General features: G+C 65.2%; 164 protein-coding genes and 2 tRNA genes. 84 read left to right on the top strand and 82 right to left on the bottom strand.

Annotation, left to right across the window (positions count from 1 at the left end; translation table 11 throughout):
- Positions 1–50: 50 nt before the first annotated feature.
- Both ON00_RS11945 and crtY read right to left on the bottom strand, forming a co-directional pair.
- Complete coding sequence (locus ON00_RS11945; RefSeq protein ID WP_010406022.1) at positions 51–1,556, bottom strand: phytoene desaturase; 1,506 nt, start codon at positions 1,554–1,556, stop codon at positions 51–53.
- Positions 1,553–2,746 (bottom strand): lycopene beta-cyclase CrtY, encoded by a 1,194-nt coding sequence (crtY, locus tag ON00_RS11940; protein WP_029622764.1) that lies wholly within the window; start codon positions 2,744–2,746, stop codon positions 1,553–1,555. Before crtY ends, ON00_RS11945 begins: the two co-directional genes overlap by 4 nt.
- A 91-nt stretch (positions 2,747–2,837) precedes the next feature.
- Here crtY and ON00_RS11935 point away from each other — a divergent pair, with 91 nt between their 5' ends.
- The 8 genes from ON00_RS11935 (at position 2,838) to ON00_RS20590 (ending at position 10,960) form a co-directional block, all read left to right on the top strand.
- Positions 2,838–3,638 (top strand): sterol desaturase family protein, encoded by an 801-nt coding sequence (locus ON00_RS11935; RefSeq protein WP_010406020.1) that lies wholly within the window; start codon positions 2,838–2,840, stop codon positions 3,636–3,638.
- The gene (locus tag ON00_RS11930; protein WP_029622763.1) at positions 3,595–3,999 is read left to right on the top strand and encodes a DUF2141 domain-containing protein; all 405 of its coding nucleotides are present in this window, start codon (positions 3,595–3,597) and stop codon (positions 3,997–3,999) included. Before ON00_RS11935 ends, ON00_RS11930 begins: the two co-directional genes overlap by 44 nt.
- Before the next feature lie 69 nt (positions 4,000–4,068).
- Positions 4,069–4,941: a MipA/OmpV family protein gene (locus ON00_RS11925; RefSeq protein WP_010406018.1), complete on the top strand. Its 873-nt coding sequence runs from the start codon at positions 4,069–4,071 to the stop codon at positions 4,939–4,941.
- A 226-nt stretch (positions 4,942–5,167) separates the two neighbouring features.
- Positions 5,168–6,181, top strand: a complete 1,014-nt coding sequence (locus ON00_RS11920; protein ID WP_010406017.1) for a ferritin-like domain-containing protein — start codon at positions 5,168–5,170, stop codon at positions 6,179–6,181.
- Between the two features lie 43 nt (positions 6,182–6,224).
- Positions 6,225–7,241 carry a ferritin-like domain-containing protein gene (locus ON00_RS11915; protein ID WP_010406016.1) on the top strand — a complete coding sequence of 339 codons (1,017 nt, stop codon included), beginning with the start codon at positions 6,225–6,227 and terminating at the stop codon, positions 7,239–7,241.
- Between the two features lie 237 nt (positions 7,242–7,478).
- Complete coding sequence (gene thiC / locus ON00_RS11910) at positions 7,479–9,392, top strand: phosphomethylpyrimidine synthase ThiC (protein ID WP_010406015.1); 1,914 nt, start codon at positions 7,479–7,481, stop codon at positions 9,390–9,392.
- A 105-nt stretch (positions 9,393–9,497) separates the two neighbouring features.
- The gene (locus ON00_RS20595) at positions 9,498–9,950 is read left to right on the top strand and encodes a DUF6932 family protein (protein WP_154651320.1); all 453 of its coding nucleotides are present in this window, start codon (positions 9,498–9,500) and stop codon (positions 9,948–9,950) included.
- Complete coding sequence (locus ON00_RS20590) at positions 9,947–10,960, top strand: hypothetical protein (RefSeq protein WP_154651319.1); 1,014 nt, start codon at positions 9,947–9,949, stop codon at positions 10,958–10,960. The genes ON00_RS20595 and ON00_RS20590 overlap by 4 nt, the downstream gene beginning before the upstream one ends.
- 79 nt (positions 10,961–11,039) lie before the next feature.
- On the opposite strand, the gene ON00_RS11905 is transcribed toward ON00_RS20590, so the two are convergent.
- From ON00_RS11905 to ON00_RS11895, 3 genes are read right to left on the bottom strand one after another with little or no spacing between them, the layout of a single operon-like run.
- Positions 11,040–11,282, bottom strand: coding sequence for a ribbon-helix-helix domain-containing protein (locus tag ON00_RS11905; RefSeq protein ID WP_010406013.1), 243 nt, complete (start codon positions 11,280–11,282; stop codon positions 11,040–11,042).
- Positions 11,283–11,322: 40 nt separating this feature from the next.
- Positions 11,323–11,589: a Txe/YoeB family addiction module toxin gene (locus ON00_RS11900; protein ID WP_010406012.1), complete on the bottom strand. Its 267-nt coding sequence runs from the start codon at positions 11,587–11,589 to the stop codon at positions 11,323–11,325.
- Positions 11,586–11,834, bottom strand: a complete 249-nt coding sequence (locus ON00_RS11895) for a type II toxin-antitoxin system Phd/YefM family antitoxin (protein ID WP_010406011.1) — start codon at positions 11,832–11,834, stop codon at positions 11,586–11,588. Before ON00_RS11895 ends, ON00_RS11900 begins: the two co-directional genes overlap by 4 nt.
- A 182-nt stretch (positions 11,835–12,016) precedes the next feature.
- Between ON00_RS11895 and ON00_RS19880 the strand changes: the two genes are divergently transcribed.
- The gene (locus tag ON00_RS19880) at positions 12,017–12,385 is read left to right on the top strand and encodes a low affinity iron permease family protein (RefSeq protein ID WP_010406010.1); all 369 of its coding nucleotides are present in this window, start codon (positions 12,017–12,019) and stop codon (positions 12,383–12,385) included.
- 4 nt (positions 12,386–12,389) lie between these two features.
- Here ON00_RS19880 and ung read toward each other — a convergent pair whose 3' ends face one another.
- From ung to ON00_RS21335, 3 genes are read right to left on the bottom strand one after another with little or no spacing between them, the layout of a single operon-like run.
- Positions 12,390–13,094: a uracil-DNA glycosylase gene (gene ung, locus ON00_RS11885; protein ID WP_010406009.1), complete on the bottom strand. Its 705-nt coding sequence runs from the start codon at positions 13,092–13,094 to the stop codon at positions 12,390–12,392.
- Between the two features lie 8 nt (positions 13,095–13,102).
- Positions 13,103–13,411 (bottom strand): zinc ribbon domain-containing protein YjdM, encoded by a 309-nt coding sequence (locus tag ON00_RS11880; protein ID WP_010406008.1) that lies wholly within the window; start codon positions 13,409–13,411, stop codon positions 13,103–13,105.
- A 2-nt stretch (positions 13,412–13,413) separates the two neighbouring features.
- The gene (locus ON00_RS21335) at positions 13,414–13,542 is read right to left on the bottom strand and encodes a hypothetical protein (protein ID WP_260591484.1); all 129 of its coding nucleotides are present in this window, start codon (positions 13,540–13,542) and stop codon (positions 13,414–13,416) included.
- Between the two features lie 227 nt (positions 13,543–13,769).
- Here ON00_RS21335 and ON00_RS11875 point away from each other — a divergent pair, with 227 nt between their 5' ends.
- Positions 13,770–14,291 (top strand): YciE/YciF ferroxidase family protein, encoded by a 522-nt coding sequence (locus ON00_RS11875; protein WP_010406006.1) that lies wholly within the window; start codon positions 13,770–13,772, stop codon positions 14,289–14,291.
- Positions 14,292–14,294: 3 nt separating this feature from the next.
- Here ON00_RS11875 and ON00_RS11870 read toward each other — a convergent pair whose 3' ends face one another.
- Both ON00_RS11870 and ON00_RS11865 read right to left on the bottom strand, forming a co-directional pair.
- Complete coding sequence (locus ON00_RS11870; RefSeq protein ID WP_083834101.1) at positions 14,295–15,767, bottom strand: S41 family peptidase; 1,473 nt, start codon at positions 15,765–15,767, stop codon at positions 14,295–14,297.
- A gap of 367 nt (positions 15,768–16,134) precedes the next feature.
- On the bottom strand, positions 16,135–17,184 hold the full coding sequence (locus tag ON00_RS11865; RefSeq protein ID WP_010406003.1) for a GGDEF domain-containing protein: 1,050 nt from the start codon (positions 17,182–17,184) through the stop codon (positions 16,135–16,137).
- 175 nt (positions 17,185–17,359) lie between these two features.
- On the opposite strand from ON00_RS11865, the gene hisN reads away from it, so the two are divergent.
- The 7 genes from hisN to ON00_RS11830 all read left to right on the top strand — a co-directional run bounded on the left by hisN (position 17,360) and on the right by ON00_RS11830 (position 25,094).
- Positions 17,360–18,142 (top strand): histidinol-phosphatase, encoded by a 783-nt coding sequence (gene hisN / locus ON00_RS11860; RefSeq protein WP_010406002.1) that lies wholly within the window; start codon positions 17,360–17,362, stop codon positions 18,140–18,142.
- 119 nt (positions 18,143–18,261) lie between these two features.
- Entirely contained in the window at positions 18,262–18,465 is a 204-nt protein-coding gene (rpmI, locus tag ON00_RS11855; protein WP_010406001.1) for a 50S ribosomal protein L35, read from the top strand.
- An 18-nt stretch (positions 18,466–18,483) separates the two neighbouring features.
- Positions 18,484–18,849 carry a 50S ribosomal protein L20 gene (gene rplT, locus ON00_RS11850; RefSeq protein ID WP_010406000.1) on the top strand — a complete coding sequence of 122 codons (366 nt, stop codon included), beginning with the start codon at positions 18,484–18,486 and terminating at the stop codon, positions 18,847–18,849.
- 174 nt (positions 18,850–19,023) lie between these two features.
- Positions 19,024–20,100: a phenylalanine--tRNA ligase subunit alpha gene (gene pheS / locus ON00_RS11845; RefSeq protein WP_010405999.1), complete on the top strand. Its 1,077-nt coding sequence runs from the start codon at positions 19,024–19,026 to the stop codon at positions 20,098–20,100.
- Positions 20,097–22,460 carry a phenylalanine--tRNA ligase subunit beta gene (pheT, locus tag ON00_RS11840; RefSeq protein WP_010405998.1) on the top strand — a complete coding sequence of 788 codons (2,364 nt, stop codon included), beginning with the start codon at positions 20,097–20,099 and terminating at the stop codon, positions 22,458–22,460. Before pheS ends, pheT begins: the two co-directional genes overlap by 4 nt.
- A gap of 151 nt (positions 22,461–22,611) precedes the next feature.
- Entirely contained in the window at positions 22,612–23,490 is an 879-nt protein-coding gene (locus ON00_RS11835) for an aldose 1-epimerase family protein (protein WP_010405997.1), read from the top strand.
- A 17-nt stretch (positions 23,491–23,507) separates the two neighbouring features.
- A complete protein-coding gene (locus tag ON00_RS11830; protein WP_010405996.1) occupies positions 23,508–25,094 on the top strand; it encodes a peptide chain release factor 3 in 1,587 nt (528 codons plus the stop codon).
- On the opposite strand, the gene ON00_RS11825 is transcribed toward ON00_RS11830, so the two are convergent.
- Positions 25,091–26,875: a sulfatase-like hydrolase/transferase gene (locus tag ON00_RS11825; RefSeq protein WP_010405995.1), complete on the bottom strand. Its 1,785-nt coding sequence runs from the start codon at positions 26,873–26,875 to the stop codon at positions 25,091–25,093. The two genes, ON00_RS11830 and ON00_RS11825, sit on opposite strands and share 4 nt — an antisense overlap.
- Positions 26,872–27,954, bottom strand: coding sequence for an MBL fold metallo-hydrolase (locus ON00_RS11820; RefSeq protein WP_010405994.1), 1,083 nt, complete (start codon positions 27,952–27,954; stop codon positions 26,872–26,874). Before ON00_RS11820 ends, ON00_RS11825 begins: the two co-directional genes overlap by 4 nt.
- Before the next feature lie 129 nt (positions 27,955–28,083).
- Between ON00_RS11820 and ON00_RS11815 the strand changes: the two genes are divergently transcribed.
- Positions 28,084–28,701: a TetR/AcrR family transcriptional regulator gene (locus ON00_RS11815; protein ID WP_050810915.1), complete on the top strand. Its 618-nt coding sequence runs from the start codon at positions 28,084–28,086 to the stop codon at positions 28,699–28,701.
- Between the two features lie 21 nt (positions 28,702–28,722).
- On the opposite strand, the gene ON00_RS11810 is transcribed toward ON00_RS11815, so the two are convergent.
- From ON00_RS11810 to cydD, 3 genes are read right to left on the bottom strand one after another with little or no spacing between them, the layout of a single operon-like run.
- Positions 28,723–29,625: a formylglycine-generating enzyme family protein gene (locus ON00_RS11810; protein WP_010405991.1), complete on the bottom strand. Its 903-nt coding sequence runs from the start codon at positions 29,623–29,625 to the stop codon at positions 28,723–28,725.
- 47 nt (positions 29,626–29,672) lie between these two features.
- Positions 29,673–31,289, bottom strand: coding sequence for an ATP-binding cassette domain-containing protein (locus ON00_RS11805; protein ID WP_010405990.1), 1,617 nt, complete (start codon positions 31,287–31,289; stop codon positions 29,673–29,675).
- Positions 31,286–32,950, bottom strand: a complete 1,665-nt coding sequence (gene cydD / locus ON00_RS11800; protein ID WP_010405989.1) for a thiol reductant ABC exporter subunit CydD — start codon at positions 32,948–32,950, stop codon at positions 31,286–31,288. The genes ON00_RS11805 and cydD overlap by 4 nt, the downstream gene beginning before the upstream one ends.
- A 136-nt stretch (positions 32,951–33,086) precedes the next feature.
- On the opposite strand from cydD, the gene ON00_RS11795 reads away from it, so the two are divergent.
- From ON00_RS11795 to ON00_RS11775, 5 genes are all read left to right on the top strand, one after another.
- Positions 33,087–34,658, top strand: a complete 1,572-nt coding sequence (locus ON00_RS11795) for a cytochrome ubiquinol oxidase subunit I (RefSeq protein WP_010405988.1) — start codon at positions 33,087–33,089, stop codon at positions 34,656–34,658.
- Positions 34,659–34,669: 11 nt separating this feature from the next.
- Entirely contained in the window at positions 34,670–35,815 is a 1,146-nt protein-coding gene (cydB, locus tag ON00_RS11790) for a cytochrome d ubiquinol oxidase subunit II (RefSeq protein ID WP_010405987.1), read from the top strand.
- Positions 35,816–35,832: 17 nt separating this feature from the next.
- The gene (gene cydX / locus ON00_RS20230) at positions 35,833–35,937 is read left to right on the top strand and encodes a cytochrome bd-I oxidase subunit CydX (RefSeq protein WP_010405986.1); all 105 of its coding nucleotides are present in this window, start codon (positions 35,833–35,835) and stop codon (positions 35,935–35,937) included.
- 291 nt (positions 35,938–36,228) lie between these two features.
- The gene (gene hemN, locus ON00_RS11780; RefSeq protein WP_010405985.1) at positions 36,229–37,566 is read left to right on the top strand and encodes an oxygen-independent coproporphyrinogen III oxidase; all 1,338 of its coding nucleotides are present in this window, start codon (positions 36,229–36,231) and stop codon (positions 37,564–37,566) included.
- A 77-nt stretch (positions 37,567–37,643) separates the two neighbouring features.
- A complete protein-coding gene (locus ON00_RS11775; RefSeq protein ID WP_010405984.1) occupies positions 37,644–38,447 on the top strand; it encodes a universal stress protein in 804 nt (267 codons plus the stop codon).
- Positions 38,448–38,500: 53 nt separating this feature from the next.
- Here ON00_RS11775 and ON00_RS11770 read toward each other — a convergent pair whose 3' ends face one another.
- Positions 38,501–39,157: an OmpW/AlkL family protein gene (locus tag ON00_RS11770; protein WP_010405982.1), complete on the bottom strand. Its 657-nt coding sequence runs from the start codon at positions 39,155–39,157 to the stop codon at positions 38,501–38,503.
- A gap of 132 nt (positions 39,158–39,289) precedes the next feature.
- Here ON00_RS11770 and ON00_RS11765 point away from each other — a divergent pair, with 132 nt between their 5' ends.
- The 8 genes from ON00_RS11765 to ON00_RS11730 all read left to right on the top strand — a co-directional run bounded on the left by ON00_RS11765 (position 39,290) and on the right by ON00_RS11730 (position 47,549).
- Positions 39,290–40,795, top strand: coding sequence for a PAS domain-containing sensor histidine kinase (locus ON00_RS11765; protein WP_010405981.1), 1,506 nt, complete (start codon positions 39,290–39,292; stop codon positions 40,793–40,795).
- Entirely contained in the window at positions 40,792–41,412 is a 621-nt protein-coding gene (locus ON00_RS11760) for a response regulator transcription factor (RefSeq protein WP_010405980.1), read from the top strand. The genes ON00_RS11765 and ON00_RS11760 overlap by 4 nt, the downstream gene beginning before the upstream one ends.
- Before the next feature lie 71 nt (positions 41,413–41,483).
- Positions 41,484–41,861, top strand: coding sequence for a response regulator (locus ON00_RS11755; protein WP_010405979.1), 378 nt, complete (start codon positions 41,484–41,486; stop codon positions 41,859–41,861).
- A gap of 197 nt (positions 41,862–42,058) precedes the next feature.
- Positions 42,059–43,132, top strand: coding sequence for a type III polyketide synthase (locus ON00_RS11750; protein ID WP_010405978.1), 1,074 nt, complete (start codon positions 42,059–42,061; stop codon positions 43,130–43,132).
- Positions 43,129–43,815, top strand: coding sequence for a methyltransferase domain-containing protein (locus ON00_RS11745; RefSeq protein ID WP_010405977.1), 687 nt, complete (start codon positions 43,129–43,131; stop codon positions 43,813–43,815). Before ON00_RS11750 ends, ON00_RS11745 begins: the two co-directional genes overlap by 4 nt.
- On the top strand, positions 43,794–44,924 hold the full coding sequence (locus ON00_RS11740; RefSeq protein WP_010405976.1) for an NAD(P)/FAD-dependent oxidoreductase: 1,131 nt from the start codon (positions 43,794–43,796) through the stop codon (positions 44,922–44,924). The genes ON00_RS11745 and ON00_RS11740 overlap by 22 nt, the downstream gene beginning before the upstream one ends.
- Before the next feature lie 4 nt (positions 44,925–44,928).
- Positions 44,929–45,351 (top strand): peptide-methionine (R)-S-oxide reductase MsrB, encoded by a 423-nt coding sequence (msrB, locus tag ON00_RS11735; RefSeq protein WP_010405975.1) that lies wholly within the window; start codon positions 44,929–44,931, stop codon positions 45,349–45,351.
- Between the two features lie 56 nt (positions 45,352–45,407).
- Positions 45,408–47,549, top strand: a complete 2,142-nt coding sequence (locus ON00_RS11730) for a transglycosylase domain-containing protein (protein ID WP_083834100.1) — start codon at positions 45,408–45,410, stop codon at positions 47,547–47,549.
- On the opposite strand, the gene ON00_RS11725 is transcribed toward ON00_RS11730, so the two are convergent.
- From ON00_RS11725 to ON00_RS11715, 3 genes are read right to left on the bottom strand one after another with little or no spacing between them, the layout of a single operon-like run.
- The gene (locus ON00_RS11725; protein WP_010405973.1) at positions 47,525–48,199 is read right to left on the bottom strand and encodes a M48 family metallopeptidase; all 675 of its coding nucleotides are present in this window, start codon (positions 48,197–48,199) and stop codon (positions 47,525–47,527) included. The two genes, ON00_RS11730 and ON00_RS11725, sit on opposite strands and share 25 nt — an antisense overlap.
- Positions 48,196–48,627: a YcgN family cysteine cluster protein gene (locus ON00_RS11720; protein ID WP_010405971.1), complete on the bottom strand. Its 432-nt coding sequence runs from the start codon at positions 48,625–48,627 to the stop codon at positions 48,196–48,198. The genes ON00_RS11725 and ON00_RS11720 overlap by 4 nt, the downstream gene beginning before the upstream one ends.
- Before the next feature lie 9 nt (positions 48,628–48,636).
- Positions 48,637–49,245 carry an SCO family protein gene (locus ON00_RS11715; protein ID WP_040601655.1) on the bottom strand — a complete coding sequence of 203 codons (609 nt, stop codon included), beginning with the start codon at positions 49,243–49,245 and terminating at the stop codon, positions 48,637–48,639.
- A 73-nt stretch (positions 49,246–49,318) separates the two neighbouring features.
- Here ON00_RS11715 and ON00_RS11710 point away from each other — a divergent pair, with 73 nt between their 5' ends.
- Complete coding sequence (locus ON00_RS11710) at positions 49,319–49,936, top strand: ankyrin repeat domain-containing protein (protein ID WP_010405969.1); 618 nt, start codon at positions 49,319–49,321, stop codon at positions 49,934–49,936.
- Positions 49,937–49,940: 4 nt separating this feature from the next.
- On the opposite strand, the gene ON00_RS11705 is transcribed toward ON00_RS11710, so the two are convergent.
- From ON00_RS11705 to ON00_RS11655, 11 genes are all read right to left on the bottom strand, one after another.
- Positions 49,941–50,396 (bottom strand): MmcB family DNA repair protein, encoded by a 456-nt coding sequence (locus ON00_RS11705; protein WP_010405968.1) that lies wholly within the window; start codon positions 50,394–50,396, stop codon positions 49,941–49,943.
- Between the two features lie 100 nt (positions 50,397–50,496).
- Positions 50,497–51,141 (bottom strand): cell wall hydrolase, encoded by a 645-nt coding sequence (locus tag ON00_RS11700; protein WP_029622757.1) that lies wholly within the window; start codon positions 51,139–51,141, stop codon positions 50,497–50,499.
- A 155-nt stretch (positions 51,142–51,296) separates the two neighbouring features.
- The gene (locus ON00_RS11695; protein WP_029622756.1) at positions 51,297–51,638 is read right to left on the bottom strand and encodes a DUF1491 family protein; all 342 of its coding nucleotides are present in this window, start codon (positions 51,636–51,638) and stop codon (positions 51,297–51,299) included.
- Complete coding sequence (locus tag ON00_RS11690; RefSeq protein ID WP_010405965.1) at positions 51,635–52,108, bottom strand: PaaI family thioesterase; 474 nt, start codon at positions 52,106–52,108, stop codon at positions 51,635–51,637. The genes ON00_RS11695 and ON00_RS11690 overlap by 4 nt, the downstream gene beginning before the upstream one ends.
- On the bottom strand, positions 52,095–52,562 hold the full coding sequence (locus tag ON00_RS11685) for a PTS sugar transporter subunit IIA (protein WP_010405964.1): 468 nt from the start codon (positions 52,560–52,562) through the stop codon (positions 52,095–52,097). The genes ON00_RS11690 and ON00_RS11685 overlap by 14 nt, the downstream gene beginning before the upstream one ends.
- A 113-nt stretch (positions 52,563–52,675) precedes the next feature.
- Positions 52,676–53,266, bottom strand: coding sequence for a ribosome hibernation-promoting factor, HPF/YfiA family (gene hpf / locus ON00_RS11680; protein ID WP_010405963.1), 591 nt, complete (start codon positions 53,264–53,266; stop codon positions 52,676–52,678).
- An 84-nt stretch (positions 53,267–53,350) separates the two neighbouring features.
- Positions 53,351–54,040 (bottom strand): DNA polymerase III subunit epsilon, encoded by a 690-nt coding sequence (gene dnaQ, locus ON00_RS11675; RefSeq protein WP_010405961.1) that lies wholly within the window; start codon positions 54,038–54,040, stop codon positions 53,351–53,353.
- 7 nt (positions 54,041–54,047) lie between these two features.
- Positions 54,048–54,644, bottom strand: coding sequence for a dephospho-CoA kinase (coaE, locus tag ON00_RS11670; protein WP_010405960.1), 597 nt, complete (start codon positions 54,642–54,644; stop codon positions 54,048–54,050).
- A complete protein-coding gene (locus ON00_RS11665) occupies positions 54,641–55,453 on the bottom strand; it encodes a shikimate dehydrogenase family protein (protein WP_010405959.1) in 813 nt (270 codons plus the stop codon). Before ON00_RS11665 ends, coaE begins: the two co-directional genes overlap by 4 nt.
- Complete coding sequence (locus ON00_RS11660; protein ID WP_083834099.1) at positions 55,450–56,046, bottom strand: Maf family protein; 597 nt, start codon at positions 56,044–56,046, stop codon at positions 55,450–55,452. The genes ON00_RS11665 and ON00_RS11660 overlap by 4 nt, the downstream gene beginning before the upstream one ends.
- Entirely contained in the window at positions 56,043–56,870 is an 828-nt protein-coding gene (locus ON00_RS11655) for a pyruvate, water dikinase regulatory protein (RefSeq protein WP_029622753.1), read from the bottom strand. Before ON00_RS11655 ends, ON00_RS11660 begins: the two co-directional genes overlap by 4 nt.
- A 314-nt stretch (positions 56,871–57,184) precedes the next feature.
- Here ON00_RS11655 and hemE point away from each other — a divergent pair, with 314 nt between their 5' ends.
- From hemE to ON00_RS11635, 4 genes are all read left to right on the top strand, one after another.
- A complete protein-coding gene (gene hemE / locus ON00_RS11650; protein ID WP_010405955.1) occupies positions 57,185–58,207 on the top strand; it encodes a uroporphyrinogen decarboxylase in 1,023 nt (340 codons plus the stop codon).
- On the top strand, positions 58,204–58,671 hold the full coding sequence (locus tag ON00_RS11645; RefSeq protein ID WP_010405953.1) for a CopD family protein: 468 nt from the start codon (positions 58,204–58,206) through the stop codon (positions 58,669–58,671). The genes hemE and ON00_RS11645 overlap by 4 nt, the downstream gene beginning before the upstream one ends.
- A gap of 168 nt (positions 58,672–58,839) precedes the next feature.
- Positions 58,840–60,096 carry a transcription termination factor Rho gene (gene rho / locus ON00_RS11640; RefSeq protein ID WP_010405952.1) on the top strand — a complete coding sequence of 419 codons (1,257 nt, stop codon included), beginning with the start codon at positions 58,840–58,842 and terminating at the stop codon, positions 60,094–60,096.
- 112 nt (positions 60,097–60,208) lie between these two features.
- Positions 60,209–60,838, top strand: a complete 630-nt coding sequence (locus tag ON00_RS11635) for a YjbE family putative metal transport protein (RefSeq protein ID WP_010405951.1) — start codon at positions 60,209–60,211, stop codon at positions 60,836–60,838.
- On the opposite strand, the gene ON00_RS11630 is transcribed toward ON00_RS11635, so the two are convergent.
- A complete protein-coding gene (locus tag ON00_RS11630; RefSeq protein ID WP_245535570.1) occupies positions 60,835–61,185 on the bottom strand; it encodes a methylated-DNA--[protein]-cysteine S-methyltransferase in 351 nt (116 codons plus the stop codon). The genes ON00_RS11635 and ON00_RS11630 overlap by 4 nt on opposite strands.
- A 180-nt stretch (positions 61,186–61,365) precedes the next feature.
- Between ON00_RS11630 and ON00_RS11625 the strand changes: the two genes are divergently transcribed.
- The 6 genes from ON00_RS11625 to ON00_RS11600 all read left to right on the top strand — a co-directional run bounded on the left by ON00_RS11625 (position 61,366) and on the right by ON00_RS11600 (position 67,111).
- Positions 61,366–61,590, top strand: a complete 225-nt coding sequence (locus ON00_RS11625; RefSeq protein WP_010405948.1) for a DUF6489 family protein — start codon at positions 61,366–61,368, stop codon at positions 61,588–61,590.
- 13 nt (positions 61,591–61,603) lie between these two features.
- On the top strand, positions 61,604–62,887 hold the full coding sequence (gene mnmE / locus ON00_RS11620; protein WP_029622751.1) for a tRNA uridine-5-carboxymethylaminomethyl(34) synthesis GTPase MnmE: 1,284 nt from the start codon (positions 61,604–61,606) through the stop codon (positions 62,885–62,887).
- Positions 62,888–62,956: 69 nt separating this feature from the next.
- Complete coding sequence (gene mnmG, locus ON00_RS11615) at positions 62,957–64,801, top strand: tRNA uridine-5-carboxymethylaminomethyl(34) synthesis enzyme MnmG (RefSeq protein WP_010405946.1); 1,845 nt, start codon at positions 62,957–62,959, stop codon at positions 64,799–64,801.
- Positions 64,798–65,415 carry a 16S rRNA (guanine(527)-N(7))-methyltransferase RsmG gene (gene rsmG, locus ON00_RS11610; protein WP_010405945.1) on the top strand — a complete coding sequence of 206 codons (618 nt, stop codon included), beginning with the start codon at positions 64,798–64,800 and terminating at the stop codon, positions 65,413–65,415. The genes mnmG and rsmG overlap by 4 nt, the downstream gene beginning before the upstream one ends.
- The gene (locus tag ON00_RS11605; RefSeq protein WP_010405944.1) at positions 65,412–66,203 is read left to right on the top strand and encodes a ParA family protein; all 792 of its coding nucleotides are present in this window, start codon (positions 65,412–65,414) and stop codon (positions 66,201–66,203) included. The genes rsmG and ON00_RS11605 overlap by 4 nt, the downstream gene beginning before the upstream one ends.
- Positions 66,200–67,111, top strand: coding sequence for a ParB/RepB/Spo0J family partition protein (locus tag ON00_RS11600; protein ID WP_010405943.1), 912 nt, complete (start codon positions 66,200–66,202; stop codon positions 67,109–67,111). Before ON00_RS11605 ends, ON00_RS11600 begins: the two co-directional genes overlap by 4 nt.
- Positions 67,112–67,117: 6 nt before the next feature.
- On the opposite strand, the gene ON00_RS11595 is transcribed toward ON00_RS11600, so the two are convergent.
- The 4 genes from ON00_RS11595 to ON00_RS11580 are packed head-to-tail and all read right to left on the bottom strand — an operon-like array spanning position 67,118 to position 71,674.
- Entirely contained in the window at positions 67,118–68,140 is a 1,023-nt protein-coding gene (locus ON00_RS11595; RefSeq protein ID WP_029622750.1) for a DNA polymerase III subunit delta, read from the bottom strand.
- Positions 68,141–68,161: 21 nt separating this feature from the next.
- On the bottom strand, positions 68,162–68,659 hold the full coding sequence (gene lptE, locus ON00_RS11590; protein WP_010405941.1) for an LPS assembly lipoprotein LptE: 498 nt from the start codon (positions 68,657–68,659) through the stop codon (positions 68,162–68,164).
- Positions 68,656–71,211: a leucine--tRNA ligase gene (gene leuS / locus ON00_RS11585; RefSeq protein WP_010405940.1), complete on the bottom strand. Its 2,556-nt coding sequence runs from the start codon at positions 71,209–71,211 to the stop codon at positions 68,656–68,658. Before leuS ends, lptE begins: the two co-directional genes overlap by 4 nt.
- A gap of 13 nt (positions 71,212–71,224) precedes the next feature.
- Positions 71,225–71,674 carry a DUF3576 domain-containing protein gene (locus ON00_RS11580; RefSeq protein ID WP_010405938.1) on the bottom strand — a complete coding sequence of 150 codons (450 nt, stop codon included), beginning with the start codon at positions 71,672–71,674 and terminating at the stop codon, positions 71,225–71,227.
- Between the two features lie 243 nt (positions 71,675–71,917).
- On the opposite strand from ON00_RS11580, the gene ON00_RS11575 reads away from it, so the two are divergent.
- Positions 71,918–72,631 (top strand): porin, encoded by a 714-nt coding sequence (locus tag ON00_RS11575; protein ID WP_029622748.1) that lies wholly within the window; start codon positions 71,918–71,920, stop codon positions 72,629–72,631.
- Here the strand turns inward: ON00_RS11575 and ON00_RS11570 are convergent.
- A complete protein-coding gene (locus ON00_RS11570; protein WP_029622747.1) occupies positions 72,628–73,143 on the bottom strand; it encodes a thiamine phosphate synthase in 516 nt (171 codons plus the stop codon). The genes ON00_RS11575 and ON00_RS11570 overlap by 4 nt on opposite strands.
- Before the next feature lie 22 nt (positions 73,144–73,165).
- Here ON00_RS11570 and ON00_RS11565 point away from each other — a divergent pair, with 22 nt between their 5' ends.
- Together ON00_RS11565 and ON00_RS11560 are read left to right on the top strand one after the other, a co-directional pair.
- A complete protein-coding gene (locus ON00_RS11565) occupies positions 73,166–73,843 on the top strand; it encodes a YggS family pyridoxal phosphate-dependent enzyme (protein ID WP_010405934.1) in 678 nt (225 codons plus the stop codon).
- Positions 73,840–74,502 carry an HAD family hydrolase gene (locus tag ON00_RS11560; protein WP_010405932.1) on the top strand — a complete coding sequence of 221 codons (663 nt, stop codon included), beginning with the start codon at positions 73,840–73,842 and terminating at the stop codon, positions 74,500–74,502. The genes ON00_RS11565 and ON00_RS11560 overlap by 4 nt, the downstream gene beginning before the upstream one ends.
- Here the strand turns inward: ON00_RS11560 and ribA are convergent.
- The 4 genes from ribA to ON00_RS11540 all read right to left on the bottom strand — a co-directional run bounded on the left by ribA (position 74,499) and on the right by ON00_RS11540 (position 79,539).
- Entirely contained in the window at positions 74,499–75,560 is a 1,062-nt protein-coding gene (gene ribA / locus ON00_RS11555; RefSeq protein ID WP_010405931.1) for a GTP cyclohydrolase II, read from the bottom strand. The genes ON00_RS11560 and ribA overlap by 4 nt on opposite strands.
- Positions 75,557–76,351 carry an exodeoxyribonuclease III gene (locus ON00_RS11550; protein WP_010405929.1) on the bottom strand — a complete coding sequence of 265 codons (795 nt, stop codon included), beginning with the start codon at positions 76,349–76,351 and terminating at the stop codon, positions 75,557–75,559. Before ON00_RS11550 ends, ribA begins: the two co-directional genes overlap by 4 nt.
- 210 nt (positions 76,352–76,561) lie before the next feature.
- On the bottom strand, positions 76,562–77,173 hold the full coding sequence (locus ON00_RS11545; RefSeq protein WP_010405927.1) for a LolA family protein: 612 nt from the start codon (positions 77,171–77,173) through the stop codon (positions 76,562–76,564).
- 62 nt (positions 77,174–77,235) lie between these two features.
- Positions 77,236–79,539: a DNA translocase FtsK gene (locus ON00_RS11540; RefSeq protein WP_010405925.1), complete on the bottom strand. Its 2,304-nt coding sequence runs from the start codon at positions 79,537–79,539 to the stop codon at positions 77,236–77,238.
- Between the two features lie 125 nt (positions 79,540–79,664).
- Between ON00_RS11540 and ON00_RS11535 the strand changes: the two genes are divergently transcribed.
- Positions 79,665–80,882 (top strand): UbiH/UbiF/VisC/COQ6 family ubiquinone biosynthesis hydroxylase, encoded by a 1,218-nt coding sequence (locus ON00_RS11535; RefSeq protein WP_010405924.1) that lies wholly within the window; start codon positions 79,665–79,667, stop codon positions 80,880–80,882.
- A 208-nt stretch (positions 80,883–81,090) separates the two neighbouring features.
- Here the strand turns inward: ON00_RS11535 and ON00_RS11530 are convergent, their stop codons facing one another.
- The 3 genes from ON00_RS11530 to ON00_RS11520 are packed head-to-tail and all read right to left on the bottom strand — an operon-like array spanning position 81,091 to position 82,831.
- Positions 81,091–81,288, bottom strand: coding sequence for a hypothetical protein (locus tag ON00_RS11530; protein WP_010405923.1), 198 nt, complete (start codon positions 81,286–81,288; stop codon positions 81,091–81,093).
- Positions 81,289–81,299: 11 nt separating this feature from the next.
- Positions 81,300–81,938 (bottom strand): LON peptidase substrate-binding domain-containing protein, encoded by a 639-nt coding sequence (locus ON00_RS11525; protein WP_010405921.1) that lies wholly within the window; start codon positions 81,936–81,938, stop codon positions 81,300–81,302.
- The gene (locus ON00_RS11520; RefSeq protein WP_010405919.1) at positions 81,935–82,831 is read right to left on the bottom strand and encodes a tetratricopeptide repeat protein; all 897 of its coding nucleotides are present in this window, start codon (positions 82,829–82,831) and stop codon (positions 81,935–81,937) included. Before ON00_RS11520 ends, ON00_RS11525 begins: the two co-directional genes overlap by 4 nt.
- Positions 82,832–83,031: 200 nt before the next feature.
- Here ON00_RS11520 and ON00_RS11515 point away from each other — a divergent pair.
- Together ON00_RS11515 and ON00_RS11510 are read left to right on the top strand one after the other, a co-directional pair.
- Positions 83,032–83,106: transfer RNA gene (locus tag ON00_RS11515), tRNA-Gly, on the top strand.
- An 83-nt stretch (positions 83,107–83,189) separates the two neighbouring features.
- Complete coding sequence (locus tag ON00_RS11510) at positions 83,190–83,987, top strand: DUF72 domain-containing protein (protein WP_010405917.1); 798 nt, start codon at positions 83,190–83,192, stop codon at positions 83,985–83,987.
- Here ON00_RS11510 and ON00_RS11505 read toward each other — a convergent pair.
- The 3 genes from ON00_RS11505 to hemC are packed head-to-tail and all read right to left on the bottom strand — an operon-like array spanning position 83,984 to position 86,665.
- The gene (locus tag ON00_RS11505; RefSeq protein WP_245535569.1) at positions 83,984–85,030 is read right to left on the bottom strand and encodes a hypothetical protein; all 1,047 of its coding nucleotides are present in this window, start codon (positions 85,028–85,030) and stop codon (positions 83,984–83,986) included. The genes ON00_RS11510 and ON00_RS11505 overlap by 4 nt on opposite strands.
- Positions 85,031–85,061: 31 nt before the next feature.
- On the bottom strand, positions 85,062–85,733 hold the full coding sequence (locus ON00_RS11500) for a uroporphyrinogen-III synthase (protein ID WP_010405915.1): 672 nt from the start codon (positions 85,731–85,733) through the stop codon (positions 85,062–85,064).
- Complete coding sequence (gene hemC / locus ON00_RS11495) at positions 85,730–86,665, bottom strand: hydroxymethylbilane synthase (RefSeq protein ID WP_010405914.1); 936 nt, start codon at positions 86,663–86,665, stop codon at positions 85,730–85,732. The genes ON00_RS11500 and hemC overlap by 4 nt, the downstream gene beginning before the upstream one ends.
- Positions 86,666–86,733: 68 nt before the next feature.
- Between hemC and tsaD the strand changes: the two genes are divergently transcribed.
- Together tsaD and ON00_RS11485 are read left to right on the top strand one after the other, a co-directional pair.
- Positions 86,734–87,765, top strand: coding sequence for a tRNA (adenosine(37)-N6)-threonylcarbamoyltransferase complex transferase subunit TsaD (gene tsaD, locus ON00_RS11490; RefSeq protein ID WP_010405913.1), 1,032 nt, complete (start codon positions 86,734–86,736; stop codon positions 87,763–87,765).
- Entirely contained in the window at positions 87,762–88,733 is a 972-nt protein-coding gene (locus ON00_RS11485; RefSeq protein ID WP_010405912.1) for an NAD(P)H-dependent glycerol-3-phosphate dehydrogenase, read from the top strand. The genes tsaD and ON00_RS11485 overlap by 4 nt, the downstream gene beginning before the upstream one ends.
- A gap of 6 nt (positions 88,734–88,739) precedes the next feature.
- Here the strand turns inward: ON00_RS11485 and ON00_RS11480 are convergent, their stop codons facing one another.
- A complete protein-coding gene (locus tag ON00_RS11480; protein WP_010405910.1) occupies positions 88,740–88,919 on the bottom strand; it encodes a DUF1674 domain-containing protein in 180 nt (59 codons plus the stop codon).
- Between the two features lie 125 nt (positions 88,920–89,044).
- On the opposite strand from ON00_RS11480, the gene ON00_RS11475 reads away from it, so the two are divergent.
- From ON00_RS11475 to purH, 4 genes are all read left to right on the top strand, one after another.
- Complete coding sequence (locus ON00_RS11475; protein ID WP_029622743.1) at positions 89,045–90,319, top strand: RsmB/NOP family class I SAM-dependent RNA methyltransferase; 1,275 nt, start codon at positions 89,045–89,047, stop codon at positions 90,317–90,319.
- A 46-nt stretch (positions 90,320–90,365) separates the two neighbouring features.
- Entirely contained in the window at positions 90,366–91,028 is a 663-nt protein-coding gene (rpe, locus tag ON00_RS11470; protein WP_010405908.1) for a ribulose-phosphate 3-epimerase, read from the top strand.
- Positions 91,029–92,789 (top strand): heparinase II/III family protein, encoded by a 1,761-nt coding sequence (locus tag ON00_RS11465; RefSeq protein WP_040601654.1) that lies wholly within the window; start codon positions 91,029–91,031, stop codon positions 92,787–92,789. It abuts the gene before it with no gap.
- Positions 92,790–92,856: 67 nt separating this feature from the next.
- Positions 92,857–94,422 (top strand): bifunctional phosphoribosylaminoimidazolecarboxamide formyltransferase/IMP cyclohydrolase, encoded by a 1,566-nt coding sequence (gene purH, locus ON00_RS11460; protein ID WP_010405905.1) that lies wholly within the window; start codon positions 92,857–92,859, stop codon positions 94,420–94,422.
- A gap of 25 nt (positions 94,423–94,447) precedes the next feature.
- Here purH and ON00_RS11455 read toward each other — a convergent pair whose 3' ends face one another.
- From ON00_RS11455 to ON00_RS11435, 5 genes are all read right to left on the bottom strand, one after another.
- The gene (locus tag ON00_RS11455) at positions 94,448–95,968 is read right to left on the bottom strand and encodes a lipopolysaccharide biosynthesis protein (RefSeq protein WP_010405903.1); all 1,521 of its coding nucleotides are present in this window, start codon (positions 95,966–95,968) and stop codon (positions 94,448–94,450) included.
- Positions 95,965–98,718 carry a DNA polymerase I gene (gene polA / locus ON00_RS11450; RefSeq protein ID WP_010405901.1) on the bottom strand — a complete coding sequence of 918 codons (2,754 nt, stop codon included), beginning with the start codon at positions 98,716–98,718 and terminating at the stop codon, positions 95,965–95,967. The genes ON00_RS11455 and polA overlap by 4 nt, the downstream gene beginning before the upstream one ends.
- A 53-nt stretch (positions 98,719–98,771) precedes the next feature.
- Positions 98,772–99,827, bottom strand: a complete 1,056-nt coding sequence (locus ON00_RS11445) for a serine hydrolase (protein WP_010405900.1) — start codon at positions 99,825–99,827, stop codon at positions 98,772–98,774.
- Between the two features lie 211 nt (positions 99,828–100,038).
- On the bottom strand, positions 100,039–101,640 hold the full coding sequence (gene nadB / locus ON00_RS11440; protein WP_010405899.1) for an L-aspartate oxidase: 1,602 nt from the start codon (positions 101,638–101,640) through the stop codon (positions 100,039–100,041).
- A gap of 96 nt (positions 101,641–101,736) precedes the next feature.
- Positions 101,737–102,663: an ABC transporter ATP-binding protein gene (locus tag ON00_RS11435; RefSeq protein WP_010405898.1), complete on the bottom strand. Its 927-nt coding sequence runs from the start codon at positions 102,661–102,663 to the stop codon at positions 101,737–101,739.
- A 97-nt stretch (positions 102,664–102,760) separates the two neighbouring features.
- Between ON00_RS11435 and ON00_RS11430 the strand changes: the two genes are divergently transcribed.
- The 7 genes from ON00_RS11430 (at position 102,761) to ON00_RS11400 (ending at position 107,788) form a co-directional block, all read left to right on the top strand.
- On the top strand, positions 102,761–102,994 hold the full coding sequence (locus tag ON00_RS11430; protein WP_010405896.1) for a zinc-finger domain-containing protein: 234 nt from the start codon (positions 102,761–102,763) through the stop codon (positions 102,992–102,994).
- The gene (locus tag ON00_RS11425) at positions 102,991–103,464 is read left to right on the top strand and encodes a DUF3224 domain-containing protein (protein ID WP_010405895.1); all 474 of its coding nucleotides are present in this window, start codon (positions 102,991–102,993) and stop codon (positions 103,462–103,464) included. The genes ON00_RS11430 and ON00_RS11425 overlap by 4 nt, the downstream gene beginning before the upstream one ends.
- 112 nt (positions 103,465–103,576) lie before the next feature.
- A complete protein-coding gene (tldD, locus tag ON00_RS11420; RefSeq protein WP_010405894.1) occupies positions 103,577–105,007 on the top strand; it encodes a metalloprotease TldD in 1,431 nt (476 codons plus the stop codon).
- Positions 105,008–105,051: 44 nt separating this feature from the next.
- The gene (locus tag ON00_RS11415) at positions 105,052–105,618 is read left to right on the top strand and encodes a pyridoxamine 5'-phosphate oxidase family protein (protein WP_010405893.1); all 567 of its coding nucleotides are present in this window, start codon (positions 105,052–105,054) and stop codon (positions 105,616–105,618) included.
- Positions 105,619–105,625: 7 nt separating this feature from the next.
- Complete coding sequence (locus ON00_RS11410) at positions 105,626–105,835, top strand: putative signal transducing protein (RefSeq protein WP_010405891.1); 210 nt, start codon at positions 105,626–105,628, stop codon at positions 105,833–105,835.
- Between the two features lie 139 nt (positions 105,836–105,974).
- Positions 105,975–106,313 carry a P-II family nitrogen regulator gene (locus ON00_RS11405; protein WP_010405890.1) on the top strand — a complete coding sequence of 113 codons (339 nt, stop codon included), beginning with the start codon at positions 105,975–105,977 and terminating at the stop codon, positions 106,311–106,313.
- Between the two features lie 23 nt (positions 106,314–106,336).
- Positions 106,337–107,788: an ammonium transporter gene (locus ON00_RS11400; RefSeq protein WP_010405889.1), complete on the top strand. Its 1,452-nt coding sequence runs from the start codon at positions 106,337–106,339 to the stop codon at positions 107,786–107,788.
- A 128-nt stretch (positions 107,789–107,916) separates the two neighbouring features.
- On the opposite strand, the gene ON00_RS11395 is transcribed toward ON00_RS11400, so the two are convergent.
- Positions 107,917–108,606, bottom strand: a complete 690-nt coding sequence (locus tag ON00_RS11395) for a TetR/AcrR family transcriptional regulator (RefSeq protein WP_010405888.1) — start codon at positions 108,604–108,606, stop codon at positions 107,917–107,919.
- A gap of 122 nt (positions 108,607–108,728) precedes the next feature.
- On the opposite strand from ON00_RS11395, the gene ON00_RS11390 reads away from it, so the two are divergent.
- Both ON00_RS11390 and ON00_RS11385 read left to right on the top strand, forming a co-directional pair.
- The gene (locus tag ON00_RS11390) at positions 108,729–111,089 is read left to right on the top strand and encodes a TonB-dependent receptor (RefSeq protein WP_010405887.1); all 2,361 of its coding nucleotides are present in this window, start codon (positions 108,729–108,731) and stop codon (positions 111,087–111,089) included.
- Between the two features lie 78 nt (positions 111,090–111,167).
- On the top strand, positions 111,168–112,415 hold the full coding sequence (locus ON00_RS11385; RefSeq protein WP_010405885.1) for a spinster family MFS transporter: 1,248 nt from the start codon (positions 111,168–111,170) through the stop codon (positions 112,413–112,415).
- Between the two features lie 77 nt (positions 112,416–112,492).
- On the opposite strand, the gene ON00_RS11380 is transcribed toward ON00_RS11385, so the two are convergent.
- The 3 genes from ON00_RS11380 to ON00_RS11370 all read right to left on the bottom strand — a co-directional run bounded on the left by ON00_RS11380 (position 112,493) and on the right by ON00_RS11370 (position 114,123).
- Complete coding sequence (locus ON00_RS11380; protein WP_010405884.1) at positions 112,493–112,885, bottom strand: hypothetical protein; 393 nt, start codon at positions 112,883–112,885, stop codon at positions 112,493–112,495.
- Positions 112,882–113,631: a hypothetical protein gene (locus tag ON00_RS20225; protein WP_154651316.1), complete on the bottom strand. Its 750-nt coding sequence runs from the start codon at positions 113,629–113,631 to the stop codon at positions 112,882–112,884. Before ON00_RS20225 ends, ON00_RS11380 begins: the two co-directional genes overlap by 4 nt.
- A gap of 405 nt (positions 113,632–114,036) precedes the next feature.
- A tRNA-Leu gene (locus ON00_RS11370) sits at positions 114,037–114,123 on the bottom strand.
- Positions 114,124–114,233: 110 nt separating this feature from the next.
- On the opposite strand from ON00_RS11370, the gene ON00_RS11365 reads away from it, so the two are divergent.
- Positions 114,234–115,610, top strand: coding sequence for an MATE family efflux transporter (locus ON00_RS11365; RefSeq protein ID WP_029622733.1), 1,377 nt, complete (start codon positions 114,234–114,236; stop codon positions 115,608–115,610).
- Here ON00_RS11365 and ON00_RS11360 read toward each other — a convergent pair.
- Positions 115,582–116,304 (bottom strand): MJ0042-type zinc finger domain-containing protein, encoded by a 723-nt coding sequence (locus ON00_RS11360; RefSeq protein WP_010405881.1) that lies wholly within the window; start codon positions 116,302–116,304, stop codon positions 115,582–115,584. The two genes, ON00_RS11365 and ON00_RS11360, sit on opposite strands and share 29 nt — an antisense overlap.
- A 177-nt stretch (positions 116,305–116,481) precedes the next feature.
- Between ON00_RS11360 and ftsE the strand changes: the two genes are divergently transcribed.
- From ftsE to ON00_RS11340, 4 genes are read left to right on the top strand one after another with little or no spacing between them, the layout of a single operon-like run.
- Entirely contained in the window at positions 116,482–117,198 is a 717-nt protein-coding gene (gene ftsE, locus ON00_RS11355) for a cell division ATP-binding protein FtsE (protein WP_010405880.1), read from the top strand.
- Complete coding sequence (locus ON00_RS11350) at positions 117,195–118,088, top strand: cell division protein FtsX (RefSeq protein ID WP_010405879.1); 894 nt, start codon at positions 117,195–117,197, stop codon at positions 118,086–118,088. The genes ftsE and ON00_RS11350 overlap by 4 nt, the downstream gene beginning before the upstream one ends.
- The gene (locus ON00_RS11345) at positions 118,085–118,621 is read left to right on the top strand and encodes a YdcF family protein (RefSeq protein WP_010405876.1); all 537 of its coding nucleotides are present in this window, start codon (positions 118,085–118,087) and stop codon (positions 118,619–118,621) included. The genes ON00_RS11350 and ON00_RS11345 overlap by 4 nt, the downstream gene beginning before the upstream one ends.
- On the top strand, positions 118,618–119,340 hold the full coding sequence (locus ON00_RS11340) for a lysophospholipid acyltransferase family protein (protein WP_010405875.1): 723 nt from the start codon (positions 118,618–118,620) through the stop codon (positions 119,338–119,340). Before ON00_RS11345 ends, ON00_RS11340 begins: the two co-directional genes overlap by 4 nt.
- 14 nt (positions 119,341–119,354) lie before the next feature.
- Here the strand turns inward: ON00_RS11340 and ON00_RS11335 are convergent, their stop codons facing one another.
- A complete protein-coding gene (locus tag ON00_RS11335; RefSeq protein ID WP_029622732.1) occupies positions 119,355–120,263 on the bottom strand; it encodes a prephenate/arogenate dehydrogenase family protein in 909 nt (302 codons plus the stop codon).
- A gap of 85 nt (positions 120,264–120,348) precedes the next feature.
- Here ON00_RS11335 and ON00_RS11330 point away from each other — a divergent pair, with 85 nt between their 5' ends.
- The 5 genes from ON00_RS11330 (at position 120,349) to ON00_RS11310 (ending at position 124,573) form a co-directional block, all read left to right on the top strand.
- Positions 120,349–121,920, top strand: a complete 1,572-nt coding sequence (locus ON00_RS11330; protein WP_010405873.1) for a flavin monoamine oxidase family protein — start codon at positions 120,349–120,351, stop codon at positions 121,918–121,920.
- Between the two features lie 27 nt (positions 121,921–121,947).
- Positions 121,948–123,081, top strand: coding sequence for a homoserine O-acetyltransferase MetX (metX, locus tag ON00_RS11325; RefSeq protein ID WP_010405872.1), 1,134 nt, complete (start codon positions 121,948–121,950; stop codon positions 123,079–123,081).
- Positions 123,078–123,503, top strand: a complete 426-nt coding sequence (locus ON00_RS11320) for a GNAT family N-acetyltransferase (RefSeq protein WP_010405871.1) — start codon at positions 123,078–123,080, stop codon at positions 123,501–123,503. Before metX ends, ON00_RS11320 begins: the two co-directional genes overlap by 4 nt.
- Positions 123,500–124,102 carry a methionine biosynthesis protein MetW gene (metW, locus tag ON00_RS11315; protein WP_010405870.1) on the top strand — a complete coding sequence of 201 codons (603 nt, stop codon included), beginning with the start codon at positions 123,500–123,502 and terminating at the stop codon, positions 124,100–124,102. Before ON00_RS11320 ends, metW begins: the two co-directional genes overlap by 4 nt.
- Positions 124,103–124,177: 75 nt before the next feature.
- On the top strand, positions 124,178–124,573 hold the full coding sequence (locus ON00_RS11310) for a response regulator (protein ID WP_010405869.1): 396 nt from the start codon (positions 124,178–124,180) through the stop codon (positions 124,571–124,573).
- A 3-nt stretch (positions 124,574–124,576) separates the two neighbouring features.
- On the opposite strand, the gene ON00_RS11305 is transcribed toward ON00_RS11310, so the two are convergent.
- From ON00_RS11305 to ON00_RS11280, 6 genes are read right to left on the bottom strand one after another with little or no spacing between them, the layout of a single operon-like run.
- Entirely contained in the window at positions 124,577–126,076 is a 1,500-nt protein-coding gene (locus ON00_RS11305; protein WP_010405868.1) for a PAS domain-containing protein, read from the bottom strand.
- 56 nt (positions 126,077–126,132) lie between these two features.
- Positions 126,133–126,684, bottom strand: coding sequence for a single-stranded DNA-binding protein (gene ssb / locus ON00_RS11300; protein ID WP_010405866.1), 552 nt, complete (start codon positions 126,682–126,684; stop codon positions 126,133–126,135).
- A gap of 24 nt (positions 126,685–126,708) precedes the next feature.
- Positions 126,709–128,583, bottom strand: coding sequence for a ferrous iron transporter B (gene feoB / locus ON00_RS11295; protein ID WP_211207121.1), 1,875 nt, complete (start codon positions 128,581–128,583; stop codon positions 126,709–126,711).
- 1 nt (position 128,584) lies between these two features.
- The gene (locus tag ON00_RS11290; protein WP_010405864.1) at positions 128,585–128,872 is read right to left on the bottom strand and encodes a FeoA family protein; all 288 of its coding nucleotides are present in this window, start codon (positions 128,870–128,872) and stop codon (positions 128,585–128,587) included.
- Between the two features lie 57 nt (positions 128,873–128,929).
- A complete protein-coding gene (locus tag ON00_RS11285; protein WP_010405863.1) occupies positions 128,930–129,607 on the bottom strand; it encodes a COQ9 family protein in 678 nt (225 codons plus the stop codon).
- Between the two features lie 9 nt (positions 129,608–129,616).
- Positions 129,617–130,531, bottom strand: a complete 915-nt coding sequence (locus ON00_RS11280) for a DMT family transporter (RefSeq protein WP_029622728.1) — start codon at positions 130,529–130,531, stop codon at positions 129,617–129,619.
- Positions 130,532–130,585: 54 nt separating this feature from the next.
- On the opposite strand from ON00_RS11280, the gene ON00_RS11275 reads away from it, so the two are divergent.
- Entirely contained in the window at positions 130,586–131,674 is a 1,089-nt protein-coding gene (locus ON00_RS11275) for an alkene reductase (protein WP_010405861.1), read from the top strand.
- Between the two features lie 27 nt (positions 131,675–131,701).
- On the opposite strand, the gene ON00_RS11270 is transcribed toward ON00_RS11275, so the two are convergent.
- The 9 genes from ON00_RS11270 to ON00_RS11230 all read right to left on the bottom strand — a co-directional run bounded on the left by ON00_RS11270 (position 131,702) and on the right by ON00_RS11230 (position 139,404).
- Complete coding sequence (locus ON00_RS11270) at positions 131,702–133,075, bottom strand: cytochrome P450 (RefSeq protein WP_010405860.1); 1,374 nt, start codon at positions 133,073–133,075, stop codon at positions 131,702–131,704.
- A gap of 136 nt (positions 133,076–133,211) precedes the next feature.
- Positions 133,212–133,631, bottom strand: coding sequence for a 6,7-dimethyl-8-ribityllumazine synthase (gene ribH / locus ON00_RS11265; RefSeq protein ID WP_010405859.1), 420 nt, complete (start codon positions 133,629–133,631; stop codon positions 133,212–133,214).
- A gap of 2 nt (positions 133,632–133,633) precedes the next feature.
- Entirely contained in the window at positions 133,634–134,155 is a 522-nt protein-coding gene (locus tag ON00_RS11260) for a CYTH domain-containing protein (protein ID WP_010405858.1), read from the bottom strand.
- Positions 134,155–135,303 (bottom strand): 3,4-dihydroxy-2-butanone-4-phosphate synthase, encoded by a 1,149-nt coding sequence (gene ribB / locus ON00_RS11255; RefSeq protein ID WP_010405857.1) that lies wholly within the window; start codon positions 135,301–135,303, stop codon positions 134,155–134,157. The genes ON00_RS11260 and ribB overlap by 1 nt, the downstream gene beginning before the upstream one ends.
- Positions 135,290–135,910 (bottom strand): riboflavin synthase, encoded by a 621-nt coding sequence (locus ON00_RS11250; RefSeq protein ID WP_010405856.1) that lies wholly within the window; start codon positions 135,908–135,910, stop codon positions 135,290–135,292. The genes ribB and ON00_RS11250 overlap by 14 nt, the downstream gene beginning before the upstream one ends.
- A 4-nt stretch (positions 135,911–135,914) precedes the next feature.
- The gene (gene ribD / locus ON00_RS11245; RefSeq protein ID WP_010405854.1) at positions 135,915–136,901 is read right to left on the bottom strand and encodes a bifunctional diaminohydroxyphosphoribosylaminopyrimidine deaminase/5-amino-6-(5-phosphoribosylamino)uracil reductase RibD; all 987 of its coding nucleotides are present in this window, start codon (positions 136,899–136,901) and stop codon (positions 135,915–135,917) included.
- A gap of 2 nt (positions 136,902–136,903) precedes the next feature.
- Entirely contained in the window at positions 136,904–137,254 is a 351-nt protein-coding gene (locus ON00_RS11240; protein WP_010405853.1) for a hypothetical protein, read from the bottom strand.
- A 63-nt stretch (positions 137,255–137,317) separates the two neighbouring features.
- Positions 137,318–137,989, bottom strand: coding sequence for an energy transducer TonB (locus ON00_RS11235; RefSeq protein ID WP_010405852.1), 672 nt, complete (start codon positions 137,987–137,989; stop codon positions 137,318–137,320).
- An 86-nt stretch (positions 137,990–138,075) separates the two neighbouring features.
- Positions 138,076–139,404, bottom strand: a complete 1,329-nt coding sequence (locus ON00_RS11230) for a glutamate--tRNA ligase (protein ID WP_010405851.1) — start codon at positions 139,402–139,404, stop codon at positions 138,076–138,078.
- A 136-nt stretch (positions 139,405–139,540) separates the two neighbouring features.
- On the opposite strand from ON00_RS11230, the gene ON00_RS11225 reads away from it, so the two are divergent.
- The gene (locus ON00_RS11225) at positions 139,541–140,476 is read left to right on the top strand and encodes a ribose-phosphate pyrophosphokinase (RefSeq protein WP_010405850.1); all 936 of its coding nucleotides are present in this window, start codon (positions 139,541–139,543) and stop codon (positions 140,474–140,476) included.
- 12 nt (positions 140,477–140,488) lie between these two features.
- Here ON00_RS11225 and ON00_RS11220 read toward each other — a convergent pair whose 3' ends face one another.
- Complete coding sequence (locus ON00_RS11220) at positions 140,489–141,238, bottom strand: sulfite exporter TauE/SafE family protein (RefSeq protein WP_010405849.1); 750 nt, start codon at positions 141,236–141,238, stop codon at positions 140,489–140,491.
- Positions 141,235–141,753, bottom strand: a complete 519-nt coding sequence (locus ON00_RS11215; protein ID WP_029622725.1) for a sterol desaturase family protein — start codon at positions 141,751–141,753, stop codon at positions 141,235–141,237. The genes ON00_RS11220 and ON00_RS11215 overlap by 4 nt, the downstream gene beginning before the upstream one ends.
- Positions 141,754–141,874: 121 nt before the next feature.
- Here ON00_RS11215 and sucC point away from each other — a divergent pair, with 121 nt between their 5' ends.
- From sucC to ON00_RS11195, 4 genes are all read left to right on the top strand, one after another.
- A complete protein-coding gene (sucC, locus tag ON00_RS11210; RefSeq protein WP_010405847.1) occupies positions 141,875–143,074 on the top strand; it encodes an ADP-forming succinate--CoA ligase subunit beta in 1,200 nt (399 codons plus the stop codon).
- Entirely contained in the window at positions 143,071–143,538 is a 468-nt protein-coding gene (locus ON00_RS11205; protein WP_010405845.1) for a GFA family protein, read from the top strand. The genes sucC and ON00_RS11205 overlap by 4 nt, the downstream gene beginning before the upstream one ends.
- Positions 143,539–143,621: 83 nt before the next feature.
- Positions 143,622–144,371, top strand: coding sequence for an electron transfer flavoprotein subunit beta/FixA family protein (locus ON00_RS11200; protein WP_010405844.1), 750 nt, complete (start codon positions 143,622–143,624; stop codon positions 144,369–144,371).
- Positions 144,368–145,297 carry an electron transfer flavoprotein subunit alpha/FixB family protein gene (locus tag ON00_RS11195; protein ID WP_010405843.1) on the top strand — a complete coding sequence of 310 codons (930 nt, stop codon included), beginning with the start codon at positions 144,368–144,370 and terminating at the stop codon, positions 145,295–145,297. The genes ON00_RS11200 and ON00_RS11195 overlap by 4 nt, the downstream gene beginning before the upstream one ends.
- A 63-nt stretch (positions 145,298–145,360) precedes the next feature.
- Here ON00_RS11195 and nhaA read toward each other — a convergent pair whose 3' ends face one another.
- Genes nhaA through ON00_RS11180 form a run of 3 tightly spaced genes read right to left on the bottom strand, consistent with a single transcriptional unit; the run spans position 145,361 to position 149,099 of the window.
- A complete protein-coding gene (nhaA, locus tag ON00_RS11190) occupies positions 145,361–146,584 on the bottom strand; it encodes a Na+/H+ antiporter NhaA (RefSeq protein WP_010405841.1) in 1,224 nt (407 codons plus the stop codon).
- A 59-nt stretch (positions 146,585–146,643) separates the two neighbouring features.
- On the bottom strand, positions 146,644–147,465 hold the full coding sequence (locus tag ON00_RS11185; protein ID WP_010405839.1) for a shikimate 5-dehydrogenase: 822 nt from the start codon (positions 147,463–147,465) through the stop codon (positions 146,644–146,646).
- A 14-nt stretch (positions 147,466–147,479) separates the two neighbouring features.
- Positions 147,480–149,099, bottom strand: a complete 1,620-nt coding sequence (locus tag ON00_RS11180; protein ID WP_010405837.1) for a lysine--tRNA ligase — start codon at positions 149,097–149,099, stop codon at positions 147,480–147,482.
- Positions 149,100–149,212: 113 nt separating this feature from the next.
- Between ON00_RS11180 and ON00_RS11175 the strand changes: the two genes are divergently transcribed.
- Together ON00_RS11175 and ON00_RS11170 are read left to right on the top strand one after the other, a co-directional pair.
- Complete coding sequence (locus ON00_RS11175) at positions 149,213–151,942, top strand: ATP-dependent DNA helicase (protein ID WP_029622723.1); 2,730 nt, start codon at positions 149,213–149,215, stop codon at positions 151,940–151,942.
- An 11-nt stretch (positions 151,943–151,953) separates the two neighbouring features.
- Positions 151,954–152,502 carry a SixA phosphatase family protein gene (locus ON00_RS11170; RefSeq protein WP_010405832.1) on the top strand — a complete coding sequence of 183 codons (549 nt, stop codon included), beginning with the start codon at positions 151,954–151,956 and terminating at the stop codon, positions 152,500–152,502.
- On the opposite strand, the gene ON00_RS11165 is transcribed toward ON00_RS11170, so the two are convergent.
- Both ON00_RS11165 and ON00_RS11160 read right to left on the bottom strand, forming a co-directional pair.
- Positions 152,499–153,026 (bottom strand): YceD family protein, encoded by a 528-nt coding sequence (locus ON00_RS11165; protein WP_010405829.1) that lies wholly within the window; start codon positions 153,024–153,026, stop codon positions 152,499–152,501. The genes ON00_RS11170 and ON00_RS11165 overlap by 4 nt on opposite strands.
- A complete protein-coding gene (locus ON00_RS11160) occupies positions 153,023–153,547 on the bottom strand; it encodes a ubiquinol-cytochrome C chaperone family protein (protein ID WP_010405828.1) in 525 nt (174 codons plus the stop codon). The genes ON00_RS11165 and ON00_RS11160 overlap by 4 nt, the downstream gene beginning before the upstream one ends.
- Before the next feature lie 93 nt (positions 153,548–153,640).
- Here ON00_RS11160 and ON00_RS11155 point away from each other — a divergent pair, with 93 nt between their 5' ends.
- Both ON00_RS11155 and ON00_RS11150 read left to right on the top strand, forming a co-directional pair.
- Positions 153,641–154,135: an outer membrane protein assembly factor BamE gene (locus tag ON00_RS11155; RefSeq protein ID WP_010405826.1), complete on the top strand. Its 495-nt coding sequence runs from the start codon at positions 153,641–153,643 to the stop codon at positions 154,133–154,135.
- A 135-nt stretch (positions 154,136–154,270) separates the two neighbouring features.
- Positions 154,271–154,720 (top strand): RcnB family protein, encoded by a 450-nt coding sequence (locus ON00_RS11150; protein ID WP_029622720.1) that lies wholly within the window; start codon positions 154,271–154,273, stop codon positions 154,718–154,720.
- 41 nt (positions 154,721–154,761) lie between these two features.
- Here ON00_RS11150 and pbpC read toward each other — a convergent pair whose 3' ends face one another.
- On the bottom strand, positions 154,762–156,960 hold the full coding sequence (gene pbpC, locus ON00_RS11145) for a penicillin-binding protein 1C (protein WP_010405822.1): 2,199 nt from the start codon (positions 156,958–156,960) through the stop codon (positions 154,762–154,764).
- A gap of 52 nt (positions 156,961–157,012) precedes the next feature.
- Positions 157,013–162,835, bottom strand: a complete 5,823-nt coding sequence (locus ON00_RS11140) for an alpha-2-macroglobulin family protein (protein ID WP_010405821.1) — start codon at positions 162,833–162,835, stop codon at positions 157,013–157,015.
- Positions 162,836–162,993: 158 nt separating this feature from the next.
- Between ON00_RS11140 and ON00_RS11135 the strand changes: the two genes are divergently transcribed.
- Positions 162,994–163,686, top strand: a complete 693-nt coding sequence (locus ON00_RS11135) for a glycosyltransferase (protein ID WP_010405820.1) — start codon at positions 162,994–162,996, stop codon at positions 163,684–163,686.
- The last annotated feature ends 566 nt before the right edge of the window (positions 163,687–164,252 follow it).

The following is a 164,252-nucleotide window of genomic DNA, read 5'->3' as shown; positions in this document are numbered from 1 at the left end:
GCCGACCCACCCCCGACCCCTCCCTTCCAGGGAGGGGAGATTCTGCATCGTCACCGTTCCGTCTCCAACATCAACGCCGCCGTCGCCTTGGCACTCCCGACCACGCCCGGAATCCCGGCCCCCGGATGCGTGCCCGCGCCGACGAAATACAGGTTCGGGATATGGTCGTCGCGATTGTGCACGCGGAACCACGCGCTCTGCGTCAGGATCGGCTCCAGCGAGAAGGCGCTGCCCAGATGCGCGTTCAGATCCTGCGCGAAATCATTGGGCGCATAATGGAATTTGGTGACGATCCGCTCGTGAATATCCGGAATCAACCGCCGCCCGACCTCATCGAGGATGCGCTTCTCCAGGATCGGCCCGATCTCGTTCCAGTCGACCGGGAATTTGCCGAGATTGGGCACCGGCGCCAGCACGTAGAAGGTCGAATGCCCCTCGGGCGCCATCGACGGATCGGTCACGGTCGGATGATGCAGATAGAGCGAGAAGTCTTCCGGCAGCACGCCATGATCGTAAATGTCGGCGAGCAGCCCCTTATAGCGCGGCCCGAACAGGATCATGTGGTGCGGGATGCCCGGCCAGGTGCCCTTGATCCCGAAATGCACCACGAACAGCGACGGCGAATAGCGCTTGCGCGCCAGCCCGGTCTTGGTCCGCTGCGCACTGCGCGAGGATTTGAGCAAGTCGCGATAGCTGTGCATGATGTCGCTGTTGCACGCGACCATATCGGCATCCTGGTGCCAGCCGCTCGCGGTGGTGACGCCCGTCGCACGGTCGCCCAGCGTGGCGATATCGACCGCGGCATCGTTCAGCCGCAACACCCCGCCCAGCCGCTCGAAATGCTTGACCATCCCGGCGATCAGCTGGTTGGTGCCGCCCATTGCGAACCACACGCCGCCGTCTTTTTCGAGCTTGTGGATCAGCGCATAGATCGCGCTGGTGTTCATCGGGTTGCCGCCCACCAGCAGCGTGTGGAACGACAGCGCCTGGCGCAGATGCTCGTCCTTCACATAAGATGAGACGATCGAATAGACCGAGCGCCACGCCTGATATTTGGCAAGCGCCGGGGCCGCCTTGATCATCGACGCGAAATCGAGAAACGCGACCGAGCCGAGCTTGCGATAGCCCTCCTCATAGACCCCGGCCGAGTATTCCAGGAACTTGGCATAGCCCGCAACGTCGGCCGGATTGAGCTTGGCGATTTCGGCGCGCAGCGCAGGCTCATCGTTCGAATAATCGAAATTGACACCGTCCGGCCAGTTGAGCCGGTAGAAGGGCGATACCGGTGCCAGCGTCACGTCCTCGGCCATGTCGCGCCCGGTCAGCGCCCACAATTCCTGCAGGCACGGCGGATCGGTGATCACGGTCGGGCCGGCATCGAACACGAAGCCGTCTTTCTCCCACACATAGGCGCGGCCACCCGGCTTGTCGCGCGCCTCGACGATGGTCGTCTCGACCCCGGCCGATTGCAGCCGGATCGCGAGCGCGAGCCCGCCAAACCCCGCCCCGATAACGATCGCGCGGCGCGGCGTGCCGCGTAGTGCCGCCGAACTCATGCCGGTTTCCCCCCGAGGATCGCGCGCAATGCCCGCGTGATCGGCACAGGGGGCTTCCCGGTCAAAATCCGTGCCTTGTCCATCATCGTCGATTGTCCTGCGTAGAAGCGCCGCACAAGCTGCGGATCGAGCCGGTAAAACCGTTCGAGAATGCGGTAGCGCTCATCGGGGCCGGCGGCGCGAAACAGCATCTTGTCGAGCATACGATAGAAGCCGCGCGCCCGCCACGTCCTTCTGGCGAAATCATGCGTCAGCGTGTGCAACCCCGCGCCCGACAGATCACTCGCCCGCGCGATCAGCGCGGCGAGGCGCACCGCATCGGGCAGCGAATAGCCCGTAGTCGGGTGGAACAGCCCGGCGCGCATCCCGGCCTTGGCCACCTTGTTGCCGCCCGATTGCCAATAGGCCTCGAAATCGCCGCCCATCGCCACCGGCAGCACGCCCCATTCCTCGCGCGTCGCGCTATGCGTCGCCCAGCCATGCGCAGAGGCATAAGCCCGCACGCGATCCGCGATCGGGTCGGCATTGCTGCCCGTGCCGGGCTGGGGCCGGTGCAGATCGGGCGTGTCGCTATAATAGGTATCCTCGATGAACAGCCGCGTCGCCGACAAAGGCAGGGTGTAGACGAAACGATAGCCGTCGATCTGGTCGACCGTCGCGTCCATCACGATCGGGCCCGACAGCGCGTGCGGTTCCTCCAGCGCAAATTCCAGCCCGACGAACTTCTGCCAGCCAAGATCGAGCAAAGCGAGGTCGCCTGATCCGCGCGCATCGATCACACCCTTCGCTTCGATCCGGTCGCCATCGGCCAGCACCACCGCCGTCGGGCTGGCGGCAAGCACCTTGCGCCCGGTCATCACCGCCTCGGACGGGAGGGCGGCGCGCACCACCGCATCGAGCCGTTCGGACTCGATCGAATAATAAGCGCTTTTCAGCGTGCGCCGATGCGCCGGAAACGCGATGTCATAATGCGTCCAGCCATAACAGATCAGCGGCGCGACCAGCCAGCGATCGTCCTGCGCGATGTCGGTGGCGAAGAACGACCATAAATGATTGCCGCCAATGCTGTCCGATCCCTCGACGATGCGGACGTCGAGGCCGGGCCGCTGCTTGGCCAAGGCCAGCGCGATCAGCCCGCCCGCCAGCCCGCCGCCGACGATGGCGATATCGCAGGGGATGATCGAAGGCATCGCCAAGCGATAGCCGAAACGCCGCAGCGCGCAAGCACGCTGCACACCGAAACCGCCTGACGCGGGCCGCCATACGCGCTACAGCCGTTGCATGATCGCTCTCGCCATCGTCGCCTCCGCGCTCGCCATGTCGGCGATCGTCGGCGTGCGCTACCTGCTCGTGTCGGGGGTGTTCGCGGCGGCGACGCGCGCGCGCCATCCGGGGCTGTATGACGGCCTTTCCCCGCAGATCCGACGCGAAATCGGCTGGAGCCTGGCCTCTGCGCTCATTTATGGCGTGCCCGCCGGCGTGCTGGCCTGGGGCTGGCAAGAGCATGGCTGGACGCGGATTTACCGCGACGTGCATGCTTATCCATTATGGTATCTGCCGCTGTCGGTGCTGCTCTACCTGTTCGCGCACGACACCTGGTTCTACTGGACGCATCGCTGGATGCATTTGCCGCGCGTGTTTCGCATCGCGCACGCGGTGCATCATGACAGCCGCCCGCCGACCGCCTGGGCCGCGATGGCGTTCCATCCGATCGAGGCGGTCACCGGCGCTGTGATAATTCCGCTACTGACGCTCGGGATTCCCATCCACATCGGCGCACTGGGCTTGGTGCTGGGCATCATGACGGTTATGGGGGTAACCAATCATATGGGGTGGGAGATTTTCCCCCGGTTCATGTGGGCCGGTCGATTAGGCGGCTGGGTGATTACCGCGAGCCATCACCAGCGGCACCACGATCTGTATCGGGGAAATTATGGGCTTTATTTCCGTTTCTGGGACCGCCTCTGCGGTACCGACAAGGGCATCGGCGATTTTGCCCGCGCCCATGCGCAGGCTCGCCGGCGTCGGCGGCGCGGCGATGGGGCTGCTCTTCTCCTTGTCGGGGGCGGTCGCGACGACTGATCTCGCGGTCGACATCGCCAACCTGCGCTCGCATAAAGGCATGGTGCGCGTCTGCCTGACCGCCGACCCCACCAATTTCCCGGCCTGTATCGACGATGCGAAGGCGGTGACGCGCTCGATCCCGGCGAGCGCCAACAGCCTCCATTTCGACGGGCTTCCGCCGGGCGGCTATGCGCTTGCGGTGATCCATGACGAGAATGGCAATAAGAAGCTCGATACCTTTGCCGGTATCCCGCGCGAAGGCTTTGGCTTTTCGCGCAACCCGCCGATCAGCTTCGGCCCGCCGCGCTTTGCGGCGGCGCGCTTCACGCTGACAGGTGATGCCGATCGGCAACAGGTGCGCATGCGATACTTGCTCTGATCGGGCTATAACGGAGCTAAACGGGTCGCGAGGACGTTAACCCGCCAAATCTTCTTCTCGGAGCTGCTTGTGATCAACCGCCGTTTATACCTTTCCGCCGCCGCGCTGTTGCTCGCCGGTGCTGCCCCTGCCATCGCCCAGGAGCGTCCAGCGACATCCGAACGCGATCAAATCGCTGCGGATTTCGACAAGGATAGCGTCACGGTCGGCATCGGCGGGGCGTATTTTCCCGATTATGAAGGGTCGAAGACCTATCGCTTCACGCCCGCGCCGGTGGTGATCGGTTCGGTCAAGGGCTTCGCTTTCTCGGTCATCGGCGACCGGGCCAGCCTGGATGTGATCCCAAACCGCCCCGGCCAGACGATCGATCTGCAATTGGGCCCAGTCGGCGTGGTCAATTTCGATCGCTCGAGCCTCTCCAGCATCGATGACCCCCGCATTCGCGCGCTGGGCAAACGCGGCGCCGCGATCGAGCTTGGCGGCTATGTCGGGATTGGCAAGACCGGGGTGATCACCAGCAAATACGACAAGGTGTCGGTGTCGGTCAGCTATCGCAAGGGCGTGTCCGGCGGCCACCGCAGCGACATTTGGGAACCGCAATTCACCTATCTCACCCCGGTCAGCACCAAGGCGGCCGTTGGTCTCTATGCCTCGGCCCAGCATGTCGGGCAGGGTTATGCCGACAGCTATTTCAGCATCACCCCCACCCAGGCGCTGGCCAGCGGCCTGCCGACGTATAACGCGCATAGCGGCTGGAAAAGCTATTCGGCGGGCGGGTTTGTCACCTATTCGCTTACCGGAAATCTGCTCCACGGCTTCAAGGTCCTGGCCGGCGGCAGCTATTCGCGCGAACTGGGTGACTTCTCCTACAGTCCTGTCACCCGCATCGCCGGTTCGCCCAATCAATGGCTGGGCGCAGTCGGGCTCGCCTACACCTTCTGAACCAGCCCCCGATAGACTGATCGACCCGGCAGAGGCGCAGAGGCGCAGTGGCGCGTCTGCCGGGTCGTTTGCGTGTGGCCGACAAAGCACGCTCGCTTGGTCGTAACTCGCTCTAACTGGCGCAAACTTGATCAAGGCTGCGAAATCCAGTCTTGCGTCGCCACGCCCGAGGTGCCACGCAGCCTGCGCCAGAAGGCCCGTTTCACGATAAAGAGGGTTCGCCCGCATGACCGATCTCCCCCAGGACTCCGGCGCACAGCTGCACGAGCGACTCGAAGCGGGTGCCGAACAGCGTAGCGAACGCCGCGAATTCTTCCGCACCGCGCTTGGTGCCGGGGCCATCGCCGCCGTGGGTGCCGCAGCGGTAACGCTTGGCTCGCGCGCCATGGCGGACTCCACCAGCGACACCAACCTTTTGAACGTCCTGCTCAATTTCGAATATCTCGAAGCGCAATTCTATGCCTTCGCGGTCACCGGAGCAGGCCTGCCCAGCGCCCAGCTTACCCCCGGCAGCGCCAGCACCACCACCGTGGGTGCCGTGACCGGCGGCAAGCAAGTCAGCTTCACCGATCCGCTCGTCGCGAAATATGCGCGCGAGATCGCCAATGAGAAGGCAGCGCAAGTCGCCTTCCTGCGCACCACGCTGGGCACCGCCGTCGTCGCTCAGCCCGCGATCGATCTCGGCAGCACCGCGACCAGCGCCTTCAGCCTGGCCATGCGTGCCGCCAACATCGTCGCCTCGGGCGTGGCGTTCGATCCTTTTGCCAGCGACGAGAACTTCTTGCTGTCGGCCTTCTTCTTGGAAGATGTCGTGGTCACCGCGTACAAGGCAGCGGCGCAGCTGATTTCCACCCCGGCCTATCGCGATGCCGGGGCCGGGCTGCTCGCCGCGCACGCGCATCACGCCGCACTGATCCGCACCGTATTGTACACCAAGGGTGCCACGACCGCCACGCTGCGCACCCAGGCCGATGCCATTTCTGCGGTCCGCGACACGCTGGATGGAACGACCAAGGACGATGTCGGCATTTCGCCCGCAGTGATCGCCAACAGCCAGCTTGCGGCGCTCAATGGCTTGACCGCATCGAACATCGTGCCCGCCGGTACCGATGGCATCGCCTATGGCCGGCTCGTGGCGAACGTGCTCAACATCTTCTATCTCAACAGCCTGGCGGTGACGAAGGGCGGGTTCTATCCGAACGGCCTCAATGCCACGGTCGTCACCAGCGCGGCCAACTGAGCGCCGCCTTCTTTATTGCCTTCGCCCGTATGGGAGAGTTACCGTGAACGACAGCGATATCCTCGTGCCAGCCCCCGATCCCAAAGAGCGCCGCCGCGCCGGGCGTCGTCACTTCCTGCGCAGCGCGAGCGTGGCGACGCTTGCCTTCGGCGGCAGTGCGCTGCTTTCGGCCTGCGGCGGTTCGGGCACTTCAACCCCGAGCGCGACCGACAGCTCGACGCCGACGCCAAGCCCAAGCTCGACCGACACGCTGAACGATCAGGACAGCTTCAACTTCCTGCTCAACCTCGCCTATCTCCAGGCGCAATTCTACACCGTCGCGGTAACCGGCGCGGGCCTGCCCACCGCGTTGATCGCCAAGGGCGACGGCAACCAGACCGTGCAGGGCGCGGTAACGGGCGGGCGGCAAGTGACCTTCACCGATCCGCTGGTCGCGCAATATGCGCGCGAGATCGCCGCCGACAAGGTCGCGCATGTCGCGTTCCTGCGCTCGGCGTTGGGTGCGGCGACGGTGGCGCAGCCTGCGATCAACATCGATGGCAGCGCGAGCGGTGCCTTCAGCGCGCTGGCGCAGGCGGCAACCGTCGTCGCAGCAGGCGCGGCGTTCGATCCTTATGCCAGCGACGAGAACTTCCTGCTGGCGGCGTTCATGCTGGAGGACGTGGTGGTCACCGCTTATACCGGTCGCCAATCGACGATCGCGACCACCTTGCTGATCGATGCGGCGGCGGGCATTCACGCCACCACGTCGTATCACGCCGGTCTGATCCGCACCGTGCTCTACGCTAAGGGCTCGGTCTCGACCCCGTCGCTGCTGACCAATGCCGGTCTGATCAGCAATGCGCGCGACGCTTTCGACGGATCGACCGATCTCGACCAGGGCATTGTCGGCGATTCGGTCACGTCGAACATTTCTCCGCTCGACAGCAACGGCCTCGCGCTCGCGCGCACGGCGGGCCAGGTGCTCAACGTGCTGTATCTCAACAAGAATGCGGTGGTCGGCGGCGGCTTCTTCCCCGGCGGCGTAAACGGCAATATCAAGACCAGCGCGGCCAACTAAGCCTGCATTACGGGGCTTTGCAGCCACCGCCAATGCGCCTACACTGACACCATTCCCCGGGGGGCTGCGCCTGAGCAGCTGAGAGGTGGCTGAGGGTTCCCATGAAAGTACTACTTTCATGGGTGCCGGGTGCCACGACCCGTTTGAACCTGATCCCGTTAGCACGGGCGGAGGGAGGGAGCGGTGTCCGCAGTGGGTTTCCGTTTTCGCTCCATTCCGAGTCTTTGGAGCGACACCATGGCCGACATCCCCGCCCGTACCGAAATCGGCGTCACCACCGGCGCCATCCGTGGCAGCCGCAAGATCCACGTGCCCTCGCCCAACATTCCGGGCCTGGGCGTGGCGATGCGCGAGATCGTGCTCGAACCCTCGGCCAATGAAGCCCCGTTGCGCGTCTATGACACGTCGGGCCCGTACACCGACCCCAAGGCGCACATCGACATCAACCGCGGCCTCCCGCAGCTGCGCCGCGACTGGATCCTCGCGCGCGGCGACGTCGAATCCTACGACGCCCGCGAAATCCGCCCCGAGGATAACGGCCTCACCGGCCCCGATCGCTCGGCCGGCGTCCCGCAATATCCCAATGTCGTGAAGCGCCCCTTGCGCGCCAAGGCGGGCGCGAACGTCAGCCAGATGCATTATGCCCGGCGCGGCATCATCACGCCCGAGATGGAATACGTGGCCATCCGAGAGAATCTCGGCCGCGCCGCCGCCAAGGAACAGCTGATCCGCGACGGCCAGTCGTTCGGCGCGTCGATCCCCGATTACGTCACCCCCGAATTCGTCCGCGATGAGATCGCGAGGGGCCGCGCGATCATCCCCAACAACATCAACCACCCCGAATCCGAGCCGATGGCGATCGGCCGCAACTTCCTGGTCAAGATCAACGCCAATATCGGCAACAGCGCGGTCGCCAGCAATGTCGCCGCCGAAGTCGACAAGATGGTGTGGTCGATCCGCTGGGGCGCGGACACGGTGATGGACCTCTCGACGGGCCGCAACATCCACGACACGCGCGAATGGATCCTGCGCAACAGCCCCGTGCCAATCGGCACCGTGCCGATCTACCAGGCGCTCGAAAAGGTCGGCGGCATTGCCGAGGACCTGACCTGGGACATCTTCCGCGACACGCTGATCGAGCAAGCCGAACAGGGCGTCGATTACTTCACGATCCACGCCGGCGTGCGGCTCGCCTACATCCCGATGACCGCCAAGCGCGTCACCGGCATCGTCTCGCGCGGTGGCTCGATCATGGCGAAATGGTGCCTCGCGCACCACAAAGAGAGCTTCCTCTACGAACGCTTCGACGAAATCACCGAGATCATGAAGGCGTATGACATCGCCTACAGCCTCGGCGACGGCCTGCGCCCCGGCAGCATCGCCGACGCCAATGACGAAGCGCAGTTCAGCGAGCTTTATACGCTCGGCGAACTCACCCACCGCGCGTGGAAGAGCGACGTGCAGGTGATGATCGAAGGCCCCGGCCATGTGCCGATGCACAAGATCAAGGAGAATATGGACAAGCAGCTCGAAGTCTGCGGCGAGGCACCCTTCTACACCTTGGGGCCGCTCACCACCGACATCGCGCCCGGCTATGACCATATCACCAGCGGCATCGGCGCCGCGATGATCGGCTGGTATGGCACTGCGATGCTTTGCTACGTCACGCCCAAGGAGCATCTGGGCCTCCCCGACCGCGACGACGTGAAAGTCGGCGTGGTGACCTACAAGCTCGCCGCGCACGCCGCCGATCTCGCCAAGGGCCACCCCGCCGCCAAGCTGCGCGACGATGCGCTGAGCCGCGCCCGCTTCGATTTCCGCTGGCGCGACCAGTTCAACCTGTCGCTCGACCCCGACACTGCCGAACAATATCACGACCAGACGCTCCCCGCCGAAGGCGCCAAGACCGCGCATTTCTGCTCGATGTGCGGGCCGAAATTCTGCTCGATGAAGATCACGCAGGAAGTGCGCGATTTTGCGGGCAAGCAGAATCAGGGCGTCGAAGGCTTCATCGCCACCGGCCCGACCGGTGCCGAGACCGCGGCAGCCAGCAAGGCTGCGGCGATCAAGGGGATGGAGGAGATGAGCGCGCTGTACAATGCGTCAGGGCGCGAGCTTTACATTGGCGCTGGCGGGCGGGAGCGGGATTGACATGGTCTGACTTCGACCTCCCCCCTCCTGCAATCTCTCTTTGCGATTTATTGATTAGTAATAGAAAGTACTACAGTAAGTCGACGGGGGGATATAAGCGCAATTATGGCTATTCCAGATTGGAACGAATTTGGCCTGCTCCCCGAAGGAATTCATGATTCCGATTTTGGAGAAATTGCGCGGCGCTTGGCATTCAATGATCATCGTGCGTCCCTTGTCCGCGGCCTGGAGCGGTCACTAGATTGGTTAAGAACGATGCCCCCGATTCAGAGCCTTATCGTTGACGGAAGTTTCGTAACGGACAAGGCGCTGCCGAGTGATATTGATGCAGTGGCAATGATCGGAAATCTCACAGAGCGAAATCAACGGGAGTGGATTAGAGCTTGGCAGCCACTACACCGAGAATTGAAGGAACAATACCGCGTTGATTTATATCCGACGGTAGAAGATAGAGGAAATAACTTTTCTGCTTATTTCCAATATCTTAGACCAGAAGAAGCACTAGATCGTGGGGCTCCTCTTGGCGTTCTGAAAGGGCTGTTGAGGATCACGATATGACTTCGTGGAAACAACAACTTGAGAGGCAAGCGAGACTGCTCGTCCGCGAGATCGCAGCCCTCCAAACCCACCTTGATCCTGAGGTTTCCTTTGGTGGCATTGATGATTTGTACAATACGCTAGAGCGTATTTATACTATAGACCTTCCACTTGCCGATCTACGGGACCGTTCTGATATTATATTTCGCCTACAGGGTGAAGCATTCACCGATAGACCGCGAATGCAGCTAATTACGTCTATATTTGAGACAGTCACTTCTCAAATCACTGATCTTACAAAGGTTATATTGGGAACCTGGTCTGATGGCCGCGTGTCTCCGTCATCCCTGGATCTTTCACTTAGCGGGATATCTCGCGGAAGCCTTATCTTTGGCATGGCAGCGGAAACTGACAAAAAGGGTAACTATCCGCTTCTAAAAGAGCGCGACACGATGTTCGTTTCGACCCGCAAAGCATTAAGTCAGATCGATTTAGTGGCTCACTTAGTTGAGAATGATCAGGAGGAAATAAAACTGGAAGAGGTTTCGGAGCAAATCTCGGACCCTCGGGTGAGGGATGCCGCTCTTCTTGCTGTTCAACGTCTCGCGCCGAGCGGTCGTCGCGGGATAGACGCATTATCTATTAGCGGCGACATAGAAAAACCTGCTCGATTGACGATCGAGCATAGGAGGGCAATTCGAGAGTCCCTCATAAGACCGGTAATTCACGGTGAAGAATTACAGCTGTCTGGGTATGTTCGCGAAATCGACCTTGACGCACATCGATTTGACCTCCGCGGAATCGACAATCACCAAATTCGGGATGTGCGATGCGCATATCGCGATTTGCCGGATGTTCGAGCGCGCGACCTTCTTGGCTCATACGTTCGGGTGAGAAGTCTTGTTGAGAGGACGGCGGATGGTATACCCCGGCTCTTGTCGGTTCTCAATTTGGAGATACTTAAGCATGCTCCCGAGGACGCCTATCTTGTCGGAGATGACAGTCCTCCATTGCCTTGGCTCAAGGGATAGAGGGCGGCAAATGCCGCAACGTTGTAATCATGGATGCCGTCGAGATCGGCGTCGGCGTCACGACTGATCGTGACGGACGTCAAGCCAAGCCGTCCCGCTTTCTGCGATCGGCGATGATGTCTTCGATGGTCCGGTCACTCACGCCCGACGCCAGCCCCTCATCGATCGCCGCCCGCAACGCCACCAGCTTCTCGGCATCCTCCCGGTCGCGCCGCACCAGGTCGCAGATATAGTCGCTGGTGCTACTGAACCCGCCCTCGACAGCGCGCGCGTCTGCCCAGCGCTGGAGATCGTCGGGAAGGAAGACGTTGAGCTGCGCCATCGCCGAAAGATACGCTGATGGGACAAGACCGACAAGCACCTCAGTAATGATACCGGCACTGCGCCACCTGCAACGTCTGCGCAGCCCCGCTCCCCGCCACCCGGTACACCAGCCGCTGCTCCCAACCGAGCCGCCGCGACCACCAGCCCGACAGATTTCCGCCAAGCGGCTCCGGCTTGCCGGTGCCCTTGAACGGGTGGCGGCGGCATTCCTCGATCAGGGTGTGGAGCTTGTCGAGCATCTTCGCGTCCTGCTCCTGCCAGTGGCGGTAATCTTCCCACGCCGTCGGCCAGAACGCCACGTTCACGGGAAAGGCACGGCCTTCGGCTCTTCCGCCTCGAAGCCGCGCACCGCCTCCAGCAAGCGCTCGGCATTTTTGGGCGACTGCAGCAAATACAGCGTCTCCTCGATCGACGCCCATTCGCTCGCCGACACCAGCACCGCCCCCTCGCCACGCTGGCGCGTGATGGCGAGCGGGGCGCGGTCGGCGACGACCTTGTCGATCATCGCCTTCAGATTCTCGCGCGCTTCGGAATAGGATACGGCTTGCATCGCCAAACTATGGACAAAACCTTGTCCAATGTCAAGATTTCCGGCCGCCGCGAAGCGACCTTGCCAATTAGCGCCCGCCCTCTCGTCAGCCAGTCGGGTGGTGCTGACCACGGTCGGCTATCCCCATGCCGATGGCACCGTTGTCCGCGTGACGCGTTCAAGGCGGCGAGAGGATCGTTACGATGGCGACATTTGCACATAAACTCTATCTGCTCGGGTGCCGCGTCTCGGACCGCGGGGCCAATTTGGCGGGGCATCCGGCGGCAATCGCGACGGTCGCGCTGTTTTGCGGGGTGTGGTTTCTGGTCAGTGGCCAGGCGGGCGAGAATATGCTGACGCTGATCCTGTCGGTGCTGGCGATCACGCTGACGCAGATGGTGCTCAACCAGCAGAAGCGTTCGGAAGCCGCTTTGCACATGAAGATCGATGAGCTGATCCTCGCCAAGAGCGGCGCGCGCGACGAGCTCGCCGGGATCGAGCGCAAGACCGAGGACGAACTGGAGGCGCTGCGCCGCACTGGCCGCGTGCCGACCGAGGGGAAACCTTGCTGAGCGTTCAAGCGGCTGGCGGCAACGCCCAGTCGATCGGCGCGCGGCCATGCGCCACCAGGAACGCGTTCGCCCGCGAAAACGGGCGGCTGCCGAAAAATCCATTATGGGCAGCCAAAGGCGACGGGTGCGCCGATTTCAGCACCAGATGCCGCCTGCCCTGCGCCACGTCGGTAACGAACGCCGCCTTCTTCTGCGCATGCGCGCCCCACAGCATAAACACCGTCGGCTCCGGGCTTTCCGCCACCAGCCGGATCACGGCGTCGGTAAAGCGTTCCCACCCCTGCCCCTGATGCGAAGCAGCCGCCCCTTCGCGCACCGTCAGCACGGCGTTGAGCAGCAGCACGCCCTGGCTGGCCCATGCCTCCAGAAAGCCGTGGCGCGCGGGCGGAATGCCAAGATCGGCCTCCAGTTCCTTATAGATGTTGCGCAGGCTCGGCGGCAGGCGCACGCCGGGCTGGACCGAGAAGCACAGGCCATGCGCCTGCCCCGCGCCATGATAGGGGTCCTGCCCCAATATGACGACGCGCACGTCCTCGCGCGGGGTCAGGTCGAGCGCGCGGAACCAGGCGGCAGGGGGGGGAAAGACCGGCGTTCCCGCCGCCCGCTCGGCCGCGAGAAAGCCTTTGAGCGCTTGCATATAGGGCTGCTTGAACTCCGCCGACAGCGGCTCGCGCCAGCTCGGATGCAGCTTGATCGCGCGCTCCGCCATCGGAAAGCTCAGCGCTTCTTGACGAACTCGGCGCGCAGCACGAGGCCCTTGATGCCATCGTAGCGGCAGTCGATTTCCTGCGCGTCGCCGGTCAGGCGGATCGACTTGATCAGCGTGCCGCGCTTCAGCGTCTGCCCGGCGCCCTTCACGGTCAGATCCTTGATCAGCGTCACCTGGTCGCCATCGGCCAGCACATTGCCAACCGAATCGCGCACCACCACCGCGTCATCCTCGCTCGCCGCCGTGCTCGCCGCGCTGGCCGCGACCCATTCGCCCGTCGCTTCATCATAGACGAAGGTCTCGTCGTCGCCCGTCATGTTCATCCCTTGATGTTGACCATCGCCACCGGCTGGCCCTTGGAGGTTGGGTTGGACGCGTTTGCCTTGGGGGCCTTTTCGGCCTTGGGCTTGCGCACTTCCTTGTTCGACTTCTTCTGGCTCTTGGCCATTGCGGTTCCTGACCGGGGCGGAAGGCCCCGCGCGACCTTAATCCCAAACCGTGCCGCGACCCGCATCAATTCGCGCGCCGTAAAAGAGCGTCGCTTGATCGAAGTCAACATGATTTCCGGGCCCAGCCAGCAACCTCTGCGCGCGCGCGCCGTTGATGGCAGACGCCGGGCGTGCCCCCCTTCGCGCCCGGCGTACCGCCCCCGAAAAACGCGTTAGGAGACATGCTATGGGATTGTTCACCAAAGACATTGTGACCTTCGAGGACTTGTTCCTGCACCAGTTGCAGGACGTTTATTATGCCGAGCATCAAATCCTGAAGGCGCTCCCCAAGATGACCGAGAAGGCGACCAACGGTACGCTGAAGGCGGGCTTCGACCAGCATCTGCGCGAGACCGAGGGTCAGGTGCGCCGCCTGGAGCAAGTGTTCGACCTGATCGGCGAGCAGCCGAAGGGGGCGACGTGCCCGGCGATCGAAGGCATCATCAAGGAAGCCAATGAAGTTGCCGGCGACATTGCCGACAAAGCGGTGCTCGACGCGGCCCTGATCGCCTCGGCACAAGCGGTCGAGCATTATGAAATCACGCGCTACGGCACGTTGATTGCCTGGGCGAATCAGCTCGGTCGCACCGATGTTGCCGCGATCCTGCAGGAAACGCTCAACGAAGAATATGCGACCGACGACAAATTGACCGACCTGGCAACGAGCCGGGTGAACCTCACCGCCGAGGATGCCGTTTCGGCGCAATAGCGGCTAGAATGCCCCCGGCACCTCCCGCTGGATGGTGCCGGGGCGTTCGGGCGACAGCAGCTCCATCGGTTGCCGCAGCGTCGCGACGCGTGCGGCCTGCCCGCTTTGCAACGCGCTCGTGGCCGTGGCGGTAACAGCCGTACAACTGCGCCCCGCCAGATAGTCGAGCGCCGCGCGCGTCGACCGTTCCTGCGGGTTGCCCATCGGGTGGGTCAAGTCGTCATCGGCCTGGCAACTGGCCTCCACCGTACCCGCCAGGCCGTTATAATAGGCCCCCTGATGATTGGCGTTTTGCAGCGCGAAGGCAATGACGCGCAGACGGTCGTCGCATTGCGAGCGGTCGAGCGCGATCTGGCCGACCGGCTTGCCATAGGTATTGGTGCCGATCAGCCCGGCATTGGCGTGCAGATAGGGGATTTGCGCGGCGATCACCAATTCGCTCGCCGACGCGGTGCCGGAAGTGCCGATGAACGCAACCTTGGTCGGCGCGACCGACTCCGGTTGCGGCGCGAACATCGCCGTGATGTTGTTCGCCGATTTCTCAGGCCGGAAGGTGGTGTAATCAATCACCTCCGAGGTCGAGCGGTTCGCGCCGAGCAAATTGCTCATCAGCTCGGCAATCGAGATCAGCCCGCCACCATTGTAGCGCAAATCGATGATGATATTGGTCACGCCCGCTGCGCGAAACGACGCAAAGGCGCTGCGCAACGCCGGATCGGCGGTCGAGATGAAGGTGCGCAAATTGATGTAGCCGACTTGCCGTCCACCGTCGTTGAGGATCTGCGCGCCAAAGCGGCTGGACACTGGCGTCAGCGCATAATCGGCCTTGCTGATCGAGACGGTGCGTGTGCCGCCGGAGTCGGTCACCTGAAACGTGCGACTCGTGCCAGACGTGTCCGGCCCGAGCGCAGTGCTGAGCCCGGCGCTGCCCTCGGCTGCAAGGATCGCCGACACCGTGCGGAGGTTCCCCGCACTGGTGCCGATCGCGAGGATTTCGGTGCCGCGGTCCAGCCCGGCGGCGAGCGCCGGTGCCCCCTCAAAACTCTCCGCGACAAACAATCGGCCCGCTGTGGGGTCAAGCGTCAGGCGGAAGCCGTAGCCCGCACTGGACCCGGAATTATAATAAGCGTTCTCCGACGCGATCGAGGTCAGATAGGTAAAATAGCGGTCCTTGCGCTGCGCCCGCGCGGTCGCGGTCAGCGCGTCGATATAATCCCCAACGGTGGTATAGGGTGTCGGGTCGAGCGTGCTCGGCAAGGTGTCTGGAAAGAGATACCATTCCCGCAATTGCGCCGCCGCCCAATCCTGCCGATCCCGCAACGAACAGGTTCCGGTGCTTGCCGGGGTAGGGGTAGGGGTCGGGGTGGACGTGGTCGGGGTTGAGGTCGATCCACTCGACGTGCCGCCCCCCTCGCCGCAGGCGGACAGCAATGCGATCAGGCTAAAGAGAACCGTTGGGACGCGCACACGGATCATACCCACCTCTTTGTCGTTGCGCGGGAGGGTGCCACGCGCGGTGGGCGCGGTAAAGCGCGCCAATCAAAAGATTTAGCGACAGGCGCCGCCCCCGCCGATCATGCGATCGGGGAGAGCGACACTGCGGTGGACGCGAGAACGACCGTGAAAGCGACGGCGGCGGCGAGCGAAAAGGCGATGCGCGACAGCGATTCAAAACGAATGGACATGATAGTTTTCCCTTTTTCGTGGCGAAGCGGACCATCCGATCGCCAACGCCAAGGGAACTGCAGGGAGCGTGCCAATTCGATAAATAACTGATTTATATAGAGTATAGTGGACCGTTGATCCACCAACGCGCTGCGTAGTTGGTCTATAACTCCAACTGTTAGTAAAATGTGCCGTTGCTGCAGAGCTGGTTTCGACCGTTTTCTTTTGCCAGATACAAAAACCGGTCGGCGCGCCCAAAAACCGAGCAAAGCGGCTCGCCCGTCTCGGCGACCGCGATCCCCGCCGAAAAGGTCACCGCACCAAGCGGAACGTCGGTTTCGCGGATCCGGTAGCGCTTGGCCGCCACCGCGACCCTGGCGGTTTCCAGGGTCGCGCGCGCGTCCTCCACGTCGTCGCCCCGGAACAGAATGACAAACTCCTCGCCCCCGTACCGCGCGACGAAATGGCGAGTGCACGCCTCACGCAGGGCCGCAGCGATGGCGCGCAATACGCGGTCGCCGACCGAGTGACCGAATTGGTCGTTGACGCGCTTGAAGCGATCGACGTCGCACACCGCCAGACACAGACGCTGCCCGGTGAGAGACTGTTCGGAAAACGCCTCTTCGAACGCGCGGCGATTGGGCAAGCCGGTCAATGGATCGCGCCGCGCATCGCCCCGTGCTTCCTCGAGCTTCGCTCGCAATTGCTCGGCTTCGCGAGTCGCGGCGGCCAGGCGCGACTCGGCCGATTGCACGCGGTCCAGCATGACGGTGGCCAAGCGCACGACATCGGCCCCGGTGGCAGCGCCGCGCACCGCATTCGCGCTGGCGGCCAAATCCCGCCCGAAATCGGCGGTTTCAGCCTGCATCGAGCGCATCATGTCGCTAAAGCCTTCGACGTGCATCTGCGTCTGCGCGACCAGCCGGGCGGCGACGTCATCATCGCCCCGGTGGGACAGCGTCTCCCCCCAATGCGGCGGGTTCTGGTGCGCAAGACCGCCGCCCAAGGCCTCAATATCGCGGGTAGAAAGGCGAATACCACCCTCGGTCAGCGTGGCGACCGATCGCGCCAGCGCTCCCGTCGGGTTGGTCATCACGTGATAGGCAAAAGCGTAATGGACCGGGTCTGGGCCCAGCCGGTGCAGCGTCAAAAACGCGCGAATGCGATCAAAGACGGCGTCAGCGCGCTCTTCGACCGCAATCAGCCTCGCCTCCCTTGCTGCCCCCATCGCTCCATCGGCCCCAATTATGCAGAGCGTCGCTTGATAGCCCGCTCTGCCTGCGGGAAGGAGGTAGGGCAAAACTGCTAATATAGCGTGACCGCACGCGCGATCGGGGCATTTCGAGCGGAAAACCGAGGCCTGCGGGCTGGCGCAACGCGACCGGCCGGTTTACGCAAGCGCGATGCGCGTTACCGACACCGATCTTGCCCTTGCGGCGGCCCTTGCCGATGCCGCCGGATCTGCCATTCGCCCGTATTACCGGACCGACCACGGCCTGGAGGCAAAATCGGATGCTTCGCCCGTGACGCTGGCCGATCGAGCTGCCGAGGGGGCGATGCGCGCGTTGATCGAACGCGCCTTTCCCGCCGACGCGATCATCGGGGAGGAATATGGCACCAAGGATGGCACGTCGGGGCGGACCTGGGTGCTCGATCCGATCGACGGCACGCGCGCCTTCATCTCCGGTCGCCCGATCTTCGGCACGCTGATCGCGCTGATGATCGAAGGCTGGCCGATGATGGGGGTGATCGACCAGCCGATCCTGCGCGAACGCTGGCTGGGCGTGATGGGCCGCCCGACCGTGTTCAATGGGGCACCTGCCGTCGCGCGGCGCTGCCCGGATCTCGCCAAGGCGCTGCTGGCGACCACCTCGCCGGCTTTGTTCGACGATACCCAGCTCCATGCGTTCGAGCATCTCGATGCGGCGGTGATGAGCACGGTGCTCGGCGGCGATTGCTACAATTACGGGTGCGTGGCGAGCGGGTGGCTCGACGTGGTGGTCGAAGCGCAGCTCAAAATCTATGATTTCGCAGCGCTCGTCCCGATCGTCGAGGGCGCGGGCGGGCGGATGTGCGATTGGTCGGGCGATCCGCTCACCGGCGATTCGATTGGTGAAGTGATCGCTGCGGGCGACCCCGCGCGGATCGAGGAAATTCTCGAGCTGCTCGCTTGTCGCGGCCATTGATCTTGCGTTTTGCGCGACTCATCGGTAAGGGCCCGCCTTCCTGCGCGTAAGAAGAACTGCCCGGCTGATATGGGCTGCCGTGGCCGTTCATAGATCGTCGCACAACTGAAAGGACGAAAATGCCCAAACTCAAGACGAAGAGCGGCGTTAAAAAGCGCTTCAAGCTCACCGCGAGCGGCCTGCTGAAGCACGGCGTCGCGGGCAAGCGCCACCGGCTGATGAGCCACAACGCCAAGTACATCCGCCAGAACCGTCGCACCAAGGTGCTGTCGAAGGCCGATACGGCAACCGTCAAGGCGTGGGCGCCTTACGGTCTCGGCTGAGCGGAAAGGAATTAAAGAATGGCACGCGTCAAACGGGGTGTAACCACCCACGCTAAGCACAAGCGGATCCTCAATCAGGCGAAGGGCTATTATGGCCGTCGCAAGAACACGATCCGTATCGCCCGCCAGGCCGTCGAAAAGGCCGGCCAGTACGCATATCGCGACCGCAAGGTTAAGAAGCGCAACTTCCGCGCTCTGTGGATCCAGCGCATCAACGCAGCGGTCCGCGCCGAAGGCCTGACCTACGGCGTGTTCATGCACGGCCTGAAGCTCGCCGGTGTCCAGCTCGACCGCAAGGTGCTGGCCGACATCGCGATGCACGAAGGTGCCGCGTTTAGCGCCATCATCGCGCAGGCGAAGGCGGCTCTGCCCCAGGCCGCCTAAAGGCGACCTGCTGCGAGGCACAAGGATTGGGGCGTCGGTGGCAACACCGGCGCCTTTTTCTTTTGGGGCCGCCGCCTCGCCGTTCGGGCTACGCTTGTCGAAGCCCGGTTGTTTCTTCTAACGCCCCCTGACGAAGACCGGTGCTTCGGCAAGCTCAGCACGAACGGACACGCGATGACCGACCTCGACCCCATGAAGACGGACCTGCTCGCCGCGATCGCGGCGGCCGCCACGCTGGAGGCGTTGGATGGCATTCGCGTTCAGGCGCTCGGCAAGCAGGGCAGCATCACCGCCTTGCTCAAGACGCTGGGCGGCATGTCGCCCGACGAGCGGCTGGTGCAGGGCCCGCGCATCCAGGGCGTGCGCGAGGCGGTGACCACCGCCATCGCCGCGCGCAAAGCCGCACTCGACCGCGCAGACCTCGACGCGCGGCTGGCGCGCGAAACGCTCGACATGACGCTCCCGGCCGACGCCGCACCGCAAGGGTCGGTGCATCCGGTCAGCCAGGTGCTCGACGAAATGGCGGAGATCTTCGCCGACTTGGGCTTCGCGGTCGCGACGGGCCCGGAGATCGAGGATCAGTGGCACAATTTCACCGCGCTCAACATGCCCGAGAGCCATCCCGCGCGCGCGATGCACGACACCTTTTATCTACGGGCGGGCGAGGGCGAAGAAGCCAAGGTCCTGCGCACCCACACCTCGCCGGTGCAGATCCGCACGATGATGGGTCAGGAACCGCCGATCCGCATCATCGCGCCGGGCCGCGTGTATCGCTCGGACTGGGATGCGACGCACACGCCGATGTTCCACCAGATCGAAGGACTGGTGATCGACAAGGGCATCACGCTCGGCCATCTCAAATGGACGCTCGAGACCTTCCTCAAGGCCTTTTTCGAGCGTGACGACATCGTGCTCCGCCTGCGCCCGAGCTATTTCCCCTTCACCGAGCCTTCGGCCGAAGTCGATGTCGGCTGGACGATGGAAAAGGGCCGCCGCGTGCTCGGCGGGTCCGAGGGCTGGATGGAGCTGCTCGGCAGCGGCATGGTCCACCCCAAGGTGATTGCCGCGTGCGGGCTTGATCCGAACGAGTGGCAGGGCTTCGCGTTCGGCGTCGGCGTCGATCGCCTCGCCATGCTCAAATACGGCATGGATGATTTGCGCCCCTTCTTCGAAGGCGATGCGCGCTGGTTGAAGCATTACGGTTTTTCGGCACTCGATGTGCCCACGCTGAGCCAGGGAGTCGGCGCATGAAGGTCACGCTCGATTGGCTGAAGCAGCATATCGACACCGACGCCTCGCTCGAGACGATCGTCGAGACGCTGACGCGCATCGGCCTCGAAGTCGAAGGCGTCGAAAACCCGGGCGCCAAGCTCGCCGCTTTCCGCGTGGCGAAGGTGCTGAGCGCCGCCCCGCACCCACAGGCGGACAAGTTGCAGGTGCTCTCGGTCGATGCCGGGGACGGCCCGCTCCAGGTCGTGTGCGGCGCGCCCAATGCCCGCGCAGGCCTCGTCGGCGTGTTCGGCTCCCCCGGCGCGACGGTGCCGTCGAACGGCATGGTGCTCAAGGTCGCGGCGATTCGCGGGGTCGAATCGAACGGCATGATGTGTTCCACGCGCGAGCTGGAACTGGGCGAGGACCATGACGGCATCATCGAGCTGCCCGCCGATGCGCCGATCGGCATGGCCTATCCCGATTATGCCGGGCTGAATGATCCGGTGATCGAAATCAACGTCCTGCCCAACCGCCCCGATTGCATGGGCGTGCGCGGCATCGCGCTCGATCTGGTCGCCGCCGGGCTCGGCACCGCCAAGCCGCTCGCTTATGCGCCCGTCGAAGGCACAGGCGCAGGCCCCGATGTCCGCACCGACGATGCCGAAGGCTGCCCCGCTTTCTACGCGCAAAGCGTCACCGGCCTCACCAACGGCACCGCGCCCGAATGGATGCGCCGCCGCCTGACCGCGATCGGCCAGCGGTCGATTTCGACGCTGGTCGACATCACCAATTATGTGATGTTCGATCTCGGCCGCCCCTTGCACGTTTATGATCGCGCCAAACTGTCGGGCGGCCTCGTCGCGCGCAAGGCGGTGGCGGGCGAGCAAGTCCTCGCGCTCAACGGCAAGACCTATACGCTGGCCGAGACGATGACCGTCATCGCCGACGCAGGCCGCGTGCATGACATTGGCGGCATCATGGGCGGCGAGGATTCGGGCGTCACCCCCGAGACGACCGATGTGGTGATCGAATGCGCCTATTTCGACCCCGACGGCATTGCCCGCACCGGCCAGGCGCTGCTGCTCACCTCGGACGCGCGCGCGCGCTTCGAGCGCGGCGTCGATCCGGCTTTCCTCGAACAGGGCCTGGCGATCGCGACGCGGCTGGTGCTCGATCTGTGTGGTGGCACGGCCAGCTTGCCGACCCATGCCGGCACCCCGCCGACCACGCGCAAGCGCATCGCTTATGATCCGGCCCGCGCCGAAACGCTCGGCGGTCTGGCGGTTGCGCCCGAGCGTCAGCGCGCGATCCTGACCGCGCTCGGCTTCGCGGTCGAGGCCGACTGGACCGTCCTGCCACCGCCCGCGCGCCGCGATGTCGATGGCCCGGCCGATCTGGTCGAGGAAGTGATCCGCATCGTCGGGATCGATTCGGTCCCGGCAACCCCGCTGCCGCGCGCGGCGGGGGTCGCCAAGCCGACCGCGACGCCCGCGCAAAGACTCGAAAGCCGCGTCCGCCGCGCCGCCGCCGCGCGCGGCCTCAACGAGACGATCACTTGGAGCTTCCTGTCGGAATCCCAGGCCGAGGCGATCGGCGGCGGCACCTGGACGCTCGCCAACCCGATCAGCGAAGAGCTGAAGGTGATGCGCCCGTCGCTGCTCCCCGGCTTGCTGTCGGCAGCCGAGCGCAATTTGAAGCGTGGTGCGGGCGGCGTGCGCCTGTTCGAGCTTGGGCGGCGCTATCTCAGCGACGGCGAACGCCCGACGCTGAGCGTGGTGCTGGCGGGCGAGGCGCGGCCGCGCGGCTGGCAGAATGGCAAAGCGAGCCTGTTCACCGCCTTTGACGCAAAGGCCGAGGCACTGGCGCTGCTGGCCGCGGCAGGCGCACCGGTCGACAATCTGCAAGTGATGGGCGACGCTGGCGACGCCTGGCATCCCGGCCAATCGGGCACGCTGCGGCTGGGACCGAAGACCGTTCTGGCGGCGTTCGGCATGGTCCACCCGCTGACCACGCGTGCCTTCGACGTGGATGGCCCGGTCGCAGCGGTCGAGCTGTATCTCGATGCGATTCCGCCCAAACGCGCGTCGAGCTTCGCGCGTGCGGCTTATGCACCACCGGCATTGCAGGCGGTGCGGCGCGACTTCGCCTTCCTCGTGCCCGACAGCGTGTCGGGCGACGCGCTGGTGCGGGCGGCACGCGGCGCGGACAAAGCCGCAATCGTTGCTGCGCGCGTGTTCGACGTGTTCACCGGCACCGGCGTCGAGCCTGGCCACAAGAGCATCGCGATCGAAGTCACGCTCCAGCCGGGCGAAAAGAGCTTCACCGAGGCGGACCTGAAGGCGGTGGCGGACAAGGTCGTGGCGGCGGCGGCGAAGCTGGGCGCGAGCTTGCGGGGGTAAGGCCGAGCGTCACCCCGCATCCACCCCGGCGAAGGCCGGGGCCCAGCAGGACGGGTCGAGGTAATAGGGCAAGGCGCTCGCCATGCCCGGCCCGCTCCTGGGCCCCGGCCTTCGCCGGGGTGGTCGTGGTTTTTATTGGAGGATCGACGCTATGCCCCAACCCAACCTAATCACCATCGCCACCCCGCAGCTTTCCGCTGCGATCAACCCGTTCGGTGCGGAGCTGACCCACCTGCGCGATGCCGATGGCCGCGAGCTGATGACCGACGCCGATCCCGCTTTCTGGACCGGCCACGCGCCCTTGCTCTTCCCGATCGTCGGGCGCCTCAACGGCGACGTGCTGCGCGTTAACGGCGCGGACTATCCGATGAAACAGCACGGCTTCGCCCGCCGCAGCCTGTTCACCCTCGCCGAACAGACCGATACGCGCGCGGTGTTCCTGCTGGAGGACAGCGCCGAGACCCGCGCCGTCTACCCCTTCGCCTTCGCGCTCCGCGTCACTTACACGATCACCGATGCAACGCTCGCCATCGCGGTAGCGATCGAGAACCGCAGCGAAGGCACGCTGCCCGCCAGCTTCGGCTTCCACCCCGCCTTCGCCTGGCCGCTGCCATATGGCCTGCCGCGCGCCGACCACCGCATCGTCTTCGCCGCGGACGAGCCCGACCCTTTGCGCGAACTCGTCGGCAGCGCGATTTCCAGCGGCCGCCGCCCCTCCCCGCTGCACGGGCGCACGCTCGCGCTCGACGATGCGCTGTTCACCCAGGACGCGCTGATCTGGGACCCCGTCCATTCGCAAAGCGTGCGCTACGGCGCGTCAACCGGCCCGCAGCTCCGCGTCGATTTCCCCGACACGCCGATGCTCGGCATCTGGACCAAGCCCGGCGCGGCGTTCGTCTGCATCGAGCCGTGGCACGGCATTGCCGACCCGGAAGGCTTCACCGGCGACATCTGCGAGAAACCCGGCATCCGCACCATCGCCCCCGGTACAACCTGGGGCTGCGCGATGCAGGTGACGTTGGAGGGCTGAGGCGCTACAGCGCGGCGATGAATCACACCTCCGACCGCCGCACCTTCGCGATCATTTCCCACCCCGACGCGGGCAAGACCACGCTGACCGAAAAGCTGTTGCTGTTCGGCGGCGCGATCCATTTGGCGGGCGAGGTCAAGGCGCGCGGGGCCAATCGTCGTGCGCGCTCGGACTGGATGAAGATCGAGCAGCAGCGCGGCATTTCCGTCACCTCTTCGGTGATGACCTTCGAGCGCGAGATCGAAGGCATGGGCGGCCTTACCTTCAACCTGCTCGACACGCCGGGCCACGAGGACTTTTCGGAAGATACCTATCGCACGCTGACCGCGGTCGATTCGGCGGTGATGGTGATCGACGCCGCGCGCGGTATCGAGGCGCAGACGCGCAAATTGTTCGAGGTCTGCCGCTTGCGCTCGGTGCCGATCATCACCTTCGTCAACAAGGTCGATCGCGAAGGGCGCCCGCCGTTCGAATTGCTCGATGAAGTCGCGGAAATGCTCCAGCTCGACGTCACGCCGATGAGCTGGCCAGTCGGCATGGGCAGCGATTTCGAGGGCATTTACGATTTCCACGCCAATGCGCTGAGCCAGCCCGAGGGGCCGAGCCGCGAATTCATGGGCAAGGCGCGGCGTTTCACCGGGCTCGATGATCCCGCGCTGGAGAGCGTGCTGAGTGCGCCCGGCCTCGCGACCTTGCGCGACGAAGCCGAGCTTGCGCTTGGCGGCTATGGCGAATTCGATGTCGAGGCCTATCGCGCGGGCGACCAGACCCCGGTCTATTTCGGCTCCGCGCTGAAGGACTTTGGCGTTGCCGAACTGATCGACGCGCTCGGCCGCCATGCGCCCGGCCCACGCCCGCAACCCGCCGAACCGGCGCAAGTGCTGCCCGATCGCGCCGATGTCACCGGCTTCGTGTTCAAGGTCCAGGCGAATATGGACCCCAACCACCGCGACCGCATCGCCTTCATGCGGCTGTGCTCGGGCACCTTCAAGCGCGGCATGAAGCTGACGCCGACCGGCCACGGCAAGCCGATCGCGATCCATTCGCCGATCCTGTTCTTCGCGCGCGAACGCGAACTGGCCGATGAGGCGTTTCCGGGCGACATTATCGGCATCCCCAACCACGGCACCTTGCGGGTGGGGGACACGCTGTCCGAACGCGCCGACGTGCGCTTTACGGGGCTCCCCAATTTCGCGCCGGAAATCCTGCGCCGCGTCGCGCTGAAGGACCCGACCAAGACCAAGCAGTTGCGCAAGGCGCTCGACGATATGGCCGAGGAGGGCGTGACGCAGGTCTTCTATCCCGAAATCGGCTCGAACTGGATCATCGGCGTGGTCGGGCAGCTCCAGCTCGAAGTGCTGCTCTCGCGGCTCGAGGCGGAATATAAGGTCGATGCCGGGCTCGAAATGGCCCCCTATGACACCGCACGCTGGGTGTCTGCGGCCGATCCGGCTGACCTCAAGGCGTTCATGGACCTCAATCGCACGTCAATGGCCAAGGATCGCGACAACAACCCCGTCTACCTGGCGAAGACCGCCTGGGACGTTGGCTATGTCGCGGATCGCTACCCCAAGGTCACCTTCGCCGCGACGCGCGAGCGCTAACGCGCCTTGGCCGTAGCGCGGCGACGTCGCCGCCACAGCACAATGCCGCCCGCGAGCAACGCCGCTGCTCCTCCCAACATCGCCGGGAGGACCCTGGGCAACCAATATCGAAAGGCATTGTCGCTGATCTGCTGGTCGGCGGTATAGCCAGCGGGCATTGGCAGCACCTGATCACGCCGGGCAAAGGCGGCGTAATCGCGGCGCATGCCGATGAAGCGCGCGGGTTGCTCCGTCGACAGATCGTGCGTCTCGCCGGGGTCATGCGTTATGTCGAACAATTGCCAGCGGCCATCGCCGAGCGGCGGCAAGTTCTTGACGAGCTTATAGTCCCCGCGGAACAGCGCAGCATTGCCCGATAGCTCATAGCCAAGCGGCGTATCGCCATGCACATGGGTGCGTCGGCCGAGCAGCATATCGGCCAAGCTGAACCCCACCATCGGCTCGACCGACCGCCCGGCAAAGTGCCCGGTCTGCGCGGGCACCCCGGCCAGCGCGAGCAAGGTGGGCGCAATATCGGTAACATGCGTAAAGCCGCCGACGATCGTGCCGCTGCGCATCGCGGGGTTGCCGGGCCAACTCACGATCAGCGGCACACGCAAGCCCCCTTCTCCGGCCGAAAACTTGTATCCGGCAAGCGGTGCCGCAGCAGCGCTTGCCCAATTCGGCCCAATCGCGGTCAACGTACCGCGCTCGCCTTGATGCTCGGGCGTAAAGTCGCGCAGCAGCCCGAGTACCAGCCGGTTGAACAGACGCCCCCGCGGGTCGGTCGGTTCCGGACCATTGTCCGACAGGAACACGAAGATCGTATTGTCATACGCACCCGTCGCCTTCAGATGGTCGATCAAACGCCCGATCTCATGATCGGCCGCCTCTGCCATCCCCCCATAAGCCGCCATCGCGCGTGCTGCGGCCCGGCGTTGATCGGGCGACAACCGGTTCCAGTCGGCGGTCGAGCGCATCACCGCCGCGCGCATTTCGGGTGGAACCAGCCCCATGGCGATTGCCCGCGCCTGCCGCGCCGCGCGCAAAGCGCGCCAGCCGCCATCATAAGCGTGGGCATAACGCGCGATATACGCGTCGGGCGCTTGCACCGGAATGTGGTTGGCCAGGAAGTTCACCGAGGCGAAGAACGGCTTGCCCGATCCCCGCCCCGCATCGATGTAGCGCAGCATCGTATCGACGATGAAGGTCGAGGAATAAAACGGCGTGGGCAAGGTGGCGGGCTTGCCATCCTCGGTCCAGTCGGCCTTGTCGTATAACCCGGCGATCGGCTTCTGCTCGAAATTGTCGGCACCGGCATCCGCCAGCGAATAGGCGTGATCGTAGCCACGCGCGGTCGGCAGCCCGTCGCTCGCCTTGCCCAAATGCCATTTGCCGGTGAGATAGGTGCGATAGCCCGCTTGGTGCAGCACCTCCGCCAACGTCACGACCCGGTGGTTGAGCACGGTGTCATAACCCGGCTTGCCGACATGCTCGGGCGGGATCGTCTCGGGCATGTTGCCAAGCCCGGCGCGGTGGTTGCTGATGCCGGTCTGCAGCATCGCCCGGGTTGGCGCACACGAACCCGCGACGTGGAAATTGGCAAAGCGGACACCGTGCGCGGCGAGCGCGTCGATATTGGGGGTGTGGATCTCGCTGCCGAAGCTGCCAATATCCGAATAGCCCCAATCGTCCGCCACCAGCAGGACGATATTCGGGCGCGCCGCAGGCGGAGCCCCCGCGACTGGAAGCGGCATCAAGGCCAGCGCCAGCGCCAGCCCCTTTTGCACCGCGCGCGTCACTCGAGCTTGCTTTGCGAGATGGTGGCCGTGCCGGCGGGCAGGCTGAACAGCATCCCGTCTTCACCCACCGTGATCGGCCCCGTGAAATGGTGCGCGGAGTCCCCGAGAAACGCCGGATAGGCGAAGCGCAGGGGCAGTGGCGGCACGATGTGGTTGAGCACAAGCCGTTTAACCCCGGCGGCTTTCGCAGCATCGGCAGCCTGCTCGGGGGTCGTATGATAATTGCGGATGTCGCGCGTGACTTGCGCCAGATTGTAGCGATGGTTCCGCTCAAGCGCAGTGGTCAGCAAGCCGACCAGGTGCGGCTGCAACGCCTCATGAACCAGCAAATCCGCGCCCTTGGCAGCCGCGACCAGCGATGCGCTTGGCCCGGTGTCGCCGCTGAACACAACCGAACGGCCTTTATAATCAAAGCGATAGCCGACCGCAGGGCGAACCGGGCCGTGATCGACGCAGAAGGCGGTAATCGTCAGCCCATCCTGTCGGTACACCACCTGGCGTGCGTTACCCTGGGGAACCACAAACGGAACCGCGACCGCGCCCGCCCCGCCGGGGGGGGCCACGCCGCCGCCGTGATGGGCGGTGCGATATCCCCAATCCGTCGCATAGGCTGCATCGAATCCCGCCACGACCGCCTCGACTCCCGTCGGCCCGTGCACGGGCAAGGGAGACGTCGCCGAACTCGCGATCCAGCTTTGCAACATCAGCGGCCCAAGTCCGTCAATGTGGTCGGAATGGAAATGCGTCAGGAAAACCCCTTCAATCCGCCCGATCGGCAAGCCCATCGCAACGATCGTGCGCGCGCCGCCCTCCCCGATATCGACCACGAACAAGCGCTTCCCCGCGATCACCACCGAGCATGGCCCCGCCCGCGTGGGATCGGGCAAGGGCGAGCCCGTTCCGCACAAAGCGACATGCAGGCCATCGGGGAGGGTCGCGGTCGTGTCGCGCCCGACCCGCGCATCGACGATCCACACGAGCAGGGCGGTCGCGATTTGTGCCTGGAAGACACCGACCAGGATCCCCCCGGCCAGCCCGATAAGGGCGATCGCCGATACCCATTTTCCGTATGTACGCATTCGCCCCGCCATCTTCCCTCGGCATATGTCGATGCGGTTGAGCCTGCGACAAGTTTATGGCACATTCAATGCCACATTAGGAGGACAATAGACCAAGGCGGATCAGAGGGATAAGCGCACACCGTGGATATGAAGCGCAGTATAACGCCGGTCTCCGGGCCAAAGAGTAATCCTCCATCCGACGGTCGCCGCGCGCGCAGCGAGAGCAGCCGCGCCAAGATTGTGGCGGCAATGCTCGATCTTGTGGGCAAAGGCGACATCGCGCCCAGCGCCGCACGGGTTGCCGAAACCGCCGGAGTCGGCTTGCGATCGGTTTTCCGGCACTTTGCCGATATGGACTCGCTCTACAGCGAAATGTCGCAGCTCATTGAGGCACAGGTCTTGCCGATGGCCCTCAAACCCTTGACCGGGGCGCGCTGGCGCGACCGGCTGTTGGAAATCACCCAGCGCCGCGCGCTCGTCTTCGAGGCGATCCTGCCCTTTCGAATCTCCGCCAATATCAAACGCTTCCAGTCGGAATTCCTGATGCAGGATTATCGCCGGATGCTGCGGCTGGAGCGCAGCTCGCTCGAAGCGGTGCTGCCGGCGCACGTCCTTGCCGACACCACGCTCGTCGATGCGCTCAATGTCCCGCTCAGCTTTCAGACATGGCGCCTGTTGCGACACGACCAGGAATTGACCGTTGCCGATGCCCAGGCCGTGGTGGTGCGGCTGATCGAAGCGGTCCTCGCGCGTATCGAAGACTAGCGCGCCAGCGGCAGCCTTTGCTTAATGCGGTGGCGCGCGGCGATTATCGACCAGCCGTACCCCGATATGATCGGTGCCAAGCCCCAATTCCTGAAATTGCCGCGCCGCCGGGCGATAGCGCGCGCAGTAATTGGCGGCGCAGAGATAGGACCCACCCTTGATCACGCGCCGGTCGCCTGCAGAGCCGGCGACCCCGCTGGTCCATTCCCAAACATTGCCGATCATGTCGTACAGGCCATAGCCATTGGCGGGGAAACAGCCGACCGGCGCGCGGCCGCGATAGCCATCGATGCCAAGATCGCGCGCCGGGAACACGCCTTGATAGTAATTGGCGGTGGGCGTGCCGTGCGCGTCGATCGGTTCGGGCAAAGCGGGTTGGCCACCGCGCGCGGCATATTCCCATTGCGCCTCACTCGGCAGCGCCTTGCCCGCCCAACGCGCATAGGCCTCGGCATCCTCATAAGCGATCTGGACGACGGGGGTCGTGTCCTTGCCGATGATCGACTCGTTCGATCCCGACGGATGCCGCCACTGCGCCCCCACCACCCAGCGCCACCAGCGCGGGTCATCGCCGGAGGGCGCTGCAAACACCGCCGACCCCGGCACGCGCATCTCGGGCGGAGCGCCCGGCAGCACCGGGGGCTTCCGCTCCGCCATCGTGCGATAGCCGGTCGCCTTCACGAAGGCGGCGAATTCGGCATTGGTCAATTCGTGTGTGTCGATCCAGAAGCCCGGCACGGTGACGGTGCGGGGCGGCCCCTCTTCGGGATAATGCGGGTCCTCTCCCTGGACGAAGCGCCCCGCCGGAATCCAGCGCATCGCGCCGGGCGCGAGCGCGGCGCACGCGTGTTGGGGCGGCGGCCTTTCCGGATTCTGCGAGCAGGCGCTCCCCACCAGCACCGCAACCACCGCCAACCACCGCATCCTCATCGCGTCATCGATCCTCTCGCGACCGATACCGTAGCGAGATTTCAGGCGACGAACAGCACGCTGTGATGGTCGGCTGCGGCGGGCGGCGAAGCCGGCGTGATTTCCCCATCCAGCACCAGCGCCAAGGGCGCATGGCTGACGATCAGCAACCCCTGCCCGTGCCGCCGCAACCGATCGTCCAACCGGGCGATCACGGTCTGCGCCGTCGCGGTGTCGAGGCCCTCGGTCGGCTCGTCGAGCAGCAGCCACGGCGCTGGCTTCAAATAGGCCCGCGCCAGCGCCAGCCGCCGCCGCTCCCCGCCCGACAGACTCGCGCCGTTGTCGCCGATCCAGCTATCGAGCCCGTGCGGCATGGCCCGCACACGATCGGCGAAGGCGGCGTCCTCCAGCGCCTCCCACACCGCGGCTTCGGGGGCGTCGGCCCGGCCCAACACCAGGATGTCGCGCACGGTGCCTGCCAATAAGGCGGCATCCTGCGGTAACCATGCGAACGCCGCGCGCAACGTGCTCGCGGGCAGCAAAGCGATATCGACCCCGCCAAGCGACACTTCGCCCGCAATCGCGGGGCGCAAGCCCACCAGACGTTCGACCAAGCTGGTCTTGCCGCTACCCGATACCCCGCGCAGCGCAATCCGCGCTGGTGGCGCAATCGCCCGACCGTACAGGACCAGATCCGGCTCGAGCGAGACCGCTGGCAGGGTGGCCGGAGGGGCTTCATCCAGCAACGCGCCCAGCCGTGCATAAGCGGCGCGCGCGGCGTGCGCTTGCGTGACGTGCCGGATCGCGGGGGCCAATCCATCCAGCGCCATTGCCGCCGCCAGCGCGGCCAAAGCGGCAATCGCCGCCCCGTGTGGGGCCGCCAACACCAACGCCAATGCGGCCCCAACGCCGATGGCAACCGGCGATGCCACCTCGATCGCCGCCCGCACATCGCTGTCGCGCTGTTGTGCCGCGGCGAGGGCCGTGCCGCCATCGACAATGCGCGCCACTGCCCAATCTTCCAGCGCATAGCAGCGCAGCTCGGCAGAACCCTCGACCAGAGCTGCGGTCTGGGCCTTCAGCCATTCCGCTTCGCGCAGTACCGCGCGCCCGCTGTCTTCGAGCTGACGCGACAAAGCCCAGCTGACCGCCATCAGCAACGCCGCGACCCCCATGACGCCAAGGACCGCAAGCGGACCCGCAAGCGCGACCAACGCTAGCCCCGAGAGAATCGCGGCGGCACCCCCGACCGTGCCCGATCGCAGCACCAGCGCGGTCTCCACTGCGCCCGCATCCTGCACCAATCGCGTGGACGCTGCGCCGGTCGACAGGCTCAGCGCCCGCGCAACCGGCGTCGCGGCGAGTGCCGCGAACAAAGCCGGGCGCACCCGCGCAATTGCCGACAGCGCCGCATCATGGCTGGCGAGGCGTTCGCCATAGCGCGCACCGGTCCGCACAATCGCGAACAAGCGAATCGCGGCGCTCGGCAGCATGTAATTGAATGCCAGGGCCGTCCCCGCCCCGGCGGCGAGCGCCGCCGCCGTCAGGAACCAGCCCGACAAAGCGAGCAAGGCGACCGAGGCAACCGCCACCAGAGCGGCATAGAGCGCGGCGCGGCGGACCTGTTGCTTTTCGCTGCGGGGGCGCGCCGCCAGTACGCGTGCAAGGGCGTCGCTCATGCCGCCGCCCCGAGATCGACGACGCGATCGGCAATCGCGGCCAGCGCGGTGCTATGCGTGGCGATGATAACGGTCCGTCCGACACAAGCGCGCGCAATCACCGCGATCAACGCAGCCTCCGCCGCAGCGTCGAGATGCGCGGTCGGTTCGTCCAGCAACAGCAGCGGCGCGTCCTTCAAAAGCGCCCGCGCCAAGGCGACGCGGCGACGCTCGCCACCCGACAAACCGCCACCGCGATGATCGAGCCGCTCCTCAAGCCCGCCGACGCGCCGCGTCAGGGCACCCTCCAGCCCAACCGCCGCGGCGACCGCCGCGACCTCGGCGGGTGCCGCATCCGCGCGGCCAAGCCGGATATTGTCGGCAATCGAACCGGCGAGCAGCACCGGAGCCTGCCCTGCCCAGGCGGCGAACGGAGCGACGCTGCCAATCTCCTTCAGCGGCGCGCCATTGACCGTAACCCGCCCCTCCTGCGCCGGGACGAGCCCCAGCAACAGGTGCAGCACGCTGCTTTTGCCGCTGCCCGACGGACCGACCAGCGCGATGATCTCGCCCGGCCGAACCTCGATCAACACATCGCCGACCGCATCGCGGTCCTCCCCGGGGTAGCGAATGGTGACGTGGTCGAACACGATCGCCGGGGCTGCCACCACCGCAAGACCTTCCCCGACGGGCGGCGTGCCCGCCGCATCGAGCGCGGCCAGCCGCGCACTGGCGGTCTCGGCCATCTGTCGATCATGATAGGCAGCGGCGAGGCGGCGCATCGGCGCATAGAATTCGGGGGCGAGCGCCAGCACGAAAAAGGCGCGCACCAGATCGAGCTGTTCGGGAGCGTGGAAGGGCAACTGCCCGAGCAACGCAAACCCGGCATAGACCGCGACCAACGCCACCGACAGCGCCGCGAAAAATTCCAGCGACGCCGAAGACAGGAAAGCGACGCGCAACACCCGCATCGTCCGCGCTGCGACCTCGCGCGCGGCCTGGCCCAGGCGCTCGGTCTCGCGCGCCTCCCCCTGAAAGGCGAGGATCACCGGCAAACCACGGACGCGATCGGCGAACAGGCCCGATAACCGCGCCAAGGCGTCGAACTGTCGCCGCGACTGATCGGCAGCGGCACCGCCCGCGAGCACCATCGCCCCGATGAAGGGGATCAGCGTGCCGAGCAGGATCAGTGCCGCGACCGGACTGGCCAGCGCAATCGCCGCCAGCACGATCATCGGTGCGAGCGCCGCCGCCTGCCGCGCAGGCAGGAAGCGCGCAATATAGCCGTCGATCGCCTCGACCTCATCCACCACCGCGCCGAGCAATGCGCCAACCGATCCGCTCCCGCTCGGGCGCCGCAGCGCGGCCCGTGCGGCGGTCCGCCGGAGCGCGGATTTGGCGGTCGCCGCCGCGCGACTGCCCAGCCGCAGCGATCCCCACAGCGCCGCCGCGCGCGCCGATCCTGCCACCACCATCAGCAGCGCCCAGGGCCATGCCGGCATGCCCCGCGCCAGGGCGGCAACGCCTCCTGCAATCCCGGCGGCAAACAGAATGGCCGCCACCGCATCGCCCAAGAGAAGCACGGTCGATCCGCGCGCAGCGCTGCCCACCGCCAGGGCCGTCGGTCGGCCCCGCCGCACGGGGTGCGCACCAGCGCGGGCGTTTTGGGTCGTCGCAGCCATAGCGCCGCCTATACGCCCGACCGTACCGTCTCGAATACGTACTAATCCCAATACTCTGCTAAACCGCATTCCGGTTGAAGGCCCCCGTCGGTGCCGAGAAGCTGCGCCGTCGACCGACGATGATGGAGATACACGCATGGATATAGGTGTCGTCGATCTGTCGCGGCTGCAATTCGCGCTAACCGCACTGTATCATTTCCTGTTCGTACCGCTGACGCTCGGCATGAGCTTCATGCTCGTCATCATGGAGGCGATCTATGTGATGACGGGGCGCGCGATCTGGCGCGAAATCACCCGATTCTGGGGAAAAATCTTCGGGATCAACTTCGTTCTCGGCGTCGCCACCGGCCTGACCATGGAGTTCGAATTCGGCACCAACTGGTCGTATTTCTCGCATTATGTCGGCGACATTTTCGGGGCACCGCTGGCGATCGAAGGACTGATGGCCTTTTTCCTTGAGGCGACCTTCGTCGGATTGATGTTTTTTGGCTGGGACCGACTGTCCCGGCTTGGACATCTGGCGGTGACCTTCATGGTCGCGGTCGGCACCAATATTTCGGCACTGTGGATTCTCATCGCCAATGGCTGGATGCAGAATCCGGTCGGCTCGGCCTTCAACCCCGACACGATGCGGATGGAAGTGACCGACTTTGGCGCGGTGCTGTTCAATCCCGTCGCCCAGGCAAAGTTCGTCCACACCGTCAGCGCGGGCTATGTCGTCGCGTCGCTCGTCGTGCTGGGGGTTTCGTCTTTTTATCTGCTGCGCGGGAAATGGACTGCGGTCGCCCGCCGCTCCTTCGTCGTCGCCGCCGCGTTCGGTCTCGCGTCGTCGCTGTCGGTGGTCGTGCTGGGTGACGAGAGCGGCTACACGCTGACCGACAACCAGAAGATGAAGCTCGCCGCGATCGAGGCGGAGTGGCACACCGAAGCGGCCCCCGCAGGGATCACGCTGTTCGGCTTGCCCGACACCAGCACCCGCACCACGCGCTATGCCGTCAAGGTTCCGTGGGTGCTCGGCCTGATCGCGACGCGCAGCGTCGACAAGGAAGTCACCGGCATGTCCGAGCTGGTGCTGAAGGCGCAGGAACGGATCGAATCCGGGGTGATCGCCTATCGCGCGCTCGACGTGCTGAAGCGCAACCCGACCGATCGCACGGCGCGCACCGTGTTCGAAGCGCACCGCAACAACCTTGGCTATGCCTTGTTGCTGAAGGCGCATATCGCCGACCCCGGCAAGGCCAGCCCCGCGCTGATCGCCTCGACCGCGTGGGACGTGGTGCCAAGCGTGCCGGTGATGTTCTGGACGTTCCGCATCATGGCCGGAATCGGCTTCCTGATGATCGCGCTGTTTGCCACCGCCTTCCTCCTCGCCAGCCTGCGTCTGCACATGACGGCACGCTGGTTCCAGCGGTTCGCGCTCTGGGCCATCCCGCTGCCGTGGATTGCGATCGAGCTGGGTTGGGTGACCGCCGAACTCGGCCGCCAGCCCTGGGCGATTGATGGTGTCCTGCCGACCTTCCTCGCCAATTCCACGCTGACCCCAGCGATGCTGTGGACGACGATCATCGGCTTTACCGCGCTATACGGAACGCTTGCCGTGATCGAAGTGCGCCTGATCCTGGCAACAATCGCGCATGGGCCGGTCGAAGACCCGCTCGAGACCGCACCGCAACCCACCGACACGCCCGCCCTGGCCCGCGCTGCCTGAGGAGCACGATGATGCATCTATTCGACTATGAAACCTTGCGCCTGATCTGGTGGGCGCTGCTGGGAATATTGCTGATCGGCTTCGCGCTGACCGACGGGTTCGATCTGGGCGTTGCCGCCTTGCTGCCCTTTGTCGCGCGGACCGATGGCGAGCGTCGCATGACGATCAATACCATCGCGCCGACCTGGGAGGGCAACCAAGTGTGGTTCATCCTCGGCGGCGGCGCGATCTTCGCCGCCTGGCCCTATGTCTATGCGATCAGCTTTTCGGGCTTCTACCTCGCGATGTTCCTTGTGCTGGCCGCGCTGATCCTGCGCCCGGTCGGGTTCAAATATCGCTCAAAACGGCCAGGCCGCGCGTGGCGGGCCGGTTGGGACTGGGCGTTGTTCGTGGGCGGTTTCGTTCCCGCTTTGGTGTTCGGCGTTGCGGTCGGCAATGTCCTGCAAGGCGCGCCATTCCGCATCGATAGCGACATGCGCGCCAGCTATGAAGGCGGCCTGCTCGGCCTGTTCACGCCCTTCACCCTCCTGTGTGGCCTGTTGTCGGTGGCGATGCTGGTGCTGCATGGCAGCGCATGGCTCGCAATGAAGGTCGAGCGCGGCGCGGTGCAAGACCGGGCGCGCGTATATGGGACGGGCGCGGCGATCGCCTCGATCGTGCTGTTCGCGCTGGGCGGTCTGTTCGTTGCGCGCGGCGGCATGGGCTTCGAACTGACCTCTGCGGTTGATCCAAGTGGCCCGTCCAACCCGCTGCGCTCGACATCGGTCGCATCGGGCGGCGCATGGCTTGGCAATTACGCGGCGCATCCGTGGATGCTGGTGGCCCCCGTCCTCGGCTTTGTCGGCGCGGCGCTGGCGCTGGTCGGCATTCGCGGGAAAAGCGAGCCAGCCGCCTTTGCCGGATCGACGCTTTCGGCCGCCGGCATCATCGCAACGGTCGGGCTGTCGATGTTCCCCTTCATCCTGCCATCGAGCATCGATGCCCATTCCAGCCTGACGGTGTGGAACGCCTCATCGAGTGAATCGACGCTGTTCCTGATGGTGATCGTGACGGTCGTCTTGCTGCCGATCGTGCTCGCTTACACCGCCTGGGCGTACCGCGTGATGTTCGGTCGGGTGAGCGAACGCGAGATCGCCGCCAGCCACGATTTCTACTAAGATAAGGACCGCAATCGATGTGGTATTTCACCTGGGTTCTCGGCCTCGGCCTCGCTGTCGGCTTCGGCATCCTCAATGGCTTGTGGCATGAATTCCACTTGCCCGATGATGGCGACGCCTGAGCAAAAAAAGGCCGCTGCGGCAGGGATGCCGCAGCGGCCAGGGGGAGGCTGGCGTCGATGAGGTTATTCGGTGCCGGGCGGGTTGGGATCGCGATCGCTGACCGAAGCGAACAGCATGACCGCCATGAAACAGGCGGTCGCTCCAACCACCAGGGCGAGAAACCAGGTGTCCGACAGCATCGCGCTCTCCCGTTCTTAATGACCCAACGCACGATCTACAGCGCGGAAGCTGCGCTTTCCTTGATTGCCGTCAAATCCTGAAGGGCATTGCCGATGCACGCTGCCGCCACCATGCACCGCTATTTTCCCGATCTGGCCGCGCGCACGGTCCCGCGCTACACCAGCTATCCGACCGCAGCCGCGTTCGCGCCGCTGCCCGATGTGCATGGGGCGGCCCTCGCCAGCGTGGCTGTCGAGACGCCGGTTTCGCTCTATCTGCACATCCCCTATTGCCACGAAATCTGCTGGTATTGCGGCTGCAACACCGGGGCGCTTGGCCGTCCCGAGCGGATGGACAGCTATCTCGCCGCGCTTGAGCAGGAAATCGCGCGCGTCGGCCGCACGCTCCGCGCCCCGGTCGGGTCTTTGCATTTCGGCGGCGGCAGCCCCAACGCGATGGCACCGAGCGCCTTTCTTGCGCTCAGCGCCACCTTGCGGCGGCATTTTGCGATCGCGGACGACGCCGAATGGGCGGTCGAAATCGACCCCCGGCATTTTTCAGAAGAGACCGCGCAGAGCTATGCCGCAGCCGGAGTCTCCCGCCTCAGCATCGGCGCGCAGACCTTTTCGCCGCACGTTCAGGCCAAGATCGGGCGGTTGCAGCCCTGGCGTCAGATTGCCCAGGCGATGGCCGATGCCCGCCGTGCCGGGATTACGCGCTTCAATCTCGATTTGATGTATGGCCTGCCCGACCAGACGCTCGACGATATTGCGGCAACGATCGCTGCTGCCTTGTTGTTAGCGCCCGATCGGGTGGCGATGTTCGGTTATGCGCATATGCCGCAGCTGCTGCCGCGCCAGCGCCGGATCGATGATTCGCTCCTGCCCGATGCCGAGGCGCGTTTCTGGCAAAGCGCGTTGGCGCATGATCTGCTGGTCGAAGCGGGATTTGAATCGATCGGTTTCGATCATTTCGCGCGCCCTGAGGATACGCTTGCCCGCGCCGCGCACGAGGGCACGCTACGCCGTAATTTCCAGGGCTTCACCGATGATCGCGCGACCACGTTGATTGGCCTTGGCGCATCCGCGATCAGCCAGTTTGACGGGTTTTTCCTGCAAAATGAGAAGCATGTCGGCAGCTACCGCGTCGGTGCCACCAACGGATTATTGATGGGGACGCGCGGTTTGCTGCGCACGCCGGAGGACCGCATGCGCGGCGCGCTGATCGAGCGGCTGCTCTGCACCGGTCGGGTCGATGTTGCCGAGGTCGCCACCGAACACCGCCAAAGCAGCCACGCCGTGATTGGGGATATTGACCGCCTGCTCGCGTTCGCTGACCTGGGTCTGGTCGAGCGGCGGGGAACCGCCGTGACGATCAACCCGGTGGGCCGCCCCTATGCGCGGCTGATCGCCTCGGTGTTCGACACAGCCCTCCAAGCGCGCGAAGGGCGTTTCAGCAAGGCGGTTTGACCGGTCCGTAAAGCTACGCATTGTTCGGGAATCGTGATCGCCCGATCCTGGCCCCTCTCAATCCGAGGAGCCGATCGATGAAAAGCATCCTACTGCTGGTACACGATGATTCCGGGCAAGAAGGCCGCCTGCAAGTGGCGCTCGACTTGGCCCGCGGGCTGCGCGGCCATCTCACCTGTCTCGACGTGTCGATCGCGCCCGAGGTGATGGACGATTACGTATCGCTGGGTGGTGCCGCCCTGCTGATGGAGGACGAGCGCGCGGCCGAAGCCCGCAACCGCAAACGGATCGAGCCGCGCCTGGCGCATGAGGACGTGCCCTGGGATTGGATCGATGTCGCCGGTAATCTCGGCGATCAAGTCGTGCGGGCAGCGCGGCTTAGCGATCTCATCGTGGTCAGCGCAAAACTCCCGAGTTTTGCAACGCATGACATGGCGAATTTGCCCGGCGAACTGCTGATCCGCACCAACCGGCCCATCCTCGCCGTGCCTGAAAGCGCTATCGGCCTCAATCTCACCGGCACGGCGGTGGTGGCATGGGATGGCTCGCCCGAAGCGGAAGCCGCACTCCGCGCCGCCGTCCCGCTGCTGCAGCTCGCCACATCGGTGACGTTGCTCGAGATTGACGACGGCTCCGTTGCGCTGCCCGCAAGCGACGCTGCCACTTACCTTTCGCGGCATGGCGTCAAACCGGTGATCAGCACGCTGTCTGCAGGCGGCAATAGCGCAAGCACGGTGATCCTGAAGGAAATCGGCAATCAGGCCGCCGACTATCTGGTGATGGGCGGGTTTGGCCATGCGCGCCTGACCGAGGCCTTGTTTGGCGGGGTTACGCGGCGGCTGCTCGAGGATTGCCCGGTACCGATTCTGCTGGCGCATTGACCAACAAAAACCCCCGGGTCGCAGCGGCGGCCCGGGGGTTTTTGGTGAGCGGTTTAGAGACGGAAGCCCAAGCCCACGCCGAACACCAATGGATCGATGTCGATCCGCGCGGTGTTGATTGCGCCGCCGGTGTTGAGCCGCGCGGTGGTCTTCATCCCGATATATTTTACGTCGAGGTTCAAGAACACTTTCTTGGTGATGTCGATATCGGTGCCGGCCTGCAAGGCGTAGCCGACACTGTCGTTCATGTGGACGCTGGTCGGCCCGATCGCCTTGACCAATTCATCACTCGCCTTGGTCGAATAATAGATCGTGTAGTTGATGCCAGCGCCGACATAGGGACGGATCTTGGCATCGGGCAGGAAGTGATATTGCAGCGTCAGCGTCGGCGGCAACACCCAGGTCTTGGCCAGCGTCGGAACGGCCGACAGGGTGCCGCGGCCCTGCGCTTTATGTTCGGTCGTCGCGAGAATCAGCTCGGCACCGATATGCTTGGTCGCCATGTAGGTGAAGTCGATTTCGGGCATCACCGAATCCGACACGCCGACCTTGCTGCCCGGAAAAGCTGGGGTCACGGCGCTGCTGCGTTCATTCGGTGCAACGACGATGGCGCGCACGCGCACCAGGACATCCCCCTTTTCAGCATAAGCGGGCGACGCAACGATCGCCGCCGAAACAGCTGCGAGCGCCAAAAATCTATATGTGCGCATAGGGTCCTCCGTGTTTAAGTTCTATGGCTGAGTATGACCAAGGCACGCCTGCGGATTTGATCCGGCGCAAAACAGGGGCCTAGGTGAATTCACGGATGGGACGGGCGACGCGTGGACGGCAAAGACACGGATATGGCGATAGGCGACACGGTAGACCCAGAGACGCTCGCGCTCTTCGTCGAGGGTGCGACCGACCGCGCCATGTTCGTGCTCGATCCCGAGGGACGAATCCGGTCATGGAATGCGGGGGCCGAAATCCTGTTCGGCTACCGACCCGACGCCGTGATCGGCGAACGCGGCGACAAACTGTACAGTGTGCAGGATCGCGCGGCGGCAAAGCCAGAGTCCGACATGGCGAAGGTGCGCGCGCGCGGACGCCTGCGCGAAAACACCTGGCGGGTGCGCCAGGACGGCTCCGAATTCTTCGCAGACGTCGCGATCACCGCGATCCACAGCGCCAATGGGACGCTGCGCGGATTCGGGCAGATGATCTATGACATTACCGGTCGCCAGGCAGCGGCGGCCGCGTTGGCGCGCAGCGAACTGCACCTGCGCTCGATCCTTGCCACCGTCCCCGATGCGATGATCGTCATCGACGAGCGCGGCGTCATCCTGTCGTTCAGCAGCGCCGCCGAGCGGCTGTTCGGCTATAGCGAAGCCGAAGTCGTGGGTGCGAACGTTGATATCCTGATGCCGCCCTCGGATGCCGCGCGTCATGACCGCTATATCGCCCATTATCGCGAAACGGGTGAGCGCCGCATCATCGGCATTGGCCGCATCGTCGTCGGACAGCGGCGCGACGGTACCGAATTTCCGATGAAGCTGTCGGTCGGCGAGGCGAATAGCGATGGACATCGCATCTTTACCGGCTTCATCCACGACCTGACCGAGCAGCAGCACGCCGAATTGCGGTTGAAAGAGCTGCAATCGGAACTGATTCACGTATCGCGGCTGAGCGCGATGGGGACGATGGCCTCCACCTTGGCGCATGAACTGAACCAACCACTGACCGCGATCGCCAATTATCTGGAAGCCGGTCGCGAATTGCTCGACGCCGACAGCGCGGAGGCGACCGCGCTGCTGCGCGAAGCGATTGAGGAATCGACCAGCGAGGCGCTGCGCGCCGGCAAGATCGTCCGTCGCCTGCGCGATTTCGTTGCGCGTGGTGAGGTGGAGCGGCGAGTCGAGGATCTGCCGCGCTTGATCGACGAGGCGAGCCGCCTGGCCCTGATCGGGGCACGCGAGCGCGGCGTGCGCGCCTTTTTCGAACTGACGCCGGATATTCCGACGGTTACCGTCGACCGTGTCCAGATTCAGCAAGTTCTGGTGAACCTGATCCGCAACGCGATCGACGCGGTGGCCGGACAGGAGGTCCGCGACATCACGATTGCCACGCGGGCGCTGGATCCCGCCATGGTTGAAATTTCGGTTGCCGACACGGGGCCGGGGCTCGCCCCGGACATCGCCGCGCGCTTGTTCCAGGCGTTTGCGACAACCAAGCCCGCCGGTATGGGGCTGGGCTTGTCGATCTGCCGCACGATCGTGGAGGCGCACCGCGGGCACATCCGCGCAGAGCCGCGCCCGACCGGCGGAACGGTCTTTCGATTCACCCTTCCAGTAGAGGAGTTTGCGGCATGAGCGACCAGCGCTTGATCCATGTCGTCGACGACGATGATTCGGTGCGGCGCTCGGCGGGGTTCTTGCTGCGAACCTCAGGTTATGCAGTCCGCTTGCACACCTCTGGCGTCGCATTTCTGCGCGAGATCAAGACCGCTGAGCCGGGGTGCGTCTTGCTCGACGTGCGCATGCCGGAAATCGACGGGCTGGCGGTGCAGGAGGAATTGGTCGCACGCGGCATCACCATGCCCGTTATCATCCTCACCGGCCATGCCGATGTCTCGATCGCGGTGCAGGCGATGAAAACGGGGGCGGTCGACTTCATCGAAAAGCCGTTCGAAAAGGCGGTGTTGCTGTCGGCGATCGAGCGCGCCTTTGCGCGGCTCGCGCATGCCGATGCGGCTGCGCGATCGAGCGAGGCCGCGAAACTGTGGGTCGCCCGGCTCACGCCGCGCGAGCAGGAGGTGCTGGAGCGCCTCGCCCAAGGCTTGCCCAACAAAACGATTGCCTATGATCTGGGCATTTCGCCGCGCACGGTCGAAGTGCACCGCGCCAATGTGATGACCAAGCTGGAAGTCCATGCGCTGTCGGATGCGCTGCGCATCGCCTTTGCCGCCGGGCTCGGGGAGCAAGCCTAGGATGTCTACGTAAAGACAGCCGTCCCTGCGATCGGCATCCCTAGACGCTGATGGCATGGGAGAGCGGTCCAATGGACGAAGACAACGCGGTCGACACCGGGCCGCGTCCGCAACTGCTGCTGGTAGAGGATGATGAAGGCGTGCGGCGTTCGCTGCATCTGCTGCTGCACTGGCGCGGTTTCGACGTACGCTCTTATGCAAGCGCGGGCGCTCTGCTCGAAGAAACCGACGTCTCGACGGCGAAATGGCTGGTCACCGACTATCGGCTGCCCGATGGCGACGGCATCGGCGTGCTGCGATCCATGCTGCGCCGCGATTGGCATGGCCGATCGATTCTGATCACGGCCTATCCAGACCCGACGCTGCGCGCGGTCGCCAGCATGAACGGATTTCACGCGGTGCTCGATAAGCCAATCCGCCAGCATGAGTTGATCGCCGCGCTGGCGTAACCGACCTCCTTTGCGATCAAAGCTCGGTAGAGCGCCCCTTCCCCAGCCAAAATCCTGTGCGGCGGCGCATCCGAATGCGGTGCTCAAACGTAGGGAAGGTTGAGAATGCGTAACGTGGGTGTCTTCCCGGATCGGAACAGCCGTCGTAGCGTTGTTCCCGGGCCGGACGCTCCCGCCCGCCGCCGCAAAGGTCCCATTTGTCCAGCACTGCCCACATTGCCGCGATCGGCACCGCCGTTCCGGCGCAGGATATCCATGCGGCGTTCATCGAATGGGCGCGCGCGCGCTTGCCCGACGGCCGGGCGGTGCGCATCTTCGACCGGATGGCTGGGCGCGCCGCGATTGCGCATCGCTGGTCGGTCCTGCCCTTGGGTGCGCAGGGCGGATCCCCGGTCGACCCGGATGGTTTTTATGCCAAGTCGGTCCTGCCCGGCACGGCGGAGCGGATGCGGCTCTATGCGCAGGCCGCCCCCGAGCTGAGCATCGCCGCGATCGAGGCGCTGCGCGCGCAAGTCGCGCTGGAGGGTATTACGCATCTGGTCGTGGCGAGTTGTACCGGCTTCATCGCGCCGGGCATCGATCAGATCATCGCGGCGCGGATCGGCCTGGCCCCTTCGGTCGAACGGCTGCTGGTCGGTTTTATGGGGTGCTATGCGGCGGTCGCCGCGCTCCGCAGCGCGCGCCATATCGTGCGATCTGATGCAGATGCGCGGGTGCTGGTGGTGTGTGTCGAATTGTCGACGCTGCATCTACAGGACAATCCCGCGCTCGAGCCGCTGCTCGCCATGCTGCAATTCGGCGATGGTGCCGCAGCCGCGCTCGTCACCGCCGAGCCCGCCGGATTTGCGCTCGACCACCCCTTTGCGACCACGCTGCCCGATTCGGCCGCGTTGATCCGCTGGGATATCACCGATCAGGGTTTTGCCATGCATTTGTCGGGCGAAGTCCCTGCGCGCATCGCCGCAGGCCTAAGCGACCCCGTCTTCGCCGCCGCCGCGACCGGCGGACGCCCGCGGCTGGAGATCGATGGATGGGCGGTCCATGCCGGCGGCCGGTCGATTCTCGACGCGGTCGAACACAGCCTGGGTCTACCAGCGGATGCGCTGGACGCGTCTCGCGCGGTGCTGTCGGAGTATGGCAATATGTCCTCCGCCACCTTGATGTTCGTGCTGGCGCGGATGCTCGACGGGCCGCCGGTGACCAACGGGGTCGCGCTGGCTTTCGGCCCGGGATTGGCGGCCGAGGGTTTCGGCTTTCGGAGCGTCGCATGAGCCTGCGCGAACGCGCCATCGCCGAGGAGCTGATGGACGCCGACGACCTCTCGCCCGAAACCTATGCGGCGGTGGTCGGCGATCTCGCCAAGGTCAACGTGGTGACGATGGCGGCGCGCCCGACGCTGGATTTCCTGCGCCGCGCGACGGTTGGGCGGCGCAGCTTCAAGCTGCTCGATGTCGGCTTTGGCGATGGCGATATGTTGCGGCGAATCGCGCATTGGGCGGCGCGGCGCGGCATTGCTGCCGAACTGGTCGGCGTCGATCTCAATCCGCGCAGCGCGCTCGCCGCGACCGCGCATCCGCCGACCGAGCTGCCGATTCGCTATAGCACCGGCGATTATGCCGATCTGGCCGGCGAAGACTGGGACTTTGTCATCTCCAGCCTGGTCGCGCATCATATGACGCACGATCAACTGATCGCGTTCCTGCGCTTCATGGAGCGCGAAAGCGCGGTGGGATGGCTGATCAACGACCTCCATCGCCACGGCTTTGCGCATTTCGGATTTCCGATCCTGGCGCGGTTGGCGCGGTGGCACCCGATCGTGCGGCATGACGGCACTTTGTCGATCGCCCGCTCCTACCGGCCTGCGGAATGGCCCCCGATTCTGGCGGAGGCGGGCGTCACCGCCAAGGTCTACCGCGCTTTCCCGTTTCGGTTATGCGTCGAACACCTGCGCTGATCATCGGCGGCGGCCCTGCGGGGGCGAGCGCTGCGATCGTGCTGGCACGCGCGCGCGCGCCGCATCTGTTGGTCGAGCGCAGCCGCGAGACGGGCGACGCGATTTGCGGCGGCTTTCTGAGCTGGCGCACGCTGGAATCCTTGCAAGCGCTCGGCGTAGCCCCGGCCGCACTCGGCCCGGCGCGGATCACCACGGTGCGGTTGATCGCGGGCGACACCGTGGTGGAAACGCCGCTGCGCCGCGCGGCGCACGGCGTCTCGCGGCGCTTGCTTGATACCGTGCTGCTGCAGCGTGCGATCGACGCGGGTGCGGCGGTGGAGCGCGGTGTAACGGTGCGCGCGCTCGAGGGCCTCACCGCGCGGCTTGACGATGGTACCGACCTGGCCGGCGATGCGCTGTTCCTCGCCAGCGGCAAGCACGACGTGCGCGGCAACGCCCGCCCGGCCGAAGCGCGCGGGCGCGACCCGGTCCTGGGGCTCCGCATTCGCCTTGCACCGACGTCCGGCCTCGATCGACGGATCGGCGATGCGATCGAACTGCACCTGTTCGATCGCGGCTATGTCGGGATCGTCCGGCAGGAAGACGGCAGCGCCAATGTCTGCCTGGCGGTGCATCGCTCGGCGATGCTGGAAGCAGGCTCGCCCGCCGCCTTGCTTGACCAGCTGGCGCGCGACCATCCCCGGTTGGGCGAGCGCCTCGCCTATCGCAGCGATAGCTTGCCGATCGATGCGATCGCCAACGTGCCCTATGGCTGGCGCGCGACGCGGGGGGTGACCGGTCTGTTTCGGCTTGGCGACCAGGCCGGGGTCATCCCGTCGCTGGCGGGCGAAGGCATGGGCATCGCCATCTCCAGCGGAATCCGGGCGGGGCATGCCTATCTCACTGGCGGGCCGGAGGGCGCACCACGCTTCCAGACGCGCTTCGCCAGCGCCATCGCCCGGCCGATCCGGCTGGCCGGAGCGGTGCGCAACGCAGCCGAATGGCCAGCGCTAACGGCAGCGCTCCTGCCTATGCTCGGGCGCTTCCCTGGTATCATCGATACGATTGCCGCATTCACGCGGATCGGGCATTCCCGACTTGACCGCGCCCCCGCGCCACAGGATCATTAGCGCCATGGAACATTTTACCCTGTCCGAAACCGAATGGCGCAAAAAGCTGAGCCCGGAGGCGTATCACGTCCTGCGCGAGGCCGGGACCGAGCGCGCTTTTTCCGGGCGCTATAACAACAACAAGGCCGACGGCGTCTATCGCTGCGGCGGCTGCGCGCAGCCCTTGTTCGATTCGGCCGACAAATATGATTCAGGGTCGGGCTGGCCAAGCTTCACCCAGCCGATCTCGCCCGAATACGTCACCGAACATACCGATCGCACGCACGGCATGACTCGAACCGAAGCGCGCTGCGCGCGCTGCGACGGGCATCTCGGCCATGTTTTCCCGGACGGTCCGCCTCCGACGGGACTGCGCTATTGCATGAATTCGCTTAGCCTCGATTTTCGCGCCCGGGGGAGTTCTGATAGCGATGAGTCGCATGGCTGATTGCAGCGGCGACGGCTTGCCGGAATGACCGGCGAAGCCTAACGCTGCAGCACTCAATGGCCCGCTCTTCCTCCCCCGCCCCCCGCCTCAAGCGCGCGCCTCTGTGGCGTCGGCGTCTGGTCCTGCTTGCCCAACTTGGCGGCGGTCTGGCGTTGCTCGCCCTCATCGCGCTGATCGTGACGGTCTATGTGTCCGAGGGGCAGCTGCCGAGCTTCGACGAGCTGAAATCGTCCCCCAATGGCCAGATGATTCGCGTCCACGCCGCCGACGGCACGGTGATCGTGTCGATGGGCCCGAGCTATGGCGAGTGGCTGCCCTATGACCGCATCCCTGCCGTGATGCGCGACGCGATGGTGTCGGTAGAGGACCGCCGCTTCCGTTCGCACCCGGGGGTCGATCCGATCGGGATGGTGCGCTCGGTCCAGGTCCGGATCGAACGGGGGCGCTGGATGCAGGGTGGGTCGACCATCACGCAGCAGCTCGCGCGCAATATCTTCCTCAATTCCAGCAAGAAATTCGGTCGAAAGGTCCGCGAGGGCATTCTCGCGCTCGCGCTGGAGCGCAAGTTCAGCAAGGATCAGGTGCTCGAACTGTATCTCAACAAGGTCTATTTCGGTGGCGGTGCGTACGGCATCGACGCCGCTTCGCGCAAATTCTTCGGGCACGGTGCCGACCATCTGAGCCTGACCGAAGCGGCGGTGATCGCCGGGCTGGTCAAGGCCCCGTCCAATTACTCGCCGACCGCCGACATTGATGCCGCGCGCGGCCGCGCCGGCGTCGTGCTCAAGCTGATGCAGCAAACGGGAGCGATCACTGCGGCCCAAGCCGCCGACGCGCAGGTTAGCCAGATCGCGTTCGTGCCAGAGGCGCGGCAGAACAGCGTGCGCTACTTCACCGATTGGGCGTTGCCGCAACTGGAACTTCTGATCGACGAGACGCAGCGCCCGCTGGAAGTGTGGACGACGCTCGACCTCACTATGCAGCGCGCCGCCGATGCCGCGATCCGCGAAAATGCCCCCAAGGGCGCGCAAGGCGCGCTGGTGGCGATGGACCGCGATGGTGCCGTCCGCGCCATGGTCGGCGGCACCGACTATGTCACCTCCAACTATAACCGCGCGACGCAGGCGCAGCGCCAGCCGGGTTCGGCGTTCAAGCTGTTCGTCTATCTCGCCGCGCTCGAGGCCGGGCATAAGCCCGAGGACCAGGTGGTCGACGAGCCTGTGACGATCGACGGCTGGAGCCCGCGCAACGATTCGCGGCACAATAGTGGGGCGATGTCGCTCCGCACCGCCTTCGCCTATTCGGTCAACACCGTCGCCGCCAAGCTCGGGCAGGAAATCGGCTTCAGCACCATTGCCGATATGGCGCGTCGCTTTGGCATTACCACCAAGGTCAACACCCACCCTTCCATGGTGCTGGGCTCTTCCGAAGTGCGCGTGATCGACATGACGCGCGCCTTTGCCAGTGTCGGGAATAAGGGCGTGGCGGTGACCCCGTACGGGATCACCAAGGTGACCGCGTCGGGCGAGACGATCTACGCCCAGTCGGTCGACACCAGCCATGTGCTGGTGGCTCCCTATGTCGCCGCGGAAATGACCGATCTGTTGCAGACCACCGTCAACACCGGCACCGGCAAAGCGGCGCAGATCGGCCGTCCGGTTGCAGGCAAGACCGGCACCACCACATCCAACAAGGATGGCTGGTTCCTGGGCTTCTCCAGCGGCCTCACCACGGGCGTATGGATGGGCCGCGACGATGCCAAGCCGATCGCCGGTCTGCACGGCGGCACCGCCCCCGCGCGCGCCTTTGCCGCCTTCATGAAGGTGGCGGTCGCCAACCGCCCGGTCGAGCAGTTCGACACCAAAGTGACGCTCCCCGAATTCGAGCTCGAGCCCGACCAGGAATCCTATTTCGGCGAAGCCGATAATGGCTTGTTCGTCGATGCCGATGGCAATCCGGTCGATCCCGGTCAGGCTCCGCCCGCCCAGCAGGGTCAGCGCGTCGATGCCGATGGCAACCCGATCGAAACGCGCCCGCCGCCGCAATCCGACACGCCGCCGGTGGAAAAGAAGAAGGGCGATGGCGACAAGCTCGACCAAGCCTGGCTTGATCGTGTTCTAGGTCGCGACGGCCCGCGCCCGGCCCCGAGCCCGACGCGCGCGCCCGCTGACCGTCAGGATTCGCGCCCGACCCAGTGAATCGCGGCACCGTTCCCGCGCAGCCAGCGGCGCGAGTCGTCGGGATCGCGTTCGTCGAGCAGCGCCAGCACACGGTAGAAATGCGCGCTGTGGTTCATGTGCAAGCGGTGCGCGACTTCATGCGCGACGGTGGAGCGGCGCACGAAATCGGGCATCAGGATCAACCGCCAGCTGTAGCGGATCGTGCCGCTCGACGCGCAACTGCCCCAGCGCGTCTTGGGGTCGCCAATCGCGACCTTGGTCACGCTGACCCCGGCGCGCGCGGCGAATTCCGCCGTTTCGTCGCTCAACACGCGCAGCGCCTCGCGCTTCAACCACAAACCCACGCGTCGTGACAGGCCATCGCGCGTGCCCCCGCAGCGCAGGATGCTACCGTCGCGCTCGACTCGGCGCGGCGCGGCTTCATCCCACAGGATCGTCAACTGGCCGTCTCCGAAGGGAATGCGCGCGCCGGGTTCGAAGGGGAGCGCCTGCGGCAAGCGCGCACGCTGCGCCGCAATCCACGCCGCTTTCCCTTCCGCCCAGGCCAAAGCGGGCTTCAGCGGTGCCCGCGGCGGTAGGACCAGCCGTACACGGCCCGTTGCCGAATCCACCGATAGCCGTGCCCGCCGCGCCCGCGCGTTGCGCACGACCTCGAGCGGTGCGCTCACAATTCGCGATCGACCAGATGGAATTCCAGCTCGCCGGCATCGTCCTCCGACACCGTCCAGCCGCGCACCGACTGCCCGGCGCGGTGCACCGCCTCGCGATCCCCACAGACCAGGTAATGCCAGTCATAAAGCGGTTCATCCGCCGCGCGCAGCCGGTACGCGCACGTCGCGGGCAGCCAGTCGATCGTTCGCACATTCGATCGGCTGAGCCGCACGCACTCGCTGACATAGGCATGGCGATGCTTGTAATTGGAACATAAGGCCGTTTCGCGATCGAGCAGCCGACACGAGACGTTGGTCGGCAACAGCTCGCCGGTTTCCTCATCTTCCAGCTTGTGGACGCAGCATTTGCCGCACCCATCACACAGCGCCTCCCACTGCCCGCGATCGAGCGTGTCGATCGGCTCTTCCCAGAAACGGCTAGTCATTGGCGTGGCTCATCGTACCCATCGGTCGAGTTCGGTCGCGACGTCCTGCGGCGTCTTGTCCTGCGGCAGCAAGGCGACGGGCTTACCCGCCGGATCCATAAGATAGGCAAGCCGCGCGTGCGCCACCAGATAGCCGCCCTCGGCATTGGGCTTTTCCGCTTCGAAATACGCGCCATATTCCTTGGCGACCGCCGCGATCGCCTGTGGACTGCCCGTCAGGCCAACCATGCGCGGGTGGAAGGCGGATACAAATGCCTTCAACACGGCGGGGGTATCCCGCTTGGGGTCGACGGTGACGAAGATCGGTACCACCTTTGCCCCGCGCTTGGCGTCCTTGCCCTCAAACACGCGCAAGCCCGCGCCAATCGTCTGCATATCGGTCGGACACACATCGGGGCAAAAGGTGTAGCCAAAATACATAATGCGATAGCGCCCGGCGAAATCGCGATCGGTGCGCACCCGGCCATCCTGGTCGGTCAGTGTGAACGGACCGCCGAGCGCAACGCCGTCCAGCGGTGCACGCGCCGGTGTGGCGGGCCCGCTACAGGCGACCGGTAAAACAGCAAGAAACAGCGCGGAAAGCGCACGGGCGATCTGGTTCATAGCGCGACTAGCCATGATCTGTTAGGTCATCGGGCGCAAGCTTTGCTCCAAACCGCTCGTGTCTCTCGACCATGCCAGGACGTTTTCGATGACCCTCCGCACCGCCTCCATCGCCCTTGCGTTGCTCGCCACCGCCCCCCTCGCCATCACCGCCGGTCCTGCGGCCGCGCAGCTCGGCCAGTCGCCCGGCTATAAATTTCTGCAGGCGATCAAGGATGGGAAGAATGACGAGGTCATCGGCTTTCTCGACAAGCCCGGGGCGACAGTGGTCAACACCCGCGATGTGGATTCGGGGGAAGGCGCGATCCACATCGTCGTGCGGCGCGGCGACATGCCGTATTTGAATTATCTCCTGTCAAAAGGGGCCGATGCCAATCTGAAAGATCGTCGCGGGGAATCCGGCATCCTGCTGGCGGCGCGCCTCGGGCGGCTGGAAATGATTCAGGTGCTCGCAAAGAGTGGCGGCAACATCAACCTCGCCAACGCCAGCGGCGAGACGGCGCTGATCGTCGCGGTGCAGCGGCGCGACGCAACGATGGTGCGCGCGCTTCTCGATCTAGGGGCCGATCCCGACCAGACCGATCGGCTGCAGGGATTTTCGGCGCGCGACTATGCGCATCAGGATAAGCGCGGATCGGCAATTACAACGATGATCGACGCCACGCCCAAAAAGGAACGCCGCGGCGTCTCCGGGCCCAAGCTGTAACGCTTCACCCCAAACCGACATCGGCCTCCGGGTCGATCAACCCGATCAAGCGGCGCCCGGCGCGCCGCCCAAAGGCGAGCGTCGCCCGTTTCCGCGTGGCAGCGGACAATGGCACGCTATGCGCTTCGCGCACGATCGCCGCATCATAGCGATCCGCCACGATGATCCCGGTGCGTTCGGGCAAAAAGGCCATTCCGTGGAGCGGGGTAGCATCGAATCCGTGCGGAACCGCCCAATAAAAGCGATCGCAGCAATCAAGATAGTCGGTCCATTTGGCGTCGCCGAGCAGATCCGCGCGGGACACCTTCACCTCCACGATCACGATTTGACCGCGCGCATCGATCGCCATCAAATCGGCGCGGCGATTGCCGTCGAGCGGGACTTCGGCCAACGCGACCAGATCGTGGCGCAACAGCATGCGCACCGTACCGCGCACGACGTGGGCGGCGCAGAACGGCATATCCAGCGGGCTTGATACCGGAAGCGCGGAGTCGGGGGACGACGATAGCATCCCCCGACTTTAGAACATTAGGCGAACACGTCAAACAGGACGTGCTGGTTCACCGGAAAAAGACGTGGTTCCCGATCGCGGCAACCTGTTCGCGATGCCAGCCTGCGGCGACACCGCGCGCATGGAAATACATCGCGCCCGACGCCGGGCTGTCCCAGACATCGGCGAGGGCGACGCGAGCGACCGCAAGCGCGGTGCGATATTGCTTGTTCTGCGAGACGGTTGGAACCCGACCACCGCGTACGAACGAAAATTGACCGGGCTGCTTCACAACCGAACACACCGTCTTGGGGAAGCGACCCGACTTGGAGCGGTTGAGAATGACTTCGGCGACGGCAAGCTGGCCACTGAGCGGCTCGCCTTTGGCTTCGAAATAAATCGCGCCGGCCATGCACTGCAATTCTTCATCGATCGTGTCGGGAATGGCCTGGGCGGCGACCGCAGCGTCCAGCGTGCCATAGGCCACGCTGTCATCGTCTTGCTCGTCATCGGCCTTGGCGTCGGGAAGCGAAGGCGCATTCGTTACCGTCGTCGCGACGGCTGGATTCAAAACGGGCTGTGGAACGGAAGGCTGAGACTGGGCGTTGATGACACGACCAAGGTCTTGAGCGAAGCCCGGAGTGCCGAGACCGATGAGAGCGGTTATGGCCAAAGAGAACGCCGCGAGGCTTGCGACGCGATTCGAAAACGACATGAACACTACAAAAATGCGGTTGGTGCGCGGACAGGGTCGACCCGATTGTCACCCCGCCGGACAGCCCCCCGACTGCGTAACCTGGTCGGATCGCACCCGACACGGCACAACGCACGTGGCTAATACCCCGACTTCTAGGGGGATATCGAATATGGTCAACCGGAGGCGATCGTTTCTGCGGCGAATCGTTCCGCCGACGGGATGTCCAGTTCAACCACCCACAAATCCGGGTCGCGGTCGCGGCGCCTGCGCCAATACGCCTCGCGCGCTATCGCATCGGTGGGATCGGCTGGCCCGGTCTCGACCAAAATCACCTTGCCGAGCAGATCAAGCGCGCGCTCCATCACTTTGGAAGTTCCATTATTTTCATTTAATAACAATAGGATAGCTCCAGATTGCGCATCGCCGCGGGCACGCACCATCCCCATCCCGCCGGAATCGTTCACGCGCTTCAACAAGGCCGATACCAGGATACCGGAAGGCAGCGTGCCCATCATTCGGTGCGGTAGCCGGGCAACCCTGCCAAGGCGATGCGCGATCGCATGAACGTTCCGGTGCCGCGCGCCGCTTCCTCGCCCTCAGCGTCGATCAACCGCGCTTCGGCGACGAACACCCGGCGTTGCCCGGATATCCAGCGCCCCTCGGCCGTCACCGGCCCTTCGCGCAGGGGTTTGGTCAGCAGCAGATTGAACGCGGTGGTGAGCAAAAAACGATCGGTCAAAAGGCTGTTCGCCGCGTAAAAAGCGGCATCGTCGAGCATCTTGAAATAGCTCGTCCCGTGCGCGGCCCCGCCTGCGTGAAAATACCGCTGATCGATCGTGAAATGGATCCGGGCAAGGCCGGGCTCGGGGATGACCAGAGTCGATTCAAACAACCGGTTGATCGGCGCCGCCGCATATAGCGCCTCCAACGCCCGAAAATGCGCGGCTTGCCCGGATGGACCGGGAGCGCTCTCAGGCTGCGTCACGGACCTGCTCTGCGGTCAACAGAGCGACCAGCGCATCGCGCGACCCCGCACCGCGCAGCTTTTCGACCAGCAACTGATCACGCAACGCGCGCGACACGCGTGCCAACGCCTTGAGATGAGTCGCGCCCGCATCGGGCGGCGATACCAGCATGAACACGACGTCGACCGGAAGATCATCAACCGCGTCAAAGTCGAGCGGATGCGCCAAGCGGGCAAACACCCCGCGCACCTGCGTCAAACCCGGCACCTTGCCATGCGGGATCGCCACACCACCGCCAAACGCCGTCGATCCCAGTTTTTCGCGCGTCGCCACCGCGTCTTGCACGACCCCGGCATCCAGGCCGTAGACGGCCGCCGCCGCCGCCGCGAGTTGATGGAACAACGCCTTGCGGGTTCCCACGCTCACGCGCTCAAGCACCGCGTCGGGCACCAGAATATCGTGCAGGTCGGTCATTACGATCCTCATGCCCGCGTGACGGCGGGGTCTTGTGGCAGGCCCATAGCGCCGATCCTGCAACCGCGAAAGCGCGAGCATGCCACTAGGACATGCTCGCATAGCAACCGCGATCAGGCCTGGCGCTGGGGTTCGACCCACCCGATCGTGCCATCGCCGCGGCGATAGACCATATTATAGGTGCCAGAGCCGCTGTTGCGGAACAGCAAGGCGGTGGTGTTGCGCAAATCGAGCATCATCACCGCGTCCGACACCGACGCCTCCGGCACGTCGACACGTGTCTCCGCGACGATCAGCGGATAGTCCTCGACCTCCTCCTCGGCGGTGCTTTCCTGGAAAACGGTGTAGCCGGCATTATCGGCGGCACCCCCTGCATCCATCACCACGGCCGTGACGGACCCGCCATTGCGGTCTTTCAGACGTCGCATGTAACGGCGCAATTGTTTTTCGATCTTGCTCGCGGCACCTTCGAAAGCGGCGTGCGCCTCGGATGCGTCGCCGCGGCCTTTCAGGATAAGGCCTTGCATGACGTGGGCGATGATATCGCAGGTGAAGCGATTATCGTGCGGCCCCTTGCCGAAGGTGACCTGCGCCGAGATGGCGCGCGCGAAATATTTGGTGGCGATGGCTTGGAGCCGGTCGTCGACATGGGTCTTGAGGGCCGCGCCCGTCTCGACCTGATGGCCGGAAACCCGAATATCCATGAACCTTCTCCTTCAATAGGCTGGCGTCGTTGTGACGATCGTCAGCTGGCAGTTGACACCGTCCGGGTGCCACGGCCCCCCAAATCACATTGTGTGGTCGCTCCCCCACAAAGGATTGACCACGGTCTTCAAGAACGCTGCGTGCCGGGCACGGTCTGCGTCACTCACCGCAAACACGCGTGGCGCTCGCACCACGGTTGGCGCAACCGGGGCCATGACCTCGCTTTCTTCGACGGCTTCGCTGACCAGCACCAGTCCGATCTGCCGCCCCCCGGTCAGCTCGACATACACCTGCGCCAGCAGTTGCGCGTCGAGCAAAGCCCCGTGCAAGGTGCGGTGGCTGCGATCGATGCCGTAGCGGCTGCACAGGGCATCCAGGCTGTGCTTTGCACCCGGATGGCGCATTCTCGCCATCGCGACGGTATCGACCATCCGCTCCATTGCGACGGTGGTGCGCCCGCAGCGCTTCAACTCGCCGTTGAGAAAGCCGAAATCGAAGCTGGCATTGTGCGCGACGAGCGGGCTGTCCCCGATAAAGTCGAGCAGATCGTCGACCAGATGCGGAAACAGCGGCTTGTCCGCCAGGAAGGCGTCGCTCAGGCCGTGGACGCGTTGCGCCTCGGGCGGCATGGACCGCTCCGGGTGAAAATACGCGTGGAAGGTGCGACCGGTCTCGACGCGGTTGACCATCTCGAGGCAACCGATCTCCACCATGCGATCGCCATCGGCAAAACTGAAGCCGGTGGTTTCTGTGTCGAAGACGATTTCACGCATAGGATCATTATAGTGGGACGTCGCGGGTCGCTAAGCAAGCGATGATGGCATGGACCGCACGCCGCGTATCCTCATGCGATCCGCCGGTCGGCACGACAAAATCGGCCCGTGCGACTTTCTCGGCGTCGGGCAGTTGCCGCGCATGAATGGAATCGAGCTTTTCCACGGACATACCGGGCCGCGCCAGCACGCGCGCGCGCTGAATCGGCGCGGGCGCGGACACCACGACGACGACATCCACCCGCGTTTCGCCGCCGGTTTCGAACAATAACGGAATGTCGAAGACCACCATTGGCGCATCGGCATGGCGAACGAGAAAGGCAGCGCGCTCCTCGCCCACCGCCGGATGCACGATCGCCTCGAGTCGCGCGAAGGCGGCGGGATCGTTCAGCACCATCGGCCCAAGCCGCGTGCGGTCGACACCGTCGGGACCGGTCGACCCTGGAAACGCCGCCTCGATCGCGTCGACCAGCCGCCCGCCTTTGCCTTGCAGCCGGTGCACGGCGGCATCGGCATCGAACACCGGAATACCCGCCTCGGCAAACATCGCCGCCACGGTGGATTTGCCCATCCCGATCGACCCGGTCAGGCCAATCGTAATCATGCCGTCAAAAGCGCCCGTAGCTGGTCATCGCTGGCCTCGTCGCGCGGTGGCGTCACGCCGAAGAACAATTCGAACGCCAGCGCCGCCTGCGCGATCAGCATGTCCAGACCGTCGACCGTCTCCAGTTCCCGCGCCCGCGCCGCTGCCAGCAACGGCGTTTCGAGCGGGGCATAGACCACGTCATAGACCAGCGCGTCGTCGGGCAGGGGTCCGAGATCAAGATCGAGCGACGCTTGACCGACCATGCCGAGCGCGCTTGCATTGACCAGCAGCGCCGCCGGCGGCAGCGTCGCGTCGAGCGGCAGCGCCTTGCCTTTCAATCCGAAGGACGACAGCAAGGCCGCCGCCTTCAGCACATTGCGGTTGAGGATCGTCACCGGTCCGACGCCGAGCCGCGACAATGCGAACAGCACCGCCCGCGCTGCCCCGCCCGCCCCGATCACCACCACCGGCGCACCGGCAAGGTTGAGTTCGGCGATCGGCGCGTAAAAGCCGGCCGCGTCGGTGTTGGTGCAAGCGAGCGTACCGTCCTCGGTACGAAAAACGGTATTAGCCGCGCCAATCGACCCGCGCACGCCCCCCGGATCGGCGATATGATCGAACACGGCTTCCTTATGGGGAAGGGTGACGTTGCATCCGCGCCAGTTCGGATCGGTCGCGCGTTCGGCGAAATACCCGCCCAACCCCGCCGCGGTCACCTGCTGGGCCGCGTATTTCGCCTCGAGCCCGAGCGCTTCGATCCAGAAGCCATGGATCAGCGGCGATTTGGAATGGTTGATCGGATCCCCGATCACTTCGGCGAACATCATGACGTCATCACCCCGCGTACCCGCAGATAATCCAGCACCGGAAGCAACGGCAGACCGAGCACGGTGAACTGGCTGCCTTCGATCCGGCTGAACAATTGCGCGCCGGGACCCTCGATCCGATAGCAGCCGACGCACCACGCGATTTCGGGCCATTCGAGATCGAGATACGATTCGATGAACGCGTCCGATAGCGGGCGGACATGCATCCGCGCACGATCGACGACTCGCCACACCGGGCGTCCGCCCTCGGCCATCACCGCCGCGCTGACCAGTTCGTGGCGCTTGCCCGAGAGCCTGCGCAAATGCTCGGCCGCCTCGGCTCGGTCGCGCGGCTTGTCGAGCATCGAGCCGTCTTCGAGCGCGACAACCGAATCGCAGCCCAGTACCAGCGCCTGGCCATCCCCCGAGGACACTTTGATCGCCTTCAGCTCCGCCAGCGCATCGGCCATGTCGCGCGCGCCAAAGCCGTCAGCGAGGAGGGCCGCTTTGGCGGAATCCTCGTCGACCCCGGCAGAGACCGCCTCGAACGGCACGCCCGCTGCGGCCAACATCGCGCGTCGCGGTGCGCTTTGCGACGCCAGCACAACTCTCATGCGTCGCCCCGGACATCGCCGCGGCGTTCGCCGACCAATGCAATGATCGCCGCCGCCGTTTCCTCGATCGAGCGCCGGGTTACGTCGATCACCGGCCAGCCATTGTCGGCGAACATCCGGCGCGCAAACGCCACTTCGCGCGTGACCGCTTCCTGATCGACATAAGCCGTCTCGACCTTCTGGTTGAGCGACAGCAACCGGTTGCGCCGCACCTGAATAAGCCGGTCAGCGCTGGTGGTCAGCCCAACCACAATCGGATTTTTCAACGTGTACAGGCTTGCGGGTGGCGGGCTTTCGAGCACGATCGGGATATTGGCGGTCTTGAACCCGCGATTGGCGAGATAGATCGACGTGGGCGTCTTTGACGACCGCGACACACCGGCCAAGACGATGTCGGCCTCTTCCCAATCTTCTGCGAGTATCCCGTCATCATGCGCGATGGTGAACTGAATCGCATCGACCCGGGCGAAATAGGCGGCATCCAGCACGTGCTGGCGCCCCGGTCGCGCTTTGGCCGCTTGTCCGAGCAGGCCCGACAACGCACCTGTCACCCCGTCCAGCGGTGCCACCGCCGGGAGCCCCAGCGCACGGCAGCGTGTCTCGAGCGTCCGCCGCGTTTCGCTATTCACCAGCGTGAACAGCACCAGCCCCGGATTTTGCGAAATTTCCTGAAGGATGCGCTCGAGATGTGCCTCGGTCCGCACCATTGGCCAGAAGTGGCGGATCGTTTCGACATCGTCATATTGCGCAAGCGCCGCTTTCGCGATGTTCTCGAGCGTCTCGCCCGTCGAATCCGACAGCAAATGGAGATGCAGGCGCATCAAAAAGGCCGGGTGGGCGATGCTGTGGACAACATGGGGAGAAGCGCTAGCGCAACTTCGCGGTCCAGCAAAGCGTCATCCCTTTGGTGGATAACCCGCCGCTTATCCACATGCGTGCGCACAAGCGACGATTCGGCTAACAGGCTGTGGATAATGGGGACAGATCGAACGACTCACGCCAGAGTCGGCCTTGCTCAAAGGCCAGCCTGTTGGCTTTTCGGGGATGACCGCATAAGCCCCGTTATCGACGTGCCTACAACCACTTCATCCTTTCAAGATTCTAGAATCTTATAGAAGAGGGTAAGACGATTCCGACGATGAAGAAGCCGCTGCTCGCCACGCTCCTGGGTGAACGTCAGCCCACCCCGCCGGTCTGGCTGATGCGCCAGGCAGGCCGATATCTCCCGGAATATCGGGCGCTCCGGGCAGAAAAGGGCGGGTTCCTCGCGCTGGTGAACGATAGCCCCGCTGCGGCAGAGGTCACGATTCAACCGATCCGTCGGTTCGGCTTTGATGGCGCGATTCTGTTTTCGGACATTTTGATGGTGCCATCGGCGCTGGGTCAGGATCTCACCTTTGGGGTGGGCGAAGGCCCCGCACTGACACCACCGCTGCTCGACCATGCACTGCAAGGCCTGCAGGCAGCCCCTCAGCGGCTTGAACCGGTTTACGAGACCGTGCGTCAGGTCACGGCGGCGCTACCCGCCCAGACCACCTTCCTGGGCTTTGCGGGAAGCCCATGGACCGTTGCCACTTATATGGTTGCCGGACACGGGAGCCGCGACCAGGGCGAAACGCGGCGTTTCGCTTATGGCGATCCTGCGGCATTCGAAGAGATCATCGCGGCGATCGCGACCTGCACCATCGATTATCTGTCGAAGCAGATTGAGGCCGGCGTCGAGGCCGTACAATTGTTCGACAGTTGGGCGGGCAGCCTCAGCCCGGCGCAATTCGAACGCTGGGTGATTGCGCCCAATGCTGCCATCGTCAGCGCGTTGCACGATCGTCATCCGGGTGTACCGGTGATCGGCTTTCCGAAGGGGGCGGGGGAGAAACTCCCAGCCTATGTCCGGGAAACCGGGGTCGATGCGGTCGGGCTCGATGAGACCATCGATCCCGAATGGGCCGCGGCAAGCCTGCCTAAGGATCTGCCCGTGCAAGGCAATCTCGATCCATTGGTGCTGATCGCGGGGGGCGCGGCGATGGAACAGGCCGCCGCACGCATCCTTGCAGCCTTTGCCGATCGGCCCCATGTCTTCAATCTTGGGCACGGCATTTTGCAGGATACGCCGATTGCCCATGTCGAGCAGTTGCTCGCCTTTGTTCGGAGCGCTGGATGATTGGAATGCTCGGCAACGCCTATCTGTGGGTCAAGGCGGCGCATGTCATCTTCGTCGTGTTCTGGATGGCGGGCCTGTTCATGCTGCCGCGCTATCTCGTCTATCATCAGGAAGCGTTGGCCAGCGGCGGCATTGCGTCGCCCGAGGCTGCGTTATGGATCGATCGCGAGCGCAAGATCCGCACGATCATCCTTACCCCGTCGATGACCGTGGTGTGGATCCTCGGGCTGACGCTTGCCGCCAATGCCGGTCTGTTTTCCGGGCAACACGGGCTTGGCTGGCTGCATTTGAAGCTGGCGCTGGTTCTGATCCTCAGCGGCTATCATGGTTGGGCAGTGGGCTATGCCCGCAAACTCGCGGCCGGCAAGCCGACGCTGACCGGGCGGCAATTGCGCCTGATCAACGAGGTGCCTGCGGTTCTGGTCACCTTCATCGTGATACTGGCGATCGTACAGCCGTTCTGAGGCACCACGTCGCGCCTTGACGGGCGCGACCCGGCCTCGTATCTCTCCTGCGTGTCGCAATGCGGCGGGTCCACCCGTTCGGTCGCGGCCTCCTTCCTCAAGCATCGTCGCGTACCTTTCGCCGACCGAAGCTCCTTCCCCAGCATCCTTTATGCCCGGACGCCCGCAATGCATCTCAAAGACCTGAAGAACAAAAAGCCGGCCGAGCTGGTCGCGATGGCCGAAGAACTCGGCATCGAGAGCGCCTCGACGCTGCGCAAGCAGGATTTGATGTTTGCGATCCTCAAGGTCCAGGCCGAAGAGGGTGAGCAGATCATGGGGCTGGGCACGATCGAAGTGCTGCCCGATGGTTTCGGTTTCCTGCGCAGCCCCGAAGCCAATTATCTGGCCGGCCCCGACGACATCTACATTTCGCCCAACCAGGTCCGCAAATTCGGCCTGCGCACCGGCGACACGGTCGAGGGCGAAATTCGCGGGCCCAAGGATGGCGAGCGCTATTTCGCGTTGGTCAAACTGACCGCGGTCAATTTCGATGATCCCGAGGCGGTGCGCCACCGCGTCAATTTCGACAACCTCACCCCGCTCTACCCCGATGAGAAGCTGACGCTCGATCCGTCGGACCCGACGATCAAAGACAAGTCGGCGCGGGTGATCGACATCATTTCGCCGCAGGGCAAGGGCCAGCGTACGCTGATCGTCGCGCCGCCACGCGTCGGCAAGACGGTGATGCTGCAGAACATCGCCAAGGCGATCACCGACAACCACCCCGAGGTGTTCCTGATCGTCCTGCTGATCGACGAACGCCCCGAGGAAGTCACCGACATGCAGCGCTCGGTCAAGGGCGAGGTGGTCAGCTCGACCTTCGACGAACCCGCCACGCGCCACGTCCAGGTCGCGGAGATGGTGATCGAAAAGGCCAAGCGCCTGGTCGAGCATAAGAAGGACGTGGTGATCCTGCTCGACTCGATTACGCGCCTCGGCCGCGCCTACAATACTGTCGTTCCCTCGTCGGGCAAGGTGCTGACCGGCGGTGTCGACGCCAACGCGCTGCAGCGTCCGAAGCGCTTCTTTGGTGCCGCGCGCAACATCGAGGAAGGCGGCTCGCTCTCGATCATCGCGACCGCGCTGATCGATACCGGCAGCCGCATGGACGAAGTGATCTTCGAGGAATTCAAGGGCACGGGTAACTCGGAAATCGTGCTCGACCGCAAGGTCGCCGACAAGCGCATCTTCCCGGCGCTCGACGTCGGCAAGTCGGGCACGCGCAAGGAAGAACTGTTGGTCGACCAGAGCAAGCTCTCCAAGATGTGGGTACTGCGCCGCATCCTGATGCAGATGGGCACGATCGATTCGATGGAATTCCTGCTCGACAAGATGAAGAATTCCAAGACCAACGAAGATTTCTTCGACAGCATGAACCAGTAAGCGATGTCAGTCCGTCGGCGGGGTGCCGTCGGACTCGCATCGGTTTGACCGACGGGCTAGGTCCGGTCGATGGCGTGGGGCTGTGCTCCATGCCGCTTGGTGAGGGCAGCCTATGTTCAACATCGCAGACGTTTTCACCGCTGCCGGCTTGGCGACGCTTGGCCAGGTGATCCTGATCGACCTGATCTTCTCCGGGGACAATGCGATGGTGCTGGGCACCCTCGCCGCCGGCCTCCCCGCCAAGCAGCGCAAGCAAGTGCTCGCGCTCGGGGTGGTGATGGCGATGGTGTGCCTGATCGGCTTTGCGCTGATTGCGACGCAACTTTTGCATGTCGTCGGTTTGCTCTTGGCGGGCGGGATCCTGCTGCTGTGGGTGGGGTGGAAACTCTATCGCGAAATCGGTGCGACGGCCGAAGCGGCCAGTGGTGGCCATACAGCCTCGAAGCATCCCAAGACATTCGCGCAAGCCGCCCTTCAAGTTGCCATCACCAATGTGTCGCTCAGCCTGGATAATGTCCTGGCCGTCGCGGGTGCCGCGCGCGAACATCCTGCGGTGCTGTTTTTTGGCCTGGCTTTGTCGGTGACGCTGATGGCGGTGGCGGCGAACTTCATCGCCCGCGTCATCGGGCGGTATCATTGGATCGCCTATATTGGCTTGGCCGTGATTCTCTTTGTCGCGGGCCGGATGATTTACGACGGCATCGTCGATCATGAAATCGGCGTGCTGCGGTTGCTCTTCTAAAGAAGCCGATCGCGCTGGTCGCGGCGTTCGAAATCGAGCAGCCAGCTTTTGGTCGCGGGCCCTGCTCCCGCAGAATAGGCACCGAGCGAACCGTCGGCATTCGTGACGCGGTGGCATGGCACGATGATCGGAAACGGGTTGCGCGCACAGGCCTGGCCGATCGCGCGCGGGCTCGACCCGATCTTTGCCGCAAGAGCGCCGTAGCTCAGCGTTTCCCCATAGCCGATCGCGATCATCGCATCGCGCAACATCTGGCCGCGTGGGGTACGCGCGACGACGAGCGGCAGATGGAAAGCGGTGCGCTCCCCGGCGAACCAGGCCTGGAGTTGATCGGCGGCGTCTCGCACGAGTGACGAAGTGCCCGATGTTGGATTCCCCGCAGCCGCCTCTATTTCGACCGAGGTTATTGCGACCTCGTCGCCATAAATCGTGACAACACCGACAGGCGTTGCGATCCGGGCTATATCGCGCGCATACATAGCCAGAGTATGCAGCGCGGCGCAGGCCCGCTCAAGCGGAGAAGCGCGATGAAGATCAATGTCGAAGTCGATTGTACACCCGAAGAGGCGCGCCGCTTCATGGGCCTGCCCGATCTTGCACCGGTCCACGAAAAATATGTCGCGATGCTGACCGACGCGATGGATGGCGTGGTCGCACCCGATCTGCTCGACAATATGGTGCGCAGCTGGATGCCGATGAGCGATGCCGGCATGGGGATGTGGCGCAAGATGTTTGAAAGCGCGACCAAGTAATCCAGCCGTGACCATGCGCGATACCATTTTTGCGACATCGAGCGGGGCACCGCCGGCCGCGATTGCAATTGTCCGGCTAAGCGGCCCGGAAGCCTTCGCGGTTGCGCAAGCGATCGCTGGACCATTGCCCTTGCCGCGCCGGGCAGCACTGCGCGCTCTTCACGATCCGCGAGACGGAACCTTGCTCGATCGTGCGCTGGTCCTGGTGTTCCCGGGGCCACGGACTGCGACTGGGGAGGATGTTGTCGAATTGCAGATCCATGGCGGGCGCGCCGTGGTGCTTGCGGTGGAGGTTGCTCTCGCCGCGCAGCCGGGCATGCGCCATGCCGAGGCGGGCGAGTTTACGCGCCGTGCTCTCGAGAATGGGGTGATCGACCTGACCGAGGCGGAGGGCCTGGGAGACTTGCTGTCCGCGCAAACCGAGACGCAGCGGCGCGCGGCGTTGCGCATCGCCGAAGGCGGCCTGCGCGCCAATGTCGATCGCTGGACTGACTGTTTGATTGAGATCGCTGCCAGGGTCGAAGCGCAGTTGGATTTCTCAGATGAGGACGATGTTACCACCGAAAGCAGCGCGGAGATTGGCACGGCGCTCGCGGCCACGGCGACGGAAATTGCCCGCTTGCTCGCCGCTCCTCCGGTTGAGCGGCTGTATGACGGGATCCGCGTTGTCATCGCGGGGCCGCCCAATAGCGGAAAGTCGACATTGCTCAACGCGCTCACCGGTCGTGAGGTCGCGATTGTCTCCGACATCTCCGGCACCACCCGCGACCGGATCGAGGTTCCGGTTGAGCGCGGTGGGATAGCCTATCTTCTGACCGATACCGCCGGGCTGACCAGCACGCCGGGTGATGTGATCGAGCGCATTGGGATTGAGCGCGCGGCAGCGGCGATTGCAAGTGCCGACGTGGTTTTGTGGCTTGGGGACGACGCGCCGAGTGATCGCCATCATCTGCGCGTGCATGCGCGTGCGGATCTGGCGGACCGGGCGATGGTACCGGCCAATTGCGCGATATCGTTGTCGGCGAAGACCGGGGATGGGCTTGAAGACCTGTGGACGATCATCGCGGAGAGAGCGCGCGCCGTATTGCCGCAGGAAGATATGCTCACGACCAATCGCCGACAACGGGCGCTGTTGGCGGCATGCCTTGGGCATCTTCAGGCGGCAGGCGTGGACGATTTTCTGATCATCGCCGAAGAGCTACGCGGTGCTCTCAAGGCGCTCGATGCCGTCGCCGGGCGAAGCGGAATCGAGAATGTGCTGGACGCGGTGTTTTCGCGCTTTTGCATCGGCAAATAATCAGACGTTCCACGTGGAACATGCGGCACCGCCTTTGACAGCGCGGGGCACAAGACCTAGCGACAGCGTATGAGCAAATTCGATGTGATCGTCGTCGGTGGCGGACACGCCGGCACCGAGGCTGCAGCGGCGGCTGCGCGCTGTGGCGCGCGCGTCGCTTTGATCAGTTTTGAGCCCGCCAAGATCGGCGCGATGTCGTGCAACCCGGCGATTGGAGGGCTCGGCAAAGGCCATTTGGTGCGTGAGGTTGACGCGTTTGATGGCCTGATCGCCCGCGCGGCCGATGCAGCCGGTATCCACTACCGCATGCTCAACCGCAGCAAAGGAGCAGCGGTGCAAGGCCCGCGAGTCCAGGCGGACCGGCGTCGCTACGCGGCTGCGATCCAATCCATGCTCAAGGCGCAGGAAGGGTTGGAAATCGTCGCCGGAGAGGTCGCGAGCTTGGTTAGGGCCGATCAGGGCACCATAACAGGCGTACGGCTCGCTGACGGGCGGGTCTTCGCGGCGGGCGCGGTTGTGCTCGCAACCGGGACGTTTCTCGGTGGGCGGATGTTTTGCGGTGAGCAGCGATCCGTTGGCGGGCGGATTGGCGAGGCCGCCGCTTCGATATTGGCGGAGCAGCTCCGCGCTGCACAGTTGCCAATGGCGCGCTTGAAGACGGGCACCCCTCCCCGCCTCGATGGACGAACCATCGATTGGGCGCGCCTCGCGCAGCAGCCCAGCGATACCGATCCGTGGACGATGTCGCCGATGTCGCGGGCTCGTCCCCTGCCCCAGCTCCATTGTGCGATTACGCGGACCACTACGGAAACCCACGCCATCATTCGCGGCGGGCTCGATCGCTCCCCCCTCTTTGGCGGCGACATTGCTGGTCAAGGGCCGCGCTATTGCCCCTCAATCGAGGACAAGATCCATCGCTTTGGCGACCGTGACGGCCACCAGATTTTCCTGGAGCCGGAGGGATTGGATGATGCGACGGTTTATCCCAACGGCATTTCCACCTCCCTCCCCGTTGATATTCAGGCGGCGATGATCGCCTCGATCCCCGGTCTGGAGCGGACGCGGATTGTCGCTCCCGGCTATGCGGTGGAATATGACCATATCGACCCTCGTGCGCTCTCCCCCACACTCGAAGTGCGCGCCATGCCGGGCTTGTTCTGTTGCGGCCAGATCAACGGCACGACCGGGTATGAGGAAGCTGCGGGCCAAGGTCTGATCGCTGGCCTTAATGCGGCCGCCCGGGCGCGCGGTACGGCTGCGATCATCCTCGATCGGGCGTCGAGCTATTTGGGCGTGATGGTCGACGATCTCGTTCTTCAAGGGATTACCGAGCCCTATCGGATGCTCACCGCGCGCGCCGAATATCGTTTGCGCTTGCGCGCGGACAATGCCGAGACCCGGCTGGGTCCGCTCGCGGCCGATATCGGGTGTCTGGGGCCGGACCGGTTGCGTCGGCTTGAGCAGCGGGCGCAGCAGCGCGTAACTGTGGAAACCCAACTCGCCGAGCCGGTATCGAGTGATCGCTTGATCGTCCGCGGGGCATTGCTCCCAGCGGATCCGCACGCCCGCACCGGGGATCAATGGCTGCGCGTGGCCGGGGTGGAGATTGCGATGGTGGTTCCCGAACTGGTGGACAGCATCGAACCCGCATTGCTGGCCGAGATCGCGGAAGACGCGCGCTACGCGCCCTATCTGCTACGCCAGGAAAGCGAGATTGTCGGCTTGCGCGCGCAGGACGATATCGCGATTCCCGCCACGCTCGACTTCGCGGCTATTCCGGGTCTTTCGACCGAGATGATTGAGCGTTTATCGAGCGCGCGGCCAGCAACGCTCGGCGCTGCAGGGCGGGTTCGCGGGATAACGCCGGCGGCGTTGACCGCGATCTTGTTGCATCTCCGGAGGAAAGCGGCGTGACCGAGGACGACGCGAAGGCGTGGGTGGCGGACCGCTTTGGCGCGGCGCGAGCGGCTGCGATGGCGTGTCTTGCAGACATTGTGCTGAACGAAACCCGCCAACAGAATCTGATCGCGCCCTCGACGATCGACGCGATATGGAGCCGCCATATCGTCGATTCGGCCCAATTGATTGGATTTGCTGACGGCGAGAATCACGGGCGGTGGATCGACATTGGTAGCGGTGCTGGGTTTCCAGGGCTTGTGGTCGCCGCGCTCACGGAGCGCGAAGTCTGGCTGGTCGAGCCGCGAAAGCGTCGCGCCGCCTTTCTGGCGGAGACCGCGATCCGGCTCGGGATTGCCGATCGGACCCATATCGTAAGCGATCGAATCGAAAAAGTACGCGAGAAGGCGAGCATTATTTCGGCGCGCGCGGTTGGGCCCTTGACCGAACTGTTCGCGTGGGCGAGGGATTGTTCGACCCCCAAGACGCGTTGGATTCTGCCCAAGGGGCGGTCCGCTCGCGACGAGGTGGCCACCGCCGAACAGGAATGGCATGGTGTGTTTCACGTGGAACATAGTCTTACCGATCCGGACTCGTTGATCGTTCTCGCATCAGGGGTGTCACGCCGATGAACGTCATTGCCGTAGCGAACCAAAAGGGTGGCGTGGGCAAGACCACCACCGCCATCAACCTCGGCACCGCCCTGGCAGCGACGGGACTGCGCGTGCTGTTGCTCGACCTCGATCCGCAAGGGAATGCCTCGACCGGGCTCGGCATTGCACGGGCTGACCGGCACCATTCCACCTACGATATTTTGCTGGGTGAAACGACGATCGAAGCTGCGGCATTGCCGACGATCGTCCCCAAGCTCGACATCGTTCCCGCTACCGTCGATCTGTCGGGTGCCGAAATTGAGCTGGTCGAATATGAAGAGCGGACGCATCGCTTGTCGCGAGCCCTGGCACGGTCCGATCATCGGTGGGACGTCGTGCTGATCGATTGCCCGCCCTCGCTCGGCTTGCTGACACTCAACGCGATGGTTGCCTCCAACTCGCTGCTGGTGCCGCTGCAATGCGAGTTTTTCGCTTTGGAAGGCCTTAGCCAATTGCTCAGCACGGTCGAGCGCATTCGCGAACGCTTCAATCCCGGCCTGTCGATCATGGGCGTGGCGCTGACGATGCACGATCGGCGCAACCGGCTGACCGACCAGGTCTCCAATGACGTTCGTGCGGTGCTGGGCGGGGTGGTGTTCGATACCGTGATCCCCCGCAATGTGCGCTTGTCCGAAGCGCCGAGCCATGGTCTGCCTGCGTTGATCTACGATTATCGCTGCCCGGGTTCGGAAGCGTATATCGCGCTGGCCCGCGAGTTGATCGCGCGGCTGCCCAATATCGAACCCCAACCTGCAAGGGCCGCATGACCGACTCGACCGCGCCGCAAAACGCTCCGCAGGCTCGTCCGAAGCCGCGCTCCGGCTTGGGCCGCGGGCTCAACGCGTTGATGGGCGATCTGGCCCGTGAAGAACCCGTTGGCGGCAGCAAGGAAACCTCGCCGGGGATTCGTTCGCTTCCGGTTGGATCGCTGACACCGCATCCGGGCCAGCCGCGGCGCCACTTTGACGAAGCCGCGCTTGAGGAACTGGCCCAGTCGATTGCGCAACGCGGCGTGCTGCAACCGATTGTGGTACGGCCACACGGCACGGGATATCAGATTGTCGCGGGCGAGCGGCGCTGGCGCGCGGCACAGCGCGCGCGGCTGCACGAAGTGCCCGTTATCGTGCGAGCGTTTGACGATACCGAGACGCTGGAAGTCGCGCTGGTCGAAAACATCCAGCGCCAGGATCTGAACGCAATCGAAGAAGCGGAAGCCTATCATCGGCTGATCGAAGACTTTGGCCACACGCAGGAAGCGCTGGGCAAGCTGGTCAACAAGTCGCGCAGCCATATCGCAAATCTGCTCCGACTGCTCGAACTGCCCTCCCCGATCCAGGAGCGCGTCGTCACCGGCACGCTGACCATGGGCCACGCGCGCGCGCTGATCGGGGCGGCTGATGTCGAGGCGCTTGCCGATCAGGTGGTCGCGCGGGGTCTGTCGGTGCGCGACACCGAGCGCCTGGCGCGCGCGGCGAAGCCAGCGCCGCGAAGCCATAGCAGCGATGGCGGCGGACGGGATCCTGATCTTGCCGCGCTTGAGCATCAGCTTGCGGATTTGCTCGGTCTGTCGGTGCGGGTGACCTATGGCGCGAAGGGCGGCACGCTCGTGCTGTCTTACTCCACGCTCGACCAGCTCGATATGGTCTGCCAGCGGCTCACCGGAGAACGCATTTAGCGCGGCTTATCCGCGCTGACGTGCCGCCATGCGCGCCACCGCGACCATGGCGGAATCGGCCAGCACCGCACCGGCATTTCCCGTCGCCATCGTCGCGCGCTCGGCGCGGCGGACGCGGTTGATCGCTTCGCTGATTTTCGGGGCTGACCAGATCTGCAGCGCCCGCGCGGTGGTTGCGCGTTCGCGAAAGAACACGCGTTCCATCACAGCATTGGCGCTCGCTCCCCCATCGATCTCGGCGCGTAGTTCGGCGAGTGTCATCAGCCGACGTACGAGTTGCCGCAGCAGCGGGATCGGCGAGACCCCCGCAACCCCCAAGCGGCTGAGCTCGTCCGCCAGGCGATCGGGGCCGCCGTCCACCGCAGCATCGATCGCGCGCGAAATTTCCGAATCCCCCAAATCGGCACCGATCGCATCGAGCGTCGCATCATCGACTTCGCGCGGGCGTTCGGGTGCCGCGTCGAGATACAAAGCGATCTTTTCAAGCTCGCGCGTCATCACAGCACGATCCCCGCCTGCGGCCAGCGCGATACGCGCGGCAGTGCCACCCGTGGTCCGCAGCCCTTGCTCCCGCGCGATGCTGGCCGCGATCTTGTCGGCTTCCCCCGCCTCGGGCACATAAAAGACGCAGGCCATGGCGCGCGGACTGGCGGTCGCCAGTTTTACCAGCGCCGACGACCCTTTTACCGATGGCGCGATCATCACCACCGGGTTCCCCGCGCGCTCGGCCGACAGCAACAGCGTGCAGGCTTCGACACAGTCCTCCCCTGCCCCCGCAATGCGGATATAGCGCGCGGTTCCGAACAGCGACATGGAGGCTGCTTCGTCGGCCAAACGACCGGGATTGCTCTTCAGGGCACCCGGTTCGAGATCGACACGCTCGGCATCGGGACCCATAATCCGGCCAAGCCGTGCGGCGACGTCGCGCGCGCCGGCCTCATCCGGGCCGTGCAAAAGATACAGGCGAATATCGGGGTTGGTCGCCACGGCATCGATGGCGCGGGTCAACTGATTGAGGTTGGCCTTCATGCGCGCGCCCCGCACATCGGATCAGGGCTTTTCAGGCGCTGTTCGCTGCACATAGGTGGCGACGCGTGCGACGATCTGGTCCGCGACAATCCCCGAAAGGCGCTCGAGCGCGGTATTCTCAGCCGCGATCGTGGCATATTCGGAATTGACCACGTCGATGCCGGCGTCCGAACCCGATGCCGCATCCAGCAGGACCGCGCCGTTGTTCAAATCGATCAGCTGATAGCGTGCCCGCAAGGTCCGCCGCTCGCGCGAGATACTGTCGTCGCGGCGCACGCCGAGCCCGACGATCTTGTCGTCGAGCTTGATCTCAAGCCGATAGCGCGGCGTGGCCGACGAATGCAGCCGATCCCGGAGTGCGTTGGCCATCAGCCACCCGGCCTTGCCTTCGATCGGCGCGACATCGACTTCGGCCAGCGTGGTGGCAACCGCCCCCGCGCTTCCGCCCGAGTAGAGCGGATGCAACCCGCATCCCGACAGAGCGAGGCTAACCGCAGCAAGGGCGAGGGCGCGCTTCATGCGACGATATTCACGAGACGGTCTGGCACGACGATCACCTTTCGCGGCGCTTTGCCGTCAAGGATGCGGACGATCTTTTCAGAGCCCAGCGCGGCGGCCTCAATCTCCTCGCGGGCCAGGCCCTTGGCCAGAACGAGCGTATCGCGCAGCTTGCCGTTGATTTGGACAGCGACGGTGACTTCGTCTTCGATCAACAAGGCCGCGTCGACGGTTGGCCACGGGGCATCGGCGATCAGGCCGGGCTTGCCTGCCACGGACCAGGCTTCCTCGGCCAGATGCGGGGCCATCGGCGCGATCAGCCGCATCAGCGTGTCGATCGCGGTGTCGCGCGACGCCGAGGGCTCGGCCCGTTCGATCGCGTTGACCAGCTCATACAGCTTGGCGACCGCCTTGTTGAAGGCGAGCGCTTCGATATCGAGGGCAATACCGGCGATCGTCTGGTGCAGCTTGCGCTCGAGTGCGATGTTGTCGGTTCCGGCCGCAAGCCCGCTGCGTTCGCCATCGAACAACCGCCACAGGCGCTGGATAAAGCGCCATGACCCCTCAATCCCGGATTCGCTCCACGGCAAATCCCGCTCAGGCGGTGAATCCGACAGCATGAACCAGCGCGTGGCGTCGGCCCCATATTGGTCGACAATGCCGGTCGGATCGACGGTGTTCTTCTTCGATTTCGACATCTTCTCGACGCGACCGACCGTCACGGCTTCGCCGGTCAAGCGCTCGACATAGCCGTCGCCGCGTTTCTCGATGTCATCGAGCGACAGCCAGCGCTGCTTGAGGATCGAATCGACGCCGTCGCTGCCAAGTTCGGTAATTTGGCGGCTATAGGTTTCATGCGTCACCATGCCCTGAGTGAACAGCCCGGCGAACGGCTCGGCAATGTCCAGCATGCCGATATGCCGCAGCGCGCGCGTCCAGAAGCGGGCATAGAGCAGATGCAGGATCGCATGCTCGACCCCGCCAATATATTGCGCGACCGGCAGCCATTGCTCGGCGACCGTGCGATCGAACGGCTTGTCCTTGGGCTGGCTGGCGAAGCGGATGAAATACCAGGACGAATCGACGAAGGTGTCGAGCGTGTCGGTCTCGCGCCGCGCCGCCGCACCGCACGCGGGACAGGCCACGTGCTTCCACGTCGGGTGGCGATCGAGCGGATTGCCGGGAATGTCGAAGGTCACGTCTTCGGGCAGGATCACCGGCAACTGGTCCTTGGGCACCGGCACCGCACCACAGGCGTCGCAGTGAATGATCGGGATCGGCGTGCCCCAATAGCGCTGGCGGCTGACGCCCCAGTCGCGCAGGCGGAACACGGTCGAGCCGGTTCCCCAGCCCTCCCCCTCAGCCCGCTGGATCACCGCGCGCTTGGCATCCTCAATGTCCATACCGTCGAGGAAGTGGGAATTCACCAGCGTGCCCGGCCCGGTATAAGCGGTGTCGCCGACGAAGGTGGGATCGGTCTCATCGCCATCGGACACGACTCGGCGGACTGGCAGATGGTATTTGCGCGCAAAGTCCATGTCGCGCTGATCGTGCGCGGGAACGCCGAATACGGCCCCTGTCCCATAGTCCATCAGCACGAAATTGGCGATGTAGACGGGCAGTTGGATCGTCGGGTCGAACGGGTGAGCCGCCGTCAGCCCGGTGTCGAAGCCGAGCTTTTCCTGCGTCTCCAGTTCCGCCGCAGTCGTCCCGCCGCGTTTGCACAAGGCGATGAAGTCGGTGGCGGCCGAATCGCGCTCAGCCAGCGCCTGTGCGATCGGATGGTCGGCGGCGACAGCGACAAAGCTCGCGCCGAAGATCGTGTCGGGGCGCGTGGTGAAGACCTCGACCGTACCGCCATCGGACAGCGCAAAGCGGAATTGCAGCCCCTGGCTGCGACCGATCCAGTTTTCCTGCATCAGCCGGACCTTGTCGGGCCAATGTTCGAGGCCGCCCAGTCCTTCGAGCAGTTCGTCGGCGAAATCGGTGATCTTGAGGAACCACTGCGACAGCTTGCGCCGTTCGACCAACGCACCCGAGCGCCAGCCGCGTCCGTCGATGACTTGTTCGTTGGCGAGCACGGTCATGTCGACCGGGTCCCAATTGACCGAGCTTTCCTTCCGGTAAACCAGGCCGTGCGCGAACAGGTCCAGGAACAGCGCTTGTTCGTGCCCGTAATAGTCCGGCTCGCACGTCGCCAGTTCGCGCGTCCAGTCGAGCGCGAAGCCCAGCCGTTTGAGCTGTGCCTTCATCGTCGCGATATTGTCGCGCGTCCAGCCGCCCGGGTGCACGCCCTTTTCCATCGCGGCATTTTCGGCCGGCATGCCGAAGGCGTCCCACCCCATCGGGTGAAGCACTTCCATGCCTGTCATCCGGCGGTAGCGCGCCAGCACATCGCCCATCGTATAGTTGCGGACGTGGCCCATATGGATCCGCCCCGAAGGGTACGGAAACATTTCAAGAACATAGGAGCGCGGTTTGGGAGAATCGTCGCGTGCGGCGAAGGTGCGGGCGTCGTCCCACACCCTCTGCCATGCCGCGTCCGCCTTCAGCGCGTTGAAGCGTGACGCCATGAGGGGCTGGATCCTACTGGGCTACGGCAGCGCGACGCAGGTCACGCGCCTTGGTCAGGATGATATCCTCCAGCTTCTGCACCGTGGAGGCTTCGACCGGGGCCGCAACCCACTGCCCGCCTTGATTGACCTGGCGCAGCGCCGCGACGCGGAGGCCATCGGCGCGAAGATCCTGGTCGAGGATCGTGACGGTGACCTTGATCCGCTCGGCGGGGGCTGCCGGATTGATGTACCAATCGGTCACGATCACGCCGCCGTTGGAATCGGTCTGCAGCAGCGGCATGAAGCTCAGCGTATCGAGGCTGGCGCGCCACAGATAGGCGTTGACGCCGATCGTGGTCACTTTCGAAGCGGCGAGATCGGCGCTTTGCGGCCGGGCACGCTTATGGGCGCAGGCCCCCAGCGACAAAGAGGCGGCAAGAGCGAACGAAACCACGATCGCGGTGCGTGGGCGGCGGGTCATCGGCGGTTCCTGAACAAAACTGGGTGTTGGGGGACGTCGGTATCTATAGAATGTCTCGCGCGTGCCGCAAGCGACACGTCCAGCGCCGCCGGGGGAGCCGTGCTGTGTGTCCTTCGTGACACTCTCTCGAGAAATTGAGTCAAGATAGTGGCGGTACGCAATTGAATCGTGATAGGCGCGTTGTCACATGACGGTGCCAAACAGGCGCTGGAAGAGGGGCCTTGCGTGTTTTCTGCTCGTTGGATGTCCGGGATTGCTACGGGGGCGCTTGTCGCCCTCGGCATCGCTGTGGCTCCCGCAGTTGGCGCAAGCGACATGCCCGGCGTACGCCCTGCACCCAAGCATAACGCTTTGGCAGTGCGGGGGATCGGTTCCTTTACGCCAGCCTCGGCGGATCCAAGGCTCGCCGCTTTGTTCGCCCGTGGCGGGCTGGACACGAGCGGCTTTCGCTTCACCCCGTCGGATGGCCGACGCGATGGATCGCATGCGGTGACGGTTGCGATTCGGGCGCGGTCGGCGCGCGGAACGACGGTGGTCGATCGCAGCGCACCTGTCCCCGCCGCAACAGTCAATCTTACGCCAATTGCCTATAATCTCGGCGTCGCCGTTGGCTGGAAACGCTTCGCGCTTTCGGGCGATGTGTCGAAGGTCGATCTGGCGGGGCTGCCGGGTGGCCGTGAGTCGGCTGAAGTCGGGGTCAGCTATACCGGCAATCGTTTCACCGGTCGCGTAAAGGCCGGGGCGGATCGTCCGCTTGCGGGCACGCCCAAGCTGACCGAAGATGCACCGGCCTATTCGATCGACGTTGGTGGTTCCTATTCGCTGACTCGCCGTCTCGATGTGACTGCGGGCGTTCGGTATAAAGATGAGCGCGAGCGCCTGATCACCCAGCCGAACACCGATAGCGGCCGTCGTGACAGCCAGGCTGTGTATATCGGAACGGCCTTCCGCTTCTAAACTCTGCCGGGGCGAAGGGGCGTGAGCCCGTCAATCGCCGCCCAACCAACAAAGCCAAGCTGTTTCAGGCCCCGGAATCGCCGGACCGTGACGCCGCCCAGCGCGATCGCGGGAAGGCCAACCGCGCGCGAGATCTGCGCCGCACGCACCGGCCCGAGCGCGCGGGCACCCGGATGGGTGCGCGTCGGGTAGACCGGCGATACCAAAATGGCATGGGCTCCGGCCCGCCGCGCTGCCATCCCTTCGCGCACCGAATGCGCCGCGCCCAAATGGACCGGCTGCCGATTGGCTCCAGCGCGCACCAGCACCAGGCCACGCCGCCGCGCGATGGTCGCGATGCGGTTGAACGTCGCGATCCGCGCTGCCTCGGGGGTGGCGAAATGACGGAAGACGACGCCACTGCCGCGCGGCAGCGCCGCAAGCGCCGCCCATAACGCCTCGCCCATCCGCTCGTCGGTCATCAACCACAGCTTGGGCAGTGCGCGTTCGCTTATGGGGTGACGAAGGGCCATGTCGCCGCCTATAGCGCCGGCAATGGCCATCGACGACCCCACCGCACCCGCGCAAGCGCTCGCTTCCGTTAAGACGACGATCGCCCGCGCCGCCGCGCTTGCCGACCGTAAACCCGATGCGGTGACGCTGATCGCAATTTCAAAAACCAAATCCGCCGCAGAGATTGCGCCCTTGCTAGCCGCAGGACAGCGCGTTTTTGGCGAAAATCGCGTGCAGGAAGCGCAGGACAAATGGCCTGCGCTACGCGCGGCGTTCCCGGACATCGCGCTGCACCTGGTTGGGCAGTTGCAGTCGAACAAGGCCGAGGATGCGGTCGCCTTGTTCGACGCGATCCATTCGGTCGACCGCCCTTCCCTCATCACCGCGCTCGCCCGCGCGGTGGAGCGGCAGGGTCGCCGCCCAACCTGCTTTCTCCAGGTCAATATCGGGGACGAAGCGCAAAAGGGTGGTTGCGCGATCGACCAGCTCCCGGCCCTGCTCGAGGCGGCGCGCGCGGCGGATTTGCCGATCGGCGGGCTGATGGCGGTGCCGCCGGCCGACACCGAGGCTGCGCCCTATTTCGGGTTGCTGGCCAAGCTCGCGCGCGACCACGGCCTTGACGGTCTCAGCATGGGCATGTCGGGGGATTATGAGACGGCGGTGATGCTGGGCGCGACGCATGTTCGCATTGGCAGCGCCTTGTTTGGAGCGCGTGCATGACCTTCGATGGCATTATTTTCGACTTTGACGGTGTCCTGATCGAAAGCGAAGCGGTCGGCAATCGCCAGATCGCGGCCTATCTGACGAGCATCGGCCATCCTACGACGCCTGAGGATTCCTTTGCCAATTTCATGGGGTTGTCGGGTGCGTCCTTCATCGGCGCGGTCGAAAACTGGATCGGCCGGTCGCTGCCGGAAGACTTTCACGCAGCGCGCCGAATCGAGGATCAACGCGCGATGCATGAGGGCGTTGATGCAGTCGAGGGTGCGGTCAAGTTCGTGCTTGGCCTGCCCGACGCCTTGCCCAAGGCGATCGCCTCGTCGAGCACGACCGCCTGGATCACGCGGCACCTCGAGCATATCGGTCTGCGCGACGTGTTTGGCGACCGGATCTTTTCGGGCAAGGAGCATGTCACCCGTGGCAAGCCTGCGCCCGATATCTATCTCCACGCCGCCCAGGCGCTCGGTATCGACATTGCGCGGGCGGTGATCGTCGAGGATTCGCCCGTCGGCGCGACCGGTGCCGTGGCTTCGGGGGCGCATGTCATCGGGTTTGTCGGTGCGACGCATTGTGGCCCCGATCACGCCGCCAAATTGCGCTCGATCGGCGTCCATGATGTGGCCGAGACCTTCGATGAAATCGCGGCGCTGATCGCCTAAAATTGGTGGCCGGTGCGGTCGCGCTTGGTCGCCAGATAGCGTTCGTTATGCGGGTTGGCGGGCAGGATGTGCGGCACGCGCTCGACCACCGCGATTCCGGCGGCCTCGAGTTGCGCGACCTTTTGCGGGTTGTTGGTCAGCAACCGCACTGACCGTTGGCCTAGCAAGTCGAGCATCCGCGCTGCCACCGCGAAATTGCGCGAATCGACGGCAAAGCCCAGCCGCGTATTGGCATCGACGGTATCGAACCCCTGATCCTGCAGCGCATAGGCGCGCAATTTGTTGATCAGGCCAATCCCGCGCCCTTCCTGGCGCAGATACAGGATCATGCCCCAGCCACTCGCCGCGACGGCATCGATCGCGGCATGGAGTTGTGGCCCGCAATCGCATTTCAGGCTGCCAAGCATGTCGCCGGTCAGGCATTCGCTATGCAGCCGCACGAGCGGGGGGCGACCATCGGGCTTGCCAATCAACAGCGCGATATGTTCGCCGGGCATTTCGGGTGTCCGAAAGGCGACGATCTCGGCGTCCTCGGCACCGACGACGGGCAGATGCGCGCGCGTCGCGATCGTCAGGCGTGCGGCATTTTCATGGGCGTCGATGTCGCCCGGTGTAAGCACCAGCGCCGCCGATTCGCCCGGCAATACGAAGAAGGCGGGTAGCATCCCGGCGATGCGGGCGAGGCGCAGCGCCGCCGCGCCCGCATCGCGCTCGACCAGACAGTGCGCGCGGAACGGACCCTTCATGGGGACTTGAAGGTCAAATTGCGGGTCGGCCAGCGCGGTCGCGGTCGCGAAATCGAGCCAGGGCGCGCGTTCGATCAGCACGGGCGAATCGGGCGCGGCGGCGTCGCGCTGATTGGCGAGCGTCAGGGTCGCTGCGCGTCCGGCGGACAGCAACAGGCTTGCCGCTCCACCGGGGTCAAAGGCGGCCAGCCGAGCAGGGTCGGCGGTTTCGATCGGCAGCAGCGCCAAGGTGCCGTCCTGCCCGGCCAGCGCAATCGGCCAGCCCCGCCGCAGGGCATCGATGGCAAGCGCGGTCTTGTGCGGATCGTTCAAATGTCGAACTCGGTCATAATCGGAACATGGTCCGACGGTTTCAGCCAGCTACGGCACTCTTCATACACATGGTGCCGCCGGGCCTTCGCGGCAACATCGGCGGTGGCCCACATATGGTCGAGCCGCCGCCCGCGATCGTTGACGGTCCAATCGGCCGAGCGATAGCTCCACCAGGTGTGGAGCCGCGCCGGTGCCGGGAAGAAGTGCCGCCCCAGATCGACCCAGCTGTTCGACGCCTTGAGCCGGTCGAGCGCAGCAACCTCGATCGGCGTATGGCTGACGACGTTCAGCAATTGCTTGTGGCTCCACACATCCGCCTCAAGCGGCGCGATGTTGAGATCGCCAACCAGCAGCGTCGGCACCGCAAGCGATTCGGACCAGCGCGTCATCCGTTCCAGAAAATCGAGCTTCTGGCCGAATTTGGGATTGGCCTCGCGATCCGGCACGTCGCCGCCGGCCGGGACATAGACATTTTCGATCCGCATGCCCGAGTCGAGCCGCACCCCGACATGGCGCGCTTCGCGGTTCGCCTGCCAGTCGAAGCGGTCGTCCTCGACCAGTGGCACTTTCGAGAGAATCGCGACCCCGTGGTGCATCCGCTGCCCGTGCAGCACGATATGGCGATAGCCGAGCGCGCGGAACGCCGCAGTCGGAAAGTCCTGATCGATCACCTTGGTTTCCTGCAGGCACAGGATGTCGGGGGCGGATTCGCGCAGGAACTTCTCGACGATTTCGATGCGGAACCGCACCGAGTTGATGTTCCACGAAACAATCTTGAGCGAAGCGGTCATCATCCTGCTCTAGCGAGGCGCGGCAGGCCACGCCAGCCGCCATCCCCCGGCATGGAAAGGCCCTCGCTCCGGGGGCATGGAGCGAGGGCCGACCTAGCGTTCGTCACGCAGGCGGGAAGCGAAGGTTCGGGTAACAGGGGGAAATCCCGAACGTCCTCATCCGCAAAACCGTCTTTATGCGCCGCAACCTGTCGCCAATATGAATGAAAGCTATTTTTTGCCGGTCGGGCGCACCGGATCGCGCCATTGGAAGGCATTGTCGGCGACGGGCGCGTTGAAACGCTGGTTCGACAGCCGGATCGTCGTGCGATTGTTCTGCGAATCGAGCGCAACCCACCCCTGCAGCATCAGCCCGCCCGGTGCCGTCGCGTTGCGCGCGAACACCAGGCTGATCCGGCCATATTCGGGATGCTTCGGGTCCGCCGCATCGACGGCGATTACATTGGGATTGTCGGTCGCGACGACGGTGGCGATCTTGCTCATGTCGCGCGAGGGATCGAGCAGGATGCCGAGCGGGGAACCGGCGATCGGCCAGCGCTGCTTCTGTGCGACCGAATAATCGAGAAACCACAACGACTTGCCGTCGCTGACGATCAGGATCGGCACGCCCTTTTCATATTGAAAGCGGATTTTGCCCGGCTTTTTCAGCGTCAGCACGCCGGTCAGCAGTTTGCCCGATCGGTCGGTCTGGGTGAAGGTCGCGGTCATGCTTTCGACGGCGCGCAAATGGTTTTGCACATGGGCCAAGTCGTTGACCGGGGCGGCCGCCACCAGAGCGGGAAGGGCGAGCAAGGCCAAAGCAGGTTTGAACTGGTTGAACACACATATCTCCTGACCGGGCGACCTAAAGCGCGACCGGCTTGAACCCGCTCTGAACACGCGCCTTAGACGGGATTGCCATCGCGGTCGCGCAGCACTTCGCGGCGGCCGACATGATCGGGGCGACCGACGATATTGTCTTTCTCCATCCGCTCGATCAGCCGTGCGGCGCTGTTATAGCCAACGCGCAGCTGGCGCTGCAGCCACGAGGTGGAGGCCTTCTGGCTTTCCACCACCAGCTGGATCGCCGCGCGATATTGCTGATCCTCGGCCGAATCCTCGCCAATCGGCGCACCGTCGAGCGCAAAGCCGTCCTCCGGCTCCTCGGTTACGGCATTATTATAGTCGGGCCGCCCTTGCGCGCGCCAGTGATCGGCAACCGCGCGGACTTCGTCATCGGACACGAACGGCCCGTGCACGCGGACGATGCCCTTGCCGCCGGGCATATACAGCATGTCGCCCTTGCCCAGCAGCTGCTCGGCCCCTTGCTCGCCCAAAATGGTGCGCGAATCGATTTTGGAGGTGACGTGGAAGCTGATCCGCGTCGGCAAATTGGCCTTGATCACGCCGGTGATGACGTCGACCGATGGGCGCTGCGTCGCCATGATCAAGTGAATGCCCGCCGCGCGCGCCTTTTGCGCCAGGCGCTGGATCAGGAATTCGACTTCCTTGCCCGCCGTCATCATCAAATCGGCAAGCTCGTCGACGATCACCACGATCTGCGGCAGCACCTGATAATCGAGCGTCTCTTCCTCATAGATCGGCGCGCCGGTGACGGGTTCATAGCCGGTCTGCACCTTGCGCCCGAGCGGCTGGCCCTTGGCCTTGGCCGCGCGGACCTTGTCGTTGAAGCTGGCGAGGCTGCGCACGCCGAGCGAGGACATTTGTCGGTAGCGGTCCTCCATTTGCTCGACCGTCCATTTGAGCGCGCGCACCGCCTTGGCCGGGTCGGTCACCACCGGGGCATAGAGGTGGGGAATGTCCTCATACATGCTCAGTTCGAGCATCTTGGGATCGATCATGATCATCCGGCACTCTTCGGGCTTGAGCCGATAGAGCAGCGACAGGATCATGCAGTTGAGCCCGACCGACTTGCCCGAGCCCGTGGTGCCCGCGACCAGCAAATGCGGCATCGGGGCGAGATCGGCGATAACGGGATCGCCCGCGATATTCTTGCCCAGCACCAGCGACAGCGCGCCCGGTTGATCGTCGAGCGAATCGATGAGTTCGCGCAAGCCCACCGTCTCCCGCCGCGCATTGGGCAGCTCGATGCCGATGACGGTGCGGCCCGGAATGGTCGCGACGCGCGCCGACACCGCCGACATGTTGCGCGCGATATCGTCCGCCAACTGGATCACGCGGCTGGCCTTGATGCCTGCCGCCGGTTCCAGTTCGTACATCGTCACCACCGGGCCCGGTCGCACATTGATGATCGATCCCTTGACGTGGAAGTCGCTCAGCACCGTCTCCAGCAGCCGCGCATTGCGGTCGAGCGCGACCTTGTCGATTGGCCCGCCAACCGAGGGTGGGGTCGGCTTGAGCAGATCGACCGAGGGCAAATGCGATTTGTCGCCGAAATCGAGCGAAGTCTGCTTTTCGCGCGGTTTGGCGGTGGTGACCGGCGTCATTTGCCGTTCCGAGATCACCGGTCCGGGTCGAACGTCGGGCGTCGCCACCGCGCGTGGCATTGGCAGCTTGCGCGGCGATTCGGGCACGAATCGTTCGGGTTCGATTTCGGCGGTCGCGCGCCGGTCGGTCAGCCGCTTCGGCGCGCGCGGTGCGCGCACGGGTCGTTCGGCCATGTCGATGGTGAAGCTATAGGCCCATAGCGCGACCCCGGCGAGGCCGATGATCGCAGCGGCACCGCGCGTCGTCCACAGCACTGCCGCGCTATTGCCGATCAGCGCGATTGCCGCGCGGAGCAGGTCCGACACGGCAAGACCGATAACCCCGCCCCACCCGGCCGGCAACCACGCCACCGCCGCGCCCGATACCAGCGCGAACGCGGTGCCGAGCAATCCGATGCCGCCCAACGCGCTGAGCAGCATCCGCTGCCAGCGTCCGACCGGCACGTCGCGCCACAATCGCAGCGCGATCAGCAACACCGTCGGCAGCACCAGCGCGATTCCCGGACCCAACAGCCAGAATGCCGCGTCGGCGACCACCGCCCCGCCCCGCCCGAGCCAGTTGCGCGCCGGACCAGCCGACGCCGTGTTGAGCGAGGGATCGCTGGCATGGTAACTCGCCAGCGCGACCACGATCAGCGCGACCAGCGCGACCAGTGTGATCGCGGCGATCAACGCGCCGCTGCGCACCGCGCCGGCCCGGACGGTTTCACGCCACAACGGTGGCTGCGCGCGGCTCGCCATGCTTTCCAAATCCCAAATGTTCGCTGTCTGTCCCGTGGAATCATCGCGCGCGCGGGGCGTGGCGTCAAGGCTGGAGCGGTTGGCGAAGCCGTTGGCACGCCCCGGTCGAAGCGCTACAGCAAGCTATGAACCAAGCAGACGTCATCATTCTCGGCGGCGGGCTCGTCGGCAGCGCGCTCGCCGTGGCGCTCGACCGGCACGGGCTCAGCGCCATCGTCATCGACATTGCCGATCCCGAGGTGATCCTCGCCGCCGGCTTTGACGGCCGCGCTTCGGCGATTGCCGGTGCGCCGTGGCGGATGCTCGGCGCGATCGGGGTGGCCGATCGTCTTGCCGCATTCGCCTGCCCGATTGCGGGGATCCGCGTGAGCGATGGACTGGAGCCTGGTGCGCTCGATTTCGAGCCCGATGCGGGCGAGGACGCGCTTGGCCATATGGTCGAGAATCGACGGTTGCGCGCGGCTTTGTTCGAAGCGGCATCGGCGGCCCCGCTGGTCGACGTGCGGATGAAAACGCGCGCGGTCGCGGTCGATCGCGGTGAACACGGCGTCACCGTCACGCTCGATTCGGGCGCGGTCATCACCGCGCCGTTGCTGATCGCGGCGGAAGGCCGCAATTCGCCGACGCGCGAGGCAGCGGGTCTGCGGGTCGCGCGCTGGAGCTATGACAATGCCGCGATCGTCACGTCGCTGCACCATGAACACCCCCATGAAAACATCGCCTTCGAGATCTTCTATCCCGACGGTCCGTTCGCCATCCTTCCGCTCAACGATGACGATCAGGGCCACCGCTCGTGCATCGTGTGGTCGGTCACGCGCGATCAGGCACCGGGGATGATGAAGCTGTCCGATCGCGGCTGGCTGGCCGAGGCGGACAAGCGCATCGGTGGCTTTCTCGGCAAGCTCGGTCCGCTCGGCAACCGGATGAGCTATCCGCTCGGCTTTCACCATGCAGCCAAGATCGTGTCGAACCGGCTGGCGCTGGTCGGCGATGCCGCGCACGGGATCCATCCGATCGCGGGCCAGGGCGTCAATGTCGGGTTCCGCGACGTGGCGACGCTGGTCGAAGTGCTGGTCGAGGGCAAGCGCACCGGGCTCGATCTCGGCGATCCGCAAGTGTTAGAGCGTTATGATCGCTGGCGCAGCCTCGACACCTTCATGGTGGCGGCGGCAACCGACGGGTTAACGCGGTTGTTCGGCGTGCCGGGCAAAACCGCCAATGCGGTGCGGCGCTTCGGCCTGTCGGCGGTGCAGCACATGCCGCCGCTGAAGCGCCGCTTCATCGCCGAAGCGCGCGGCGAGAGCGGCGACGTGCCGAAGTTGCTCCAGGGGATGACGGTTTAGTTTCAGGCGGCAGCGCACGCTCGTGCGTTGATTGGGTTCGCGCGGAGGCGCGGAGGACGCGGAGAGAACGCTCTTCTCGGCAGATCTCTGCCACCCCATACCGTTCCTTGGCTCAGGCTCTCGCGGGGGTAGCGTTAGGCAAGCGACGCGCACCCTCTCTGCGTCCTCCGCGCGAACACACATCCACCGATACCCCGCAGCGCGACGATCAGTTGCGCACATCCCCGGCACCGGTCGGCGGCGCACTGGCGGTAGCTGCGATACGCTCGCTTTCGCTGCCAATCCGCCGCTGGGTATCGATATGGACCACCGCTGCCGCCTTTTTCGGGTCGAACAGCGTCGCGAAGAACATCCCGATCATCATCGCAGCACCGCCGATGCGGCCTTTGCGCCTGGCCTTGCTCATTGCGCGTGCCCCTATTGCAGCGTCACCGATTCCTCACCGTCATGCCGCCCGAAAAACTGCATAAGCTGGATGATCAATTCGGCGCGATTCTCGATACTGCCCGCTTCGAGCAACCCCTGCTTTGCCGCCACATCGAAGGGCGCGATCTGCGCGATGCCGTTGACGAGCGATTCGTCGTCGAGCCGCGTCACTGCGTCCCAATCGACCGCATAGCCCTGCGCATCGGCAAAAGCGCGCGATTCGCTCTCCAGCGCAGAGCGGCGCGAGAGCGACAGTATTTCGGGGGTGGCGGGGCCAGCGATCAGCTCGGCCTCGACCTGGCGGAACGCGGTTGCCACGTCCAGTTCGCGCACGATGCGGAACAGCGACAGCCCTTCGAGGATGAGGTTGTAGCGGCCGTCCTCGCTCGCCTCGAACTCGGCGATCTTGCCGACGCAACCAATGTCGAACAAAGCGGGCTTGTCGGCGCGACCGCCGGCACCCGCGGGAAGATTGGGGCGCGGCTGCACCATGCCGATTCGGCGGTCGCGCGCCATCGCGTCGGAAATCATCGCGCGGTAGCGCGGCTCAAAGATGTGCAGCGGCAAATGCATCCTCGGGAAGAGCAACGCCCCTGCCAGCGGGAAGATCGAGAGCCGCGTCGTCGTCACCCGAACAGGATCGCGGACAGCTTGCGCCGCTGCGCCGACACCCAGGGATCTTCCAACCCGACGACTTCGAACAGCTTGAGCAACTGCGTCCGCGCGGCCCCTTCGTTCCAACTGCGATCATCGGCAATCATCGCCAGCAGCGTTGCCGCAGCCCCATCGCGGTCGCCCGCCGCCATCTGACCACCGGCCAGGGCGAAGCGCTTGTCGAAATCCTGCGGATTGGCGGCGACTTCGGCGGCAAGCCCGGCCAGATCGTCAACCGGCCTGGCCTCGCGCGCCAGCGCCAGCGCACTGCGCGCGCGCTCAATCTCGGGCAGCTTGGCAATCTCTTCGGGCAGCGCCGCGATCGCCGCTTCGGCGGCATCGGTCTGCTTGTCGGCGACCAGCGCGCGAACCATGCCCGACAGGACGGCGGGATGCTCGGGGGCCATTTCGGCCAGCTGCGCGAACACACTGACGGCGCGCGCCGCGTCGCCCTCGACCAGCACTTGCTCGCCCATCGCGATCAGTGGTTCGAGCTCGGCTTCCAGGCTCGCCTCGGGGCTTTCGATCGGCAGCTGCTTCAGGATCTGGTCGAGCATCGTGCGCAACTGAGTTTCGCTGCGCGCAGGCGTCAGGTCCGCGACCAATTGCCCCTGGAACATGGCATAGACGGTCGGGATCGACTTGATCTGGAATTGCGCGGCGATGAACTGGTTCTTGTCGGTGTCGATCTTGGCCAGCACCACGCCCTTGTCGGCATAAGCGGCGGCGACCTTTTCGAGCAGCGGCGTCAGCGCTTTGCATGGCCCGCACCATTCCGCCCAGAAATCGATGATCACCAATTTGGTCATCGACGGTTCGACGACGTCGCGGCGGAAGCTCTCCACGGCGTCGCGTTCGGCGCTGCTCATACCCAGGGTAGCCAAGTGTCGCTCCAATCCAGTGTGCCCGGCCTTATGTGGTTGCTCGGGCCGCGAAGCCAACCCTTTTCGCACGATCGGGGCAGCGAATGCACTTTGCTGCGATAAGGGGGTTGCCGAGCGTGAATGTCGCTGTTAGAGCCCGCCGCCTTACCTGCCCAGTCAGCGACGGATTGGGCCGTAACGCCAGAGCGGGCGTAGCTCAGGGGTAGAGCACAACCTTGCCAAGGTTGGGGTCGAGGGTTCGAATCCCTTCGCCCGCTCCAGCGATTTCCTTCCTCGGAAATCTTAGACGACGGTGCCATCGCGGCGGTGGCACGCGCTGCGTGTCTGGGTTAGCGTCGCGCCTATGACCACAGGCAAAATCCGAATCGGCATTGGCGGCTGGACCTATGAGCCGTGGCGCGGGGTATTTTTCCCCGAGAAATGGCCGATCAAGCGCGAACTCGAATATGCGGCGGCGCAGTTGACCGCGATCGAGGTCAACGGAACCTATTATTCCTCACAAAAGCCGGCGACCTTCGCATCCTGGGCGAAAACCGTGCCGGACGGCTTTGTCTTTGCGCTCAAAGCCTCGCGCTACTGCACCAATCGCAAGGTCCTGGCCGAGGCTAGCGAATCGATCGCGCGCTTCACGGGGCAGGGGATTGTCGAGCTGGGCGACCGGCTGGGGCCGATCTTGTGGCAATTCATGGCGACGAAGCAGTTCGACCCCGACGATTTCGGGGCGTTTCTGAAGCTGCTGCCGACGCATCAGGACGGCGTTGCGCTTCGTCACGCGGTGCAGGTTCGCCACGCCAGTTTTCAGGTCCCCGAATTCGTCGCGCTGGCGCGCGCCGCCGGTGTGGCGATTGTCTATGCCGATTCGGCGGACTATCCGGCGATCGCCGATGTCAGCGGGGATTTCGTCTATGCCCGGCTCGAAGCTGCGGTTGAGGAGGAGCCGACCGGCTATGCTCCGGCAGTGCTCGACCGCTGGGCTGAGGCGGCGCGCGGGTGGGCGCGGGGCGAAGCGCCCGATCACCTCCCGCGTCTCGCCGAACCCGCGCCGGTGGTGCCGCGCGAGACCTTTGTGTTCTTCATCAATGGGGCGAAGGTCCGTGCGCCCGCCGGAGCGATGGCGCTGATCGAACGGATCGACGGCTAGCGCGCCGGAACTGTGGGCTGCGGCGTCGGTTGAGGCGCGGCACCCGCGGGTGCCGACACGCCCTGCGCAGCCGGCACTGTTGGGGCGGGTGCGACGACGGCAGCGGGTGCGGCGTTGACCCCGGGGGCAAAAAGGGCGGCGCTTTCGATCGTATCGAGCGCGCGTCGTGCTGCGATGTAGCGCCGTGCCGCGCTCGTCCAACGTTCGGCGCGGGGCGCACCGGGCGTGCGCGAAACTTCGGCCAAGGCGGCCTCGACTTGCCCAGCATCGAGCAATCGCCGCGCCCGGGCCACGCGGTCGACTGGCAAGGGCGACGGTGTCCCCGCTTTGCGCACCACGACCAGATTGCTCAGCTCGCGGGTCAGGCTTTGCCACCAGCCGGTGCTGGCCGCCCCCGTCATCAGTTCGGGCGCAACCCCGTCCAGGCCGATGCGGAGATCTTCGAGCGTTACGGGTTCGCGCGCGGCCTGCACGATCGTGGCAACGGCAGCAGGCTGGGCGTTGCCGAAGCGCTCATGCAACTGATCCTCGAGAAAACCGAGATTAAGCCCGCGATCGAGCGCCCGGCGCGCGGCGAAGGCGACCATCAGCCCCTCACCCCGCGTCGCATAGCCAGAGGCGCGGCGTGCATCGCGATCGATCGTGCCCGACCGTACTTCCAGATCACCGATCTTGTCGGCCAATTCGGCCTCGCGGCTGGACAAAGCGGCCAAGTCGATCGTCGGGACCGGGGCATTGGTCTTGCTGGGTACGATCACCACCGGGGCTTGCCCGTTGCTGCCAACCGGGAGCGTGACCGTTGCGACCGGCTTTGTGTCGCCGCCGCGCACCAGACGCAAGATGACGAAGGCCGTCGCGCTGGCCCCGATCAGGAACGCGATCAACCCGAGCGCGATCGCCCGCCGCCAACCGAGCCCGTCCGACGCCGCGACCCGTGGGGGCGGCACGAAGGGGGGAACGATACGCGGCGTGATCGGCTCTACCCGAGGTGAGTCGGAAGGCGCAGGCGCGGTTTCAGGGACGGGAGGTGGGGTGGCGTCCATCGCCGCCTTATCGGGGCGCTGACGCGGGCGGTCAACGGCTCGTCGCGCGCACCGCGGCGAAGAGCGCGGCGTCGTCCGGTGTCGCTGCGACAGCGACCTCGCGCCACCCATGCCCGGCGGCGGTGGCGATTGCCGAACTGAACGCCGCGATGCCCAGGGTCGCGCGGTCCATGCCCGTTCCGTCGACCAAAGCCCCCAGCCGCCGCGCCGCGCGTGCCGAATGCAGCAGCGCGATCGTCCCGGCGAGCGTGCGAAGCGCGGTCTCCTCGATCGGGATCGGGGCACTTTCATAGACGGGCACAACCGCTGCAATCGGCCCGCCGCGCTCCAGCGTGCGGTCGCGGCCGGTCAGGTGCAAGGCGGTGGTAAATCCGTTCGCGCTGGCGAGCGCAGCGATGTCGGCGGCCGTGCCCTCACCCGTCGCCATGACGTCAAAACTCGCCGCGCGTGCGGCGGCAGCGGTGCGCGGCCCGACCGCCAGAACGGGAAGCTGCCGCAGCGCCTCCAATCCGGGCCCGCCGAAGCGCAGCGCGTTGGCGCTGGTCAGGATCAGCGAATCGAATCGCGCGGCATCGGGGACATCCCAAGCGAGCGCCTGAACCGCGAACAACGGGACCGACACGGTTTTGAACCCGGCGGCCCGGGCGCGGGCGATGGTGGCGGCATTGCCCGGCTCGGGCCGCAACACCGCCAGCGTGGTCACGCCGCGAACAGCCGCCGTACCGAAGCGGGGGCCCGCGCCAGCAGATCGGCCGCCAGTCGCTCGGCCAGCGCAGCATCGCCAACCGCCCCGCTTGCTTCGCCCGCGACATGGGCGCTGCCATCCTCGGCAAACAATTCGGCGCGCAGGCGGATGGTGTCGGCGTCGCGCGTCGCCAGTGCGGCCACCGGGGAATGGCAATCGGCCTGGAGGGCGGCCAGCAGCGCGCGCTCGACCAGCACGCAGCAATGCGTCGCCGCATCGTCGATCGCGGCGAGCAAGCCGAGCATGCGCGCATCGCTTGCCCGCGCCTCGATCCCGACCGCGCCCTGTGCGGGGGCGGGCAGCATGACGTCGATCGCGATTCCGACGCCGACATCGGGGCGGCCAAGCCGATCGAGCCCCGCTGCCGCGAGCATCGAGGCGTCGACCGCGCCTGCGGCGACCTTGGCGAGGCGGGTATCGACATTGCCGCGAAACAGCACGGTCGTCAGATCGGGCCGCATCCGTCGCAATTGCGCGACGCGGCGCGGCGAGCTGGTGCCGACGATCGCGTTCGGGCGGAGCGCGGCGATGCTCTCGGCCCCGATCAGCCGGTCGCGCACATCGGCGCGCGGCAGCATCGCTGCGATGGCGATGGCGGCGGGCCGGATCGTCTCGACATCCTTCATCGAATGGACCGCGCAATCGATCTCACCCGACAGCAGCGCGCGGTCGAGTTCCTTGGTCCACAACGCCTTGCCGCCGATCTCGGCGAGCGCCACATCCTGTACGCGGTCGCCGGTGGTCTTGATCGGCACGATCTCGACTGCGTCGGTCGTCCAGCCATGCGCATGGCACAGCGTGTCGCGCACCATATTGGCTTGCACCAGCGCGAGCGGCGATCCGCGTGTGCCGAGTTTGAGTTGTGGGCTGGTCACGCGCTTCCCCTCCATTGCGAGCGCCCTTTGTGGCGAAGCGACCCGATTTCGACAAGCGCCGCGCAACACGCTACGGGCGGTGCATGGCACTGATCCTTGGCCTTGAATCGAGCTGCGACGAAACGGCGGCAGCGCTGGTGACCTCCGACCGGCGCATTCTCGCCCACCGTTTGGCGGGGCAGGAGGCGGCGCACCGCCCGTTTGGCGGCGTGGTGCCTGAAATCGCGGCGCGCGCGCATGTCGAAGTGCTGGCGCCCTTGGTCGAGGCGGCGCTGGCCGACGCCGGGGTGACGCTGGCCGATGTCGATGCGGTCGCGGCGACGGCAGGGCCGGGCCTGATCGGCGGTGTGATGGTCGGGCTGGTCACGGGCAAGGCGTTGGCCCATGCGGCGGGCAAGCCGCTGGTCGCGGTCAATCACCTAGAAGGCCATGCGCTGTCGCCGCGCCTGTCCGATCCCGATCTCGCTTTTCCCTATCTGCTGCTGCTGGTTTCGGGCGGGCATTGCCAATTGCTGCTGGTCGAAGGCGTCGCACGCTATCGCCGCCTCGCCACCACGATCGACGATGCCGCAGGCGAAGCGTTCGACAAGACCGCCAAGGTGCTGGGGCTGGGCTTCCCCGGTGGACCCGCGGTCGAGGCGGCGGCGGCGTTGGGGCGACCGATCGTGCCGTTGCCGCGCCCGCTGAAGGGATCGGCCGAGCCGCATTTCTCCTTTGCGGGCCTGAAGAGCGCGGTGGTGCGCGCGCATGACGCCAAGACGTGGAGCGTCGAGGATCTGGCGGCCTCCTTCCAGGCGGCCGTAGTCGATTGCCTGCTCGATCGCACCGTCCGTGCGCTCGACCGCGCTGGCGCTGCGACCGCACTGGTGGTGGCGGGCGGGGTGGCCGCGAACACGGCGGTGCGCACGGCGCTGAGCGGCTTGGCCGACACGCACGGCTTGCGCTTCGTCGCGCCGCCCTTGTGGCTGTGCACAGACAATGCCGCGATGATCGGCTGGGCCGGGGCAGAGCGCTTTGCAGCGGGGTTGACCGACCCGCTCGACATCGCCGCACGGCCACGCTGGCCGCTCGATCCGGGGGCAGAGGCGGTTCGCGGCGCGGGGGTGAAGGCATGAAGATCGGCGTTATTGGCGGCGGGGCCTGGGGCACCGCGCTGGCGCAGGTTGCTGCGCGCAGCGGTGATCCTGTCTTGCTGTGGGCGCGCGAGCCCGAAGTGGTCGCTTCGATCAACCAGACGCACGAGAATAGCCGCTTTCTCGCAGGCATCGCGCTGCCGCGCTCGATCCGGGCGACCGGTGCGCTGGCGGATCTGGCGGGGTGCGATGCGCTGTTGGTGGTCGCGCCCGCGCAGCATGTCCGCGCAGTGCTCGCCGAAACCCCCGTCGCCACGACGCCGCTGGTGCTGTGCGCCAAGGGGATTGAGGCGGGAACGCAACTCCTAGTCGGCGAAGTGGCGCAGCAACTCTATCCGGATGCGCCGATTGCGGTGCTGTCCGGCCCGACCTTTGCGCATGAAGTGGCGGCGGGGCAGCCGACGGCGGTGACGCTCGCTTGTGCCGATGCAGCACTCGGCGCGGCGCTGGCCGATCGGCTCGCCAGCCCGAGCTTCCGTCCCTATGCCTCAACCGATGTGATCGGGGCGGAGATTGGCGGCGCGGTCAAGAATGTGCTCGCCATCGCCTGCGGCGTGGTCGAGGGCGCGGGGCTGGGCCAGAATGCGCGCGCCGCCTTGATCGCGCGCGGCTTTGCCGAGATGACGCGCTTTGGCCTTGCGCGCGGCGCGCGGGCGGAGACGCTGAGCGGCTTGTCGGGTCTGGGCGATCTGGTGCTGACCTGTTCGTCGACCAGTTCGCGCAACTTTTCGCTCGGGGTCGGGCTTGGCCAGGGCAAGCGCGCGGCGGACCTGCTCGCAGATCGGCTGACCGTTGCTGAAGGCGCGTTCACGGCACCCGTATTGCAGGCGGCGGCAGCCGAAGCGGGCGTGGATATGCCGGTGGTGGACGCGGTCTGTGCGTTGCTCGACGGGCGTGATGTCGCTGCGGTGGTCGGCGCGCTGCTCGCGCGTCCGCTGCGGCGGGAATAACCGACCCTAGAAGTCGATCGCGATGCCGTTGAGTTCCCAGTCGCCATAGCGGGTGGGATCAAGGCCATCGGGGTCACCCTTCGCGCTTTGCCCGGCGATCGCCGCCGGTTTCGGCTCGGGTTGCGGCAGCGGCGGGTTCGCGCTGAGATAGGTGGGTGGCTTCACATGCGGCGGGCGACGGGCCATGGGGCGTTCCTTGGGACGGCACGATGCCGAGCAATGCGTGACATTGGCGGTCTTTCCGCGCAATTCAACCCACAACCCATGAATGAGAGACTTCGCTTTTGACCCTTCCGCCGCCCCGCCGCTATATGCCCAAGCCCGAACCGGTCGATCCGCCGGGCGTCCCTGCGCGCCGTGCGGCGCTGCGTCTGCTCGATGCCGTGTTGCGCCAGGGCGTTCCGCTGGAAGCGGCGATCGGCCGCGCGACGGCGGGGATCGAGCGTTCCGACGATCGGGCGCTGGCGCATGCGATCGCGGCCGAGGTGCTGCGCCGCTTGCCCGATCTCGACGCGCTGATCGATTCGGCGACCAAGACGCGGTTGCCGGATGATGCCAAGGCACGCTTTGCGCTCCGCATCGCGCTCGTCCAGGCCTTGTCGCTCGGTACGCCGCCGCACGCCGCGATTTCGACCGTGCTGCCACTGGTCGATGGCGGCCCGCGCAAGCTTGTCCACGGCGTGTTCGGCACATTGATGCGCGGTGGCGACCAGCTTCCCGAGCAGCCGACCCTACCCGATCCGGTGGCGATTCGCTGGCACGCCGCCTGGGGCGATGATGGGATCGAGGCGGCGGAGCGCGCGATGGCGGCACCACCGCCGCTCGACCTGACGCTCGCCGATCCCGCCACTACGACCGCGATGGCGGAGGCGTTGGGGGGCGTTTCGCTGCTGCCCGGTCATGTGCGCCTGCCTTCGGCGCATGTGCCCGAATTGCCGGGGTTCGAGGAGGGAAGCTGGTGGGTGCAGGACATTGCAGCCTCGCTGCCCGCCCGTTTGCTCGGGCGTGGGCCCGGCGTCGCGCTTGATCTGTGCGCGGCCCCCGGCGGCAAGACGATGCAGCTCGCAAGTGCCGGCTGGAGCGTCACTTCGGTCGATTCGTCGGAAAGTCGTCTGGCGCGACTTCGCGAAAATCTGGAACGCACGCATCTGAGCGCAGAGGTGATCGTGGCCGATTTGCTGTTGTGGTCGCCGCCCGCCCCCGCCGATGCGGTGCTGCTCGATGCGCCGTGTAGCGCGACCGGCATTTTCCGCCGTCATCCCGACGTGCTCCACCGCATCCGCCCGTCGCAGATCACCGAACTGGCCGCGCTGCAGGCAAAATTGCTCGCCCGCGCCGCCGATTGGGTGAAGCCGGGCGGGATGCTGGTTTTTGCGACCTGTTCGCTGGAACCGGCGGAGGGGGAGGCGCAGTTGAAGCGCTTTCTCGCGGCGCGCAGCGACTATGCGATCGAGGCCGTCCCGCAGGATGCGCTTCCGGTTGGCATAGTGCCCAATCCCGGTGGATGGGTGCGCACGCTTCCCGGTATGGTCGATCCCGGCGGCAATGATGGCTTTTTCATCGCGCGCCTACGCCGCGCCGGGTAATCCCTTGCTTGCCCGTCGGTGTGGCCGTGCTAGAGGCTGACGCCTTATGACTTACCGTCCCGTCCGCATCGCGCCGTCGATCCTGTCCGCCGATTTCGCCAAATTGGGCGAGGAAGTCCGCGCGATCGATGCCGCGGGCGCGGACTGGATCCATGTCGATGTGATGGACGGGCATTTCGTGCCCAATATCTCGATCGGCCCGGCGGTGGTGAAGGCGATCCGTCCGCACACGACCAAGCCGCTCGACGTGCATTTGATGATCGCGCCGGTCGATCGTTATCTCGATGCCTTTGCCGAGGCGGGCGCCGATACGATCAGCATTCATGTCGAAGCGGGGCCGCATACCCATCGCAGCCTCCAGCACATTCGCAGCTTGGGTAAGCGCCCCGGCGTGGTGCTGACCCCGCAGACCCCGGCCAAGGCGCTCGACTATCTGCTGGAAGAGGTCGATCTGGTCCTCATCATGAGCGTCAACCCCGGCTTTGGTGGTCAGGCGTTCATCGAAAGTTCGCTGCGCAAGATCGAGGCGGTGCGCAAGATGATCGACAAGGGCGGCTATGATGTTGATTTGGAAGTCGATGGCGGGATCGATCTGGTGACGGCACCGCGCGCGATCGCCGCCGGGGCTGATGCGCTGGTCGCGGGCACGGCGACCTTCCGCGGTGGCCCCGGCGCTTACGCCGCCAATATCGCGGGCCTGCGCGGCTAGATGGGTATCCCGTCCTCCCTTGGAGCCCCGATCGAGTCTGGCCCCAATGTGCAGGGCGACAGCATCGACGAGGGCAAGCGGTTGATCCGCCAAGGGGGAGACAAGGGGTTGTCGTTGGCCGAACGTCTGGCCGAACACTTTCATCGGCTGACCTGGCGCACGCCCATTCACGGGATGCGGCTGAAAGGTCGGCACCCGCTGAAGCTGATCGCAGTCCCGGACGATCCCTTTTTGGGCGATACCCGGCGCGGCAACGCATTGCTCGACGGTCGGCTGAGCTTCCGCGGCGAATCGCGCGCGATCGCGGCGCTCGATTTGGCGAAGCCCGATTTTTCCAAGGCTTTTGCCGAGTATCTGCACGGCTTTTCCTGGCTGCGCGATCTCTCGACCGTGGCCACGCGGGCGCAGGGAATCCCCGTTGCCGAGGCGCTGATGCGACGTTGGCTCGATGCCCATGCCGACACCGTCAGCGAGCCCGCGTGGCGCGCGGATCTGTGGGGACGGCGGATCCTGCTGTGGACCGCGCACGCGCCGCTCATCCTGTCGTCTACCGATCTCGTCTACCGCAGCCGCGTGCTCAACACGCTGGCGCGCGGCGCGCGGCATATCGACCGTGGCGCGGAAAAGGCCGCGCCGGGCGCGCCGCGCGTCGCGGCGATGTGCGGCGTGGTCGCGGCCGGTTTGCTGATCCCGGGCGGCGATGCGCGGCGCAGTGCCACCGAAGCTGCACTCGCCAAGACGCTGGCGGCGTCGATCTTTGAAGATGGCGGCAATGTCGCGCGTGCGCCCGCCGCACAGGTCGATCTGCTGATGCTGTTGACCGCTTTGCGCGAAGTTTATGCTGCGCGGCGGCTCGAAGCGCCGACGAGCGTCACCAATGCGATCGCAGCGCTGGTTCCGGCCTTGCTCGGCGTCTGCCACGGCGATCACGATGTCAGCAGTTGGCAAGGCGGTGCGCCGATCGGGGCCGCCGCGCTCGACCAGATCATCACGGCAACGGGCGTGCGCACGCGTCCGCTCCGCCAGGCGCGCGAATGGGGCTATCAGCGGCTCGCTGCCGGGGCCACGGTGGTGATCCTCGACGGTGCGCCGCCGCCGATTGCGCGGCTGGTCGAGGGTGGGTGCGCATCGACGCTGGCGTTTGAGATGTCCGATGGCGCGCAGCGGCTCGTCGTCAATTGCGGTGGCGCGCGCGCGGGTGTGGTGCAGCTTCCGGCAGCGCTGGCCGAGGGGTTGCGCACCACGGCGGCGCACTCGACGCTGATCGTCGGCGATAGCAATTCGACCGCAATCCATGCCGACGGTACGCTCGGGCGCGGCGTGTCGGAGGTCGAGCTGGCGCGGCAGGAGAGCGAGGGGTTGAGCCGCGTCGAGGCCAGCCATGACGGTTATGCCCGCCGCTTCGGGTTTCTGCACCGTCGCCAGCTCATCCTGGCCAGCGATGGCCGCGAGCTACGGGGCGAAGATATGCTGCTCCCGGCGACCAAGCGCCGCAAGCTGGCGGCGACTGGTTTCGCCGTCCGGTTTCACCTTGGGGTGGGTGTGCAAGTGTCGCCAACCGCCGATGGCCTTGCGGCGTTGTTGCGATTGCCGGGGGGCGGGTTGTGGCAGTTCCGCTGTCGCGGCGGCACGCTGGCGGTCGAGGAAAGCGTGTGGATCGATGCCGATGGCCGCCCGCATGCGACGATGCAACTCCTCATCACCGGCGAATCGCCTGCGGGTGGGGCGAGTGTGAGCTGGGCGTTCAAGCGCGCGGGATAAACCGCACCGGTTGAATCTTCGCAGGCGAGCGGGCAGGGACGCGCAAAGCCATCCCCTGGAGCACCCCATGACCACCATCCCCATTCGCCGCGCGCTGCTGTCGGTGTCCGACAAGACCGGTATCGTTGATCTCGCCCGTTCGCTGGCCGAAGCCGGGGTCGAACTCGTCTCGACCGGCGGCACTGCCAAGGCGCTGCGCGAGGCGGGGCTGAGCGTGCGCGACATTTCGGACCTGACCGGCTTCCCTGAAATGATGGATGGCCGCGTCAAGACGCTGCACCCGGTGGTGCATGGCGGGCTGCTCGCGGTGCGCGACGATGCCGCGCATGTCGCGTCGATGGAGGAACATGGCATCGGCGCGATCGATCTCGTCGTCGTCAATCTCTATCCGTTCGAGGCGACCGTCGCCAAGGGTGCCGAGCGCGACGAGATCATCGAGAATATCGACATTGGCGGTCCGTCGATGGTGCGCTCTGCCGCCAAGAACCATGCCTTTGTCGCGATTGTTACCGATCCGGCGGATTATGCGGTGGTGGCACAAGGCAGCACCACGCTCGCCGACCGCCGCCGTTTCGCCGCCAAAGCTTATGCGGCGACCGCCGCCTATGACGGGATGATCGCGCAGTGGTTCGCCTTTGCCGATCAGGGAGAACGTTTTCCCGAGACGCTGCCCTTGACGCTCAAGCGCGGGCAGGCCCTGCGCTATGGCGAGAACCCGCATCAGTCGGCGGCCTTCTACACCGCCAGCGGCCCGCACGCGCGCGGCATCGGTCAGGCGCGGCAAGTGCAGGGCAAGGAACTGAGCTACAACAATCTGAACGACGCCGATGCTGCGCTCGACCTGGTCAGCGAATTCCGCGAGGCCGCGCCGACCTGTGTCATCGTCAAGCACGCCAACCCCTGCGGGGTCGCGACCGGCGCGACCTTGGAAGAAGCCTATGCCGCCGCGTTTGCGTGCGACACGGTATCTGCATTCGGCGGAATCATCGCCCTCAACCGTGCGCTCGACGGGGCGACGGCGCGCGCGATTTCGGGGATTTTCACCGAAGTGGTGGTTGCGCCCGACGCCGATGAAGAAGCGCTGGCGATCTTCGCCGCCAAGAAGAATTTGCGCCTGCTGCTGACCGGCGACCTGCCCAACCCGGCGCGCGCCGGGCTGCTCGCCAAGGCGATCACCGGTGGCTGGTTGGTGCAGACGCGCGATGGCGCGAGCAACCCCGAGCTGCAGGTCGTCACCAAGCGCCAGCCGACCGCCGAGGAACTGGCCGATTGCCGCTTCGCCTGGACCATCGCCAAGCACGTCAAGTCCAACGCAATCGTCTATGCCAAGGGCGGCAGCACCGCCGGTATTGGTGCCGGGCAGATGAATCGGCTCGAATCCGCCCGCATCGCGGCATGGAAGGCAAAGGACGCTGCCGAGAAAGCGGGTTGGGCGACGCCGCGCACGATCGGATCGGCAGTCGCCTCGGACGCCTTCTTCCCGTTCGCCGATGGCCTGCTGGCGGCGGTCGAGGCCGGGGCTACGGCGGTGATCCAGCCAGGCGGATCGATCCGCGACGATGAAGTGATCGCGGCGGCCGATGCGGCGGGCCTGGCGATGGTGTTCACCGGCGTCCGCCACTTCCGCCACTGAGACGGCGGGCGGGGCGGCGTGGGGTTCAGCCCACGACCGCCTCGCCACCCGGCATCCGCCGGAACAGCGCACGGTCCTCGGGGCCGAACGCCCAGCGGTACAGAACGAAGATATAGACGCCGGCAATGGCCGGTTCCCCGATCAGCAATTCCGCCCATTCGAAGCGATGCGGCAGCGAAGTGAACGCCGCGCCGACCAGCCCTGCCGCCGCGACCGCCCATGCCATCGGCCAGCGCCATCCGGCCACGCGTGCCCGCAGCAGGCGGGCGAGATAGTTGGATTTGATGATCGAGGTCAGCGAGACCGACAGGAACAGCGCCACGGCCGGGCCTGCCGCCTGATAGGCGAGTGGCCAGCCAAGCGCCTGCATGCCGAAGATCAGCGCAAAGCTGAGGCCGACCTGAAACAGCAGCATCCCGATCGAAATCGCCATGTTCTGCAGCCGCGCGATATAGACCAAGGCGGATTCGCACACCGCTCCGGTGGACGCCGCCGCTTCGGCCATCAGCAAAAACGCCAGTGCCGCCGTGCCCGCGACAAATTGTGGCCCGACCGTCCCCATCACCGCTTCGCCGGGGATCGAACCCATCAAGGCGAGCCCGGTTTGTGCGGCCAGAATCCAGAAACCGACCTGGCGCACCTGGCTCGCCACCCCGGCGGTGTCGCCGCGCGCGAGGCTGGAGGTGATCACCGGCCCCAGGATCGGGTCGAAGCTGGTCTTCAGCTTGCCCGGAATCGAGGCGACTTGCTGCGCCATCCAGTAAATGCCGACGATGCGCGGCTCGAACATCAGGAACAGGATCGAGCGATCGACATTGCGCGTGCCCCATTCCAGCGCATCTGCCCCGGCGAGCGGGGCATTGCGGCGGATCAGCGCGATCGTGCGTGCCGGGTGCAGCCGCCAGCCATGCGGGCGGCCATAACTGCGCACGAACGGGACCAGCGACGCGACTAAGGCTGCGATCATCGACAGCATATAGGCGATGACCAGCCCATCATGCCGCGCGATGGGATACAGCACGCCCGCCGCGATCGAGATCGTCCACGGTTCGATCACCGCGCGCGCGGTAACCGTCGCCTGCACGTCGCGGCGATAAGCGAGCGCGGCGAGCATGATGTCGGACCAGGCGCTGGCGACGATGATGCAGGGTAGCAGACGTTCCAGCAGCGTCGGGCTGCTGCCGTGGTACATCAGCTCGGGCACCAGCATCAGCGCTGCGCTGGCGAGGCCGGAGGCGATCGCGGCGACGACCAGGCAATCCCACACGATCTGGACGTGCGGTCGCTCGTCCGCTTCGGCAATGGCTTGCGCCAGCCCGCGCTTGAGGCCGAAGGTCGCGAGCAAGGCCGCGACTTCGACGAACAACACCGCGCGCGCGAAGGTGCCGAGCGTATCCGGGCCGTAGAGTCGCCCAGCGATGAACAGGAACGGCAGCCGCGCCACCAGCCGCATCATGAAACCGATGATGTTGGTGCGGCCGCCCTTGGCCAGCGCGTCGATTTCTTCCGTGGTTCGCCCGCCGGTCGCGCTTGCCACAGCGCTCAATGCGCGGCTCCCCAGCTGAGCCCGGTGCCGATCTCGATGCCGAGCGGCACGCTGAGCGTCACGGCGGGCTGGGCGGCGGTGGCCATGACGCGTTCGATCACCGGCTTGGCGGCGGCGACATCGCCTTCGGGCAGTTCGAAGACGAGTTCGTCATGCACCTGCAGCAGCATCCGCACGTTGGGCAGGCCAGCTTCAAGCAAAGCGGGGCCCATCCGCACCATCGCGCGCTTGATGATGTCGGCGCAGGTGCCCTGGATCGGGGCGTTGATCGCGGCGCGTTCTGCCCCCTGGCGCTCATGCTGCACCTTGGAGGCGATGCGCGGGAAATGCGTTTTCCGCCCGAACAAGGTGGTGGTGTAGCCGGTTTCGCGCACGCTCTCGGTGGTCTGCGCGATATAGTTGCGGATGCCGGGGAAGCGATCGAAATAGCGATCGATCATCGCCTGCGCTTCGTCCGCCGTCACATCGAGCCGACCGGCCAGGCCCCAACGGCTGATGCCGTAAAGGATCGCGAAGTTGATCGTCTTGGCGCGCCCGCGCGTGTCGCGATTGACCTCGCCGAACAATTCCTGCGCGGTCATGCTATGAATGTCGGCACCGCTCGCGAACGCCTCGCGCAGCGCGGGCACATCGGCCATGTGCGCGGCAAGCCGCAACTCGATCTGCGAATAATCGGCGGCGAGCAGCACATTGCCCGGTTCCGCCACAAAGGCATCGCGGATCTGGCGGCCGATTTCGGTGCGGATCGGGATGTTCTGCAAATTGGGGTCGGTCGAGGACAAGCGCCCGGTCTGCGCGCCGGTCAGGCTGTAAGAGGTATGCACGCGGCCGGTCGCCGGGTTGATCTGCGCTTGCAGGGCATCGGTATAGGTCGATTTCAGCTTCGACAATTGCCGCCATTCGAGCACCTTGGTGGCGATGTCCTTACCCGGCGAATCGCGGTCGGCGGCGATGCGTTCGAGCTCGTTGACGTCGGTCGAATAGACGCCCGATTTGCCCTTGCGGCCACCCTTGATGCCCATGCGTTCGAACAGCACGTCGCCCAATTGCTTGGGGCTGCCGATCGTGAACGGTCCCCCGGCGAGCGCATGGATCTCGACTTCGAGCGCGCCGATCTGGCCGGAAAACTCCCCCGAAAGTTGCGCGAGGCGCTCGCGATCGACCTTGATTCCGTGGCGTTCCATCTGCGCGATGACGGGCACGAGCGGCCGGTCGACCATTTCATAGACGCGCGTTGCGCCCTCGGCGGGCAAGCGCGGCTTGAACCGCCGCCACAGACGCAGCGTGACATCGGCATCCTCGGCGGCATAGCGCGTCGCCGCATCGAGATCGATTTCGTTGAAGGTGCGCTGCGATTTGCCGACGCCGACCACATCCTTGAAGGCGATGCAGCTATGCGACAGATGCGTTGCGGCGAGTTCGTCCATGCCGTGGCCGTGCAGCCCGGCATCGAGATCAAAACTCATCAAGATCGTATCGTCAAAAGGCGCGACGTTCACGCCCAATCGCCCCAGCACGATCATATCGTATTTCAGATTGTGCCCGATCTTGAGCACGCCCGGATCCTCGAACAGCGGCTTGAGCTTGGCCAGCGCCACCTCTGCGCTCAACTGCACCGGTTTTTCCGCAAAGAGTCCGCTTCCGCCATGCGCGAGAGGTACGTAGCACGCGAGATTGGGATGCAGCGCCATGCTGATTCCGACCAGTTCGGCGCGGGTCGCGTCGATCCCTGTGGTTTCGGTGTCGATCGCGATCCAGCCCTGGTGGCGCGCGATGGTGATCCAGCGGTCCAGTGCCGCCTCGTCGACCACGGTCTCGTACGAATCATGCTCGCACGGCGGGTCCTGCTCGGTCGGCACCGCTTTCGGCGCGGCGACAGGGGCATCGGCTACGGCGGACAATTTGGCGATCAGCGACTTGAAGCCGTGATGCTCCAGAAAGGCGCGCAAGGGGGCATCGGGGATGCCCTGCAATTCCAGTTCATCGAGTGGCTGCGGCAGCGGCTCGTCGCATTTGAGCGTGACCAGCACCTTGGACAGCCGCGCATTGTCGGCCTGTGCGATCAGATTGTCGCGCAACTTGCCCGCTTTCATCGTCGGCGCGGCGGCGAGCACCCCCTCGAGATCGCCATGTTCGGCAATCAGCTTGGACGCGGTCTTGGGGCCGACGCCGGTGACGCCGGGCACGTTATCGACGCTGTCGCCCATCAACGCGAGCACGTCGCCCAATTGCGCGGGTTCGACGCCGAACTTCTCGCGAACATGCTCGGCACCGAGGCGGCGGTTGTTCATCGTGTCGTACAGATCGAGGCCGGGCTCGATCAATTGCATCAGGTCCTTGTCGGCCGAGACGATCGTCACCGCCCAGCCTTGCGCGAGCGCGGCCTTGGCGTAGCAGGCGATGATATCGTCGGCCTCCAGCCCCTCGGTCTCGATGCACGGCAGCGAGAAGGCGCGCGTGGCGTCGCGAATCATCGGGAATTGCGGGACGAGATCCTCGGGCGCGGGCGGGCGGTGCGCCTTATATTGATCGTAAAGGTCATTGCGGAAGGTTTTGCTCGATTTGTCGAGGATGACCGCCATGTGCGTTGGGCCATCGGCCTTGTGCAGTTCATCGGCCAGTTTCCACAGCATCGTGGTATAGCCATAAACGGCACCGACCGGCTCGCCATGAATGTTGGTGAGCGGGGGGAGACGGTGATAGGCGCGGAAAATGTACCCCGAGCCATCGACAAGATAGAGATGCGGCATTGCGGGGGGATAGCCCAAGCTTCGACGAGGACAAAGCCCCGCTTTCGTCTCGGCTATCCGTGATTGGCGACGACGCTTGCCACCACCGCCTGCATCAGCGCCTGACGGGCGGGAATCGGCTTGGGCGTATCGCCGATCATCACCGCGATCGCATAGCTGCGGCCATCAGGCGCAATCAGCAGGCCGACATCATTATAGCCGGCGGTGCGCCCGGCGAGATCCTGGCCCGTGCCGGTCTTGTGGCCGAAGGTCCACCCGGCGGGCACCGCGCCGCGCAGGCGCTGCTTGCCGGTGTGCGAGGATTCCATCGTGGTCAGCAGATATTCGGTCGAACTGCGCGACAACAGGTCGCCGCGCTTGAGCCGCGCCAGCGCGTCGGCAATGGCGCGCGGGGCGGCACCGTCGGGCGGATCGGCGACATAGCGTTCATAAGCCGCGATACGGTCGGGGCGTGGCAGGCGCGCGCGGGAAAGCGCAAAGGCGTTGCCGAAGGCGAAATCGGGTTTCCACACCAGGCCTGCGGTCTGGCTTTGCAACAGCCGTTCGCCCGGCCCAAAGCGAATGTCGCCCAGCCGCTTGCGCTGCAGGAAATCGCGCACTGCGTTGGGCCCGCCGACATAGCGCAACAGCCGATCATTGGCGGTATTGTCGCTCATCGTCAGCGCGCGCTGCAACAATTCGCCGACGGTGGTCTGATAGCCCTGTTCGCCCTTGATCAGCGCGGCGATCGGTTGATGGAAGACGGTGAGGTCATCGCGTGTCAGCGTGATCGGATCTTCGAGTTTCAAGCGCCCGGCATCGCGGAAATCGAGCACGGTCATCGCGACCCACAATTTGCTGACGCTTTGCTGTGGCAGGCGCTGCTCGCCGCCAGTGTCGACCGCCCAGCCTTCTTCAATGCTGCGCACCGCCACGCCAACCCGCCCATCAAAGGCGCGCACCAGCGCCGCGACATTGGCGACAAGCGCGGACGGCGGCGCGACCGGGCGCGGGGCAGGGGCGGCGGCGACGGGGCTTGGCACCGCGACCGGAACGGGCGGAGCGGCCAGGCGCGCGACATGGACGTTGGCATCGTGACCGCAGGCGCACAGAGCAGCGGTCAATAGCATCGCCGCCGCCGGTTTCGGGAATCGATACGGAAGAATGCGCGTCACCGTTTACTGGCCCCAATGTCCCGAGAAAGACCCTCTCACCCGAGCCCCAAACCCCATGATAGGGCAACAATAGGGTTGAGGAATCTTTTCGTGGCAACCGTGCGATGAATCGCCTGTGTCACAGGATGAGACGAGCGTTCGGCGGGAACCGGTCAGGCCGTTGATTTCAGGGCACCAAAATGGTGTCGAGCGCTTCCCCCGGCAACATCTCGGGATAATCCAGCGTGTAATGCAGCCCGCGCGATTCCTTGCGGTGCAGCGCCGAGCGCACGATCAGCTCGGCCGTCTGCAGCAGGTTGCGCAGCTCGATCAGGTCGGGCGTGACGCGGAAGTGGCCGTAATAATCGTTGACCTCGTCGGTCAGCATGCGGATGCGGTGCTGCGCCCGCTCCAGCCGCTTGGTGGTGCGCACGATCCCGACATAATTCCACATGAAGCGGCGGATTTCGGTCCAGTTCTGCTTGATGACGACTTCCTCGTCGGAATCCTCGACGCGGCTTTCGTCCCATGGGCGAATCGCCGGCGGGGGAGGCAAATCGTCCCAATGCTCGCTGATATGCTGCGCGCAGGCTTCGCCGAACACGAAACATTCGAGCAGGCTGTTCGAGGCGAGGCGGTTGGCCCCGTGCAGCCCGCTCTCGCTGCATTCGCCTGCGGCATAGAGGCCGGGCAGGTCGGTGCGGCCGTCGAGATCGATCACGATCCCGCCGCACGTGTAATGCTGCGCGGGCACCACCGGAATCGGGTCGCGCGTCATATCGATGCCCAGGCCGAGCAGCTTTTCCTGGATGTTGGGGAAATGCTCGTGGATGAAGTCCGGCCCCATATGGCTGATGTCGAGATGGACGTAATCGAGGCCCAGCCGCTTGATCTCATGGTCGATCGCGCGTGCAACGATGTCGCGCGGGGCGAGTTCGGCGCGCGGGTCGAAATCGGGCATGAAGCGATAGCCATTGTCGGGCAGCAGCAATTGCCCGCCCTCGCCGCGCACCGCCTCGGTAATCAGGAAATTCTTGACGTCGAGATTGTAGAGGCAGGTCGGGTGGAACTGCATCATCTCCATGTTGGAAACCCGACACCCGGCGCGCCACGCCATCGCGATGCCGTCCCCGGTTGCGCCACGCGGCGCGGTCGAAAACAGATAGGTGCGCCCCGCGCCGCCCGTCGCCAATATGGTCGCGCGCGCGGTGTACAGTTCGACCCGCCCGGTCGCGCGGTTGACGGCATAGACGCCCCAGACATGGCCCGCGCCCGAATAGCGCTCCTCATGCCGACTGGTGGCAAGGTCGATCGCGACCATATCGGGGACGAGCGTGATATTGGGATGGTCGGTCGCGGCGCGTTGCAGCGCCTCCTGCACCGCCCAGCCGGTCGCGTCGGCAACATGGACGATGCGGCGGTGCGAATGGCCGCCCTCGCGGGTCAAATGCAGCGCGCCGCCATTTTCTTCGCTTTCGGTGGCAAAGGGGACGCCCAGTTCGCGTAGCCGAGCGATCGCGGCGGGTGCGCGTTCGACCACCATTTCCACGGTCGCACGGTTGTTGAGCCCCGCGCCCGCGATCATCGTGTCTTCGATATGGCTTTCGAAGGTGTCGCCTTCTTCCAGCACGGCGGCGATGCCGCCTTGCGCCCAGGCGGTGGAGCCTTCGTCGAGCCGCCCTTTGGCGAGCACGGTGACCTTGAAACGATCGGCGAGATTGAGGGCGGCGGTGAGCCCGGCGGCACCCGAGCCGATGATGAGCACGTCCGAAGTGTTGGTCTGGGGCAAAAGCGAATCCGTTCGTGTCGAGCGCAGTCGAGACACCTGGCGCGGCGGCCCGCAGGGTTCTCGACTACGCTCGAACCGAACGGGAAGACAAGCGGATTAGGCGGCGTTCGATGCCCGTGTGAGGTTTAGGAACACGTCCTCCAGATCGGCTTCGCGCGTTGAGACGTCGACGATGCCGTAACCATCGGCCTGCACGGTTGCGAGCACCTGGCCCGCATTCACCTGGTCCTTGGCATAGGTGATGGCGAGCGTGCGCGTGCCCTTGAGCGCGATCTTCTGGAAACATGCCGCCGTTGGCAGCGCGGCAACGTCGCGGTCGACGGTCACCTCGACCAGTTTCTCGGTCGCCTTTGCGAGCAGTTCGCGCGTCGGTTCGTTGGCGATCACCTTGCCATGGTTGATGATGGCGATGCGGTCGCACAATTGTTCGGCTTCCTCGAGATAATGCGTCGTCAGCACCACTGTGATTCCCGCATCGTTGAGCGAGCGGACATAGGCCCAGAGCTGCTGGCGCAATTCGATATCCACGCCGGCGGTGGGCTCGTCCAGCACCAGCACGGGCGGGGAATGGACCATGGCCTTGGCGACCATCAGCCGCCGCTTCATCCCGCCCGACAGCGTGCGCGCATAGGCATTGGCCTTGTCCTCCAGATGCACCGCGCGCAGCAATTCCATCGAGCGCCGCTTGGCCTTGGGCACGCCGTACAGGCCGGCCTGAATCTCCAGCGTCTCGAACGGAGAGAAGAACGGGTCGAACAGGATTTCCTGATTGACGATGCCGATCGAGACCTTGGCGTTGCGCGGGTGCTGATCGATGTCGAAGCCCCAGATCGACGCGCTGCCGCTGGTTTTGTTAACGAGCCCCGCCAGGATGTTGATCAGCGTCGACTTGCCCGCGCCATTGGGGCCGAGCAGGCCGAAAATTTGCCCGCGCGGCACATCGAAGCTGACGCCGTCGAGCGCACGTTTGCCGCCCTTATACGTCTTGCACAGGTTCGCGATGGAGATAGCGGCCTCGGTCATGGCTGCTGCCCTACGCGCGCGGCGCGGCAAGCTCAATCCTCCCGATCCTCTGCCGGGGAGGATTGTTCGCGCGCGACTCCGCTGCTAAACGCCCCGCATGATCGCACCGCCCGAAATCGTCCGTGTCACCCACACCCGCAATCATTGCGATGGCGCGTCGGATATCCCCGGCGGTGCCAGCCTCGGCCATCCGCGCGTGTTCCTCGAGATTGACGAGAGCGGCTATGTCGATTGCGGCTATTGCGACCGGCGTTTCGTGTTGATCGGCGGCCCCGCCGATGGGGTCGATCCGGCAACCTTGCGCGACCATGGGGATGGCGCGGGGCGTTGAAAGCGCGTTGGCTGCTGCTGACGCCGCTCGCGCTCATCGCGGCAGCGCCTGAAAGGACCTTGATGCAGCACGCGACCGGCACGTTCGAGGTCAAGATGACGCCCGAGGCAAAAGGCGATGCGCCGACCGGCGGTTTGCCGACCAGCCGGATGGGGATCGCCAAGACCTTCATCGGCGGCATGACCGGCAGCGCGACCGGCACGATGCTGGCAGCGGGTACGCCCAAGCCGGGGCACCCGGCGGGCTATGTCGCGATCGATCAGTTCAATGGGAGCGTCGATGGCAAGGCGGGAAGTTTCCTGCTGCTCCACCGCGGCACGATCGACAAGGTCGGCGGCGCCGATCTGTCGGTGATCATCGCGCCCGACAGCGGCACCGGCGCGCTGGAAGGGATTAGCGGCAGCTTCGCGATCACGATCGAGGGCGGCGTGCACCGTTACGATCTGGCCTATACGCTGCCGACCAAATAGTCGTCGGTCACCCCGGCACGCGGCCGGGGTGACGGCGAACGGGTGCCCATAACACCGCAGTCACGACCTCTGTGCCATTTACGAAGGCAGAGCGCCTCCCTATCTCTGCTGGATGACCAGCCCCACAGACCCCCGCGCCTTCCTGTACCACGATGGCCAGCTTGATCCGGCCGAGGCGCAAGCGCTCACCGCCGCTGCGCTCGGCAAGGCCGATGATGGCGAACTGTACCTGCAATATCGCAAGTCCGAAGCGTTCGGCTTTGATGACGGGCGGCTGAAGACGGCGAGCTACGACACGCATTCGGGCTTTGGCCTGCGCGCGGTGTCGGGCGAGATGACCGCCTTCGCCCATGCCAATGAACTGAGCGCCGCCGCGATCCGGCGTGCGAGCGAGACGATGGCGCTGATCGATCCATCCTCCGCGCCCAAAGCGGGGCCGCCGCGCAGCACCAACCGCCACCTGTATACCGCCGCCGATCCGCTCGACCTGATCCCCTTCGCCGACAAGGTGACTCTGTGCCAGACGATCGATGCCGCCGCGCGCGCGCGTGATCCGCGCGTGGCGCAAGTGTCGGTGTCGCTGATGGGCAATTGGAACGTGGTCGAAATCGTCCGCGCCGATGGCTTCGTTGCCACCGACGTGCGCCCGCTGGTGCGCTTAAACGTGTCGATCGTGGTCGAACAGAATGGCCGTCGCGAAACCGGCAATTTCGGCATGGGCGGCCGCTATCTCTATACCGAGCTGATGGAACCGGCGACGTGGAACCGCGCGATCGACCAGGCGCTGTCGCAGGCGCTGGTCAATCTCGATGCGGTCGCGGCCCCGGCGGGCGAGATGACCGTGCTGCTCGGGCCGGGCTGGCCCGGCATCCTGCTGCACGAGGCGATCGGCCACGGGCTGGAGGGGGATTTCAACCGCAAGGGCACCAGCGCCTTTTCCGGCCGCATTGGTGAACGCGTCGCGGCCCCGGGCGTGACGGTGGTCGACGACGGATCGATCGCCGACCGGCGCGGATCGCTGTCGATCGACGATGAAGGCACGCCGACGCAGGAAAATGTGCTGATCGAGGACGGCATCCTCAAAGGCTATATCCAGGACCGCCTCAATGCGCGGCTGATGGGCGTGGCCCCGACCGGCAATGGCCGCCGCGAGAGCTTCGCCCACGCACCGATGCCGCGCATGACCAACACGTTTATGCGCGGCGGCAGCGATGATCCGGCCGAGCTGTTGTCGCGCGTGAAGAACGGCATCTTCGCCAAGAGCTTTGGCGGCGGGCAAGTCGATATCGTGTCGGGCAAATTCGTGTTCAGTTGCACCGAGGCGTATCTGGTCGAGAACGGCAAGCTCGGTGCGCCGATCAAGGGCGCGACGTTGATCGGCGATGGCCCGTCCTGCCTGACGCGCGTCGAAGGGATCGGCAACGATTTCGCGCTCGACGAGGGCGTGGGCATGTGCGGCAAGGGCGGGCAGAGCGTGCCGGCCGGCGTCGGGCAGCCGACGCTGCTGGTCGGCGGGCTGACGGTCGGCGGCACGGCGGTCTAAGCCTGCGGATCGCCAACGGGGTGCGCTTATGCTAAACGCTCGCCATGGAATTCTTTCGCGCCCTTGGCGACAAGCACCGCGCTTTCATTGCGCGGCAACCGATGTTTTTCGTGGCGACGGCGGCGGAGGGCGCGCGCATCAATCTCAGCCCCAAGGGGATGGACAGTTTTCGCGTGCTCGGCCCCAATCGCGTCGCCTATCTCGATCTTGGCGGATCGGGCAATGAGACGCAGGCGCACCTTGCCGCCGATGGGCGCATCACCATCATGTTCTGCGCGTTCGATAATCCGGCGCTGATTTTGCGGCTATATGGGACGGGGCGTTTCGTGATTGCGGGGGAGCCGGGCTTTGACGACCTCGCCCAGCATTTCCCGCGCCTGCCCGGTGCGCGGCAGATTTTCGACATCACGGTCGACAGCCTGCAGACGAGCTGCGGATGGGGCGTGCCGCACATGACGCTCGATCGCCCGCGCGATACGTTGGTCAAATATCACGCCCAGCAGGAACCGGCGGCGCGCCTCGCCAAAATCGCGGATCGCACGACCAGCATCGATGGCTTGCCCGTCCGTGTGCAGGCGGTGTTGCCGAGCTTCGACGCGCCGTCCGCGTGACGGCCCGATGAGTCTGGTAGAACTCGGCCGTTTTGCGCGCAACGAAGCGCATATCGTGATCGGGCGGCTTGAATCGGAGGGGATCCCCGCCCTCGCGCTCGACGGTAACGCCAGCATTGCCGATGGCAGCCAGTTTTTCATCCCGGTGCGGGTGATGGTCGATGCGGACGATATCGCGGCCGCGCGCCACATCATTGCGGCACTGCCCGATTCTTAGGCAAACCTTCGCAACTGCACAAAAATTTACCGCGCGGTAATCTTTCGTGACGCATTTGTACGCGGAAACGCGTCTTTCCAACTCTGGCACGCTCATTGCGTAAGAGCTCTTGGGGTCCATAACCAGGGGCGGTTGTCGCATGAAGCTCGTCATAGCCATCATCAAACCCTTCAAGCTTGATGAGGTGCGCGAAGCGCTCACCGAAATCGGCGTCGCGGGGATGACCGTTACCGAGGTCAAGGGATTCGGCCGCCAGAAGGGCCAGACCGAAATCTATCGCGGCGCGGAATACAGCACCAACATGGTGCCCAAGATCAAGATCGAGATCGTCTGCGGCGCGGATCTTGCCGACAAGGTCGTCGAGGCGATCCAAGCGTCGGCCAATACTGGCGCGATCGGCGACGGCAAGATTTTCGTGCTCGATGTCGGTCAGGCGGTCCGCATCCGCACCGGCGAAACCGATGAGACCGCGCTGTGAGCGGGGCTGTTAAGGGGGTAAAGATGAAAGCATCGACCAAATTGGGGTTGGCGGCGCTCGCGGGGGCTGCCGTCTTCGCCGCGCTCCCGGCCTGGGCGCAGACCACGGCGGCAGCGGCCGTCTCGCCGATTCCAAAGGCGACCGTCGACAAGGGCGATACCGCCTGGTTGCTGGTTTCCTCGCTCTTGGTGCTGATGATGTCGGTGCCGGGACTCGCTTTGTTCTATGGCGGCCTGGTGCGCACCAAGAACATGCTCAGCGTCCTCACGCAGGTGCTGATGATCGTGTGCATGGTCGCGGTGATCTGGGTCACTTATGGCTATTCGGTCACCTTCACGGGCGGCAGCGCCTATTTTGGTGGTTTCTCCAAGGCGTTCCTGATGGGAGTCGACGCGAACAGCCAGGCAGCGACCTTCTCCAACGGCGTCTATGTTCCCGAATTCGCCTATATCTGCTTCCAGATGACCTTTGCCTGCATCACGCCGGCGCTGTTCATCGGCAGCGTGGCGGAGCGGGTGAAATTCTCGCCGCTGATGCTGTTCACCGCTTTGTGGGTGACGTTGGTCTATTTCCCGATCGCGCACATGGTGTGGTATTGGGGCGGCCCGGACGCGATCGCTTCGGCGGCGCTCAAGGGCGCAGCCGCACTCACCGCGCAGAATGCCGATGCGGGCAAGCTGTTCCAATGGGGCGCACTCGATTTCGCGGGCGGCACCGTGGTGCACATCAACGCCGGTATCACGGGTCTGGTGATGTGCATCCTGCTCGGCAAGCGCCTGGGGTACCCGAAGGAGCCGATGCCGCCGCACTCGCTGACCATGACCATGATCGGTGCCAGCCTGCTGTGGGTCGGCTGGTTCGGCTTCAACGCTGGCTCCAACCTCGAAGCCAATGGCGTTACCTCGGTCGCCTTCATCAACACCTTCGTCGCCACCGCCGCTGCTGGCCTGTCCTGGCTGCTGGTTGAACAGATCGTGCGCGGCAAGCCGTCGCTGCTCGGGGCCGCCTCGGGTGTTGTTGCAGGGCTCGTCGCTGTCACCCCGGCCTCGGGTTATGCCGGGCCGATGGGTTCGGTCGTGCTCGGCCTGATCGTTTCGCCGCTCTGCTTCTTCTTCGTCGCCAAGGTGAAGGCGTGGTTCAAATATGACGACTCGCTCGACGTGTTCGGCGTGCACTGTGTCGGCGGCATCACCGGCGCGATCGCGACCGGGATCCTGGTCGCGCCCAAACTCGGTGGTCAGGGCCTGGCCGATTATTCGACCAAGCCCGGCACGATGGTCGCGGGCACCTATGACATGCTGAGCCAGGTCATCATCCAGTGCTCGGCGGTTGGCCTGACGCTGGTCTGGTCGGGGGTCGGTGCAGCGGTGCTGTTCGTCCTGATCGACAAGACCTGGGGCATGCGCGTCAGCGCCGATGTCGAGCAGGAAGGCCTCGACATCGCCGAGCATGGCGAGCGCGCTTACCACTATTGAAGAGATTGGCTGCCGGGTTCGGGGGAGCCCGGCGGCCAAACCATGTTCCTCCTGCGGACGACCTAAGGCCGGTGCGGCAACGCACCGGCCCTTTTTCTGTGGGAAGACTGCGGCATAAGCAACGGTGGTTAGGGCCGCGCGGCCAGACCGTTGACCAGCATATCGGCGATCACATCGGCGACCGCCTCGGGGGCGAGGTCGTCGGTCCACACACCGTAGCGCAGGCCCAGGAACACGTTCATCCCCATCACCGCCCAGGCATGGACTTCGGATACGTCGCTGCGGATTTCGCCGCGCGCCGCGCCCGCCTTCAGGCGCACCGCGATCCGCTCGGCGGTGGTCGCATAATGCAGGTGAAAGGATTCGGGATCGACGAATTCGGCTTCGTCGATGATCCGGTAGATTTCCTTATGCCCGCGCACAAAGGCAATGAATTCGAGCAGCCCGGCGCGTTCCGCCGCAATCTGGTCTGGGGCGGCGCGAATCGCCGGGGCGACGCGCTCGCGCACCTGATCCGACATGTCGCGCACCAGCGCGCGGAACACCGCGTCCTTCGAATCGAAATAGGTGTAGAAGCTGCCCAGCGCGACGCCGGCGCGGCGCGTGATGCCGCTGACCGAGGCTTCGTGGAACCCGCGCTCGCCAAATTCGATCGCCGCGGCGTCCAGAATGGCGCGCAACGTCTTGCGGCCGCGCTCGGTCCGTGGGGCTTTGCCCGCGCTTGCCGAATCGTCGAGACGCACAGCGTAGCCGCCCGCAGCCGGAGCGCCCGATTGCGCCGGGTCGGCTGTTGCCACCGCGCCACGTTTGGCCGCCATCCGATCGTCCTCCCCAATTCCCAAGTTGAAACCTGGTTCATGTTTCAGTAAAGCGAGAATCACAGGCGCACAACCCGGATGCATATCGGGCCATGTGGATGCGCCGCAGGAGGGGAAAACCGATGACACGCCTGAATTCCGTGCGCTTGTTGCTCAGCGCCAGCGTCGCGCTCGCTGCCATTGCCGCCGTGCCTGCCATGGCCCAGACCGCCCCCACACCAACGACAGCAGAACCGGAAGCGGTGGCGGAGAGCAGCGACATCGTCGTGACCGCGCGTCGCCGTGCCGAGACCTTGCTCAACGTGCCGATCGCGGTGACCGCCTTCAGCGCGGATCGGCTCGAGAAGACCGGCGTGGTCGATTTGACCGACATCCAGAACGTCACCCCCAACACCACGCTGAAGGATGCGCGCGGGACCAATTCCACGCTCGCCGCCTTCATTCGCGGCGTCGGCCAGCAGGATCCGGTGCCCGGGTTCGAGGCGGGCATCGGCATCTATCTCGACGACGTCTATCTCAACCGGCCGCAGGCGGCGGTGCTGGATGTGTATGAAGTCGATCGCATCGAAGTGCTGCGCGGGCCGCAGGGCACGCTCTACGGCCGCAACACCATTGGCGGCGCGGTCAAATATGTGACCAAGCGCCTGGCCGATGTGCCCGAGGCGAGCTTCAAAGCGAGCTATGGCTCGTTCAATCAGGCGGACGGGATCATCAGCCTGTCGACGCCGGTCGGGCCGCTGTTCAAGATCGGCGTATCGGGCGCGCGGCTGACGCGCGACGGTTTCGGGCGCAACACCAACCTCAACATCGACAATTATAACAAGGACGTCTGGGCCGGGCGCGGCACGATCGAGTTTGCCTCGCCCGACGGGCGGATGTCGCTGCGGCTGACCGGCGATTATACCGAGGACAAATCGAACGCGCGCAACGGTTCGCGGTTGATCACCAGCTTGGCCAGCGCGACGCCGGTTCAATCCAATCCGTTCGATACGCGCGCCGGGCTCAACAGCCCGCGTCAGAATATCCAGGCGGGCGGGCTGTCGCTGGTGGCGACCGGCGAACTGAGCGATCATCTGACGCTGAAAAGCATCAGCGCGTTCCGCAAGGACCGCTCCTTCACGCCGATCGACTTTGACGCACTGCCTGCGGTCGATGTCGATGTGCCGGCCGTCTATCGCAACGAACAGACCAGCCAGGAATTCCAGCTCGCCTATAAGAGCGACAAGCTCAACGGCCTGGTCGGCTTCTATTATCTGGGGGCGAAGGCTTCGACCGGCTTCGACGTGCTCCTGTCGACGACGCTCCCCAACTTCGACGCCTATACCGCAGGCGACGTGCGGACCGAGACGAGCTCGATCTTTGGCGATTTCACTTATGATTTCACGCCGCAATGGAGCCTGTCGCTGGGCGGGCGCTATACTTGGGACCAGCGTGAGTCCTATATCTTCAAGGCCAGCTATTTCGGCGTGACCTCGGAATTCGGCGGCAATCCGACGCTGGTCGGTGCGCCATCGACCAATTTCCGCGGCACCGCCAATTTCAAACGCTTCACCCCGCGCGCCTCGCTGAGCTTTAAGCCGACCGCCGACCATCTGTTTTATGCGTCTTATTCGGAAGGCTTTAAGGGCGGCGGGTTCGATCCGCGCGGGTCGGGCACCTCGGCCCCCGACGTCAATCAGGATGGCGTGCGCAGCTATCAGGAAATCTACAACTATCTGTTGTTCAAGCCCGAAGTGGTGAAGAGCTATGAGGTCGGCTGGAAGGGCGCGCTGTTCGACAAGCGCCTGACCTTCGCGCTCGACGGTTTCTATTCGGACTATAGCAATGTGCAGGTGCCGGGATCGGTCGGCTGCATCATCGGCGGGGTCCAGTCCTTCTGCGGCATCACCACCAACGCCGCCAAAGCGACGATCAAAGGCGTTGAACTCGAATCGAACGCGATCCTCGCGCGAGATTTTGCCGGGGCCGGGTCGAACGTGACGCTGGCCGGGACGCTCGGCTATATCAGCGCCAAATATAAGACGTTCATCGGGCCGACCGGCACCGATGTCGCCAATGTCCGCGTGTTCCAGAACACGCCGGACTGGACGCTGTCGGGCACGCTCGGTGCCACGCTGCCGGCCGGGCCGGGCAAGGTCAACGCCTCCACCACGGTGTCGTATCGCAGCCTGACGCACCAGTTCGAAACCGCCAGCCCGTTCCTCGACCAGCCGGGCTATGCGCTATGGGATGCGCATTTGACCTACACCTTCGGCAAGGGGCGCTATTCGATCGGCGTCCATGCCAAGAACATCACCGACAAGCACTATAAGACCTCGGGCTACCAATATATCCGCACCGATCTGGCCGGGAATCCGATCAATCTCGCCAACGTGGCGGTGCCGAATGGCCCCTATGTTCCGACGCTGGGCAAGGAAGGGATTGCAACCGCCTTTTACGGCAATCCGCGCCAGGTGTTCGGGACGATTACCGCGAAATTCTGAATCGCGGCGGTTACAAACATGCGGGCCGGGCACTCGACACAGGGTGCCCGGCCCTTTTTACGATTGAGGGCAGGCAGCATGACCACCGACACCCCCCGCCCGGCAAACCGCGCGCTCGTCCTGGCGATGCTGCTGCTGGTCTACACCTTTAATTTTCTTGATCGGCAGATTCTGAGCATCCTCGCGCAGCCGGTGAAGGCATCGTTGGGGCTGACCGATACGCAACTCGGGATGCTCGGCGGCCTGGCCTTTGCCGCGCTCTATTCGACGCTGGCGATCCCGCTCGCCTTGCTGGCGGATCGCACCAGCCGGTCCTGGGTGATTGCGCTGTCGCTCGGCGTGTGGAGCGTGTTCACCGCATTGTGCGGCACCGCGCAGAGCTTCGGGCAGATGTTCGCCTTTCGCCTCGGTGTCGGCGTTGGCGAAGCGGGCGGGGTGGCACCCTCTTATGCGCTGATCGGCGATTATTATCCGGCCAACATGCGGGCGCGGGCGCTGTCGATCTATTCGCTCGGCATCCCGGTGGGCGCGGCGGCAGGGGCCCTGCTCGGCGGCTATATCGCGCAGACGGTCGAATGGCGCAGCGCGTTCCTCGCGGTTGGGGTGGCGGGGCTGCTGCTCGCGCCTGCGTTCAAAGCGATTGTGCGCGATCGCCCGCGCGCGGTGGCACCGGTGGATCAAGTGCCGATCACCCATGTCTTCGGCATCCTCGCCGCCAAGCCGAGCTTCTGGCTGCTCGCCTTTGGCGCGGCAGCGGGGTCGATGTGCGGTTATGGCGTCGCGTTCTGGCTGCCGAGCATGATCATGCGCAACTACGGTCTGGGCTTGAGCCAGACCGGGCAGTTCTTCGGCGCGCTGCTGCTCAGCGGCGGGGTTGCGGGCATTGTGCTGGGCGGATGGTTGGGTGACCGGCTCGGCGCGCGCGGGCGGCGCTGGTACGCGCTGTTTCCGGCGATCTGCTATGTGGTGGGGACGCCGCTGTTCATCGCCGGGGTATTGGCCGAATCGTGGCAGGCGGCATTCGCCTTGTTCCTGCTGCCACAGGCGCTGGTCTATGTCTGGCTCGGCCCGGTCTTGACCGCGGTCCAGCATCTCGTCCCGGCCCATATGCGCGCGACCGCCTCGGCCAGTTTCCTGCTGATCAACAATTTGATCGGGCTCGGGCTGGGTTCCTGGGTGATCGGCGCGCTGTCGGATCATTTGACGCCGACCTATGGCACCGATGCGCTGCGCTACGCGATTGCGACGGGCCTCTGCCTGTATCTGGTCGCCGGAGCGTTGATGGCGCTCGCCAGCCGGTTTCTCCCGCGCGACTGGGTGGAGTGAGGGCAGGGTCTTGCAAGCTTAGGGGGCCGATGCCTCGTCTCATTAAAAGGGGCACCTCGATCACCGCAGAATTTACCTCAGTCGCCAGTTATCTCACCTTCATCATCGGGAAGTTTGGCCTTGACGCGGCTGCGCCGCGCATCACGTAAAATATCCTCGATCTCGAAGAGTAGCGCACGCCCCTGGTCGGTCTTGCCGTTGGTATCGTCCTGATCGGCGGCGAACAGCGCCTTCGCGCGCGCCGCGAGATCGATCAGCGCAGCGTAGCGCTCTTCCCCCAGCTTTTTCCGGACGATGTCAAACCCTTTGACCAGCGTGTCGAACTCGCTGTCGATGTTCCGATCGGGGAAAACGAGCGTTCGGTCGAGAAAAGTGGGGGCATGTAATATCATTGATCCAAGCTGATCGTAAATTTCGCTGAGTGACGCCGGGATGTACGGCTTTGGATTGAAGTAGGGGTTAGGGCTCATCGTTTCGTCTCCGGGCGGGAAAGAACATAGGTATGATCGATACCGAGCTGACGAGGACGGATGATCACGACTCGGCTCGGTCGAAAGTCAGTGTTGAAAAAGCCGCGGACTTGGGGCGTTCTTAGCGTCTTGCGCGTCAAAGTAACGTCGAACGCAACGTCTTTAACGCGCGCGTCTGGTCGCCGATAGGTGAGGTCATTGCCGGAAGTGTCGTCTTCCCTCCGGTTTACCCGCACAGGCCCCTGCCCGCTTGAGACGATGCCCAATTGACTATAGCGCACGCGAAGATCTCGCCGAACTTCCCGATCGACGTAGTTTCCTACTGCCTCTCTGTCCGAGAGTCTCGGGGTCAGGCGGCCAGCCTTGAGCAACGCAAGACCATCGCTATACGCGCCGTCAGCGCGTTGCTGCACAAAACGCAGTGTTTCGACCTGGAGTGGACCATAGTCACCCTTCACCCGCGCAAAGGCTGCGGCGCGTTGGAAGCGCAGATCGTCGACCTTTGCGCTTAGGCCTTGGACCGTCACGATCGGCATTCCAAATGCGTCGGTCGGACCAATCTCATCGTAATGCCAGTTTGGATCGATCGCCTTGATTTGGGATATGAGGTGCCTGGACTGATCCTGAAGAAACTGCGCCATCGATTCATTCGCAGGTCCGGTAAAATCGAACAGAGTATCCGCGACCGCAATCAGCGCGCCTCCAGGAGCATTTTGTAGTCCTGGAAACGACTGTTCCAACGTCATTGGGATTTCGAACGCTCGACTGTTACTGCCTCGCGCCGGTTCCCGTTCCGCTTCTGAGGTAGCCTGCGCTGTTTGTTGGCCGCCAGGGGGGGCTAAAGGGTTTCCTCCGGCGGTTCCGCCCGTGCGGAAGGTGAACCTCCCGTTCTGCCGATCATGATACGGATTGAATTTGAATTCTACGCCGTTCGCGTTGCGCACAGAGGGCAATCGGCCGGTTCTTAACCAGCAGGAAAATGCTCGTCGCCGCTCAGCTGTTGATATTTCCATTTGTGCCACCCCCGTTGGAGAGGTTGGAACATATCAGCAACATTTTCCAACATTGCAAGCGCTACATCATGATTGCTTGCCTGCCGCCTTCCAAACAGTCCGCTGCAGGGACTATAAAAAATTCGGCACTTTAAAAAGTGGTGCGGCCGAGAAGACTCGAACTTCCACGGGCTTTCGCCCACAACGACCTCAACGTTGCGCGTCTACCAGTTCCGCCACGGCCGCACGTAACATCACCGGGCACGCCCGGCAGCTGGTAGGCGAGCGCCCCTAGCAAAGCATCGCGGCGGGCGCAATGCCTATCGCAATCGGGATGATGCGCGTAGCAGGCCCGGATGCCCGTTGCCCAACTCCCAACCCGCTCCGACCGATGCGTTGCGGAGACGCGGCGTATTCTCACGCTGGCATGGCCGGTGATGCTGACCAGCCTCAACTGGACGATTTTGAGCGTCACCGACATTGTGGTGGTCGGTTTGACCGGCACCGACCAGGTCGCCGCATTGGGCGCGAGTCGCGCGCTGACCTTCGTGACGATCGTCGCCGGATTGGCGTGGTTGTCGGGTACTTTGGTGTTCACCGCGCGTGCCGATGGCGCGGGCGACCTGCCGCGTACGGGCGCGACGCTGCGCGAAGGGCTGGTGCTGGCGCTGGTGCTGGGCGCGCTGGGTGCGCTCGGTTTCGGGCTGTTTGCCGAAGTGATGTTGGGCGGCATTGGCGTCGCGCCCGCTTTGGTGGGGCCGGCGGCGCGCGTCGTGCGGGTGATGGCATTGTCCTATCCATTCCAACTCACGACGATCGCGGCGAGCTTCTTTCTGGAGGCGATTTCGCGGCCACGCCGGGTGATGGTGGTCAACCTTGCGATTCTGCCGCTCAACGCTGTGCTGGCCTGGGCGTGGTCGGGCGGGCGTTTGGGGCTGCCCGCTTTGGGGGCGGTCGGAGCGGCTTCGGCTACGGCAAGCGCCTCGCTGATCGGCGCGGTGGCGATGCTGGCGGCAGTGTGGACGACGGACACTGCGCGGGCGCGCGGGGTGCGCGATCTTTCGCGGCGGGCTTGGGGGGCTGCCGTGCCCGGTGCCATGCGGCTGGCGCGCTTCGGGATCGTGCCCGCAATCGCGTCGGGCCTGGAACTGGCGGGCTTTTCGATTCTGATCGCGCTGTCGACCGATTTCGGCCCGGTGACCGCGCACGCATTCCAGATCGTCTTCTCGGTCCACAACGTCACCTTCGGGGTCGCGTTGGGGCTGGGATCGGCGGCGGGGGTGCGCGTCGGCAATGCAGTGGGCGAGGGCACCCCTGCGCTGGCAGTGCCCCGCACGCTGATCGCGGCTGCGCTGGCGGCCTTGTTCACGGGCTTGCTGGCGATTGTGATCGTGGTGGCGCGTTGGCCGATCGTCGCGGCGTTCCCGGCGGCCGCTGGCGTGCATGCGGTGGCGCTGGCGATGCTGCCGATCTGGGCACCGTTCATTCTGTTCGACGGCGTGCAGGTGGTGTTCGTCTATGCGCTGCGGTCGCTCGGCGACCAGATTGCGGCGGGGGTGAACAGCATCATCGCGTTCTTCGTCGTCACCGGCGGGGCGGGGTGGCTGTTCGTGCAGGCGGGCGTTGGGCCGCTTGGGCTCGTCTATGCCTCCGGGCTAGGGATGGTGGCCGCCGCACTTCTGCATGGCGGTCGCTTCGCCTGGATCAGTGCGCGGCTTCGCCCGAAAAACTGAGCACCAGCTCCTGCGCGTTGACCGGCACATTCACTTGGGCTGAGTTGAACTGGACTTGGCCCTTGGGCGGCAGCGTGGTCGCTTCCGGCCGGATGATCCAGCTGAACACGATCCGCTTCTGCGCATCGCGCAAGTCGGCGCGGATGTCGGGGATCGGCTGGCGGGTGTCGGTCGGGTTGAGCACGATGCCGCTGACCGCGAAAATCTCGTTGCCGTTAAAGGTATGCTGGTCGACCGGCTTGCTGACGATTTTCAGCGGCGTGCCGGTTGCCGGGCGAAACAACTGGCCCGCCAGCCCGGGCAGGTCGGAATAGAAAACCAGCGCTGCTGCCGCGAGCATGGCGATGCCAGCCGCGATCGCCGCCACGGTCCAGCGCCGCGCCGGGTTGCGGCGCGGGCGAAACGGCGGCTCGTGCGCGAACGCATCGTAATCGTCATAGGATGCGGTCGCTGCGCTGGCCGCCGGTGCCGAGACAGGTTCCGGCGGAGTCTCGACCGCCGCCTCCGTCCGGGCCGCGACGGGCGGCGGCGCGATCGGGGCCGCTTCGGCCCGCGCAACCAGATCGAGCACGGGGGCGCCCGCCTGGAACCAACTGTGCTTGCAACTTGCGCACCGCACGGTCCGCCCATCCGCCCCGATGGCGGAATCCGGGACGAGGTAACGCGTGTGGCACTCGGTGCATTCGAGGATCATGATACGGCTTTGGCCCCGTTACCGCCCTGTGGCAACGTATCTGCCGAATCTAAGCCCAGGCAGCCGGGCTAGGCAAGCCTTTCGCAAGTCGATCATGCTGCCCGCGCTTGTGGCGGCGCGCCGGATCGTGCGATGCAGGCGCAGGGCATTGATTAGAGAGCGAGCAGCACGCGCCACATGGCGAATATCGTCCAGTTCGAGAATGTGGGGCTACGCTACGGCACCGGCCAGGAGACGCTGTCCGACGTCAGCTTTACGCTGTCGACCGGGGCATTTTATTTCCTGACCGGCGCATCGGGGGCGGGCAAGACGTCGCTGTTGAAGCTGCTCTATCTGGCGCAGCGCCCGACGCGCGGCAGCATCCGGCTGTTCGGCGAAGATGCGGTGACCTTGCCGCGATCGCGCTTGCCGGGCTTCCGGCGGCGGATTGGGGTGGTGTTCCAGGATTTCCGCCTCGTCCCGCATCTCTCGGCCTATGACAATATCGCCTTGCCGCTGCGCGTGTCGGGCGTGCCCGAAAGCGATGTCGAGGCGCCGGTGCGCGAGATGCTGGCCTGGGTCGGGCTCAGCGACCGCGTCGACGCCAAGCCGCCGACGCTGTCGGGCGGCGAGCAGCAGCGCGTGGCGATTGCGCGCGCGGTGATTGGTCGCCCGGAAATCCTCGTTGCCGACGAGCCGACCGGCAATGTCGATCCCGACATGGCGGAGCGGCTGCTGCATTTGTTCGATTCGCTCAATCGCCTCGGCACGACAGTCGTGGTCGCGACGCACGATTTCCACCTGCTCGGGCGCATCCAGAAGGCGCATATGATGCGGCTCGATCATGGGCGCTTGCTCGATCCGACCGGTTCGCTGCGCTTTCCCCCGCCCAACGCGCCGGGCGGCAGCGAATGAGCGTGAAGGTGATTGCAACGGCGGCGGACCGGCGCTTGCTCGACGAAAGTCGCGGCACGCGGGCGATGACGTGGATCATGGCGATCATGCTGTTTTTAACAGTGCTGGCGGCGGCGCTGGGGCTGGGTACGCTGGGCGCGGCGGCGTTGCTCGACCGGCAATTGGCCGGGCGGTTGACGGTGCAGATTGTCGAGGCGGTGGAAAGCAAGCGCCTCGACCAGACGCAGCGCGCGCTAGCGGTGCTGCGCACCGATCCGGTGGTAACCCGTGCGGTCGAGGTCGATCGCGCCAAGCTGACGACGCTGCTGCGCCCGTGGCTGGGGGCGGATGAGGCCGATCCCGATTTGCCGATTCCGGCGATGATCGATGTCGATCTCCGCGCCGCCAGCGATGCGGCGGTGGCGCGCGTGCGCGACGGCGTGCGCGCGGTTGCCCCCTCGGCGCGGATCGACCGGCATGAAAGCTGGATGTCGCCGGTGCGCAGCTTCATGGGGATGGTCACGCTGCTCGCGGCGGGCCTGGTGTTGTTGATGGCGGCGGCGACCGCGGCGGTGGTCATCCTGGCGGCGCGCGCGGGGCTGGAAACGCACCGCGACACGATTGAGGTCCTGCACATGCTGGGCTCGACCGATGTGCAGGTCGCGCGGCTGTTTCAGCGCCGGATTGCGCTGGATACGCTGATTGGCGGTGTGCTTGGCACGATCGGGGCGGTCGGCGTGGTGCTGCTGGTCGGCTGGCAATTGACGACATTGGGCTCGGACCTTTTGGGGGGGCTTTCGCTTGGCACCCGCGATTGGGTGTTGCTGGGCGCGTTGCCGTTCGCGTTCGCGGTGCTGGCGACGCTGGCGGCACGGCAGGCGGTGCTTGGCGCGCTTGGACGCTATCTGTGATCGCGCGGGTTCTCGGGGTGCTCGCCTTGCTCTGGATGCTGGGGTTTGCGGTGTTTCTGGCGACGATGCCGGTGCCGCTCGCTGGTCCGCGCACCGACGCGATCGTCGTGCTGACGGGCTCGGCCGGGCGGATCGATCGCGGTCTTGCGCTGCTGCAAGGGCATATGGCCAAACGCATGTTGATCAGCGGCGTCGCGCCCGAAGTCCGCCCCGCCGAACTGGCGCATGAATATCGCGTCAGCCCGGCTTTGTTCGCCTGCTGCGTTGATTTGGGCCATGAAGCCGTCGACACCCGCTCCAATGCCGACGAGACGGCGGACTGGGTGCGCACGCATGGTTACAAGACGGTGCGGCTGGTGACCTCTGATTGGCATCTGGCGCGGGCGCGGCTCGAATTGGTCAATGCGCTGGATGGCGACGCCACCGTGTTCGGCGATGGCGTACCGAGCAGCCCGCGTTATGCCGTGCTGATCGGCGAATATAACAAACTCATCCTGCGCAAGGCCGCCTTGCTGATCGGGGCCGTCACGTGATCGCTGTGCGCAATTGGCTGTTCCTGCTGGTGTTTTACGGGGGCTCGGTGCCGATCGTGCTGACCTCGCCGATCTCGGCGCTGTTCGGCTGGCGCGCGATGGTGGTGCATACGCATTTCTGGACGCGCTTCCATGGCTGGGCGACGCGCACGATCCTTGGCATTCACCAGAATATCGAAGGCGCTCGCTTTGGGGATACGACCGGGCCGGGCCATATCGGGGGCGTGCCCGTGCTCTATGCCGCCAAGCACCAGGCGATGTACGAAACGCTCGAACTCGGGCGGATGCTGCGCAACCCCGCGATCGTGATGAAGCAGGAATTGACCGACATCCCGGTATGGGGCTGGGCGGCGCGGCGCTACGGCGTGATCGTGGTGGACCGCGAGGCATCGGCGGGCGCGTTGCGGCGCATGTTGCGCGAGGCGCGCGCCGCGCTGGCCGAGCACCGCTCGATCCTGATTTTCCCTGAAGGGACGCGCGTTGCGCCCGGCGAACAGCCGCCGCTGCGCGCGGGGTTCGCCGGGCTGTACCAGATGCTCAAAATCCCGGTGGTGCCGGTGGCGATCAACAGCGGGCTGGTCTGGCCGAAACACGGGGCCAAAGTGCCGGGGGTCGTAACGTTCCGCTTTGGCGACCCGATTCCGCCGGGTCTGCCGCGCGCCGAGATCGAACGGCGCGTCCATGCGGCGATCAACGCCTTGGATACGCCGCAAACCTAGCACCGCAGGCGCTTCTAGTCGTGCGCGCGTCCGAAGTCCGGAGCCGGATCGTCTTGCCCCTGTTCGATAATGCCGCGCCGCACCGCGCGTGTCTTGGTGAACAAATCGAACAGTTCGTCGCCTTTGCCCCAACGGATCGCGCGTTGCAGCGCGGTCAGATCCTCCGAGAAGCGCTGCAGCATGTCGAGCACCGCCTCGCGATTGGACAGGAACACGTCGCGCCACATCGTCGGGTCGGACGCGGCGATGCGGGTAAAGTCGCGAAAGCCACCGGCCGAATATTTGATGACTTCAGATTGGGTAACTTCCTCCATGTCGGACGCCGTGCCGACGATGGTATAGGCAATCAGATGGGGCAAATGGCTGGTAATGGCGAGCACGCGGTCATGATGGTCGGGGGCCATCGTCTCGATTTCCGCGCCCAATCTGCGCCAGAATTCGGCAACGCGCGCGATGGCGAGCGGATCGGCATGCTCGGGCGGGGTGAGAATGCACCAGCGTTTGTGGAACAGCGTCGCAAAGCCTGCTTCGGGCCCGCTGCGCTCGGTCCCCGCAACGGGGTGCGCGGGAATGATCGTGGCCCCGGGCAGCGCTTCGCTCAGCGCGCGCAGCACTTCGGCTTTACAACTGCCGACATCGCTGACCACGGCGTCGGCGGGCAGATCGGCGGCGAAATCAGCGGCGGCTGCCCCCATCGCGCCAACCGGAACGCACAGGATGACGAGGTCGGCGTCGATCACCGCCGCACCGCTGCTATCGGCGACATCGTCGAACAGCTGGAGCTGATCGGCGATAGCCCGAACCTCAGGGTCGGCATCATAGCCGGTCAGCCGGACGGTCGGCATCGCGGCGCGCGCCGCGCGGGCGATCGAGGAGCCGATAAGACCGATACCGATGATCGTGATGCGGGCAAAGGGCAGCATGGCGTCGCGCATGGCGGATGCTCATTCCAATGGCAAGCTGGCGTTGTCCGCCTGGCCTGCTAGGAGGCCGCGTGGGGAGATAGGAATGCGGGGAAGTGAAACGGTCTGGCGCGCGATGGCGATGGCACGACAGGCCAATCTTACCGACGCCCATCTTACGGCACCGGTTGCGGGGGAAACAGGCGAGACGCGGCGCGCGGTTTTAGCGGCGCTCGCGGCGGCGGGGGCGGCGAGTGCGTTGCCGCGCCCGGCCATGGCAGCGACCCCCAGCGCCGGGCCGGTGGCGATCATCGGTGGAGGCATCGCCGGGTTGACCGCTTTGTGGCACCTCACCTGCGCCGGGATCGACGCGCGTCTGTATGAAGCGCGCGCGCGGCTGGGCGGGCGCGTCTATACCGCACGCGAGCCGGGCAAGCCGACGTTCGAAGCAGGCGCGCAGCTGGTCAATACAGACCATGCCGATATGCATGCGCTCACCCGCGAATTCGGTCTGGCGCTGATCGATCGCAAGGCCACGCCGCACCGCACGATGATCCTGGCCGACGGCAAGGAAGTGCCGGAGAGCAAGCTGGCGGCGGCCTTGCGCGGGATTGCCGGGCAAATCGACGCCGATTCGGTGCGGATGGACCAGGATTATGCGCGGGTCGGGCCCGAGCTCGATGCGCTGAGCTTTACCGATTATCTCGACCGGCATGCCGATCTGATGCCCGAACCGTGGGTCCGCCGCCTGATCGAGGCGACCGCGCGCACCGAATATGGGGTGGAACCGGATGACGCGTCGGCGATCGAACTGGTGTTCAACTTGCCGACGGTCAAAGGGCGGCGGATCGACGTTCTTGGCCGCAGCGACGAGCGCTATCTGATCTCCGGCGGCAGCGGCGCGTTGATCGATGCGATGGCGGCGCGTCTGTCGGCCCGCATTCAGCTCAACCGCCGCGTCACCCGGATCGATCCGTTCGGGGCGGGGGTTCGCTTGGTGTTTGCCGATGGCAAGACCGTTGATGCCGCCAACGTGATCGTGACGACCCCAGCCTCGATCACGCGCAACATCGATTTTCGCGTGCCGTTGCCGCCCTTGTGGACGCGCTTCATTGCCGAGGTGGGGTTGGGGATGAACATGAAGGTCCAGGTCGGGATGACGGCACGCCCGTGGGATGCGGTGGTCGGGCGCGGTGGCGACATCTGGCAAACCAATGCGCGCGCGGGCGTGGCAAGCGGCTGGGACGGCAGCGTGCGCGGCGGCGGCGCGTCGGGTGATATGTGGACGTGGTTTTTGGGCGGTGCGCAAGTGGCGGCGGCCGACCGACCCGAGCCGTTATCGCTGACCGCCAAATATGCCGTCCAGGCAGAACCCGGCGTGCCCGGGATGCTGGCCGCGACGGGGCCATTCGTGCGCCGCACCAACTGGCACCGCGATCCGATGGCGATGGGGGCCTATGTCAATTTCCGGCCGGGCCAATTGACGCGCTTCGGGCGGCTGATCTGGACCGAGGTCAATGGCATTGTGAAGCCGCCCGTGGGTGCCGGCCCCGTTCTCTTCGCGGGCGAACATCTCTCCGACGCATATCCTGGCTATATGAATGGCAGCGCCCAGACCGGACGCCTCGCCGCCTCAACCATCATCGCGAGCCGGGCGCATGCGCGACGCTTGAGTTGATCGCCGCATGATCCTAACCAGCGCGCAATGACGGAAGATGCGCGTTTCGGGCTTGCCCGCCATGTACGTTTGCCCGGGCCGCTCAGGCTCGATGGCGGGGCGCTGCTGTCGCCGGTCGAGATCGCTTACGAAACCTACGGTACGCTGAACGCCGATCGCAGCAATGCGGTGCTGATCTGCCACGCGCTGACCGGGGATCAGCACGTCGCCTCGCCGCACCCGGTGACCGGCAAGCCCGGCTGGTGGGCGCGCATGGTGGGCCCGGGCAAGCCCGTCGATCCGGCGCGGCATTTTGTCATCTGCACCAATGTGATTGGCAGTTGCATGGGGTCATCCGGCCCGGCCACGATCAACCCGGCAACGGGCACGCATTGGGGCATGGCCTTTCCGGTCATCACCATTCGCGACATGGTGCGCGCGCAGGCGCTCCTGCTGGATCATCTCGGCATTGCCACGCTGGCGGCGGTGATCGGCGGATCGATGGGCGGGATGCAGGCGCTGAGCTGGCCCGCCACCTTCCCCGATCGCGTGCGCGCCGCCGTGGTGATCGCCTCCACGGCGCGGCACAGTGCGCAGAACATCGCGTTCCACGAAGTTGGCCGACAAGCGATCATGGCCGATGTGAAGTGGCGCGGCGGTGCCTATTATGAAACGGGCGATCCGCCGGCGGCGGGGCTCGCCGTGGCGCGCATGGCGGCGCACATCACCTATCTGTCAGAGGCCGGCCTGACCGAAAAGTTCGGGCGGCGCTTGCAGCAGCGGCCCGATCGGCCCGATGGCGCGATCAGCTTTGGTTTCGATGCCGATTTCCAGATCGAAAGCTATTTGCGGCATCAGGGCATCAGCTTCGTCGACCGGTTCGACGCCAATTCCTACCTCTATATCACCCGCGCTACCGATTATTTCGATCTGGCGAGCGAGCATGGCGGGCATCTCGCCAACGCTTTTCGCGCGACCAAGGCGCGCTTTTGCCTGGTCAGTTTCGATACCGACTGGCTCTATCCGACCCCGGCCTCGCGCGCGATCGTGCACGCGCTTAATGCAGCGGGTGCGCCGGTCAGCTTCGTCGAACTGTCGAGTCCGTACGGCCATGACGCCTTTCTGCTCGACGCACCCGAGATGAACCGCGTGGTCGACGGGTTTTTGAGGGCGGGGGCATGATCGAACTGTCAGACGACACGGCGTTGCTCGACGTGGCCCGCGTGCATGGCTGGCTCGCCTCCAGTTATTGGTCGCCGGGTATCGCGCGTGATCTGGTCGAGCGCGCCATCGCCGGGTCGCATTGTCTCGGTGCGTACCGGGATGGGGTGCAGCTTGGCTATGCGCGAGCGATCACCGATTATGCGACCTTCGCCTGGATCGCCGACGTGTGGGTCGACGATGAGGCGCGCGGTGCCGGGCTCGGGCGGCGCATGGTGCAATGGTTCGTCGATCATCCGCGCTATCACGGCATCCGCCGCATCGCCCTGGTCACACGCGACGCGCACGGCGTTTACGCAGCACTTGGGTTTAACGCGCCGATCCGACCGGAAAACTATATGGAACGGTTCGATCCAACCTTTGCCGCGAGCCTGCGCGCATGACATTGCGTCCGGATCTTGCGATCATCGCCGACCATGTCGCGCCGGGCAGTCGCATTCTCGACGTTGGCTGCGGCGATGGCGCGCTGATGGCGGCGCTGCGCGATAGCAAGGGCGTCGATGCGCGCGGACTGGAGCTGGATTCGGCGAATGTCGCGGCGGCGGTGTCGCGCGGCTTGTCGGTGATTCAGGGTGATGCCGATATCGATCTCGCCGATTATCCCGATGCGAGCTTCGATTACGCGATCCTAAGCCAGACCTTGCAGACCGCACGCCGCCCCGACGTCGTGCTCGATCATTTGCTGCGGGTCGGTCGGCAAGCGTTCGTCTCCTTTCCCAATTTCGCCCACTGGCGCGTGCGCATGTCGCTATTGTGGGGCGGGCGGATGCCGGTGACGCGGCTGCTGCCGGAGCAATGGTTCGATACCCCCAACATCCACCACGTCACGATCGAGGATTTTCGCGCGTTCGTGAAGGCGCGCGGGATTGAGGTGCAGGGTGCCTGGTTCCTGTCCGGCGATCAGCAGACCGGATCGGTGCAGGCGAACTTGCTGGCCGAACATGCGGTGTTCAAATTGGGTGGGGTCGTCCGAAAGGATTGAGCGAGATCAAGGAACCATCACCCCCGATACCGGGTTAGATAGTCCCAAACCCCCAATGCGAATGAAAAAAACGCCATGCCCGCCACCGCCCTGATTGTCGAAGACGAGATTTTTGTAGCGCTCGACCTCGAACGCATTCTGGTTGATGCCGGTTATGCGGTGAAGGCGATTGCGGCGGACCGCGACGGCGCGCTCGACGCCGCCAGCGACTGCAGTTTCGCGCTGGTGGATATCAATCTCCGCGACGGCCCGACCGGACCCGAACTGGCCCGCACGCTGGCGAAAGATTATGGGGTCAAGGTCGTGTTCGTTACCGCCAATCCCGGCCAGATCGCGCATCCGAGCGGGGCGCTCGGCTATGTCCGCAAGCCGTTCAGCGAAGCGGCGATCCTGGCTGCGGCGGCGATCGCCAGCGCCTCGGCCGAGGTCGACACCGTCGCCGCCGGCGACTTCGTTCCGCTCACCAGCTAAGGCTCAGTTCCGGCGCAGCGCCGGATTGGGAATGGTGATGGCCACGCGGAGCCCATCCGGTGCCCAACGCTGGTCGATCGTCCCGCCCAATTGGCGCACGACGCTCAGTTCGATCAATTGCGAGCCGAACCCGGTCTTGGTGGGAACCGTGACGGCGGGGCCGTCGCGCTCCTGCCATTCCAGTACCGCGTGTTCGCCATCGCGACGGGTCGCGACCTCAACCACGCCAGCGTCGCTCGACAAGGCCCCATATTTCATCGCGTTGGTGGCGAGTTCATGGAACAGCAACGCGAGCGGGGTCGCCGAGCGGTCATCAATTTCGAAATCGGCACCCTGCACAAAGATGCGAGGGGACGTTTCGGGCTGATAGGGCAGGAACAGCTCGCTCAGCAGACCATGCAGGCTGTTCTGCGACGCCGACGGGCGCGACTGCGCACTGTGCGGCCGCACGAAATCATGCGCGCGGCCGAGCGCCGTGACACGCTCGCGCAAGTCGCTGGCGATCGGGCCAAAACCGGGGTTGCTGCGCGCGGACAGGTTGATCAAACCCGAAATCACCGCGAAGATATTCTTGATGCGGTGGCTCAGCTCGTGCGCGACGATTTCGCGCTGCTCGCTGGCTTCCTTTTGCTCATGGATGTCGGTGCAGGTGCCGAACCAGCGAACGATCGTGCCGCTCTCGTCATACATGGGCAGCGCGCGGCCGAGCGTCCAGCGATATTGGCCGTCGGCGCGGCGCAGGCGATATTCGATCTGATATGGCGCGCCGGTTGCCAGCGATTCTTGCCATACCGCCCAGGCGCGATCCTGGTCGTCCGGGTGAAACATGCCGTTCCATTCCGCACCATCGGTCGAGCCAACCGGCATTCCGGTAAATTCATACCAGCGGGCATTGTAATAATCATGGAAACCGTCGGGTCGGGTTGACCAGACCATTTGCGGCATCGTGTCGGCGAGGACGCGAAAGCGCCCTTCGCTATCGTCGAGCGCAGCGCGCGATTGCGCGGCGCTCCGGTTGTCGCTCAGTCGTGCCAGAACGTCGGCGGCAAGCACGCGTAGCCCCTGACGCTGAAGATCGCTCAGGCCAGCGCGCGGTGCCGTATCGATCACGCACAGCGCGCCGAGCGGGAGCCCGTCGTCGCGGACAAGCGGCACGCCCGCGTAAAAGCGAATTCCAAGCGGGCCGGTAACCAGCGCATTGTCGGCAAAGCGCGGATCGCGCGTCGCGTCTGGCACTTCGAGCAGATCGTCGAGCACCATCGCGTGCGCGCAAAACGAGGTTTCCCGCGGAGTCTCGGTCGCCTCGACCCCCGTTCGCGACAGGAACGTCTGGCGGTGCTCCTCGACGATGCTGACCAAGGCAATCGGGGCGTCGCATAGTGCCGCTGCAAAATCGGTGATCCGCTTCAGGGCGGCGTCGTCGCGCAGCCCTTCCAACCCATATTCGGCGATGGCAGCTGCGCGCGCGCGTTCGTCATTCCGCCAGCCCGAGCTGTTGGACATGGCGGGAGAGGGGGAGTCAGTCATTGCAGAGCGTAACGCGGCGGCGCGCGTTCGGTTCAGAACGGCACGTCGTCGTCGAGATCGTCGGCAAAGCCGCCGCGCGCCGCGCCGCCACCGGCCGGGGCCCCGCCGCCGCGCGACCCACCACGATTGCCGCCACCATAGCCGCCGCTGGAGCCGCCACCGAAATCGTCATTGCCGCCGAAATCGTCGCGCGGTCCACCGCCGCCGCCGCCACCGCCGCCCGAACCGGGCGCACCGTCGAGCATCGTCAGCACGCCGTTAAAGCCCTGCAGCACGATCTCGGTCGAATATTTGTCGGCACCGCTGGCGTCCTGCCATTTGCGCGTCTTCAGCGCGCCTTCGATATAGACCTTGGAGCCCTTGCGCAGATAGCGCTCGGCCACGCCGCCCAATGCTTCGTTGAAGATCGCGACCGAATGCCATTCGGTCTGTTCCTTGCGCTCGCCGGTATTCTTGTCCTTCCACGTTTCCGACGTGGCGATGCGCAGGTTCACGACCTTGCCGCCATTCTGGAAGGTGCGGCTTTCCGGGTCGCGCCCGAGATTGCCGACGATGATTACCTTGTTGACGCTGCCGCCCGCCATAGTCTGTTCCTGCGCTGTCCGGGGCTAAAGCCCGAGTCCGATGGCGGCCCAATAAACCGCTCCTGCAGCGATGTAGGCGAGCGCGAACAAATAGCCAACCATGAAGGCAGGCCACTTCCAGCCATTGGTCTCCCGTCTTGTGACAGCAATCGTCGAGATGCATTGCGGCGCGAAGACGAACCACATCAGGAAAGCGAGCGCGGTCGGCAGGCTCCAGCGCGCGTGCAGCGTCTGCGCCATCTTGGCCTCATCCTTGTCGCCTGTGGTATCAATGGCATAGACCGTGCCGAGCGCCGCCACTGCGACTTCGCGCGCCGCCATGGCCGGGATCAGCGCCAGCACGATGTCGCGGTTGAAGCCGATCGGGCGGAAAGCGGGTTCGATTCCATTGGCAATGCGCCCGGCGACCGAATAATTGACCGCCGAGACGGGGCTGCCGTCGGGCGGCTTGGGGAAGCTGAGCAGCGCCCACAGCACGATCGTGGTGAAGGCGATGGTCGTGCCCGCGCGCTTCAGGAAAATCTCGGCACGGCTCCACAGGCCCAGCGCCAGGTCGCGCGCGCGCGGCAACTGATATTTGGGCATTTCCATCATGAAGCCCGACGACGCGCCCTTGGTCACCGTGCGGCGCAGCACCAGCGCCACGACGAACGCCCCGACCACGCCCATGATGTAGAGGCCGAGCATCACCAGCCCCTGCAAGCCGACGAACGGCAGCACCTTGGTGTTGGGGATCAGTGCGCCGATCACCAGCGTGTACACCGGCAACCGCGCCGAACAGGTCATCAACGGCGCGACCAGAATGGTGGTCAGCCGGTCCTTCTCATCCTCGATCGTGCGCGTCGACATGATGCCGGGCACCGCGCAGGCGAAGCTCGACAGCAGCGGGATGAACGCGCGGCCCGACAGACCGACGCTCGCCATCACCCGGTCCATCAGGAAGGCAGCGCGGACCATATAGCCGCTCGCCTCCAGCACCAGGATGAAGAAGAACATGATCAGAATCTGCGGCAGGAACTTCACCACCGCGCCGACGCCGGCGATGATGCCATCGGTGATGAGCGAGCGCAGCACCGAATCGGGCATCGCGCCCTTCACCTGGGCGCTCAGCCAGTCAAACCCGGCGGCAATCGCGTCAGCCGGGTCGGCCCCTGCATAAAACACCGCCTGGAACATCACGAACAGGATCGCGAACAGCAGCATCAGCCCAAAGATCGGGTGCAGAGCGACCGAATCGAGCGCGTGCGTCCAGCGCCGCACCGGGGCCTCCGATACCGTCGCGGCGGCGGCTATCTTGCGCGCGCGGCGCTGCAGCGTGACGATGTCCTCGCCGATCGTGCCATTGCTCGGCCGCAGCCGGATCGCCGCACCTTCGTCGATGATCGTTCCGAGCTTCGCCTTCAACTCATCGAGCCCGCGCCGCCGCACCGCCACCGTCGCCACAACAGGCACGCCGAGTTCGGTTGACAGCCGTGCCGGATCGAGCGTCAGCCCGTCGCGTTCGGCCAGATCGAACATGTTGAGCGCCACCACCACCGGCAGCCCGAGCGCGATCAATTGCAGCGTGAAGCGCAAATGATTGTCGAGATTGGAGGCATCGACCACCACCACCAGCGCATCGGGCAAGCGCTCGCCGACTTGCGTGCCGGTCACGAAGTCGCGCGTCACGCGCTCGTCGGGGCTCGACGGTTCGAGGCTATAGGCACCGGGCAGATCGACCAGATCGACGATGCGGCCATCGGGCAGCGCCAATTTGCCCGAATGGCGCTCGACCGTGACGCCGGGATAATTGCCGACCTTCTGGCGCGCGCCGGTGAGGACATTGAACAGCGCGCTCTTGCCGGCATTGGGATTGCCGACCAGCGCCACCAAGGGCGCGGCACCGGGGACGGGGGGCATGTTAGCGCGTGACGGGCGAAACGAGGACGGCACCCGCGACGGCGCGGCGCAGCGCGACGGTCATCCGCCCGATCCGGCACGCGATCGGCCCGTTGCCGAGGCTGGCGCGGTGCAGCACCTCGACGCCGACGCCTTCATCGAAACCCAGTTCGCGCAAGCGCCGCGCTTCGGGGGTCGACAAATGTGCCCAATCGATCGCGGACACCGTCGCGCATTGCCGCTGCGGCAGCGACTCGAGGCTGAGCAATGGAAGCGACGACGCAGTCTTCACCGGGTTGGACATATCCATGATGCGACTGATTATCAATGACGCGAGCGCAATGCCAGCTTTAAATGCGAATCACTCTCAAACTGCGGGGTAGCGCAGTCGCCCGATGAAGCGCGACAGGCTCGGGCGCAATTCGGTGCGGCCGAGCAGCTTCGCCTTGGCTTTCTCGAACTGCATGATCCCCGCGATCCGCCGCGCGAGAAAGGCGCGGGTGTCGGCATAGCCATCGCTTTCGTCGTCGAGGAACACCGTGACGGTCGCCGCATACACCGCCGCCAGCATCGCCCGCTTGGTATAGTGGTTATAGTCGGTCGCCACATCCCCGGCGGCGCGCCACATCACGTCGGCGGCGTGCCAGCCAAGCTTCACCCCGCGCGCGGCGTTCTGTGGCAAAGCGAGCAGCGCGAGCGCGCGCCGCAGCGCCTCGCGGTCAGGCGCGGTTTCGGCGAGGCGCGCCTCGACCAGCGCGGTGATTTTGTCGCGAATCTTCATCGTTGCGAGCCGCTCGGCCGGCAGGCTCTGCACCATCGCATGGTCGATATGGGCGAACCATGCCTCCACCATGTCGACCGCACCACCGGGAAAGGCGAGTCGCGCAACATCGCGGTCGACTTCGGCACTGTCGGCCGCGAGATCGCGCGCGTCGTCGCCCCACCCGTCAAACCCGGCATTGGCGGCGATCAGCGGGGCGAGGGCTGCGCGGATTTCATCGAGCGTTGCATCGGCCAGCGGCGTGGGGGCGATCGAGTCTGTCATGCCGTTTATCTAGGCGCGCGCGCGGCGGCTGACCAGCACCAGCGCAATCGCGACCAGCAGCGTACCTATCCCATCGGCCCAACCGAGCTGTTCGTGATAGACGATCCAGCCAATCAGCGTGCCGACCATCGGCTGCACGAGCAGGGCAAGCCCGACCGTCAATGGCGGCAAACGCCCGAGTCCATAGATCATCAACCCCTGGCCGACGATCTGGCTCACCAGCGCAAGGCCGATCAGCGGTGCCCAATCGGTTGGCAGCAGTTTCTCGCCGAGCAGCAGCGCAAAGCACAGCAAGGGCACGATGCTCGCCGCCGTCGACAGCGCCAGCGCCGGGAGCGGGGCGAGCACCGCGCGCACGCGGGCCATGAGGATGAAATAGGCCGTATAGAGCAACCCGGCGAGAAGGCAGAGCAGGTCGCCGACGAGATGCTGCGGGTCGAGCTGATAGGACCGCCCCAACAGCAGCCCCGCGCCAATCGCGGCGAGGGCCAAGGCAAGGCCCTGCAGGCGCGTTGGCCATGCCCGCATGATAACGAAGCCATAGAGTGGGAACATCAGCGTCGCGACATTGCCGAGCAAGGTCGCATTGGCGAGCGTGGTGCGCAGGATGCCGAGGTGCCAGCTCGCCAGATCGGCGGCAAAGCACAGGCCGCCCAGCGCGATCATCCACCACAGGCCGGGCGAAAGGCGGCGCGGCGTGGTACCCACGGCTCGCCAACGCGGTGACAAGGCCGCCCCGACGAGCAATGGCGCGGCGAGGGTGATCCGCCAGAAGGCGGACGCGACCGGGCCGGTATCGGACAAACGCACGAACCACGGCCCGAATGCCAGCGCCGCATTGGCGACAATCACCGCAAGAAGCGCGAGCGTGCTGGCGGATATTGCAGGCGTAACAGTTATTCTTTTGCGCTGGGTGTCGTGCATGCGGCCCTGTAGCCCCCTATTTATGGTGCGTCACAGCAAAAGGACTTGTCCGCAATGCCCAGCCTCTTCGACCCGATCCAGCTCGGTACGATCCATGCCCCCAACCGGATCCTGATGGCACCGCTCACGCGCGGGCGCGCCACGCGCGATGCCGTGCCCACCGACATCATGGTCGATTATTATACCCAGCGCGCGAGCGCCGGGCTGATCATCACCGAAGCAACCGGCATCAGCCGCGAAGGTCTGGGCTGGCCGTTTGCACCGGGCCTGTGGACCGACGAACAGGTCGAGCATTGGAAAGCCGTCACCGATTCAGTCCATGCGAGCGGCGGCCATATCGTCGTGCAATTGTGGCATATGGGGCGGCAGGTGCATTCGTCGGTCACCGGCGTGGCACCGGTTTCGTCCTCCGCCACGCGCACTGCGGGCCAGGCGCATACCTATGAAGGCAAGAAGGATTTCGAAGTCGCGCGCCCGCTCGAACTCGCCGAAATCCCGCGCCTGCTGGCCGATTACGAACATGCCACGAAGAACGCGCTCCGCGCTGGCTTCGATGGGGTGCAGATCCACGGCGCGAACGGCTATCTGATCGACCAGTTCCTGCGCGACAACGCCAATTTCCGCGATGACATTTATGGCGGCAGCATCGAAAACCGCATCCGTCTGATGCGCGAAGTGACCGAGCGCGTTGCCTCTGTCGCGGGGGCCGAGCGCACCTCGATCCGCCTGTCGCCCAATGGCGATTCGCAAGGGGTGGATGACAGCAATCCGGTAGCCTTGTTCACTGCGGCGGCGAAGGCGCTCGACGAGATCGGCATCGCCTTCCTCGAACTGCGCGAACCCGGCCCCGACGGCACCTTCGGCCGCACCGACGTGCCCAAGGTCAGCCCGGCGATCCGCCAGGTCTTCTCCAAACCCCTGGTGCTGAACTCGGATTATCGCAGCGTGGCGCAAGCCCAGGCGGCGATCGATTCGGGGGTGGCGGATGCCATCGCCTTCGGTCGCCCATTCATCAGCAATCCCGACCTGCCCGAACGCCTGCGCACGGGCGCGCCGCTGGCTGAGGGCAATCCCGCGACGTGGTATAGCCAGGGCGCGGAAGGCTATAGCGACTATCCCGCGCTGGAAACGGCGACGGCGTAACGCCGATCCTCCCCGCGCCGGGGAGGATCAGCCAAGCGGGACAAAGCGTAGTGGCAGGCCATCCTTCGGTCGTGGGATCGGCCAGGCCTGCCACTGCGCCCCCGCGCCCTCGTCGAGTTCGATGCGGTAGCGGCTGAGCAATTGCGCCACCAGAATGCGGATCTGCATTGTCGCGAAATGCAGCCCCAGGCACATATGCGCGCCGCCGCCAAAGGGCACCCACGCATATTTGTGCCGCGCCCGCACCGCTTCCGGCGTGAAACGCAGCGGATCGAAGCGTTGCGGATCCGGCCACAGCTCGGGCATGGTGTGGGTATAGGCGACGCTCACGCTAACCGTGGTGCCGGCTGGAATATGATAGCCGCCGAAATCGAACGGCTTGATCGAGCGTCGCGGCAGTGAGGGCACTGGCGGGATCAGCCGCAGCGCTTCCTTGAACGCCATGTCGGTCAATTCGAGCCGGTCGAGTTGGCTATACGGCAGCGCACCCTCCGCATTCATCCCGAGGTCGGCGATCTCGGCGCGCAGTTTCTCCTGCCAGTCGGGATTGCGCCCCAGCAGCATGATCAGGCTGGTCGCCGAGGAGGTGATGGTGTCGTGCGCCGCCATCATCAGGAAGTTCATATGATCGGCAATCGCATCGGCGGGCAGCGGCTGGCCGTCATCGCCGGTCGCGCGGCAGAATTGCGAGAAGAAATCCTGGCCCTCGCCAGCCCGCCGCGCCGGGATTTCGCGCGCGAACAGGTCGATCAGATAGGCGCGCGCGCGCACGCCTTTGCGCATTTGCGATCCCGGTAGCGGAATGCGGATCGGCGTGATCGACGCTTGCACTTCATCGACAAAGGCCTGGTTGATCCGCGTCGCCTCGGGCCCGAGCGGCATACCGAGAAAGCTCTCCGCCGCCAGATCGAGCGTCAGTTCCTTGATCGCGTCATAGAAGCGAACGGGTTTGTTGCCCCAGGTCGCGACGGCACGCGAAATCCCGGCATTCAGCGTCTCGGCATAATGGCGCATCGGCTCGGGCTTGAACGCCACCGCCATCACCTTGCGGTCGGCGCGGTGCTTTTCGAAATCCATCAGCATCAGCCCGCGCGGGAACAGCAGATTGAGCAACGGGCCCCAGCCTTGTTCGGACGAAAACACGCGATCGCGGTCGAACAGCACCAGTTCGTTGGCATCGGGACCGACGAGCGTCACGGTCGGCCCGCCAAAGGCATTGTTGCGGAACACCGGGCCGTACGTGTCGATCATCCGTTTGCCGAAGGCGACGGGATCGCGGAGCATGCGGAAGGTATTGCCGATGAAAGGCAGCCCGTCCTCGCCGGGAATGGCATGGATCGCGGACTGCTTTTGGCGGGGCAGCCAATGGGGGTTCGCCTGAAAGGTGTGCGCATAGGCCATCGATCACTCTCCCGCTTATTGACACCAGTATAAGTAAGCGGCGGGATGGTGGGAAGGCCCCACCTTTACCACACTTCCCCGGCGAAGGCCGGGGAAGCGCTTAAGGAATGAACAAATACCGGACCCGCTGCGCCGCTCAGCCGAAGCGGTGCTTCAGCGCCAGCATCGCCAGCGCTGCCTTGGCGGCTGCACCGCCCTTGTCGAGCTGCGCGCGGTCGGCGCGGACGATCGCCTGCGCTTCATCTTCGGTGGTCAGAATGCCGTTGCCGATCGGCAGCCCGTCCATCGACAGCGCCATCAGTCCGCGTGCGCTTTCGCCCGCGACGATCTCGAAATGATAGGTCTCGCCGCGAATGACGACGCCCAGCGCGACGAACGCATCATAGGCCCCGCTCTCCGACGCCAGCGCGACGGCGGCGGGAATCTCCAGCGCGCCCGGCACGGTGATCGTCTCGTGCTTATGGCCCGCTTCCTCGATTGCGGCGCGCGCGCCGTCGAGCAGCATGTCGTTGAGATGGTCGTAGAAGCGGGCTTCGACGATGAGAATCTTTGCCACGATCAATCCTTGGGAATGCCAGAATGCGAAATTGCGCCGCCTTGATAGCGCGGGTCGTCGCTGATGTCGCGGACTGCCCAACTGGGTGAGGGCAAGGCCGTTAATCCCGCATCGTCGCTCCATTCAATCTCGGCGAGTTCCAGCGGTGCCAACGCGCCGAGGAATTGATCGAGTCCGAACGTGATTCCTTGATCCATCACCTCATAGCGCCGCTTGATGAGGACGGCAGCAGGCAGCGTCTCCAGCAGCGCATACTCGTCCTGGGTCAGGTACGTGGTCACAATCGGTCGCGCGAGCGGATCGCTGCATTCGTATTTCTTGGTGAGCTTCAAAGCCTGCTCGCCGCTGGCGCTTGCCGTCATTCGCCGCAAACGCATCCGTGTGTTGGCGATGTAGCGGTCCTCAATCAGAACGTACGGCAGCGCCGACAGGTCGGGTCGTATCGCGGGATCGACCAGCCAGCGCCGCTCGCGTTCGATATGCGCATATTTGGGATCGCGTGCCTCGTCGATCCCGGTGCGCATTATTCGCCTCCAGTACCGGGAATCGCGCGCTCGTCGACAATCGACAGGCCATAGCCTTCGAGGCCGACCAGCGCATGATGGGTGTTGGTCAGCAGCACCATTTCTTCAACGCCCAATTCGGCCAGAATCTGCGCGCCAACGCCGTAATCGCGCAGTTCCTCGACCTCGGGCGCGCCCGCGCCCTTGCCCTCGCCGCGCAGCTTGATGAAGCGCGTGACCGAATCCTTCATCGGGCGGTTGATCACGACGATGACGCCGGCCCCTTCCTCGGCGATCACTTCCATCGAGCGCGAGAGCAGGCCCGAGCGTTCGGACACCTCGCCGAACATGTCGACGAAATAGGAGGCTGTGTGCATCCGCACCAAGGTCGGCTTGGCCGGGTCGATCTTGCCCTTGACCAAAGCGATCGTCTCGTCGCCGGTCGCCTTGTTGTGGAAGGTCATCGCCTTCCACTGGCCACCCCATTTCGACTCGAACGCCATTTCGGCGCGCTTCTCGACGAGATGGTCGTGACGGCGGCGATAGGCGATCAAGTCGCGGATCGTGCCGATCTTGAGATTGTGGAATTGCGCGAAGGTGACGAGATCGTCGAGGCGGCTCATCGTGCCGTCCTCGTTCATGATCTCGCAGATCACGCCCGACGGGTTGAGCCCGGCCAGGCGTGCGACGTCGACTGCCGCCTCGGTATGGCCGGCGCGCACCAGCACGCCGCCATCGCGCGCGACCAGCGGGAAGATGTGACCGGGCGTGACGATCTCGTCCTTGCCTTTGGACGAATCGATCGCAACCGAGATGGTGCGGGCGCGGTCGGCAGCGGAAATGCCGGTGGTGACCCCATCGCGCGCCTCGATCGAGGTGGTGAAGGCGGTTTCGTGCCGCGTGCCATTGTGGCGGCTCATCAGCCCAAGGCCCAGCTCATCGACGCGCCGCTTGGTCATGGCGAGGCAGATCAGCCCGCGACCATATTTGGCCATGAAGTTGATCTTCTCGGGCGTCGCCATTTGTGCCGGGATGACCAGATCGCCCTCATTCTCGCGGTCTTCGTCATCGACCAAGATGAACATGCGGCCATTGCGGGCCTCGTCGATCAACTCCTCGGGGCTGGACAGGAACCCATGGCGCAGACGCGCGACTTCAGGCTGTGGCACGATAATGCTCCATGCGTTTCAAATAGCGGGCGAGGACGTCGATCTCGATATTGACGGCGGCACCGGGTTGCAGATCGCCCAGCGTGGTCATCGCCTGGGTGTGCGGAATGATGTTGAGCGAAAAATGCGAGGTGGCACCGTGATCGGCGACGGCATTGACCGTCAGCGACACGCCATCGACGGTGATCGACCCCTTTTGCGCGACGAAGGGCGCAAGATCGGCGGGCACCGCAATGTCGATTTTCCACGAGTCGCCTTCGGGATGAACGCCGACCACGGTGCCGATGCCATCGACATGGCCGGTCACGATATGTCCGCCCAGTTCCTCGCCGAGCTTCAGCGCGCGTTCGAGGTTGAGGCGGCGTCCGGCGGTCCATTGCTCGGGCGGCGTGCGCGAGACGGTTTCGCCCGAGACGTCGGCGGCGAACCAGCCGGGCTCGCCTGCGCCCGATTTGTCGACGACGGTGAGGCACACGCCCGAACAGGCGATCGACGCGCCGAGATCGACGCCTGCCATATCATAGTCCGTCCGCACGAAGATGCGCCGGTCGCCGCGCGCCTCGACCCGGTCGATCGTGCCGATATCGGTGATGATGCCGGTGAACATCGCGCTATCCTCTTTCGCCTGGTGCAGGCTCCCTTACGCGCTCGTAAACCTCGAGCCGGTCGCTGCCAAGGCTCCGCGAATCGATCAGGCACCAGCGGCCATGCGCGTCGGCGAGATCGGTGAGGCCAATGTCGGGCAGCGTGCGTCCGCCGCCGATCAGGATCGGGGCGCGATACAGCAACAGCCGATCGACCAGGTCGGCGGAGAGAAAGGCGGCGGCGGCCGCCGGGCCACCTTCGACCAGCACATGATCGACCGAATCGAGCGTTGCAATGTCGGCGGGTGCAGCGAGGCGCGTCCAGCCATCGGCTTCGGTGCGCGACAGGAGCAGGCGTCGCGGGCTGCGCGCCTCCAGGCCGGCGAGTCGAACGTCGAGGGTCGGAGCATCTGCCTCAAATGTGCCGCGTCCAACCACAATCGCTTCGTGGCGCGCGCGTTCCAGGTGCGCGTGCGCGCGGGCTTCTGGACCGGTGATCCAGACGCTTTGCCCCGACGCCAGCGCCATCGCGCCGTCGAGCGACAGCGCGAGTTTGAGCGTGACCTGCGGGCGTGCGAGCAGGCGTCGAGCGAGAAATCCCGCCATCGCCCGGCGCGCTTCGTCGGCGCGCACGCCGACCTCGACCGTGATTCCGGCGTCGCGCAGCCGCGCGATACCCGCGCCGTTGGTGCGCATATCGGGGTCCCCCAACGCCACCACCACCCGCGCCACGCCCGCCAGTTGCAGCAGATCGCTGCACGCGGGGCCGCGCGGCGAGACATGCGCGCAGGGTTCCAGCGTGACAGAGACCGACGCGCCGCGCGCCTTTTCACCGGCCTCAGCCAGCGCCATCGCCTCGGCATGGGGGCGTCCGCCGGGCTGGGTCCAGCCGCGCCCGACGACGCGGCCGTCGGACACGATCACGCAGCCGACATTGGGGTTGGGGGCGGTGCGCCCGCGCCCGCGGTCGCCGAGTGCGAGCGCGGCCCCCATCCAACGATGGTCGTCGATCATGCTCAGAGCCCGTAAGCCTTGAGGCCGTCATTCACTTTCTTGAACTGCGCGCGCCGTTCGGCCTGCAGCCGCTTTAGCTCATTTTCGCGCTTGGTCTGTTCGATGCCGTCGATCTTCTGCTGCGCGACGATTTCGGCATCGGTGCGGTCGAGCCGCCATTGCTGCACATAGATGATGTCGCGGTGATAGGGTTTGGGCGGGATCCGCGATTCATAAATCACGCCGACCACCATCACATAGGTCAGCGCCAGCGCGACGCCCATGAAGCCGAGCTGATGCCGCTGCCGCGTGACGATGTAATAACGCAGATCGCGCCAGGCACGCAGCGGGGAGAAATAGCGCAGAAAGTTCATGGAAAGGGAGATAGGCGCGGCGGGGCACCGATGCCACCCCCGCCGCACCGTAACCACGGTCTGCTAGTCGCCATCGAGTTCAAAGCGCACCGCCATCGTCCGCCATGCCTCGACCGGCACGCCGTCGCGCGTGCCCGGCGTGAAGCGCCATTTGGTCAGTGCCTGCTTGCGCGTTGCCTCGAAAAAGGCGGTGCTGGCGGCGCTGAGTTGCCGCACCTCCTTCACGCGCCCGTCCGTCCCGATCAGCACAAGCACGACGACTCGGCCCGTGTGGCCAGCCAGGCGTTCGTCGCTCGGGTAAGCGGGTTGAAACAGGGTCGCGTAGCGCGAATCGAGCTGGGGCGCGACGATCGTCGGAAGGTGTGGCGGGGTGCCGGTGTGAACCTCGCCAGCGCCGCTGCCGACCTCCACCTCGATCTTGGAGGGAGGAGCGATCGGCAAGGCGGCGGCGGTGAGGTCGGTCGTGGATTGCTGTTTGGAACTGTCAACGGTTTCCGGCGGCGGGTTGGTCGGGATTGGGTCCTTCAGATGCGGCGCGGGCTGGGTCTTTTCCGGCGGTGGCGGATCGGTCGGGATGGGGATGTTGATGGTCGTCAGCGGCGGATCGACCAGACGGGTGACGAGACTGGGGGCGGTCAGCGAAAGCCCGAACAGCAGCACCCCGCTCGCGCCGAGCGCGAAACCGACACCCCCGGGGCTGAGGCCTTGGCGGCTGGAATAACGATCTGCGTACATCGTTTCTCTCCCACTATGGCGTCCGGTCGCACGCCGGACAGGAGAGAATGTTACATCATAACATTTACGACGCAAGAGACATTATATCAGATCGTGGAAAGCCGCGCTGCCGCACGATCGCGACCGATCAACGGCAGCAGCGCCTTCATGTCGGGGCCGTGGTCGCGTCCGGTCAGCGCGCGGCGCAGCGGCAGGAACAGCGCCTTGCCGCTGCGTCCGGTCTCGCCCTTCAACGCGGCGGTCAGCGCGTGCCACGGATCGGCACCCCACGGCATTGCGGCCATATGGCGCGCGGCGGCGGCGAGGAAATCGGCATCGGCGGGGTCGCGCACCGCGTCGATCGGCCCTTCGATCACCTTCCACCAGTCCGCTGCCTCGGCAACGGTCGAGAGGTTCGGTCGCACCGCTTCCCATTCCGCCGCGCCCATGCCCGCTGGCAGCCGCTCAGCCACGCTGGCGAAATCGAGCTGGTGGACGATTTTGGCATTGAGCCCGGCCAGTTCCGCCTCGTCGAAGCGCGCAGGCGCGCGGCCGAATTTGGCGAAATCGAAGGTTGCGACCAGCGCGGCGGTGTCGACCAATGGTTCGACCGGCAGGCTCGTCCCGATTCGCGCGAGCAACGCGCGCACGGCGGCGGGCTCGATCCCGACCTCGCGGAAATGCTCGACACCGAGCGAGCCAAGCCGCTTCGACAATTTGCCCTCGGAGCCGACCAGCAACGCTTCATGCGCGAAGGCAGGGGCGGCGACGCCCATCGCCGCGAACATCTGCAATTGCAGCGCGGTGTTGGAGACATGGTCCTCGCCGCGCACGACATGGGTGATGCCCATCTCGGCATCGTCGATCGCCGAGGGGAGCATATACAGCCACGATCCATCGGCGCGGCGGATCACCGGGTCGCTCATCGTTGCCGCATCGAATTTCTGGGGCCCGCGAATCAAATCGTCCCAGACGATCGGCGTGTCATGATCGAGCTTGAAGCGCCAATGCGGGGCGATGCCGTCGGCCTCCACTCTGGCGCGGTCGGCATCCGACAAAGCCAGCGCTGCGCGATCATAGATCGGCGGCAAGCCGCGCCCGGCGGCGATCTTGCGCTTGAGATCGAGTTCCTGCGCGGTTTCATACGCCGGATAGACCCGGCCCGCCGCGCGCAACGCGGCAAAGCGTGCCTCATAGAGCGCGAACCGCGCCGACTGGCGTTCTTCGCCGTGCGCGGTGAGGCCAAGCCAGGCGAGATCGGCGCGGATCGCGTCGACGAAGCGTTCCTCGCTGCGTTCGGCATCGGTATCGTCGATGCGCAGCCAGAATTCCCCGCCTTGCGCTTGCGCCCACACCCAATTGTGGAGCGCGGTGCGGATATTGCCGACATGCAGCATACCGGTGGGCGAGGGGGCGAAACGGGTGCGAATGGTCATGGATTTGCTCTAGGCAGCGCTGGTTCGTGCGGCAATGCCCCTTTACCGCGCGCAAAGCCCGCGCCTAAAGGACGCTTTGCCAAGAGCGCGCGCAGCCAGACGCGGGGCATGGGGACGACAGGGAGTTTCGAACGCCATGAAATTGATGACCGGCAATTCGAACTTGCCCCTCGCGCGCGATATCGCGTCCTATCTCGAACTGCCGTTGACCGACGCCTTGGTCCGCCGCTTTGCCGATGAAGAGATTTTCGTGGAAATCCGCGAGAATGTGCGCGGCGAGGATGTGTTCGTGCTGCAATCGACCGGCTATCCGGCGAACGACAATCTGATGGAATTGCTGATCTGCATCGATGCGCTGAAACGCGCCTCGGCCAAGCGCATCACCGCCGTCATCCCCTATTTCGGCTATGCCCGGCAGGACCGCAAGCCGGGGCCGCGCACCCCGATTTCGGCCAAGCTCGTCGCCAATCTCATCACCGTCGCGGGCGCTGACCGTGTGCTCTCGGTCGATCTGCACGCCGGGCAGATCCAGGGCTTTTTCGATATCCCGACCGACAATCTGTTCGCCGCGCCGGTGATGTCGGCGGATATTCTCACGCGCTATGGCAAGCGCAATCTGATGGTGGTTTCGCCTGACGTCGGCGGCGTGGTGCGCGCGCGCGCGCTGGCCAAGCGACTCGACAATGCGCCCCTCGCGATCGTCGACAAGCGACGCGAGCGCGCGGGCGAATCCGAGGTGATGAACATCATCGGTGAGGTCGAGGGCCGTTTCTGCATTCTGATCGACGATATCGTCGATTCGGGCGGCACGCTGTGCAACGCCGCCGCTGCGCTCAAGCAAGCGGGGGCCGAGGGCGTCGCTGCTTATATCACGCACGGCGTGCTGTCGGGTGGTGCGGTGGCGCGCGTCGAAAGCTCGGCGCTCGAGGAACTGGTGATCACCGATTCGCTCGGCAGCCATGACATTGTCGCCGCCGCCAAGAAGATCCGCCATCTGACGATCGCCCCGCTGCTCGCCGAGGCGATCCGCCGCATCGCCGATGAAAGCTCTGTGTCGTCGCTGTTTGACTGAGGGCGCGGGAGCTCAGGCCAGCGCGTCGCAGATCAGCTTCACTCCGACCAGCACCATCAGCGCATAGATGGCGGTGTAAAAGCGTGCGGGCGACACGCGGCGCACCAGCCAGACACCGGCAAAGGTTGACGCTATCGCGACCGGCAGCAGCAGCGCCGCCACGCCCAACGTGTCGCGGTTGAACTGGCCGAGCGCCCAATAGGCCGGCACGTTGATCCAATTGACCGCGGCAAAGAAGATCGCGGTGGTACCGACCAGCACATCGCGTGGCAGGCGGCGCGGCAGCACATAGATTTGAAAGGGCGGTTGTCCGGCATGGGCAACCTGGCTGGTAAAGCCTGAGGCAATGCCCAGCAGCGTACCGACCCAACCCGGCGCATGGGCCCCGACCGCGACTGCGCCGCGCCGGTCGGCCCATAGCCGGTACAGACCGAACACCACCGAGATCGCCCCGACCAGCGCGAGCACTGCCGTAGTTGGAACCTGCGCGGCAAACAGATAGCCGAGCGCGATCCCGATCGCGGCACCCGGCAGCATCCAGCCCAATATACCCGCATCCCAATCGCGCCGGAACGCCCATACGCCAACCACGTCCTGCACGATCAGGATCGGCAGCAGGATCGCAGCCGCGCGTACCGGTGAGATCGCCATCGCCAGCAGCGGCAGCGACAGCGCGCCAAGCCCGACAAAGCCACCCTTGGACAGGCCGAGCAGCAACACCGCTGGAATCGCCAGCGCGTAGAAGAAAGCGCTCTCGTTCAAGGGGAAACGGGGGTTGCCTGCTGTGTTGCGGCGCGCACGCCGGCATGGCCGCGGCGTTTGAGTTCGGCCTTCAGCGCTTCAGGGCTTGGTGCGACCAGAAAGCCGAAGCTGACGGTCCCGCCCTTGGTTTCCACCACATGGTGCAGCCGGTGCGCCTGAATGATGCGCTTCATATAGGCCGATTTCGGCAGATAGCGGTGGTTGAAGCGCTTGTGGACGATCACATCGTGAAAGCCGAGATAGATGGCGCCATAGGCTGCAATCCCGGCGCCGACCCAGATCGTCCAGTCGCCCCAGCCCCATTGCACGCCGCCGAGCAACAGCGTGATCGAGGGTGCTGCGAAGATCACGAAATACAGATCATTCAGCTCCCAATGGCCGGTGCGCGGGCGGTGGTGGCTTTTATGCAGGAACCAGCCCGGCCCATGCATCAGCCAGCGGTGCGCGCCGTAAGCGAACCCCTCCATTCCGGCGACGGTGGCGATGAACAGCAGCGGGCCGATGATCCAGGACATGGACATGATATAGCGAGCCGCACACGCAATGGCGAGCGATGCGCGTGCCTACGGGGTGGATTCGCGCGGGCGGCTGTGCTTAAGGCCACTCTATCCCCGATCTTCGAAAGGCACGCAGCCCATGAACATCCATGAATATCAGGCCAAGGAAGTCCTCGCGAAATTCGGCGTGCCGGTGCCCGCGGGTTTCGCTGCGCTGACCGTAGAAGAGGCTGTCGCCGCCGCCGCCAAGCTTCCTGGGCCGCTCTACGTGGTCAAGGCGCAGATTCACGCCGGTGGCCGCGGCAAGGGCAAGTTCAAGGAACTCGGGCCTGATGCCAAGGGCGGTGTCCGCCTCGCCAAGACGCTCGACGAGGTGCGCGCTGCGGCAACCGACATGCTCGGCAACACGCTCGTGACCGTGCAGACCGGCGAACATGGCAAGCAGGTCAACCGCCTGTACATCACCGACGGTGTCGACATCGCCAAAGAATTCTACCTGGCATTGCTCGTCAACCGCGCCACCGGTCGCGTGTCGATGGTCGCCTCGACCGAAGGCGGCATGGACATCGAGACCGTCGCGCATGAGACGCCCGAGAAGATCCACGCGATCGACATTGATTGCGCAACCGGCTTCCAGCCGCATCATGGCCGCGCCGTGGCCGCCGCGCTCGAACTGAAGGGCGATCTCGCCAAGCAGGCCGCCAGCGTCGCGTCCAAGCTGTATGACGCCTTCCTCGGCACCGATGCCGAGCAGATCGAAATCAACCCGCTCGCCGTCACCGACGACAACAAGCTCGTTGTGCTCGACGCCAAGGTCGGCTTCGACGGCAATGCGATGTTCCGCCACAAGGATCTGCTCGAACTGCGCGACGAGACCGAGGAAGATCCGGCTGAGCTCGAAGCCTCCAAGTATGACCTGGCCTATATCAAGCTCGACGGCGACATTGGCTGCATGGTCAACGGCGCAGGCCTCGCGATGGCGACGATGGACATCATCAAGCTCAACGGCATGTTCCCGGCCAACTTCCTCGACGTTGGCGGCGGCGCCAATAAGGAGAAGGTGACGGCTGCGTTCAAGATCATCCTCAGCGATCCGAACGTGAAGGGCATTCTGGTCAACATCTTCGGCGGCATCATGCGCTGCGACATCATCGCCGAGGGGATCGTCGCGGCGGCCAAGGAAGTGAACCTGTCGGTGCCGCTGGTGGTTCGTCTCGAAGGTACCAACGTTCAGTTGGGCAAGGACATCCTGGCCAATTCCGGCCTGGCGATTGTGCCTGCCAACGATCTGGGCGATGCCGCCAAGAAGATCGTCGCTGAGGTGAAAAAGGCTGCGTGAGCGATAGCGGCTCCAGCGATGGCGGCTGCCGATGCGGAGAAATCCGTTTCAAGGTGTTTGGCGACCCGCTGATCACTATGGCCTGCCATTGCCGGGGCTGCCAGCGAATGACTGCCAGCGCTTATTCGGTCAGCGCCTTCTACCCGGCCGACCGTTTCGAAGTGTTGGCGGGCGAGCCGGTGGCGGGGGCGCTGCGGGGACCGCAGCGTCACCTCTATTGCCCGTCCTGCTTGAGCTGGGTGTTCACACGCCCCGAGGGCATGGACGATTTCGTAAATGTCCGATCGACGTTGCTCGACTCGCCCCCAAGTGATGCGCCGTTCATCGAGACGGTGACCGCAGAAGCCCTGCCCTGGGCGCGGATTGGCGCTGCACATGCATTTGAGGGGTTTCCACCCCGAGAGCAGTTCCCGGCCCTCATTGGAGAATTCATCGCGGCGCGCGCCAATGCAACATCGGTGTGATCGATTGCTTGATCTTTTCGCGCGACATCGCCACATCTGCATTGGATTGACGTAAACGTAAAGAACCGTTCGGAGAGCGTGCAATGAAGGTGCTGGTCCCGGTCAAGCGCGTGCTTGACTATAATGTGAAGCCCCGCGTGAAGGCGGACGGGACGGGGGTCGACCTCGCCAACGTCAAGATGAGCATGAACCCGTTCGACGAAATCGCCGTCGAAGAGGCGATCCGCCTGAAGGAAAAAGCGGGCGTTACCGAGATCGTCGTCGTGTCGATCGGCGAGCAGAAGGCGCAGGAAACGCTGCGCACCGCGCTCGCCATGGGCGCCGACCGCGCGATCCTGATCGTGTCCGAAGACAAGGTCGAGCCGCTCGGCGTCGCCAAATTGCTTGCCAAGATCGTCGAGGAGGAACAGCCCGACCTCGTCATCCTCGGCAAGCAGGCGATTGATGACGACAACAACCAGACCGGCCAGATGCTCGCCGGGCTGCTCGGTCGCGGCCAGGCGACCTTCGCGTCTAAGGTCGAGCTGTCGCCCGGCACCGTCGTGGTGACGCGCGAAGTCGATGGTGGTGCCGAGACCGAATCGCTGCCGCTGCCCGCGATCATCACGGTCGATCTGCGCCTCAACGAGCCGCGTTACGCCTCGCTTCCCAACATCATGAAGGCCAAATCCAAGCCGCTCGCGCAGAAAACCCCGGCCGATTACGGCGTCGATGTCAGCCCGCGCCTGACCACGCTCAAGGTGGTGGAGCCGCCCAAGCGTTCGGCGGGGATCAAGGTCGCCGATGTCGATGAACTGGTGGCCAAGCTCAAGGCAATGGGAGTCGCAAAGTGAAGACGCTCGTTTGGGTCGAACATGATGGCGCATCCGTGAAGGACGCCACCCTCTCCACCGTCACCGCCGCTGCCAAGCTGGGTGAAGTCCATCTGCTCGTCGCCGGCCAGGGCGTCGGCGCAGTGGCCGAGGCCGCCGCGAAGATCGCGGGCGTCGGCAAGGTGCATGTCGCGGACGATGCGGCCTATGCCCATGCGCTGGCTGAAAACGTCGCGCCTTTGGTCGCCAAGCTGATGGAAACGCATGACGCGTTCCTCGTGCCCGCTACCACCAACGGCAAGAACATTGCGCCGCGCGTCGCCGCCTTGCTCGACGTGATGCAGATTTCGGACATCCTCTCGGTCGAGAGCGAAGATACCTTCACGCGCCCGATCTATGCCGGCAACGCCATCGCCACGGTGCAAACCCGCGATGCCAAGAAGGTCATTTCGGTGCGCGGCACTGCCTTTGAAAAGGCCGCGACCGAAGGCGGCACGGGCACGATCGAAGCGGTTGCCTCGACCGGCGATGCGGGTGTGTCGACCTATGTCGGTTCGGAAATCGCCAAGTCGGAGCGGCCCGAGCTGACCTCGGCCAAGATCATCGTTTCCGGCGGGCGGGCGCTCGGGTCGAGCGAGCAATTCCATGCCGTGATCGATCCGCTTGCCGACAAGCTCGGCGCGGGCGTCGGCGCCAGCCGCGCTGCCGTCGATGCGGGCTATGCGCCCAACGATTATCAGGTCGGCCAGACCGGCAAGATCGTCGCCCCGGAAGTCTATGTCGCGGTCGGCATTTCGGGGGCGATCCAGCATCTGGCGGGGATGAAGGACAGCAAGACCATCATCGCCATCAACAAGGACGAAGATGCGCCGATCTTCCAGGTCGCCGATCTCGGCCTGGTAGGCGATCTGTTCAAGATCGTGCCGGAGCTGACCGAAAAGCTCTGATTGTCCGCATGTCGAAACAAAGACGGGCGCTCCACACGGAGCGCCCGTCTTCGTTTGGAGGGATCAGGCGGCCTTCGTGCGTGGCGCGATGTAGCGCAGCACAATATAGCCTGCGATCGCCGACAGGATCGATCCGCCGAGCACGCCGATCTTGACCGAATCCTGCACCTGCGCGTCGCCCGGAAAAGCCAGGCCGCCGATGAACAGGCTCATCGTGAAACCGATTCCGGCGAGCAGGCCGACTCCGTAAAGCTGCATCCAGCGCATCCCCTTGGGGCGCTTGGCGATCCCGAGACGCTCGGCGATGGCCACACCGCCGACGATCCCGGCTTGCTTGCCGAGGAACAGACCTCCCGCAATGCCCAGCACCAGCGGATCGCCCAGCGTTGCGGCGGATACGCCCAGCAGCGACACCCCCGCATTGGCAAAGGCGAACAGCGGCACGATGCCGAACGCCACCCACGGCGACAGCGCATGTTCGAGCCGGTGGAGCGGCGAATGCGCGGCATCGGGCGCGCCGGGTGAGGTGGCGACCGGGATCAGCGCGGCGGTGATCACGCCCGCGACGGTGGCGTGCACGCCCGACAGCAGCACCAGCCACCACAGGCCGACAAAGCCGAGCAGATAGGGCCACAAGGCCACCACCCCGCGCCGGTTGAGCGTGAACAGGATCAGCACCGTACCCGCCGCGCCCGCCAGCGCGATCCAGTCGATACCGTGGCTATAGACAAGCGCGATGATCGCCACCGCGCCGCAATCGTCGACGATCGCCACGGTGGTGAGGAACAGCTTCAGCGCCGGGCTGACGCGCTTGCCGAGCAGCGCCAGCACGCCAATCGCAAAGGCGATGTCGGTGGCCGCCGGAATCGCCCAGCCGGGGCTAAGCGCAGGGGCACCGCCGGTAATGGCGAGAAACACCAAGGCCGGCATCGCCATCCCCGCGCCCGCCGCGATGATCGGCAAGCGCCGCCGCGCGGGGCTCGCCAATTGCCCGTCGACCAGCTCGCGTTTGATCTCGAGGCCAACCAGCAGGAAGAACACCGCCATCAGGCCGTCATTGATCCACAAATGCACTGTCATCGGCCCGATGGCAGGAGCGAGTACCGGCCCCGTCTCATGGTGCAGGAAGGCGAAATACGCGTGCGCGAGCTCCGAATTGGCGAAGATCAGCGCGAACGCCGCCGCCGCCATCAACACCATGCCGCCTGCCGCTTCCTGGGCGAGGAAGGTGCGGAGCGCCGAACGGATGTTCCGCGCTACGCGGCGCGATGTGCTGGAATTGGTCATGCCGCAGCCTAGCGGCACGGGGCGCTGCGGGGAACCGAAACCGGAGCCGTTCGGGGGTTTTACCCCGCCGCGCGGGCAAAGGCGGCGGCGTCGGCGACTTGGGCGTCGCTGGGGGTGACGCCGGTATAGAGCACGAACTGGTCGAGCGCCTGCAAGGTCGCGATTTCGGTGCCGGTGATGATCCGCTTGCCGGCCATTTGCGCGGCGCGCAGCAGCCGTGTTTCCGGCGGATATTGCACCACGTCGATGACGATTTGGCTCGCCGCGATCATCGCCTCGGGAAAGGCGAGCGCGTCGGCGTCGCCGCCCGCCATGCCGATCGGCGTGACGTTGATCAGCAACGGCGCACCCGCCGCGCCAAGATCGGCCTGCCAGCGAAAGCCGTAGCGCGTCGCCAACGCCTGTCCCTGCTCGGCGTTGCGCGCGACGATCGTGCCGTCGCGAAACCCGCTATTGCAGAGTGCCGCGACCACCGCCTTGGCCATGCCGCCCGATCCGCGCAGCACGAACGGCGTCGCGGGGTCGATATCGGCGATCAGCCGCACCACCGCCGCATAATCGGTATTGTGCCCGGTCAGCGTGCCCTCATCGTTGACGATGGTATTGACGCTGTCGATCGCGGCGGCGGAGGGGGCGATTCCGTCGAGCAGCGGGATCACCGCTTCCTTGAACGGCATCGAGATCGCGCACCCGCGAATGGCGAGCGCGCGAATGCCGCGCACCGCGCCCTCCAGATCGCGCGTCGAAAACGCCTTGTAGACGAAATCGAGCCCGAGCAGCTCATAGAGCCGGTTGTGGAAGCGCGTCCCGAAATTGCCCGGGCGTGCCGATAGCGACATGCACAGCCGCGTCTCGCGCCCGATCAGCGGTTTGGTGGGCATGGGCGGCGTCCTCCTCAGTCCGCCAGCGCTTCCGCGATCAGCGTGCGGGTGTTGTCGATGCCGTACAGCGCGATGAAGCTGCCCATGCGCGGGCCTTGGGCGGAGCCGAGCAGCGTTTCGTACAGCGCCCCGAACCACGCCCGCAGCGGATCGAACCCGCCTTCATTGCCGATCGCATAGACGATGTTCTGCAAATCGACCGCCGAGGCATCGGCGGGCGCGGCGGCGAGCTCGCGATCGAGCCGTTCGAGCGCGGCCACCTCGATCCCCTCCGGCTTGCGGCGCTGGAGCGTCGGCGCGACGTAATCGCGGTTATAGGCGAGCGCATGATCAACGAGTCTTGTTAACTCGTCTTCTACGTAAGACATACCCTTTGAAACGACGAGCCTATCTCTAGAAATGGCTTCTTCCAAAGATTCTCCAAAGTACTTTCCTAGGTAATTTAGTACCTGCTGTCGGGTAGCATGCGGGCCAAGCACACCGACCAAATTCAAAAGCAAACCGAAGGTCACAGGCGGTTGTCCGGCAGGCACATCCCCAGCGTGAATGTGATGGACTGGATTTCCCAATTTTTGCTCGACAGGCTGATTCCACCAACTTTCGCGGAACTGGAAATAGTCGTCCACCGCGCGCGGAATGACGCCGATGTGCAGCTGCTTGGCCTTTTTCGGCTCGCGATAGGCGAAGAAGGCCAGGCTTTCCTGCGTGCCGTAATCGAGCCACTGCTCCAGCGTCAGGCCATTGCCCTTGGACTTGGAGATCTTCTCGCCCTTTTCGTCGAGGAACATCTCGTAGATCAGCCCCTCGGGCGGGCGACCGCCGAGCACGCGCGCGATCTTGCCCGACTGCACGCCGCTGTCGATCAGGTCCTTGCCGTACATCTCATAATCGACGCCAAGCGCGACCCAGCGCATCGCCCAATCGACCTTCCATTGCAGCTTGGCCTGCCCCCCCAGCACCGATTGCACCAGCACTTCGCCATCGCTGTCGGTGAAGCGGATCGTGCCCTCTTCGACATTCACGACCTCGACCGGGACTTGCAGCACGATCCCGGTCTTGGGGCTGATCGGCAGGATCGGCGAATAGGTCGCGGCGCGCTCCTTGCGCAGCGTCGGCAGCATCACGCCCATGATCGCCTGATAGTGGCGCAGCACGCCCTTCAGCGCATCGTCAAACACGCCCGCTTCATATTGCGAGGCGGAGGAGATGAATTCGTATTCGAAGCCGAAGCGATCGAGGAAGTCGCGCAGCATGGCGTTGTTGTGGGCGGCGAAGCTTTCGAACTTCTCGAACGGATCGGGAATGCGGCTGAGCGGCTTGCCGAGGTTTTCGGTCAGCATCGCCTGGTTGGGCACGTTGTCGGGGACCTTGCGCAGGCCATCCATATCGTCGCTGAACTCGATCAACCGCGTCGGCGCATCGGTCAGCGTCTGGAAGGCGTGACGCACCATCGTCGTGCGCAGCACTTCGTTGAACGTGCCGATATGCGGCAGACCCGACGGGCCATAGCCGGTCTCGAAGATGATCGGTGCGCCACCCGGCTTGCCCTCGGGATAGCGTTTCAGCAGTTTGCGCGCTTCCTCATACGGCCAGGCTTTGGAATCGAGGGCGGCGGTGCGGAAAACGTCGGTCATAAGCGGGGGCGTAGCGCATGGGTGCGGCGCGGCACAACCTCCATCGGGCGGTATGTGCCGCAAGGGGCGGTTGAAGGTTGCCCTTTCGTTCCGGCTCGCGCACTGTCGGCGCGATGTCGCCGCTCCCCGATCTTGCGCTGCCCTATCCGGCGCTGCACGCCAGCCATAGCGGTATCTGGATTTCGGATCAGGACGGCACGCGACCGATCGGGCGGGGGGAGGCGATCCGGATTGCCGCCGATACGCCGGTGATCCTGCTCAATGCCGCCTTGGTCGGGCAGCGGCTGGGCTATGCGGATCTGTCGGGGCTCGATCTGCTCGAACTGTTCGCCTTTCTGTGCCCGGCGCGCTTCATGGTGCCGACGCCGCGCGGGCTTGCGCGCGTGACCGGGCTGACGCCGCCCGCGGCCGATGCGGAAGTCGCGACCTTCCTGCGCGCAGCCGCCGGGGCATTGCTCGGCATGATCGAGGGCGAGTGGCCCGAACGCGAGGGCGCGTGGACGGCGGCGCAGTCGCTGTTTCGGCTGCGCTGGACCTGGGCACCGGTGCTGACCCAGCGTTTGAAAAAGCCCCAGACGGCCGAACGCTGGCTGTTCACCAAGCTCGGCGAATGGTCGGAGGGCGCGCCGCGCGCGCAGCCGCGCACCGTCACGCTGGAAGCGGACGAAACGCAGGCGCGGCTCGCCCGCTTGACCGGCAGCACCGCCGAGCAACGGCCAGGTCAGCGGGCTTATGCGCAGGCGGCGCGCGAGGCGTTTGGGCCGCGCATGGCGGCGGGGATGCCCAATATGGTGCTTGCCGAAGCCGGCACCGGCATCGGCAAGACGCTCGGTTATCTCGCGCCCGCTTCGCTCTGGGCCGAGAAGGCCGATGGCGCGGTGTGGGTGTCGACCTTCACCAAGGCGCTGCAGCGGCAATTGGGGCATGAAAGCGCGCGGCTCTTTCCCGATGCGACAACCCGCCGGGCGAAGGTGGTGACGCGCAAGGGCCGCGAGAATTACCTGTGCCTGTTGAACCTGGAGGATGCGCTGCAAGGCGGTTTCGCCGGGCGGGCCGCGATCCTCGCGCACCTGGTCGCGCGCTGGGCCGCTTATAGCGCGGACGGCGATATGGTCGGCGGGGATCTGCCGGGCTGGTTACCCACGCTGTTCCGCCGCAACGGCGCGACCGCGCTCACCGACCGGCGCGGCGAGTGCGTCTATGCCGGTTGTCCGCATTACCGCAAATGCTTCATCGAAAAGGCAGCGCGCGCGAGTGCCGATGCCGATCTGGTCATCGCCAACCATGCGCTGGTGATGGTCAATGCCGCGCGCGGGCGCGAATCGAATACGCGCCCGACGCGCTATGTGTTCGACGAGGGGCATCATCTGTTCGATGCCGCCGACGCGATGTTCTCGACCGCGCTGACCGGTGCCGAGACGATCGAGCTCAGGCGTTGGGTGCTCGGCCCCGAATCGGGCGGGCGCGGGCGGCGGCGCGGGCTCGCGGCGCGGCTGTCCGATGTGGCGAGCTATGACGAGGGCGGCGCGCGCGCGATCGCCGATGCAGTGAACGCGGCGCAGGCGCTGGCGAGCGATGGCTGGTTGCAGCGCCTAGGCGAAGGTGCGCCGTTCGGGCCGATCGAGGCGCTGCTGGCGGCGGTGCGCGGGCTCACCTATGCCCGCGCCGAATCGGGGCGCGATCCGGGCGGCGATGCCGGTTATGGCCTGGAGACCGAGCTGGCCGAGCCCGATCCCGGCTTGATCGAGGCGGCTGGCCCGGCGGCGGAAGCGCTGGATGCGTTGGTGCGCCCGCTGGTGGCGCTTGGGCGGCGACTCGAGGCGGTGCTCGACGAAGCACCCGACTGGATGGATGGCCCGGCGCGCGCGCGCATCGAAGGGGCGATCGCCTCGCTTGGCTGGCGCGCCGAGACGGTGGCGGCGTGGCTGTCGCTGCTCGCGCGGATTGGCGGCCCCGCCTCGCCCGATTTCGTCGACTGGATGGCGGTCGATCGCGTCGAGGGGCGCGATTATGATGTCGGGCTGCACCGCCACTGGCTCGATCCGACGCGGCCCTTTGCCGAAACCGTGCTGAAACCCGCGCATGGCGTGCTGGTAACCTCGGCGACGTTGCGCGGCGGCGGCGATTGGGATGTGGCCGAGGCGCGCACCGGGGCGACGCATCTGCTGCGCGGCGCAAGCCGGTTCGAGGCGGCGTCGCCGTTCGATTATGCGAGCCAAGCCGAAGTGCTGATCGTCACCGATGTGAAGCGCGGCGACATGGGCGCGCTCGCCAATGCTTATGCGCGGCTCGGCGTGGCGAGCGGCGGCGGAATGCTCGGGCTGTTCACCGCGATCCGGCGGTTGCGCGGCGTCCATGCGCGCATCGCCGACCGGCTCGCCCGCGAGGGATTGCCGCTCTACGCCCAGCATGTCGATCCGATCGATACCGGTACATTGGTCGATATTTTTCGGGATGATCCGGCGGCCTCGTTGCTTGGCACCGATGCGCTGCGGGACGGTGTCGATGTGCCGGGCCGGTCGCTACGGATGGTGGTGATGGAGGGGGTGCCCTGGCCCAAGCCGACCGTGCTGCACGCCGCGCGGCGTCTGGCAGGCGGCGGCAGCGGCTATGATGACCGCATCGTGCGGGCACGGCTGGCGCAGGCGTTCGGACGCTTGATTCGCCGCGCCGACGATCACGGCGTGTTCATCTTGCTCTCGGCAGCAATGCCCTCGCGACTGCTGACGGCCTTCCCGCCGGGCGTGACGATCACCCGCGTTACGCTCGATGAAGCGGTGGCGCGTGCAGCAGCGCTTCCCTCCGCCGCGCAAACGGGGCATGAGGCGCGCGAAACCGCCTGACGGAGATCCGCATGACCGCCGGCACCAAGACGCTGACGTTGCTCCGCCACGCCAAATCGGGGTGGGACGATCCTGCGCTCCGCGATTACGACCGCGCCCTCAACGCGCGCGGCAAGCGCGCCGCCGCGTTGATCGGTGGCTATCTGCGCAGTGGTGGCGCGGTGTTCGATCACATCATCGCCTCGCCCGCGCTCCGTGTGGTGGAGACGCTGGCGCAGGTCGAAACGGGCTATGGCCGGACGCTTGCGCCCGAGTGGGATCGGCGGATCTACCTCGCCTCGGCGGTGACCCTGCTCGATATCGTCCACGAATTTTCCGAGGATAGCGCGCGGGTCCTGCTGGTCGGCCACAATCCCGGGCTGGAGGATCTGGCGATGCTGCTGGTGCCGAATTCGGACGAGCCCGCGCGCGTTGCGCTCGAGGCAAAATATCCGACCGCGACCATCGCCGAACTCGCATTCGAAGGAAGCTGGGCCGATCTGGCGGCGGGCGGCGCGCGGCTGGTGCGCTTCGTGCGTCCGCGCGATCTTGATCCGGCATTGGGGCCCGAAGAGGATTAATCCCTCGCCAGCAGCCCCTTCAAACCGGCCAATGCTCCCGCTGGCTTGGCCTCTTCCTCGCTGATCACCCCCGCCGCGCGCAGCGCCGCCGCCGCATTGGGCCCGCGCGGGAACGGGTCGAGCGCCAGTGCCATCGTCTCCGCCGCCGCTTCGCCCAGATCGATCGCCGCGCCATCATAAGGCATGGTGTCGAGCGCATCGAGGTCGAGTTCAATCTCCTCCTCGGCGGCGGCTTCCTGCTCGGTGACGAAGCGCAAGGCGACGTCTTCGCTGACGGTGACGGGCAACGGCTCCTCGGTCACCGAGCACGCCTGCACCACCGCCGCGCGCACTTCGCCGCGCGCCACCACGCCCGCCGCATCGCGCTGCACGCGGAAGGTGGCCTCCAGCCGATCGACCGCGAGCAGACCAAAACGCTCGGCGAGCGCGCCACGCTCGGCCGCATTGGCGGTGATCGAGACGCTGCGGGCACCCTCGCCAATCGTATCGATTCGCTCCAGGCGCGAAAATTCGGGGGCCGTCATGGCAAGTCTCCAGCAATCACCGCAGCAGCGGGGGTAGCCGCGAGCGCGTCTCGAAAGGCGATCAGCGCGGCTTGGGTATGCGCCAGCGCGGCTGGGGTGGGGGCGATACCGCGATAGAGGTTGCGCTGCAGCGCCGTCGCAAGATCCCCGAGCGCCAGCCCGTCGCGATACGCGCCCAGCCGCCCGCCGAGCATGCTCATCATCTTGCCGATATGCTTGCCAACGCCAATGTCGCCAATGCCGCTTTCGCGCAATTGCCCGTCCATGTCGGTGACGAAACGCTCGGTCAGGCGCGCGCTGACGGCGGCGGACCCGGCGTCGCCCTCCAGCCGCAACAGCACCAGCGCCAGCACCGCCGCCACCATATCGAAGCGCCCGTCGAGCGTATCGGGCACGCCGCCCGCCTCATACCAATGTGGCGCGCGGGCGCGTTCGATCACGCTAGTATACAGCCGCAGCGCGACCGTATCGCGCTCCCCGCCCAGCAATCTGGTAAGCCAGCCCAAAACCTTGTTCCCCATGCGCCCTTGTTTGGCCGCGTTTCCCGGCATATTGAGGCTCCCTGTCCGCGATGCAATGCGTCTCGGAGCTTTGCGTGCCTGTGGAGAGTGTCGATGAGCCCCAAGTCCGTCCGCCTGATGACGGCCGCCGCCCTCGCCACCAGTGTGTTCGGGGCCAGCGCCTGCGTTCCGCTGAAGGGACATCAGGGCTATGTCATCGATTCCGATCTGGTGAATTCGGTCCAGGCGGGCACCGATAATCGTCAATCGGTGCTCGCGGTGCTCGGCAAGCCGACCTTCACCAGCGAGTTCAACCAGGGCGACTGGTATTATATTTCGCGCGATGTCCGCAATTTCGCGTACAACAATCCGCATGTGCACGATCAGGTGACGCTGCGCATCAGCTTCGATTCGCGCGGTGTCGTGTCAGCGGTGCGGCGCTCGGGGGCCGAGCAGGTCGCGTCGATCAGCCCATCGGGCAAGACCACGCCGACCTTGGGCAAGAAGCGCAGCTTCTTCGACGAACTGTTCGGCAATATCGGCACGGTCGGCGCGATCGGCGGCGGTCAGGGCGGCAACAACAACACCGGTGGCCGCGATACGCCGTAACGGCGGCGATACGCTTTTGCGACAACCCTGACAGATCGCTGTCACTGGCGTTCGTAAAGCGTTCAGGGCGCCTTTGCCAAATTCCTTTGCATGGCTCGACCTTTTGATCCGGTCGAGCCAGATATGGAGGATATGATGCGCAAATTCATTGCCACCGCGTTGCTCGCCGCAACCCTGGTGCCCGTTGCCGCCAGCGCCCAATCGAACGAAGAGCTGCGCCGGGATCGGCAAGACATCCGGCGCGACCAGCGCGATCTTCGCGACGCGCGCCACGAGTATCGGGAAGACGTACGCGATCGGGAGCGTGCGTGGGGCCGCGATGACTGGCGCGGCTGGCGTGATCGCAACCCGAATTGGTATGCGCGCGGCCGCTGGGAAGCTCCGTTCCGCTATACCGCCTTCCGCCCCGGCCTGCGCATCGGCGCGCCTTATTATGGGCCGCGCTACATCATCGCCGATCCGTGGCGCTATCACCTGCGTCGCCCGGCTTATGGCCAGCAGTGGATCCGCCATTATGACGACGTGATCCTGGTCGATACGCGGCGCGGGTATGTCATCGACGTGATCCGCGGCTTTTATCGCTAAACCGTATCGCATCGGCCGCGCCCCTTGGCGCGGCCGGTGTTTCAGCGAATCGTGAACATCACTTGGTCGACCACGCGCCCGCCGACATCGGTCAGGCGCAGGCGGTGCGTGCCCGGGCCTGCAATGATCTCGGGCTGCGAATCGGCAGCCCCGATGTCGGTCTTGTCGAGCCACAAGCGGTGTGCGGTCACCGCCCCCGAGACATCGACCGCAAGCCGTTGCCGGTCATGCGGAATGTCCGGGTCGATCGCATAGACGCTGCCTGAGACCGGATTGGTGATGCGTGGGCGGCGCGATTCGTCGGGGGCAAAGGCGATGTGGTTCTGCCCGGTCCCGGCCAGGAAATATTCGGTGCGTGGCTGTTCGATCGCGCCCGCAAAGGTGATCGAGCGCGCTTCCACGCCCGCCGGGCGCGGCGGCGGGGCACCGCGCTCCTCGGCGTTGAGAGACAGCATGATGTCGCGCCACACCGGTGCCGCGCCGCTGACGCCCGACACTGCGCGCATCGAATCCCCCTCCAAATTGCCGACCCACACGGCGACCGTGTATTTCTGCGTGAAGCCGATGCACCAATTGTCGCGCAGCGCCTTGCTCGTTCCCGTCTTCACCGCCGCCCAGAAGGGCAAATGCAGCGCCGAATCGAGCCCGAAGGTAACCGCGCGGGCATTGGCATCGGCCATCATGTCGGCAACGATCCATGCTGCTTGCTGGGTGGTGACCGCGCGGGGCGCGGTGTGGGGCGCATCGAGGGTCAGTCGCAGCGGCGACCAGCGCCCGCCTTGCGCAAGGCTGCGGTAAGCATCAGCCTGTTCGAGCAAGGTGACTTCGGCCGATCCCAAAGCAAGCGAATAGCCGTAATAAGCGCCATCCTCGACCAGCCCGCGATAGCCCGTATCCCATAGCCGGTCGCGAAACGGATCGACCCCGACGAGCAGCAAGGTGCGGACGGCAGGCACGTTGAGCGACCCCGCCAGCGCCGAACGCGCCGACACCGGCCCCTTGAAACCGCGATCGTAATTTTGCGGCACGTACAGGCCCGACGCGGTGTCGAGCTGCACGGGGGAATCATCGAGGATCGAGGCTGGGGTCAGATACCCCTTCTCGATCGCCTGGGCGTAGAGAAACGGCTTCAGCGTCGATCCCGCCTGGCGATAGCTGTTCGCGCCATCGACCGCAGGCGCGGTCGATGCCCCACCGATGCCGCCGACATAGGCCAGCACGTCGCCGCTGGCATTGTCGATCACCACCACCGCGCCATCGCGCGCGCGCGCGCCGCCAAGGCCCTGCAACTGCCGCTTCAACGCGACGATGGCGAGCGTCTGGATGCGGCGATCGAGCGTGGTGGTCACCTTCAGCCCGGGTTTGGTCAGCAACCGGTCCGACAGATGCGGGGCGAGCCCCGGATCGAGCGCGAGACTGCGCGCGGGCCCGAGCATCGAGGCCGCTTCCCCGGCAAAGCGGCCGCAGTCCTGCTCGTGCGACACGGCGCAGGCACGCCGCGCGACGGTCCCGGCATCGGCCTGCGGATCGGGCAGTAGCGCCGCCAGCAGCAGCGCGTCATCGCGCGCGAGCGCGTCGGGCGTCTTGCCGAACAGCCCGAGGGCGGCGGCACCGATACCCTGCGCTTCGCCGCGAAACCCGGCCAGATTGAGATAGGCCTCGAGGATTTGCTCCTTCGACCAACGCGATTCGAGCGCCCAGGCGGCGCGCATCTGGCGGATCTTGTCCCAGAAATGGCGCTGACCGGGGGCGGCGAGATCGGGCGCGAGGAAACCGGCGACCTGCATCGACAGCGTGCTCGCCCCGCGCGCACGCTCGCCCTTGGCCTTGTCGCGCGCGACGCCAGCGAGCGCCAGCCAGTCCACCCCGCCGTGCGAGAAAAAGCGTCGGTCCTCGACCCCGACGATGGTGGTGCGCGCCACCGGGGCGACATGGTCGAGCGGGGTCCAGGCGAGGCGGCGCGCCTTGAAATCGACGCGTGCGCTGTCGATCAGCACGCCGTTCCGATCATAGAGCCACGCTTCGGACGGGTGCCATGTGGCGCGGACCTGGGCGTAAGCGGGGAGCGGCGGGGGCAGGGTTGCGTAGTCGAGCGCGACGAAGGCGAGGAGAAGGAGCGTCACCCCCGCGATGCTCGCGCCCGCCCGAGTCTTGAGCGCGGCCCAAACCTTATCGCCACCCCCGCGAACGCCGGGGCCCAGTCGCGACAGTTTCTGCAAGAGAGCGCCACGCTCGATCATTCAACGGCTCGATACTGGGCCCCGGCCTGCGCCGGGGTGGATTCAACAAAGGCTATCGCTGCACGACCGTCATCGTATCGAGCGGCAGTTGCGCACGGATCGCGGGCGAATACATCGCCTCGACCCGGCTCGGCGGCAGGTTGAAGCGCCCGGCCCCGTTCAGCCGCAGCATGTACGACGCACTGAAGGCCCCGCGCGGCACCCAGCCATAATAGGCCCGCCAGGTATCGTTGCGCCGCTCGACATAGGCCGGGACGACGCCGACCTGAATGTCCCACAGCTTGCCATCGGCATCGCGCGCCTCGAACTTGGTGCCAGGCCCCGCCTGCGCTTGCCCGGCGAGGATTTGCGACTGCCCGCCCAGATCGCCGATGATGGTTGCGCCCGCCGGGATCGGATCGTTGATCACCACCCAGTTGCGCTCGGCGCTGGCCTTGACCGTGATCGTCACCTTGACCACGTCGCCGCGCGTGAGAACACCCTTGGTGCGCGCTTGCACCACCTCGACACGGCGCTGCATTTCATAACCGGCGAACAGCGGCCTGGTCAGCGGCACCGCTGCCGATACCGAGACGGTGGCCCACGGCCCCGCGCCACCCGACTGCGCGAGTTTCAGCGGCGTCTGGGTTGTCGGCAACGCGAAGCTTGCGGTGCGTGCGGTGGCGGCAAGCGGCCAGCTCTTGCTGATCGTCTGGTTGCCCAACCCCAATGTCGTCGTGCCGATGATCGCGCTGGCGGGATAGAGCGCGCCGAACTTGCGCGCCGCTATCGTGCCCCAGGCATTGGCGGTGGTGGTGTCCCACCGTCCATGCGACTGGCGCAGCGCCACGCCGACCATCATCTTGGCGGCTTCGTCCTGCCAGCCGGGCCGTCCCAGCGTGGCGATCACGGTCTTGATCGACGCTTCATCGCCCGACGACATCAGCCACCATGGCTGGTTGCTGCTGTCGGAGAGATCGAGCCGCGTGCCTTCATACACCAGCCGCGTGCGCAACACCGCCTCGGCGGCGCTCTTCAGCGCGGGGGCATTGGCAAGGCCCTGGAGATGATCGAGCGACACGAGATAATCGGCGAGCAACGCGGTCGGCATCTCCTTTGGCGTCATGCTCAATTGGCCGAGCATTGCAGGCGTCGCGGCGCCGGCGCGGGCGAGCGCGTTGAACGCATAGACGCGCTGCCAGCGCACATCGCCATAATCCTCATGCCGCAAGCGCCCGTCGAGCACGGCCTTCAGCCCCTCGATCATCTTCGCGCGCGGCCCCGCCGGGATCGGCAATCCCGCGTCGGAGGTCATCGCCAGCACATAAGCGGTCAGCGCTTCCGAGCCGTTCAGGCTGCCCGAAGGCCAATAGCGCAGCAGGCCGTCATCCGCCTGATAGGCGGGAAGATCGCCCGCCAGCGCTTGCCACAGCCCGGCATCGCCGAGCGCCACTGCGCGCGACAGCCGCTGTTCGAAGCAATCATAGGGATAGCGCGCCATGAACTCGCGTACCCCGGCGAGCGGCGGTGCCAGCGTATCGTCAAGCCGGATATCGACCGTGCCGCGCCCGGCGATCGCGCCCGCAGGCGGCTGGATCGGGATGGTAGTGTCCGCGCCGACGCGCGCCAGCGTGCCCGCCCAGACTTCGACCGGATAGAGCGGCACCACCGCCTGATCGGTGGTGATCTGATCGACCGCCTTGCCGTTCGATGCCTTGGCGCTGACATGCCAGCGCAAGCGATCGATAGTGGCGGGCGCGGTGAGATTCCACGCAACCGGCACCGCGCCGCCTGCCGGGATCGTGACTGTCAGTGGTTTGCCCTGCGCGATGGCCGGGGTCAGGTCGACCGTTGCCGTCACCGTCATCGGCTTGTCCGAGCCGTTGCGCAGCGTGAAGCTCGACGCATAGAAATCGCCGGTGCGCACCACCGGCGGAATCCCGGCATAGATCGACAAATCCTGCGCGGTGCGCACGCTGGTCATGCCGGTGCCATAGAGTTGCGCGCCATCGGTGGCGATCGCGACCAGCTTGAACGACGACAGCGCGTCGCTGAGCGTCACCGGAATGCGGGCATGGCCGTTCTCGTCGAGCGCGACGCGGCCCTTCCACAGGATCACCGGCTGGAAATTCTCGCGGTTGAGCCCGGAGGAATCGCCGCCACCGCCGCCACCGGCCTCGACCGCTTTCTTGCCATAATGACGCTTGCCGACGACTTGGGTCTGCGCGGTCGAGGTCAGCACCGAGAGCGGGCGTTCGCCCATCAGCGCGGTCAGCACGTCCCAGCTGTCATTGGGGGCGAGTTGCAGCAGCGCCTCGTCGACCGCCGCAAAGGCGACATCGGCGGTACGCGCGGGCTTGCCGTCGGGCGTCTTCACCGCGACATCGACTTGCGCCACGTCGCGCACCGCATAGCGCGCGCGATCGGCCTTGACCGCGACTTGCAATTGATGCGCTTCCCAGCCGACCTTCACCTTGGCGATGCCGAGGCGATAGCTCGGCTTGGCGAGATCGACCAAAGCGGTCGGCTCCTGTCCCTCCGGCGGGCTGCTCGCCAGCCCAACGGATTGCGCGATGCCGTGCAGCCACGTCCAGATGCCGCTTTCGGTGCGGCCGCGCACGACCATCACGGACACGAACACGTCGGGCGCGTAACTGCCCGGCATCTTGACCTCGACCACTGGATCGGTGCCGCTGAGCTCGGTGACGAAGCTCGACAGCACGCCTTCGCGCTCGACCGTGACCAAAGCGGTCGCCTTGCGGAACGGCATCCGCACTTGGAAGCGGGCGGTGTCGCCTGCTTTATAGGCTTGCTGTTCGGGCACCACGTCCATGCGGTCGCCATTGTCGCCGCCGAACCACCAATCGTCATTGCCCGCCAGCCACACGCTTTGCGTGGCGCGCGCTTCATTGCCGTTCGCGTCCTTGGTCGTGGCGACGGCATAGACTTCGCCCGAAATGCCCGGCGCGATCTTGCACGTCGCCAGCCCCTGCGCATCGGTCGTCGCGGTGCAGCTTTGCGCAAGCTTGGTCGTCTTCATGCGGTTGTCATAGGCATAGAAGCCGCCGATCAGCCGCCGCCTGGCAGTCAGGATCTGGCGGCTATAGAGCGCGACCGAAATCGCCTGGTTGGCGATGGGCTTGCCACTGGTGTCGAGCGCGACGAAGCGCAGCCGCAAATCGTCCTGCTTCATCAGCCAGCCATCGGTTTTCACGCCCAGTTGCACAGCGCTGGGGAAGATCGGGATGCGTTTGGACGCGGTCAGCATTTCGCCATTGGCGTCCTGATAATCCATTTCGACCAGCATGTCGGTGACGCCGTCGAGTGTCTGCGGCACGGCGACGGTCTGTTTGCCGGTCCCGTCGCCACCGAGCGTGGTCGGCAGCGTCTGCGTTGGCGGGAGCGCGGTCTGCTCCTCTTCGCCATCGCCATTGAGCGGTTTGGTGCCCTCGGCGATCACCTTGCCGCCGAAGCTGTAGCTTTCATAGCCGTCGGGCTTGGTGTCATGCGCGAAATAGCCGATGCGCATGTCGACCGGCAGGTTCGATGCGCCGCCACCCGACAGATAGCCGACGAACAGATCGAGCAGCAGGTTGGCGGGGCGGATCGCGGCGTCCTTGGGGCCGGTGACGCTCGCGCGCATCGTCGGCAATTTATATTCGTCGACCTTGAACGATTGCGTGGTTTCGATTCGACGACCATCGACGATCACCGACAGGTCGTAATCGCCCATCGGCGCGCCGGCGGGGGCGGTCCACTCATTTTCGCCAATGCCATTGGCGTCGATCGTCAGCGGCAAGTCGAACTGCGTGTCGGACCCGCGATGCTGCAGCCGCAGCGTGCCGGACACTGCCGGGGCCATGCCGAAGCCATCGGCGATCGATGTACGCAGGATGTGCTTCATATGGATCGTTTCGCCCTGGCGGACGAGCATCCGGTCGAACACGGTGTGCAGCATTTCGCCGCGCGCTTGATAGCCATAGGGCAAGTCGAAATCATAGGGGCGGATGCCTTCGCCCCATGCCGTCAGCGTGAAGCTGAAATCGTCGGCGGCGCGCGCTGAGACCATCAGCGGATGGCTGCTGGTGCCTTCGCAACTGCCCCAGGTTTCGGGTTCGGGCAGGCCCGGCGGGGCATAGACGCCGCCGCTCTTGTCGGTCACGCCGCGCGCCAGCACTTGGCCGGTGCAGCTATCGCTCACGCGCACTTCGGCCCCGGCGACGGGTTTGCCGGTGTCGAGCGCGGTCACCCAGGCGAGGCTTTTGGCGCGGCCCCATTTGAAATGGACGCTCATATTGGTGACGAGCGCGGCGGCGGCGACATAGCGCGGGGCCTTGCGCCCGAGCAGCGCCTGGCCGAGCACTGGGCTCGCCAGTTCGACGACATAAAAACCGGGCTTGCCGCCGCCGAGCGGCATGCCGACCACTTCGAAATCCTTGCCCTTGCCGGGCAGGCCGATCTTCAGCGACGCGCCTTGCTTGCCGAGGATCGAGGTCGCGCCGGTGTCGTTGATGCGGACCTTGTCCTTGCCGCGCGTTTCCTCATGGCTGGCCGTGTCATCGGCATGGCCGACGGTGCGCAGCCATTCGGCGATCTTGCCGTCCGAGGCATCGATGCGCAGCGATTGCCCGGCGATGCTGAGGTTGGTGCCTTGTAGCGCAGGTTCGACATTGCGCACCGTCACCGGCAGCACGCCGCCCTGTTTGGATTCCAGAATGCCGAAGGGCGCGGCGAATTTCACCAGCGGCGGCGCGGCATCGAAGCGCACGTCGAGCGGGAAGCGTTCCGCATTGGAAAGCGCACGCCCGCTCTCGTCCTTCACGCCTGTTGGCAGCAGCAGCTTGGCGGTCTGCGATTCGGGCAGCGGGCTCTTGAAGCCGACCGAGGAGACAGTCGCCTTGCTCTTGGCGTCGCCATGCCCCGAATCCTCGGACGAATCATCGAACAGCGTCGGGGTCAGCAGCTTGCCATCGGCGGTCTGGATACGGATTTGCTTGGCGAGATCGGTCGCGACCGGCGCGGAGAAGCGTACCCATGCCTTTTCGACCGGATTGCACCCAGCTTGCGCATTGACACGGCCGCATTCGAAGCGCGCGGTGAAGGGCTTGCGCACGGTATAGTCGAAGCGCTGGTCGGCACCTGCGGTCTTGCCGCTGGCCCCGGCGATGTTGGCGCCCCACACCAACGCCATGTCGGTGCCCGGCGGCAAGGGACGGCGGCACTTCAATGCGGACACCCCGGCATAGGCCTTGGCACGCTCAGCGGCGGGCGGAATCGCAGCGGGGAGCCCGGCGCTTTCCAGGAAGTTGCGCACGTTCCAATTGTCGGTGCCCATTTCGCCCAACAGCTTGCCGGGCACATCGGCTGCGAGCACTTCGACCGGGATCTTCTCGCCAATGCCCTTGACCGCGCAATAGGCGTTGCCGGCAACCGAGGCCGGGGTGGCGGGCAGGTTGGCGGCGACCAGGAAGACCTGATCTTCCTCAATCTCGCTATCATATTGGCTCGGCAGCACGGCGCGCGCGACCGGGCCGCCGGCGTCGACCGAAAACTCCTGTTGCCCGGTCACGGCATAGCCCGACACGCTCTTCAGCCCGGAGCGCAGCTTGAACTTGCAGACGGTGCCGCCGGGTAGGCCGTTTGCAAAATCATAGACGAAGGTCTGCGGATCGACCCAGCGCCCCTGCCCGCCAACGGCGCAGGTGACGTCGAAGGGCGAAGCCGCACGCGGATCGCCCAGCGGCACGATCGGCTGGCTGAAACGCGCGGTGAAGCGTTCGATCGCGCCGTCGCCAATGCCAGGGGTGGCCAGGATGACTTGCGGGCTGGAGTCGCCAAAAGCGGTGATCGGAGCCAGCGCCAAAGCGAGCAGTGCGACTCGGAACGCGAGCTTCATCGAATCCTCCCCAAGACCTTATTGCATGCTATAAAGCGACGAACCGTGCTAGTACAGCGACGAATGGTGACGGCGTGATGACAGCTTGCTACGCCGTCACAGCTGTTAGACACTCCGTGTAGATCGACTCGGGGGGCCGGTCGAGGGGAGGAACGCTCTTGGGGGGAGAGTGGATTATCGCCGCGCTGGACGCGGTCGCGCGCGAGACGATGCTGTTCGCCGCGCTTGGCTTTCTCGTCGGTGGCCTCGATGATGTCGCGGTCGATGTTGCGTGGATGGGGACGCGGCTGTGGCGGCGGTCGGACGGGTTGCCCGCCACGCTGGAGGGCTACACCCGGCGGGTGCCGCGTCGGATCGCGGTGTTCGTCGCCGCCTGGGACGAAGCGGGCGTTATCGGCGCGATGTTGCGGACATGCCTCGCACGCTTCGACCATCCCGACTACCGCATCTATGTCGGCACCTATCCCAATGATCTTCCGACCATCGCCGCCGTCGCGGAAGTCGCGGCGGACGATGACCGGATCCGGTTGGTGATCGGCCCGAACGATGGACCGACGACCAAGGCCGATTGCCTGAACGCGCTATGGGCGACGCTGCTGCGCGATGAGCACCGTGAGCAGATTCGCGTGGCGGCGGTCGAACTGCACGATGCCGAGGACATGGTGCATCCGGGCGAATTGCGCGTGATCGATGCGCTGATCGGGCGCTATGCCGCCGTACAATTGCCGGTCTTGCCGTTGGTGGATGGCAAAGCGCGGCTCGTATCGGGCCATTATGCGGACGAGTTTGCGGAAGCGAATTCGCCGCTAACAGTACATTTCCGACTCACTGCTTCGCAGGCGATCGGCTGAGCGGGAGGAAGTTCAGATTTCGCGGTAGTGACTTGATGTCTTTGGGAATATCGCGGCACCGTTTGGCCTTACCCCACACTTTTCCCCACACTCGGGGTGAGATTTAATGGAGTGATGCGACACGACTCGCGTCCGCTTTGCGCCTCATATCGGACGTTTTGCGGTCTCCTTGGCACTCCCAAAAGCCGACATCCGTTTCCACATCCGCGATCGACATCATCGGGTGGAAATCGGCCCGGCCGCTTTCGGGCGGCGCTTGCCGTAACCAGCCCTTCATTTATGCGGTAGCGCAGGGGGCTTGATCTCCGTCAAGGCGGAGTGCGTTCAGCCTGTTGACAGTCGATGAAGTAGGCACGCTCGAAGCCTGCCACGCAGTGGTCGCGTTAGACGGGGAGTGTGCTGACGCGGACGAAGGACACGCGCTTCGCCGGTTCTTGTACAATCTTTCTGGCAGGGGACGCATCTAGTTCTCCACGACGGGCACCGGCGCAACGCTCAGTCGACCAACCATTCAGCATACGCGTCAACGTCGATCATCGGAACGGTCCCGCTGAACTGAAGCATGT

Origin of the sequence: Sphingomonas echinoides ATCC 14820 (assembly GCF_000241465.1) — a bacterium.
In the GTDB taxonomy this organism is placed as follows: Bacteria; Pseudomonadota; Alphaproteobacteria; order Sphingomonadales; family Sphingomonadaceae; genus Sphingomonas; species Sphingomonas echinoides.
This window is presented reverse-complemented; position numbering and strand designations above follow the sequence as displayed.

What these genes read in the sequence shown, in the direction of transcription:
- ON00_RS11740 (WP_010405976.1), top strand. Translation starts at nt 43,794, where the DNA reads ATGCGTCGAACACCTGCGCTGATCATCGGCGGCGGCCCTGCGGGGGCG.
- feoB (WP_211207121.1), bottom strand. Translation starts at nt 128,583, where the DNA reads ATGCCCCCCGTCCCCGGTGCCGCGCCCTTGGTGGCGCTGGTCGGCAAT.
- ung (WP_010406009.1), bottom strand. Translation starts at nt 13,094, where the DNA reads ATGGCGGAGCGCGCGATCAAGCTGCATCCGAGCTGGCGCGAGCCGCTG.
- ON00_RS11310 (WP_010405869.1), top strand. Translation starts at nt 124,178, where the DNA reads ATGCCCGCCACCGCCCTGATTGTCGAAGACGAGATTTTTGTAGCGCTC.
- rho (WP_010405952.1), top strand. Translation starts at nt 58,840, where the DNA reads ATGCATCTCAAAGACCTGAAGAACAAAAAGCCGGCCGAGCTGGTCGCG.
- rpmI (WP_010406001.1), top strand. Translation starts at nt 18,262, where the DNA reads ATGCCCAAACTCAAGACGAAGAGCGGCGTTAAAAAGCGCTTCAAGCTC.
- ON00_RS11435 (WP_010405898.1), bottom strand. Translation starts at nt 102,663, where the DNA reads ATGACCGAGGCCGCTATCTCCATCGCGAACCTGTGCAAGACGTATAAG.
- ON00_RS11320 (WP_010405871.1), top strand. Translation starts at nt 123,078, where the DNA reads ATGATCGAACTGTCAGACGACACGGCGTTGCTCGACGTGGCCCGCGTG.
- ON00_RS11605 (WP_010405944.1), top strand. Translation starts at nt 65,412, where the DNA reads ATGAACGTCATTGCCGTAGCGAACCAAAAGGGTGGCGTGGGCAAGACC.
- ON00_RS11635 (WP_010405951.1), top strand. Translation starts at nt 60,209, where the DNA reads ATGTTCAACATCGCAGACGTTTTCACCGCTGCCGGCTTGGCGACGCTT.
- coaE (WP_010405960.1), bottom strand. Translation starts at nt 54,644, where the DNA reads ATGATTACGATTGGCCTGACCGGGTCGATCGGGATGGGCAAATCCACC.
- ON00_RS11505 (WP_245535569.1), bottom strand. Translation starts at nt 85,030, where the DNA reads ATGGACGCCACCCCACCTCCCGTCCCTGAAACCGCGCCTGCGCCTTCC.
- ON00_RS11240 (WP_010405853.1), bottom strand. Translation starts at nt 137,254, where the DNA reads ATGAACTTTCTGCGCTATTTCTCCCCGCTGCGTGCCTGGCGCGATCTG.
- ON00_RS11180 (WP_010405837.1), bottom strand. Translation starts at nt 149,099, where the DNA reads ATGACCGACGTTTTCCGCACCGCCGCCCTCGATTCCAAAGCCTGGCCG.
- ON00_RS11835 (WP_010405997.1), top strand. Translation starts at nt 22,612, where the DNA reads ATGCCCCAACCCAACCTAATCACCATCGCCACCCCGCAGCTTTCCGCT.
- ON00_RS11405 (WP_010405890.1), top strand. Translation starts at nt 105,975, where the DNA reads ATGAAGCTCGTCATAGCCATCATCAAACCCTTCAAGCTTGATGAGGTG.
- ON00_RS11665 (WP_010405959.1), bottom strand. Translation starts at nt 55,453, where the DNA reads ATGATGTTCGCCGAAGTGATCGGGGATCCGATCAACCATTCCAAATCG.
- ON00_RS11645 (WP_010405953.1), top strand. Translation starts at nt 58,204, where the DNA reads ATGATTGGAATGCTCGGCAACGCCTATCTGTGGGTCAAGGCGGCGCAT.
- purH (WP_010405905.1), top strand. Translation starts at nt 92,857, where the DNA reads ATGACCACCATCCCCATTCGCCGCGCGCTGCTGTCGGTGTCCGACAAG.
- thiC (WP_010406015.1), top strand. Translation starts at nt 7,479, where the DNA reads ATGGCCGACATCCCCGCCCGTACCGAAATCGGCGTCACCACCGGCGCC.
- ON00_RS11810 (WP_010405991.1), bottom strand. Translation starts at nt 29,625, where the DNA reads ATGCGGTGGTTGGCGGTGGTTGCGGTGCTGGTGGGGAGCGCCTGCTCG.
- ON00_RS20590 (WP_154651319.1), top strand. Translation starts at nt 9,947, where the DNA reads ATGACTTCGTGGAAACAACAACTTGAGAGGCAAGCGAGACTGCTCGTC.
- ON00_RS11935 (WP_010406020.1), top strand. Translation starts at nt 2,838, where the DNA reads ATGATCGCTCTCGCCATCGTCGCCTCCGCGCTCGCCATGTCGGCGATC.
- ON00_RS11535 (WP_010405924.1), top strand. Translation starts at nt 79,665, where the DNA reads ATGAACCAAGCAGACGTCATCATTCTCGGCGGCGGGCTCGTCGGCAGC.
- ON00_RS11730 (WP_083834100.1), top strand. Translation starts at nt 45,408, where the DNA reads ATGGCCCGCTCTTCCTCCCCCGCCCCCCGCCTCAAGCGCGCGCCTCTG.
- msrB (WP_010405975.1), top strand. Translation starts at nt 44,929, where the DNA reads ATGGAACATTTTACCCTGTCCGAAACCGAATGGCGCAAAAAGCTGAGC.
- polA (WP_010405901.1), bottom strand. Translation starts at nt 98,718, where the DNA reads ATGCCGCATCTCTATCTTGTCGATGGCTCGGGGTACATTTTCCGCGCC.
- ON00_RS11820 (WP_010405994.1), bottom strand. Translation starts at nt 27,954, where the DNA reads ATGCGTACATACGGAAAATGGGTATCGGCGATCGCCCTTATCGGGCTG.
- ON00_RS11485 (WP_010405912.1), top strand. Translation starts at nt 87,762, where the DNA reads ATGAAGATCGGCGTTATTGGCGGCGGGGCCTGGGGCACCGCGCTGGCG.
- ON00_RS11805 (WP_010405990.1), bottom strand. Translation starts at nt 31,289, where the DNA reads ATGAGCGACGCCCTTGCACGCGTACTGGCGGCGCGCCCCCGCAGCGAA.
- mnmG (WP_010405946.1), top strand. Translation starts at nt 62,957, where the DNA reads ATGAGCAAATTCGATGTGATCGTCGTCGGTGGCGGACACGCCGGCACC.
- ON00_RS11560 (WP_010405932.1), top strand. Translation starts at nt 73,840, where the DNA reads ATGACCTTCGATGGCATTATTTTCGACTTTGACGGTGTCCTGATCGAA.
- ON00_RS11930 (WP_029622763.1), top strand. Translation starts at nt 3,595, where the DNA reads ATGGGGCTGCTCTTCTCCTTGTCGGGGGCGGTCGCGACGACTGATCTC.
- ON00_RS11870 (WP_083834101.1), bottom strand. Translation starts at nt 15,767, where the DNA reads ATGATCCGTGTGCGCGTCCCAACGGTTCTCTTTAGCCTGATCGCATTG.
- ON00_RS11330 (WP_010405873.1), top strand. Translation starts at nt 120,349, where the DNA reads ATGCGGGGAAGTGAAACGGTCTGGCGCGCGATGGCGATGGCACGACAG.
- ON00_RS11200 (WP_010405844.1), top strand. Translation starts at nt 143,622, where the DNA reads ATGAAGGTGCTGGTCCCGGTCAAGCGCGTGCTTGACTATAATGTGAAG.
- ON00_RS11945 (WP_010406022.1), bottom strand. Translation starts at nt 1,556, where the DNA reads ATGAGTTCGGCGGCACTACGCGGCACGCCGCGCCGCGCGATCGTTATC.
- ON00_RS11185 (WP_010405839.1), bottom strand. Translation starts at nt 147,465, where the DNA reads ATGCCCACCAAACCGCTGATCGGGCGCGAGACGCGGCTGTGCATGTCG.
- ON00_RS11465 (WP_040601654.1), top strand. Translation starts at nt 91,029, where the DNA reads ATGGGTATCCCGTCCTCCCTTGGAGCCCCGATCGAGTCTGGCCCCAAT.
- ON00_RS11755 (WP_010405979.1), top strand. Translation starts at nt 41,484, where the DNA reads ATGGACGAAGACAACGCGGTCGACACCGGGCCGCGTCCGCAACTGCTG.
- ON00_RS11570 (WP_029622747.1), bottom strand. Translation starts at nt 73,143, where the DNA reads ATGGCCCTTCGTCACCCCATAAGCGAACGCGCACTGCCCAAGCTGTGG.
- ON00_RS11385 (WP_010405885.1), top strand. Translation starts at nt 111,168, where the DNA reads ATGACCACCGACACCCCCCGCCCGGCAAACCGCGCGCTCGTCCTGGCG.
- ON00_RS21335 (WP_260591484.1), bottom strand. Translation starts at nt 13,542, where the DNA reads ATGGCCAAGAGCCAGAAGAAGTCGAACAAGGAAGTGCGCAAGCCCAAG.
- ON00_RS11270 (WP_010405860.1), bottom strand. Translation starts at nt 133,075, where the DNA reads ATGGCCTATGCGCACACCTTTCAGGCGAACCCCCATTGGCTGCCCCGC.
- ON00_RS11390 (WP_010405887.1), top strand. Translation starts at nt 108,729, where the DNA reads ATGACACGCCTGAATTCCGTGCGCTTGTTGCTCAGCGCCAGCGTCGCG.
- tldD (WP_010405894.1), top strand. Translation starts at nt 103,577, where the DNA reads ATGACCAGCCCCACAGACCCCCGCGCCTTCCTGTACCACGATGGCCAG.
- cydD (WP_010405989.1), bottom strand. Translation starts at nt 32,950, where the DNA reads ATGGCTGCGACGACCCAAAACGCCCGCGCTGGTGCGCACCCCGTGCGG.
- ON00_RS11235 (WP_010405852.1), bottom strand. Translation starts at nt 137,989, where the DNA reads ATGTACGCAGATCGTTATTCCAGCCGCCAAGGCCTCAGCCCCGGGGGT.
- crtY (WP_029622764.1), bottom strand. Translation starts at nt 2,746, where the DNA reads ATGCCTTCGATCATCCCCTGCGATATCGCCATCGTCGGCGGCGGGCTG.
- ON00_RS11685 (WP_010405964.1), bottom strand. Translation starts at nt 52,562, where the DNA reads ATGACCGACCTGCACGATATTCTGGTGCCCGACGCGGTGCTTGAGCGC.
- ON00_RS11625 (WP_010405948.1), top strand. Translation starts at nt 61,366, where the DNA reads ATGAAGATCAATGTCGAAGTCGATTGTACACCCGAAGAGGCGCGCCGC.
- ON00_RS19880 (WP_010406010.1), top strand. Translation starts at nt 12,017, where the DNA reads ATGGCGACATTTGCACATAAACTCTATCTGCTCGGGTGCCGCGTCTCG.
- ON00_RS11285 (WP_010405863.1), bottom strand. Translation starts at nt 129,607, where the DNA reads ATGACAGACTCGATCGCCCCCACGCCGCTGGCCGATGCAACGCTCGAT.
- ON00_RS11600 (WP_010405943.1), top strand. Translation starts at nt 66,200, where the DNA reads ATGACCGACTCGACCGCGCCGCAAAACGCTCCGCAGGCTCGTCCGAAG.
- ON00_RS11875 (WP_010406006.1), top strand. Translation starts at nt 13,770, where the DNA reads ATGGGATTGTTCACCAAAGACATTGTGACCTTCGAGGACTTGTTCCTG.
- rplT (WP_010406000.1), top strand. Translation starts at nt 18,484, where the DNA reads ATGGCACGCGTCAAACGGGGTGTAACCACCCACGCTAAGCACAAGCGG.
- ON00_RS11540 (WP_010405925.1), bottom strand. Translation starts at nt 79,539, where the DNA reads ATGGCGAGCCGCGCGCAGCCACCGTTGTGGCGTGAAACCGTCCGGGCC.
- ON00_RS11140 (WP_010405821.1), bottom strand. Translation starts at nt 162,835, where the DNA reads ATGAAGCTCGCGTTCCGAGTCGCACTGCTCGCTTTGGCGCTGGCTCCG.
- ON00_RS11865 (WP_010406003.1), bottom strand. Translation starts at nt 17,184, where the DNA reads ATGGGGGCAGCAAGGGAGGCGAGGCTGATTGCGGTCGAAGAGCGCGCT.
- hisN (WP_010406002.1), top strand. Translation starts at nt 17,360, where the DNA reads ATGCGCGTTACCGACACCGATCTTGCCCTTGCGGCGGCCCTTGCCGAT.
- metW (WP_010405870.1), top strand. Translation starts at nt 123,500, where the DNA reads ATGACATTGCGTCCGGATCTTGCGATCATCGCCGACCATGTCGCGCCG.
- ON00_RS11445 (WP_010405900.1), bottom strand. Translation starts at nt 99,827, where the DNA reads ATGCTATTGACCGCTGCTCTGTGCGCCTGCGGTCACGATGCCAACGTC.
- hemE (WP_010405955.1), top strand. Translation starts at nt 57,185, where the DNA reads ATGAAGAAGCCGCTGCTCGCCACGCTCCTGGGTGAACGTCAGCCCACC.
- ON00_RS11305 (WP_010405868.1), bottom strand. Translation starts at nt 126,076, where the DNA reads ATGTCCAACAGCTCGGGCTGGCGGAATGACGAACGCGCGCGCGCAGCT.
- ON00_RS20595 (WP_154651320.1), top strand. Translation starts at nt 9,498, where the DNA reads ATGGCTATTCCAGATTGGAACGAATTTGGCCTGCTCCCCGAAGGAATT.
- ON00_RS11225 (WP_010405850.1), top strand. Translation starts at nt 139,541, where the DNA reads ATGAAATTGATGACCGGCAATTCGAACTTGCCCCTCGCGCGCGATATC.
- cydB (WP_010405987.1), top strand. Translation starts at nt 34,670, where the DNA reads ATGCATCTATTCGACTATGAAACCTTGCGCCTGATCTGGTGGGCGCTG.
- metX (WP_010405872.1), top strand. Translation starts at nt 121,948, where the DNA reads ATGACGGAAGATGCGCGTTTCGGGCTTGCCCGCCATGTACGTTTGCCC.
- rpe (WP_010405908.1), top strand. Translation starts at nt 90,366, where the DNA reads ATGACTTACCGTCCCGTCCGCATCGCGCCGTCGATCCTGTCCGCCGAT.
- ON00_RS11880 (WP_010406008.1), bottom strand. Translation starts at nt 13,411, where the DNA reads ATGACGGGCGACGACGAGACCTTCGTCTATGATGAAGCGACGGGCGAA.
- ssb (WP_010405866.1), bottom strand. Translation starts at nt 126,684, where the DNA reads ATGGCGGGCGGCAGCGTCAACAAGGTAATCATCGTCGGCAATCTCGGG.
- ON00_RS11815 (WP_050810915.1), top strand. Translation starts at nt 28,084, where the DNA reads ATGAAGCGCAGTATAACGCCGGTCTCCGGGCCAAAGAGTAATCCTCCA.
- ON00_RS20225 (WP_154651316.1), bottom strand. Translation starts at nt 113,631, where the DNA reads ATGACGTTGGAACAGTCGTTTCCAGGACTACAAAATGCTCCTGGAGGC.
- ON00_RS11905 (WP_010406013.1), bottom strand. Translation starts at nt 11,282, where the DNA reads ATGGCGCAGCTCAACGTCTTCCTTCCCGACGATCTCCAGCGCTGGGCA.
- ON00_RS11275 (WP_010405861.1), top strand. Translation starts at nt 130,586, where the DNA reads ATGCCCAGCCTCTTCGACCCGATCCAGCTCGGTACGATCCATGCCCCC.
- ON00_RS11260 (WP_010405858.1), bottom strand. Translation starts at nt 134,155, where the DNA reads ATGCGCACCGGGATCGACGAGGCACGCGATCCCAAATATGCGCATATC.
- ON00_RS11350 (WP_010405879.1), top strand. Translation starts at nt 117,195, where the DNA reads ATGAGCGTGAAGGTGATTGCAACGGCGGCGGACCGGCGCTTGCTCGAC.
- ON00_RS11480 (WP_010405910.1), bottom strand. Translation starts at nt 88,919, where the DNA reads ATGGCCCGTCGCCCGCCGCATGTGAAGCCACCCACCTATCTCAGCGCG.
- ON00_RS11580 (WP_010405938.1), bottom strand. Translation starts at nt 71,674, where the DNA reads ATGACCCGCCGCCCACGCACCGCGATCGTGGTTTCGTTCGCTCTTGCC.
- hpf (WP_010405963.1), bottom strand. Translation starts at nt 53,266, where the DNA reads ATGGATATTCGGGTTTCCGGCCATCAGGTCGAGACGGGCGCGGCCCTC.
- ON00_RS11475 (WP_029622743.1), top strand. Translation starts at nt 89,045, where the DNA reads ATGCCCAAGCCCGAACCGGTCGATCCGCCGGGCGTCCCTGCGCGCCGT.
- ON00_RS11360 (WP_010405881.1), bottom strand. Translation starts at nt 116,304, where the DNA reads ATGATCCTCGAATGCACCGAGTGCCACACGCGTTACCTCGTCCCGGAT.
- ON00_RS11715 (WP_040601655.1), bottom strand. Translation starts at nt 49,245, where the DNA reads ATGGCTAGTCGCGCTATGAACCAGATCGCCCGTGCGCTTTCCGCGCTG.
- ON00_RS11710 (WP_010405969.1), top strand. Translation starts at nt 49,319, where the DNA reads ATGACCCTCCGCACCGCCTCCATCGCCCTTGCGTTGCTCGCCACCGCC.
- ON00_RS11595 (WP_029622750.1), bottom strand. Translation starts at nt 68,140, where the DNA reads ATGAAGGCCAACCTCAATCAGTTGACCCGCGCCATCGATGCCGTGGCG.
- ON00_RS11430 (WP_010405896.1), top strand. Translation starts at nt 102,761, where the DNA reads ATGATCGCACCGCCCGAAATCGTCCGTGTCACCCACACCCGCAATCAT.
- sucC (WP_010405847.1), top strand. Translation starts at nt 141,875, where the DNA reads ATGAACATCCATGAATATCAGGCCAAGGAAGTCCTCGCGAAATTCGGC.
- leuS (WP_010405940.1), bottom strand. Translation starts at nt 71,211, where the DNA reads ATGGCGTCACGCTTCAACGCGCTGAAGGCGGACGCGGCATGGCAGAGG.
- ON00_RS11720 (WP_010405971.1), bottom strand. Translation starts at nt 48,627, where the DNA reads ATGACTAGCCGTTTCTGGGAAGAGCCGATCGACACGCTCGATCGCGGG.
- ON00_RS11745 (WP_010405977.1), top strand. Translation starts at nt 43,129, where the DNA reads ATGAGCCTGCGCGAACGCGCCATCGCCGAGGAGCTGATGGACGCCGAC.
- ON00_RS11695 (WP_029622756.1), bottom strand. Translation starts at nt 51,638, where the DNA reads ATGATGGGCACGCTGCCTTCCGGTATCCTGGTATCGGCCTTGTTGAAG.
- ON00_RS11770 (WP_010405982.1), bottom strand. Translation starts at nt 39,157, where the DNA reads ATGCGCACATATAGATTTTTGGCGCTCGCAGCTGTTTCGGCGGCGATC.
- ON00_RS11165 (WP_010405829.1), bottom strand. Translation starts at nt 153,026, where the DNA reads ATGACGGCCCCCGAATTTTCGCGCCTGGAGCGAATCGATACGATTGGC.
- ON00_RS11155 (WP_010405826.1), top strand. Translation starts at nt 153,641, where the DNA reads ATGAGCCCCAAGTCCGTCCGCCTGATGACGGCCGCCGCCCTCGCCACC.
- ON00_RS11565 (WP_010405934.1), top strand. Translation starts at nt 73,166, where the DNA reads ATGGCCATCGACGACCCCACCGCACCCGCGCAAGCGCTCGCTTCCGTT.
- ON00_RS11365 (WP_029622733.1), top strand. Translation starts at nt 114,234, where the DNA reads ATGCCCGTTGCCCAACTCCCAACCCGCTCCGACCGATGCGTTGCGGAG.
- ON00_RS11775 (WP_010405984.1), top strand. Translation starts at nt 37,644, where the DNA reads ATGAAAAGCATCCTACTGCTGGTACACGATGATTCCGGGCAAGAAGGC.
- pheS (WP_010405999.1), top strand. Translation starts at nt 19,024, where the DNA reads ATGACCGACCTCGACCCCATGAAGACGGACCTGCTCGCCGCGATCGCG.
- ON00_RS11795 (WP_010405988.1), top strand. Translation starts at nt 33,087, where the DNA reads ATGGATATAGGTGTCGTCGATCTGTCGCGGCTGCAATTCGCGCTAACC.
- lptE (WP_010405941.1), bottom strand. Translation starts at nt 68,659, where the DNA reads ATGAAGCGCGCCCTCGCCCTTGCTGCGGTTAGCCTCGCTCTGTCGGGA.
- pheT (WP_010405998.1), top strand. Translation starts at nt 20,097, where the DNA reads ATGAAGGTCACGCTCGATTGGCTGAAGCAGCATATCGACACCGACGCC.
- ON00_RS11170 (WP_010405832.1), top strand. Translation starts at nt 151,954, where the DNA reads ATGACCGCCGGCACCAAGACGCTGACGTTGCTCCGCCACGCCAAATCG.
- ON00_RS11760 (WP_010405980.1), top strand. Translation starts at nt 40,792, where the DNA reads ATGAGCGACCAGCGCTTGATCCATGTCGTCGACGACGATGATTCGGTG.
- ON00_RS11160 (WP_010405828.1), bottom strand. Translation starts at nt 153,547, where the DNA reads ATGGGGAACAAGGTTTTGGGCTGGCTTACCAGATTGCTGGGCGGGGAG.
- cydX (WP_010405986.1), top strand. Translation starts at nt 35,833, where the DNA reads ATGTGGTATTTCACCTGGGTTCTCGGCCTCGGCCTCGCTGTCGGCTTC.
- ON00_RS11395 (WP_010405888.1), bottom strand. Translation starts at nt 108,606, where the DNA reads ATGGCGGCCAAACGTGGCGCGGTGGCAACAGCCGACCCGGCGCAATCG.
- ON00_RS11830 (WP_010405996.1), top strand. Translation starts at nt 23,508, where the DNA reads ATGAATCACACCTCCGACCGCCGCACCTTCGCGATCATTTCCCACCCC.
- ON00_RS11175 (WP_029622723.1), top strand. Translation starts at nt 149,213, where the DNA reads ATGTCGCCGCTCCCCGATCTTGCGCTGCCCTATCCGGCGCTGCACGCC.
- ON00_RS11400 (WP_010405889.1), top strand. Translation starts at nt 106,337, where the DNA reads ATGAAAGCATCGACCAAATTGGGGTTGGCGGCGCTCGCGGGGGCTGCC.
- ftsE (WP_010405880.1), top strand. Translation starts at nt 116,482, where the DNA reads ATGGCGAATATCGTCCAGTTCGAGAATGTGGGGCTACGCTACGGCACC.
- ON00_RS11575 (WP_029622748.1), top strand. Translation starts at nt 71,918, where the DNA reads ATGTCCGGGATTGCTACGGGGGCGCTTGTCGCCCTCGGCATCGCTGTG.
- pbpC (WP_010405822.1), bottom strand. Translation starts at nt 156,960, where the DNA reads ATGATCGAGCGTGGCGCTCTCTTGCAGAAACTGTCGCGACTGGGCCCC.
- ON00_RS11700 (WP_029622757.1), bottom strand. Translation starts at nt 51,141, where the DNA reads ATGTCGTTTTCGAATCGCGTCGCAAGCCTCGCGGCGTTCTCTTTGGCC.
- ON00_RS11895 (WP_010406011.1), bottom strand. Translation starts at nt 11,834, where the DNA reads ATGCAAGCCGTATCCTATTCCGAAGCGCGCGAGAATCTGAAGGCGATG.
- ON00_RS11705 (WP_010405968.1), bottom strand. Translation starts at nt 50,396, where the DNA reads ATGCCGTTCTGCGCCGCCCACGTCGTGCGCGGTACGGTGCGCATGCTG.
- hemC (WP_010405914.1), bottom strand. Translation starts at nt 86,665, where the DNA reads ATGGAGGGGAAGCGCGTGACCAGCCCACAACTCAAACTCGGCACACGC.
- ON00_RS11550 (WP_010405929.1), bottom strand. Translation starts at nt 76,351, where the DNA reads ATGACCGCTTCGCTCAAGATTGTTTCGTGGAACATCAACTCGGTGCGG.
- ON00_RS11280 (WP_029622728.1), bottom strand. Translation starts at nt 130,531, where the DNA reads ATGCACGACACCCAGCGCAAAAGAATAACTGTTACGCCTGCAATATCC.
- ON00_RS11410 (WP_010405891.1), top strand. Translation starts at nt 105,626, where the DNA reads ATGAGTCTGGTAGAACTCGGCCGTTTTGCGCGCAACGAAGCGCATATC.
- ON00_RS11230 (WP_010405851.1), bottom strand. Translation starts at nt 139,404, where the DNA reads ATGACCATTCGCACCCGTTTCGCCCCCTCGCCCACCGGTATGCTGCAT.
- ON00_RS11765 (WP_010405981.1), top strand. Translation starts at nt 39,290, where the DNA reads ATGGCGATAGGCGACACGGTAGACCCAGAGACGCTCGCGCTCTTCGTC.
- ON00_RS11150 (WP_029622720.1), top strand. Translation starts at nt 154,271, where the DNA reads ATGCGCAAATTCATTGCCACCGCGTTGCTCGCCGCAACCCTGGTGCCC.
- ON00_RS11250 (WP_010405856.1), bottom strand. Translation starts at nt 135,910, where the DNA reads ATGTTCACCGGCATCATCACCGATATCGGCACGATCGACCGGGTCGAG.
- ON00_RS11290 (WP_010405864.1), bottom strand. Translation starts at nt 128,872, where the DNA reads ATGGATATGTCCAACCCGGTGAAGACTGCGTCGTCGCTTCCATTGCTC.
- mnmE (WP_029622751.1), top strand. Translation starts at nt 61,604, where the DNA reads ATGCGCGATACCATTTTTGCGACATCGAGCGGGGCACCGCCGGCCGCG.
- ribD (WP_010405854.1), bottom strand. Translation starts at nt 136,901, where the DNA reads ATGATCGACGACCATCGTTGGATGGGGGCCGCGCTCGCACTCGGCGAC.
- ON00_RS11510 (WP_010405917.1), top strand. Translation starts at nt 83,190, where the DNA reads ATGACCACAGGCAAAATCCGAATCGGCATTGGCGGCTGGACCTATGAG.
- ON00_RS11520 (WP_010405919.1), bottom strand. Translation starts at nt 82,831, where the DNA reads ATGAGCAGCGCCGAACGCGACGCCGTGGAGAGCTTCCGCCGCGACGTC.
- tsaD (WP_010405913.1), top strand. Translation starts at nt 86,734, where the DNA reads ATGGCACTGATCCTTGGCCTTGAATCGAGCTGCGACGAAACGGCGGCA.
- ON00_RS11920 (WP_010406017.1), top strand. Translation starts at nt 5,168, where the DNA reads ATGACCGATCTCCCCCAGGACTCCGGCGCACAGCTGCACGAGCGACTC.
- nhaA (WP_010405841.1), bottom strand. Translation starts at nt 146,584, where the DNA reads ATGACCAATTCCAGCACATCGCGCCGCGTAGCGCGGAACATCCGTTCG.
- ON00_RS11335 (WP_029622732.1), bottom strand. Translation starts at nt 120,263, where the DNA reads ATGCTGCCCTTTGCCCGCATCACGATCATCGGTATCGGTCTTATCGGC.
- ON00_RS11415 (WP_010405893.1), top strand. Translation starts at nt 105,052, where the DNA reads ATGGAATTCTTTCGCGCCCTTGGCGACAAGCACCGCGCTTTCATTGCG.
- hemN (WP_010405985.1), top strand. Translation starts at nt 36,229, where the DNA reads ATGCACCGCTATTTTCCCGATCTGGCCGCGCGCACGGTCCCGCGCTAC.
- dnaQ (WP_010405961.1), bottom strand. Translation starts at nt 54,040, where the DNA reads ATGCGTGAAATCGTCTTCGACACAGAAACCACCGGCTTCAGTTTTGCC.
- ON00_RS11380 (WP_010405884.1), bottom strand. Translation starts at nt 112,885, where the DNA reads ATGAGCCCTAACCCCTACTTCAATCCAAAGCCGTACATCCCGGCGTCA.
- ON00_RS11660 (WP_083834099.1), bottom strand. Translation starts at nt 56,046, where the DNA reads ATGAGAGTTGTGCTGGCGTCGCAAAGCGCACCGCGACGCGCGATGTTG.
- ON00_RS11530 (WP_010405923.1), bottom strand. Translation starts at nt 81,288, where the DNA reads ATGAGCAAGGCCAGGCGCAAAGGCCGCATCGGCGGTGCTGCGATGATG.
- ON00_RS11215 (WP_029622725.1), bottom strand. Translation starts at nt 141,753, where the DNA reads ATGTCCTGGATCATCGGCCCGCTGCTGTTCATCGCCACCGTCGCCGGA.